Genomic DNA, 219,792 nt, shown 5'->3' with positions numbered 1-219,792 from the left:
GCCGGAGGTAGAGCACTGGATAGGTGATGGGCCTTACCGGGTTACTGACCTTAGCCAAACTCCGAATGCCGGTAAGTGAGAGCGTGGCAGTGAGACTGTGGGGGATAAGCTCCATGGTCGAGAGGGAAACAGCCCAGAACACCGACTAAGGTCCCTAAGCGTGTGCTAAGTGGGAAAGGATGTGGAGTCGCAGAGACAACCAGGAGGTTGGCTTAGAAGCAGCCACCCTTGAAAGAGTGCGTAATAGCTCACTGGTCAAGTGATTCCGCGCCGACAATGTAGCGGGGCTCAAGCACATCACCGAAGTCGTGTCATTGCAGCATGAAGGGCCAACGCCTGCTGTGATGGGTAGGGGAGCGTCGTGTGCCGGGTGAAGCGGCGGTGGAAACCAGTCGTGGACGGTATACGAGTGAGAATGCAGGCATGAGTAGCGATACAAGAGTGGGAAACTCTTGCGCCGATTGACCAAGGGTTCCTGGGTCAAGCTGATCTGCCCAGGGTAAGTCGGGACCTAAGGCGAGGCCGACAGGCGTAGTCGATGGACAACGGGTTGATATTCCCGTACCCGCTTTGAAGCGCCAACGCTGAACCAGGTGATGCTAAGGCCGTGAAGCCGGCCCGGAGTCTTCGGACAAAGGGACGTGGTGGAGCCGCTGAACCAAGTCTGTAGTAGGTGAGCGATGGGGTGACGCAGGAAGGTAGTCCAGCCCGGGCGGTGGTTGTCCCGGGGTAAGGGTGTAGGCCGAGTGATAGGCAAATCCGTCACTCATTAAGGCTGAGACCTGATGCCGAGCCGATTGTGGTGAAGTGGATGATCCTATGCTGTCGAGAAAAGCCTCTAGCGAGTTTCATGGCGGCCCGTACCCCAAACCGACTCAGGTGGTCAGGTAGAGAATACCGAGGCGTTCGGGTGAACTATGGTTAAGGAACTCGGCAAAATGCCCCCGTAACTTCGGGAGAAGGGGGGCCATTCCTGGTGACGGCACTTGCTGTCAGAGCTGGGGGTGGCCGCAGAGACCAGCGAGAAGCGACTGTTTACTAAAAACACAGGTCCGTGCGAAGCCGTAAGGCGATGTATACGGACTGACGCCTGCCCGGTGCTGGAACGTTAAGGGGACCGGTTAGCTTGGATTCGTCCAGGCGAAGCTGAGAACTTAAGCGCCAGTAAACGGCGGTGGTAACTATAACCATCCTAAGGTAGCGAAATTCCTTGTCGGGTAAGTTCCGACCTGCACGAATGGCGTAACGACTTCTCGACTGTCTCAACCATAGGCCCGGTGAAATTGCATTACGAGTAAAGATGCTCGTTTCGCGCAGCAGGACGGAAAGACCCCGGGACCTTTACTATAGCTTGATATTGGTGTTCGGTTCGGCTTGTGTAGGATAGGTGGGAGACTTTGAAGCAGCAACGCCAGTTGTTGTGGAGTCGTCGTTGAAATACCACTCTGGTCGTGCTGGATGTCTAACCTGGGTCCGTGATCCGGATCAGGGACAGTGTCTGGTGGGTAGTTTAACTGGGGCGGTTGCCTCCTAAAGAGTAACGGAGGCGCCCAAAGGTTCCCTCAGCCTGGTTGGCAATCAGGTGTTGAGTGTAAGTGCACAAGGGAGCTTGACTGTGAGACTGACGGGTCGAGCAGGTACGAAAGTAGGGACTAGTGATCCGGCGGTGGCTTGTGGAAGCGCCGTCGCTCAACGGATAAAAGGTACCCCGGGGATAACAGGCTGATCTTCCCCAAGAGTCCATATCGACGGGATGGTTTGGCACCTCGATGTCGGCTCGTCGCATCCTGGGGCTGGAGTAGGTCCCAAGGGTTGGGCTGTTCGCCCATTAAAGCGGTACGCGAGCTGGGTTTAGAACGTCGTGAGACAGTTCGGTCCCTATCCGCTGTGCGCGTAGGAGTGTTGAGAAGGGCTGTCCCTAGTACGAGAGGACCGGGACGGACGAACCTCTGGTGTGCCAGTTGTCCTGCCAAGGGCATGGCTGGTTGGCTACGTTCGGGAGGGATAACCGCTGAAAGCATCTAAGCGGGAAGCCTGCTTCGAGATGAGCACTCCCACCTCCTTGAGAGGGTAAGGCTCCCAGTAGACGACTGGGTTGATAGGCCGGATATGGAAGCCCTGTGAGGGGTGGAGTTGACCGGTACTAATAGGCCGAGGGCTTGTCCTCAGTTGCTCGCGTCCACTGTGTTGTTCTGAAACAACGACCCCAACCCGTTTGGCTACGGGGTTGGTGCGGTTGACAGTTTCATAGTGTTTCGGTGGTCATAGCGTGAGGGAAACGCCCGGTTACATTCCGAACCCGGAAGCTAAGCCTTACAGCGCCGATGGTACTGCAGGGGGGACCCTGTGGGAGAGTAGGACGCCGCCGAACAATCATTCACAGAGAACCCCCATCCGGGAAACCGGATGGGGGTTCTCTGCATTTCCGGGGCACACGACGGCCATCACCGTGCCCCGCGCCGGCCTGTCAGATGGTGTCCTTGACCTTGATCTGGCCGCTGTCGATGACGAAGTTCTGGTTGCCGAAGCCGGGGCTCTGACACTGCCAGATCTTGACCCGGTCGCCGTTGTTGCGGGAGCCGCCCACGTCCAGGCACATCTCTCGGCCGGTTCCGATGGTGTCCTTGACCTTGATCTGGCCGCTGTCGATGACGAAGTTCTGGTTGCCGAAGCCGGGGTTCTGGCACTGCCAGATCTTGACCCGGTCGCCGTTGTTGCGGGAGCCGCCCACGTCCAGGCACATCTCTCGGCCGGTTCCGATGGTGTCCTTGACCTTGATCTGGCCGCTGTCGATGACGAAGTTCTGGTTGCCGAAGCCGGGGCTCTGGCACTGCCAGATCTTGACGTGGTCGCCGTTGTTGCGGGAGCCGCCCACGTCCAGGCACATGGTGTTGGTGGCCACGCGGGGCGCGGCGACGGCAGCCGTGGGCGCCGTCAGGGCGATCAGGCCGGCGGCGGCCAGGGCAGCGAGCGCGGTGGTGGAACGGGACATGATGTACCTCCGCAGGTGCACCGACGGGTGTCGGCTCTCGGTGGGGTGGTCGGACGTGGGCAGGCCTGCCGGAAGGTGTAGCCGGCAGGTCCTGCCTGGTATGGGCAAGGTTCGCAGCGGTCAGTTGCGACACGCCCGGGCACGAACCACAGTCATTCCATAGGGCGACATATGGTTTGAAACCCGGTCACCACTTGGGCAGAGACCGGAGCGCGGCGGCTGAGCGATCCTTCATGGGTGCCGTGGCACTGCGACGGCCGTAACGGAACGTCAGGCCTTCGGTCTGCTCGGTGAAGGTCCGGCGCGGGCGCGCCGGGGTCGAAGCCAAGGCGCGGACGGGGTGGTGTGCGCCGTGCCGGGGCGTGGTTACGCCGCTTCGGGCCGGTGAGCCGCCCCAGGCGTCGGTGCGGGTGTTCACCAGTGGGAGAGGAACCGGGAGAGCAGGTAGCCGTGGGCGGCGTGGATCCCCACGCCGTCGAAGCCGGCCTGAGCAGCGCGGCGCCCGGCCCCAGGGTGGGCCGGGCGCCGCGCGGTTCGGTCCCGCAGGCCATCGCGGTGCCGGCTCAGGAGAGTTCCAGGGCCTGTCCGATCGGGAGACAGTTCAGCTGGCTCAACCCGCCCGGCCGCCGTACTACGCGAAATCGAATCGGAACGTCTGCCCCTTGTGCCCGACGCCCGGGCTGCCGAAGTCGGCCGTCACGTTGCGGTGGTCGCCCTTGCCGTCGTAGACGAAGACGACCGCCTCCTTGTTCTCGTCGGTGTACATGGTGTTCCAGATGTGGAACTTGGCCTGGCCATCGCTGAAGTTCTTGAGCTTGGTCCAGTCGCCCTGGTTGATGGTGCAGTTGTTGAACACGACTGGGCCGAGGAACTTCACGCCGCCAGTGACGCCGGACGTCGTCATCTTCTGCACGTTGTTGTCCCTGTACCAGACGTCGAGGTCCCCGTTGGCCGTCAGGAGTCCGCCGACGGTGAGGGCGTCGGCGATGGTGACGCTGTTTCCGGTGAGGATCTCGGTGTCGCTGTTGATGCTGAGCTTCACGCTGGAAGGGCCTCGCAGGTCCCGGATCCGGACGGTGGCGTCGGCGCCGATGGCGCTGAGGTTGCCGTCTACGGTGAGGTTGTTGGTGACATGGGCGCCGTACAGGGTCACGGGCTTGGTGCGGTCGCCGCCGTACACGGTCCCTGCGACGTGGATCTCACCGCCGACCTCCAGCGTCTGTGCGCAGTGCAGGCCCTGGACGTTGCTCTGCCCGGACACCTGGGCGTCCCCGTTCACCGTCAGGGTGCCGAGTGTGAGGTCGGGCTTGTCCACGGTGACGTTGGTGTGCAGGTAGTGGGTGACGGTGTGGCCGTCGGTGGTGAGGCTGGCGCGCAGGTGGAAGGTGGCGTCGCGGGTGAGTGTCGGGGAGGTCCAGGTGCGGGTGTTGGTGACGTCGTAGGACTTGTTCTCGTGGAGCATGGTGTAGGCGGCGCCGTGGGAGGCGGTCCAGGTCAGGGTGACGGTGTTGCCGTTGGTCACGGTGGTGTGGCCGTCGTCGAGGAACGCGGGTGTCAGGTCGCTGAACTGGAAGCCCGGGAAGCACTTGCCGAGTTGGAACTCGGCCGTTCCCTTGGAGGTGTCGCCCTCGTCGTCCTGGGTCCTCTCCAGGATGTCGAGGGTGGTGACGCCGATCTCGCCGTTGACGTCGATGTCGGTGAGCTCGAACAGCACGGCCTTGTCGGCGACTTCGACGTAGCCCTGGTCGCCGGTGGGCACGGCGAGGAAGGTGCCGTCGTCCCCGCGGGCGAAGGTCCAGTCGGCGCCGGGGGTCACCGTGGCGTGGATCTGGTCCAGGTGTTCCGTGAGGGCGCCGGCGCCGGTGCCTGCGACGAGGGTGAACTTGACGGAGACGACGCGGACCGGGTCGGGGCCGGGGTTGGCGGCGGTGACGGAGATCGTGGCCGGGGTGAACGTGGTGTCCGCCGGGGTGATCTCCAGGGGCGAAGGTGCGGTGGTGACGAGGTAGTTCAGGGCGGTGGAGGCGCTGGCTCCGGCGCGGACGAACACTGCTGCTCCTGGGTCGGTGGTGCGTGGGTTTGTGGTCCGTGGATCGGTGGTGCGTGGGCCGGTGGTCACTGCTCGTCGGCGACCGCGCCGCGCAGGCGCAGGCGGCCGGTGCGGGCGCTGAGGGGGGCGGTCGGGGTCGGGATGTGGCCGGGGGTGCCGGCGGGTGCCAGCGGGTTGTCCTGCCAGCCGGTGGTGGTGGGTTCGGCCCAGCTCCAGTTGCCGTGGCGGGCCGGGGGGCGGGGCAGGACCCAGCCGGTGGCGGGGCTGCCGTCGGCGCCGGTGACGCCCTGCGGGGTGGTCAGGACCGGGCTGAGGCGGAAGGAGACCTCCATCCGGGAGAGCGCGGTGCTGACGAACTCGGCGGGCACGGTGAAGACGGAGACCGGCAGGATGTCGCTGACCGCGTGGACGGCGCCCCGGGGGTCGGCGAGCAGGGTGAGGTACTGCGGGGTGCCGGCGGTGGTGAGCGGGAACCCGGTGCCGATGCCGGCCAGGTAGGACGGGGCGTCCGACGGCAGGTGGACGGTGTGCAGGGTGGTGTAGTCGTCGCCGCTGGTGTAGCCGATCAGGCCGTCGGCGAGGTTCTCCAGGGCGCCGAGCCGCACGCCCCACCGGTAGTCCAGGGAGACCGGCCGGGGCGCGGTGCTGCTCGGGTCCAGGACGTACTGCCACTGTTCCCAGCTGGGGTCCATGACCGGCGGTCCGTCGAGTTCGAGGGCGAGCCGGGTGCGCAGCAGGGCCAGGGGCCGCCCGGCGAGCACGGTCATGGTGGTGTCGTCCCAGCCGCCGAGCGGGTTGACGGTGTAGAGGGTCTCGTCGATGGCCTTCAGGGTGGCGGTCAGGGCCGCCGGGCCGGCGTCGCGCAGGCCGGTCAGGAAGGAGGCCAGGTGCGGGAGCCCGGGGGCGAGGCTGTCCAGGGTGGGGTAGGCGGAGCCCGGTGCCGCGTCCCAGACGACCTGCTGTTGGCCGCTGTCGGTGTAGACCGTCCGGCACTGGCCGAGCGCGCCGCCGTCGGGGTCGAAGGCGGCGAGGGCGGCGTCCAGGTGGTTGGGCAGCAGCCAGCCGCAGACGGGGTTGACGCCCGCGTGCAGGTCGAGCACCTGGCTGTCGTCGGTGGCGCTGACGGCGTCGAAGCGGAGCCGGGCTCCTTGCAGGAGGCGGGGGCGCAGTTCGGCGTAGCGGTAGGGGAACTCCGGCAGGATCGTCGCGCCGTCGTCCGGGCGCACGCTGTCGGCCAGCACCAGGTGCTTCTTGTCGTTGTCGGTGGAGCTGCCGCTGCCCTGCGGGTTGATCGGGTCGGTGACCTGGCCGAACTGGTCGACGACGGCGATCCGGTTGAAGTAGAACTGGCCGGCGCGCAGGTGCGGGAAGTCCGAGGCGGGCCACTTGCCGTTGCGGGAGGGCAGGGCGCCGGGGACGGGGGTGCTCTGGTACTGGGAGCCGATCAGGGTGGCCAGGCCATTGGCGTCGTCGGGGTGGGCGGCGAGGGCCGGGTCGCGCAGGGTGATGCGCGGGGTGAGTCCGTCGAGGGCCTGGCTGAGCAGGTCCCAGCCGGCCACCTGGTCGGCGAGTTGCTGGAGCTCGTCCTGGGGCGCGTCGGGGTGGGTGGCGCGGTACTGCTTGATCTGGGCGGCGAGGTTGAAGGTGGCGTGCGGGGTGAGGTAGATCCGCCCCGTGTAGGACTGGTAGACGGGCGGGTCGGCCGGGCCGGTCTTCGTCCAGTGGTAGCGGGTGCCGTCGAACTGCCAGCAGTCGCCGTCGGAGGTGTCGTGCGGGATGGGGTAGTAGGACAGCTCGTAGAGCAGGTAGAGCGGCTTCCAGGGCTGGCGCCAGCTGCTGGTGCCGAGGGCGGGGAGGGTGCCGGTGACCCGCTGGTCGGGGTGGGCCACGGCGTCGGCGAGGGTGCCGGCGGCCTGGGCCTGGTCGAGCAGCCAGAACTCGCCGAGCAGGGTGGCGAGGGTGGCGGCCTCGGGCAGGTGGGTCAGGGCCGGCCCGGGCACGGTGGCCGGGGCGGGGGCGGGGCCGCTGCCCAGGTCGATGCGGGTGAGCAGTTGGTCCGGGGTGCGGCAGGGCAGTGCGGCGGTGAGGTCGGCCGGGGTCGGGGTCTTGATCCCGTTCAGCAGCACCACCGGGTCCTGCGCGTGGTGGAACTCGCCCAGTGGGGAGCGCTTGAGCGTGCAGGTCGCGGGGTCCGCGCCGTGTGCGGTCAGGTAGGCCTGGGCGGCGGTGGCGAGGTCCTCGTCGGTGGCGCCCCAGGGGATCGGCTGCTGGTGCCCGGAGCGGGGGTCGCGGCGGGCGGCGATGTCGGCGGCCAGTGCCGTGACCCGGGCGGCGAGGCTGCCTTGCTCGCTGGGCTTCAGGGTGGCGGGCAGCGTGTCGGTGTAGGCGTCGGGGACGTCGTCGAGGCGGTTGAGCCACCAGGCGCCGTACAACTTCCACTGGGTGTCGGCCAGTTGGCGCACCTGGTCGTCGTGGGCGGCCTGGTCGGTGTTGAGCCGGGCGCAGAGTTCGGCGCTGGCGGTGCCGTCCACCAGGTCCCAGGTGTAGCCGCCGTGGGTGGAGCCGAACCAGGCGCGGTGGATGGACTGGTCGACGGATTCGGTGCCCGCGTCGTCCAGGCCGTCGAGGAGGCCGTGTGCCAGTGCCTCCAGCCGGGCGGCGTCGTCGGCGTCGGTGCCCTTGGCCACCAGCAGGGCGGTGAGCGCGTCGACGGAGCTGTTGCCCACGGCGACGTCCACGTCCACGCCCTGGGGGCGGTCGGAGGCGGGCACGCTGCCGGTCTTTTCCCAGTTCAGGCCCAGCACCTGACCGGTGTAGAGGGTGCGGTCGGTGGGCGGGGTGTCGGCGGTGGGGTCGGCGGCCAGGGCCCAGCCGAGGTCGGCCAGGCTGGTCGCCTCGTGCAGCGGGTCGGCGCCGGGTGCGGAGTACCAGCCGGTGACGAGGTAGCTGAGGGTGTCCTGGTCCGCGACGCCCGTGAGGTCGTCGTGCAGGGAGAGCACGTTCTCGTTGAAGGGCTGGAAGGCGGAGAAGGTGAGCAGGCCCGGTCCGGCGGCGGTGACGTACGGGTCCGGCCCGTCGCTCTCGCCCTGCCATTTGGTGGCGGCGGTGCGCCGTCCGATGTGGACGCTCTTGGCGGTGCCGGGGCGCAGGTAGGGGGTGGTGCCGGTGGCGGTGTCGCCGTCGGCGGGCAGCCAGTCGCTCTCGATCACCCAGGAGTCGGCGGTGCGGGCGGTGGCCGGGCCGCTGTAGCGGACGACCAGCCATCGGTTGGGCACCAGCGGGAAGGTGGTGTCGCCGGTGTCCGGGTCGTGCGCGCCGTTGCGCAGGGCCTGGGGCAGCTGCCACTGGAGGTAGACGCCGCCCGCGGCGGTGTCGGTGTCCCAGTGCGCGGCCAGGTTGTTGTCGAAGGGCTCGCCCTCGGGCGGGAGGTTCTGCGCCAGCAGGTTGAAGTTGGCCTGCCAGCGGATGAACGGCACGCTGAAGCGGACCTCGTCGTTGACCGCCAGGGCGTCGACCTGGACCGGGACGATCAGCGGTCCCTTGTCGTCGTTCGGCATGGTGCTCGCTTTCATCAGGATCGCTGGAAGGTCATCTGCTGGGCCGCCTTGACCATCTGGATCGCCCAGCCGGCCGCGCTGAGGCCGCCTGCCTGGGCGTGGTCGCCGAGGGCGGTGGTGATGGCGTCGCCGATCCGGGTGACGTCCAGGACCCGGGTGTCCGGGTTCAGGTAGCCGCTGACCTGCGTCAGCTGGACGCCCGGCAGCGTGGTGCCGATGTTGTCGCCCTTGAGGTTGCGCAGGTCCAGGACGTCGCCGTCCTGGATGCCGAAGTGCAGGCCCTGGGGCGGCTCCGCCACCACGAGCCGGTCCACGATGCCGTCGGCCAGCACCAGCAGCACGTCCTCGCCCACCGTGTCGGCGCGCAGCACCGTCAGTTCGTCCTCGCCGGCGTACAGGTGCATGCGCAGGGCGGGCCAGCCGGGCACCAGGCAGGAGCGGACCAGGAAGCCCGAGAGGCGGGCGGGCAGGTCGGTGAGGGCGTCGTGCAGCAGCGTGCTGAGGTCGCTGTCCAGGCTGCCGGAGATGCCGATGCTCAGCGCCCCGTCGATGAGCGCCGTCTGCCAGGCCCGGTCGACGTAGCAGAAGCGCAGGCTCTCGTTGGGCAGCAGCTCCTGGCGGGGTACGAGCTGTTCCAGGGGTACCGGGTGGAGCAGGGCCAGGCGGTCCAGCCAGTCCAGCACCGGGTTCGCGGCGTCGGCGGTCGCCGCCCGCAGTGCCTCGCGTGCCTCGGGCCGCGCCAGTTGGCCGCGCAGCCACGGCGCGGCGGCCTGGAGGGGCGCCGCCGGTCGCGCCTGGGCCAGCCGCCGGCCGGCGGCGGCCTGGTCCAGCGGGCTCGCCAGCGCGGTGGTGAGGGTGTGGGCGAGGCCGCCCAGGGTGCTCGCCTCGAACGCCCGCCGGGCCGGGCGGGCGCCGATCGCCGCGGGTGCGCCCGCGTGGTCGGTCGCGGCCCGGCTGCCGGCGAGGCTGCCGCTGCCGGCGCGGCCGCGGGCGGCGAGCATCCGGCCCGCGCCGGCCCGGGCCACCGTGCGCCAGGCCATCAGCGCGGGCGGGAACTGCGGGTCCGCGAGCGCGAGGGAGCGGCCCAGGGTCCACGCGGCGGCGTAGCTGACGTCGAAGAGGCCGTGCTCCTCCAGGTACACCAGCCGGGCGTCCGCGTTCGCGCTGTGCTCCACGGTCTGCGGGAGCGGCTGGGCGGGCAGCGGGGTGAGCGGGCCCCGGTACCAGGCGTAGCTCTGCTCGCCCGAGTCGAGCTGGTGGGCCAGCGGCGTGTAGCCCTGGGTGAGCCGGTCGCCGGCCTCGCCGGTGGCGCCGTTCGGCGGCAGCCGCAGCCCCAGCGCGGCGGCGTCCTGGCTGCCGGGTGCGGCCAGGTTCTCGACGAGGGTGCCGAAGTGCGCCCCGGAGTCCGGCAGGGAGCGGAACGACCAGGAGCGCAGCGAGACCAGGCGCAGCGGCGCGCTCGCCACCGTGCTGCCGTCGAGGTACGCGGCGAAGCCCTCCAGGGAGACCAGGTGGGCCGTGTACTGGCCGCCGGTCGTGGTGGGGAAGCGGTTGCCCACGACCACCGCGTGCAGGCCCTCGTAGGACGGGTCGTCGTGCAGGGTGTGCCACCAGCGGGGCGGGGTGGCGCGGTGGACGCCGCGCAGCGAGCGGGCCCGGGTGCGGTCGCTGCGTGAGCGCGCCCCGCTGGGCTCGTCCTCGCCGCGCCGCAGGTGGACGAGCCGGCCCAGTTCCCCGGTCCGCGGGGCGATCGCGGCGAACAGCTTCGGGGGGACGTCGATCGTCCGGCACTCGGTGGCCTGGTCCGGCTGTTCGACGTCGGTCAGCGCGGGGGCGATGGCCTCGGTGGTGGGGGTGTTCAGCAGGTCGGCGACGGTCGTCGTCTCGGTGCGGCCGGTGGCGGACGGGTCGCCCGGCAGCTCGCCCTCGGCGAAGAGGAGCACCGCCAGCCACGGTACGGCCGGCTGCCCGGGGGTGGGCGGCGCCCCCGTGAGGGTGCGTTCCCAGGGCAGTGGCGGGGTGTCCAGGGTGATGTGCGGCAGCAGCTGGTCGAAGGTGCCGGTGGCGCCGTCGGTGGGGTACACCCCGTGCACCGCGCCGTCGGGCAGCGCGAACCGCGCGGCCTGCACCTCAAGGGTGCGCACCACCGGCGTGGCGAAGTAGTCGCCGGTGTCCAGGCCGTCGATGGCGTGCCCGGTGGTGATCTGGTAGGTCCCCGCCTCCAGGGCCGGGACGAGGCTGTCGTGGAACTCCAGGCCGCTGGCGGTTCCGGAATCTTGACTGAGCATCAGGTGGTCACTTTCCGGTCGGGACGAGAAGCGGCTCGGCGGCCAGGTCGCCGCGGGCGAGGTCGGCGTAGCCGCTCAGCGGGCCGACGGGGTCGAGCAGGTACCCGAGCCCGCCGAGCTGAGTGCGCAGGGCCTCGCGCTTCGTGGCGGTCGAGGGGGCGGCGATGCCGCTGTCGGCGGCGGTGATGGCGGCCACGGTCTGCGTGCTCGTCTGTGCCACGGGGCCGACGGCGGCCGCTCCCGCGTCCAGGGGCAGGGCGCCCTTGGGCAGCAGCGGGTCGAGGTCGAGGACGCCGGGCGCGACCGCGAGCTGTCCGCCGAGGGCCGGTGCCGGGACGGTGACCGTCAGGCCCGTCAGCCGGCCGGGCAGCAGCCCGGTGCCGTTCAGCGAGCTCTCGCCCGGGCCCCACAGCGACTGCGGCACGTTGGAGCGTACCGGCTCGGCGCTCCAGCCGGAGTGGTCGACCTGCTGGCCGTCCTTGGTGATCGTGACGCTGTGGGTGGACGTCAGGTCGCCCTGCTGCATCGGGCGGATGTGCAGCGGGTCCTCGTCCGGCGTCACGGCGGCGCCGCCGAAGAGCACCTTGCTGGCCGGCACCGCCGAGGAGGTGACGAAGCTGAACCCGTGGGTGGAGGCGTACCAGGGGCCGGCGTCCGTTCCGTCGTTGCCCACCCGGGCGAGGGACGACGGGTCGGTGGGCTTCCAGGACAGCCCGGCCACCGGATTGGCCTGCACGCCCTGTGCCTTGGGCGGCAGCTGGGACTGGAAGTCGGTCCAGGGGACGGGCGGCAGGTGGTCCGGGCGGCTCTTGCCGAAGCCGATGTGGAAGCTGATGAACCACAGGTGGACGGTGGCGTTGCCGCCGATGGGAGGGCCCCACAGCTCCACGTCCACGCCGAGTTCCAGGCTGATCGTGATGTGGACGAACCAGACGTGGATGGAGAACCGCACCCCGATGCTGACGCCCATAGCGACGTCGAAGAAGAACGGCGACCACTGGATCAGCGCGTCCAGGTGCGCGGTGAACCAGGCCCGCAGCGGACCGGTGTCGAAGACCAGCGCCAGCGCGCCGCCCAGCATCGCCGCGTGCGGGGTGATGGCCGCGTACGCCTGAGCGGTCAGGGTGAGGGTGTTGCTGATCGACCACTTGATCCCCAGCCGGGGCACGGCGGGGTAGTGGCCGGGCTTGACGAACGCCGGGTGGTAGCCGCCGACGGAGACCACGAAGTCCCCGGCGTGCGGGCTCGGGGGCACCCAGACGCAGAGCGCGAGGCCGCCGGTGGGCTTGCAGTTCTTGTCCAGGATGTAGGACTTGTCGGTCAGTTGGGCCGTCAGGGAGAGCAGGCCCTCGCTCTGCCGGTACAGCGCCTCGGCCGCGATCTGGATCCGTGCCACCTTCGGATCCTTGCCCGCCTTCTGCTCGGCCGCCGTCAGCTTGGGGAAGTCGAACTCCCCGAGCCCCAGCAGCGCGATCACCAGGGACTCGCCGAACTCGACCAGTGCCATGGAACGGAAGTCGGCCAGCTCGAACATCGTCCAGTGCAGGCCCGCCGCGACCCAGATCTCGCCGTCCTTGGGCGCGACCCAGGGCTTGAGCCCGCCGGTCAGCGTGTCCAGCACCTTCATCGGGGTCGAGTCGGCGCCGCCGGTCAGGTTGAGCAGGGGGAAGGTGTCCACCTCGGTCAGCGCCGGGACGCGGACCTCGCTGTGGTAGCCGAAGCCCAGCGAGACGTCCTTGACCCGGAAGGGCGGCGGGCCGAAGCCGGCCTCCGGGTTGGTGCCGGTGCCGAGTTGACCGAAGAGGAAGAGCGAGAGCGTGCCGTCCGCCTTGCGGGCGTAGGAGCCGGCGATCCCGACGCTGATGACCGGCGCCGTCAGCATGCCGTCGCCGTCGTACCGCACCGGCCAGTCCGGAGTCGGGTTCGTGCGCAGCGCGCCGCCCAGCGCGATCGGGTCCGCCTTCGCGCTGATGCCCAGGCCCTTGAGCACGGGGGTTGCCTTGCCGGGGTCGGCCAGCGGAATGCTGACCCCGAAGCCGCTCGCCTCGAACGTCAGGGCGTGGGCGTTGATGCTGAAGTCCGCGGTGACCTGGATCGTGCCCTTGGCGTAGCCGAGGTTGAGCTTGCCCAGCCGGAACGGGCCGCTGGACTCCGCCTTCGCCGGCTGGTCGGCCTTGCCGCTGGGCCCCTTGTCCTGCGGCAGGGCGGTCCAGGTGCGCGAGGCCTCGCCGAGCCGGACCTTCACGGCCTCCCGGGGCGTGCCGCCGAGGTCGTAGGCCAGGGACGCCGTGACCCCGCTGTCCAGCGGGCCGGCCGGCAGCTCGGGCGCGTTCCCCACGGGGAAGTCGGCCTTGACCGCCTTGAGGGCCTTGTTGAGGTCCGCCACCTCGGTGTCGTCCAGCCCCTCCGTGATGAACAGCAGGGCCACGTGCTGCATCACCAGGTCGTTGGCCGGCGGCACCAGTGCCTTGATGATCGGCAGCCCGGACAGCGACAGCTTGACGGCTGCCTGCACCACGCCGAGGTAGCGCCTGCCCGCGTCGCCCCGGTCCTGGATCAGCAGCGCCCAGGCCACGCTGGAGGCCGGGGCTCCGCCGCTCAGGGCGGCGCTCCCGGACAGCACCAGGGTCTTCGTGCCCTGGTCGTAGCGGAGCCAGACGTCGGTGAGGTTGAAGCCCAGGTCCGCGGGCAGGGCGCAGCCGAAGGACTGCGTGACGTCCGGCAGCTCGCCGCCGCCGTCGCCATCCGGCGTCAACGGGCCGTCGCCGTCGACCGGCAGGCGGTAGGCGGCGCCGTTGAGCGTGCAGCCCAGGACGGCGCCGACGTCGCCGCTGCGCAGGACGAACCTGGGCTGGGTGAAGCCGAACTTGGACAGGTAGGTGAAGTTCTCGGTCGCTGCCGCCGTGGTGAAGGTCCAGAGACTCAGGGTGAACGCGATGTCGAAGCCGACGAGTTGCTTGCCGTCGGCGTCGGCCGTGAAGGCCACCGTGACCGGCAGGCCGGTCGCTGCCCCCAGCGCGGCGGTGCCGTGGACCGTCAGGGCGTCGCGGTCGGTGGTCGCCTTGCCGACCTTCAGCGAATCGCCGAGATGGCGCGAGACCAGGTCGGCCGCCCCGAGTTCCTCGCCGGTGATCTCGAATGTCTTGCCCTGGCTGCCTGCCAGCCGCTGCCGCAGTTCGTCGATGCTCAGTGTCATCAGCCCGTCGGCCTCCCGCCCTGGTTGTGTTCCATCCGGTCCCGGCCCCCCGGCCTGCCCGACCGGCCGGCCTGCCCGACCGGCCGGGCGTCCCCGTCATTGGCCCATTTCGGTTCGGGGCATGACAATTGAGCCCCCCTGGACCAACCAGGGCGACAACGGCCGTGCACACCAGGGGCCTTGACTCGCCAGGCCCGGAGTGCACGTCCGACAGGGACTGTCGCAGCGTATCCAAGGCATGCGCGGATAGTGACGGAACGATCCGATCTTGGCCGATACGCATCGCCTACGGCCGAGTCCGACAGGTGTCGTCGAGCTTCCCGCCGCCCTAGGTCCTGCCCGCCCCCGCGGCCCGGAAGGCGGGATAGTGTGGCAGCGGAGCTACATCCCACTCCCGGGCGGCCTTGCGCAGCAGTTGCCGCACGGTCTGCGCGAACGCCGGGAACTCCCCGAGCGTGCTCGCCACGTGCCAGCGGTGCCTGAGGACCTGGCGCCTGGTCGCCACGGGTCGACGTGTCCTGTGCATCGGTCCGTCCTCCACCGTCTGCGGCAGCAGGCGCACGGTTGCGTTCACCGTCCAGACCGCGACGGCCTGCCGCATCCCGGCCTGCCACACCGCGTCCTCGGCCAGCGCCGGGTACACCGCGACGACCTCCGCCCGGTAAGCCTCCTCGACCTTCCGGGCGATCCCCGCCGGCAGGACGAAGACGCACCAGCAGGTGGAGAACGGCGTTCTGCAGTACGCGGCCGTCAGGAACACCGACTGGTAGCAAGCGGCTTCGAAGTCGAGCAGCCGCAGCCCCTGCGGCGTGAGCAGGTTGTTGTCAGGGCAGGTGTCGCCCGGGGTGAACGCCGGATACTCCTCCCCGCCCGCCGTTCCCATGCGAGCGAGTTCCTCGCACAGCCCGGCGGGAGCCGCGACACCGACCGCGTCGAGCACCGCGGGCAGGGCAGCCACATTCCGCGCGATCCACGGCTCGTCATCCCAGGCGGTCATCCCCGTGCCGTACCGGGCCCACAACTGCCTGAACTCGACTCGCCGATCCACCGACTTCGCAGCCAGCCGCCCAAGCGCGCGCGCCCAGGTCACCAGGCCTTCCCCGGCGGCCTTCGCGTCGCTTCCCAGCAGCACGTCCGCCAGCGTCGGTGAATCACCGAGGTCCGCCATGACCAGCAGCGGGACCTTCGGGTCCACCCCCAGCACCTCGGGGCCGGCAAGACCGAACGAGAGCCCGGCCGCCTCCGCGGCAAAGCAGCGCCGGGCCTCCGGCTCGTCGGTGTAGGCCTTGACGATCACGCTCTCCCCGGAACCGGTCCGGCAGCGCAGCACCGTGCTGCGCCGGCTTCCGCCCAAGTCGACGGGCTCGGACAGCTCCGTGTCCAACAGCTCTGCAGCGGCACGCAATATCCCATCCACCCGGGCATCCTGCCACCATGGCCGACCAACAGCTCGATACACCCCTCGGTACGGAAACATGACCGAACGTCAGTGCGTGATCGCCCGAGTCGTCGTTCGAGCCAACCCCCCGGCCGGACGGGCCGGTCAGGGCAGGAAGTGGTCGTGCCGGCCGTAGAGTTCCGCCCAATCCGCCTCGCTCATCGGACGTCTTTCGGCCGCGATCTCCGAGATTTCCTCGAAGAACGATTCACGTGGCACGCCCGGCACGAAGAGCATCAGCATCGAGGCCGGCTCGTGGGACTCGTTGCGGAAGCCGTGCACAGCGCCCTCCGGCACGTGCAGGAAGTCACCCGCCTCGGCGTCGATCCACCGTTCACCGTCGTACAGGCGCATGATCCCGGACAGGACGAAGAACGACTCGGACATGGTCCGGTGGAAGTGTGGAGCGGGGCCTGTCGGCCGGGGCCCCATGTCCAATCGGTACAGGCCGAACGTCTTGTTCGCGGAGGGCGTGTCGACCAGGTAGTGGACTCTTGTGCCCCCCGCGCCGATCAACACGTCCGGCGTGGCGGCGCCGAATCGGAGATTTGCCGTATTCTCGCCCGATTCGCCCCAGTAATGAGCTATTGGGTAGGACATGGCGGATTTCCCTTTCGAGGCATCGCGTGATTGGTCGGTGGTGGTCCGTCCCCTCGGTGCCGAAGCGACGTGTAGCCGGCCGGCTGCCGAGGGTGCCGGACAGGGCGGCGGCGCTCGGCCCGGCGGCGCCGATCACGGCCGGAGCACCCTGCGCGGCGTGGGCCCGGCGGTTCCACCGGCTCTTCGCAGCCCAAGATGACCCAGACGTCCGCAGGCCCACAGGTCCACGGTGCGCCGAGGCGGCCGTCGGCGCACCCGCAGCGGCCTGGCGATGGCCCCCGCTACGGGGGCGGGGCCTGTGCGGGCACTGGAGGACCTGCGCGCCGAGAAGTCCTGGCGGGCTGTTCCGAGCGGTGGGTCGGCACCCCGCTGCGTGTGACTCCCGGGGACCACCCTCCTCGGACCGGAATACCGGTGGATCCCCTCCACCTGCGGCTCGCTGCTACTGTGGGCCCAGAATCAACGGAATGCGCGAAAAATCGCTCCTGAATGGTGTTTCTGAGCGGCGCCCTCGCGGTGTTTGTTCCCTTCGCGGAACCCCAGTGCTTCCTTCGTGACCACAACGAAGGCAGAAGACTGTGCACCAGCACCGTGTCATCATCGCCGGCGCCGGACTCGGCGGCCTCACCCTCGCCCACGGGCTGCGCGCCCGCGGCTTCGACGTCGCCGTGTACGAGCGGGACCCGCACCCGGACGCGAGGCCGCAGGGCTACCGCGTCCAGCTCGACGAACCCGGGCTCGCGGGCCTGGAACGCTGCCTGCCGGAGCACCTCTTCCGGCTGGGCCTGGCGACCGCGGCCTCGCCGCCCGCCCGGGTCTCCGTCCGCGACCGCCAACTGGGCACGCTCGCGGACCGGCCCACCGCGCCGGGCCCCGATCCCACCGACGGCACGGCCCGCCCGTACCGCCCGTACCGCTCGTACGCGTTCAACCGGCCGACGCTGCGCCAGATCCTGCTCTCCGGCCTGGCGGACACCGTGCGCTACGGCGCGGAACTGCTGAGCTGGGAGAGGGAGCAGGACGGAACGGTCACCGCGCGGTTCGCCGACGGCCGCAGCGCGAGCGCCGACCTCCTGGTCGGTGCCGACGGGGTCGGATCGGCAGTACGCCGACAGCTGCTGCCGCACGCCCGGGTCGAGGACGCCGGACTGCGCCTGATCTACGGCAGGATCCCGCTGGATGCGCCGGATGCGCCGGATACCGGGGTTGGAGGGGCCGGAGGGGCGGAGGCGGCCGCGCTGCCGCCATGGGTGTTCGACAGCATCTTCACCGTGGTGACCGGTGGGCCGGGAAGTCCGCACGTCGGGTTCGGGCCCGTGCGGTTCGCCCGCCCTCCCGGCGCCGCCGGCCCGGCACACACACCGCCCGTCCCCCTCACCCCCGTCGGCGACTACGTCGCCTGCCTGGTGGGAGCGCCGGCGGACCACCCCGCCATGCCCTCGTTCGAGGCGCTGCGCGGTCTCGACGGCCCCGCCCTGCGCGAGCTGGCCGGACGCCTGGTGGGCGACGACTGGCACCCCGACGTGCACCGCCTCCTGGACCGCTGGGAGACCGACTCGCTGTTCCCGCTGCGCATCTCCACGGCGAGCCCCGTACCGCCGTGGGAGCCGGGCCCCGTCACCCTGCTCGGGGACGCGATCCACGCCATGAGTCCGGTGCTGGCGATGGGCGCGAACACCGCGATCCGCGACGCCGCCGAGCTGACGCGGACCCTGGCCGGGGCCGCGGCCTCCGGCGCGCCGCTGGTGGACGGCGTACGGGACTACGAGCTCCGGATGCGGGAGTACGCCTTCTCTGTCGTGGCCGCCTCCCGGCGAACCGGCCGACAGCGGGTCGGGCAGAGCTGACGGCCGGGAGGGGCGAGTCCTGGTCCTGGATTGCGGTCCACCCGTGGTGACGGCTCGTCAGGAACGGGCTGCCGAGCCGGTCACCCGGGTGGTCGTCGGGGCAGGTCGAGGCGGACGAGGTGCTGGTCGGTGCCGCCGTCGGGCCGGTGCACGGTGCGGTAGGCGTACGGGACGGTGCTGGCGGGGAAGGTGACGATGCCTTCCTCCACGACGGGCCGCTGGTCGGCGATGGCCCGCAGCCGGGCATCGGTGTCGGCCGGCAGCTGCGGCTCGGGCGGGCGGCGGTGGCGGCCGGCCATCCTCAGGCGGTCGGTTGCGACGGGGCCGGGCGGCCCGACCGGCCGGTTTCGCTGTGGCCGGTTTCGCTGTGCCCGGGCTGGTTCACGAGGTCCTCCTCGCGGGCTGGTCGGCCCCGTCGGTCCTGTCGGCCAGCAGCGGCAGGTAGTGCTGAAGGTAGGGCGGGACCTTGAGGTCGAGCACCTCGGCCAGGGGGACCATGCGGACGGCCAGGCCCTCGTCGCCGAGCCGGAGGTCCGCCTCCGGGCCGTCCCAGGCGGCGTGCAGGACGCGGGTGAGCGGGGAGACCAGCTCGTGGTGCGGGCCGGGCAGGATCCGGAGCCCCGTGATCTCGATGCCGGCTTCCTCGCGGACCTCGCGCGCCGCGTTCTCCTGCGGGGTCTCGACGCCCTCGCGCCAGCCGCCGATGGGGGTCCAGTAGCCCGGCCAGGCGATGCCCGGCTTGTCGTCGCGGTGGTGCATCAGCAGCCGGCCGTGCCGGTCGGTGACGAGGACCATGATTCCTTCGAACTCGTCGGCCGGGGACGGGCGTTCCAGGTACAGCGGCGTGCCGCAGCGGTGGGCGCGCAGTGCCTGGAGGAGCCGCTGGTAGCGGTCCGGTGGCATCAGGTCGCACCAGTCGTGGGCGGTCTCGAAGCGCCACTCGGTGTGCTCGGCCGGGTCGAGCCGGATGCGGGCCTGCTGCTCGGGGGTCAGGACGCCGCCGTCGAAGACGTATCCGCACACCGGCACCGGGTACTCCGTACCGGCCTGCTCGTGGACGACCGCGACCAGGCGCCGCCGGGCGATCACCTCGGGGTTCTCCGCGGCGAGGTCGAAACCGAGTTCCTCCTGGGCCTCGCGCAGCGCCGTGCCGAACGGGGTCTCGCCGTGTTCGACGTTGCCGCCGGGGAGGTTCCACACGGCCGGGTTGATGGTCGAGCGCATCCCGAGGACGCGGCCGTCCGGGTCGGTGACCAGGAAGCACCCGTAGACCGTGGGCCGCGCGACGGTGGTGAGGTAGCCGCCGACCGGCCGCCAGCCCGGGATCGCCAGGCGACGGGTGAGCCACCTGACCACCTCGCGCTCTCCGTCGCCGGACTGCGGCAGCTGGTCGGGACGGGCCCACTGCTGGTCGTCGTGCTCGGCCGACAGCGTGACCGGGGTGCCGTCCGGCACGACGGCGGTGAACACGAACTGCCGTACCCGCCGGCCGTTCGGGTCGGTGAGGTCCAGGCTCCGCGCGTACTCCAGCGGCAGCCCGGCGAGCCCGGTCTGCTCGGCCAGTTCCCGGGCCGCGCCCGCCTCGATCCCCTCGCCGTTTTCCCGGCCGCCGATCCCCTCGCCGCTCTCCCGGCCGCCGGTCCCCTCGCCGTCCTCCCGGCCGCCGCCCGGGTACTCCCACAGGCCGGGGAGAGCGTCGTGCGCGGCCCGGCGGATCATCAGGACCCGGCCGGAGGCGTCGCGGACCACCACGCCGACGCCGATCCGCTCGATGTCCTCGTGGGCGGCCAGTGCGGTCAGCACCTTGAAATCGATCACTGCGCGGACTCCTCGTTCCCTCGGGCCGACGGGGCTGCTGAGCGGGGGCGCCGGGACGCTCCTCCTGCCGGCGCGCCGGTGCAGGCCGAATCAGCCTCAGGGCAGCCGAGTTGGGGCGGCCGTGTGGTCGGCAGGGGACAGATGATGGCGCTGTTCGAACGCGGGGTTCAAGCAGGCCACCTCCGGGCGCGCCCGGGGCGAACGGGGAGTTTTCGAGCACCGCGCCGCCGTGTCGGGTACGCCCTCCAGCCGGTCGCGAACGGCCGGTCGGCAGGGTGGCGGAGCCCAGCGCACGGGCGGCGAGAGCCTGTTCGAGCGCGGTCGTCAGGCGGGCTTCGAGCCTGCTGCCGACGCTCGCGTGGGCGGCGAGGCCGCGCGGGGAGCAGTCGCCGCCGGCTTCACTCGTTCGGCTGGCCGGGCGGTCCAGGAGGTTTCCGCCGGCGGCCCGCCGACGGGTTCCTGGGCGTTCATAGCACGATCTTGTTCATGTTCACATTTTTGCGCTGATCTCGCCGCCGGTGCTGAGCACCATGTACACGCCGTTGGCGACGGCTCCGGCGTCCTGCTGGTTCGCCTCCAGCGTGCCGTTCACCGCGCCGTCGTTGCCGAGGATCTGCGCGCGGTAGTGGAGTTCGCCGATCTTCGTGACCTTGGCCGTCCAGCCGCCCGCGAGCTTGAACGTGCCCGGCCCCTGGTGCCCGCCGCCCATCCAGGAGTGGGCCGTGCCGTCCAGCGAGAGCACGATGAACATGTCGTTGAAGTCGACCCCGGCGTCGGAGTCGTGCGTCTCCAACGTGCCGTACTCCGTACCGTTGTTGACGATCTTCGCGACGTAGTTCTGGTTGCCGGTCGCGCGGATCTCGGCCGTGCTGCCGTCCACCAGCTTCTGGGTGCGGACCGGGGACGTCCCCTTGGGCGGGGCAGCCGGCGGCGTGGTGGTGTGGCGCGCGGTGGGCGTGGCGGCCGGAGCGGCGGTGCCGGGCGCGGGGGGCGCGGCCGGAGTGCTGGCTGGCGCGGCGGCGTCGGGCGTGGTGGGAGCGCTGGGCGCGGCGGCCGGCGGGGTGGTGCCCTGCGCGCTGGGCGTGGTGGGCGCGGCGGCCGGAGCGGCGGTGCCGGGCGCGGGGGACGGGCTGGAGCAAGCTGTCGCGGTGGACACCAGCAGAGCGGCCGCCAGGGCGGAGCCGGCCAGCGTACGGACGGCGGACGAGCGACGGTTCGTTAAGGTCGACATGCGGTGCTCCTGAGCGAAGTACGGGTGAGGAACAGCTCGTTGCCCGTGGCCTCTCCTGCGGGGACCAGGAGCAACGTGGCTGCGTACAGGAACGAAGTTAGTGTGAGCAGTCGACGAAACAGACCCTGCTATGTCACCAGACTGCTACGCCCTCCCCGTGCCCTCACCTGCACCGCAGGCCGGCGCGCCACGGGACCGAAGCGGAAGGGTCGGTTTCGGCCAGTTGTGCTGTTCATGTATACACGCATTCACATCTTCGGAATGCTGGCCGCACATGCTGTGTCGGATCTACGACAAGGAGAAGGTCATGCGTCGAATCGCAGCCATCGGCACCGGGGCGGCACTGCTCATGGGAGCGGGGCTGATCGCCGCGCCGTCAGCCTCGGCGATCTCCTACTGCGTCACCAACCAGGGCCAGAACTGGGGCTCCGTCAACTGCCAGACCAGCGCCCCGAAGAACCACTGGCAACTCGTCCTGATCTGTGAAAGCGACAGCGTCAAGGGCATCCGGCAGACGATCAACGGTCGCTGGCACACCGGCGACGGCTCCGACACCCTGTACTGTTCCACGGGCTACAGCGCCGCCCTCACCAACGTCAACAGCGACAACTGACTGATGGGGATGCGTGCCTGAGCGGTTTCCCGGGCGATCAGCGATCGCGGGCCGGCGCGTCGCGCAATCCCTCCTCGAAGGCCGAGTACGGGTACTGGTCGGTACCGGATCCGGGCATTTCGAGCTTCTTGAGCTGCCCGCCGACGACGTGGGACACCAGCGGCACGGGCAAGGCGTCCGGCCAGAGGCCGGTCCGCTTGCCCTCGGAGAGGACGCGGCGGAACGCGCCGGTGGATCCCCGCAGGCTGCGGCCGTTCGCCTTCAACTCCTCTGCGGCGCACTCGCCGTCGCCTTCGACGACCTGAAGCAGGATCTGCTGCGCCCGGGGCGGCAGGCGGTCGTAGTACGAGCGGGCCCGCTCCGGTGTCCAGCGATCGTCGGGCAGCGCGGTCACGACGGCGTCCGGCATGGTGGCGAAGGCGAGCAGCTTCTCCAGCGCCTCGGGGGTCGGATTCTCCACGGTGATCGTGATCCTCATGGTGCAACACCCTTGCAGCCCCGGATCCTGAACACAAATAACCGCAGTAGATGTGTCGCAGACACGAAGGTCCCTTCGAGTTGTCGAAGGGACCTTCAGTGCGGTTGCGGGGCTGCTCCGCGACGCTTCACGCGTGTCGAGCAGGGCCGGTGACCTCCCAGGCCGCCTCGATCATCCGGAAGATCTCGTCCACCGCGGCCTCCGGATCGGCCGCCTCACGGGCCAGCGCATAGGCGTCGATCGTGAACCTCGCGATCGCCCGGCAGGCGGTCGTGGTCTGCGGCAGGCCGAGGTCGGTGGCGATGGCCGTTGCCAGCGAGTCCGCATGGCGCAGCCTCATCGAATCCTCGTACTCCCGCAGGGCGGGGGATTCCTCGATCATGCGCCAGATCGGGGCGGCGGCGTCCGCCGTGCAATGGCGCACCAGGGCGTGGATCTCGCGGCGCAGCGCGGGGATGAGCGGCTCGTGCGGCGCCCGGGCGGTGGCCGCCTGGGTGAGGCGCTGCTCGAAGTCGTCGTCCCGCTCGAACACCAGGGCCTCTTTCGAGGCGAAGTGGGAGAAGAGCGTGGTGACGGCCACGTCGGCCTCGGCGGCCACGTCCCGGATTCCCACCGCGTCGTACCCGCGCTCCAGGAAGAGCCGCAGGGCGGTGTCGGCGATCTTCTGGCGGGTCGCGGCCTTCTTGCGTTCGCGGCGTCCGGGCGGCACGGTCATGCCCTCACGCTAGCAGATACGAAGGCGGAACAGTTCTGAAACACTAACCGTTAGTGCTACGGTCGACCACATGAAGAACATGAAGAAGGTGAGCTTCGCCGAGTTCGGCGGGCCGGACGTTCTGCAGCTCGTCGACGCCGAGCGGCCCCACCCGGGCCCCGGCCAGATCCGCATCGCCGTACGGGCGGCGGGCGTCAACCCCGTCGACTGGAGGATCCGCGAAGGCCAGTTCCTCCAAGCCCACCCGATCGAGTTGCCCTCTGGCGTCGGGCAGGACGCCTCGGGGGTGGTCGACGAGGTCGGCGAGGGCGTCGACGAGATCGAGGCCGGCGACCACGTATTCGGCGAGGGCTTGAGCACCTACGCCGAGTTCGCCGTGCTGTCGGCCTGGGCCCGGATGCCCGAAGGGCTGACGTTCGAAGAGGCCGCCGGCTACCCCTCCGTGGTGGAGACCGCGCTGCGCATCATCCGCCAGGTCGGCGTGCGGCCCGGGCAGACGCTGCTGGCCAGCGGCGCGTCCGGGGGTGTCGGCTCGGCAGTGCTGCAGATCGCCCGCGACCGCGGCATCACGGTGATCGGCACGGCCGGCGCCGCGAACCAGGACTACCTGCGCAGCCTGGGCGCCGTCGCCACGACGTACGGCGAGGGCTGGGTCGAACGGGTGCGGCAACTCGGCCAGGTCGACGCGGCGCTCGACCTGGCCGGTTCGGGCGTGATCCGCGAACTCGTCGAGCTGACCGGGGATCCGCAGAAGGTGGTCTCCATCGCCGATCTCGGGGCGCCGCAGCTCGGCGTCCGGTTCTCCGGCGTGGCCGGGAGCATGCCGGAGGCGCTCGCGGAGGCCGTCGACCTCATCGCGCGGGGCAGGCTCCACATCCCGGTCGAGAAGTCGTACACGCTCGCCGAGGCCGCGGCGGCGCACATCGACAGCCACGCCGGCCACACGCGGGGGCGCCGGGTCGTGCTCGTCTGAGCCGTCTTGTTCTCGACCTGTAGAAACAGGCCGAGGTGGTGGGTGCCACGACCCTGCCGTGGCCCCTTCTACCTCCCTGCGGCGCGTGTTCTCAGGGCATCGTCTTCCGTCCTGCGGCAGCGGAAGCGGGGGCAGTCGCAGGGCGGAGGCGGGCCCGCCGCTGGGGGTTGAAGGCGGCGGGGGCCTGGCCGAGCAGCAGCTCGACCCGGTCGAGGGCGGTTTGCGTGGACTCGACCAGCCCGGTGTCCCCCTTGGCGATCCGCAGGCGCAGCGCTTCTTGCAGATGGGCTTGGGCGCCTGCGAGGTCGCCGCGTTCCATGAGGTGCTTTCCGGTGTGCTGGAGCGCGAAGTCAAGGAGCTCCGGGTGCTGGCTTCGCGCGGTGTTCAGCGCGCTGCGGTAGAGCGCGTCCGCAGCCTGCACGGCACCGGCGTAGCGGTGCGCGTCGCCGAGGTTGAGCCCGGTGGCGACGACGGCCCGGGTGTTCCCGATCGCTGCGGCCAGGTCGAGCGACTGCCGGAGGAACGTACGGGCTTCCGCGTGGTGGCCCAGGCACATCTGGCCGATGCCGATCCATCTGGCCAGGACCCGAATACGAGCGGGGTCGGTCCCCTCGGGCAAGGCCCGCAGTTCCTCGTGGAGTTGGCCGACCGCGGTGGTCAGCTCGTTCCGGTCGGTGGGGACCATCCGCAGGTTGTCGTCGTGAGTGATGAGGTGATCAAGCACTTGACCCTCCGTGGTTCGGTTCTGCCCAGCGTGGCACTACAGCTGGTCGGTCTGGTGGCGCAGGCCGGCTAGCTTGAGTGGGTGTGTGTGCGACACCGAGTGGCGGGTCGGCTCGGATGGCCACCCGCGCCGACCCGCCCATGCCGTCAATTAGCCGGCATCAGTTGGGGACTGCGGTCAGACCTCGGTCGGTGCTCACGCTTGGGGGTGCGTCGCGCCATCGGTCTGTCCTCCTTCGCCGAGGGCGGCTGTGGGGCGGGTCGGCCCTCGGAACTCCTGCGACACCTGGGGCTTGCGCGCTTCGGTGTCTCGATCGCTACTCTGCGTTCATGTCCGCCGAGCCGTTCATCAACGACGACGACGATCACGATGCGTGCTGGATCTGCCCCAGCCTCCGGCTCCCTGCTGGGGCGTTCGATGTGCTCGAACGCCCCAGCAGGGGTTACCCGTTCAACCCGGACGACGGCTTCCGGTACAGCCGGGAGGGAATCCCGGCCTGTGTGCACGGAGACCGCATCGGGCTGCCTCCCGGCCGGTACGCGAGTGCCGGCCAGGAGCTGCCCGAGGGCTAGAAGGTGATGGCGTGCTCTCGCCCGCTGCGACCGAAGCCGATGGAGGCGTACTTCTCGGCGAGGATGGCCAGGCGGCGGTCCACCTCGGCGTCGGTCTCGCTGCCGGTCAGCTCGTAGGCCGCCGCCTCGAACGCCGAGAACTCGGGGTCCGCGGTGATGGCGGCCAGGATCTCGCGGGCGCGCTCGCCGACCTTGTCGGCCAGATCCTGGGCCTGGCCCGCTTCATCGCCGAGGGGCTGCCGGCGATCTCGCACCGGGGCTGTCCGTTCATCAACTCCATCGCCGAACTGCCCGACCGCTCCGACCCGGCACGGCAGGTCATCGAGGAGCACAAGGCCCGCCAGTTGTGCAGGCTGGTTGCCATGTGCGCCGAGGCGCGGCTGCCCGACCCGGCGAAGGCCGCGGCCGAGATCACCTTTGTGCTCGAAGGGGCGCAGGTCTGCGCGCAGAACGGAAGCGTCGACCAGGCGGGGGAGCGTCTGACGAGGGTCGTCGAGGGGATCGGGTCTAGAAGCTGAGCAGGCCGATGGCGCGGCCGTCGTGGTCCACCACCGGCCACACGTCCAGGTCGCGGGAGCGCATGGCGGCGGCCGCCGTGGTGGCGGGCATGTCGGCGGTGGCGAACGGGGCTCGGTCGAGGACGATGTCGCGCACCGGGGTGCGCTCGGTGTACCAGGACCGGGCCTGGAACGGCGCGAGGTGCAGGCGGGTCAGCAGCCCGGCGCAGCGGCCGTCGTCGTCGCGGACGAGCAGGTGGTCGCTGCCCGAGCTCTGCAGGATGTCCATCGCGGTGTCGACCATGACATCGTCGCTGATCTGCAGTTCCGGGCGTTTCATGAGGTCGCCGACCGTGGTGGTGCTTGCGGGGTGTCCGGGGGCGATGGTCATGGGCGGACTCCTTCGTGTCGCTTCCGCCGGGGTCGGCGGTGATCGGGGCACTGGCGGAGGGGCGGCTGGGGCTGACGGCGTACGTCGGAGCGGACCGCGGGGCCGGTTCCGGTTTCCGGGTGCGGTGGTCGCGGGAACCGGGGTGCCGCGGAGGCCTCCCAGGCCTGGGAGCGGCTGAGCGGGCCCGGTCCGCGCCGTGAGCCGGGCCCGCTGGGGTGCTACGCGGCGACGGCGACGCGCCTGGGCGCCCGGCGACGGCCCGAGGAGCCCTGGTTGTCGCGCCCGGAGGCCGCGCGGGTGTCGCCGCCGGTGGGGGCGGGGCGTCCGCGGCGGCCGCGGTTCGTGGCCGCGCTGCGGCGCGGACGCTCGACGACGGGGTCGGCGATGACCACGGGCACACCGGTGGGGACGCGGGCGCCGGTGATGCGGGTCAGGTCCTCGTCGCCGGCGAGGACCCTGGTGGTGACGGGGGTGATGCCGGCGGTGGTCATCATCCGGGCCATCTGGCGGCGCTGGCTGGGCAGGACGAGGGTGACGACGGTGCCGGACTCGCCGGCCCGGGCGGTGCGGCCGCCCCGGTGGAGGTAGTCCTTGTGGTCGCTCGGCGGGTCGAGGTTGACGACCAGGTCGAGGCCGTCGACGTGGATGCCCCGGGCGGCGACGTTGGTGGCGATCAGCGCGGTGACCTGGCCGGTGCGGAACTGCTCCAGGGTGCGGTTGCGCTGGGGCTGGGACTTGCCGCCGTGCAGGGCCGCGGCCTTGACCCCGTTGGCGAGCAGGTCCTCGACCAGCGCGTCGGCGCGGTCCCGGGTGTCGGTGAACATGATCACCCCGCCGTCGCGGGAGGCGATGTGGGCGATCGTGGCGTTCTTGTCGTGGTTCTGCACGTGCAGCACGTGGTGCTCCATGGTGCTGACCGCTGCTGCGGACGGGTCCACCGAGTGGGTGACCGGGTCGTTCAGGAAGTGCCGCACGAGGCGGTCGACGTTGCGGTCCAGGGTGGCGGAGAACAGCATGGTCTGGCAGCCTTCGGCGACCTGTTCGAGGAGCTCGGTGACCTGGGGCAGGAAGCCCATGTCGGCCATCTGGTCGGCCTCGTCGAGGACGGTGACGCCGACCCCGTCCAGCTGGCAGTCGCCGCGCTGGATCAGGTCCTTGAGCCGGCCGGGGGTGGCCACCACGACCTCCGCCCCGCGGTTCAGCACCTGCGCCTGGCGGCCGATCGACATCCCGCCGACCACGGTCGCCATCCGCAGCCGCACGGAGTGGGCGTAGGGGGTGAGCGCCTCGGTGACCTGCTGCGCGAGCTCGCGGGTGGGGACCAGCACCAGGGCCAACGGGCGGCGGGGCTCGGCCCGCTGCCCCGTGGTGCGGGCCAGGACGGCGAGACCGAAGGCGATGGTCTTGCCGGAGCCGGTGCGGCCCCGGCCGAGCACGTCGCGGCCGGCCAGCGAGTTGGGCAGCGTCGCGGCCTGGATGGGGAACGGCGAGGTGACGCCCTGGCGGGTCAGCGTCTTCAACAGGGCCGCGGGCATGTCCAGTTCGGCGAAGGACTCGACGGCCGGCAGGGCGGGAGTGGTGCTCACCGGCATCGCGAACTCGCCCTGCGGGGAGGAGTCCTGGCGGCGGCCCCGGTCGGAGGAGCGCCGGCCGCCGGCCGGGCGGGAGCCGTAGAAGGAACTGCCGCCGGAGCGGGAGCCTGCGCCGGAGCGAGAGCTTGAGCCGGATCGGGAGTTGGCGTTCTGGTACGAGGAGCGACTGGAGCGGTTCACGTGGAGACCTTCCTCAAGGCGGCGCGTCACGAGGAAGGCCCCGTGGCGCGGGGCGCCGACGGAGACCGCAAGGGAACGGGCCGGAAGTGTGACGGGCGGAGCGTGGACGGTAGAACCGTGCGGCACGTCACCTACGGTCGGCGCTCACCCGGGAGGGGCGGGAGCGAACGACCTCGAACCGTGAGCTGTCACGGCAGGGCGCCGATCCGGACGCGGAGCTGTGGGTCTCGCGTGGGGATGGCCGCCGGTGGCGGAGCCAGGGGGCCTGAGCGGCCGGGAATGCGTCCGTGACGCAATGCCGAGGGGCCCGCACCGGGCAACATGTACGCGGTGCGGGCCCCTCGCTGCTAGGCGGGTGCCATGGCAGAAAAACTACAGCGGGCGAATGTTCTCGGCCTGCGGGCCCTTCTGGCCCTGCGTGACGTCGAACTCGACCTTCTGGCCCTCGAGCAGCTCACGGAAGCCGTTGGCGTTGATGTTCGAGTAGTGGGCGAAGACGTCCGGGCCGCCACCCTCCTGCTCGATGAAGCCGAAGCCCTTTTCCGCGTTGAACCACTTCACGGTGCCATTAGCCATAAAAATAATCTCCTTCAAGGGCTGTCCGAAGCCCGCACCATGCAGGCTCCGAGTCGCCGCGATGAGCACCCACCCGGGGAAGAGCCGGGAAACAAAAATGCGCCTGCAAAACATCAGCAGGCGCACACAAAGTCCATGGGAACCACTACTGCAACTCGTACGACTCTAGCAGGCTCGGGCCCGCCACGGGCGAATTTGTCGCCCCGGGTTTCGCGGAAGCCTCCCCCCGGGGGCTGCCGGATTCGGAAAGACCACCCTTGCCCTCTCCGGCGCCAACGGCAGGAAGTGTCAATTCCGCCGCCTCGGATGACGGACTTCGCGGAGTTCGCCGGAGCCGGGCTGGACGGGGTGCCGCGACAACCGCTGGAACCCGAGGCGAGCGGCGGACTGTCGCAGGGCTGTGACACGGCGGGGCCCACCTCCCAAGGAGTTCCTCATGACGCGCACGTAACGTCGCGCACGACATGGCGGAGAAGCGGGAGGCGACGGAGATGCGGAAACTGGGGCACGGAACGCGGCTGATCGGGGTGAGCGTGATCGCCGGGATCGTGGCGGCGGGCATAGCCCTGCCCGCGGTGGCGGCCGCCGGGCTCGGCGCCCGGTCGGCGGCCGACGACTTCCAGAGCCTGCCCGACGACTTCAAGACCCCGGCGCTCTCACAGGCCTCGACGATCCTCGACGCGCAGGGCGGCACGATCGCCACCGTGTACGACCGCGACCGCACCGTCGTCCCGGCGGACCAGATATCCCCGCTGGTGAAGACCGCACTCGTCGACATCGAGGACAACCGCTTCTACGAGCACGGCGCGATCGACCTCAAGGGCGTGCTGCGTGCCCTGGACAAGAACGCCACCTCCGGCGGCACCGCGCAGGGCGCGTCCACCCTGACCCAGCAGTACGTGAAGAACGTCTTCGTCGACGAGGCGGGCGACGACCCGCAGAAGGTGGCCGAGGCGCAGCGCCAGACCGTCGGCCGCAAGATCCAGGAACTGAAGTACGCGATCAAGGTCGAGGAGACCCTGAGCAAGGACCAGATCCTCACCAACTACCTGAACATCACCTTCTTCGGCGAGAAGGCCTACGGCATCGAGTCGGCAGCGCGGCGCTACTTCGGCGTGCACGCCAAGGACCTCACCCTGCCGCAGGCCGCGCTGCTCGCCGGCCTGGTGCAGTCGCCCACCGGCTACGACCCGACGGTCAACCCGACCGCGGCGAAGGACCGGCGCGACACCGTGCTGCGCAAGATGGCCGAGTACGGGCACATCACCAAGGAGCAGGCCCAGCAGGCCATCGCGACCCCGCTCGGGCTCAACGTCCAGGCGCCGCAGCAGGGCTGCATCCTGGCCAAGCAGGGCGAGGGCTTCTTCTGCGACTACGTGCGCCAGACGGTGCTCACCGATCCGGCCTTCGGCAAGTCGGCGGCCGAACGGCAGGCGGTGTGGAAGCGCGGCGGCCTCCAGATCCACACCACGCTCGACCCCAAGGCCCAGGCCTCGCTCTACGCCTCCGTCACCGCCCACGTGAACGCCGGCGACCAGGCCGCGACCGCGATGAGCATCGTCGAGCCGGGCACCGGCAAGATCCTCGCGATGGGCCAGAGCCGCCCGTACGGCGTCGACGGCAAGCAGCACCAGACCCAGATCAACTACAACGTCGGCAAGGCCATGGGCGGCGGGCTCGGCTTCCCGACCGGCTCGACGTTCAAACCGATCGTCGCCGCGGCGGCCCTGGAGAACGGCATCTCGCCGAGCCAGAGCTACACCACCGACTACAGCATCCCGTGGCCGGCGATGACGGACTGCTCCGGCGGCCGGTTCCCCTCCGCCGGGCAGGTGCACAACGACAGCCAGAGCCTCACCGGCCAGTTCGACATGAAGACGGCCATGGCGCAGTCCGTCAACACCTACTTCGCCAAGCTGGAGGGCGACGCCGGGCTGTGCAACGTCGCCCAGATGACCAACAAGCTCGGCATCACCCAGCAGGCGGGCGGCGAGAAGCTCCAGGTCGTCCCGTCGATGACGCTCGGCAGCAACGACCTGACCCCGCTGGAGATGGCCGGCGTCTACGCGGCCTTCGCCGCCCACGGCACCTACTGCGCGCCGACCGCCATCGCCTCGGTGACAGGCCCCGACGGCAAGCAGCTCGCGGTGCCGCAGGCGAACTGCTCCGCCGTGATGTCGACCACCACCGCCGACACCGTCACCGCGATGCTCAAGGGCGTCGTCGAGGACGGCACCGGCCAGACCGCCGGCCTCAGCAGCCGCGACAGCGCCGGCAAGACCGGCACCACCGACGCGAGCCGCCAGGTCTGGTTCGTCGGCTACACCCCCGAAATGGCCGGCGCCACTGTCGTCAGCGACACCGACAACCCCAAGCCCCTGGACGGCCAGCGCATCGGCGGCACCGTCGTGGGCCAGGCCTTCGGCGGCACCCTGGCCGGCCCGATCTGGCGCGACGCCATGAACGGCGCCCTCGCCGACACCCCGGCGGGCACCTTCACCCCGGTACAGCTGCCTTAGCGTGCTCGTTCTGGGCGTGCTCGTCCTGAGCGGGGTCGCGCCGACGGAATCCGGCGCGACCCTGGTGCCCGGCGCGGTCCCGGTGCCCGGCGCGACCCTGGTGCCCGGCGCGGTCCCGGTGCCCGGCGCGACCCCCCGCGAGCGCCCCCGGCCGGGGGCCGCTCAGGGGCCGTGCCCCTCCAGCGGCTCGCCGGACAGGCGCTGCGCCAGGTAGACCGGCAGGACGGCCAGGACGATCAGCACCGAGGCCACGACATCCACCACCGGGCCCTGGTTGGGCCGGGCCAGGTTCTCGAAGATCCACAGCGGCAGCGTCCGGGTGCCGGGGCCCGCGGTGAAGGTGGTCACCACGATCTCGTCGAAGGAGAGCGCGAAGGCCAGCAGCGCCCCGGCGAGCAGCGCGCTGCGTACGGCGGGCAGTGTGACGTGCCAGAAGGTCTGGAAGGTGTCCGCCCCGAGGTCCGCCGACGCCTCCTCGGTCGACGGCGCGATGCGCCGCAGCCGCGCCGACACGTTGTTGAACACCACCACGATGCAGAAGGTGGCGTGCCCGACGACCACGGTGAACAGGCCGAAACCCACCCCGAGCGGGGTCAGCACGGTGCGGAACGCGGCGTTGAGCGCGATGCCGGTGACGATGCCGGGCAGGGCGATCGGCAGGATCAGCAGGAAGGAGACCGACTGCCGGCCGAAGAACCGGTACCGGGTCGCGGCGAAGGCCGCCATGGTGCCCAGGACCAGCGCCACCCCGGTGGCTCCGAGCCCGGCCTTCAGCGACGTGGCCAGCGCCTCGCGCAGCCCGGTCTCCTGCCAGGCGGCCGTCCACCAGCGGGTGCTGAAGCCGGACGGCGGCCAGGCGAAGGAGCGCGAGGCGTTGAAGGAGTTCACCAGGACCAGCAGCAGCGGGGCGTAGATGACGGCGAACCCCAGGGCTGTCGCCGCCCGGAGCAGGATCCGGGCACCGCGGGAGAGTTGCATCAGGGCGTCGGCCTCACAGACTGTCCAGCGCGCCGGTGCGGCGCACGGCGAGCAGGTAGCCCACGATCAGCAGCACCGGGACGCAGGACACCGCGGCCGCCAGGGGCAGGTTCAGCGTCACGTTGGACGCGATGACGTTGCCGAGCATGGACGTGGTGCCGCCGACGATCTGCACCGTCAGGTAGTCGCCCAGGCTCAGCGAGAAGGTGAAGACCGACCCGGCGATGAGCGCCGGCCTGGCCAGCGGCAGCACCACCGTGCGCAGGGTCCGCCAGGGGCCGGCGCCGAGGTCCGCCGCGGCGGCGAGCAGGCTGTCGGGCAGCTGCCCGAACGCGGTGCACAGCGGCAGCACCATGTAGGGCAGCCACAGGTACGCGAGCACCATGACCACCGCCGGCACGCCGAAACCGGGGGAGTGCCCGCCGAAGGGGGCGGCGACCCAGTCCAGGACGCCGCCGTGGCTGAGCATCACCCACCAGGCGTAGGCCTTGACCAGGTAGCCGGCCCACAGCGGCGTCAGCACCGCCACCAGCAGCAGGCGCCGGCTCCCGGGCCGAGCGACGCGGGCGATGAAGAAGGCCATCGGGAGGGCGACCACCGTGTCGATCACCGTCACCGACACCGCGATGCCCAGCGTGCGCACGGCGACCGTCCGGTACTGCGGATCGGTCAGCAGTGACCGGAAGTTGTCGACGGTCCAGCGCTGCTCGACGGCGGAGGTGAACGCGTTGGTGGTCCAGAACGCGGACAGCAGGAGGATCGCCAGCGAGCCGAGGTACGCCAGCACCAGCCAGGTCATCGGCGCCGCCAGCAGCGCCGCTAGCCGCAGACCGGGGCGCCGGTCCAGCAGCCCGGCCAGCCGGCGCATCGGGGTGCGTGTCGGGGTGCGCGCGGGGGTGTGCGCCGGGGTGCGTGCCGTGGCGGGGGCGCTCAAGAGCTCTTGATCCCGTTCCAGGCGGTGACCCACTGGGCGTACGCGGTGCAGTCGTCGCGGCCGCTGCCGTCGGCGCACTGCGCGGTGGGCGTGGTCCAGTAGTAGACGTCCTTCCACCAGTTCTCGTCGGTGGCGTGGTAGTCGGCGCAGAAGCCCGGGTTGTCGGCGATCTGCGCGCAGGCCTTGGAGTTGGCCGGGGCCTCGCCGAAGTACTCGGCGACCTGCGCGTTGGCCGACGGCGAGACGATGTAATCCATCCACGCGTAGGCGCAGTTGGGGTGCTGGGCGTGCGCCGAGACCATCCAGGTGTCGGACCAGCCGGTGGAACCCTCGACGGGCAGGACCGCCTGCGTCCGCACCCTGCCGTCGGCGGCGACCGCCTGCTGGATCACCTCCCAGGTGGTGCCGATCAGGGAGTCGCCGGAGTCGAACGCCGCCTGCTCCTTGGTGTAGTCGCTCCAGTAGGAGCCGACCTGCTTCTTCTGGACCTTGAGCAGCGCCACCGCGGCGTCCAGTTGGGAGGAGGTCAGGGCGTAGGGGTTCCTGATGCCGAGCTCGGGCCTGGTCCTCATCAGGTACAGTGCGGCATCGGCGATGTAGATCGGACTGTCGTACGCGGTGAGGTGCCCGGCGTAGGGCGAGTCCGGGGTGAAGACCGCGCCCCAGGAGGTCGGGGCGGGGGTCACCTTGTCGGTGTTGTACATCAGCAGGTTGGCGCCGCGCCCGTGCGGGATCCCGTACGGCACGTCCTTGACCGAGTTCCACGGGCGGTTTTTCAACCCGGGGTAGATATCGGCGTAGTTGGGGACGAGCGCGGTGTTGACCGGCGCGACGTCGCCGCCCGCGATCAGACGCAGCGTCGCGTCACCGGAAGCCGAGACGGTGTCGTACTGGCCGGTCTTCATCAACGCGACCATCTCGTCCGAGGTGCCCGCCACCTTGAGGTTCACCTTGCAGCCGGTCTGCCGGATGAACGGGGTGACCCAGTCGACGGCCTTGTTGTCCTGCCCGTACTCGACGTAGCCGGCCCAGGCGACGATGTTGACGGTGCCCTCGCCCGGGCCGAGGGACTTCTGCGCGGGGATGTCCGGTGCGGTGAACCCGGTACCCGTGCCGCCGCCGCCACCGGAGTTCGACGCGCACGCCACGGGAAGCAGCAGGGCGGCCGCGGCCGCCAGGGCGCTCAGGGGGCGGCGGTGCGGAGGGCGGCGCAGGGTTCGGCGGCGTCGGGGGCGCGTGGTGCTCATGAACTCGATCGCTTTCGTCAAGGGTTGAGGGTCAGGAGTTGTCGATACGGACGGTGTGGTGTCGCCGCCAGGCCAGGAGGACGCTCGCCCCCCGGCGGCGGGAGGCGTCGGCACCGGAGTCGTCGAGACCGGAGCCGTCGAGACCGGAGCCGTCGAGGTTCTGCCGGACGGCCACCAGCCGCCCGCCCGCCGCCAGGTCGACCAGGAAGCGGGTCTGCGCGCCGGCGTAGACGACCTCGCCGATCGTCCCGGTGACGCCGTACTCGTCGGGCCCCGTCGGGTCATCCGGACGGGCGATGCGGATCCTCTCGGGGCGCACCGAGTACGTCCCGGGCCGGCCGAAGACGTGCTCGGCGCAGGCGCCCCGGAGCAGGTTCGAGGTGCCGACGAAGCCCGCCACGAACGCGGTGGCCGGCCGCTCGTACACCTCGGCGGGAGTACCGACCTGCTCGATCCGGCCGGCGTTGAGGACCGCGATCCGGTCGCTCATCGTGAGCGCCTCGTCCTGGTCGTGGGTCACGAGGACGAAGGTGATCCCGGCCTCGCGCTGGATCTGCTGGAGTTCGAGCTGCATCTCCAGCCGGAGCTTCAGGTCGAGGGCGCCGAGCGGCTCGTCGAGCAGCAGCACGGACGGGCGGTTGACCAGCGCGCGGGCCAGCGCGACCCGCTGGCGCTGCCCGCCGGACAGTTCGGCCGGGCGCCGGTCACCGAAGGAGGGCAACTGCACGCTCGCCAGCGCCTCGGCCACCCGTGCGGCCCGCTCCGCCCGCGGCACCCGCTTGACCTTCAGCCCGTACTCGACGTTCTGCCACACCGACAGATGCGGAAAGAGGGCGTAATCCTGGAACACCGTGTTGACGTCGCGGTCGAACGCGGGCAAGCCGGTGACGTCGACCCCGCCCAGCAGCACCCGGCCGGCGCTCGGCGCCTCGAAGCCCGCGATCATGCGCAGCACCGTGGTCTTGCCCGACCCGGACGGCCCGAGCATCGAGAAGAACTCGCCCGGCCTGATCTCCAGATCGATCCCGTCCACGGCGCTGACCACGCCGAACGCCTTGCTGACCCCGGACAACGCGACCGCACCGGGCACGAGCGGACGGCCGGCCGAGCAGCCCGACGTGCGCTCCGGCGGGTTGGGAGAAGGGCTGGCGGACGGACTGGGAACTGGGCTGGACGTCATCCGCACCTCGGTCTCGCGGCTTCTGCTGTCGGATCCGCGGGGCTGCCGAATCCTCTGAATCTTCGACTGAAGCAGAAAAGCCACCGGCCCGGGCGACGGCGGCCCACCGGCCTCGGGGGCCGTCAGCGCGATGACGGGGGCATGGCGGTGACATGGCGGCGCTTGTCAGCCCGATGACGGCGAGGTCCGGCACCTTCGAGAGGTCCGGCCTTGCCTCTCCTCGCCCGAATTCAGGTCCACGTCAACCGAATTCACGTCCACGTCCACGTCCACCTCCATATTCACGTTCAAGGAGCGCACATGACGATCACCATCCGACCGGGAAGCACCGTGATGTTCACCGGCGACTCGATCACCGACTGCCAACGGCAGCAGAGTGAGGACGGCCTCGGGTATGGCTACCCGCTGCGCATCGGGGGCGAGTGGGGCTTCCGGCACCCGGACCGGCCCGTGACCTGGCTGAACACCGGGAACGCGGGCGACAAGGTGATGAACCTCGAAGCCCGCTGGCAGACCGACGTGCTCGACGCCCGCCCGGACGTGGTGTCGATCCTCGTCGGAGTCAACGACATGGGCTGGCACACGCTGGACCCGGAGGGGCGTGTGATCCCCGCGGAGGAGTTCGAAGCGGGCTACGACCGCCTGCTCGCGCCCCTCGCCGAGGCGGGCGCGCAGCTGATCCTCATCGAGCCGTTCCTCCTGCCGGTCCACGGCGTCATCGAGGCCGGCGCCGCCCTCATCGGAGCGGAAGAACGACGGCAATGGCGCACCGACCTGGACCCCAAGATCCAGGCCGTGCGCAAGCTCGCCCGCACCTACGGCGCGCACCTGCTCGCCGCCGACGGCATGTTCGCCGAACTCGCCGCCACGGCCGGCCCGGAGCACTGGTCCGCGGACGGCGTCCACCCGACGCCCGCCGGCCACGCCGCACTCGCGGCAGCCTGGCTGCGCCTGGTCGCCTGACCGGGCCCGAGACCACCCGCGACCCGGCGATCGGGTGGGCGGGTGGTTCGGGGAGAGCCAATGAGCTTAGGGAAGCTCCTGGCGCACCAGCACGCGGGCGAACGGTGCCCCGGTGAGCCGGGCGTGTGCCATCCGCTCGCGCACCTCGCTGAGCGTGCGCGGCCGGTAGCCGGGGCCACCACAGCAGCCCTTGTGGAACCGGACCCCCGCGTGCAGCAGCACGGAGAGGGTCCGCCAGCCGGCGTCGTCCCTCCGACGAGGAGCCGCGAAGGCCGAGCCGACGTGGATCAGCGCCTCGGTACAGCGCGGGCAGCGCCGTTCGTGCGTACCGAGGTAGCGCTGCTTGTACGAGGCCCGGCAGGGCAGACAGACGTACGAGGTCTTCGCATGGGCCATGCGGCCAGACTATGCGTCGGCGGTAGCCGAGCCGACCGGATTTTCTCCGGTCCAGCACTGGGGGAGCCATGCCTCTGGCGATTCCTGACGGTCACTGGCGGCGCTCAGCCGCCGAAGGCCTCCACCACGGGTCGCCGCAGGTCGTAGGCGGCCCAGCCTGGGTCCCCGGTGCCGGCGAACGCGACCCAGGCGTCGTGGACCCGGGCTGCGAGTCCCGCCGGGGCGGGGTCGGGCCCGAGTAGCCCGGTGTCCCCGTGCAGCCACGGTTCGTCGGCGACGTCGAACACGAAGGGCAGTTCGACGGTGTGGGCGGCGCCGAGCCGCCCGCCCAGGGCCGTCGAGCGGTACCCGAACGAGTAGCGGTGCGTACGGCCGCCCGAGATTCGCGCGTGGGCCTGCGCCAGACGCGTTGTACCGGCCTCGAACAGGGCCTGCCCGAGCACGGCGGAGCGCAGCTCGCCCGGTGTCGCGCCCGGCCGGACCGCGCGGTGCGCGGCGAGGGCGGCCTCCGGGTCCGGGTGCACCCGGGCGGCGACGGCGAGCACGTCGGCGTCCGTGGTGGACTCCAGACCGCCCTGCGGGACGACGTAGAGGTGCCCCTCCTCGGTGGTGGTGCCGATGAGTAGATCGACGTCGGCGGCCGGGCCGTCGGCGAGGGCGTCGGCGGGCTGCGCCGGCAGGACCAGGCTGAACGGGCTGAGCCCGGCCAGCGGGTCCGAAGCGGTGCCGGTCCGCAGATCCAGGCCGGCCAGCGCGGGCAGGACCGCCACGAAACGCTCGTCCGGGACCAGGGCGAACGCCTCCACGGTCGGCTCGACGCCCAGCGCGGCCGCCACCGCGGCGGTGACCCGCTGCGCCTGCTCCGGCGTGAACGCGCCGCAGCCGTTGCCGCTCTGGACGATCGCCCGCCGGAACAGACCGGCGGCCGCCGGAGTCGCGAGCAGCGCGCCGACGAGCGTGGCGCCCGCGGACTGGCCGAAGACCGTGACGTTCCCCGGGTCGCCACCGAAGGCCGCCACCGAGCCCCGCACCCACCTGAGCGCGGCGAGCACGTCGAGCAGCCCGCGGTTGGCCGGAGCACCCGCCAGCTCCAGGAACCCCGGCACGCCGAGGCGGTAGTTCACCGTCACCAGGACGACGCCGTCGCGGGCGAACGCGCCGCCGCCGTAGAGCGCCGCGCGGCTCGAACCGGTGACGAACCCGCCGCCGTGCACGAAGACCATGACGGGGCGCCTGCCCCCGTCGGCGGCCGGCGTGTGGACGTCGACGGTCAGGTACTCCTCGCCGGGCACCCAGCCCGGCCCGAAGTAGGGGCTCATGTCGAGCCGGCCGAAGTCCCGGGCCGGCTGGGGAGCGGTCGGCGAGGGCCTGCCGCCGTCACGGACACCCGACCAGCCCGGGTGCGGCGCGGGCGCGGCGAACCGGCCGGCACCGACCGGCGCCGCCGCGTACGGAAGGGCGCGGAAGCGCTCGCCGGACTCGTCACGGACGCCGCGCACGGCGCCCGCCGGGGTTTCGGCGACCGGATCTGCCTGTCGGGACACGGGATGACTTCCTCTCGGGAAAGGGACATGGTTTGAGGGATCTCCGGACGGGACGTCAGGAGATCCGGACGTCAGGAGATCCGGGAGAAACCCGCCCACTCCTTGATCGCGAACTTCGACCCGCTGCGCGCGACCTCCATCGCCCCTCGGCCGCCGAAGTGCGCAGGGAGGACGAGCGCGTTGTTCTCGGCGGCGCGGCCGAGCAGCCTGCGCCGGGTCGCGCGGGACTCCGCCGGGTCCTCGCAGAAACAGGAATTGGTCTCCGGCTCCGCGATCTGCAACGCGGTGTGCACCAGATCCCCGACGAACAGGGCCTGGTCGCCGCCGGACTCCAGGGTGAGCACGGACGAGCCGGGAGTGTGCCCGGGAGCGAGATCGAGACGCAGATTCCCGTCGATCCGGTACGTCCCCTCCCACAGGTGCGTCAGCCCTGCCGCATGGACCGGCGCGACGCTGTCCTCGAACACGTTCTGGTTCCCCCGGCCCAACACGCTCCTGTGTTCGTTGGCCGGGTCCCAGAACTCGAAGTCCCGCCGGGGCATCAGGTATGTCGCGTTCGGGAAGGTCGGCACCCAGTCCCGGCCGTCCAGGCGGGTGTTCCAGCCCACGTGATCGATGTGCAGATGGGTGTTGACCACGACGTCGACGTCCTCGGGCCGCACGCCGGCAGCGGCGAGATTGTCGAGATAGCCCGTGTCCAGGCGGCTCCACACCGGCGCGTAAGGACGGTCCTTGTGGTTGCCCACGCCGGTGTCCACGAGGATCGTGCGCCCCTCGCTGCGCAGCAGCCAGGACTGGATCGCCGTACGGCACTCGTCCGTCTCCGGGTCCCAGAAGTCGGGCACCAGCCAGCCGCGGTGCTCGTCCCACGAACCGTCGGGGCTGTCCGGGAAGAACTGGCCAGGCGTCAGCCCGGTCGAGCCGTAGAACTCCTTGACGCGGGTGACGGTGACGTCGCCCAGGGTGATCTGGTCGGGGTCCTGATCCATGTCGTGATCCATGCTCTCGTTCATGTTCTGATCCATGCGGTCCGTCCTGGGGTCCGGGATACGCGGCCGAATTGGTGGCCGAATGAGACCGATCCTGGACACCCGGACGGGCACCAGCCACTCCCGGCTTGTCCTACCCCTCGCAGGGTGTGGCAGGGAGCGGGCCGCCCACCGAATACTGGGGCGATGAACGGACCAGGCCCACTCGGTGCCTTCCTCCAAGCCCGACGGGCGCAGCTGCGGCCCGAGGACGTCGGCCTGCGCGACCTCGGGCCCCGCAGACGGGTGGCCGGGCTCCGGCGCGAAGAACTGGCCCAACTCGCGGGCGTCAGCGTCTCCTACTACACCCGACTCGAACAGGGCCTGTCTCGCGGGGCCTCCGCCGAGGTACTCGACGCCATCGCCGGCGCACTCCTGCTCGACACCCACGAGCGCGCCCACCTCGACCGGCTCGCCGACACCGCCCGCCACACACCCCGGCCACGCCGCCCACGGCCCGAGAAACTCGCCGACGAAACCCGGGACCTCCTCCGCGCCGTCGACGGCGTCCCCGCGATCGTGCTCGGCCGCCGCACCGACGTCCTGGCCTGGAACACCCTCGGACACGCCCTGCTGGCCGGCCACCTCGACCTCCTCAGCCCGGACGACCCGGCCCGACGACCGAACATGAGCCGGATGCTCTTCCTCGACCTGCACTGCCGAGACCTGTACGCGGACTGGGAACGCAAGGCACGCGCGGTGGTCGGCAACCTGCGCATCGCCGTCGGCAGACATCCGGAGGACGCGCTGCTCGCGGGTCTGATCGGCGAACTGACCATGAAAAGCCCGGAGTTCGTCACCCTGTGGGCAGACCACCGCGTAGTGCCGTGCGACGCCTCGTCCTACGCCCTGCACCACCCCGTCGTCGGCACGGTCACGGTGACCCAGCAGACCCTGTCCATCGCCCGCTCACCAGACCAGGCGCTCATCGTCTGCACCACCCCCGCCAACTCCCCCTCCGAACAGGCCCTCACCCTCCTCCGCCACGCGGCCGCCAGCCGGGCACCGTACGCGTGCGGCGTGGGCGCTCGCCAGGCGTAGACCGGGTACGCGCTGCGGCCCGGGCCCGCTGTTACGGCGCCGCCCCGGTCTCCGCTGCGCGGGGCGCGGCAGGGCTCGCGGTCTTCCCCGAACCGCCCGCAATCCCCAAGCCGTCGGCACCGACACGGCCAGGCGGACGCAGGCCCACAAGCGCCCGCACGAGGCCAAGAGCACCAAGCGGACCTCGAAGGCGCGCAACGACCTGAAGCCCTCCCACGACCGGCGGCAAGAGCTCACCAGCCACCGCTCTCGGCGACAGCAAGGGACATCACCGGGAGGTCGCCGCTCCCACACGGACGCCGACCGTGAACAGAGTGGAACAACCCCCGCGAGCGCGGGGCCAATAGGACGAGGGGCGCGCTCCAGCTTTCGCCGTCCGAGCAACCCCCGCGAGCGCGGGGCCGATTCGGTGAATCTGCAAGCCGCACCACTTTTCTCAGAGCAACCCGCGAGCGCGGGGCCGATCACACAGTCGACGGTCGTCACTGTCCGCAACCCGAGCAACCCCCGCAAGCGCGGGGCCGATATGGCGCGGAGCTTCGTCTTGCTGAGCTTGTGAGAGGGCGTTCTGCGAGTGTCGGTGGGTCTCGTCGTGCTTGAAGGCGGGTTGTCCGGTTTTAGGGCTTCCCGACCGGCCGGAAATGCGGTCCGCTGGTGGGCGTGAGTGGACGCGCTCCGTACCCGAGCGACCTGTCGGATGAGGCCTGGGAGCTGATCGGGCCGGTCATCGTCTCCTGGAAGGGCCGGCACACCTCGGTCAGCGGCCACCAGGGCGCCTACGACATGCGGGAGATCGTGAACGCGATCTTTTACCAGGCTCGCACCGGCTGCCAGTGGCGGTACTTGCCGCACGACCTGCCAAGGCATGGGTCGACGCCGGATTCAAGAACGCCGTCGTCGAGCACGGCGCCCGCCTGGGCATCGATGTCGAGGTCGTCCAGCGCGAGCCCGGCACACGAGGGTTCACGCCCGAGCCGAAGCGGTGGGTGGTCGAGCAGACGTGGGGCACGTTGATGCTGCACCGCCGCCTGGCGCGGGACTACGAGGCGCTGCCCGCCAGCTCGGTGGCGGTGGTCCACTGGTCGATGACCGACGTCATGCTCCACCGGCTGACCCGCACCGCCACTGCGAGCTGGCGCGACCCGCCCGCCGCGCGGGCCGACGACGGCGGGAGGACCCCATGAGGGACATGCTGGAGAAGATCAGCACCCGGCAGCGGCTGGTGCGCGAGACCATCGCGCAACTGCGCGAGCAGATCGCCCGACTGGGCGAGCAACTGGCCGCGGCCGAAGGGACCCTGGAACGACTGGAGATCACCCACGCAACCGTGCTGGAACTGGCCGCCGAAGACGACCGTCCGCCGCCCGAGGCCGAACCCCTACCATCCGGCTACCGCGAGATCCTGGCTCTGTTCGAGCACACCGACAGCGGACTGCGTCCCAAGGACGTCTGCCAGGCCCTCGGCCTGGGCACCGAGCCGAAGCACATCGAGGGCACACGCGCCAAGCTCAAACGCCTGGTCACCCGAAGCATCCTGACCGAACCCGAGCCCGGCCTATTCGTACTTCCGCCCCCATCACCGACCGACCTACGCCTGACGAACCATCGCAACACGTTCTCGTGCGCCTATCCGGCTGCGGGACCCTCACCGCGACCGTCCTTCACGGACGTCTCGCGGAGCAGGCGGTTCAACCTCCGACGCGCATGCACGTCCACCCGTGCCAGATCCATCAGTTCCTCTATCCGCTGAGCACGGGCGAGCAAGTCCATGTGCCACAGATGGTGGTCGTGAGCATGGAAGTTGGCCGAGTAGCACTCGGCGTGCGCACTGACCAGCGCAATCGCTGTATCCCAGTCGCGACGTTCCTCGGCTTCCTTGGCCTGCTCAACCCATTCCACGGCATGAGTATCGCCGAGCGGCAAGCAGGTCTGCATCGAACAAGAGCGGTTCAACGAGCCAGTTCGAGCAAGTGCTCGCGAAACGCCCTCTCAGTGGACGTTAAGTCCCTTTTCTCTCGGCTTGTGATCGCTCGTACGTGTGAACGTCAGCTGTACTGGCGTGCCAGTCGTGGTTCGGGTGATGTTCTGCGGCCATGGACAGACGGGCGTATCCGAGCGACTTATCGGACGAGCAGTGGGCGTTGATCGAGCCGATGATCACGGCCTGGAAGCAGGACCGGGTGGCGCGATCGGCAACCGGGGATCCGGGGTCCGTGATCTGCGGGAGATCGTGAACGCGGTCTTCTACCAGAACCGGACGGGCTGTCAGTGGCGCTACCTGCCCCATGGCCTGCCGTCCTGGTCGGCGGTGTTCTACTACTTCGGCCTGTGGCGCCAGGACGGGCTCGACCAGCGGATCCAGGAACTCCCGCGCTGCCAGGTTCGGGAGAGGGCCCGCCGATTAGGTCGTGTATCGAAAGTGGATCTTGGGCTGTGAATGATCGTGTTTCATGGCGCGGGGAGATCTCACGGACGAGCAGTGGGCGGTGCTGGAGTCGCTGTTGCCGAGGGGGGCGAAGGCGGGGCGGCCGCCGGTCTGGCCTCGGCGGCGGTTGATCGACGGCATACGATTCCGGGTCCGGACCGGAGTTCCGTGGCGGGACATCCCCGCCAAGTACGGGCCCTGGAGCCGGGTCTATGACCTGTTCCGCCGGTGGCAGCGCAACGGCACCTGGCAGAGGATCCTCACCCGGCTTCAGTCCCTGGCCGACGCGAAAGGCGCGATCGTCTGGGACCTGAGCATCGACTCCACGGTCTGCCGCGCCCATCAGCACGCGGCCGGGGCCCGCAAGCAGGGCGACCTGCAGGAGGAACCACCGGGCGGCATCTTCACCGAGCCCCGTGATCACGGGTTGGGACGGTCGCGCGGCGGGTTCACCACCAAGCTCCACCTGGCCGTCGAGCAGGGTCAGAAACTCATGTCGATCGTGGTGACGGCAGGGCAGCGTGGAGACTCGCCGCAGTTTGAACCCGTGCTGGAAAAGGTCCGCGTGCCCCGCATCGGACCGGGTCGGCCACGCGTCCGCCCGGATCGCGTGCGGGCCGACAAGGCGTACGCCTCCCGCAAGAACCGCGCCTACCTGCGCCGACGCGGGATCCGTTGCACCATCCCGGACAAGGCCGACCAGGCACACAACCGCCGGAAGCGCGGTTCCCGTGGCGGCCGGCCGCCACTTTTCGACCCAGTCGACTACCGCGAGCGTCATGCGGTCGAGTGCGGGATCAACCGCCTCAAGAGGAACCGCGCTGTCGGTGAGGTCGACTCGGGGCGCCCTGCTGGTGTCTCCACCGGTGGGTTTCCCCGAGCCGCCTCCCGAACCCGGCGTGCCCGTCTCCGGGCACCGGGCTCTCCACAAGCCCCGTTGGGGTCGTTCGGATCCTCAAGCCGCAGTGGGCCAAGGACTTGGGATGACTGTTCCCCGGTATCGGTACCTGGTCGTGCTTACCTTCGCCGGGTTGAACAGTTCTTCCTCCTCCGTGGCAGGCCACCAGCCACCGCCGCAGTAGCGGCGGCGAAGCTGCTTCCACGTGATTCCGGGGTGCTTGCGCCGTATCCACCGAACTACCCGCATCCACGCGTAGTGGCTGAGGTAGCAGAAGGCGACGTTCGAAACCCCGGGACGGAAGTATGCGCACCAGCCCCGCAGCACCGAGTTCAGCCGGTGCAGCAGGACGGTCAGTGCCAGGCCGACGTTCTGTCGTCCGGTCAGCTCCTTCACCTTGGCCATCACGGAGTGCAACGATTTCCGCGCCGGGTAGGTGTAGACATACTGCCGATCGGTGCCCCGCTTCCGGTGGCGCTGGATGCGCCATCCGAGGAAGTCGAGGCCCTCGTCGATGTGGGTGATCCTCGTCTTCTCCATCGACAGGCGCATGCCCATCGGTGCGAGAGCCGCTGCCACCTCTTCGCGCAGTGCTTCGCAGTGCACGCGAGTGCCGGACACGAGGATCAGGAAGTCGTCCGCGTAGCGGACCAACCGAAGGTTGGGCTCGCCACGGCGGCGGCGTCCCGCGCGTCGTGCCTCGGTGGTGGTCGGCCCGCCCGGCCGGTTGGTGACGTACTCGTCCAACGCGGTCAGGGCGATGTTGGCCAGCAGCGGGGAGAGGATCCCACCCTGCGGGGTGCCGGTGCGCGTGTCGGCGAAGGCTCCGTCCCGGGACATGATCCCGGACTTGAGGAACGCCTTCACCAGCGACAGGACCCGCTTGTCCCCGATCCGACCGCGCACCCGGTCCATCAGGGCCGTGTGCGAGATCTCGTCGAAGCACGCCGTGATGTCGCCCTCCACCACCCACTCGTAGGAGTGACTGGCGAGGTATCGGCTCTCGGCGACAGCGTCCTGAGCCCGGCGGTTCGGGCGGAACCCGTACGAACACGGGAGGAAATCCGCTTCGAACACCGGCTCCAGCACCAGCTTCAAGGACGCCTGGACCACCCGGTCCGCCACCGTCGGGATCCCCAGACGACGGAGCTTGCCGTTCGCCTTCGGGATCATCCGCTCACGCACCGGAACCGGTCGGAAACTGCGTTCTCTCAGCTGAGACCGCAGCCCGTCGAGGAAGCCCTCGACTCCCTGCCCGGCCTCGATGGAGTGTGCGGTTCTCCCGTCCACTCCGGCCGTGCGGGCGCCCTTGTTTCCCCGGACCCGGTCCCACGCCACCAGAAGAAAGGCGGGGTCGGCCACGAGGTTGAACAGATCGTCGAACCTGCGATGAGGATCATCGTTTGCCCAACGGTGCAGCTTGGTCTGGATCTCCAGTACCCGCAGCTCCGCCCCGAACAGGGCGGACTCCAGCTCGTCGGTATTCACCGGCGACAACCTCCTGGCATTCCAGCGTCCTTACTGCCGACTTGCTGGCCCCCTTCCCCATGTGGCCGGCTTTCCCGGCCTCCGAGTACTACGGAGCCTCCGCCCTGCCCGACGGCCATCAGCCGGCGATGGGCCTGCCCTCGGCCGGACTGGAGGTCCGGCACGGAGGGCGACCGCGGACAGTTCCCACGTTCACCACGGAATCGATCGACGGGTGAGGTGCCCAGCTCTACCCCGGCAGTATCGCCACACCTACGCCGCAGTCCTTCGGCGTGGCCTCCCCACCGACAAGTGGAATCGGCTTCGGAGTCGACCGCCAGCTTGCCAACGGTCGTGCACTGCATCCGGCCCACATCCGCCAGGTTGGAGCCGGTGTCGTAATTACGGGGCGTCAAGCACTGGTTCCTCGCGTACACCTTCCCGTCTCGCTTGCCGAACCCGAACCGTCTGGCAGTGCCACCTCGTCCCGGCGTTGTCAGGGCTGCTTACCGCCCGCCTCGGCATCCCCCGAGACGAACTGCCCCCAGCTTCACCCAGGTTGCTGCGACAACCCGGCGGTGAAGGTCTCTCACCTCACTCGACTCCATGGCGCCTCGTGGCGCACCCACGCGCTACGACAAGCTGGCGGTCCGATTCGAGGCGACCGTGCTGGTGGCAGCGATCAACGAGTGGCTATGACCCTGTCGTACGAGAACCGCGTCAGCGCGCTCGTTCGGTAGCCAAGATCATCCCGTGGCGGTTATCTGGCGTACGTGGGTCATGCCCCACGTGTATTCGGGCAGGAGGTCGGCGACGGCGGCGTGGAGGGCTCCGTGAGGGCCGCGGGGCGGGCCGCGCTGCCGCCGTGCTCGCGCGCGGCCCACCGGGAGGCCCTGGCCCGCAGTGCGAGCGGGCCCCCGGTGGGGCAGGTCGTTCAGCTGACCGCCGGGGGAGGGTTCAGTCCTCCTCGGTCTTGGTGAGGAAGTCCACGCCGTCCCAGAGTCGCCGCTCCTGGGAACGGGGGTCGTTGACGACCTCGTTGGCCGAGGTGTCGTCCTTGGCGAAGGTCATGACCGGGCGGTCGACGGCGTCGTAGGCGGGCCAGTCGGCGCCGGGCTTGCCGGTGCGCGCGAACGCGATCCAGTGCGAGCGGATCGTCTTCGCCAGGTCGGCGGGCGGGTTGGCGCCGAGGAGCTCCGTGGTCTCGGGGCCGTCGAGGTTGTCCCAGACGAACGGGAGGTCGACGATGTGGGCGGCGCCGAACGGGACGTTCGTGTCCGTGGAGGCGGGCGAGCGCCACCCGAGCTCGTAGACGTAGGCCGGGGCCGCGCCCTCCCGCTGCCGGGTCTCGGCGACGTGGTAGCTGGGGATGCGGAAGAGGCGGTCCGTCATCACGGCGGCGAAGGTCTCGGCGGGCGTGGAACGCGGGTAGACGTCCCCGGAGTTGGCCCGGTAGACGTCATACGCGTTCGCCGGCGCCCCGTAGACGGCCAGCCGTTCCTTGAGCTTGTCGGCGGGCGCGTTGACGATGTCGGCGTACGGAGCGACGAAGAAACGGTTCTCCTCCGTGGTCGTGCCGATCAGGAGCGGGATGTTCGCCCCAACGCCCTCGCGGAGGGACTCGATTGGGGCCTTGGGAACCAGGTGGTCGCCGACCACGGGAAGGAACGACATACCGCACGAGTCGATGGTGGTGTCGCCCCACGATTCGCGATCGGCGGACTCGACGACGGCGCCGTGTACCGCCTGCTGGGCCTTGACCACGTCGGCAGGGGCCTTCGGGCCGAGGTAGGCCGCGCTGGGGGAAGGGGCACCGACGGAGAGCGCGACCGCGTAGGACAGACGGCGCGCGTCCTCCACGCTCTGGCCGATGCTCGCGGTGCCGCTCTGCACGATCGCCTTGTGGAACAGGCCCTCCTCCGAGGCGATGCCGCTGGACATCAGGGCCAGGATGCTCATCGCGCCGGCCGATTCGCCGAAGACCGTGACGTTCCCCTTGTCACCGCCGAACTCGGCGATGTTCTCCTGTACCCACTCCAGAGCCGCGACCTGATCCTGCAGACCCCGGTTGGCCTCCCCGGTGTCGAGGCAGCCGAAGCCCTCCATGCCCAGCCGGTAGTTGAAGGTAACGAGCACGACTCCGTCGCGCGCGAAGGTGGATCCGTCGTAACAGGTCCCGGCAGAGGAGCCGCGCAGGAACGCGCCGCCGTGGAACCACACCATGACCGGCCGGGGATCGGCCTGCTCGCGCGGCGCCCATACGTTGACGGTCAGGACGTTGTCGCCGCCCACGAGCGCGGGATCGCCGCTCAGCAGCGTGTCGAAGATCCCGTCGGTGGCGCGGGACGGGGTGGGACCGAACGCGTTCGCCTCCAGCACGCCCTCCCAACCGAAGGAAGGCGACGGTGCCGCGTACCGTCGCGTGCCGACCGGGGGCTCCGCGTACGGGATGCCGAGGAAGCTCCCGACCCCGTTCTCGACCCGCCCCGCCACCGTGCCGGCCCCAAGCTCGACCTTCCACACCTCACTGGACACGTTCGTTCCCACCTCGTCTTCGCATCATGGAGTCGCCGTCCTCCGTGGGGATACGGGGACGGCTCACGGACATCATGATCAGAGAGCGCGAGGCAGGCGGCGGCTCACCACAGATTCACCCGATCGAGTGAATCGATCGTCGACAAGCAGCATGAACAGCGCTTTCGATACACGACCTAGGGGACCCGTCCCTCGTGATCATCGACACCCAGTCCGTCCGCGCGGCCGCCGGTGTTGCGAAGACCACGACGGGACTGGACGCGAACAAGAAGGTGTCGGGCCGCAAGCGGGGACTGGCCGTCGACGTCATGGGGCTGATCACCGGTGTCGTCGTCCTGGCCGCCTCCGCCCACGACAACGCCGCCGGCGCCGCCCTGCTCGACCGGGTCTCCGAGCGGTGCGGGATGCGTCTGGAGAAGGCCCTGGTGGACCAGGGCTTCAAGGACGAGGTCGTCATCCACGGTGCACTGCTGGACATCGACGTCGAAGTCGTCCGCCGCAACCCGGCCGACCAGGGCAAGGGCTTCGCCCCGCAGCCGAAACGGTGGGTGGTGGAGCAGACGAACGGCACCCTGATGCTGCTCGGCGCCTGGCCCGCGAGTACGACCACAGGCCCGACACCTCCGCCTCAGGCGTCTACTGGGCCTCCACCGCGAACATGACCCGCCGCCTCACCGCACCAGCCCCGGCCTGGCGCGACACCCTCGGACTGGCCGCGTGAACGTCGCCGAACTCCTGGCAGACCTCCAGAGCCGGCAGGACGAGGCCGCCGCCCAGGCAGCAGAACTACGCGCCCGGATCGAAGAGCTCGCCGCCGACCTGACCGAGACCGAAGCGCGGCTCACGGACCTGGCCACCGCCCGAAAGATCATCGCGGAGGTCACACCGGCAGGAGCCGAATCAGAACCACCCGAGACGAACACCACCTACCAGGCCATCGTGAACGCCTTCAACCAGCATCCCGACCAGGCATTCCGGGCACGCGAGCTGCACGAACTCCTCGGCATGCCCACCGAAGAGGCGTCCGTCAACATCACCCGCAGCCGCCTCGGACGCCTCACCCGCCAAGGCTTCCTCGCTCAACCCGGACGAGGCCGCTACCAGAAACGGACTTAACGTCCACTCACGCCATCCGCGTCCACCGGTTCTGTATCTCTGTCTTGTTCTCGCCCCTTGCGCCACCCGGGTGAACCCACTGGGCGCTGCGACCCGTGTGCCCCAAGTGACAGCTGGTGCCACTGATGGCACTCGCGCCTTCTTGGGGAGGGAAGTTGATGAAACGTCATGGTCGGCGCCTGGTCGCCCTGGCCGCATCGATGGCGGCCGCGGTCTCGCTCGTCGTCGCTTCGGGTGGCATGTCGGCGGCTCAGTCGGGCACCGGGGCAGCGGGTCTGCCGGGGATCGGGGGGCCGGGAACGGCGGTGAGCGCCGCGGACCGGCAGGACCTGTCGGTGAAGGCCGAGCCGGGTGGGGTTCAGTGCACGGAGGTGGCCGTGGGGTCGGCGCCTGGGAAGGCGGGTGCGGCGGCCGAGTGCGTGCAGGTCACCGACGGCCCGGCGGGTCGTAGGAGTGTTTCCGAGGCCGTCAGCAGCACGCAGGACGGTGCAGGGGCGTGCTCGATCGGCAGCGCGGGGTACTGGTCGTACGAGCGGTTCGGGTCGTGCCTGAAGGACATGACCACGACCTACACGCTGCGCGACGACAAGGGCACCGCCATCGGTTCGGCCCAGCTCAAGATCAACCTGAGCATGTCGCTGAGCGCCACGAGCTCGATGTGGACCGAACTGGTGACGGTCACCATGGTGTCCTCGACCAGCAACGTGCCGAGCCTCAACATCGCGTTCGACGCCAGCTGTACGGCGCCCTGCCAGATGGGCGCGGCCAAGCCCTGGGCGGGCGCCCGTACGCTGACGCCCGGGACGTCGGCGCAGGGTACGGTCCTGTACTCGGACTCGCCCGCCGTCGGGGCTGTCGACTCCCTGGCGAACGAGTACCACATGTACGTCACGCAGGACAACGCCATCCCCCTGCAGCCGAACGTCAACTGGACCAATCCGCGCAAGGTCCGCTGCGACAACGCCGTCCACGAGCCGGGCAAGGGCTCGCCCGGATGCGTCTACGCCGACGTCCGGCCCGACCTGTCCTACTCCCTGACGGACTACGGTGCGGCGGCCGCGACCTACGCCTTCGCACTGAACTACCTGCCCAACATGCCCAAGCAGTTCACGCGACTGAAGGGCGACAGCGAGCCGAACCGCAAGCGCACCTGCGGCGCGCAGAGCACGGTGCCGTTCGCCCAGCTGGACCCGGTCGCGTTCCCGGAGGACAGCTGCGACGAGTTCCCCTTCGCCGGGACGTACCAGGGCGGCACGAACGGCGGGCTGTGCGCCGAGATCGTCCCCCAACTCACCAACGGCAACTGGACGTTCCGTGAGACGACCGGACACCCGGTCACGTACAAGGAGTCGTGCGTGCGGGGCCACGTCCCGCTCCCGGTCAACAAGGCGGCCGGCGGGAAGTACGGCAGCTTCGTCCAGACGCAGCGCCTGATCGACACCGAGGCGTTCACCGTCTCCTGGACGACCTGACGTCCACGGGTCCCAGCCCGAACGACACCGTGGCCGCGCCCGGGGGACAGGCCCCCGGGCGCGGCCGCGGAGCCCCGACAACGAACGGCCCAGCAGAAAGAGGATCGCGACGATGACCACGCAGGACCCCTGGTGGGCGCACGACATCATCGTGTGCCTGACCTTCGCCCGCCACCGCGGCCCCGCACACGTCCTCGCCGCCTACGGGGCAGCCGCCGAACCGGTCCGGGAGCTGACGCTGCAGCAGGCCCGCACCACCCTCCCGATCGCGGAGGGAGGCGTCGTCCTGCGCACCGGTGTCCTCGGGGACGGGGAGTGGGCGTTCTGCCACGAGAGCGGCGAGCCCGAGGGCTTCAAGGAGGCCGTGCTCTCACGCCTGTCGGCAGGCACCGAGGCCGTCCAGCTGTACAGCGTCAACGGCATGACCACCCTCGAACGCTACCGGGACGGCGTACGGATCGAGTCCTTCGAGGCGGGCTTCCCGTCGACGCTGCGCAGCGGCCCGGACCACCCGCTGTGGGACGCGGTCCAGGTGCTCCCGGACCGCTCCACGGCCACGCAGGCGGCCGAGGGCGTCCAGGCGTACCTGGGCGTCCGCATCGACGGCGACGTCCTGGAAGGCCCCCTGCCCACCGCGTACCTGCCTCCGGAGCGACGGGCGCCACTCTCCTCCCGCGCCCCCGCAGCCCCGGAGGACGCGTCCTCACAGGGGCTCGGCCGCCTCCTCCCAGGGCTTCCCCCGCACCCCTAACCCGCCGGCGCAGGACGCCACCGCTCGGGACGCCACCGGCCTCGACCTCCACCCCGCCAGAATGGGGTCTGTACAGTCAAAGGCTCTGTCCCGTAATCGGTGGTGACGAAGGGTGACGTCGGTCGTTGGCATGATGTGCGTGATGTCAACGAGCTTGTGAGCGTGGTGTTTTCGGGGCTGTCGGCCCTCGTCATCGAGGGGGTGGCGGACGAGGGCGAGGTCATCCGGGTGTCGGCGCGGACGCGGGATGATCCGGTGCCGTGCCCGGTGTGTGGGCGGCCGACGGGGCGGGTGCACGGGTTCCACGGCCGGGTGGTCGCGGATGTCCCGGTGGATGGGCGGCGGGTCGTCGTCTCGGTGCGGGTCCGACGTCTGGTCTGCCCGGTGCTCGGCTGCCCACGGCAGACGTTCCGCGAGCCTGTTCGCGCAGTTGCGCGATGGTCTCGCGCACCAGCCGCTGCCGGGTGCTGATCTTCTCCAGCATGTCCCTCATGGGGTCCTCCCGCCGTCGTCGGCCCGCGCGGCGGGCGGGTCGCGCCAGCTCGCAGTGGCGGTGCGGGTCAGCCGGTGGAGCATGACGTCGGTCATCGACCAGTGGACCACCGCCACCGAACTGACGGGCAGTGCCTCGTAGTCCCGCGCCAGGCGGCGGTGCAGCATCAAGGTGCCCCACGTCTGCTCGACCACCCACCGCTTCGGCTCGGGCGTGAACCCTCGTGTGCCGGGCTCGCGCTGGACGACCTCGACATCGATGCCCAGGCGGGCGCCGTGCGCGACGACGGCGTTCTTGAATCCGGCGTCGACCCATGCCTTGGTCACGGTGGGCGCGCTCGCGGCGACCTTGTCCAGCAGCGTGATTCCGATGGCGTTGTCGTGCACGCTGGCGGCGACCACCACGACGGCGATGATCAGGCCCAGGACGTCGGTGGCGATACCCCGCTTGCGGCCCGGGCTCTTCTTGCCCGCATCCAGTCCGGTGGTTTCCTTGGGCGCGTTCGTCGAGACCCGCACGGTCTGCGAGTCCAGGACGGCAGCGGTGGGGTCCTCGTGACGTCTGCGCATCTCGCGGACCTGCCAGCGCATCAGGTCGTGGACGGTCTCGACGGTGCCATCGTCTCGCCACAGTACGAAGTAGTAGTACACCACGCTCTTCGGCGGCAGGTCGTGCGGCAGGTACCGCCACTGGCAGCCGGTGCGGGCCTGGTAGAGGATCGCGTTCACGATCTCCCGCATGTCGTAGCCGCCCTGGTGGCCGCTGACCGAGGTGTGCCGGCCCTTCCAGGCGACGATGACCGGCCCGATCAGCTCCCAGGCCTCATCCGACAGGTCACTCGGGTACGGAGCGCGTCCACCCACGCCCACCAGCGCACCGCATTTCCGGCCGATCGTGAAGTCCCAAAACCGGACAACCTGCCTTCAAGTACGACTAGACCCACCGACACTCGCAGAACACCCTCTTACAGGACGCTCAAGGCGGCACGTGGTTCGACCCGGAGAACCTGAAGCGCTGGGAGACCGAGCGACGTCTGCCCACCCCGAGGTGGCACCAGCTGCTGGCCGACGGGTACGGGCTCTCGGTGGAGGAGGTCGCCCGAGCAGTGACCACCTCGCGGCGCTGGCGCAGGCTCCACCAGCAGCCGGTCGAAGACGAAGGAGAGGAGGGTACGGCGGTGAATCGACGACAGTTTCTCGGCGCGGCGGCACTGGCGACAGGTGTCGCCGCGCTGCCCGGCATCGCGGAGGCGCGAGAGGGGATCGACGCCGGACTGTCCGGCTCCGACGCTGGCGACCTCGCCTACCTCGACGGGGCGTTCGAACGCCACCGCGGCGGCTACCACGGTCGGGCGCCCGGGGTCGTGCTGACACAGATGCGCCAGGACCTCGGTCTCCTGCAAGACGTCCTCAGCCGCCCGCACCCCGCCGGCACCCGTACCGACCTGGCCCGCACCGCGGCTGGGATCACCGGACTGGTTGCGATCATCCAGCACGACCGGGGTGACCAGCGCGACTCCCACGGCTGGTTCGCCACCGCCGAGAAGGCCGCCCGCGAGTCCGGTGATCGGCACATGCTGGCCTGGGTCCTGGCCCGGCACGCGATGGTCCCGCTGAACTACGGCGCCCCGAACGCTGCCGCGAACCTGGCTATCTGCGCTCGTCGCGAGGCAGGCCGAACCCCCACGGCCGCCGCAGCTCTGGCCGCCGCCGTCACCGCGCGCGCCCTGGCCTCCATCGGTGACCACCGAGGGGCCCTTCGCGCGGTCGCGGACGCCCGTAACATCGCCGAACACCTGAACTCCGCGCAGGCCGCCGACACCTGGTTCGGCTACCCGCTCCAGAAGCATCACGTCCACCTGTCCCAGGCGTTCACGCTGATGGGCCGCACCCGCGAGGCGAACGCCGAACAGGATGCAGCCCTCGCCCTCACCAAATCGCCGTCCGTCATGACCCGGGCCCTGCTGACCATGGACGCCGCGACCTGCCTGAGCATGGACGGCGACCCGGCCGCCGCCGCTGACATGGCCGTTGGGGTCTGGCAGCAGCTGCCAGCAGCGTTCCGGGACGGGCTGGTCCGGTCCCGCGCCGAGGCCCTTCACCGCACCCTCGCCGGCCTCGCCCGCGACCGACTCGGCGAAGCTCTCGCCAGCTGACCGACCCGGATCCGGTGGGGGCGGGCGCCGGAGGAGCCCCCACCGGGGCTCCCGCGCGGCCGGAAGCCCAACACCTCCGATGGAAGGACACTCGCGCCGCCGTTCGGCCAGACGCAGCGAGACGGGCGCGGCACCGCCGCATCGGCCGAAGGCCGATGCACCACCTGCGGCCGGCAGCTGAGAGGACGCCGACCGCACAGCATGTGAGAGATGCTGGCCGACCCCAAGAACAGCCGCTCCGCATCCCCCGGTTCGCGGGTCTCAGCCCAACCGCTCGCCAGCCGGGGCATCATGACTGCATGCAAGTTGAAGTGATATCAGCGCTTGCAGCATCAGGGGCCGCGATCCTCGGGGTGCCCGCTGCCTTGATCGTCGGCCTGCGGCAGACTCGCGCTTCCCAGCGAACTGCCGAGGTCGCCTCGCAGGCGGCCCACGATGAATGGCGCGGCAACACGCGACGAGAAGCCGCGATCACGTTCGTCCTTGCGGGGGAACAGCAGCTGGAGACGATCAGGGTTCTTAAGATCGCTGAGAAGACATTTGATTTGGACGAGGTCGCGCAAATGTGGCGGGAGCTGCTGAATGCTCTGGCTCTGGTGCGGATCGAGGGTCCGGAACCGTTCTCAGCGAAGGCTTCCCAAGCCTGGAAGACCTTGAACTCGGTCACGCTCGACGTGGTTAGCGCCCATAGGCGTCTAACTCCCGTGCTGTTATTGCGATCTGCGGCCGACCAGGGAGAATAAGCCGCGAAGATGGTCCTGAAAGAAATCAACCACCCTCGGAAAAATCCCGTGCCCGCAGCAGTCTGGGCGGCACTGAGGGAGAGCCAGCTGTTCTCTCCTAGACCTCGGCGCTGGCTCGGCGTGCTAGGCAGGACGGCCCTGGACCGCGGCCGGGCTCACGGCCGGCGGTCTCCTTTGGCGACTCGTACGCCCAGTTCCGCAGGGAACCTGTTGAATTCAGCGACTCAATTCGCGAACAGTTTGACGCGTCCACGCCTATTTTGTCGTCTCGTCGGGCCAGCATCATCGGGCGAAGGAGTGAGCACCGCGAACTGCTGTGGTCGTCTGAGTGGGAGGCCGCGGAGCAACCCCCGCGAGCGCGGGGCCGATGTCCAGGTGGGCATCGTCGCGGACCTGGTGGCGGAACAACCCCCGCGAGCGCGGGGCCGATAGACCGCGCTCGCCCAGCAGCTCGCCAGCACCGGAACAACCCCCGCGAGCGCGGGGCCGATGCTTTCTGACCTGCGGTGATTAGCGGGCGAGGGGCCTGATTGATTCAGTTCGATTGGTAGAGGGCCCGTCGAACAGTCGATGCGTTGTTGCCATCTCTCCTTGCCCCAGGGCTGGTTGTTAGTGCCGTGGCCTACGTTCTCGAAGCGTACTCGCAGGTGGAGGTTGAGACGATGGTTGAGGACCGTTGGCAGCAGCATCCGCCCGAGGTCAGGGGCTGGCTGGGCGTGCTGTGGGGTAGGTCCGTCGGGCAGAGTGGGGGCGGCGGTTGATGCCGGGTACCGTCACGGTATGACGACCAGTGACTTCGTTGTGGTGACGACGACCCATGACGACGAGACGAAGGCCCGTGAGCTCGCTTCGGCGGTGATCCGTGACCGCTTGGCCGCGTGTGCGCAGGTCTACCGTGTCCAGTCCGTCTACTGGTGGGACGGTGCGGTGCAGGACTCCGCCGAGTGGCGGGTCGACTTCAAGTCCCGGGCGAGCCTGGCCGATCGGCTGTGCGCGCGCATCGTTGAGCTGCACTCCTACGACACGCCGGAGGTCGTCGGGGTGCCGGTGATCACTGGATCGGCCGCCTATCTGGAGTGGGTGGCCGCTGAGACGCGAAGCTGATCGGCAGTTACTTCAAGGAGGCCCGGATCTCGTCTCGAAAGGCCTGGGCCGCCGACGATGCCGGGAGCTGGTCGGCCCTCACCTCCCTGTGGGACCAGGCCAGCGCGAGCGCGGCCCACACGGACAGGCTGCTCGCGGAGGCCGGCGTCCGACAGGCCGGAGCGGTCCCCATGGAGGAGGCCAGCCAGTGGGTGCGAGACGCCACCACCACCATGGACCAGGCCCGGCAAGACGGCACGCTGCGGCTCTGCGCGCACCTGACCAGCATCCAGCCCATGGCGCTGCTGACCGAAGACCCGCGCCGAGTCGTCTGCTGGTCCTGCTACACCGAGGCCCGAGCGACTCGGACCTGTTCGACCCGAGGGTCTCCGGCGGGTTCGGCGTCGCTGCCGGGCGGTGTCGAGTCAATCGTGCGCGGCCCCGCGGTGCTGTACTCGCGGGTGATCTGTGCGCCGTGTGCGGACCTCGGCCATCCGGTGGGGACGTTCGGCAACGGGTGGGGCTGAGGCCCCATCATGGGTGACCCGGCAGGACAGTCACAGAGAGGACACCATGAGCGCCACCATCCCCCCTAAACGCCAGGGTGCTTGGAGTCGGGGCCGCCGTGAGACCGCGGGCCCAAACCGCGGGCGGCACCCCCTGATGCCGCCGCCGGGCGAGATCCCGATCCCGGCGGACGAGGAGATCGAGGAGGACGACATGACCCCGCAGAAGGACCCCAGTGGCGGTTCGGGCGGAATCGGTGGCCCGAAGGCACCGCCGGCGGCACCGAAGACCCCGCCGCCGCCGGCCGACCCGCCGCCGAACCCCGAGAAGTGACTCCCCGGTCGGCCGTACGGTGGTGCGGCCGGCCAGTGCTACTCGTCGAGGAACAGGCGCCAGAGCGGGATCCCGATCGCGCGGGCGATCGCGCTGAGCTGGTCGAGCGTGGGCGGGTCGAGGCCGGAGCAATCCCCGCGAGCGCGGGGCCGACCCGAAGGTCGCCTGGATGTGGAGCATGAAGTCGGAGCAATCCCCGCGAGCGCGGGGCCGACCCGCCGTCAGCTCGGCCGCCTTGGCCCGCTCACGAGCAATCCCCGCGAGCGCGGGGCCGATTACTGGCAGGGCCAACGACGACGGCCCGGGCAGGAGCAATCCCCGCGAGCGCGGGGCCGATGCTTTCTGACCTGCGGTGATTAGCGGCAGAAGGGCCTGATTGATTCAGTTCGATCGGATGGCAGCCCGGAGGGGATTCGATGTATGACCGTCATATTTCTTTGCTCCGAGGCGAGTTGTCAGTGCCGTGTCCTACGCTCTCGAAGCGTATCTGCACGTGGAGGTTGAGACGATGGTTGAGGGTCGTTGGCAGTGGTACCCGCCCGAGGTCAGGGGGTGGCTGGGTGCGCTGTGGGGTAAGTCTGCCGGGCGGGCTGGGGGGACGGCCAACCTTCTGCTGTCGCACATGCTGGACACTGCGGCGGTGGCCGAGATTGTCTGGGACCGCTACCTGCCGCCGGTGACGCGGTGGCGTCTGGACGCTCTGGCGGGGGGTGCGGGTAAGGGGCGGCGTCTGTTCGCCTGGTTGTGCGGGATTCATGACTGTGGCAAGGCCACCCCGGCGTTTCAGCATCTCGATGCCGCCGGCGAGGCCGCGGTCCGTCAAGCGGGGCTCACCTGGGACAAGTACGCGGTGAAGGGCTCGTCTTGGCGGCATGACAAGGCCGGTGGCCGGGTGCTGAGGGCGTTGCTCACCAAAGCGAAGTGGTCGCAGGAGCAGGTCGGTTGGGTCTGGCCGCTGGTCGCCGGCCACCACGGGCTGATTCCGACGCTGGGGCAGCTGAGTCCGCCGAAGAAGAACGAAAAGCTGCAAGGTAGCAGCCGCCCCTGGAAGCTGGCTCAGTCGGCGCTGGTGGAGGTGTTCTCGCGGGAGCTCGGCTATGAGGGGGAGTCGCCGCTGGCCGCGGTGGAGCCGGTGCTGGTGCCGAGTCGGGCGGCGCAGCTTCAGCTGTCCGGTTTCGTGGTGATGGCGGACTGGATCGCCAGCGACGAGCGGCACTTCACGGGTGTGTCCGATCTGGCGAAGGTGACGTTGCATCAAGCGCGGAGGCGGGCCACGGCGGCGTGGTCGAGGCTCGAACTGCGCGGTGGATGGGGGGCGTTGGCGGCGCCCGGCCCGGAGACGTTCCGGGACCGGTTCGGCCACGGGACCAGGCCTTCGCAGGAGTTGGTCCTCGACGCGGTGCGTCGGATGGGCGGGCCCGGTCTGGTGATCGTCGAGGCGCCGATGGGGGAGGGGAAGACGAAGGCGGCGCTGGCGGCGGCCGAGCTGCTGGCAGCGCGTCACGGTGCGGACGGGGCGTTCCTGGGCATGCCGACCCAGGCGACGGCGGACCCGATGTTCACCCAGGTCCGGTCGTGGCTGCGCGAGGTCGGCGACGGGCTGGAGGGCCAGGTCGCGCTGCTGCACGGCAAGCGGATGTTCAACAAGGAGTGGCGCGGCCTGCTGGAGGGCGCGGGGGAGTGGGGGCAGGACGCCGACGACCCCTTCGCTTCAGTGGGGGAGGACGAGTTCGGTATGCAGACCGACTGCTTCGACGGCTGCACGGACGGGGAGCGCCGGGCCCCCGCCGAGTGGTTCCTCGGCCGCCGCCGGGGGTTGCTGAGCCCGTTCGCGGTCGGCACCATCGACCAGCTCCTGTACGCCGCGACCCGTACCAAGCACGTGATGCTGCGGATGGCCGGCCTGGTGGGCAAGGTCGTGATCCTCGACGAGGTCCACGCCGCCGACGTCTACATGTCGCAGTTCCTGCTGGAGGGCCTGTGGTGGCTCGGGCAGGCCGGCGTGCCGGTGGTGCTGCTGTCGGCGACGCTGCCGCCGGAGCAGCGGCGTCGTCTGGTCGCCGCCTACCTGGCCGGTACGCAGTCGGCGGAGGCCTCGGCGGAGGCCTCGGCGGCCCCGGAGCTGCCCGAGCCGGAGGGCTATCCGAGCGTCACGGCGGCCTGGGCGGGGCCGGACGGGCGGCCGGAAGTGCTGGTGGAGAGCACCGCATCCTGGCGTGAGGACCTTCAGGTGCGGGTCGAGGTGCTCGATGAACAGCTGACGCGGACCGACGCCCAAGTCGCGCAGGATGCCGCCGTGGTCGACTATCTGAGGGAGCGGCTGGTCGACGGCGGGTGCGTGCTGGTCATCCGGAACACCGTGGCCCGCGCCCAGTCCACGTTCGAGGCCCTCCGCAAGGAGTTCGGCGCTGATGTCCGGCTCCTGCACGGGCGCCTGCACGCCGGCCACCGGGCGGACCGTACGCAGGAGGTGCTGAAGCTCCTCGGACCACCGGCCGAGGGATCCGGGCGTCCCGGCAGGATGATCGTCGTCGCGACCCAGCTCGCGGAGCAGTCCTTCGACGTCGACGCCGATCTGCTGATCACCGACCTCGCTCCGATGGACCTGCTCCTCCAGCGCATCGGACGCCTCCACCGCCACGACGGCGTGCAGCGCCCCCGCCGGCTGTCCCGGCCCACCGTTGTCATCACCGGTATCCGCCTCGACGACGACGGCGTGCCGCAGATCCTGCGCGACTCCGAGGGGATCTACGGCCGCTACCTCCTGCTGCGCACGGCCGCCGAGGTCGAACGGGCGGCGAAGGCCGACGCAGGCGCGTGGAGCATCCCAGGCCAGGTGCCGGACCTGGTCGCCCGGGTCTACGGCACCGATCCCGTCGTCCCGGCGGAGTGGGCCGAGGCCGAGGCGCAGGCGCGACAGGACTGGGAGAAGCGGCAGGCCAAACGCCGCGAGGAAGCCGCCCAGTACGTCCTGACCCGCGCCGGGGAACACGGTTCGCAGACTCTGGCCGGTCTGCACTACGGAGCCCACGGCACGCTGGCAGAGGGGCAGTTCGAGGCACTCGTCCGGGACGGGGACCGGAGCGTCGAGGTCGTGCTGATGTGCCGCACCGGGGAAGACTTCCACGCGATGACGGGCCGCAAGCTCGGCCCCAACGGGACGGTCGCGGCCGAGATGGTGGACGACGTGCTCTCCGGGACGGTGCGCCTGCCCACCAAACTGACAATGGTCGCCGAGCAGGCGCTCGGTCCGCTGTCGGGCTGGCGCGACCATCCATGGCTGCGATACAGCCTGGCCCTCGAACTCGACGAGCGCGGGGACGCCGCCCTCGGTGACTTCCAACTGCGCTACGACGACCTGCTCGGCCTCGTGGTGAGCGGAGGGCCCCAGCGCGCCCCAGTACCGATAAAGGCGAGGGGGTGAGTCGAACAGGCGTCGCCCCACCCCCTCAACCCCGCGACCGCGGGGCCGACTTGCGGCCGACCAGGGCCGGAAAACATGGCCACGGGCCATCCCCGCGCACCAAAGCAGGCGGGGCCGGGGGCAATTCAAGCATTCACCCCACAACAGGCATCCGCCGGTGCCACGATGAACCAGCAACAAGCTAAACATGGCTAGTTGGGAGATCAGCGCGTGCCTGGGTACAACCTTGTCGACGAACCGTGGCTGACGGTACGACCCGTCGGTGGCGGGCCCCCCGTGCAGGTGGGGATCGCTGGGGCCCTGGCCCGGGCCCACGAGTTCGAGGGCCTCGTCGTCGAGTTCTCCACGCAGCTGCCGGCCGTCCTGCGCCAGGTCCTGCTGCCCGTCGTCGCCGACGCCACCGGCGCGCCCCAGAACCCCGGGGAGAAGGGTGAGCGGCTCACCCGGGAGAGCGGCGGATTCACGAAGGACGAGCTGGGCAGCCTGGAGACCTACCTCGCCGATCACCGGGCGAAGTTCGACCTCTTCGACCCCGCCGCCCCGTTCGGGCAGGTCGCCGGGCTGCGCACCGCCAAGGACGAGACGAAGGGCTCCGCCGCCCTGGTGGCGACCGCGGCGAGCGGCAACAACGTCCCGCTGTTCGGCACCCGTACCGACGCGGACCCGCTCGACCTGACGCCGGCCCAGGCCGCCCACTGGCTCGTGCACGCCCACTGCTGGGACACCGCGGCGATCAAGACCGGCGTCGTCGGCGATGACCAGGTCAAGGCGGGCAAGACGACCGGGAACCCCACCGGCCCGCTCGGCCAGCTCGGCGTCATCATCCCCACCGGGCGCACCCTGTACGAGACCCTCCTGCTGAACCTTCCGCTCACCCCGCCCGACAACCTCGGCCTCCCGCAGTGGAGACGCGGCCCGCACGGCCCCGCCTGGCAGCCCCGCGCGGCCGAAGGCCTCCTCGACCTGTGGACCTGGCAGGCCCGGCGGATCCGCCTCATCCCGCACCAGGACGAGGCCGGGCAGCTGAAGGTGGCCCGGGTCGTCATCAGCGCGGGGGACCGGCTGACGCCCATGCCCGAGCAGGAGCCCCACACCGCCTGGACCTTCACCGCCCCCGCCAAGAAGTCCGCCTCCGCCCTGCCCGAGCGCAGGCCGCGCCGCCACACCCAGGGCAAGGCCGCCTGGCGCGGTCTGGAGGCCCTTCTCACGCCCACTCGCCAGGGCCCCGACGGCGGCTTCGAGACCAGCATCCTGCTCGACCAGATCAGCGCCCTGCAAGAGGACGACCGACTCCCCGCCGACTACCCGCTGCAGGTCGAGACCTTCGGCATGGTCTACGGCACCCAGTCCGCGATCGTCGAGGACGTCATCCACGACGCCATCCCCCTGCCGCTGCTCGCCCTCCAGCAGGACAGCGAGGCCCAGCTGCTCCTCCTGGACGTCGCCGAGCAGGCGGAACGACTCGCCCAGGCCGTCAGCAACCTCTCCGCCGACCTGCGCCGGGCCGCCGGAACGGACCCCATCCCCTGGGACAAGGGCCAGCGACCGGGCGAACTCCTCCTGCACACCCTCGACCCCCTGGTGCGCCGCCTGCTCGCCGGCGTCTGCACCGCCGGCGCGGACGACGAGGCCCTGGAGCGGGGCCGGCTCGCCTGGGAACAACTCGCCCACCGCCAGGCGTGGGACGTGGCGAACACGCTCCTGCTGGCCGCACCCGCCACCACCTTCGGCGGCCGCACGATCAGCCAGGGCGGCAAGGCGGGCAAGACGCAGACCTACCGGCTCGGCACCGCGGGCGCCAACTTCCGGCGCCGGCTCGACGAGATCCTTCCCCGGTACGCCGACGCCGTACGGGAAGCGGCCGCCGCGCGGGCGGCCGAGACCGGCCCCGCCCTCGACCACGACCCCGGAGCGGACTTTGACGACTGAGCACACCGCCGGCGCCGCCGCTGAGCACGCCACCCCCGCTGAGCACGCCGCCCCCGCTGAGCGCAACACCGCCGCCGCCCGACGGCGCCGGTACTGGGACGAGTTCACCGGCCCCGACCACAACTGGCGGTACGACCCCCGCACCAAGCAACCACGCCGGCCGCCCGGCGAGGACCTGGCGGCCCTGCGCTCCGGCCTCGGGCGCCCGGTCATGGACAGCCCCAAGATGTGGCCGCTCTACAGCTGCGAGGTCAACGACGTCCTCGCGCTGCGCGACGAGGTGTCCGACGAGCAGAAGGCCGAGCACGCCGCGCTGGCTCTCTACGGCCTGCACCAGCAGAGCCAGTCCAAGCCGATGCACCGCCGTGGCGTCAAGCTCGGGGAGGCACTGCGAGTGCTGCGCCGCAGCGGCAAGGTCAGCGAGGAGGCGCTCGACACCCGGGTCGCGCAACTCGCGGGCGCCACCAGCGTGTCCGCGCTGCTGGTCCACCTGCGTGGCCTGATCACCCAACTGCGTTCCATCACGCAGCCGTTGGACTACAGCCACCTGATGGCCGACATCCAGGCCTGGCACAGCACGGACCGGCGCCCGCAGGTCCGTCTCAAGTGGGCGATCGGCTACCAGGCGTGGAAGGACAAGACGCCCACCGACTGAGCGCCCGACACACCCGGACCACCACCCCCGAGGAGAAGCGCATGACCGCCCGCCTCTACATCGACGTCCACATCCTGCAGACCGTCCCGCCGGGCAACCTCAACCGGGACGACAACGGCAACCCCAAGGAGGCGTATTTCGGCGGCAAGCGCCGCTCGCGCGTCTCCTCCCAGGCCTGGAAGCGCGCCACCCGCATCCACTTCGCCGATAGCCGCGACCGGCAGGACCTCGCCACCCGCACCAAGCGGATCGCCGCCCAGCTCGCCAAGGGCATCGCCGAGCGTGCCGGCATCGAGGCCGAGGGCGCGCAGCGGATCGCCGACGCCCTGATCAAGTCGACCGGGATCTCCGCCGGCAAGAAGGAGGGCGACACCGCCTACCTCCTCTTCTACGGGCGCCGCCAGCTGGACGGCATCGTCGACCTGGTCGCCGACACCGCCGCCGACCTCGCCGCCCTCGACGCCAAGGCATTGGAGGAGGCCGTCAAGGCGCTGCCGGTCAAGGAGCAGTTGCAGAGCGGGCACCCGGCCGACGTCGCGCTCTTCGGCCGGATGGTCGCCGACATCCCCGGCCTGAACGTCGACGCCGCCACCCAGGTGGCGCACGCGATCTCCACCCACGCCGCCGAACTCGAATTCGACTACTACACGGCTGTAGACGACGAGAACACCGCCGAGGAGACCGGCGCCGGCATGATCGGCACCATCGGCTTCAACTCCGCCACCCTCTACCGCTACGCGACCGTGGGCCTGCACCAGCTGCGCGGCAACCTCGGCGACGACAAGGCCGCCGTCGACGCCGTCGACCTGTTCGTCGACTCCTTCGCCCGGTCCATGCCCACCGGCTACGGCAACTCGTTCGCGCACCGCACCCGCCCCAGCCTGGTGGCCGTCGTCGTACGCGCCGACCAGCCCGTGAACCTCGTGTCCGCGTACGAGAACCCCGTCCCGGCGAGCCGGGGCATCGTCGCCGAGTCCGCGCGCCGGCTCGCCGTGGAGTTCGCCACCGCCACCGAGCAGTGGGGAGACAGCCCGCTGTACGTCGGCATCTGCCACACCCTCGGTGCAGACACCGGCGCCGACGAGCCCGCGCAGCAGCTGGCGGAGGCCTTCGGCGCGAACCGCACCTTCACCGAGCTGCGCGACGGCCTGCGCACCGCCCTCACCGAGCGGGTGAACGACAACTGATGCCCGCCGACCCGACCCCCGTACCGGCCCCGGACCCGCAGGGCGAGGACCAGGCGGTCCTCGTCCTGCGCCTGGCCGGCCCGCTCCAGTCCTGGGGCGACCGCAGCGCCTTCAACCGCCGCGACACCCCGCCCCAGCCGACCAAGTCCGGCGTCGTCGGCCTGCTCGCCGCCGCCGCCGGACTTCCCCGCGAAGCGGACATCACCGGCCTGGTCGGCCTGCGCCTGGGCGTGCGCATCGACCAGCCCGGAACGCTGCTGCGCGACTACCACACCGTCAGCGACTACCGGGGCCGCCCGCTGCCGCAGAGCGGCGTCAACGCCAAGGGCGTCCAGAAGCCGACCTCCCCGGCCAAGGACACCCACGTCACCCACCGCTACTACCTCCAGGACGCGGTGTTCGTCGCCGCCGTCCAGGGCCCGGCCGGCCTCGTCGCGACGCTCGCCGAGGCGATCCGCCGCCCCGCCTTCCCGCTCGCCCTCGGCCGCCGCTCCTGCGTCCCCACCCAGCCGATCGCCCTCGGCACCGTGCGCACCGGAGCCCTGGAGGACGTGCTGGCGGACGAGCCCTGGCAGGCGGGCACCGCCGCCAAGGCCGCCTACCGCCGACGGGCCGAACGCGGTCCGGATCCGTTCTCGCCCCACCGGATCGACCTGGCCGCGACCTTCGACGACCCGGCCGGCGACGACACCTTGCAGGACGTCCCGCGCTCCTTCGCGCCCCGCGAACGCGGCTTCACCACCCGGCGGATCCGCCACGCCTGGCTCAACGTCCCCACCGGCCTCGCCCCGTCCGCCCTGTCTGCCGCGTCCATCCCGCGCACCCCGCCCACCACGACCGCCCAACCGGCCACTGCGGCCGGCGGCCACGACCCGTTCGCCCTGCTGGGCTGGTGACCAGATGACCTACCTCTCCCGCGTCCGCATCAACCCCCTGCGCGCCGCCAGCCGCACCCTGCTCGCCAACCCCCGCGCCCTACACGGCGCCGTCACCGCAGGCATCCCCGACCCCGCCGCCGGCGACCGGATCCTCTGGCGCCTCGACGCCGACCACCCGCGCCGCCCCACGCTGCTGGTCCTCACCCCCTCCAAACCCGACTGGACCCACATCGTCGAACAGGCGGGCTGGCCCGACGCCGAAGGCGAGCACTACGCGGTCCGCGACTACAGCCCGCTGCTCGCCCAGCTCGCCGTCGGCCGCGAATTCGCCTTCCGCCTCAAGGCCAGCCCCGTCCAGAACACCTCCAAGCCCGCCAAGGCGAGCCCGCACCGCACCAAGACCGCCGCCGAACTCCACCACCGCTCCTACCGCATGGCCCACCGCACCGCCGCCCAGCAGCTCACCTGGTTCCTCGAACGCACCCAGCGCTGGGGCTTCACCATCCCCGAAGCGCGCACCGACAGCGCGGCGCCGGGCCTCGAACCGCCGGCCTCGGACACCCCCGCAGAGGCACAGCAGCCCGCCCGGGAGGCCCGGATCACCGACCGCAGCCGCAGCACCTTCACCAAGCCCGGCACCCACAGCCCGGTCACCCTCACCACCGCCACCTTCGAAGGCCGGCTGCGCATCACCGACCCAGGGCTCCTCCAAGCCGCCCTCCTCGGCGGCATCGGCCCCTCCAAGGCCTACGGTTGCGGCCTGCTCACCCTCGCCCCGCTGCCGACCGGACACCACTGACCGATGGCCGACATCTGGTGGAAAGCCCACCCCCACGACCTGCACCGCCTCGCCGACCGCGTCTCCAGCGTCTACGTCGAGCGCAGCCACATCGACCGCGACGAGAACGCCGTCGTCGTCATCAACAAGCGCGAGACCGTCCGCGTCCCGGCCGCCATGGTCGCCGTGATGCTCCTCGGCCCGGGCACCCGCATCACCCACGGCGCCGTCAACCTGCTCGCCGACTCCGGCACCACCGTGTGCTGGGTCGGCGAGCAGGGCGTGCGGATGTACGCCGCAGGACTCGGCCCCAGCCGTGGCGCGGCCCTCCTCAACCGGCAGGCCTGGCTGGTCAGCCGCACCAAGGAACGCCTCGCCGTCGCCCGGACCATGTACCGCATGCGCTTCCCCGGCGAGGACGTCAGCGCCGCCACCATGCAGCAGCTGCGCGGCCGCGAGGGCGCCCGTATCCGCAAGCTCTACCAGGCCGAGTCCCGCCGAACGGGTGTTCCCTGGAACGGCCGGGTCTACAAGGCGGGCGACGCCCACGCCGCCGGCGACGACCTCAACCGCCTCCTGTCGGCCGCCAACGCCGCGCTCTACGGGATCTGCCACGCGGTCATCACCGGCCTGGGCGCCAGCCCCGGCCTCGGCTTCGTCCACACCGGCCTGGCGACCTCGTTCGTCCTCGACATCGCGGACCTCTACAAGGCCGAATACACCATCCCCCTCGCCTTCGACCTCGCGAAGCAGGGCCACACCGAGGAACGCGACGCCCGGCTCGGCCTGCGCGACCGCATCGCCGAGGACAAACTGCTCGGCCGCATCGTCCACGACGTCAAGGCCCTCCTCAGCCCGGACGGCACCGAGATGCCGGACGTCGAGGTCAACGAACTCTGGGACGAACGCGTCGGCACGGTCCAGGGCGGCGTCAACTGGTCCGGGACGGAAGGCACGCCGACGCCCCCAGTCTCCGACCCGGGAATGGGAGACGAACACCTGGCCATCATCGGCCCGGAGTTCACCCAGGACACGGACAGCCCATGACCGTCATCATCCTCATCGCCGCCCCCGAAGGCCTGCGCGGCCACCTCACCCGCTGGATGGTCGAAGTCAACGCCGGCGTCTTCGTCGGCACCCCCAGCCGCCGCGTCCGCGACCGCCTCTGGGACCTCCTCGCCACCCGCATCGGCGACGGCCAAGCCGTCCTCGTCGAACCCGCCACCAACGAACAGGGCTGGACCGTCCGTACCGCCGGCAAGGACCGCTGGAAGCCCGTCGACTTCGACGGCCTGATCCTCTCAGCCCGCTCCCGCCGATAAACCCGCAGGTTACGAAGCGTAGGCCCTGCACGCGCGGGGATTGCTCCCCTTCCTGGCTGTCGTCGGCGACGGCCAGGCCGTAGGCCCCGCACGCGCGGGGATTGCTCCGCGTGGGCGTTGCGCACCGCGCCGGCCACCCCGTAGGCCCCGCACGCGCGGGGATTGCTCTGAATTCGCTCTGACCTAGGAGGGCTGCATGGCATCAGCCCCGCATACGCGGGGACGGGCTGCTTCAGGGGCGAAGTGCCCGGTGGAGGGCCTGTTTTCAGATGTGCGGTGCTCTGGGAGCATGGTGCGATGGATCATCGGCAGATAGTCAGTTCCGGCTCGCTCCTCGAACCCCAGATCGGCTTTTCCCGGGCAGTCCGCAAGGGGTCACACGTTGCAGTCGCGGGGACTGCTCCCATCGGGGACGGTGGGACGACCGTGGGGAAGGGCGATGTGTACGCCCAGACCGTCAGGTGTCTGGACATCGCGGAGGCCGCGCTGAAGGAGGCGGGGGCATCGTTGGGGGACGTTGTGCGGACCCGTCTCATGCTCACCGATGTGACGCGTTGGAAGGAGGCCGCGCGAGCGCACGGGGAGCGGTTCGCGTCGGTCCGTCCGGTCTGCACCGTCGTTGAGGTCTCACGCTTCATCGATCCCGAATGGCTCGTTGAAGTGGAGATCGACGCCATCCTCGACTGATTCCGGAAAGCGCTGGTCGCGGCCACACGTGGGTGGCTGCGACCAGCGCTGTGGTTTTTCGTAGCGGGCGGGTGTGCCGCGCGGCGCTAGGAGGCGGGGTGGTGGTGGCGGGTGTCGGCCAGGCCCTGCCAGCGTTCTGCGATGTCGGCGGTGCCTGCGGGGAGGTCGAATTGGTCGAGGATGCGCATGACGATGTGGTCGACGAGGTCGCTGATGCCGTTCGGGGTGTCGTAGAAGGCCGGCATCGGGGGGACGATGCGTACGCCCATCCGGGAGAGCGCGAGCATGTTCTCCAGGTGGATCTCGTTGAGGGGCGTCTCCCGGGGCACGAGGACCAGTGGGCGCCGTTCCTTGAGGGTGACGTCGGCGGCGCGGGTGATGAGGTTGTCGGCCATGCCGTGCCGGACGGCCGCGAGCGTCTTCATGCTGCACGGGACGATGGCCATCCCCGCGACCGGGTAGGAGCCGGAGGAGATGGTGGCGCCGAGGTCGCCGAACTTGTGTGTCACGTCGGCGAGTTCGGCGAAGTGCCGGGCGCTGTAGGGCGTCTCCACCTCGATGGTGGAGCGGGCCCAGGTGCTCAGGACGAGGTGGGTCTCCACCTGGGGTGCCTCGCGCAGGACCTGTAGCAGGCGGGCGGCGATCGGGGCGCCGGTGGCGCCGGTGACTCCGATGACGAGGCGGGTGGTGGGGGGTGTGGCGGGCACAATGTGCTCCTGGCATAGGGGGAAGGGGGGAAGGCCCGGAGGGTGAGGGTGAGGGAGGGGCGCACCGTCCCCTCCCCTCTCCGGCGGGCTACAGCGCCAGGACGCCCGCCCAGCGTTCGCGCAGCCGCTCGCGGGTGGCCTGGTCGACGCGGTTGGCCGCCGGGTACCGGTCCTTCCACGCGAATGGCTTGCACGCGTCGATGAGCACGATGCCCATCGACAGGTCGCCGGCGGCGAGCTTGTCGGGTGCGAGCCGCGGGTCGATGGCGGTGGTCGGCGCGCGCAGGACCTGGATGGACTCGGTCGGGTGGACGCGGGTGAACATCGCCCACAGCACGTGGTTGATGTCGGTGATGTCGATGTCCTCGTCGACCACGACGAAGTACCGTTCCATGCCGCCCGTGCGCTTGCGCCCGGCCGCCGCCAGCAGCGCGTGCATGGCGTCCCCCGCGCCGGTCTGCTCGATGGAGACGACCATCAGGAGCTGCCGGGCGTAGGCCCACACGCCCTTGACGTTCTGCACGCCGGACGCTTCCAGGTGGTCCCAGGTCAGCGACGCCGAGTAGAGCGGAACGGCCTGGTCGCCGGCCGGGATGGTCGGCAGCATCGGCGGTGCGCCCAGGATGATCGGGTCGTCGCGGTGCAGGATCCGGGTGACCCGGACGACGGTCTCCTGGCCCGAGTGCGTGTAGTAGCCGGTCCACTCCCCGAAGGGGCCCTCCAGGACGGACTCCTCCTCGACCGGCGGCAGTTCGCCCTCGATCACGATCTCGGCGTGCGCCGGGATCGGAAGCTCGCTGCCCGGCGCGTACAGGACCTCGACGCCCTCCCCGCGCAGCCCGCCCGCCAGGTCGTACTCCGACATCCCAGACGGTGCGGCGATCGCGGCGGCGGTCGACAGGATCGGGTCCTGGCCGACCACCACGGCGATCGGGCAGGTCCGGCCGCGCGCCCAGTACTTCTCGGCGATCGCCTTGGCGTGCCGGTTGCCGAGCATCCACAGCGACAACCGGTCGCGGCCCTGGACGCAGGCCCGGTAGGTGCCGACGTTGACCCAGCCGCTGTCGGGGTCACGGGTGATCACCATGCAGGCGGTGCCGATGTAGCGGCCGCCGTCCCTGTCGTGCCAGCGCGGGGTGGGGAAGATCCCGAGGTCCACGTCCTCGCCGACCAGGACGTTCTCCAGGACCGGGCCGGTGGCGACCTCCACGGGGGGAACGGGCTCGATCCGCTTGCTGAGGTCCTTCCAGGCCCGCACGATGTCGAGCTCGGCGGTGTCGTGCGGCAGCCCGAGCGCCACCGCGGTGCGGGCGGGCGTCCCCATGAAGTTGGTGAACACCCGGTACCCCGTGGGGAATCCCGGAATGTTGTCGAACATCAGGGCGGGGCCTTCCCGCTCCGCCAGCAGTTCGGTGATGCCTCCGATGTCCAGGTCCCGGTCGGCGCCGTCGATCTGGAGGACTTCGTCCTTCCCGAGGACCTCGGTCAGGTGGTCGATGTAATGCCGAAGATCACGGAATGCGCTCATCTGCCGTCGGGGAGCCGGGTGGTGTGCCCGGGTCTCCCCTCCTCCTCTTCCTCGCGGGTGGCGGCCGAGCCGCGGCGCGGCCGCCACGGGGATCGCAGTTCCGCGCGGACAGGTGCCGCGTCGGCCTGCGCACCGATGATCCGGATCGGCCGCGAGCGGGCGCAACGAGTCCGGGCGTACGTGCCGGATACCGCCCCGGGTAGGGTCTGGATCCGTGGAATCCCTCAATCTCCGGCTGATCCACGCCCTCCAGATCGACGGGCGCGCCCCCCTGCGTCGGATCGCCTCGGTGCTGGGCGTCTCCGAGCAGGTCGTCGCCCGCCGCTACGCCGCGCTGTGCGAGAGCGCCGGGCTGCGCGTCATCGGCAGGCTCAACCCCCGGCCGGTCGGGCAGACCGTGTGGGCGCTGCGGTTGCAGTCCGCCCCCGGCGCGTCGCTCGGCCTGGCCCGGGCCCTGGCCGCGCGGGAGGACACGCGGTGGGTCCAGGTCGCCTCCGGCGCCACCGAGATCATCTGCCATCTGGTGGCGCACCGGGACCGCGCCCAGGACGCGCCGGTGCACCTGCTCGATCGGCTCCCGGGGGTCACCTCGATCACCGCGCAGCGCGTGCTGCGGCTGTTCAAGGGCGGCCCGACCACCTGGGGCGCCCTGACCTGCGAGCTGGACCAGGACCAGCGGGACGCGCTCGCCCCCGCGTTCCCGCCTCCTGCCGTCCCACCCCCAACGTTCCCGCCCCCCGATGGGCGGCTGTCGTCGTCGCCGTCGCCGTTGGAGCTCACCGACCTCGACCACACGCTGCTCGCCGCCCTGGCCCGCGACGGCCGTACGACGTACGCGGCGCTGGCCGCCGAGGGCCGCTGCCACGAGTCGACGGTGCGCCGCCGGATCGCCCACCTGCGCGCGGCCGGAGCGCTCTTCTTCGTCGTGGACGTCGACGAGCGGCTATTGGGCAGCCCGACCACCACCGCGATCTGGATGTCGGTGCGGCCCTCGCACCTCGCCGCCGTCGGCGCAGCCCTGGCCGAACACCCCGAAGTCGCCTACGCCGCAGCCACCACGGGGCGGACCAACCTCCTCGCCGCCGTCCTCTGCCCCGACGACGAGTACCTGTATGACTACCTGACCGACCGTCTCGGCGCCCTCCCGGGCGTCGACACGGTCGAGACCGCCCCGATCGTCCGGACCCTCAAACGCGTCGGCACCGTCGGCCGCCACCGCAACCGGCCAGGCGGCACCCGGCGCGGCTGAGGCCTCGCCGAGGAACGACGGTCGATGGGCGATAGTCGATGGTCGACGGGCACGCGTAGATGCGGGACGATCCGCGCAACGACGAGCGACGGCGGGGAGTCTGATGATCACTCAGGGTGCGAAGATCACGACACAATGCGCGGACTGCGGCGGTGCGCTGGTCCGCGATGTCGGCCAGTTCCTGGACCGCGGACGGCTGTGCTGGGGTACCGAGGCCTCCTGCCGGACCTGCTCTGCGGCCTGGTGCGAGGAGGGCGACGGCGGGCCGACACCCGAGGAGATCCGCCAGGCGCTACTGGCGAAGCACGGACTGGCGCGCCTTCACCTCGTACAGCCCGAGCTGAGCCTCGTCCCGGTGCTGCGAGCCCTGCGCGAGGCCCACGGGCTGGCACTGGCGCAGGCACGGGCGATGGCCGTTGAGCTGAAGACGGCTAGTCTGGCGGGTACGCTCGTCGAAGTGGAGTTCACCGCCGCCGCCCTCCAGGACCGCTCAGTCGCGGTGACCGTCGAGACGTTGGGCGGCTGACCGCCCGGCGAGCCGTCCAGAACGGCCTGGGCGGCCCCGATCGAACAGAGGCCGCCCAGGACTTGATCTCCCGCATCTCCCGCATCTCCCGTTCGGACCGGGGCCCGGGGTTCGAGGGAGGAAGGGGAGGAAGGGGAGGAAGGGGAGGAAGGGGAGGAAGGGGAGGAAGGGGAGGAAGGGGAGGAACTGCTCCTACTCCGCCACCTGGACCTCGTCGGCCTGGAGCCCCTTCTGGCCCTGGACCGCTACGAAGGTCACCTTCTGGCCCTCAACCAGGGACTTGAAGCCGCTTCCCTGGATCGCCCGGAAGTGAACGAACAGGTCCGCTCCGGACTCCGGGGTGATGAAGCCGTAGCCCTTCTCGTCGTTGAACCACTTCACCGTGCCGTTCTGCCGCTCTGCCACAGCCACTCCTGGTTTTCCGAGGATCGAGGATCTACGAGACGCAACGTGCCGATCATGACAGGGCTCGGGCTCTCGGCGGGGCTGTAACGCGAAGTTGGTCGGTCCGTGCGGCGAGGAGCCACCCGGACCGGTGACGGCACCGCAGGTGCTGCAGGTGCCGGAGTCCCGGCAGCCGTCCCTCGTCCATCTGCACAGACATGATCGGGTAGCCCGGCGGGCCGGCCTGAGTACCCGTACTCAGGCCGGCCCGGCCGTGCCGCCGGAGCATGGGGGCATGCACCCAGCAGCAACACCGAGGATCGGCATCACCGCCGTCGGCTCCCACCTGCCGGCCCGGCGGCTCACCTCCCAGCAGCTCCAGGACGAGGTCACCGCCGGTGGCCGACTCGCCCTGCCGGAGCGGATGTTCGAGAAGGCGACCGGCATCCGCACCCGGCACTTCGCCGCCGACGGCGAGTACGCCTCCACCCTCGCGGTCGGCGCCGCCCGACGCGCCCTCGCCGCCCGGGGGCTGCGCCCGCAGGACGTGGACCTGCTGCTGTTCGCCTCCGCGACCCGGGACGTGTGCGAGCCCGCCACCGCCCACATCGTGCAGGCCGAACTCGGCACCCGTGCGCATGCGTTGGATGTCAGCAACGCCTGCAACAGCTTCCTCAACGGGATCGACCTGGCCCGCGCGATGATCCTGGCCGGCCGGGCCCGGCGTGCCCTGGTCGTCACCGGCGAGACGCCCAGTCGGGCCATGCTCCGCACGCCGTCCTCCCCGGCGGAGTTCCGGGACGGCTTCGCCGGCTACACCTTCGGCGACGCCGGGGCGGCCGTCGTCGTCGAGGCCGTGGAGCGGGGCGGCATCCTCGACGTCGGGACGGAGACGGCCTCCGAGCACTGGCCGGCCGGTGGCATCCCCGGCGGCGGCTCCCGCCACCCGCGCGGCGACGAGTACAGCTACTTCCGGGGCGGCGGCAAGGAACTGCGCGGCATCTTCGAGGAGATCGGCCCCGCGGCCCTGGCCCGGCTCGCCGCCCGCACCGGCCTCGGCTGGGACGACTACGCCCGGGTGCTGGTGCACCAGGTGACGATCCCCTACCTGGAACGCTTCGTCGAGCTGACCGGGGTGCCGGCCGGGAAGCTGGTCCTGACCGTGCCGGAACTCGGCAACGTCGCCAGTGCCACGCTGGGCGTGCAACTCGACCGAATACGCGACACGTTGGCGCCCGGCGACAAGGTGCTGCTGATCGGGCTCGGCGGCGGCGTCAGCCTCATGACCATGGTCTGGGAGGCATCGTGAGGACCGACCTGTGGGTGGTGGTCCCCGCCTACCAGGAGGAGGCCCGGATCGAGGGCGTGCTGCGCGCCCTCGCCGCCCAGCGCGACCGCGACTTCACCCTGCTCGTCGCCGACAACGGCTCCACCGACGGCACCGTCGCCCTGGCGCGCGCCTTCGCCGCCCACGCGCCGTTCCCGGTCGAGGTGGTGGTCGAGCCGGAGAAGGGCGTCGGCTCCGCAGTGGACACCGCCTTCCGGCACGCCGTCGCCCACGGCGCCACCCTGCTCGCCCGCACCGACGCCGACTGCCTGCCCGAACCCGGTTGGACGGCCGCGGCCCGGGCAGGGCTGGTCGCCTCCGGTGGGCTGGTCTGCGGCCGGGTCACCGCCCGCCACGACGAGCACGGCCCGGTCGGGCGCGCGGTGTTCCTGGTGCTGGTCGCGCTCGGCGCCTTCTTCGGCCGGATCCGGCCCGCCCACCGCCGCCGACACGGCTACCTGACCCCGTACCGGATGCACGCGGGCAACAACATGGCGATCACCGCCGAGCTCTACCTCGCCGTCGGCGGCATGCCCCGGCGGCCCTCACCCACCGACCGGGCGTTCCTCAACAGGGTCCGCCGGCACACCACGGCGGTGGTGCGCCGCCGCGACATGGTGGTGCAGAACTCCACCCGGCGCATCCGCGCGTACGGCGTGGTGGGCACCGCGCGCTGGTACCTGGAGCGCGGCGCGGGGCCGCGCGCCGTCGACGTGCGCTGACAGCGCGCGCGCCCCGTGCGCCCGGCGCCGCGCGCGCCTCGCTCCTTGCCGACCCTTTCCCGACCGGACCCGCTCCGTTCCGCTCCGCAGCCCGCCGAAGGACCCCGCCATGCTCGACCGGCTCACCCACGCCCTGCGCACCGACCACCCCGACCGGCCCGCCGTCCTGCGCCACACCCGCCTGGGCACCGTCCGCCCGGTGATCCGCCGCGGCGAACTCGCCGACCTGGCCGACGGCTACGCCGCCGCGCTGCACGCCCACGGCCTCGGCCCCGGCGACACCGTCGGCGTCGCCGTCCGGCCCGGACCGCGCGCACTGGCCGTCATGCTCGCCGCGCACCGGCTGGGCCTGCGCATCGCCGTCCTCGACCCGACCGCCGGGCCCGACGTGCTCGCCGCCCGGCTCACCCTGGCCCGCCCTGATCTCGTCCTCGCCGACGCCGCCGCCCAGGCGGTGGCCGGCTGGGCCGGGCCGCTCGCCCGCCGCGCCGACCTCGCCCTGCCCCGCCTCACCGCACTCGGCCCGGTCGCCACCCTGGGCCGCCGCCTGCCCGGCTGCGCGCCGCACCTGCGCCCTGCCGGCGCGACCCCGCCCGCCCGGCCTGACGGCGGCCCGGAAACGGACGCGGTGATCGTCTTCACCTCGGGCACCACCGCCCGCCCGCGCGCCGTCGTCCACACCCGGGACGGGCTGGCCGCCGGGCTGCGCACCGTCGCCGACCTGGTCGACCCGCGTCCCGGGACGGTCGTCCTCGGCGGGACGTTCTTCGTCCTCGTCCCGGCCCTCGCCGCGGGCGCCGCCGTCGTGCTGCCCGCCCGCCGCCCCGCCGCGCTCGGCCGCCAACTCGCCCGGCTCGACCCCGCCCACACCTACCTCACCCCACCGCAACTGCGCGCCGCCCTCGCCGCCGGTGCCCGCTTCACCGGCCGGGTGTGGACGGGCTCCGCCCCCGCCGACGCCGCCCTGCTGCGCCGGGTCAAACAGTCCGGCGCCCACCAGGCCTGGAGCGTCTACGCGCTCACCGAACTGTTCCCGGCCGCCGCCGTCGAGGAGGCGGACAAGAGCGCCCACGACGGGGACGGCGACCTGGTCGGAGCCCCCCTGCCCGGCGTCCGCGCCCGGATCGCCACCGGCGGTGAACTGCTACTCACCGGCCCGGGCGCCCGCCACCGCTACCTCGGCGAGGACCCCGACCCCTGGGTGCGCACCGGCGACCGTGCCGCCCTCACCCCCGACGGACGGATCGTCCTCGCCGGCCGCCTCAAGGACATGGTGCTGCGCCGCGCCGAGAACATCTACCCCGGCCTGTACGAACCGGCGCTGCACCTGCCGGGCGTCGAACTCGCCGTCCTGGTGGGCGTTCCGGCCGGGGACGGCGACGAGCGGCTGGTCGCCCTCGTCCAGCCGGCGCCGGGCACCGACCCGCGACGCCTGCGCGAGGCCCTGCGCGGGCCGCTCGACCGGATGGCAGCGGCCCGGCCGGACGCCGTCCTGTTCGGCGAGGTCCCGCTCGCGGGCCGCTCCCGCAAGCCCGACCGGGCGGCGGCCGCCGCGTACTGCGCACGGGAGCTGGCCCGGTGACCGACCCCATGACCGCACCGACGCCCGCACCGGTGAGCGCACGGACACCCCCGCCGCCGCCCGCACCGACGACCTCACCCGCCGCCGCCCGCCGGGCCCGCCGCCGGGACCGCCGGGTCTACCTGCGCAGCCACCCCTTGCTCTTCGCCCTGCTCGCCGCCACCCGCCGCCGCCCGGTGGTCCGGCTCGGCCGCACCGTGCTGGTGCACGGCACCGAGGCCTACCGCGAAGCGCTCACCAAGGTCCCGCTGGACCGCACCGCACCCGGCACCACCGGCGGCGCGGCGGCCGAACTCACCGACGGCGGACTGCTGTTCGACCAGGACGGCGCCGAACACCGCAACGCCCGCCGCGCCCTGGCCGGCGGCCTCGACACCGCCGCACAGCAACGGATCCGCCCGCACTGGCAGGCCGTGCTCGCGAAGCGGATCCCGGACCTGGCCGCGGGCGAGATCGAACTCGTCGCACTGGCGCGTGAGTTGGCCGGTGTCACGGCCGCCGCCCTGACCGGCGCGCAGTCCTGCCCGCACCGCCTCGCCCACGCCGCGGCCGAAGTCGCCGCCCACGCCGCTCGCGACCACCTCCCCGGCCCCCGCCGCCGCGGCCCGGACGCGGCCGCCGCCACGGTCGACGCCGCCGCCCGGCTCGCCGCCCTGCTGCCCGACGCGCCCGACGCGCCCGACGCACGCGACGCACGCGACGCCATGGTGGCCGTCGCCGCCGTGAACACCACCGTCGCCGCACTGCCCCGGGCCGTCGCCTGGTGCGCCGACGCCGGGCTCTGGCCGACCGTGAGCGAGACGACCGCACTCCGCCTCGCCGCCGAACTCCTGCGCCTGACCGCCCCGTCCCCGCTGCTGCCCCGGGTCGCCGCCGCCGACACCACCCTCGCCGGGCACCCCGTACGGGCCGGCGACCGGCTGGTCCTGGTCGCCCGGCACGCCGCCCGGGCCCACCGCCGCGGCCCGGCCGACGATCCAGCCGCCACCCAGGCCGTCTTCGGCGCCGGCCCGCACGCCTGCCCCGGAGCCGGTCTGGCCCGCGCCCTGCTCGCCGACCTCCTCCTGGCGCTCGCCCCCCACCACCCGGTCGTCACCCGCGCCCGGGTCGACCGCCGCAGCGCCCTGCCCGGCTACGCCGAACTCACCGTCCGACGGGGAAGATCCTGATGCACCTCGCCATCACCGGCGCCACCGGCTTCTGCGGCGCCCACCTCGTCCGCACCGCCGCCGCCCTGGGCCTCGAAGTCTCCTGCCACGGCCGCCGCCCCGGCCCGGTCGGCCACCACCGCCCCTGGGACGCCACCGAGGGCGACCCCGACTTCACCGGCGCCGACCTCGTCGTCCACTGCGCCGCCGCCGTCGCCGACCTGCCCCCGGGCGATCCCGCCGAAGCCCACCAGCACGCCGTCAACGTCACCGGCACCGAACGCGTCCTGCGCGCGGCCGCCGGCCGCCCCCTCGTCCACGTCAGCAGCGCCAGCGTCTACGACCCGCGCGCCGCCGCCCGCACCTCCCGTATCGCCCCCGCCGTCACCGAGGACCACCCCACCGCCGCCGGCCACCTCAACGCCTACGGCCGCACCAAAGCCGCCGCCGAACGCCTCGCCCTCACGGCCGGCGCCGTCGTCCTGCGCCCCCGCGCCGTCTACGGCCCCGGCGACCCCCACCTCGTCCCCCAACTGCTCGCCCGTGCCCGGTACGGCCTGCTCCCGCTGCCCGGCCGCGACATCCCGCTCAGCCTCACCGCCGTCGCCAACCTCACCGACGCCTGCCTGTCCGCCCTCGGCCTCACCGGCACCCCGCCCTGGCCGCCCGGCGCCTACAACATCGCCGACGCCACCCCCTACCGCCGCGACGACGCGCTGCGCCACGTCCTCACCGCCCACCGCCTCCCCGCCCGCATCGCCCACCTCCCCGCACCCCTCGCCCGCCTCGCCGCCCGCACCACCCGCATCCCCGGCCTCACCCCCTACACCGTCGACCTCCTCACCCGCAGCGTCGTCCTCGACCTCACCCGGGCCCGCACCCAGGGCTGGACCCCCACCCACACCCTCACCGACTACCACCCCTGACCCCCGGCCGGGCCCGGGCGCTGCGGCCGTGCCCATCCGACTCGCCGAGCCGTACCTCGCAGACCTTCTCCGCGCCAGCGACTGGTCAGGCCAGCTCGACGAATCGGTGGATGCGAAAGCACGTGAGGTGGTCGGGCTCGATGCTCGCCGAGTCCACCCGGTGGCGGCCGGCGCCGAGATCGAGAACGGTGCTGTCCGCGAGTGTCCCGACCTCGGTGCCGAAGTAGGCGGCGTCGAACATGACGAGCTCGCCCGTGGTCCTCAGCACGGGTCCCTTCTCCCACTCGGCGGTGGGAAGCCCGGCCAGAACGAGGTCGGCGACACCTTCCTCGCTCTCCGCATAGCACCAGCGGACGAGGACTCGGTGTTCGGGGAGGTAGGCGGTGGACATCGGTTCGTCCCCGAGGACGAGCGCCTCGGCTCCCTCCGGAAGGTCGAGGACACCGACGAGTTCCACCACTTCGCAGGCCCGGTCGTAGTCGCCCTCCGTTCCCGACCAGTGCGACAGGGCATCGCGTGGGACCACGATGAACGGGCCGCCCTCCGTCTCCAGCCAGGTCAAGGACATGCCGCCTCCAGTGCCACGATCCCCGTTCCGTCGCGACAGCGTATGCGCCCGGGCTGACATCGCGGCCTCGCGCCCGTTGTGGTCGGAGGTGCACGGTGACCAGCGTCGAGGAACTGACCACGCGGGCGACGCTCGGTTCGACCCGGGTGGTGCCGGTGGTCGGTCACGCAGTGGCCGCCCACGGAACTCGTCGCCACGTCCGGTCGCCCCGGTCGCGGGTGGAGTCGGGTGGTGGTACCTCGGTAGGCCGTCAGTTCCAGGGCGAGCGCCTCGACATCACAACGGCTGTTCCGACAGGCCGATGTCCGGACCTACCGGCATCGTTGCAGCACCTCGGCTCGCTGGCCTTCGCCGAGTTCCGGCCGGCTGGGCTCACCCCGGGGGAGAGGGGCGCGGAGCCGGTCAGGGGCGGGAGAGGCGGCCCCGTCGGGGGAGGCGGGCGATGAGGAGGATCGCGCTTCGGGCCGTCAGGTAGCCGAAGGCGGACGGGATGAGGAGCTGGGGCACCATTGCCGCGACCGACGCGTGGCCGCCGAGGAGTACGGGGGTGAGTACGGGCGGTGCCGCCAGGACGGTCGCGGCCAGGGCCGCGTTCCCGGCCGTCCGGGCGGTGAAGGCCAGGGCGGCGCCGGTGGCGAGCGGGGCCCAGGTGCCGAAGCCGGAGGTGAGGAGCCGCTCGGCGGACTCGCCGGTGATCGTGGCGCCGATGCCCAGGGCCGTGACCATGGCGGCGACCAGCCAGAGCCCGGCACCGGTCCTGCGGGTCCGGTCCGGCGGGGCGACCAGGAGGACGAGGGTGTTGAGCGCGATCAGCCCGAACCCCCGGGGGCCGAGGCCGAGTTCGGCCGCGGTGCGGAAGTCCAGGTCGAGCAGCCCGAGGCGGCACATGGCGTAGAACAGCGGTGCCAGTACCAGCGACACCAGGGCCAGGGCCCGTGCGGCCGACCAGCGGCCGGCCAGGACCGCGCACGCCGTCAGCACAGCGGGGACGAGCAGCGACGTCGCCGCCAGGATCGCGCCTCCCGCCGGGGCTCCGGCGGGGAAGCCAGGGGACTCGGGGCTGATGGCGAGCCGCAGGTTCCGCCACAGGTAGGTCGCCGCGTACGTTCCGGCCAGCATCGCGGCGAGCGGCGCCGCGGTGGCGAACGCCCGGCCCGGCGGCTGGTGGGAGACCATGCCCAGTCGGAGCCGGGCCCCGTGCCCGGCGACGTCGGCCACCTCGCGCAGTCCCGTCGCGGGGCCGGAGCCGGCGATCCGGTGCTGGGCGAGGTCGGCGACCTCCGCGAGTGCACCGGCGCCGTAGGAGGCCGGGTACAGCCGGAGGGCCCGTTGCAGCAGGCGCGTGTTCAAGGGGTGCTTCGAGGTCATGCCGTGCCTCCTGCGGGACGGGTCCAGGTCTGCGTCAGGCGCCGGTCGGCCTCGCGCAGTGCGGAGCGCAGGCGTTCGGCCTCGTTCCTGAGCGACTGTTCACCGTCCGGGGTGAGGGCGAACACGCGCCGGGGGCGCCCGTCCACCGTCTCCTCGCGTTCGACGCGGATCAGCCCCTCGGCCAGGAGCCGGTCGAGGGTGCCGTACAGGCTGCCGGCGCCGAGCCGTACCCGGCCTTCGGAGATCGCGGCGACCTCGTCCCCGAGCGCGTAGCCGTGCCGGGGCCGGTCGGCCAGAGCGGTGAGGAGCAGGAAGGTCGGCTCCTGCATGGAGCGTTTGTTCTTCACGTTCGACACCATAGTACGGTGACCGTAGTGTCTGGCAAGGCCCCTGCGAAACGATCCCGGACTCGGCAGGAGCACACGCTTCCGTCGGGGTGGCCGTCGTTGTGGGTGGTGCCGAATAGTGTGCGGGGCATGGCTACTGTCAAGGAATCAGCACCTCCCAGGCCCATCGTCCCGGGCGATGTCGTCGCGGCGTTCTCCGAGTACCTCGGCGAGTGGACAGCGGCACAGATCACCAATCTGGACCCGGACCACCAGCGCGCGGGCGTCCTGCACCTCGACTGGTCCGGTCCGGAGCCGGTGTCCGTGGCGGAGCTCGGCGGCGTCGTGCCGCTCTGGGGTTCTCTCGGTCTGTCGCATTGCCACTACGAGTGGGTGCTCCCTCGGAGCTGCAAGGTCATCGGGACGCTGCCGCTGCTGCACGGCCAGCCGCCGAGCAGCTACGCGTTCGGGTGGGGCATGGGGCTCGATCTGGCCCTGGCGCGGCGCCGACGGCAGGGCGACGAGTCGCAGTGGCGTGACCCGTGGGCGAAGAGCATCACCGGCGCTGAGTTGAACGACTCTCCCGCGGGGCCCGCAGATCCTGACGAGGAGACGCGTCGGCTGAACGTTCGGGCTGTGGAATCGCTGGACTGTGCGCGGCTCGTCGAGCGGTATCCCGCGCTGACCGGCCTGACGCTCAGCGGGCCGGTGACCTTGTCATCGGCATCGAGCCTCAACGAGTTGACTTCGCTGAAGCACCTCAGGCTCTCCGACGTCTTCGGGATGGTCGAGGCGGACTGCCTCCTGCCGGGGCGTGTTCCGGCGCTGGAGGAGTTGGAACTGGTCAGTGTCCCCGCGGAGTATGCGACGGCGATGAGGAGGCTCTGGCGGCCCGAGGAGCGCCAGGGCGTCTACCTCAGGGTCGCCAAGCCTCGGAAGCCCCAGTGGCTCGCCGAGAACCTCAACAATCCGCTCCGGAACTGGGACGGTCGCGAGCAGATCAGCGCCGCGGTCTACAAGAAGGCGCTGGCGCAGTACAGGGCGACGCGGCGCGCGGTGCTGGCTGCGCTGGCGTCCGGGGAGCCGGCGGAGGTCCTGACGCCGAGGCTCGTCGAGCTCGGGGAGCAGTTCGGCGAAGCCTTCAACGAGCTCGACGCGCGCGCCGGATTCATCGAGACCGTTGAGCGCGAAGAGCTCTACGACGCGCTCGGCGCCATCATCACCGAGGCTGCAGCCGAGTCGGGAGCCGAGTCGGGAACCGATCTGGCCTGGGCCGGCGAGGCCTTGATCGAGGGCTGCGAATCCGTCCGCGACTGGTAGGGCGGTGCTGCGGCGAGCCTCATGGCCTCCACTCGTCGGCGAGGAGCCCGAGGACGGCCTCGTCCGCGAACTCGCCGCACACCCAGGCGGATCGGCGGAGGGTTCCCTCCAGGGTGAAGCCGGCCCTGCGGGCGGCCGCGATCATCGGAGTGTTGTCGGCGAGGGTCTCCAGTTGCAGCCGGTGCAAGCCGCGTATCGCAAAGCCGTACTGGCAGAGCACCCTGACCACATCGGTGCCCAGGCCCCGGCCGCGCAGGCCGGGGCGTAGGGCGATTCCGAGGTGGGCTGTGCGGTTGTGGGCGTCGATGCCCCAGAGCACGGCCTCCCCGGCCAACTCCCCTGAGGCCAGCTCCAGTACGGAGAAGCAGGCCGCGTCCTCCGAGGGCGGGGCCGGCGCGTAGGGGGAGTCTGCCGAGCCCGGGGAGATGGGCCGCCAGGGGCGGGTGTCGGCCCGGGAGCGGGTGGCGACGTCGTCGTACAGTTCGGTCTGCAGAACGGCGACGTCGCTCTCGTGGCGTGCGCGGAGGGCGACCTTGAGTCCTTGTATCATGTCACATTGCTACCAGGATCGTATCGGCCGCTCAACCGAATTAGACCCTCTCCGGCGCGTTGCACCGTCGCCGTCATCGGGAGTGCCGGAGAGGGGAGTTCGACCGAAGTCAGAGTGGCGGCAGGCGGCGGGCCAGGAGCTCCGCGCCGGTTCCGTTCAGGGTGCTGAACAGGACCGTCGTGCCGAGGGCGTCCACGCTGGGGGCGGTGGAGGCGCCGGGCCGTTGGCTGCCGTCGGCCGCCGTGCTGACGCGTTCGATCCGGCCGGTCCACAGGTCGCGGCGGAAGACGTCCGCGACGCCGTTGGTGTCGCCGGGGACGAGAGCGGCGGAGTCGGAGGCGAAGTAGACCCAGCGGTCGTCGGCGGTCATGACGGCGGGCTGGGAGTCGACGGCGGAGACCGTGGTCACCGTGCCCGTCCGCAGGTCGCGGGCGTAGAGGCGGACTTGGACGGTGTCCTGCTCGCGCTCGAAGACGCGGAAGAGGGCGAAGCGGCCGTCGGGGCTGAGGCGTCCGGCCTTGGCGGCGTCGCGCAGGGTGCCGGTGGCGTCGATGCTGGCGCCCTGGATCCGGCCGGTGCGCGCGTCGTAGGTGTAGAGCGGGAAGAGCTGCCGTGCGGGTGGGGGCTTGGTGGCGGTCGTGGCCGTCGTGGCTGTTGTGGCCGTCGTGGGCGCGGTCGGCAGCAGGTTGGTCGCCTTGGAGCGGAAGGCGACGGTCTGGCCGTCCGCGCTGAGCGAGGGCTCGACCGAGCCGCCGTCGGCGGCGGTGCCGTCGCGGCCGGTGCTGACCAGGCGGGTGGTGCCGGTGCGGCGGTCGGTCAGGTGGATGTTCTGGACGCCGGGCCGGGTGCCGGGGGCGAGGTCGGCGCGGTCCGAGGTGTACGCGACGTACCGGCCGTCGGCGCTGATCGCCGGGTCGAGCGAGTTGCCGGCGCCGGTGCCCGCGGTGAGCGGTTCGGTGCGGCCGGTCCAGCGGTCGCGGACGTAGACGTCGAACCGGCCGTCGCCGTGCCGCCCCGGGATGACGTCGGTGGCGTTCGTGCTGAAGGCCACGTACCGGCCGTCGGCGCTGATCGCCGCCTGGTTGGTCGAGCCGTCGAGCTGGCTGCCGTCGTCGGCCAGGCTCACCCGCTCGGTGCGCCCGGTCCACAGGTCGCGGACGAACACGTCGTACAGGCGGTTGGTGTCGCCGGGCACCAGGTTGGCGGCCAGCGAGGTGAAGAGGGCGTAGCGGCCGTCGGCGCTCAGGCCGAGCGGCTCCGACCAGTCGTCGGCCGGGGTGCCGTCGGGGGCGACGTTCACCGTGACGGTGCCCTCCGGGAGCGGCGCGGCCTGGGCCTGGACCTGGGCCGTGGTGGCGGCCAGGAGTGCGGCCGCCAGCACGCTGCCGGCCCGTACCGCCCACCGGCCGCGGGTCCTCGCGTTCGTCCGTTCCACCTGAACCGTCCTCCCCTTGCCTCGGGCCGTGCCGCCTCCCGCCCCCGTCGGCCGACTCCGGGCGAGCCAACCGCCCGGCCGTACCGGCGGTCAACGGGGCCGGACCGGTCATGGACACGATTTCGCCAACTCCCCTCCACCTCCCGACCACGGCGAATGCCGGTCCGGCCGGACCCGGTGGGCATGCCACCTGCGGGATTCGGTAGCGCAGGAATGACCGTTGACGAACCCTTTGCCGGAACGCGCTGGACGCGGCGGCCACGGGCCCGCACATACGTGAAGTGGCAGCGTTCGGGCGGCTGTTGGGCGGATCAGGCCTGCTTGGCGTCGATGATCCGGGGAACCGGGAGGCGCTCTACCGGCGGACCGCCGAGACCAGTCCGCCGGGCTGCTCCTCGCGCTGCGGCGGGGTGCTGATCGGGCGGCCGTAGGCGGCGGCGCGCTCGCGCAGGGTGTGGCTGTCGGCCTCCCAGCCGTGCCCGGCCAGCCAGTCCACCGGGTCGTCGGGCATCTCCGAGACCCACATGGACGCCGCCGAGCCCGGTACGGAGTCCGCGCCGAAGCGCTCGATCACGCCGCGCGAGCCCAAGGTCAGCCCCATCCGGCTGCCTGCCGCCGACTGCGCGCTGATCCGGGCCAGCAGCAGCTCCACCGCGTCCTCGGGCAGATAGATCAGCAGTCCTTCGGCGATCCACACGGTCGGCACGGCCGGATCGTGCCCTGCGGCGGCCAGCGCGGCCGGCCAGTCCTCCCGCAGATCCGCCGCGACGGTGATCCGCTCGCAGCGTGCGACGGCCCGCTCCTGGCGCAGCACCGAAGCCTTGAAGTCCAGTGGCGCGGCGGTGTCGACCTCGAACAGCCGGGTGCCCTCGGGCCAGTCCATCCGGAAGGCGCGGCTGTCCATGCCGGCGCCGAGCAGCACGACCTGCCGGACCCCGGACGCGCAGGCCTGCTGCAACAGGTCGTCGAGGAACTTCGTCCTGATGACGATGGAGTACGACACGGCCAGCCGGCGGCGGCGCGCGGCCTCGTCAGCGGGGGGTGGCGAGGAGGGCCACAGGCCGCCGGCGGTGGCGAAGGCCTGGGCCAGTGGGTCGCGGAACAACGCGTCCACCCGCTCGGTCTCCAGCGCCCGCACCCTGGCCACCCCCACCGCCGTGGCCCAAACTCCCGACGGCTGCACCCGCTCCTGCTCATCAGTCACCGCGCCAGCCTAGATGATCGATCCCGAGGGGCCTGATGAGGCCTGATGAGTGGAGCCGGGTTCATGCGCGGCCGGCCGCGCATGCGCGCACTGACCGCCAACCTTGAGTCGCTTCGGTCGCTTCGGTCGCTTCGGTCGCTTCGGTCGCTGATGAGGCGCTGATGAGGCGAAGGGCGGCGAGGGCAGGAGCACTACTCAGGGGCAGGGGCAGGGGCAGGGGCAGGGACGGGCCCGCCGGGACGGAAGCGCTCCACCCCGACGATGTGCCGCACCTTGAGCGCGCGCACGATCACCGCGACCCGCTGCTCACCCGGCATGGTCCACTCGTAGCGCTCGACGCCCAGGTACTTGCGGGCCAGCCGGTCCATCCGGTCGCGTGCCTCCTCGCCCTCGACGAAGCGGGCCACCACGCCACTGATCTGCACGCGGTCGAAGGGATCGGTGGCGTCCGCGTGCGAGAGGTAGACGCGCGGGTCGCGACGGAGGTTCTCCTCCTTCACCCGCCCCACCGAGGTGTTGAACGTCAGTTCCCCCTCGCCCTCCAGATCCACCCACATCGGGCTGACCTGCGGTGCTCCGTCGGCGAACACGGTGCCGACGTACCAGATGTTGGGTGCCCGCAGCCGGGCGCGGACGGCTTCGTCGAATGTCGCGGTCATCCCGGGAGGCTAGCAACCACGAAGGGGGCGCGGTCCGCTTCGAGTGAAGCCACGTTCGAGTGGAGCGACGTTCGAGTGAAGCCACGAGGGCGCGTCCTCCCGCCGGGTCACCGCTCGGCCGGCACCTCCGGTTCGGAGGCGCCGGCCGGGGCTCCGCGCGAGCCGAGGAGCTGGGCGACCGGATCGGCGCTGCCCGAGGTGCTCAGCTCCTGCACCAGCTCGCAGTTCCGGGCGATCCTGCTGGAGACCCACTCGCGCAGCCACGCGGACAGCTGCGGGAGCGGCAGGTCGGACGGGGCCAGCCCGGCGAGCACGCACCCGGTCGCCGCCGCTCCGCCGACGTTGACGACCACGTCCGGCAGGACGGTGTGGCCGGCCGCGCGCAGCAGTCGGCGGGCGGGTGGGGTGCAGCTGAGGTTTCCGCCCTCGATCACCAGGCTGGCCCGGACCGCCGGCACCGCCTGCTCGTCGACCGCGGAGGCGGACGCCGCCAGCACCAGCACGTCGGCGTCGACGTGCAGCCACGCCTGGCCGGGCCCGTGGACGGTGACCCGGGCGGGCAGCCGGTTCCGGTCGATCGTGCCGTCGCTGCTGGTGAGCGTGGCGAGTTCGGCGACGGGCAGTCCGCGCTGGTCCTCGATGGTGCCCCGGACGTCGGCCACGGCCACCACCGAGTGGCCGTGGGCGGCCAGGTGGCCGGCCACCGCGCGCCCGACGGTGCCGAAGCCCTGGATCGCGATGCGCTGCGGGGTCCGCGCACCGGAGGCCCGTAGGGCGCCGAGCACCGCGACGGCCACGCCGAACCCGGTGATGTCGGCCATGTGGTCCCACAGTTCGGCCCAGTCGACGGTGAGACGGGTGGTGCCGGGGCGGCGGGTGACGTCGTACCCGGCGGCCTCGAAGGCGACCTGCCGGTCGGCGTAGGTGGTGCCCTGGTCGCACCCCAGGTACACCCCGCCGTTCAGCAGCGGGGCCGCGGCGCGGCCGAACCCCCGCATCACCGCCCGCCGTTCGACGGTGGCGCCCGGATCGGGTGCGATGCCGGCCTTGGCGCCACCGATGGGCAGGCCGACCAGTGCCAGCTTGTGGGTCATCGCCCTGGCGAGCCCGGCCAGCTCCTGCTCGGTCACCGTCGGGGTCATCCTGGTGCCGCCCAGGGCCAGGCCGTCGACCATGGAGTCGACGACGACCCAGCCCCGGGCCTGGCATTCCGGGAGGTTCAGGGTGGTGGTGAGCAGGGGCTCGGCCACCGGGCGCGCGCCGTGCGGTGCGAGCGTCCGGTTCACTGCGCACCGTCCTCCGGGACGGACCGCAGGCGCAGGCTGCGGGGGCGCATGTCGGTCCACACGTGTTCGATGTGCGCGAGGCACTCGTCCTTCGCGCCCCGGACGCCGACCTCGCGCCAGCCCGCCGGCGACTCGCGGTCGGCGGACCAGAGCGAGTACTGCTCCTCGTCGTTGACGACGACCTTCCACTGCTCGGATGCTTCGCTGGTCATGCCGTTACCTCCAGATGTCGGTGGTTGGGGGGCCCGCCGGGCGGCGGACGGGTGGGGCCGGTTCGCGGTTGGTGCCGAGGCCGATGTCGAGACGGGCGTCGAGGTGGGCGTCGAGGCCGTCCAGCCATGCCGGCAGGCTGGCGGCGCGTAGGAGGCCCGTTCCGATGAGCACGCCGGCGAAGCCCTCACTGAGCAGGCGGGCGGCCTCGTCGGGGCTGCGGATCGCCCCGGCGCTCACCGGGCACCGGGTGCCGCTGCGCAGCACCGTGGGCAGGAGTGACGAGCTGCGCCCGAGGTCGCCCGCGCCGCGTTCGCGGGTGGCGATGTCCTTGTTGTTCACCGCGACCACGCACTCCTCGGCGCGGGGCACGCGGCTGATCTCCTCCTCGGTGGTGACCTCGACGAACGGCGTCAGCCCCAGGCTCAGGCCGAGCTCGACCAGATGGCCCAGGGTGGCGCGCGGCAGCAGCGCGGCGGTGAGCAGGACCGCGGACGCGCCGCTCTCGCGGGCCTGGTGCAGTTGGCTCCGGCGGGTGATGAAGTCCTTCTGCAGCACGGGCAGGTCCGTCGCTTCCACGACCTCGCGCAGCAGGTCCGGGGTGCCGCCGAACCACTGCCCGGTCACCACGGACAGGCAGGGCGCGCCGACGTCCTGGTAGTCGGCGACCAGCCGGGCGGCCGACCTGTCGCCGAACAGGTCGTGTCCGGCGGCGTCCTGCCGCTTGAGCTCCATGATCACCGGTCGGCGGGCGTCCAGGAGTGCCTCGATGAACGCGGCCGTCATCTAGACCCTCGCTTTCGGATCGTGCCAGCCGCGCCGTACGGCCGTGACCCGGTCGGTGCTCAGCCGCCCGTCGACGTCCCTGGCCGCCGTGTCCACGTCGATGCCCAGGAACAGGGGGTGGTCCAGCACGGCCCGGTAGTCCTCCCGGTTGTCGGCCGAGATGCCGCCGGCCAGCAGGAAGGGCCGCGAGAGGCGGTCCGCGAACTCGATGACGGCCCCGCAGTCCGCCGGTTGCCCGGTGCTGCCGATCCTGCCGTCCCCGGCCACCGCGTCCAGCAGGAAGAGGTCCGTTCCGGCCCGCTCGTACGCCGCGATCAGGGACCGCTCCGCGCGGGTGTCCGCGCCGAGGTGCAGCACCTTGACCACGGTGAGGTCCGTGGTGCCCTTCAGGGCGCGGACCAGTCCCGGCGGCTGGTAGCCGTGCAGTTGCACCCACTGGACCCGGGCCGCGGCCGTCGCCGCGCGCAGCGTATCGGCGTCCTTGAGGAAGGTCACGAGGACCGGGTGCATCCGCTCCGTTCGGTGCACGGCGTCGGCGAGGGACGTCAGTTGACTGAGCGTCAGGTCTGCACGGCCTCCTGGGACGCCGTGCCACAGGCCGACGAAGTCGGCTCCGGCACTGTCGAGCGATGCCACGTCCTCGGCCGAGGTGGCTCCGCAGATCTTGACCAGCATTAGGTGTCACAACCCCAACATGGCGGCGATGCGGTTGCGTTGGATCTCCGACGTGCCCGAGTAGATCGGGCCGGCGACCGCGTCGCGCACGTCCTTCTCCAGTCCGTACTCGGCCAGGTACCCGCTGCCGCCGAAGATCTGCACGGCGGCCAGTGCGGAGGAGAGGTTGCTCTCGCTGGTGAGGACCTTGCTGACGGCGATGTCCCGCGTGACGTTCTCGCCCTCCGTCAGCCGGACGGCCGTGTCGTAGAGCCACTTCCGCGCGGTGTCCAGGCCGATGCTCATGTCCACGAGCTTGTGGGAGACCGACTGGTACGAGCCGATCGGATTGCCGAACTGGACGCGCTCCTTGGCGAATTCGACGCAGCGGTCGAGCCGGTACCGCATCTGCCCGGTGTTGATGACGAAGGAGCACAGGATCTCCCACTTCATCACGTGGTCCAGGACCAGGAACCCGGATCCGACCCGGCCGATCACGGCGGATGCGGGGATCCGGCAGTCGTCGAAGTGCAGTTCGCTCAGCGGCGCCGTCCGCAGCCCCATGGTGGCGACGGGTGGCCCGACGATGAGCCCCGGGGTGTCCCGCTCCACGACGAAGGCGGTGATGCTGAGCGGGCCGGCCTTCGGGTGGGTGCGCGCGTAGACCACGAACACGTCGGCCACCGGGCCGTTGGTGATGAAGGCCTTGCCGCCCCGCAGTACGAAGCCGTCGCCCTCGCGGGTGGCCGTGGTCCTCATCGCCAGCGCGTCGGAGCCGCTCTCGGTCTCGCTGATCGCGTGGGCCCCGATCGTCTCTCCCGAGCAGATCCCGGGCAGGTGGCGCGCCTTGAGCTCCGGCGAGCCGAACCGTTGCAGCGGGACTCCGACGCTGACCAGGTGGGTGGCGACCGAGAAGTTCAGTCCGCCGTCACGGCATCCGGTGCCGAGTTGTTCGAGCACGTGCATGGTGGTGAGCAGGTCCTGGCCCAGCCCGCCCCACTGCTCGTCGAACGGCAGGCCGAGGATTCCGGACCTCTGGATCAGCTTCCACTTGTCCCACGGGAAGGCGCCTTCCGCGTCCCCTTCGAGATGGCCCGAGCTGAGCTCCTCGCACCACTGGGCGATCCCCTCGCCCAGAGCGATCTGGTCGGCGTTCCACCTGATCATCTGTCAGTCCTGTTAGTACTCGGAGAAATCGGCTGAGTCCAGGTTGTGGCGTTCGTCGCCGCGCAACGCGGGCGAGAACACGCACACCAGGCGGAGGTCCGCGTCCTGGTCCGCGATCAGGAAGTGGGCGTCGTGCAGGTCGAGCGCGTACAGCGTGCCCGGCTCGATCGAGTGGGACGTGCCGTCGGCGTTCACCACCTGGCCCGTTCCCTCGATGCAGTAGCAGGCCTCCAGGTGGCGGCGGTACTCCAGCCTCGACCTGGTGCCGGCGCGGACGGTGGTGTCCGTCATCGTGTAGCCCAGGCCGTCGGATTCGAGAAGGAACCTGCGGCTGAGCCCGTTGCCCCAGTCCACGGTGGTCACCTCGTCAAGGCGTCGGACGATCATCGGGTGTGCCTCCTAGCGGCTTGTTGAATGAGTGGCTTGCTGAATCAGGGGTTTGCTGAATGAAACGGCTTGTCGAGTGAGCGGCTTGCTGAATACGGCGAAACGGTCTGTACGAAGGTGTGGAGCTCCTCGACCACGTCGGCCCCTTCGGCGAGGGCGTGCTCGATCCGGGCGACCCCGGCGCTGCCCACGACCGCGGCGTCGGCGCCGAGGCCGTGCAGCAGGTCGATGTCCGCCCTGGAGCGGACGCCGAATCCGACGGCGATCGGTACGGCGGTCGTCCTGCGCAATGCGGCCAGCGCGGCGGCCAGCTCCTGGCGGTCGGCCGTGAGCGTGCCGCCGCTGCGGCCGTAGTGGGCCACCAGGTACAGGTACGCGGTGGCGCTCTCGGCGGCCGCGGTCTTCACCTCGGCCGTCGACGCGGCGTAGCAGGTGGCGACCACGGGAAGCCCCGCCTCCTGCACCGCTTCGAGGTAGCCGGCCCGTAGCCGCGGTGGCAGGCCGTGGACCAGCAGCCCGTCGACGCCCGAGTCGGCGACCCGCCGGACGAAGCCGGGCACGGTCGGGCCTCTGACCGTGTGGCTCCAGTCGGCCAGCAGTGCCACCCGCAGGTGGCGCAGCCGGGGCAGGATCCCGCTGAGGAGTCCGAGCACCTCGTCGAGTCCGACGCCGTCGGCCAGGGCCCGCTGCGCCGATCGGCGGATGACCGGCCCGTCGGTGACCGAGTCGGGGAAGGGCACCGCCAGCTCCAGGCAGTCCACGCGGCAGTCGTCGAGCATCCGCATGACGTCGGCGAGGACGGGCAGCGGGGGGTCTCCGGCGTTGAGGAACATCGCCAGGCCGGGCTGGTCCGGTGGCCGGCGCGCGAAGAACCCGCTCACCGCGCACGCACCGTAGGTATTGCGCGGCGCGCCGGGTGCGCGCGCAGGCGGTCGACGAGGTCGCGGGCGGCACCGCTGCGGAGGGCGTCGTCGGCCGCCCTGATGGCCTCCGGCCACCCGTCGATCAGCCCGCTCGCGACGGCCAGGGCGGCGGCGTTCAGGCAGACGGTCCGCGTTGCGAGAGCCGGCCCGGCTCCGGAGAGCACGCCGAGGAAGTGGTCGACCACGTCCTCGCCCTCGCCGGTCGGCCGTAGTAGGGCGAGCGCGTCGGCGGCGGTCCCGGGAGGCTCGGCCCGCAGCCGGATCGCGTCGGTGCCGTCATTGGTGAGGACGACGTTGTCGACGGAGCTGACGAGCTCGTCGACTCCCAGCTCGTTGGAGCACAGCCAGATCCTCCGGTCGGCGACGCTGGCGGCGACCTGGCCCAGAGTCGGCAGCAGCGAATGGTCCGAGACGCCGACGAGCTGGGCGGAGACCGGCACCGCGGCCAGGAAGGGGCCGACGGAGTTGATGAATCCGCCGATCATCCGCAGGTCCATCGGCACGATGCTCCGGGCCAGCAGCGCCACCTCCCGCGGGTAGACGAAGTTCCCGGGGAAGGCGACGCCGAAGCGTTCCAGCAGGTCGTCGGTCTGCTCGTACGAGGTGGTCGTTCGGATGCCGAGGCGGTCGAGCAGGTCGTGGGAGCCGCAGGTGCTCGTGTAGGCGCGGGATCCCGTCTTGACGATGCGCACGCCCAGGGCTGCGGCGACGAACGCCGCCGCGGTGGAGATGTTGAACGTGGCGGGCCCGCCTCCGGTGCCGACGATGTTGGCCGTGCGGTCCAGCCGCGCGGCGACGGCCGGCCGTCGCTCGTCCAGCGAGCGGAGCATGGCGACCAGCGTGTCCTGATCGGGCATCCGGGTGGACAGCGAGGACAGCAGCGCCACCGTCTCGCCGGAGCGGAGGGCGCCGTCGCGCAGCTGGTCCCAGAAGGCCCCCCACATCTCCTGATCGACGACGGCGCGGTTCCGGCCGATCAGCGCTCGCAGCACCTCGTGCATGGCTAGGGGGCGTCCGTCCGGTGCTGCTGGGCCTGTTCGATGAACCTGCTGATCGAGCCGACGGAGCGGAAGCTGTCCGGGTCGAGGTCGAGGTCGATCTCCTCGACGCGCAGGTCGAAGCAGTCCTCCAGCCAGGCGATCGTCTTGAGCAGGCCGAGGCTGTCGATGACCCCGCCGTCCACGAGGTCGTAGTCGGAGTCCAGTTCGTTCGCGCCGACGTCCGGCAGGAACTCCTCGATGATGAACTGCGTGACTACCGCGGCGTGTTTCACGTGGCCGTTCCTTCGTTTGGCTGGGACGGGGAGGAGGCGAGCTGGAGGGGCGTGCGGTCGATCTTTCCGGTGGACGTCCTGGGCAGCGGGTCGTCCACGATCAGCAGGGTCGAGGGGACGGCGGTGAGCGGAAGCCGTTGTGCGCAGTGCCGGCGCAGCGCCAGCGAGTTCAGCCGGCTGTCCGGGGCGCGGCGGACCACGCCCCGCAGCAGGCGGCCGGCCACCGGGTCGGGCACGGCCACCACGGCGGCCTCGACGACGTCGGGATGGTCGAGCAGCACCTGTTCGACCTCGTGGGTGTTGACCCGCACGCCGCGGACCTTGACCTGGTGGTCGTTGCGGCCTTCCAGGGTGATGCGGCCGTCCCGGTCGCGCCGTACGAGGTCGCCGCTGCGGAAGTAGCGCCGGGCCTGTCCGTCGTGGTGGTGGGTCGCGAACCTGTCCGCGTCCTGCTCCCGGTCCAGGTAGCCGTCGGTCTGGAAGGGCGTCGCGACGTGGAGCTCGCCGGTTCCCGGCCCGGTCAGGATCCCGCCGTCGGCACCGACGATCACCGCGTGGACTCCGGGCAGCGGGCGCCCGATCGGCACCGGGCCGTCCGCCGGTTCGGTGCCGTCGACCTCGTGCAGGAAGCTGTCGTTGGTCTCGGTGCAGCCGTAGACGTTGTGGAGCCGCGCGCCGGTGAACAGCTGCGGGAGTTCGGCCAGGCAGCGGGCGGGCATGCTGTCGCCGGTGAAGACGACGTGCTCGACGGTGTCGAGCCGCCGGCCGCTCCCGGCGGCCGCGTCGACCAGTAGACGGTAGAACATCGGTACCGCCTGGACGAGTTGGACCGCGTGGCGGGACACGAGGTCCAGCAGGTAGCCCGGCTGGGTGGCCCGGGCCGGATCGACCAGGACGACGCGGCCGCCGTACTTGAGCGTGGTCCAGATGTCCAGCAGGCACAGGTCGAAGGTGAGCGGCGCGTAGTTGAGGACCGTCGTTCCCCGGCGGATGCCGAACTGCTCGCCGGCCCAGGTGGTGAAGCGGTCCACCGCCCCCGTGCTCAGCGGCACGATCTTCGGCCGCCCGGTGGAACCGGAGGTGGTGAACATGAAGGAGACGTCGGCGGGCTCCGTACGGCGCGGCGCCTCCGGTTCCGCCGGCCGGTCCGGGGCGCCCGACCCGGGTCCGAGCGCCCGGGGGCTCTCCGGCGACAGGACGTGCCGGATTCCGGCCTGCTCGACCAGCGCGTGGGGCGTCCTCCCGTCCGGCGTGGGCGCCGGCAGCAGCAGGAAGCGCCGCCCTTCCAGCAGGCAGGCGAGCACCAGGGCGATCGTCGAGGGCGACTTGGCGGCCGGGATGCCGACCGGCTCGTCCCCGCCCGGGGCGAGCCGGGCGATCCGGACGCGCTCCCGCTCCGCCAGCTGGTGGAGTTCACGGTAGGTCGTCTCTTCTCCGCGCCATATCAGCGCCGGATCACCGGGGTGGCTGGTGGCGTGCGAGACGAATGAACCCACCAGGCTCTGCTGCTGCATCACGACTTCTCCGAGTTCATGCAACGGGGTGGGTTCATATACAACGGATGAGTTCATGCAACGGGTTCACCGATCTTATTCGGAACAATGAAGGCCCGACAGGAAAGGGGCCCACCCGGTCGCCCCTTGGAGACAGAAGAATTATCACGTGGTGCCCGTCCATGGAAGTGGGGTGCGCGATCCGCATCATGACAGCACGTCAGAGAGGGTGCCGGGCCGGCCGCGCCGATGCTAACCGTCGAGCGTGTTCGATCTACATAAGGATTCCGGCGGACTGGCGTAAATATTGTCTTGATGCCTGCAACCCTGTTCTCGATCTTGCGGAGTGAGACGGGAGCGACCTAGTATCCGCCGTACTGTTCGCCAAGTCGCGAATCGGCGAGGGGATTTCCGGGGCGCTGAAGCGTTCCCGATCGCCGTGAAAGGTGCATCCGTCATGCCTGGTCCCGATCGGCGCGCGCACGCTCCGACCCTGTTGTCCTTCGCCCAGCAACGGCTGTGGTTCCTCGACCGGCTGCGGCCGGGCCGGCCGGACCACAACGTCCCGACCGCGGTACGCCTGCGCGGCCGGCTGGACGAGGGGGCGCTCACCCGGGCGCTGACCGAAGTCGTGCGGCGCCACGAGGTGTTGCGCGGCAGGATCGTCGACAGCGAGGACGGCCCGCGCCACGTCGCGGAGCCGGTCGAGACCTTCGTACCGACGATCACCGATCTGACGCACACCCCGGCGGAGCAGGCCTGGCAGCGGGCCCGGGAGCTGGCGGCCGCCGATCTGGCGACCCCGTTCGACCTCGGGACCGCTCCGATGCTGCGGGCCCGACTGATCCGCATCGCCCCCGACGACCACCTGCTGCTCCTGGTGATCCACCACATCGCCTGCGACGGTTGGTCGCTGTCGGTGCTGTGGCAGGAGTTCTCCGCCGGATACGGCGCCGCCGTCGACGGCCGGCCGATCGCCCTGGCGGACCTGCCCGTCCAGTACGCCGATTTCGCCGACTGGCAACGGAGCCACCAGGCCGGAACGGCGATGCTGGACCAACTCGCCTACTGGCGCGAGCACTTGGCCGACCTGAGCCCGTCGGTGCTCCCGGCGGACCGACCCCGCCCCGCGGTGTGGTCGGGCCGGGGCGACCAGGTCGAGATCGAGATCCCCGCAGAACTCGCCGACCGAATACGCGCACTGGGGCGCGCCCATGAGGTGACGCCGTTCATGACGCTGCTGGCCGCCTTCCAGGTCCTGCTCGCGCGCTGCACGGGACAGGCCGACGTGACGGTGGGGACGCCGATCTCCGGGCGGACCCGGATCGAGGTGGAGCCGCTGGTCGGCTTCTTCGTCAACACGCTCGTCCTGCGCACCGACCTGTCGGGCGACCCCGGCTTCACCGACGTGCTCGCCCGGGTGCGGCGGGGTGCGGTGGAGGCCTACGCCCACCAGGAGGTCCCCTTCGAACGGCTGGTCCAGGAGCTGCGGCCCGAACGCGATCTCGGCCAACACCCGCTGTTCACGGTCATGTTCCAGCTGGAGGATCCGCCCGCGCTCCCGTCCGGCCTCCCGGGGCTTGAAGTGAGCGGCCATCAGATGCCGAACGACGTGGCGAAGTTCGACATCGAGGTCTCCATGACGGACGGCGGCGATCGCTTCACCGGCGTCATCCGCTACGCCGCCGACCTCTTCGACCGTGGCACGGTGCGGCAACTCGCCGAGGGTTTCCGGGTGTTGCTCGACCAGCTCGTCGGCAGCCCCGAACGGCCGATATCGGCGTGGGAGACCCCTCCCGGCCTGCGCGTGAGCCGCCCCGCTCCCGCCGCCACCCCCGGGACCGGGACCGGGACCGAGCCCGGGACCGAACCCGAGTCCGGCCCCGCCACCGAGACCGAGCTCCTCGTGCTGGAGACCTGGGCGGAGGTGCTCGGTGTCACCCCGGACGGCGTGGACAGCGACTTCTTCGAGCTGGGCGGTCATTCGCTCCTCGCCTCGAAGGTCATGTCCCGACTCGGCCGGGCACTCGACCTCGAACTGCCCGTCGCCCTGCTCTTCTACCACCCGACCGTCGCCGAACTCGCCGACGGCATCGACGCGGCGTTGCTGGCGGACCTCGGCGCCGCCGCCGAAGCGGAACCGCTTCCCGCCGGAAAGGCCCGTCACCCGTGAAGGCACAGCAGAGTCGACCCGAGCCCGGCCAGCCGGCCGGTTCCACACCCGGAGCCGCCCCGTCGACCGGTCCCACCCGGGCCACCACACGGGCCGCCACACGGGCCCTGCTCGACCAACGCGTCCGCGCGGCCCGGAGCAGGGCCGCCGAGGGCGAGCCGGAGGCCGCGATCCCACCCCGCCCGGCGGGTGCGCAGGTGACGTCGTTCACCCAGGAACGCATGTGGCTGATCGAGCGGCTGTCCACCGGCCCCGCGATGTACAACGTCCACGAGGTCTTCCGGCTGCACGGCCCGCTGGACGTGGCGGCCCTCGGCCACAGCCTCACCGAGCTGGTGCGGCGCCACGAAGTCCTGCGCACCGCCTTCCCCGAGCGGGACGGGCGCCCCAGCCCCTCGGTCGAGCCGGCCCGGCCGTTCGACCTGCCCGTCACGGACCTCCGGGCCGAGCCCGCGGAGCGCCGGACGCGGCTGGCCCGCGATCTCGTCCAGTCCGAGATCCTGCGCCCGTTCGACCTGGCCACCGCCCCGCTGCTGCGCGCATCACTGCTGCGGGTCGACGAGGACGAACACGTCCTGGTGGTGGTCGTCCACCACATCGCCGTCGACGGCTGGTCGATGCCGCTGCTGTGGGACGACCTGTCGGCGATGTACCGGAGCCGGCTGGAAGGCCGCGAGCACGAGCTGCCCCCCTTGCGGATCCAGTACGCGGACTTCGCCCACTGGCAGCGGGCCCGGCTCTCCGGCGAACGCCTGCAACGCCAACTGGACTACTGGAGCGCACAGTTGTCCGGGCTGTCGCCGCTGGACCTGCCCACCGACCGCCCGCGCGGACCGGTCCGCGCGGGCCGGGGCGAGCGGATCACCTTCACGGTGCCCGAGGAACTGGCCGGCCGGTTGCGGCTGCTGGGCCGGCGGCACGGCGCGACGATGTTCATGACGCTGCTCGCCGCGTTCCAGGCCCTGCTCGCCCGCTACAGCGGGCAGTCCGACGTGGCGGTCGGCACACCCGTCGCGGGCCGGACCCGTCCGGAACTCGACCCGCTGGTGGGCTCGTTCATCAACACCGTGGTCGTCCGCACCGACCTCGCGGACGACCCGAGCTTCGCCGAGCTGCTCGACCGGGTCCGCCGGACCGCCGTGGACGCCTACGCGCACCAGGACCTGCCGTTCGAGCGGCTGGTGCAGGAGCTGCGGCCGGCCCGCGGTCTCGACCGCAACCCGCTGTTCCAGGTGATGTTCGCCGGCCTGTCCGACCCGGCCGCCGCCCTCCGGCTGGTGGGGACGGATGTCGAACAGATCGAGGTTGACAACGGCACGGCCAAGGTCGACCTCAGCCTGGTGATAGCCGACCGGCCGACGACCACGACGGGCACGACCGGCGCGACGACCACGACGAGCGCGACCGGCGCGACCGGGACAGCCGGGACCACCGGGACCGTGGCCTTCGACACCGACCTGTTCGACCGCGCGAGCGTGGAACGCCTGGTCGGCCACTACCTGCGGCTGCTGGACGCCGCGGCCGGCGACCCCGACCGTCCCGTCTCACGCCTGGACCTGCTCACCGAGGCCGAGCGCGAAGCGCTGCTGGTGGCCGCCAACGCCACCGACGAACCCTTCCCCACGGACCTCTGCGTTCACGAGCTGGTCGAGGAGCAGGCCCGGCGGACCCCCGACGCGGTGGCGGTCCGCTGCGGCGCCCAGCGACTGACCTACCGGGAACTCGACCGCCGGGCCAACCAGTTGGCGCGGCACCTGCGAGCCCGGGGAGCACGGCCGGAACGCCTGGTCGGCGTCTGCCTGCCGCGCTCGGCGGACCTGGTCGTGGCCCTGCTGGCCGTCCTCAAGTCTGGCGCCGCCTACCTGCCACTGGACCCGGACCTCCCGGCACAGCGCATGTCGTTCATGCTCGCCGACGCCGAAGTGCCGCTGCTGCTCACCCAGCGCTCCCTGGCCGACCGGCTGCCGCAGCACGGCGCCGCGACGGTGTGGACGGACGACGAGGCCGGGCTCATCGCGGCCCTGCCCGCGGACCGGCTGCCGCCACTCGCGACGCCCGCCAACCTGGCGTACTCGATCTACACCTCCGGTTCGACCGGCCGCCCCAAGGCCGTGCTGGTCCCGCACGAGGGCGTGGTCAACTACCTGGTGGTCCGCGGCCGACAGCTGGACCTCGGCGGGGACGACGTCGTCGCCTCGGTGGCCTCGATCTCCTTCGACGTCATCGTCCCCCAGGTGCTCATGCCCCTGGCCTGGGGCGCGAGCGTGGTGATCGCCCCGTCGGAGGTCGCGGTGGACGGCCCGCGCCTGACGGAGATGATGCGCGAGTTCGGCGTCACCACGCTCATGGCCACACCGGCCACCTGGCTCCTGCTGCTGGACGGCGGCTGGCAGGGCGGCCGGTTCCAGGCGATCTGCGTGGGCGAACCGCTCCAGCCCGCCCTGGCCCGGCGGCTCCTCGACCGGGTCTCCACGCTGTGGAACGGCTACGGTCCCACCGAGGCGTCCGTCGGCTGCGTCACCCGGCGCGTGGACGCCGACCGGGATCTGGCCCGGCCGGGAGGGTCCGTGCCGATCGGCCGGCCGCTGGGCAACCTCCGGATCTACCTGCTGGACCCGGCGGGCGCCCCGGTGCCCGTCGGCGTACCGGGTGAGATCCACATCGGCGGGGTCGGTGTCACCCGTGGGTACGCCAACCGGCCGGGGCTGACCGCCGAGCGCTTCGTGCCCGATCCGTTCGGTGCGGGCGGCGGCCGGCTGTACCGGACCGGCGACCTGGCGCGGTACCTGCCGGACGGCAGCCTCGTCTTCCTCGGCCGCACCGACGAACAGGTGAAGATCCGGGGGTACCGCATCGAGCTGGGTGAGATCGAGGCCGCGCTGTGCGCGCAGCCCGGTGTCGCCAGGGCCACGGTGACGGTGCGGGGCACCGGGACGGACGCCGAACTGGCCGGCTACCTGGTGTGGCAGGACGGGCCCGGTGACCTGGCGGTCCTGCGGCGCTCCCTGCGCGAGACCCTGCCCGAGTTCATGGTGCCCACGACGCTGACCGCACTCGACCGGATCCCGTTGACCACGAACGGCAAGGTGGACCGCGGGGCCCTGCCCGAGCCCGCCCGCCACGGCCACGACGCGGGTGCGCTACCGCCGCGGGACCTGCTGGAACTCCTGATGACCAGGATCTGGGAGCGCGTGCTGGGCACCCCGCGGGTCGGCGTCCGGGACGACTTCTTCGCGCTGGGCGGGCATTCGCTCAGGGCGGTCGAGCTCGTGGAGGCGATCCGGCGGGAGTGGGGGGTCACCGTGCCGCTGAACACGGTGTTCCGCCATCCCACCGTCGAGGGTCTGTGCGCGGAACTGCCCAACGCCTCGCAGGCCCTGCGCCGGCTCGTGGTCCCGCTGGCCGAAGGAGACCACCGCAGGGCGCCGCTGATCCTGGTGCACCCGCAGAGCGGCGACGTGTGCTCCTTCCTCCACCTGGCCGAGGGCCTCGCCGAACCGCTCGCCGGCGGCCGGCCCGTCTACGGCCTGGAGGCCGTCGGCTACAACACCGACGAGCCGCCACTGGCCACCGTCGAGGAGCAGGCGCAGCGCTACCTGCGGGAGCTGCGGTCCGTCCTGCCCGACGGCCCGTACCTGCTGGCCGGCTGGTCCTTCGGCGGGCTGGTCGCCTTCGAGATGGCCCGCCTGCTGGAGGAGGAGGGGAACCCCCCGGGATTCCTCGGGATCATCGACGTCGGAGCGCCCGCGTTCACCGACGCGTCCACCAGCGGAGCCACCGAGTCCGACCACGGGCCCACCGGCGGGCCCGACGGCCATGACGCGCACGGGACGGCCCGGTTCGCGCTCGCCGCCGGGCTGCCCACCGGAGCCGTCGGAGCCATCGGAGACCTCGACGAGCAGGACGCCCTGTCCCTGCTGCTCCACGACGCGCACGCCGGCGAGCGCCTCCCCCTACGCGTGCGCACCGAGCAACTGCGGCGCATGGTAAGGGTCTTCACCACCAACGGCGACGCCGCCCGACGCTACCGCTCAACCGCACGGCTGCGGACACCGATCCACCTGTTCACGAGCGCCGAGGAGCACCCCGTGCTCGCCGCCCCGGTCGTGGTCCCCGCCCGGTGGCGCGACCGCACCCTGGGGGCGTTGAGCGTGGTCGAGGTGCCCGGCAACCACCACGACATGCTGTCGCCGCCCCACGCCGCACCCTTCGCCGACGCGCTGTCGGCCATCCTGGAGGAGCTCGGATGAGCGACGGACACGAGCTGCCGTTGTCGTCGGCGCAGTCCGGCATCTGGTTCGCCCACCACCTGCGCCCCGGCAGTCCCGCCTACAACACCGGCGAGTACGTGGACATCCCCGGGCCGATCGACCCGGAGCTGTTCGAGACGGCCGTGCGGCGCGTGGTGGACGAGACCGAGTCCCTGCGCGTTCGCCTCACCGACGGTGCCGAGGGCCCCCGGCAGGTCGTCACCCCGGCGCCCGACTGGTCGATGGACCACGTCGACCTCACCTCGGCACCGGATCCGCTGGGGGCGGCCGAGCGCTGGATGCGCGCCGACCTGTCCACACCGCTCGGGCTCACCCGGGACCGGTTGTTCCGCCAGGCCCTGTTCGCCGTCGCGCCGGACCGCTTCCTCTGGTACCAGCGCGTCCACCACATCGTGGTCGACGGTTTCAGCATGTCGCTCATCGCGCGCCGCGTCGCCAAGACCTACACCAGGCTGGTCGAGGGCAGGGACGGGGCAGGGCCGGCGTTCGGGCCGCTGAGCCTCCTGCTGGCGTACGACGCCGCCTACCACGCGTCGGAACAGCCCGAACAGGACCGGGAGTTCTGGGCGGACCGGCTGGCCGGCCGGCCGGATCCCGTCAGCCTGGCCAGCCGCTCGGCGGCCGCCTCGGACGGCTTCCTGCGCCGTACCAGCGCCCTCGACGCGCCCACCGTGGCCGCGCTGCGGCGGGCCGCGCGACCCGCCGGGGCGAGCTGGCCCAGCGCCTTCACCGCAACGGTCGCCGCGTACCTCCACCGCCTCAGCGGCGAACGGGACATCGTGCTCAGCATGCCGGTGACCGGGCGCACCGGCTCCTCCGGGCCGGCCGTCCCCGGCATGGTGGCGAACGTGGTGCCGCTGCGGCTGCGCGTGCACCCGGAACAGGGCCTGTCCGCACTCGCGCGACAGGTGGCCGAGGAGGTCGCCGCCCTGCGCGGCCACCAGCGCCACCGCAGCGAGGACCTGCGCAGGGAGCTGGATCCGGCCAGGTCGGAGCGGGTCCTGTTCGGGCCCATCGCCAACATCATGTCCTTCTACTACCACCTGGACTTCGCGGGCGTCCGGGCCACCGTGCACAACCTGTCCAACGGGCCGGTCGAGGACCTCTCGTTCTCCGTCTACGACCGCTCCGACGGCACCGAGCCCCGGCTCGACGTCGACGCGAACCCCGCGCTCTACTCCGAGGCCGAACTCACCGCCCACCAGCAGCGTTTCCTCCGGTTCCTGGACGCGGTGGCCGCCGACCCGGACCGGCCGATCGGCCGGCCCGACCTCCTCACCCCCGAGGAACGGCAGCGGATGATCGTGGCCGTCAACCGCACCACGCAGCCGCTGCCGCAGCCGACGGTGCCGCTGGCCTTCGCGGCCGAGGTCGCGCGCACGCCCGACGCGACCGCCGTGGTGTGCGGGGAAACCACCCTGTCCTACGCGGAGTTGAACGACCGGGCCAACCGGCTGGCCCACCGGCTCATCGCCCTGGGCGTCCGCTGCGACAGCACGGTGGCCGTGCTCATGGAACGCTCCGTCGACGTGGTGGTGTCGGTCCTGGCGATCAGCAAGGCCGGCGGCGCCTACGTGCCGTTGGACACCCGGGCCCCGACGGCCCGCCTGCGCCGCGTCCTGGACGACACCGGTGCGGCGGTGCTGCTCACCCACCGGGCCACCCGGGACGACGCGCCGTCCCACGGCACACCGGTTGTGGTCGTCGACGCCGACCCCGGCCTCGCCGACGAGCCGGCCACCGACCCCGTCGTGCCGCTGCGCCCGGACCACCTGGCGTGCGTCCTGTACACCTCCGGGTCCACGGGCACGCCGAAGGGCGTGGCCCTGACCCACCGCAACGTCATCAGCCTGACCGCGCAACGCTATTGGCGCGAAGAGGACGGGCCGCGGGTCCTCGCACACTCCCCGCACGCCTTCGACGCCTCGACCTACGAGTGGTGGGTGCCGCTGCTCAACGGGGGCCGGGTCGTCGTGGCCCCGCCCGGTGAGCTGGCGCTCGCGGACCTCCACCGGCTCATCGTCGATCACCGGGTCGGTGCGCTGTGGCTGACGGCCGGGCTGTTCCGGGTGTTCGCCGAGGAGTCGCCCGGCACGCTGGCCGGGGTCGGCCAGGTGTGGACCGGCGGTGACATCGTGCCGGCCGATGCCGTCCGGCGCGTCCTGGCGCGGTGCCCGGACTCCGTGGTGGTCGCCGGGTACGGCCCGACCGAGGCCACCACGTTCACCACGCGCAGGGTGCTGCGCCCCGGCGAGCCCGTGCCCGACGTCGTCCCGCTCGGCCGACCGGTCGACAACAGGCGGGTGTACGTCCTGGACGAGGCGCTGTCGCCGGTGCCGCCCGGGGTGGCCGGCGTGCTGTACGTCGCCGGTGCGGGCGTGGCGCGCGGATACCTGAACGACCCCCGCCGCACGGCCGGCCAGTTCCTGCCGTGCCCGTTCGGCGAACCGGGCGAGCGGATGTACCGCACGGGCGACGTGGTCCGCTGGAACGCCGAGGGGGAACTCGAGTTCCTCGGCCGCGCGGACGAGCAGGTCAAGCTCCACGGCTTCCGCATCGAGCTGGGCGAGATCGAGGCGGTGCTGGCCGGGCACCCCGACGTCGCCCAGGCGACCGTGGTCGCCGGTACGGGCACCTCGCCCGGCCGGCGTCTGATCGGCTACGTCGTCCCGGCCGGGGACTCGGGGCTCGACCCGGCGGCAGTGCGGGAGCACGCCGGCGCGGCGCTGCCGGACTACATGGTGCCCTCGGCGATCGTCACGCTCGACGCCTTCCCCCTGACGCCCAGGGGCAAGATCGACCGGGCCGCGCTGCCCGTCCCGGAGCTCGCACCGGCACCGTCCGGGCCCGGGCCGCGAACCCCGGCGGAGCAGACGATGTGCGCGCTGTTCGCCGAGGTGCTCGGCCGGCCCGCGGTGGGCGTCGACGACGGCTTCTTCGCGCTGGGCGGCAACTCCCTGCTCGCGACCCGGCTGGTCAACCGGGTGCGGGTGAGGTTCGGCCGTGAACTCACCCTCGGCGCCCTGTTCCAGGCACCCACGCCGGCGCGCCTGGTCGAAGCGCTCAAGGACGCCCCGGACGCCGCGGCCGTACCGGCCCTCTCACCACGTACACGACTCTGACCGCGATCAAGCGGTCAAGCGATCACAGGAAGCACCTCGGCATGGTCCACACCCTCTCCCATCCCGACGAAACGCCGGCACCACCGGCAACACCCGCGACACCGGAGACCCCGATGGCCCCGGAAACCCTGACGGCCCCGGCGCTGGGAGTGTCCCAGGTCCGCCGGTACTACCAGCTCGTCGACGCCGGGGACGTGCCCGCGCTGGTCGCCCTGTTCACCCCGGACGCCCGCTACCACCGCCCCGGCTACCAACCCATGGTCGGGCACGCCGAACTGGAACGCTTCTACCGCGACCAGCGGGTGATCCGCGCCGGTGTGCACACCCTGGCCACCGTGGTCACGACCGACGACGAGGTGGCCGTGCACGGCCTGTTCCGCGGCGTGCTGCACGACGGCGGTGAGGTCGAGCTGCGGTTCGCGGACTTCTTCCGGATGACGCCGCAGGGCCGCATCGCCGCGCGCGACACCTTCTTCCACGTGCCGGCGGTCTGAGGCGGTGGACGCACCCGGTGACACCGCGCACCACGTGCTGCGCGTCGGCCACCGCGTCAGCCACCGCGACGGTTACCGCGACGGCGATGGCCACGGCGACGGCCCACGCGGTCGCGCGTTCAACCCCGACGGGGACACTTCAGTACAGGAAAGCGGGAAGCAGTTGACCAAGACGGTCCTCACCTCCGACATCCCGGCGTTCGTCGGCAGCGGACGGCCACCGTTCGACGCACGGGCCATCCACGAGCTGGTCGCCGAACAGGCGGAGCGGGCCCCGCACGCGCCCGCCGTCACCTGCGACGGGCGGACCCTGACCTACCGGCAGCTCAACGACCGCGCCAACCGGCTCGCCGGGCGGCTGCGAGCGGCCGGACTGAGGCAGGAGGACGTCGTGGGCGTGCTGGTGCCGCGGTCGCCGGAGCTGATCGTGGCCCTGCTCGCTGTCCTCATCGCGGGCGGGGCGTACCTCGGACTCGAACCGGACGACCCGGCCAGCCGCCACGCGCTGCTGCTCAAGGACGCCGGCGCGGACATGGTGATCGTCGGAGAGGCCTTGGGGGAGCAGCTGCCCGACACCGTCGTCACGGTGACGGTCACGGTGACGGAAGGCGGCCCGGCGCAGGAGCCGGCCACCGGGCCGGCGGCTGCGGCCCGCCCCGGCGACCCGGACCGGCTCGCCTACGTCAGCTACACCTCGGGCTCCACCGGCGAGCCCAAGGGCGTCGGCGTGCCCCACCGGGCGATCGACCGGCTCGTCCGGGGCGCGGACTGGGTGGACGTCCGCGCCGAGGACGTCTTCTTCCACCTCGCGCCGGTCGCGTTCGACGCGTCCACGTTCGAGATCTGGGCCCCCCTCGTCAACGGCTGCCGGCTGGTCCTCTTCCCCCCGGTCGCCCTCACGCTGGAGCACGTGGCGCGCGTCGTCCGCGCCGAGCGTGTGACGGTGCTGCTGCTGACCACCGGGCTCTTCCACCAGATGGTGAGCTCCCACCTGGAGGCGTTCGCCGACGTGCGGCACGTCCTCACCGGGGGCGACGTGGCCTCGCCGGGCCACGTCCAGCACCTGCTGGCCCGCTACCCGGAGCTGCTCTTCACCAACGGCTACGGGCCGACCGAGAACACCACGTACACGACCTGCTGGACCAGCAGCACCCTCCCGGAGCTGCGCAGCGTGCCGATCGGCCGCCCGATCAGCGGCACCAGGGTCGCCGTGCTCGACGGCGACCTCAGGCCGGTGCCCGCCGGCGAGTGCGGCGAACTGTACGTGGCCGGGGCGGGCCTGGCCCGCGGCTACCTGGGCCGCCCGGCCGCAACCGCCGAACGGTTCCTGCCCGACCCGTTCGGGACCGAGCCGGGGGCCCGGATGTACCGGACCGGCGACCTCGTGCGATGGCTGCCCGACGGCACGCTGGAGTTCGTCGGTCGCGCGGACGACCAGGTCAAGGTCCAGGGCTACCGCGCCGAACCGCGCGCCGTCGAGGTCGAGCTGGAACGGCTCGCCGAGGTGCGGCACGCGGTCGTGCTGCCGCAGGCCGATCCGGCGGGCGGCACCCGGCTGCTGGCCTACGTCGTGCCCGCGCAGCCCGATCCGGCGGGCAACGCCGACCTCGGTCGGCGGCTGCGCCACGAACTGCGGGACAGGTTGCCGGGCTACCTGATCCCCTGGGCGATCCTCGTCCGCCCCGAACTGCCGGTGAACCGCAACGGCAAGATCGACCGCCGCGCCCTGCCCACCGCCACCCGGGTACCGCGCAACGTGGCCAACGAGTACGTCCCGCCCGTCACCGAGGTGCAGACGCGGCTGACCGAGTTGTGGGGCGACATCCTCGGCATCGAACCGGTCGGCGTCGACGACGACTTCTTCGACCTCGGCGGACACTCCCTGCTGGCCACCGACCTCCTGGTCGCCACCCAGCGCGAGTTCGACGTGGACCTCCCCGCGCAGATCCTGTACCTGTCGCCGACCGTCGCCGAGCTGGCGACGGCCCTCACCGCCCGGATGCGGACGGCGGGCCCGGACGGCCCGGCGGCGAGCCCGGACAGCCCGGTGGCGAGCCCGGACGGCCCGACGGCGGTCCCGGACGGCCCGGCGGCGGCCCTGGCCGACGGTGCACGGCAGGAGCAGGCCCGATGACGGCGGTTCCCCCGACCCCGCGATGCCCGGTCCTCGCCCCGCAGCCCGTCGACCTGATCGACCCCGACCTCTACCACTCGGGCGGGGCGCACGAGGTGTGGCGACGGCTGCGCCGCCACGCCCCGGTGAGCTGGCAGCCGGTCGGCGACATCGGCTACTGGTCGGTCGTCGGCTACGCCGAGGCCAACCGGGTGCTCCGCGACCACGACACGTTCACCTCCGAACAGGGCACCCTGCTCAACCTCCTCGGCCAGGGCGACCCCGCCGGCGGTCGGCAGATGGCCGTCACCGACCCGCCCCGGCACGCGCACCTGCGCGGCCCGCTGCAGCAGGCGCTGTCGATCAAGACGGTGGAGAACGACCGGGAGGCCATCCGCCGGGTCATCGTCGAGCTGCTCCGGCCGTTGGCCGACGGCGGCCCGTTCGACTTCGCCGCCGCCATGGCGACCCTGCCGATGGCGGTGATCGGCACCATGATGGCGCTGCCGGAACAGGACTGGACGCGGCTGGTCCGGCTCGCCCACGCCTGCATCGCCGCGGACGACCCCGAGTTCCAGCTCGCCGCCGGACCGCAGGCCACCCTCGTGACCGCCCACCGCGAACTGTTCGCCTACTTCCAGGACGTCGTCACCGCGCGTCGCCGCGCACCGGGTGACGACCTGATCAGCGTGCTGCTCACGATGGAACTGGACGGACGCCGGCTGTCGCCGGGCGAGATCGTGTCCAACTGCTACAGCCTGCTGCTCGGTGCGACCGTCACCACCGCCCAGCCACCGATCGCGGCGATGGTCGAACTGGCCGGGACGCCGGTCCTGGACGACTGGGCGGCACACCCGGAGCTGCTCGGCAGCGGCGTGGAGGAGGCACTGCGATGGGCCTCGCCCACCCAGCACTTCATGCGCCACGCCACCCGCGACGTCGAGGTCCGGGGCGTGCCGATCCCCGCGGGGGACGCGGTCGTCGTGTGGCTGGGGTCGGCCAACCGCGACGAGACCGTGTTCGCCGACCCGGACACCTTCGACATCCGGCGGCGACCCAACAAGCACATCGCGTTCGGCGTCGGCGCGCACTACTGCATCGGACACACCGTCGCCCGGGTGGCCCTGCGGATCCTGTTCGCCGAACTGCTCGGCCGGTTCACCGGCTTCGAACTCGCCGGGACGCCGCGACGCATGCGCTCGAACATCATCGCGGGCTTCACCCACCTGCCGATCACCGCGCAGACCCGCTAGGGCGTGTCTTCAAACCCCCGCAGCCGCACCCCAGAAGAAACCCCACCCGGAAGGTCATCAGTGAACGCTCCGCCGGCCCGTACCCGCAACAAGTGGTTCCTGCGCGAGCCGTCGCCGGTGGCACCGGCACGGCTGTTCTGCCTGCCCTACTCCGGCTGCGGAGCGAGCATGTACCGCCAGTGGCCGTCATCGGCCAACGGCGTCGAGGTCTGCCCCGTGCAACTGCCCGGCCGGGAGAACCGGATGCGCGAGCCCGCCCACACCACCTACGAGGCGCTGGCCGACGACCTCTGCGAGGCGCTGCGCCCCTACCTGGACCGTCCCTACGCGCTGTTCGGGCACTGCGGCTCCGCGTTGGCGGCGTACGAGACCGCCGTACGGCTGGTCCAGAGGGGCTGCCCCGCCCCGACCCGGGTGTTCGTCTCCGCCGAGGTCGCGCCGCAGGACGGCCCCTACGGCCGCTTCCTCGGCATGAACGACGACGAGCTGGCCGGCGAACTGCGCCAGCTCGTCGCGGAACTGGGCGGCACCCTGGAACCGAGCCTGCTCGCGCTCTACCTCGGCGTCCTGCGGAACGACGTCGACATGAACAAGCGCTACCACGTGGCCGAGCCGGTCCGGCTGCCGTCCCCGATCACCGCCATCGGCTGGACGGAGGACACGGGCATCGAGCCGTCACTGATGACCGGCTGGTCGGCCTGCGGCGAAACGACCTTCGAACTCCTGGAGGGAGGCCACTACCGCTTCATCGAGGCGCCGACGGACCTCCTGGCGCTCCTGGTCGCGGACCTGACGCCCACCCGGCCCGGCACCCCCTGAAACCTGCACCCGGACGAGCCGGCCGGTAGCTTCGATCCGCAACGGGCCCCGGCAGAGCGGTGCTCTGCCGGGGCCCGCAGGCGTCAGTCGGTCACGGCGTGGGGCCGAGCCTCTGCCAGGCGTCGCTCTTGCCGGGCTCGTCCGTCGCCTTGTTCCACCACTTGGCGCGCCAGTAGAAGCCGTTCCACGACGCCGTCGAGGCCCAGGCTCCGTCGGGGTCCCCGGCGATGATCTTCGTGCTGGAGGCGGTGGCGCTGTTGGCGGGGGCGGCGAGGTAGACCGGGGTCTTCCACCAGTCGGTCCCGTCGGCGAAACCGCCCAGCGCGTAGGAGCTGCCGTGCTTGGGGCCACCGATGACCTGCCGGTCCAGCGCCGGCTTGCCCGCGGTGGCCTGGTCCGTGCTGAGCGGCACCAGACGCCACCACTGGTCGATCTTCCCGTCGCAGTCCCGCACCGTGAGTGTGCCCCTGGCCGTGGTGGCGCCGAGGCACTGGTCGTGACCGCTGGTAGCGGACTTGATGTGGTACCAGCCCTGGTCGTCCTCGCTCACCGTCCACAGCTGGTTGGCGTTGCCGGTCTGCTTCATCGACAGGTGGGCGTCGGTCCAACTGCCGGGGTGGTCGAGGACGTTGCCGCTGTTGCGGTCCTCGATGATCCACTTGTCGCCGGTCTGCCAGAACGCGAACGAGGGGTTGGGGTTGTAGGCGTGCGCCTGCCACGGCGCGGCCTGGCACTGGGCCCCGGACACCGTCGGAGGATCGACCGTCGTCACCGCGCGGCGCTTGTCGCCGGTGGATCCGTAGTCCTTGCCGCCGATCCTGAAGGTGACGTTCGCCGGACCGGTCACGGGCAGGTAGTACTTGATCTCGATGTCCTTGGACTTCCCCGCCGGTACGTCCTCGCAGTAGCCGAGCTTGATGGTCACCCGGTGGAAGTCGCCCTTCAGCCCGCCCGCGTTGGGCCCGGTGTGACCGGGGACGATGCCGCTCATCTCCTTCCAGGCCCCGTCCTTCACCACCGGCGGGGCGGAGGTGGGGAGGTCGAAGGAGATCTCCGTGCCCTGGGCGAGGGCGACCTTGGAGTTGTTGGTGATCCGCAGCTTCGGCTGCATCGGCCACATGTCTCCGACGGTGGTCGGGAAGTCCACCAGCTCGGCCTTGACGTCGATCACCTGGGAGGGCAGCGGCTTGCCGCCGCCGGTGGTGTTGCCGTACGCCCCCGCGCCCTTGAGCGCGTTGTCGAGGCGGGTGGTCAGGTCGTAGCCCATGCCCCACTCGCCGTTGGAGCGCTTGGTGTAGTCGCCGGCGAGCTCCCAGATCATCGCCCCGCCGATGCCCTTGTCCGCGATGTACTTCACCTTGGCGTCGATCGACTTCTCGTTCTCCGTGGAGAGGAACACCTTCTTGGCGTCGTTCCACAGCCACGACGACTGGAGCGGGTCGGAGTACTTCTCGGCGTAGCTGCCGGTCAGCTTGCCGGCGCCGGTGGCCGGGTCGACTCCGTAGGACTTCAGGTAGCCGGGGGTGCGGCCGTCCTGGAGGTTCTTGGTGTGCCACAGCGGGTTCGACCCGGCGCCGACCTCGCGGCCGTCCTCGGTGTCGTGCCACACGTTGTCGATGCCGGTCGCGCCGAGACCGCAGTCCTGGCCGTTGGCAGGGCCCCGGCCGCCGACGCCCAGCGGGCACTTGGACTGGTCCGGCATGGCGGAGGTGCCCCACAGCCCGTCCGTGCCGCCCTGCACGCTCTGCCAGCCGCGGGAGTAGTAGGGGATGCCGAGGTTGATGCGGCCGGGCGGGAGGGCGCCGCGGTAGTAGTGGTAGGCCCAGTCGATGTTGAAGTAGCCGTTCTTCTGGTAGTCCTTGGTGTCGGCGCCCTGGTCGTTGTAGATCCCGGCGGCGGCCAGCTCGTTGTCCTGCCCGGTGTCGTAGAGCGGGGCCTGCGGGCCGACGTACTTGTTCCAGGAGCCGTGCAGGTCGTAGCTCATGACGTTGACGTAGTCCTGGTACTGCAACGACTGCCCGGCATCCAGCCCGCGCACGAGGTAACCGGACGCGGAGCCGGCCGAGGTGAGCAGGTAGTAGCGGCCCTTGCCCGCGCCCGCCCGGTCCAGCTTCTCCCGCAGCGTCTTCATCAGGGCGTTGTAGCCCTGCTGGAGGCCCTTGCGGCGCGGATCGGAGACGTCCCAGTCGTTGGGGTTGCCCGTGTTGGGCAGCGCGGTCGGGTACTCGTAGTCGATGTCGACCCCGTTGAACCCGTACCGGTCCAGGAAGTCGGCGACCGAGTCCGCGAACGTCTCGATGCCCGCCTGGTTCACCGAGCCGTCGGCGTTGGTGGCCATCGCGTAGAAGTTCCGGGTGTCCGCCCAGCCGCCGACCGAGATCAGCGTCTTCACGGCCGGGTGCTTCTTCTTGTAGGTGTTCAGCAGGTTGAAGTGGCCCTTGTACGGGAGGGACGGATCCATGGCGTTCCGGTCGCCGTCCCAGGTCATGCCGGTGGCCGGGTTCTTCGGGTCGTTCACGTCGCCGATGCTGATGCGATTCCCGTCCACCTTGGCGAAGGCGTAGTTGACGTGCGTCACCTTCGACCAGGGGATGTTGGACGCCAGGTACGCGGGGTCTCCCGTGGCCCCGGCGCGCCATCCGGTGAAGTACCCGACCGTACGACGGGTGCGGTTGTTGCCGACCCACTCCCGGCCGGCGTTGTCGTACACGTCGCAGTAGCGGGCGGCGACGCCCGCGGTGGGCGTCATGCCCTCGGGCCGGCAGTCACCGGAGGAGGCGGGCTTCGCGCCCCGGTCGTCCGCGGAGTCGTCGAAGGGCGAGCCGGCGTCACCGACCTCCTGCGGTTTCTCCGGGGTGAACCCGGTGGCCTGCCACCGCTGCCCGGGGTCGTCGGACGCGCAGTCCTTGAGGGCCAGCGTCTCGTCCGGGCCGGCAGCCGTCAGACACAGGCCGCCGTTGCGCAGGCGCGTCCATCCGCCTCCCGCGTCCTCGGCCTGCCAGACCTGGCCCGCACCCCCGCCGTCGTCCTTGGCCAGCCGCGCCTCGTGCCGGCCGGTGTCATGGGCCAGGACGGGCCCGCCGTCCAGGGCGCTGACGACCTGCCACCCCTCGGGCGTGGCACGTGTCCACCACTTCTGCGCGGCGTTGCCCTTGGCGGCGAGCACCTTCACCCGGGTCCCCGGCTCCGGGTTCGCGTTGTCCACGTCGGCGACGAGGTCACCCTTGGCGGACTTGAGGGGGCCGGCGCGGTCGATGGGCAGGGGGCGCGGGATGATCTTGATGATCGAGGTGTCGATCTGCCACAGCTGGGTGGCGGCCAGCGGCTCCTCGGTGCTGCACGGCCAGAGCGCGCCCCACGTCCCCCAGGGGGTCAGGCACCACTTTCCGCCCTCGGTCGTGATCCGGAAGGCCAGTTCGTTCCTCTTCTGACGTTCGAGCGTCCACAGCCGGGGCGTATCGGAGACCGAGGCCCACTGCCGCGTTGCGCCACCGTCTCCTTGCAGGTACTGCCCGCTCTCGTTCCGGATGGTGGTCTCCAGCCGCCCGCCGGGCTCGGGCAGCTCACCGTTGATGAACCATCGGCTGAGCTGGCTGTCGTCCGGACCGGTGGACACCCACTTGGAATCGGAACCGGCCCGCCGGAGCACGCCCGCGTCGCCGCCGGCGGAGCCCTGCGGAACCGCGGAGATCTTGACGGTCTGCCGCAGCCCCACGCCGTCACTCCCCTTGCCGGGCGTTCCCGCGCAGGTGAACGTCCTGCGCCGCCCCGGGGTCTCGGGCCCCGCGGCGGCGAAGGCCGTCAGGCAGGCGCCGAGGGCCTTCTGCCCGTACGCGTTGGGGTGGACGGCTTCCTGCTTGTCCCCCTGGGATCCCCAGAGCCAGCCCTTGGACATGTCGAACTGGTAGGGGATCCACCGGACCCATTCGGCGTCCGCCTCCGGCAGCGGGTTGGCACGCGAGTTGCCGCTCGTGGCCTGTTTGGCGTTCTGGTTGCACAGTTCGTGCCCGGCGAACGCGTCCTCCACGTTCAGCAGGGACGCCCCGGTTTCGAGCGACGCGGCGCGCAGCGCCGCGGTGAGGTCCGGCATGAGCTCGTCGCGGGCCCAGTCCGCATCGGCGTTGCGGAAGGGGCATCCCCCGGTCGTGTAGCGGGTGGGGAAGCCGTACTGCATCTGCGTGCTGCGGGGCAGCGGATTCGGATACGTGCTCAGCACGAGCTCGTAGTCCTCGCTCGTGTATCCGGCGTCCGTCATGACGGAGCGGATCTTCTGCAGGGCGTTGTGGACGCCCTCCCGTGTCTTTTCCAGTTTCTCCTGCAGCGGGGTGGTCTGTCCCGGCTTCTCCTGCAGCGAGGTGTCCGGGGAGCCGGAGTTGCAGGTGCCGCTGAACACTCCCACCCAGTAGCGCTGGACGCAGTCGCGGATGATGTCGGAGAAGCCCAGGTCGTTGCCGCCGATGGACACCACGATCGTTTTGACGTCGTAGTCCTTCGCCAGTCGTGCGAGCTGTTCGGCCTGCGGGGCCTCACCCTGGTACGCCTTGTCGATGATGTGCTCGGTTCTGGCCCCCGAGCAGGCGATGTTGAAGCGGCGCTCCCTGGGGATGCCGCCGAACACGGCGCTCATGATGGGCGCGACGTCCGAGCGGTCGCAGCGGTTGCCGCCCTCGTACGACGTGGCGCCGTAGACGCAGTCCTGGCCTCCCCCACAGCCGTCCTTGCGGTCGGTGCCCCACACGTCGCCGCTGGGAGAGGCGTTGGCGTTGCCCGCCCACCGGCCGCCCTCGCCCGAGATGTAGCTGTCGCCCATGGAGACGACCGCGCTCGAGTCCTCACACGCGTCCCCCGCTGCGGCCCTGGGTGTACGGCCTACCGGGTTGTGCACCGTGCTGTACGTCCATTTGCTCATATCGCACGGATCCGGGCGGTCGGGCTCGGACCGGACCGGCAGGTGGTCTGCCCCGGTGCCGCGTTTGACGGACACCCTCAGGTTCCTCAGCTGGTCGTGGGCCACCACGTAGTCCAGGGCGCCCGCGCTCAACTGCGTAGACGCCGGCGGGCCACCGGGAACCTGGTTCGTGGTGGCGTAGAACTTGTTGTAGGGCTCACCGTCGCCCGGAGCCGGCGCGAGGGTGTCGGGGAGGCTGTTGAAGTCCCCCATGATCTGCCACGGCTGGCCCTGCTTCTTGGCGCGGACGGCGTTCACGAGGGCGCGCGTGTGGGGATTGACCGCGGGCCCGACGCGGATCGACGCGGCGTGGATGTCGAAGTACCACGTGCCACCGAGCTGGATTCCGAACGCGGGACGAGACGTGACCCACCTGTTGTTGTCCACGGTCGGCGTCACGATGTCGAGGCGTTCGATGTCTTGCCCGTCATCAGCGGGCGCGAGGCCCTCTCGGACCCAGATCGCCATCGATTTCGGCGCGTTGCTGCCGATGTCGGGATCGTCCTCGGGGCCGCCGTCCCCGTCAGCCCAGTTTCCCCATTCCTTCTTGTCGAGGACCTTCAGGTAGTACAGAACCCCTCGCACCCCACGGGCCCGCCCGGAGGAGTGGTACGGCGCCTTGTACAGCCGGTACTTCAGGCTGGATTTACCCCTGTTGTTGACTGTTTCGTGATCCAGTTCGTTGGAGGCCCACTCCAGCTGGCGCAGCTGTGCGCCGTCCGGCGTGGTGGTCGCCTCCTGCATCATGATGACGTCGGCGTCGGGCATCAGGGCTTTGACCTCGCCCCATTTGTTGCCGCCCTGCATGTTGAAGGTGACGGCGCGCAGCTGCGGGTCGGTCAGCGCCATGGCGGGCGCAGGGGTCAATAGCGTGATCAGCGATCCCAGTAGGCCGGCCAGTGCGGCCGCCACCACGGACCGTCTCCAACGCCCCGGCGGACCGGCGAAGGGGGAGAGTGAGGGCGATATGCCCATGAGAATCCTTACTTGCTCACGACGCGCACCGGCCGCACGACGGCGGCCGATCGGCCTGAACCATTCATGATGATTCGTCAACGCACAATAAGATGCGTTTCCCTTGACGAAGGCTCCACGACTGCTCAGCGACACAGAACAGTGCGAAGCGCCCAGTCCCATGACCGTGAAGCCGGAGCATGACTCGCCGAGGCGACAACCGGGCCCGGGAACAGAAAAGGCCGACTCCACCAACGGGATCCGCGACCACCAGGCTGGCCGCAGCTGGTAGACAACCGATGAACACCGCTTCCGGCCGCACCTGGTCGACGAACTACAGGTACCGGCCCGCGTACAGGGTGTCCTCCGTCGACGCGGACGCGGCCGGAGCGCCCAGCGTGGACATCGACGTGAACGCCAGGAACAAGGCCGTGCCTATGGCGGCCAGTCGTTCGGGCCGCGGCCCGCGTGGCCACACCATGGGGAATCCCACTGATCGCGCCTCAACTCATCTCCGCATAACGCCCGCATCGCGGGGCGCGGGCAGGCTAGGGTCGGCGCGTTGACAGCGGATGGACGATGCGTCAACGGCGACGGGGCCGACGCCGCCCGCGCCCCGCCTGCGCCCCTCGGTGACTGTCTGCGCCCCTCGGTGCCTCCGACGCGCCCTTGCGCGCTACCTGCCGGTAAGTGTTAATGCGCCGTAAATTTGACTGGCCGTCACATTTCCCGGCCCTCCCGGCTCGGCCCGCCTTCGTCGAAAGGTGCTGCCATGCGGCGTATCTCCTCGTGGACGCGAATACTCCGTTTCGGGCTCAGCGGCTGCCTCCTGGCGGCCGCCTCCGGCTCCGGCATGTGCCCAGCGGTCGCCGGACCGGGCGGTCCGCAGCCGCACGGCGGGCGGTCTCAGGACGGGTGGTCGCAAGGCGGGCCGTCGCAAGGCGGGCCGTCGCCGGAGCAGAGGGTCGAAGCGCTCCTCGGCCAGCTGACCACCGACGAGAAGGCGACGCTGCTGCAGGGGGTCGCCGCACCGAACGGGGTGTACGCGGTCGGCTACGTCCGGGGCGTGCCGCGGCTGGGCATCCCGCCGCTGCTGCTGTCCGACGGCCCGGCCGGCGTACGGGACGGGCAACCGGCGACGGCGATGCCGGCACCGGTGTCGCTGGCCGCCGCCTTCGACCCGGGGCTCGCCACCACCTACGGCGCGGTGCTGGGCCGCGAGGCCCGGGCGCGCGGCTACCAGGTGCTGTACGCGCCGATGGTGAACCTCGTGCGGGTGCCGCAGGGCGGGCGGAACTTCGAGACGCTGGGGGAGGACCCGTTCCTCGCCGGGCGGGTCGCGGCGGCGGAGGTCCGCGGCATCCAGGCGCAGGGGGTCGCGGCGCAGGTGAAGCACTTCGCGGCGAACAACCAGGAGAACAACCGGCAGTCGTACAGCTCCGAGGTGGACGAGCGGACGCTGGCCGAGATCGAGCTGCCCGCCTTCCAGGCGGCCGTCCGGGACGGCCGGGCCTGGTCGGCGATGTGCGGCTACAACCCGGTCAACAGCATCTGGGCGTGCGAGAACTTCCCGCTGCTGCGGGACGTGCTGAAGGGCCGCTGGGGGTTCGACGGGGCGGTCGGCTCCGACTACCCGGCCACCCACTCCTCGGTGAACGCCGCGGCGGGCGGGCTGGACCAGGAGTTCGGCGGTACGTCGTACTTCGCCGACCTGACGGCCGCCGTGGCCGACGGGCGGCTCGCCCCGGCCGTCCTGGACGACCAGGTGCGGCGGGTGCTGCGGTTGATGGTCCGGACCGGGGCGCTGGACGGCGGCCAGCCGCCCGCCGCCGACCCCGCCGCCGGCGCGCGCGACGCCCGGGCGGCGGCCGCCGCCGGGACGGTGCTGCTGCGCAACCAGGGGTCGGTGCTGCCGCTGGATGCCGCCCACCTGTCGTCCGTCGCGGTGATCGGCCCGTGGGCCGACCACGCCTACACCGGCGGCTACGGCTCCTCGCACGTCGCCCCGTACCCCGACCAGGTCATGACGCCGCGTCAGGGCATCGCCGCCCGGGCCGGAGCGGGCGTCTCGGTGCGCTACCACCCGGGCGACGACGCGGCCGCGGCCGCCTCGGTGGCCGCCGGGGCGGACGTCGCGGTGGTGGTGGTCGGCGACGAGGAGACCGAGGGCGCGGACCGCGGCTCGCTGGACCTCGCCCCGGCGGACGACGCGCTGATCAACGCCGTCGCCCGCGCCAACCCGCGGACGGTGGTGGTGCTCAACACCGGCGGGCCGGTCACCATGCCGTGGCTGGACGCGGTGCCGGCGGTGGTCGAGGCCTGGTACCCGGGCGAGCAGAGCGGCACCGCGCTCGCCGACGTGCTGTTCGGCGACGTCGATCCGGCGGGGCGGCTGCCCGTCACCTTCCCGACCTCGGCGGCGGCCACGCCGATCCGGGACGCCTCCCAGTACCCCGGCACGGACGGCGCCTACCACTACACCGAGCAGCTCGCGGTCGGGTACCGCTGGTACGACGCGACCGCCACCGCCCCGCTGTTCCCCTTCGGCCACGGCCTCTCGTACACCACCTTCGGCTACAGCAACCTCACCGTGACCGGCCCGGACGCCGCCGGCCGGGTGCGGGTCGGCTTCGACCTCGCCAACCAGGGGGCCCGGACCGGCACCGAGGTGCCGCAGCTGTACGTCTCCTTCCCGTCCGCGGCCGGTGAGCCGCCGCAGCAGCTCAAGGCCTTCGACAAGGTCACGTTGGCGCCCGGCCGTTCGACGCACGTGGAACTGCCGCTGGACCGCTCCTCCTTCGCGCTCTGGGATCCCGGGGTGCACGGCTGGCAGGTGCCCGGCGGGCGGTACGGCCTGATGGTCGGCTCCTCCTCGCGCGCGCCGAAGCTGCAGGGCACGGTGGACGTCCCTGCCTCGCCGGCCGTCTCCACCTGGTCCGGGCGGATCACCGGCGCCGACGGGTCCTGTCTGGACGCGGCCGCCGCCGCCGCGGACGGCAACGAGGCGGTACGGCTGGCCGGCTGCGCGGGCACGGCGGCCCAGGACGCCGCGGTCGGCTCGGACGGCACCGTCCGTGCCCTCGACGGCTGCCTGACCCCGGCGGGCCCGGACGACGGCGCCGCCGTCCGGCTGCGGGACTGCACCGCAGGCGCCGACCAGGTGTGGCGCCCGGGCCCGGACTCCTCGCTCCTCCACCCGGAATCCGGCCGCTGCCTCGCGGCCGCCGGCGGCCGGCTGCTGCTGCGGACCTGCTCGGGGGGCGCCGAGCAGAGCTGGGCCACCCCCCGCCCGAGCGGCCGGGTGACCGGCATCGCCGGGCAGTGCGTGGACCTCATCCGCGCCGACACGGCCAACGGCACCGCCGTCCAGCTCTACCGCTGCAACTCCACCGGCGCCCAGGACTGGACCGTCGGGCAGGACGGCTCCCTGCGGGCCCTCGGCAAGTGCCTGGACGTCACCAACGGCTGGACCGCCGCCGGGACACCCGCCCAGCTCTACGACTGCAACGGCACCGGCGCCCAGCGCTGGCAGCCACGCCCGGACGGCACCCTCCTCAACCCGGCCTCCGGCCGCTGCCTCGACGCCCGCGACGGCAGCGGCGTCGACTGGACCAGGCTGCAGATCTGGGACTGCCACGGCGGCCCCAACCAGCGCTGGACCCTCCCGTCCTGACACCTGCCGTCCTGACACCTGCCGTCGACGCAGGGGCCCGCCGCCACCGGGGCCCTGCGCCGACGCGGACAACGGCCGGTCGCCGCGCGTGGCAGAAATAATTCGCATGCTACTCATTTGGCGCTATCCAGCCCGCCCCCGGCTGTGATGACCTTGGCGGCTGTGGCGTGCATCACATTGCATGACATTTCGTCACGTCACATCGCGTCACATCGCGTCACATCGCAGCGATATCGCGCTGCCGTGCGCGCCTGGCCCAAGGCGATCGAGGAGGTACTCGTGAGTGGCAGGAAGAACAGTGGCAGGGGGGCCGAAGGTGACGGCTTCCCGGATCTGGGCCCCGAGGAGCTGGCGGAGATCGAGCGTGTGATCCTCGGCGGCGACGACGGGATCGCGCTGCGGCACGCCGCGCACGAGGCCGGCGGGCCGCGCGTGTCCGCGGCCGATCTGCAGAAGGCCCTTGAGCTCCACGTGTGCATGGGCCTGAACGCCTGCCGGAACCACGACATCGACGAGAAGGCGCCGATGGCGGGCATGGGAGCCTGTGCCACCGTCCTGCACGTGTGCCACGGCGCCAACGAGTGCCGCGGGCAGGGCGGGTGCGGCTACACCGGCCCCGACGCGGAACTCGCCAAGCCGGGCGACCAGGCCTGTCGGCAGAACGGCAGCTGCGCGAGCCCGATCAACGTCAGCCGGGTGTTCGCGGGCGGCCCGCTGAAGGGCAAGAGCGTCTGGAAGCTCGCCCGCCAGCTGTTCGAGGCCCGGATGTACGCCGCGGGCCTCCCGTTCGGCCCGTCCCCGGGCGAGGGCTACCCGGACGACCTGGTCCCGCCGTACGAAGTGAACGAGGCCGAGCGGAGGAAGAAGAGGCTCGACCGGAGCAAGCCGCAGGTGCTCCCGCTCCCGTCGGACGAGGCGAACGCGTGACGCAGCGTCACCACGGCGAGCGGGCCGGCCGGGTGTCCCGCTTCGACCTGCCGAACCTGGGGTTCGGTGTCGGCCTGCGCAGCCCGCACCACCGGTACGTACTGGACCACCTCGGCGACGAGCTGGGCGCCGAGTGGCTGGAGATCATCTCCGAGAACCACCTCGACTCCCACGGCCACCCGCGTCACGTACTGGACCGGGTCGCCGAGCGGCACCCCCTGGTCATGCACGGGGTGTCGCTGTCGATCGGCAGCGTGGAGCCCCTGGACTTCGACTACCTGAGGAGGCTCCGGCAGCTGGCCGATGCGGTGGGCGCCGCCTGGGTGTCGGACCACGTGTGCTTCACCGGGGTCGCCGGGCTCAACACCCACGACCTGCTGCCAGTCCCCTTCACCGAGGCCGCGTTGACCCATCTGGTGCGACGGGTCAGGACCGTGCAGGACTTCCTGGAGCGCCCGCTGGTGCTGGAGAACCCCAGCACGTACGTGGGCTTCACCGCATCGACCATGCCGGAGGAGGAGTTCGTGGCGCGGCTGGCGGTCGAGGCCGACTGCGGGCTCCTGCTCGACGTCAACAACGTCTACGTGTCGGCCGTCAACCACGACACCGATCCGCGCGCATACCTCGGAGCACTCCCGCACGACCGGGTCGTGCAGATCCACCTGGCCGGTCACACCGACGCGGGCACACATCTGATCGACACCCATGACGGACCGGTCGCACCGGCCGTGTGGGAGCTGTACGACGCGGCGATCGCGCTGACCGGGCCCGTGTCCACCCTGCTGGAGTGGGACGACCGCCTGCCGCCCTTCCCCGAACTGGTCGCGGAACTCGACAAGGCGCGCCGGCGGGCCCTCGAACCGCCGAACGCCCGTGTCACGGCGGGAGTCTGACATGTCGACGGTCGAAGGAGCGCCGGCGCACCTGGCCGAACTCCAGCACTGGCTGCAGGCCGCCGTCCTCCACGCCATCGGCCCGGACCAGGAGGGTGGCGCGGCCACCGCCCAGGTGCTCACACCGTCCGGCCGGCTCACCGCCGGCGAGCGGCTGGACATCTACCGCCGCGGTTACCGGCTTCGCCTGCTGGCCTGCCTGCGTTCCTGCTTCCCCGCGTTGCGCCGACTCCTGGGGCCGGAGGCCTTCGACGCGCTCGCCACCGAGTACCTGAACACCTGCCCGCCCCGCAGCTGGACCCTGGAGCACTTCGCCGACGGCTTCGCGTCACACCTCGCGACCACCAGACCCGACCTCGACCCACCGGGCCGCGACGTCGACCTCTGGGTCCAGCTGATCGTCGAACTCGCAGGATATGAAAGGGCTTTCGCCGAGGTGTACGACGCCGAGCCGGCCCGCGCGTGCCGCGTGCTGGCCTGTCGGCACCCCGTGCACCGCTACGCGGCCGCGGTGGCCCGCGGCGAGGACCCGCAGCCGCCGGCCGCGCGCCCCGTACTCCTGCTGCTGCGCCGCCGGGACCACGGCGTCCACGTCACGGAGCTGACCGAGGACGTCCGGCGCACGCTGCTCGCCTCCTCGAACACCGAGCATCCCGACACCGAGCACCCCGACACCGAGCACCCCGACCGCCCCGACCGGGCCGGTCCGCCATCCGCACCGCCCTCACCGCGCCCCGAGCGCCCGGAACCGAACGGAGCCGAGGTATGACGACCGACGCCACCAAGCCCGCCACCCGCCGCCTGCCCGACATCCCCTTCGCCGTCACCCCGATCGGCACGATCAAGGCCGATCGACCGATCGAGGACATCGACACCTTGCTCAACCACCTGTACCAGGCGGCCCAGGTCGAGCTGTCAACCGTCCCGATGTACCTGTACGCCGCCTACTCCATCGGGACCAAGGGCCACAGCCAGTGGGACCCGGGAATCTCCGCCCAGCGCACGATCATCAGCATCGCGATCGAGGAGATGCTGCACCTGTGCCTGGTGCGCAACCTGATCATCGCGCTCGGCGGAGCGGACCGGATCGTCTTCTACGACCCGGACTTCATCACCAGGTACCCGAGCCTGATGCTCCATCGGACTCCGCCGCTGACCCTCCACCTGGAGCCGTGCAGCAAGGATCTGATGAACCGGGTGTTCCTGCCGCTGGAGCTGCCCGCCGAGAAGGGCGCCAAGCCGCAACCGGGCGAGTACAACACGCTCGGCCAGTTCTACAAGGCGATCGAAGTCGGCCTCAAGCACCTGACCGAGGCCGACCCGGACGACGTGTGGAAGTACGCGAAGGCAAACGCCCCCTGGCAGTACGAGAGCGCGTACTGGAACCACGACGGCGGCGGCGAACCCGTGGTCATCACCGACCTCCACACCGCCGAGACCGCTCTGAAGATGGTGGTCGAGCAGGGCGAGGGCGTGGACCCGAAGAAGGCCACCGTCCCGATCGACCCGGTCAACCCGCGCCCCGGCCTCGACGAGCTCTCGCACTACGCGAAGTTCAAGAGGATCGAACAGGGCATCGAGGTCACCGGGCAGGTCCGCAACGTCCCCAGCGATCCCCGGGCGAAGGGCTTCTCCGGACCGGCCGCAGGCCTGGCCGTCCTCTTCAACGCCGCCTACTGCTACACCCTGGCCATGCTCGACAAGCTCTACGACGTCCAGTCGAACTTCAACCCGAACCAGCGGAACACCCGCTACCACCTGGAGCGCACCTTCATCGCCTCGATGAGCGGTGTGCTCTACCCCGTCGCCGAACTCCTCATGACGACCCCGGGCAGCGACGACCCCGCCTGGGACGGGACCTGTGCCGCTCCCACCTTCGAGTACTACGACTTCGCCGCCGAGCAGAAGGCCAAGGGACACCGGACCATGAAGGAGCACCTGCTCTGGCTCTGCGAGACCGCCGTCGTCGACTTCCCCGAACTCGGCGGTGACAACAGCGTCCACTGGCTCCTGAAGAACCTGCCCAGCGTGGATGACATCCCCTCGGATCCCCCCGCCAGCCGCCCGCGCCCGATGCCCAACTGACGGACCGCGACCGGCGCCCCGGCACGCCCGCTTCGCGACTCGGTGACGTGAGCCGCTCAGCGCAGGCCGGCCACGACGTCCCTGACACGGGACAGTGCTTCCGGCTCCTCGTGGAGAGTACGTGTGACGAGGGATACCCCTTGGGCCATTGCCTGGGGTGTGCTCCTGCCGTTGAGGGCCATCAGGACCTTGAGCCTGAGGTCGAGGAACTCCTGTGCGCGGCGGCGGCAACCGGAGATCACGTCGTCCAGGCCGCCCTGGAGGTCGAACTCTCGGGCAAGGTGTTCCAGTCGGCGCAGGATGGCCGTCTTGTGTTCCCAGAGGAGGTGGAACTGCCGGTAGTCGATGAGGTGGTCTCCCGCCTCGACGGCCTTCAGATGGCGTATGAACCTGCCATGGACCTCGAACCCCGACGAGACGGTGAAGTCGGGCGGTTGGGCCTCGGGCTTCGGTGGGGACCACCACCAGTACTCGGTACCGGCGCGGAAGATGTCCAGCTCGGGTGCCTCCAGGTAGCTCGACAGCTCGGTCCACAGCCGCCCGGGATCGAACGCCGGGCGCGTCCGCACACGCTGGAGGAGCTGGACGGGGTAGCGGATCGCGGCGAAGTCGGAGTTCGGTGCCGTCAGGGACAGCGCTCGTTCGAAGGCTTCCTCGAAAGCCTGGTAGCCGAACTCCAAGGTCTGGAACCGCTGGCTTCCGGGCCGTCCGATCGCACCGCCGAAGCCGACGACGCGGAGCTGCTCCGACCGGTCGTCGTAGCCGTGGACGAGAAGCTCATGGACGAAGGGACGCGGCTCCCCCCGCAGGAAGGAGTCGTCCACGAAGACGATGACGTGCCGGCCGGAGTCGATACAGCTTCGGAGGAACGCAACGATGCGGCCGATGCGCCCGGCGGCCGCGCGATCCAGTGTCCGGGTGTGCAGGACTTCCCGACAGGTCAGTGAGCTGTGGAAGTCCAGGTGTGGCGCCTTCTGCTGGGAGTCGGAACCCATGGCATAGAGCTGGATGTACTGCGAGTAGAACCATGGCCTCATGGCCTCGTCCGCGAGGATCACGCAGAGCGGTAACGCGCCGGCCAGATAGGTGTTGTGATCACTTTGGAGGACGGTCGGGAGTTCGTTCTTTCCTGGCACTGTCGTTGTCACCACCGGATCCGGGACGAAGAACCACTCGGTACCTGCTGTTAGGGCGTGTCTGCCCGTGCGCCGTTCCGGGTCGGGCGGTGGACGGCGCACGGGCATGGCGAAGGACCCCTCGCCGTTCGTCCGCTCGGCCCTGGGGCCGTCATGCCCCGGCCCGGGCCGTCGCGGTGGCGTCCGCCAGCCGGGTAGCGGCTTCGGCCGGTGGGGGACGGCCGTTGCCGGGATGCCTGAGCTGGCGGTTCAGTCGGTCAGGGGGCACCTCCTGCTGGACGCGCTCGGAAGAGCGAGATAAATGGTCCATACCAAAATGGTCCATACCAATGGGAACTTAAACGCTTTAGCAGGCTAGCCATCACAAGTTCATTCGCGCAACGGGAAGTTGGCGGTGTCTTCGTGGCGCGTCCGGCGTCCAGGGTGTGCGGGCGGCTGCGGGCACCTCGGCGAGGGGCCGGCCGGCATCCCGGCGACCACCGTCTGAGCTGCTGATCTTCGGTGGACCGAGATCCGGGCCGGCGGACGGCGGGGCGGCTTGCCGCGGGTTTCGGCCCGGGCGATTCCGGAGGAGGAAGGCGGATCCGGGCCTCGGACCGGCACTTCGGGGAAGGTGTGTGAAGCTCGTAGCCCTGGTTGAAAAGGTGGTTGACATATCCTCGACCACTGTCCTTGTATGGGGCGGGCACAGACCGATGACGCAGGAGCTCCGGCATCCACGAGGGATCCGCCGGAGCCGCATGGGCGGGCCGACGCAGATAGCTCCAGGGGGGGCTGCGTCGAGCATTCGGTCGTTTCGAATCGATGACATGCCTTCTCCGCGGTCGGCGGGAAGGTGAGCCGAGGCCGTGCGATATCAGGCCTGGATCGATGCCATACCGTCCGCGGACCCGCCGGTGCACCCAGTGCACCGGCGTCCGGCGATGTGAATGAACGGGGTGGATGAGATGGGAAGCAGAACATCAGCGGCTGCCTGCCGGAAGGCCCGCGCTGTACTTCCGGATATCCGGGCTCAAGCTGCAGGGACGGACGACTCCGCCCGGTTCCCGGAGGAGGCTGTCGGGCTCTTGCGGGCGAACGGCCTGATGGGACTTCTCGTACCCGAGGAGTACGGCGGACTGGGAGGAGATCTCGGCGACCTCGTGGCCGTGGCGGGCCTGCTGGCGTCGGGCTGCTCCTCGACGGCGATGATCTGGGCGATGCACTGCCAGCAGGTCGACTGCATCGTGCGCTTCGGCTCGGCGCGGCTGCGGGACGAGCTGCTTCCGCGGCTGGCGTCGGGAGAGGTGTACCTCGCGTCGGTGACCACCGAGCCGGGCAAGGGCGGACACCTGCTCAGCGGGCGAGCCGCCCTGAACGGGGCGGGGGAGCAGCTGGGATTCGAGCGTGAGGCGCCGATCGTCACCGGCGGCGCCCATGCCGAGGGATTCCTGGTGACCATGCGCGAGTCGCCCGACGCCGCCGACCACCGGGTCATCCTGTGCTACGCCGACCGGCACCAGCTTTCCGTGGCCCCCTCGGGCGCCTGGAACACCTTGGGGATGCGGGGTACCGAGAGCCGGGGGATGAAGCTGGCGGGTACGGTGCCTGCCTGGCAGGTCGTGGGGAGTCCGGGCGACTTCAGGACCGTCGCCGTGGAGAGCATGATCCCGGCCGGACACCTGGCGTGGTCCGCAGTGTGGCTCGGCACCGCGCGAAGCGCGCTCTCCGGCGTGCTGGGCATGGTTCGGGCCCGGGGCGCCGGCCGTCTGACCGACCTGGTGTCCGAGCGGATCGCACGGGCCAGGATCGATGTCGAACTCGTCGCCGCCTATCTCGGCACCGTCCGGGACGAGATCCTGGCACGTCGGCGAGAGGGGTCGTCACTGAGCGGGACGGCGACCCAGATCCATCTCAACAATCTCAAAGTCGTCTCCTCGGAACTGACGTTCAGGGCCGCGGATCGCCTGCTCCAGATCGCCGGACTGTTCGAGGGCTACAGCCGGGATGCCGGAATCCCTCTTGAGCGGAACTTCCGCGACCTTCGGTCGGCGCGCCTGAATTTCAACAACGACCGCCTGCTCACCATGAACGGGGCGCTCGCGCTACTCGATCGCGATGTCACCGTCCTGCCCGCTGACCTGATATCCGTCATCGACTCGACGGTTGACGACGAGGACGGTCCGCGATGACTTGGCCGGCGGAATTCGAGGAAATTCTCCGTCGGCACCTGCCGATGGCCGACGGACCGGTCTCGGCAGACGAATTGCTGGCGGACCTGGGTCTGGACTCCCTTGCCATGGTGAATCTGGTGATGGATCTGGAGGAAGGGATGGGCATCTCCGTACCGGACGAGCGGCTCGTTTCCGAAACGTTCAAAACGGCAGGTGCGGTCTGGGCGGCCGTCGCCGACCTGCCGGTCAATTCAGATGCGAGCGGAGGGCACCATCATGCCTGAATCCCTGTTCAAGCGGGAAGCTAATTCGGCTTCGGCCGTGAATGATTCGGCACTCACCGAGTGCCGTGATCAGGTCATCGCCTCGCTGACCCGATACACGGAGCACGGGCCGACCACCGGCACGACCTGCTACGTCTGGCCGTCATCGGAGTGTCCGGTCGGCTGCGGGCACTGCAACTACGCCGCACCGATGTCCCTAAATCGGTTAAGCAGGTACAGCGTCGCCCGGGATCCGGCTCCGGTCCTGAAGCTGATGAACGGCATGGGCTTGTGGAAGGCCGTGCTGTCCGGTGGCGGCGAGCCCATGGTCGAGCCGGAGTTCTGCGAGCGGTTCGTCCATGAGGTCGACTCACCCGGCCTTGAGGAGATCGAGCTCATCACCAGCGCGCATTTCGCCGCGGACGAGGACGAGACCGGTCGGCGGGTGCGCAGCCTGGTGGACGCATGGCGCACCCGGCCCGCGCACCTGGCCAGGGCGAACTTCACCATCCGCATCAGTCTCGACTGGTTCCACGCCCAGCGGATCGGCGTGGAGCCGGCCGCCAGGGTCATCCGCCTGCTCGGTGAGGACGGCCTACGGGACGTCGGCTGCTACGTCAGATCCGTTCTCCTCGACGGTGATTCGACCACCGAGAAGCTCGCGGCGGCGCTCGGCGGGGAGCTCACCGAGATGGACGACTACCAGCGGAAGATTCATCTGCCGGACGGGCGGACAGTCCTCGTCTATTTCAAGAACCTGATCGTCGAAGGCCGGATGAACCAACGGAAGCTGTCCCGGTTGCCGGTCAGCCTCCCCGAGCAGTCCCTGGCCGAGGTGTTCGGCCGGCGGTTCGAGACCGAGCAGGGCAAGAGTGTGCCGGCTCGCACCTACAACGGCCCGCAGGTCCGCCACTTGGAGGGGCTGGCGTGCCTCATCGAGGACGACGGAAGGGTTCGCATCCTGGAAGGAAACGACCCGCACCGCTGCCCCAACGTCCGTCAGACGGACGACTGGGAAGAGGCCATCGAGTACCTCTACGCCGATCCGCTGACGGTGTACCTGGTCGACAACGGCCCCCAGGACCTGGCGAGGCTCCTGGCCGACGAGTTCCCGGACTCGCTCCGGATGGCCGCCGACACCAACCAGCTCTACCACCTGACCGAGCTCCTTCTGGCCGAACCCGACCGGCGTCTCTACGCGACCCTGCGCGCACTGGAGATCCACCTGGCCGAGGGAAGGGTCACGGCCGATCGCGAGACGGTCGAGCGCGCCTGGGCGTTGTTCTCGGCACGCTCCGAGCAGCGTCCCCCCGGAACCGGGCGGGACTGACATGCGCAACGGAACTCCACCGAACGCCGTCCTGGTCACCGGACCGCCGGGCGCCGGAAAGTCGACGGCGCTGATGGCACTCGACGACCGGCACCCCGATCTGGCCCGCTTCGGCGTGCGTGACTACGGGCTCCGGCTCGCGGCGGCCGGCCACCCGCTCGGCACGCGGATGCGCGAGACCCTGCTGCGTCAGGAACTGCTCCCCGACGAGCTCGTGCGGTTGGAGTTCGCCCACTTCCTCGACCACCTGCCGGCCGCCGTGCGGGTCGTGGCAGTGGAGGGCTACCCCCGCGATCGTCCGCAATGCGACGACCTGCTGCGCACCGCTGCCGACCGGGACGTGCGGGTGACCGGATTCGCCGTCGTGACCGTGCCGGACGGCACGGCACGCACCCGGGTGGCGAACCGCCGTCTCTGCGTGGAGTGCGGAGCGATGACGGACGACCCGGACGTCCCCGCCTGCCCTGGCTGCGGCGGCGGCGTGATGCGTCGCCGAGACGACGCGGCAGCCAGTTTCGAACGGCGTCTGGCCGACTACCACCGCATCATCGGCGACCTGCGCGCCTATTTCGCCGAGCGATCGCTCCTGCGCGAGGTCGATGGAACGCGCCCGTCGGACGAGGTCCGTGCCGCGCTGTGGGAATCGCTGGATGCCGTGGATGCCGTGGACGCCGACGTGCCCGACTCGACCGATGATCTGACCGATGATCTGGAGGACTGACCGATGGGCTCGGGTACCGACATGATGGCCCTGCGCAGATCCGCGCTGAGTTCGCTGGCGGACCAACCGCCCGACCAACCGCCCGACCAGCCGCCGCTGGAGCGCCGGGCGCCGTTCGCGGGATGGGAGATCGCCCTGGGCGAGGACCTCCCCGCTCCGGTCCATCCGGAAGCGGTCGGCGCGGAGCTCGCGTCCGCGATCGTGGACCTGCTGTCCAGGAGCGGCGACCCGGCCGGCCCGGGGGCCGCCCTGGTGAGCGGTGTCCCGCGCCACTTCACGCTGGAACAGGCGCGGACCTACCACCAAGCGCTCTTCCGCGCCGTGTGGGAGGTGTTCCGGCGCCGAACCGCCCGCGGAGGCGAGGAGAGCGACTTCCGGATCAAGGTCGGTACCATCTCGGACGGTGCCATCCCGATCGAGCTCTACGGCACCAGCTGGAGCTTCAAGCGCTTCCACACCGACTGCGATGCGCTGCTCTTCTCGCACCTGTACGGTCCGGTCACCGGCTTCACCGGTGGTGAGCTGCAACTCATCGACATGCGTCCGTACCTGCGTCAGCGTTCGCTGCGCTTCGACGAGGTCTTCGAGTGGTCCGACGAACTCACCGGCGGCCGCAAGCCCGTGCTGCGGGCCGACCACTGCGAGTCGGCGTTGGCCGAGTGCGGAACGACCGTCGGGGCGCTGGGGCCCGATCGGATCGTCTTCGTGAACAACCTGCCGACCGCCGGAGTCCTCCACGGGGTGACGCCGGTGGCGATGACGGATCCGGAGGGCTTCCACCGGGAGTACCACCGATGCAGCGTAAAGGACCTCCGACTGTGCTGAGCAGCTTTCCCGGGCGGCGGACCGCCATCATCGCGACACTCGGCCCGGTCAGCGGGACGCGGCCCTGCCTGGAGAACGTCCTGCGGGCCGGTGTGGACGTCGTCCGTCTGAGCATGGGCAACGGCACCCGCGAGCAGCATGCGGCCGCCGTGCGCGACATCCGCGAGGTGTCGGCCGACATCGGCCGGCGGGTCCTTCTGCTCGCCGACCTCCAGGGGAGGAAGAACCGGCTCGGGGCGCTCCCGGACGGCCAGGCGCAGTGGCAACCGGGCGAGGTCGTCACGCTGTGTGCCAAGCCGGTCGAGGCGGCGTCCCATCGCACCTGGACCACGCATCCGTGGCAGCCGGAGCGGCTCCGCCCTGGCGCCGAGGTGCTGATCGACGACGGTGCGATCGTCCTGGCCGTGACGGCGGCATCCGCGTCCGAGCTGCGGTGCACGGTCGTCCAGGGCGGTCCGGTGACGTCGGGCCGCGGCGTCACGATCCCGGGGGCGACCACCGTCCCCGCCGGGCTCTGCGAACGGGACGCCGACGACCTGGAGTTCGCCCGAGCACTCGGCGTCGACCTGGTGGCGCTCTCCTTCGCCGCCTCCGCCGACGACTACGCGGCGGTCCACGCGATCGCGCCCGACCAGCTGGTCATCGGCAAGGTCGAGCACCCTGACGCCCTGGCTTCGCTGCCGTCACTGGCCTCGGCCTTCGACGGCCTGATGGTGGCGCGCGGAGATCTGGCCGTCGAGATCCCGTTCGAGGACGTCCCGATGGCGCAGAAGCGGATCGTGGCGGAGTGCGCCGGCCGGGGCAGGCTCTCCGTGGTCGCCACCCAGCTCCTGCACTCGATGCGCCGGAGCACCCTGCCCACCCGGGCCGAGGTGTCGGACATCGCCAATGCGGTCATCGACGGGGCCGACGCGCTCATGGTGACCGGCGAGACCGGCTACGGCCTGCATCCGGTACGCGTGGTCGAGGTCCTGCACAGGGTCATCGTTCGAGCCGAGCGCTACCGGGACGAGATCAGCGAGGCATCCGACCGCGCCGTCGCGGGTGGTCGAACCAACCCGGACACGCACGGAGGAGAGCAGTGACCGACAGCCCGATCGACGACTCCCTGGCGCACGGCTGCCTGGAAGACCTGTCCCCGGAGGCGAGGCTGCTGCTGGCGCTCGCCCGTCCGCGGTTGGAGCCGGCGCAGCAGCAACGGATCTTCCGCTTCCTGACGGCCAACGGCCAGGACCTCGACTGGGGGCTGCTGGTCGACCAGGCGTGCCGGCACGGGGTCCTGCCGCTCATCGGGCGCAATCTCCTGACGTACCGCCTGGTCCACTCCGAGGACGGGCGCAGCCTGGCTCCTTACCGCTGGATCTACGCGTACGCCTACGAGGGGAACCGGCGACGCAACCACGCGCTCGCCGACGAGTACGCCAAGGTGATCCGGGGTCTGAACGCCGGCGGTCTCGACTACGCGATCCGCAAGGGACCGGTGCTCACCGAGGGCGTCTACGGCGATGTGGGACTGCGCCGGATGGGCGATCTCGACGTGCTGCTGAGCAGGGACTCGCTGCCGGAGTTCACCTCGGTCGTCGAAGGGCTGGGCTACCGACAGGGTCATCTCTCGGGCAACGCCGAGCTGGTGGTGCCCTTCGACCGGCGGACGCAGATGGTGTGGAAGGTCAGCCTGGCCAATTCGACGCTTCCCTACCTCAAGCCGGCCCAACGTGACGACGTCGAGGTGTTCGTGCTGGATCCGTGCTTCAACGTGTTCCAGCCCGGTTCCGGGGCGGTGGTCGATCCCGCCGAGATCCTGGCCCGCGCGGTCGACGCCGTGCTCTTCGGCGAGGCGAGCCGCAGGCTCGATGCCGTGGACCAGTTCATCGACGTCTGCGTCCAACTGCACGTCGAGGCGACGACGCTGATGTACATCGAGATCGGCAAGGACCTGACGATCCTCAAGTTCCTCGATCTCGTCCAGTTGCTGCACCGGCTGTCCGGCGAACAGCTGGAAACCCTGGTGTCGCGGGTCCGGCGGTACGGCTGTGTGGACAGCATCCGCTACGCGCTGCACCACACCGGGCAGGTGTTCCCCGACGGGGTTCCGCCGGCGCTGACCGCGGAGTTCGGGCCGGCCGATCCGGATCTGCTGGAGACGTACGGCGTACTGGACGGCCGGCCCGACCGCTGGGAACAGGGCTTCGCGGATCGGTTGTTCAACCCCAGGAGGTCGCGGACGCCGAAGGCGCGAAGCACCGTGCCGGGCCCACGGGCCGTGGTGTGACGCGGCTCGGGAACGGGACGGTGCAAGGATGCCGATGACGACGCGCGCTGCGAGGCGACCACCACCGCCGCCGGCCGAGACGCCGCCGCCGGTGCCCGGCGGACGGGCCCGAGCCCGCTCGTTGGCCGCCCTCGTCCGGAACGGCTTGCGACCGTACCGACGCGAACTCGTGTCCCTGATGGCCCTGCAGCTCGTGCAGACGGTCGCCCTGCTCTACCTGCCGAGGCTGAGCGCCGACATCATCGACGACGGCGCGCTCGGTGCCGACCCGGCCTTCGTCCTGCGGCGGGGAGGCCTCATGCTCGTCGTCTCCCTCCTCCAGGTCGGCTGCGCGTTGGGCGCCGTCGGGCTGGGCGCGCGGATCGCGATGGCGGTCGGCCGCGACATCAGAGCGGAGGTCTTCCAGCGGGTGCAGGGCTTCTCCTCCCGTGAGGTCGGCAACTTCGGTACGGCGTCGCTCATCACCCGTACCACCAACGACGTCCAGCAGGTCCAGAACCTGGTGTCGGCGGCACTGACCGGCCTCGTCGCCGCACCGATCACGGCCGTCGGCGGTGTCGTGCTCGCTCTCGGACAGGACGTGCCGATGGCCCTGGCCCTGTTCGCCGTGGTCCCGCTGCTCGGTCTGCCCGTGGCCCTGGTCGTGCGCCGACTGCGGCCGCACTTCGCCGGCATGCAGCGGGGCATGGACGTGGTGAACCGGGTCCTGCGGGAGCAGGTCACCGGAATCCGGGTGATCCGCGCGTTCGCGCGGGACGAGTTCGAGCGGCAGCGGTTCACCCGGGCCAACACGGAGCTCACCCACCACTCGGTGCGGGCCGGCCTGTTGACGTCCTCGATGTTTCCACTGGCGGCGACACTGGTGAACCTGTTCGGCGTGGTGCTGCTCTGGCTGGGGGCGTACCGGATCCGGGACGGCGGCCTCCAGGTCGGCGCACTCACCGCCTTCCTCGGGTACTTGACGCTCATCCTGGTCGCCGTGATCACCGCCACCTTCACGCTCATGGCGGTACCGCGGGCCGAGATCTGCGCCGCACGCATTGCCGAGGTCCTCACCACCGAGTCCAGTGTCCGGCCGGCCGGGCAGCCCCTCCACGCCCAGCCGCGGCCGGGACACCTTGAGCTGCGCGGCGTCTCCTTCCGCTACGCGGGCGCCCAGGAGGCCGTTCTGCGCGACGTGGACCTCACCGCGGCGCCGGGCGAGACGACGGCCGTCGTGGGATCGACCGGCAGCGGGAAGAGCACACTGCTCGGGCTCGTGCCGCGACTCGCCGACGCGACGGCCGGTCAGGTGCGCGTAGGGGGCGAGGACGTACGGGACCTGGACCAGTCGGTGCTGCGTCGTTCGGTCGGTCTCGTACCGCAGAACGCCTCGCTGGTCTCCGGTTCGATCGCTTCGAATCTGCGCTTCGGACGGCCCGACGCCACGGACGAGGAGCTCTGGAACGCACTCGCGGTCGCGCAGGCGAAGGAGTTCGTCGAGGCGCTGGACGAGGGCCTCGACACACCGGTCGCGCAGGGCGGCACCAACTTCTCCGGTGGGCAGCGACAACGGCTCGCGATCGCCAGGGTGCTGGTGCACCGTCCGCAGATCTATCTGTTCGACGACGCGTTCTCGGCGCTCGACTCCACCACCGAGGCGCGGCTGCGCGCGGCCCTGGCCGTGGAGGCCGCCGGCGCCGCGGTCGTCGTGGTGGCACAGCGGGTGGCAACCGTGCGGAACGCGGACCGCATCGTCGTCCTGGATGCCGGGGCGGTGGTCGGTACCGGGACTCACGACGCGTTGCTGGCCTCGAACCCGGTGTACCGCGAGATCGTCGCATCCCAGCTGGACGAGGAGCGGACGACGTGAGCGTCGGACGGTCGAAGAAGGCCCGGACCGGGTCGGGTACGCCCACGGGCCCGCCGCGGGGCGAATTCCTGGCCACCGCGCGTCGGTTGCTGGAACTGGTGGGCCTGCAAAGGCCGTTCGTGCTGATGCTCGTCCTCGGGCTCGCGAGCATCACGCTGAACGTGGCCGGACCCCTGCTGTTGGGGCGCGCCACCGACCTGATCGTGGCGATGGCAACGGCGCCGCGGCCGTCGGGCTCCGGCCCGGGGCAGGGCGGCGGCGGCCTCGCCCCCGTGGCCGGGGTCCTCTCGCTCGCACTCGGTGTGTACGGCCTCTCCGGGCTCTGCTGGGTACTGCAGGGCCGACAGGCGACCAAGGCCATCCAGCGTTCCGCCTACCGGCTCCGTTCGGACGCCGAGGCGAAGTTGGCCCGGCTTCCGCTCGCCTACTTCGACACGCACCGGCGCGGCGAGGTCCTCAGCCGGATCACGCACGACGTCGACAACATCGTCCAGACCCTGCAGCAGACCCTCAGCCAGCTGACCAATTCGGTGCTGCTGATCCTGGGCCTGGTGGTGGTGATGCTCCGGCTGTCCCCGCTGCTCGCGGTGATCGCCCTCATGGTGGTGCCCGCGGCGATGGCGGCCACCGCGCTGCTCGGCCGACGGGCGCAACCCCGCCTCACCGAGCAGTGGAACGCGATGGGCCGGCTGAACGCCCACGTCGAGGAGATGTACGCCAGCCACACCCTGGTCAAGGCGTTCGACCAGGGCGAGCGGTCGGCGGCAGTCTTCCGGGAGCACAACGAGGCCGTGTTCAGATCCGCCTACCAGGCACAGCTGTTCAGCGGAAGCAGCCAGCCGGTGATGACCTTCGTCAACAACCTGGGCTATGTCGTGGTCGCCGTGGTCGGCTGCCTGCGGGTGATCTCCGGAACGATGTCGATCGGCGACGTCCAGGCGTTCATCCAGTACGCGCGGCAGCTCAGCGGACCACTGACCCAGGTGACCAGTCTCGCCGGGGTGGTGCAGTCGGGCGTCGTCTCGGCCGGCCGGGTCTTCGAGCTGCTGGACGCCGTCGAGGAGACGCCGGACGCCGTCGAACGAGGGCAAGTCGTGGGTCGGGGTCTGATCCGCTTCGAGTCGGTCGGCTTCAGGTACGAGCCGAAGAGCCCGCTGATCGAGGACTTCTCGCTGACGGTCGAGCCCGGGAGGACGATCGCCGTGGTCGGGCCCACGGGCGCCGGCAAGACGACCCTGGTCAACCTGCTGCTGCGCTTCTACGACGTCACCGGAGGGCGGATCACGCTCAACGGAGTCGACCTCAGGGAGCTGCAGCGCGCCACTCTGCGGCGTCACATCGGTGCGGTGCTCCAGGACACGTGGCTCTTCGAAGGATCGATCGCGGACAACATCGGGTACGGCCGGGAGGGCGCCACCCGGGAGCAGATAGAGCTGGCTGCCAGGTCCGCCCACGCGGACCACTTCATCCGCACGCTGCCGGACGGGTACGACACCGTACTCGACGGCGAGAACGCCGGGATCAGCGCGGGGGAGAGCCAGTTGATCACCATCGCCCGGGCGTTCCTGGCCGACCCGGCGATCCTGGTGCTCGACGAGGCCACGAGCGCGGTGGACACGCGGACCGAGCTGTTGGTCCGACGGGCCATGGCGCGGCTGAGCGAGGGGCGCACCTGCTTCGTGATCGCCCACCGGCTGTCCACGGTGCGCGACGCGGACGCCATTCTCGTCCTGCAGAACGGCTCGATCGTGGAACAGGGACGGCACCCGGAGCTGCTCGCCGCCGGTGGCGCGTACGCCCGTCTGTACCGGGCGCAGTTCGCCCAGCCGGGCGCGGACCTTCCCCGGTAGGGCGGTTCCGGTGGATCGTGGCGGACCCGCAGGGATCCACCGGACGAGCCCTGGCCCTGGACCAAGGACATGACGCGACAGCTGGTCGCCGGTCGCTCCCGGCCCGCGTCGCACCCGCGTTGAACGGAGGAGGACATCCATGGAGCACCCCGTCGACACCGGCGTCCCAGCATGCCGGTCTCGAAGCGCCGGACTGCACCGGCTGCCGATGCTCGCCGACGAGGCGCCGTCGGCGGTCCGCCGTGCTCTGAGGGGGACCGAGCGCGCGGGCCGGGGCGGGGAAACGAGGACCGTCTGGGCCCGCGTCAGTGAGCTGGCGGCCGAGGACGCGGGCCGCGTCGCCGTGGTGGCGGATTCGGAGGAGATCACCTACCACCACCTGTGCGTCCGGGTCCGTCAGATCCGTGCAGCCCTCCTCGGCGAAGGGTGCGGCTCCGCCGACCGGATCGCCGTCGCCGGCCCCCGGGGCGCGGACACCGTCGCCGTGTTCCTGGCCGTCGAGAGCCTGGGTGCGACGTACGTGCCGATCGATCCCGGGTGGCCCGAGGCCCGGCTGGCGGAGGTGCTGGAGAACGCCCGGCCCCGATGCCTGTTCCTGCTCGACGCCCTGTCGGGGGCGGCCGGGAGTCCGCTCCGCGCGGCGGCGGCCGAGGCCTCCATCGCGGTGCTGACGCCACCGGGGTCCACAGCCGAGGCGCCGTTGTTCGCGCCGTCGTTCGCGCTGTCGACCGAACCGCCGGACGACGAGGCGCGCTATGTCATCCACACCTCCGGAACCACCGGCCGGCCGAAGGGCGCGGTGGTGGAGCAGCTCGGGATGATGAACCACCTCCGGTCGATGGTCGGCGCGCTGCGGCTGACAGCAGCGGACCGGGTCGCCTTCACCGCGCCGCCGGTCCACGTCATCTCCGTCTGGCAGATGCTCGCCGTCCTGCTCGTGGGCGGGTCCGTCGTGGTGGTTCCCGAGGCGGACCTCCGGTTCGCCCGCCGCCTCGTGGGCTACGCCGAGAGCCGGGGGATCACCGTGATGGAGCTGGTCCCCACCGTGGTCGGCTGGATCGTGCGGGACGCGCAGGCGGCCCGCCGCTCCGGCCCGACCCTGCCCGACCTGCGATGCCTCGTCTCGACGGGTGAGCGGCTCGACCCCGGGCTGGCGGCGGCGCTCCTACGAGCGCTTCCGCGGACCGACCTCCTCAACGCCTACGGGGCGAGCGAGTGCTCCGACGACGTCGCGCTCCACCACGTGAGGCCGGCGGACCTGGCCCTGCCGCAGCTTCCGGCCGGTGGCCCCCTACCCGGCATAGCCCTCTATCTGCTGGTCAGGGAAGACGGCGGATGGAGGGCGGCAGAGCCCGGCGAAGCAGGAGAGCTGTGGGTGGGCGGGTGCGCTGTGGGGGCGGGCTACGTCAACGACCCGGAGCTCACCGGTGCATCGTTCTTCGTCGACGAGTTCGACCCCCGCTCACCCACCGGCAGGCTCTACCGCACGGGGGACACGGCCTACTTCGCCGATGGGCTGGTCCACTGCACCGGGCGCGCCGACCGGCAGGTCAAGCTCGCCGGCGTCCGCGTCGAGCTGGACGAGGTGGAGGCCGCCGTCTCCGGAATACCCGGTGTGACGGAGTGCGCGGTGGTCGCGGAGGGCGCCGGAAGCGAGGCACGGCTCGTCGCCTATTACGCGGCGGAGCCGGGGACGCTTCAGGACGACCTGTTCGCATCGCTGCGGTCGAGCCTGCCGAATCCGATGCTTCCGCGGCGCTGGGTGCGGCTGCCGGGCCTCCCCCGGAACGGGAACGGCAAGGTCGACTACCGCTCGCTCCACCAGCCGTCCGGGTAGCGGGGGCGCAAGCGTGCGGCCACCAGGTCGTGACACCACCGTGAGCCCGCTCACCGGCAGGCCTCGCCCGTGGTGGTGCCGGAGAGGGATTCGGGCCAGTGGTTGGTCCGGCTCAGGTCGCAGATGCGGTCGGCGGTCCGGTCCGCGTCCGTGGGCCACAGCCGTGCCCCGTCGCTGGCGGCGGTGAGGAGCGTGCTCTGGTCGGGGCTGAAGGCGGCCGTGTGCACGGCTCTGGTGTGACCGACGAGCAGCGCCGTGACCTGCCGTGATGCCACGTCCCACAGGCACACCGTGCCGCTGGCGTCCGTGCTGGCCAGCGTGCGGCCGTCGGCGCTGAAGGCGACGGAGAAGACGGTGTTGACGTGGCCGGTGAGGGTGGCGACCGCCCGGCGCTGCGCCACGTCCCACAGGCGCACGGTGGCGTCGGAGCTGCCGGTGGCCAGGGTGCGGCCGTCGGGGGAGAAGGCCAGGGAGGCGATGGCGTTGGTGTTCTCGGACAGCACGGCGAGGGTGCGGTGCGTGGCCAGGTCCCACAGGCGCACCGTCCCGTCGTACCCGGCGGTGGCCAGCGTGCGGCCGTCGGGGGAGAAGACGGCCTTGGCGACCAGGCTGGTGTGCCCCTGGAGGACCGCTGTCGTCTGGTGCGTCGCCACGTCCCACAGACGCACGGTCGTGTCGAGGCTGCTGGTGGCCAGGGTGCGGCCGTCGGGGGAGAAGGCGACGCTCGACACCTGGTCGGTGTGGCCTTCGAGGGTGGCCACCGGGCGGCCTGACGCGGCGTCCCACAGGCGCGCCGTGCGGTCGGAGCTCGCGGCGGCCAGCAGGAGGCCGTCCGGGGAGAACGCCAGGTGCATGATGCCCTGGCCGTGCGCCGCGAAGGTCACGGCGGGGCGCAGCGGAGCGGTGGTCCACGTGGTGACGGAGCCGTCGGTGTGGCCGATGGCGAGGGTCCGGCCGTCGGGGGCGTAGGTGGCGACGGTCGCGAGGGTGTCCAGGTCGTTCGTCGCGCTGAAGGTGGCGGCGATCTGGCGGCTCCTGAGGTCCCACGTGTGGACGATGTTGTCGGTGGCGGTGGTGGCCAGCTCGTTGCCGTCGGGGGAGAGCGCCAGCGCGGGGGCGGATGTGTTGGTCTCGTGGAGGGTGGCGGTCAGCCGGCGCTCGGCCACGTCCCACAGGGCGACCGTGTTGTCCTGGCCGATCGTGGTCAGGGTGCGGCCGTCGGCGGTGAACGCGGCCTGGCTCACCTCCTGCGTGTGCCCGTCGAGGACGGCCGTGGTGTCGTGCGACGCCACGTCCCACAGCCGCACGGCGCGGTCGGCGCCGGCGCTGGCCAGGGTGCGGCCGTCGGGGCTGAAGGCGACGGTGCCGACGGCGCCGGTGTGGCCGGTCAGGGTGGCGAGCTCGCGGTGGGTGGTGGTGTCCCACAGCTTCACGGTGTGGTCGGCGCCGCTGGTGGCCAGGGTGCGGCCGTCGGGCGCGTACGCCACCGCCCGTACGGCACCGGTGTGACCGGTGAGCGTCGTGAGGGCGCGCTGGGACGCCACGTCCCACAGCCGGGCGGTCTGGTCGTACCCGGCGGTGGCCAGGGTGCGGCCGTCGGGCGAGAACGCCGCCGAGGAGACGGCGCCGGTGTGGCCGGTGAGGATGCCCGTCGTGCGGTCGGAGGCAACGTCCCACAGCCGTACGGTGCGGTCGGCGCCGGCGCTGGCCAGGGTGCGGCCGTCGGGGCTGAAGGCGACCGTGTTGACGATGCCGGTGTGGCCGGTCAGGGTGGCGAGCATGCGGTGCGTGGTGGTGTCCCACAGCTTCACGGTGTGGTCGGCGCTGCCGGTGGCCAGGGTGCGGCCGTCGGGCGCGTACGCCACCGCCGTCACGGTGCCGGTGTGACCGGTGAACTGGTTGGAGGAGTAGGCGGCGTAGGCGCTCAGCAGGCTGCCGCGGGCCTCGGTGGTGCGGGCCGTCCGGTAGCCCTCCAGCGCGACCAGCGCCGCGGCCTCGGGCTGCGTTTCGAGGAGTTGCCTGGATTGGGCGGCCCGTTCGCGGGAGACCGCGACGCGGCGCTGCGCGTCGGACTGCTCCCTCTGGACGAACGCGGTCACCGCCAGCACCAGGGAGAGCACGGTCAGGACGGCCAGCGCCACGACCGTCCGGCGCCGGCGGCGGCCACGCTGGCCGTCCGCCGCGGTGCTGGCGTCCAGGAAGGCGGACTCCAGCCGGTTGAGCGCCGCGCCGCGGGTCCGGGACCAGCCCCAGGCGGTGGCGAGCTGCGCTCCCCGGTACAACGCGCCCGGGTCGCGCTGGAGTTCGTGCCAGGTCAGGGCGGCCTGGGTGAGCCGGCGGTGTGTCCGCAGGGCCTCGCGGTCGACGTCGAGCCAGTGGCGCAGCCGCGGCCAGGCGCGGATGACCGCTTCGTGGGCGACGTCGACGGTGCCGTCGGCCAGGACGATCAGGCGGGCGGCGGCGAGCCGGTGCAGGAGGTCGTCGACGGTCGCGGCGTCGGCGAGGCCGTCGAGTTCCTTCCGGGCCAGGCGGCGGCGGGTGTCCTCGGTGCCCTCGCCCGGGGCGGTGAGCCGGAGGAACAGCAGCCGCATGGCCTCCTGATGGCCCGGCGGGAGAGCGGCGTACATGGCCTCGGCGGTCTGGGTGATGGCTCCCCGCATGCCGCCGGTGGCCCGGTAGTCGGCCAGCCGCAGGACGGCCCCGCGGTGCCTGGTCCAGGTCTCGCGCATCGCGTGGGCCACCAGCGGCAGCGCGCCGGGCTGGCCGGTGGCCTCCGCGAGGACGGCCTCCAGCAGGTCGGGGTCCACCACGACGCCCGCTCGGGCCGCGGGTTCGACGACGATGTCCCGCAGCTCGGCCCGGGTGGGTGCGCCGACCGGCAGTTGGGCGCCCGAGCGGAGGGCGGCGGCCAGGGCGGGGTGGGCGAGGCAGCGGTCGTAGAAGTCGGCGCGCACGCTGATGACGACCCGTACCCGGGCCTCGGCCGCGCCTACTCCGGCTGATCCGGCCCCGGCCGTCCCGTCGACGGCCGTGCGGTCGCCGGCCGTCCAGGCCAGGCAGGCCAGGACCGCCTCCCGCTCCCCGGCGTCCGCGCAGGTGGTGAAGAGCTCCTCGAACTGGTCGACGACGAGGACGACGCGCCGGTCGGCGGGCTGCGTGATCAGCCAGGTGTCCAGCGCGATCCCCAGGGCCGCGGGCTCGTCGGCCAGCGCGCGGGACAGCGCCTCCGCGTCACCGCCCGTCAGGGCGCAGACCGCCAGGGCCAGCGCCCGTAGCGGGTGGTCGCCGGGGACCAGCGGCGCGGTGTGCCAGGACTCGTCGAGCCGGGGGAGCAGCCCGGCCCGCAGCAGCGAGGACTTGCCGCTGCCGGAGGCGCCGACGACAGCCGTCAGCCGGTGGTCACCCACGTGCCGGACCAGGTGGCTCACCAGTTCCGAGCGGCCGAAGAAGATGTCGGCGTCCCCCGTGCCGAACGCGGCCAAGCCCAGGTACGGGCAGGGAGCGGGGTCGCCCCCGTCCGCGCGGTCCTCGTCGCCGTCCTGCGCCGTGGCGGACGGACCCTGGACGGCCCGGGAAGCCGCCAGCCAGCGGGCCTCCCACTCCGCCTTCTCCCCGCCGCACACCCGCGCGTAGGCGAGCACCACGGCCAGCGACGGCAGGCGCTCGCCCTTCGCCGCCTCCGCCAGCGTGCTGGCCGAGTAGTGCGACTCCTTCGCCAGCGCGCGGTAGCTCGGTGCGCCCGACCGGTCCCGCAACTGGCGCAGCTCCCAGGCGAGCCGCTCCACCGGACCGGCCTGCGGATCGACGAACCCCTCCGGTCTGCCCAGTCGGGCCTTGCGCTGTGTCCCGTTCGGCCGCGCGTCCACGTTCACCACCCCTGGCAGGCCCCTCCCGCCCCCTCACATCGTTGTCCGACTTGAATGTCCTGCCCAGAGGGCTCTTTCGGACAATGCGCCGCCGCTGCAGAGTTCTCGGCAACGGGGGGTTCGCCGGAACACCTCGTGGCGTTCGGGGGACGGCCCGGTGGCAGCCGCTTGCCACCGGGCCGAGCGCCTCAGGTGCCGCCGCGCAGGTGCCGCCGCTCAAATCGGCACCTGCGCGGAGGACCCGTCGTCAGCGCGAAAGGCATCCGCCGCTTGCCGGCACACCTGTGACGCAGCTCACTGGAACTGCTTCGCGGTGGCCGGACAACCAGAGGTGTGGACTATTCGCTGCACGAACGGATCAGAGCCGGGGACCCGGGCGCCTTCCGGCAGTTGTTCCAGGAGCACTCGCGCGCGGTTCTGGCACACGCGGTCCGGGTGAGCGGGGATCGCGCCGGTGCCGAGGACGTCATGGCGGTGGTCTTCCTGGAGGCCTGGCGCCTGCGGGACAAGCTCCGCGACGAAGGGGCCACTCCTCGCCCGTGGTTGATGGGCATCACCGTCAACGTGCTGCGCAACCGGGCCAGAGCCGCCCGCCGGCACGCGGCCGCCCTCGCCCGCATGCCGATCGCCGAACCCGCCCCGGACTTCGCCGACGAGCTGGTCGGCCGGCTCGCCGACCGCGATCAGCTGCTGGCCGCCAAGACGGCGTTGGAGAAACTCCGCCGTGGGGAGCGCGAGGTGTTCTCGCTGTGCGTGTGGGCGGACCTCAGCTACCCCGAGGCCGCCGAGGCCCTCGGCATCCCGGTCGGCACCGTGCGCTCAAGGCTCTCCAGGGCCCGGACCCGGCTGCGTGCCCTGGCCGACAAGGAACTGCGGCAGGCCTCGAAAACTCGCCGGGAACCCCTGCGGGCAGCCGGACAAGTACAGGGTGGCCGGATGGTTCCGGCCCGGTCGAACAAGGAGTGAAGCAGATGACCAGCATCCCGCAGCGGCGGCAGCCGCTCGATGACACGGAGCTGAGGCACCTGCTGCCGGCGGCCGGAGCACCTGCCGTCCCGCTCGGCCGGCAGCGCCAGATCGAGGAGTTCCTGATGAACGAGATCACCCGCACCACCGAAGCCGCAGTGCCGGTCCGCCCCGAGGCCAGGAAGCGCCGGCGGCTGCTGATCGCCGTACCCACCACGGTGGCGGCCCTCGCCCTCGCCGCCACCGTGGCGGCCACCACGCTCGGCAGCCCGGGAGCAACCCCCGCGGGCAGTGAGCGCATCTCCGCGCCCGTCATCCAGGTCTCGGCGGGCGACACCGCAGGCCTGGCCGGCGCCGTGGAGCGGATCTCGCTGGCCGCCAAGGCCGCGCCGGACGTCGTCCTGCGTCCGGGGCAGTACGTCTACATCGAGAGCACCGTCTCCCACCTCGCGGGCTCCGTCGACCTCAGCAGCGGCACGTCGAAGGTGTGGGTCGAGAAGCCCCACCAGCGGCAGATCTGGCACTCGGCCGACGGCCGCACGGGCTGGCTCACCGAAGAGGGCAAGTCCCCGGAAGGCGGCGCGGCACTCTCGGCGGACAGCGGCAACCACCTGAACGCACCCTCCTACGACTACCTGCGCACCCTGCCCACCGACCCGCAGGAACTGCTGCAGAAGATCTACACCGAGACCAAGGGAAGCGGCAGCGGGCCGGACCAGCAGGCGTTCGTCACCATCGGCGACCTGATCCGCGAGCAGGCCGTCCCCGGCGAGCTCGCCGCTGCGCTCTACCAGGCTGCGGCCCGCATCCCCGGTGTCGTCCTCGTCGACAGCGCCACCGACGCCGCCGGGCGCACCGGCATCGCGATCGCCCGTACCAACACCGCCACCGGCTCCCGAGACGAGATCATCTTCGACCGCAGCTCCTACACCTTCCTGGGCGAGCGCAGCGTCCAGGTCACCGAGGTCTCCGGGGTCAAGCCCGGCACCGTCATCGCGAACACCGCCGTCCTCAAGCGCGCCGCCGCCGACGCCCCGGGCCGCCAGCCGGGCAACGCCCAGGCCTGACCGCACCCGCGCGTCGCTCCGCCCGTCGCTCCGCCCGTCGTTCCGGCCCTCGTTCTCGGGCCGGGGCGGCGGGCGGAGCTGTGTGAACAGAGTTGGACAGAGAGCTCCTAGTACTGCAACGGTGCTTACCGTGACGGTTGTCGGGTTAGCTCGTTGAGCTGTTCATGGATGGGGACATATCCGAGGTCGATGCTCGTCGCTGGTCGGATGGGCTGGCAGGGTTACATGAGCGGTTTGCTCACCGGTTCGCGCGGAGTGAGTCGCGGGAATCTACGCTGGCTTACATGTGGGGCCTGCTGGCGCCTTTGGAGCGCAAGAACGGGTGGACGGTGGCCGAGGAGGCCGGTCATGTCGGTCCGGACCGGATCCAGCGGCTGCTGAACCGGATCGAGTGGGACGCGGACGGGGTGCTCGACGACGTACGCGAGTACGTCGTCGAGCACCTGGCGGATCCGGCCGGTGTGCTGATCGTGGACGACACCGGGTTCCTGAAGAAGGGTGTGCGTTCGGCCGGTGTCCAGCGGCAGTACTCCGGCACCGCCGGCCGTACCGAGAATTGCCAGGTCGGGGTCTTCCTCGCCTATTCCGGCAAGCCGGGCCGCACCCTGATCGACCGGGCGCTCTACCTCCCGAAGTCCTGGACCGACGACCGCGCACGCTGCCGGGCGGCAGGGATCGGCGACGAGGTCGAGTTCGTCACCAAGGTCCAGCTCGCCAGGGCGATGGTCCGGCGCGCGATCGACGACCAGATCCCGTTCCGGTGGGTGACCGCGGATGCCGGCTACGGCTACCGCAAGGGCTGGCGCTACGAGTTGGAGCAGGCGGATGTCTTCCACGTCGTGGCCACCACCAGCCACGACACCGTCGTCACCCGGAGGGCACTGGACCATCGGCTGCACGACCTGATCGCCGACCTTCCCCGTCAGAAGTGGAAGCGTCGTTCCTGCGGCGAGGGCGCCCATGGCCTGCGGGTCTACGACTGGGCCCGTGTCGAGGTCCGGCCGTGGCACCGCCCCGACCGCAAGCACTGGGTCCTGGCACGCCGCAGCATCACCGATCCCACAAAGCTCGCCTACTACATCGCCTACGCGCCCGCCGGTGCCACACTCAACGAGCTGATCGCCGTCGCGGGTGCCCGCTGGGCGATCGAGGAGTGTTTCCAGAGTGCCAAGGGCCAGTGCGGCCTGGACGACTATCAGGTCCGACGCCACCCGGGGTGGTACCGGCACATCACCCTGGCCATGGCGGCCCACGCCTACCTCACCGTCATGCGGGCCCAGCACCTCGAAAAGGGGCTGGACCCGCTCGAACGCCAGACCTGATACCCCTCACGGTCCCCGAGATCCGCCGACTGATCACGAAGCTCACCCGGCCTGTCCGCCGCAGCATCGACCACGTCCTGCACTGGTCCCGATGGCGTCGCAGACGCCAACAACAGGCCCGGACCAGCCACTACAAAAGACGAGGCCACAGCCCAAGAGCTGAAGCCTCGTCACAGTAAGCACCGTTGCAGTACTAGGGCGTGTCTTCAAACTCCCGCCTGCGCGCCGGCGTTGGGGCACGCACCTCGCCGCGTTGTCGTCAGTCGCCGATGCTCCGCATGGACTCCCTCCTCCGCCTTGCGATGCACGCACCCCAACGCCGCCACGCCCGCCCTCCGGGCGGACGACGGGAGTTTGAAGACACGCCCTAGAAGACTGATGAAGATGTTGGGTTCTGGCCCCGCCGCGTGAGCGGCGGGGCCAGACTCGTGTTGTGGCGATGGGGGAATGGTCCGGAGAGACTGTCGGGCCGGATGTCTGGGAGACCTGCCGGGACCTGATTCCGGCAGGGAGTGTGTTCGCGTTCCTGGCCGAGCATCGCGGCCGGCTGTTTCCTGCGGTGATGTTCACGGACATGTACCCGTCGGCGAACGGCCGCCCGAGCATGCCGCCCCAGATCCTGGCAGCCGCGATCACTCTTCAGGCCCTGCACGGGCTCTCGGACTTCGAGACGGTCCAGGAACTGCGCTGCGACCTGCGGTGGAAGGCCGCGTGCGGACTCGGCCTGCACGACACCGCGTTCGATTCCTCACTCCTGGCCTACTTCCGCCGCCGCCTGGCCCGCTCCGCCCAACCAAACCGCGTGTTCGAGGCCGTGCGGGAGGTGGTGAAGGCGACCGGCGTCCTCAAGGGCAAGCACCGCCGGGCGCTGGATTCGACCGTGCTGGACGACGCGGTCGCCACCCAGGACACCGTGACCCAGCTGATCGCCGCCGTGCGTGCGGTGATCCGCGAGGTCCCCGGCGCCGACGAGGTCGCCACCCGCCACTGCACCGCACACGACTACGCCGACCCGGGCAAGCCCCGCATCGCCTGGAACGACGCCCAGGCCCGCGCCGACCTCGTGGACGCCCTGGTCGGCGACGCGCTGTTGCTGCTCGGGCACCTGCCCGAGCAGCAACTCGGAGAGAAGGCCGCCACCGCGGTCGGCCTGCTGGCCCTGGTCGCCGGACAGGACGTCGAGCCCGCCGACGACTCCGACGGCCGTGACGGCCGCTGGCGCATCACCCGGGGCACCGCACCCGACCGGATCGTCTCCACCGTCGACCCCGACGCCCGACACGTCCACAAGACCCGCACCCACTACCAGGACGGATACAAGGCCCACCTCGCCATCGAGCCCGAGACCACGATCTACACCGAGGTCGAGCTCACCCCGGGCGCAGGGCCCCAGCACCACGAAGCCGCCGTCGCCGAGAGCCTGCTCGCGGGCGAGGACGAGCCGGTGGACGCGTTCGGCGACACCGCCTACTCCACGGGAGGCGCCCGCCAGGCCCTCGGCGGCGCAGGACACCGCCTGTTCTTCAAGCCCGCCCCTCAACGACCCGCCATCGCGGGCGGTCTCGTCCTCGACGACTTCCGGATCGACACCGCCCGCGGGACGGTCACCTGCCCTGCCGGCCGCGCCGTCCCGCTCTCACCCGACCGCGGCCCCGACACACCCCGCTCGGCGGCCTTCGGTGACCGCTGCACCGGCTGCCAGCTCCGCGAGCGGTGCACCGCCTCCAAGACCGGCAGGACCCTTCGGATCCAACCCGGCTACGACCTCCAGCACACCGCCCGCCGACAAGCCGCCGACCCCGCCTGGCAAGCCGCCTACCGCCGATGGCGACCCCCGGTCGAACGAGCCGTGGCCTGGCTCGTCGGACACCGAAGCCGCCGCCTGCGCTACCGAGGAACCATCAAGAACAACACCTGGCTCCACACCCGCGCAGCCGCCCTCAACCTGCGAACCCTGCTCAACCTCGGACTCACCCACAACGGCACGACCTGGCAAATCCAGGCCACCACCTGACAGCACGGCCCGGATCAACCCAAGATCTTCATCAGCCTTCTAGCGGCGGGCGAGGCCGTCGATCATCAGGGAGACGGTGAAGTCGAAGCGGTCGTGGCCCGTGCCGGCGGTGATCTCGGCGGCGTGGCGGGTGGTGTGGGGGAAGGCCACGGCGGGCAGGGCGGTGAGGCGGCGCTGCAGTTCGTCGCGGTCGAGGACCCACGCGTCGTCGTCGTGTGCCGCTCGCTGGCGCACGATCGAGGCTTCGAGGCAGTAGGCGGCCACGTACAGCAGGAGCGCGTCGACGGCCCAGGCGGCGGCCTGTGGGGCGACGCCGCCGGCGAGCAGGATCGCCAGCATCCCTTCGCTGACGCGCATGGTTTCGAGGTCGGTGGGGGCCATGGCGAGCGCGGCGCGGGAGATCCCGGGGTAGTCCAGGTACTGGTCGCGGATCTGGGTGCAGACGCCGCGGATCTGGTCCCGCCAGGCCGTGGGGTCGGGCTCGGGCAGGGCGAGCGCGGCGCACAGCCGTCCGATGAGCAGCTCGTCGAGGTCGGCCTTGTTGACGACGTGGGCGTAGAGCGAGGCGGGTCCGGTGTCGAGGGCGCCGGCGAGGCGGCGCATGGTCAGTGCCTCGTAGCCCTCGGTGGCGATGATGTCCAGCGCGGTGTCGATGACCTGGTCCACGGTGATGGGGGCCTTGCGGCGCCGCGGCCTGGGGTCGGTCTCGGCGTCGGGGTTCGGCGGCTGGTGGCGTGCCGCGCGTCGCTCTCTCGGGTTCACCGGACCATCATAGCTTGACACGAACGCCGTTCGTTTATAGAACACTGTTCGTGACTAGGAATGTGAACCAGGATTCGAACCCGGCCGTGAGCCGGGACGTGCAGCGGGACATGGACATGGACATGGACGTGGACATGGACGTGACCGTGGTCGGCGCCGGGCCGGTGGGCCTCGTGCTCGCCGCCGAGCTGGCGCTCTCCGGGGCGACGGTGCAGGTGCTCGAACGGCTCGCCGAGCCGGACCGGTCGATGAAGGCGGGGGCGGTCAACGTCCCGACGGCCGAGGCGCTCGACCGCCGCGGCCTGCTGCCGGCCGCCGAACAGGTGCAGCGGGAGCAGCTCGAACGGGTCGGGTCGTTCGCCCGCGCGGTCGACCAGCCGCCCGGCGGCGGCCGGCCGGCGCGCGCACCCCGCTTCACCGGGCACTTCGCCGGGATGGTCCTCGACGCCGACCTCGTGGACTGGTCCGACGCCGACCTCGCCGCGCACACCGCCGTCGACGGAGCGCGGATGGTGCCGCAGCGCGAGCTGGAGGCACTGCTGGCCGGCCAGGCCGCGCGCCTGGGCGTGGCGGTGCGTCGCGGGGTGGAAGTCACCGCGCTCGAAGACACCGGCGACGGCGTGCTCGTCACCACCACCGCCGGCACGGTGCGCACCGGATGGCTGGTCGGGTGCGACGGCGGGCGCAGCACCGTGCGCCGCCTCGCGGGCATCGGCTTCCCCGGCACCGACCCCGAACTCACCGGACACCTGGCAGTCGTCGACATCGCCGACCCCACGATGCTCGCGGACGGATGGGCGTGGTCGACCAGGGGCGCCTACCGCTACGGGCCGCAGCCCGGGCGGGTGGTCACCGTGGAGTTCGACGGCGGCCCCGCCGACCGCTCCGCGCCGGTCACCCTTGAGGAGGTGCAGAGCAGCCTGCGCCGGGTCTCCGGCACCGACGTCACCCTCACCGCGCTGCGCGGGCCCGCGACCCGCTGGAGCGACAACGCCCGCCAGGCCGCGGCCTACCGCTCGGGGCGGGTGCTCCTGGCCGGCGACGCCGCGCACGTGCACTCGCCGTTCGGCGGCCAGGGGCTCAACCTCGGGGTCGGCGACGCGATGAACCTCGGCTGGAAGCTCGGCGCCGTGGTCGCCGGGTGGGCGCCCGAAGGGCTGCTCGACACCTACGACGCCGAGCGCCGCCCCCTCGGCGCCTGGGTGCTGGACTGGACGCGGGCCCAGATCGGGGTGATGCGCGGGGACGCCAAGTCGGCCGCGCTCCGGGAGGTCGTCGCCGACCTGCTGGGCACCGGGGCGGGCGCGACCCACGCGGTCAAGAAGATCTCCGGGGTGACGCAGCGCATCGACCTGCCCGGCGACCACCCGCTGGTCGGGCGGTACGTCCCCGACCTGTGGCTGGGGGACGGCTCCCGGCTGGTCGACCACGGCCACGGCGGCGGGTTCCTGCTGCTCGACCGCACGGCGGACGGCGCGTTCACCCGCCTCGCCTCGGACTGGCCCGGGCGGGTGACCGCGGTGACCGCTGTGACCGACGACAGTGCGACACCGACCGCAGTCCTCGTCCGCCCGGACGGAGTGGTCGCCTGGGCCTGCGACACCACCAGCACCGCCGCCGCCGACGCCGCCGCCGGCCTCGAAGCCGCCCTGCACCGCTGGGCGGGCGCCCCGTCCCCCTCGCCCGCCCCCAAGCCGGTGCGCTGAGCTTCGAGCCCTCCGACCGCCCCCGGAACCTGGCGTGTGTCTGACGGTCACCCGGCAGCCGTGAAGTCCGGGCGGGGTTTCTCATTGGCGCTCACCCATCGCTCCGCCCGGTCGTACGAGTAGAAGTGCAGCGGTTCGGAGTGGGGAGGCAGCGCCTTCACCAGTTGGCCGGTCTTGTGGTCCTGGATGACCCAGACCGGGTACGAGGCCCCGTGAGCGGCGTCGGCGGGAACGATCCCGTATCGCCGGTTCATCGGCGGGTCACCTGGATGAATCCGCCGACCTTCTCGACCCGCCGGGAGAATTCGTCGAACTCGCCGTCGATGGGGGAGACGGTCGCCCTGGACGGGATCAGGATCGCTCCGGCGCCCAGGTTCTGGATCATCTGCAAGGCGGCCAGAAGCAGGGGACGTTGGTCCGGGGGCTTCTCCATCTCGTCATCGACGACGGTGAGGGCCACCGTCCACCCGAAGGCGAGCGCGTACTCCTCGCAGCTGCGCATCTCCAACTCGGGGAAGGCAGGACTGGCCTTGGCCAGGTAGATCACCACCTGGAAGCGCTTGATGCCTGTGCCCGTAAGGTCCTTGACGACCTCGCCGGCCTTCGGCCGGCAGATCGTCGCGCGAGACCTCTTGCGAACCGCCACTGCGAACTCCCTAGAGCACTCAACCTGTGTCCTAGGTCAGAAGGTAGAGCGAGGAGAAGTGCTGTCGGCTTCAACGTCGGTGCACTAGTGTGCTCCTGAGTGACCATCACCTCGACCGAGGAGTAGCGCATGGCCGGCTCCAAGACGTTCACCGCGATCGCCGATCACTACCGGCAGGCGATACTCACCGGCGAACTCGTTCCAGGCGAGAAACTCCCGACCAACAGGGAGATGTGCCAGCGGTGGAACGTCGCAGCGGCAACCGTCAGCAGGGCCTTGAACCAGCTGATGGTGGAAGGGCTCATCAGGACGAGTCCGCGTGGCACGTTCGTCGCGGACGAGGTGACGTCGACCGCGACGGGACGGGACCGGCTGACCACGGTCCAGCGGCTCAGGTCCAGCCTGATGGAGGGCGAAACCAGCCGGGTCACGGCCGCCGAGCTGGTGGTGCCCCCGTTGTACGTGCAGGACATCTTCAACCTCGATCCCGGCGATCAGCTGGTCAGGCGCGAGTACATCGCGGGCCGGGGCCGGAGCCGGACCATGCTGGCGGTCGTCTGGTACCCGGCACACTTCGCCGCGCTGGTGCCGGACCTGCTCTCGACGGCGCCCGGCAAGAACGCGGGTCTCACTGCGAAAGTGCTCGACGCTTCCGGCCGGACGATCACGCATGCCCGGGATGACATGCATGCCCGGGAGTGCGATGCCCGAGAGGCGTCGGCCCTGGGTCTTCGCGTGGGGTCCCCGGTCCTGGGCGGGGTGCATCGCTGGTCGGACGACGAGGGCGTGATCGAGTTCGGCCTCTGGGTCGTCCCGACCCGGGTCACGGTCGGCTACGAGTACGGCGCCTGAGCCCCCGACACCTGCGCCACCGACAAACGCACAAGCCGCCCCGGCCCCGTAGGCCGGGGCGGCTTCCTCGAATGATCGGTCCCGTCTCGGTCAGGGGAAGTCCGGCCTGGGGATGCGGACGCTGGCGGAGCGGAGCCTGGTCTCGACCAGTGCGACCAGCCGGGCCTCGGCCGATCCCTGTTCTTCGCCGTGGTGGGCGATCAGCTGGTACCGGGTCGCGGCTTCGGTGCGGGCTTGGAGGCCGGTCACGATCTTCAGCTGGGCGGGGTTGGCGAGGAAGTGGTCGGCCGCGGCGGTCGCGAGTTCGGCGATGCGCGGGTCGTCCGGCTCCCAGGTCGCGGCTTCGGCGCCGCGCTTGAGCAAGGCGACGAACCGGCTGTCCAGCAGGGCGTGTTCGACATGGGTGAGGTAGTCCTCGAAGCCTTCCGGGACCAGGGCCCTGGCCAGCACCCAGCCCTCCCTGGTGGCCGCCGCCTCGTCCGGGGTGAAGCCGAGGCCGGCCATCCGCTCCAGCAGTGCCACGGCGCGGTCGGGCAGCAGCGCCCGGTCGCCGTCGGCGAGCCGGTGCAGCGTGTCGCGCCGCGCGGTCAACTCCTCGATCCGCTCGGTGAGTTGACGTTCGACGTCGGCGAGCTTGGCGGTGAACAGCGCGGCGTCGGCGTCGAGCAGGGGCCCGGTCTCGGCCAGCGGCACCCCGGCGGCGGCCAGCGTCCGGATCTGTACCAGCCGCAACAGGTCGGCCGATCCGTATCGCCGGTATCCGGAGCTGTCGCGTTCCGGCTCCTCGGCCAGGCCGAGCTTGTGGTAGTGCCGCACCGTCTTCACCGTGATGCCGACGAATGCCGCCGCCTGCCCGATCGTGACTCCGTTCATCCGCCAATCCTGCCTCGTACTCGAACTCGGTGGCTCCGCACACCACATCAGTCCGTCGGCCGGGCCGGATCGGCCGGCCCGCCGCAGAACACCTCGTCGACGAGCCTGTGCATCGCCTGCTGGAACGCCCCGCCGATGGACAGATCGGCGTCGTCCACGCAGTTCAGTGCGGCGGTCAGGGTCCGGCTGCCGTCGGGCGTGCTGTACATCAGCGCCGCGTGGCCCACGGCGGCGCCGTTGTGGGAGACGACGGTGGCGCCGCCGTCCGTCGTCACCACGAACACGCCCAGGCCGTAGTCCATGTTCGGGATGCCCGTCGGGTGCGGGGTGCACATCTGCGCCAGCAGCGGGGCCGGCAGGAGCCTGCCGCCCAGCAGTGCGGAGATGAACGTGTGGAGGTCCCGGGTGGTGGAGATCATGTCGCCGCCGCTGGAGATCCAGGAGGGGTTCTGGCGGGTGATGTCGATCGTCCTCTGCTCGCCGGCGTCCTCGTACCGGTAGTAGGCGTGGGCGTGCGGCTCGGGGATCTCGGGCGAGGCGCCCGGCAGCACGGTGCCCGACAGCCCGAGCGGTCCCAGGATCAGCCGCTGCATCTCCTCGGCGAGCGGGCGGCCGGTGACCTTCTCGATCAGCAGCCGGGCCAGCACGTAGTTGGTGTTGGAGTAGCTCCAGCCCGCTCCCGGCTCGAACCGGGCCGGCCTGGACAGCGCCAGCCGTACCAGCTCCTGCGGCCGGTAGGTCTTGAACCGGTTGTCCATCCACTCCCTGCCCGTGGTGCCGTAGGGGATGGGGATGCCCGGCGCGACCGTCCCGTCGGCGTAGACCTCGCCGGTGTGGTTGAACACCCCGCTGGTGTGCTGCAGCAGCATCCGCACCGTGATCCGCCCGTCCAGCCCGAACTCGGGCAGGTAGTGCGCCGCCGGGGTGTCCAGCCCGACCTTGCCCTCGGCCACCAGTTGCAGCACCAGGGTCGCGGTGAAGGTCTTGGTATTGCTGCCGATCCGGACGTGCCCGTCCGTCGGCGGCTTCGCGGCCCCGCCCAGTTCGGCCGCCCCGGCGCTGCCGGTCCACGCGCCCCGCTCGTCGTGCACGCGCAGCGACACCCCGGTGAAACCGGAGTCGACGATCTCCTCGATCGCCTTCTGCAGTTCCGGGCGGACGGTCCGCAGGGTGCTCTCGTCCTGGCCGGAAGGGCCGGAAAGGGGGAGTGACATGGTGGTGTGCTCCTTCGCATCGGTGACGCCCGGGTCGGCGTCGCGCCGTTGCGAGGAGCTTGAGCCCTGACCCAGGGTCAACCTCAACGGTGATCTGGCTCACAGGCGGGCGGGGGCTCGGTCGTCCGTGTCGCCGCCGGCGTCGCGTCCGGCGCGCCTTGCGCCGCATACCGGGCACAGGCGCGGGTCACTGTCACACGAGCAGCGCCTCGAACTCCGGAAGTCGGCCGAACAGGTCGGGGAGGCCGCGCAAGCCGTTGCGCACGGACTCGTGCGACAGCGCGAGGTCAGGGCCGGTGCTCGCCTCGACACCGGCGAGGCACCGGAGGATGTTCCACCTCGTGTGCCCCAGCCAGCCGCCGATCATGAACGCGAACCAGCTCGGACCTGACGGCGGCAGCGCTCCGCCCCCCGCGACATAGCCGTCGAGGACCGAGCGGAAGACGGCGGGCTCGATGTGGTCGAAGCCAGGCCCCTTCGCGAGGCTCAGCGCGGTCGAGCCGAGCTCACCGGACAGGTCGAGCATTCCCGAGAGCTCCCAGTCGAGCACCACCGGCCGACCCTCCCGAGCGAGCAGGTTCCACGGGTGGATGTCCTTGTGGGTCAGCACGACGGGGCCCGGCCGTTCGCAGGTGTCGACGAAGTGGGCGATCGCGAGGAACGTCTCGACGCGAGAGGCGAGTTCGTCGGCCCACGGCTGTCCGGTCGCCGCCGCCCGCGCGGCGAGCTCGGGCCAGTCCCGTGACGTCGGTTCCTCGATCGGTACATGGGTCCACGCGACGTCGAGCGCGTGGATGCGCGCGAGGATCTCACCGATCTCGAACGCGTACGCCGCCGACACCGGTGCTTCCGGCACCTTCTCTCCCTCGACCCATCGGTGCACGAGCGTGTGGTGGCCGGCCGAGATCGGCTCCGGCATCGGGATGCCGGCGGCGAAGGCCGCCCGCTCAAACCTGAACACGTCCTCGACGCGATAGGTCCAGCGGCGGTCGACGAGGTTCAACTCCTTCACCGCGAACGACCCTTGGTCGGTGTCGAGCCGGTACGTCCGGTTGGCGAACCCGCCGTGGACGCGGATCATCGGCCCGATCGGCACGCCGAGATGCGAAAGGTTCACCCACGCATGCTAGGGGCCGCCAGTCATCGATGCACCGGACTTTCCCGCGCCATGGTGCGGAGGTGCTGCGGAGGGTGCTCAACCCGCACGCCGGGCGAGAGGCGGCGGCGATCGGAGCGGGAGTGCCGAAGGCCGGACCGTCCCGGTGTCGCCTCAGGTCACAGACCCGTGCCGACTGCCGCGCCAGCCCCGCCGGGCGCGGGGCCGGGCGGGGCGGGTGTCGGTTTCCGACCGTGGGCAGCGCGGTCTGCCCGGGTGGGGGTCAGACGGCGTCGTTGCCCGTCAGACAGAAGTTCTTGTCGGCGACGTGTTCGGTCAAGTACCCGGCGGTGATGAGGGCGGCGACGTCGTACGTGCCCGAGGTGATGTCGCCTGGCTTCAGGGTCGGGTCGAGCCACTGTTGGAGTCCGTTGCCCGGCTGGGAGAACGCGCCCGCGATGTGCCCCTGCTGGACCTTGAACTGCCTCTGCACCTCGAAGCAGTGGTAGTTGGCGTCACCTCCGTTGAGGGAGTCCGGCGGAAGGGCGCGCTGGGGGAACGGCGTGCCGCCGGGGGCGAGGAACGAGCCGTAGGCGCTGTTCCCGAAGCGGTCCAGCTTCTGGTGTTCCTTCATGGTCTGTTCGGCCATGTCGAGGGTGCCGCCGTTGTCGGTGAAGCCGTTGTGGTCCGGGTACTTCCACCCCCTCCAGTCCCGGTACCAGTCCAGGAAGCGCACCGGTGTCACCCCGCCCAGCCGGTCGTAGTCCACCAGCAGTTCGGTCACCACGGAGTCCGTCGGCAGGGTGACCGGGCCCAGTTCCTTCCGGGTGCAGAGGTAGTCCTCGGCACCGACGTCGCGGACCTTGGGGACGCCCTCGCACTCCGTGATCGGCACCCCTCGGGAGGCGGGGGACTGGGCGGCGGCGGTGCCGGTGGCGGCCAACCCCGTCAGGGGTAGGGCGAGCGCCAGTGAGAGGGCGGCGAGAGCGGGGGTGCGCATGGGTGGGCGACTCCGTTCGGGGGGCGGGGCGGGGCGGGGAGGGCTGCGGCCATCGGCTCGTACGGCGGACCGTGTGCCCGCTGGACCCGCGCACAGTTACGCACGGCGATTTGCCTTCGTGCACGCACAGGGCCTCCGGCGCCGCTGGTGCCCACCCGTTCGGCCGAGGCCGCTGACGGTCACTCGGCTCGCGGGAACCGAACCCGTCCCGCGGAGGCGTCACGCGGAGTACTGCCCCACCCCGGGTGGCCGCCCGTGCTGGGCCGTCGGCGCTGGCTCCGGCCAGCGGATTCGGCGACCGGAGGGCCGCCCCCCGATGTGGCGGCGGGCTTGTTCGGGTGCGGATCTGCCGGAGCGCGGTAGCTGTCACGTGCCGATGGCCGATCCGATACCGAAGACCGAGGCTCTCACCTCGGCCCTGTACCAGCCCCCCGGGGGGAAGGCGGGCCCTACATCGTGGATTGCCATCCTTGACCGAGCGCGGTGCGAACTTCCGCCTCGACGATGGACGGCACGACGGGGAACGCAGGCGTGGCCGCCAGGAGCACCGCGCCCCTCTGGCCGACCCGTTGTACCGCGAAACGGGACATGCCGTTGCTGCACGGGACACAGCAACGGATGCCACCGATCACCCGCCACCGGTACACCACACCGTCGACGGTGATAAGACGCGAACCCTTCTTCCCCAGCGTCAACTGTCCCTCCTCGTCGAGGACCACAGTATCGACCACAATCCACCACCGGCCCGGACCGGGCCGACTGAGAGGGCGAGCGAATCGGACCGGGTCAGTTGAGACCGGGAGCAGATTGCCTGAGATGGGACGGTCGCCGTAGTCGGTGAACCTGTTCGAGACACGCGGGCGAGGCGGCCTCGCCCCGGGGGACGGCGGCGGCCGTGCGCATCACCAGGGCACTACGCCGGCGTCGTCGAAGAACTGGCCGGTGGGGCCGTCGTCGGGCAGGGTCGCGAGCTTGATGGCGATCGCCGCGCCCTGTTCGGGGGTGCGCACGCCGTGGAAGCCGTTGAGGTCGGTCGCGACGTAGCCGGGGCAGCCGGCGTTGATCAGGATGTTCGTGCCGCTCAGTTCCCGGGCGTACTGGAGGGTGACGGCGTTCAGGAACGTCTTCGACGGCGCGTACGCCACGGCCACCGGACCCGCCGTCTGCTCGGCGGCGGCTCCTGACTGCCGGGTGAGGGAGCCGACGCTGCTGGACATGTTCACGATCCGCGGCGAGGCGGAGTGTCGCAGCAGCGGCATCATCGCGTTGGTGACGCGGATGACGCCGATCACGTTGGTCTCCACGACCGTCCGGATGGTGGCGGGGTCGACCCGGGTGGGTTCCTGCGGCATGCCGCCGGCGATGCCGGCGTTGTTGACGAGCACGTCGAGGCGCCCGGCCCGTTCCTCGATCAGCCGGGCGGCGGCGGTCGCGCTCGCGTCGTCGGTCACGTCCAGCGGTACGCCGAACGCGTCGACGCCGGCCGCGCGCAGCCTCTCCACCGCGGCCTCACGGCGCTGGTCGTCGCGGGCGCCGACGCCGACGCTCCAGCCGAGGGCGCCCAGGCCCGCGGCGATCTCGTAGCCGATTCCCTTGTTCGCGCCGGTGACCAGCGCAGTCGTTCGTTCGCTCATGGGGCCATGCTGCCCTCGGCCCCCGGTGGGGGTCCAAGACCGATCGGGTGGGCACCGATACCGTCCGGGTATTGATCCGGAGTACCGTGGCCGGATGGAGACCCGGGAACTGCGCTACTTCGTCGCCGTCGCCGAAGAGCTGCACTTCGGGCGCGCCGCGCAGCGCCTCGGGATCGCGCAACCGCCGCTGTCACGGGCGATCCAGCAGCTCGAACGCCGGCTCGGGGCAGCGCTGCTGGACCGGACCAGCCGCACCGTCACGCTGACCGAGGCCGGATCGGTGCTGCTGGTCGAGGGCCGGGCGGTCCTGGAGGCGGTCGACGCCGCCGAGCGTCGGACCCGCCGCGCCGCCGCTTCCCCCACCGGCGGCCCCGGCCTGGTCCTGGTCACGAAGGCCAGCGCGTCCAGCGAACTGCTGGCGGAACTGCTCGACGCGTACGCCGCCGAACCCGGTTCGGTCCCCGTCGACGTCATCCTGTGCGGCCCGGCCGAGCAGGGACGACTTCTGCGCGAGGGCCGAGCCGATGTGGCGCTGCTGCACCGGCCGTTCGACTCGACGGCCGGGCTCCACACCGAAGAACTTGGCACGGAGGGCCAGGTGGTGGTCCTGCCGGCCGGGCATCCGCTGACCGTCCGGGATCACGTACACATGGCCGACATCACCGGGCTGCCGGGCCTGCCGCTGCCGCGCTGGCCCAACCCCGACGGCACCTACGCACCCGGACCCGGCCCCCAAGTCCGCGACCACGCACAGTTGTTGCAGCTCGTCGCGCTCGGCCGGGCCTGCGCGGTCTCACCGGAGTCGTGCCGAGCCCAACTGCACGGTGGCCTCGCCGCCGTGCCCGTGCTGGACGCGCCGAAAGTCACCACGGTGATCGCCTGGCCACCGCACAGTCGGTCCAGGGCCGTCGCCGACCTCGTCCGGACGGCGACACGTCTCCCGTAGTTCCCACATGTCCGGCCGGGTTCCACCTGTGGTGGCCCGGTTCATCGTGCTCGTCAGGTGGCTCCCCGGGTCCCTCGGGTCCATCGGTACGCGCGCGCCTTGGTGTCAGCTGTCACGCTTCGGCGCCACCTGCGGAGCCTCCCCGGTGGTGCCGTAGCATCCGGATGGCACAACGCACACCTGTCAGCGGGGGAGAGTACTGCACTTGTTGAAGAGATCGACGGCCGTGCCGTCCGGGGCAGCCGCACGGGCGGCCTGCGCGGCCGTGGTGATGGTGTCGGGCACCCTGGTGCTCGGCTCGTGCTCGTCCGTGGGGTCGCCGGGCGGAGGATCGGGAACACCGAGCGCGCCCACACGTGTCGAGTCCCGGGAGGAGGCGCTGGCCCGGACGGATCGGGTCCAGGACCACGTGCGCGAGCTGACGGGCCTTGAGCGCGATCCGTGGAGCAAGCTCGTCGGCTACTACAGGTGCCAGGGGCGGGGGTTGGGTGTGGCCGATGAGGGCGAGGCCTACCAGCTCAGCTCTGGGGTTCTGTTGAAGGCCACGGACGACCAGCGCCCAGAGGTGCTGCGGGCGCTGCGGGAGAAGCTCGCCGGCGAGGGCTTCAAGATCACCTCGTTGGCGTCCGGTTCGGACGCTCAGTCCACCGCGCCCACCTGGGAGTTCGATGCCGTCCACGAGCCCGACGGCTACACCGTTTCGGCGGGCGCGTCGAAGCCCGGCCAGGGTGTGAGTGTGATGGTCGTCCTGCCCTGCCAGGCCCCGCCCACCGGCGCGGCTTCTCCCACTCCGACGGCCACCGGCTGAGGCCGGCGCGGCGAGTGCGTCAACTGCGTTACTGGATACGGTAGTTGGCGCCGGCCCCGGCGTGCATCCGGCGCCCGACGGGGCGAAAGGGGCGGCGGGACGCCCCGGCGGGGGTGCGCCGGGGCGTCCGGTCAGGCGTCGGTGCGGCTCGCCGCGGTCAGCGGGGCGTACAGCTCGGGGCGGCGGGTGCGCAGGAGGCCGAACTCCCGCCAGTCCCGGCACTGGTCGAGGTCGAGGTCGGCGACCAGGACGGCGGGCCGGTCGCGCGGGGCGCGGAGCAGGATCCGGCCGTACGGGTCGGAGATGAACGACGAGCCGTAGAAGGTGGACCGGCCCTCCGTCCCGATCCGGTTGGGCACGATCATGAACAGCGCGTTGGCGAGGCCGTTGGCGCTGATGGCGTGCTCCCACATGGGCCGGGTGTCGAAGTCCGGGAGGTCCACCTCGGAGCCGATGGCGGTGGGGTGGACGAGGACCTCGGCGCCGCCGAGCGCGTAGGCGCGGGCGAGTTCGGGGAACCACTCGTCCCAGCAGGTGGGGAAGCCGAAGGCGGCGCCCTGGTGGGTCAGGACGGGGAACCCGCTGTCGCCGGGGCGGAAGCACAGGTCCTCGCGGTAGCCGGGGAAGGCCGGGATGTGGTTCTTCCGCGTCCGGGCGACGAGGGTGCCGTCGCGGTCCACGCAGATGGCCGTGTTGTAGCCGAGGCCGCCGTCCTCGGCGCGCTCGTACAGGGAGGCGTGGACGCTGATGCCCAGTTCCGCGGCGAGTTCGGCGGCGAGGCTGGCGGTGGGCCCGGTTTCGACGTCCTCCAGGTAGCGGGCGGCGCCCTCCGCCATCGGGTCGTCGGTGTTGCAGAAGTAGGGGCTGCGGGTCAGCTCGGGCAGGCACACCATCGTCGCGCCCTGCGCGGCGGCGAGTGCCACGCCCTCGCGCAGCCGGTCGTCGTGCTCGGCCGGGTCGGCGTACCAGCGCATCTGCACGAGCCCGACGCGCAGTTGCGTGCGTTCGGCCGGCCTGGTGCGGCCGGGGGAGCCGAGCGGAGAGCCGAAGGAGGTGAGGACGGCGTACGAGGTCACGGGCGGACCGTCCTCGTCTGCCGGCGGGACGTCCGGCAGGTGCGGGAGGCGGGGCCTCCGGCGGCCGTGCGGCCGGTGGTGGTGGACGTGGTCATGGGTGTTCCTTCTGTTCTCTGGTGCTGGCGCGACCCTGCGACATAACTGAAAGTTCAGTCAGCTTTGCTGGCGTGATGAAGAATGTAGCCATGCCGGAACGTTCCGGCAAGGGGTGAGGGCCAGCGAAAGAACGGCACGTGCCGCCGGAGGGCGGGGTGGGGGCCTTGCCCCGGCACCTCCGGCGGGCGGGCGGGCGGTCAGGCTCCGGCGGAGACGGCTGCGGGCGCCGCGGCGGCCTTCGCGGCGAGGGAGCGGCTGTAGCGGCGCAGGAGGAGGGCGGCGGTGGTGGCGAGGCCGATGAGCAGCCCGAACCAGAGGCCGCGGATGTCGCCGCCGAGGGGGTAGGCGAGGAGCCAGGCGGAGGGCAGGCCGACGGCCCAGTAGCCGATGAGGGTGATGCGGAAGCCGCTCTTGGTGTCGTCGAGGCCGCGTAGCAGTCCGACGCCGATGTTCTGGGCGCAGTCGAAGAGTTGCAGGACGGCGACCATGACGAGGAGGCTGGTCGCGATGGTCAGGCCCTGTTGGTCGGCGGGCGCGTCCGGGTCGAAGTAGGGGCGCAGGACGAGGTCCGGGACGGTGAGGTAGACGAGGCCGACGAGGGTGGTGACGGCGGCGCCGCAGGCGAGTGCGGTGTTCTTGATACGGCGGGCGGCCGCGTGCTCGCCGAGGGCGAGTTCGCGGCTGACGTTGATGGAGGCCGCGTGGGAGAGGCCGACGGCGACCTGGAAGACGATGTAGACGAGCTGGTTGACCGCGGTGTGGGCGGCGAGCGCCGCCGGGCCGAAGCTGCCGGCGAGCAGGGCGGTGACGGAGAAGAACCCGGCCTCGGAGCCGTAGGTGGCCGCGATGGGGGTGCCCAGGCCGAGCAGGCGGCGGACGGTTGCCGGATCGGCGCGCCAGAAGTCGAGGCTGAGCAGGGGGGCGAGGTGCGGGTCGCGGCGGGCGGAGGCGTAGAGGGCGAGGAAGGACAGCAGGTAGACGCTGCTGGTGGCGACGCCGATACCGGTGAGGCCGAGCCGGGGCAGGCCCCAGGTGCCGTGGATGAAGGCCCAGTTGAGGGCGGCGTTGACGGCGACGGAGGCGAGGGTGATCTGCAGCAGGGCCTGGGGGCGGCGCATGCCGACGGTGAACTGGCGGACGGCCTGGAACCACAGGCAGGGCACGAGGCCGGGGGCGAGGGCGGCGAGCATGCCCTGGGCGCGGTGGGCGACGGTGGCGTCCTGGCCGAGCCAGGTGGCGGCCTGGCCGATGAGGACCATCAGGACGGCGCCGGCCAGGCCGGCGAGGGTGGCGACGGCCATCGCGGCACGCACCAGGCCCCGGACCTCGTGGTCGGCGCCGGTGGCCGGTTCGCTGGCGGCTCCGGTCTCCTTGGCCCCGGTCTCCTCGGCGCCGCGCTCGGCGCGGGCCGCTGCCGCTGCCACCTGGTTGCCGACGGAGGTGACCAGCCCGACGCCCATGGTGCGGAGCTGGTTGAAGATCACCAGGGCGAGGCCGCCGGCGGCCAGCGCCTCGGTGCCCAGGACGCCCATCATGATCGTGTCGGTGGTGGTGAGGGCGACCTGGGCGAGCTGGGTGAGGGCGAGCGGGACGGCGAGGGCGGTGAGGGCGCGGCTGTCGCGCGCCAGGGTGGTCAGCTGCTGCATGGTGGGTGTCAGTCTCTCAATGTCACGTCTCTGGATGTCACGTCTCTGGGTGTCACGTCTCTGGGTGTCAGGGCCTGCGGAGTTTGGCGAGGGACTCGTCGATCTCGGCCTCGACGGCCTCGTCGATGAGGTTGCGGGCGGTCATCCAGTCGTCGTTGAAGACGGTATCCATGTACTTCTCGCCGCCGTCGTTGATGAACGCGACCATGACGGCGTCCGGCGGAAGGGCCGTCAGGCGGGCCAGGGCGTCGTGGACGACGCCGCCGGCGGAGCCGCCGATGAGCAGGCCGGTGCGGCGGGCGACGACGCGGGCGGTGGCGAAGGCCTCGACGTCGCCGACCTTGACGCCCTCGTCGATGAGGTCGTAGTCGACGAGCAGGCCGATGGTGGCGCCTTCGGGGGTGCCGGTGCCGGACTGGTAGTAGTCGTGGGCGGGCGGGCCGAAGGCGATGGAGCCCTTCGGCTCGACACCGACGACCGAGACACCGGGCACGTACTTCTTGAGCTCGCGGGCGGTGCCGCACAGGCCGCCGCCGGTGCCGACCGCGCCGATCAGCACGTCGACCCGGTTGTCGAGGGCCTGGGCGATCTCCCGGCCGACCGCGAAGTAACCCACCGCGTTGCTGGGGTTGTTGTGCTGCTCGGTGAAGAACGTGTTGTCCTTGCCGCGGGCCATCTCCTCGGCCAGTTCCTCGCGGGCGGCGGTGTGGAGCTCCTCGCCGTCGGTGTCGGCGTCGACGTACACGAGCTCGGTGCCCATCGCCTTCATGCCGCGCAGCTTGTCGGCGGCGGCGTGGTTGTCGACGACGGCGGTGAAGCGGTGGCCGCGCTCGGCGGCGACGACGGCCAGCCCGAGGCCGGTGTTGCCGGAGGTGGACTCGATGATGTGGCCGCCCTCGCGCAGCAGGCCGCGCTCCTCGGCGTCGAGGACCATCTGCCGGGCCATGCGGATCTTGGCGCTGCCGGTGGGGTTGAACATCTCCAGCTTCAGCAGGAGGCGGGCGCCGTTGTCGGCGCGGGCGAGCTCGAACAGCGGGGTGTAGCCGATGAGATCGGTCATCCGGGTGACCACCGGGGGGCGGTGGAGGGCGTCGGTCATGGCGAGGGGCGCTTTCTCGGGAGCGGTGCGGTGTCGGGTCACAGGGCCGGGCGGCGGTCGAGACGCCAGCGCAGCCGGCCGTTCTCGTGGTGGATGACGACCTTGGCCGGCAGGGGGAGGTCGTGGAAGGGGGACTCGTTCGAGTCCATCTGGTAGCCGGCGGTGTTGGGATAGACGAGCAGGTCGCCGACCCGGGGGCGGCGGGGGAAGGCGATCTTGCGCCAGGTGAGCAGGTCGGAGTCGAGGCAGCTGGCCCCGCCCACGCACGCCCGGTACTCCGCGGCGTCCTGGTCGGGGTGCGGGGTGAGGAGCAGGGGGTCGGGCAGGTACTCGCTGTTGAACCACTGCTCGGACAGGCTCAGGCTGCTGCCGTCGACGGTGACGATCCCGTACCCGGGGCGGTCCTTGACGCCCTGGACGGCGAACACCGAGGAGCCGGCCCCGGCCAGCAGGGCGCGTCCGGGTTCCAGCAGCAGCATTACGCCCGCCTCCCGCAGCCGCCCGGCCAGCGGCTCACCCGTGCCGTGGGGGCGGGCGGCGAGGACGGCCCGCAGGGCATCGGCCCCGGCGACGGGCGAGTGGTAGGGATAGAAGTCGTCCGTGCTGAAGGACTTGCGGGCGTGGTAGTCGTCGGGGCCCTGTTCGGCGAGGAAGGCGTGCCAGGCCTCGGCGGGCACGTAGTCGACGGCGAAGCCGCCGCCGATGCTGATCCGGTCGGCCTGCAGCCCCAGGAGCCTTGCCTTGAGGCAGAGTTCGACGAGCTCTCCGGCGAGGTCGGCGCGGGGCTGCACGTCGTAGCCGGACAGGTGGAAGCTGAAGCCCTCCATCCGGACCCGCTCCTTCGCCGCGGCGCAGCGCAGCAGCACGGTGTCGAGCTGGTCGTCGGTGAGGCCGAAGCGGCTCCCGGTGTGGGTGGGCGGGAAGCGGCGCAGCAGGATGCGGACGGGTCGGGGGACGTCCAGGTGCAGGATGCGGCTCAGTTCGTCGAGGGAGTCGACGGCTATCAGTGCGCCTTGGAGGGCCGCGACGCGCAGCAGCGGCTCGGCTTTGGCGGGCCCGGTGACGACGAGGTCCTCGCCGCGCACACCGTGGCCGAGGGCTTCGCGCAGCTCGCCGTGGCTGGCGACGTCCACGCCGGCTCCCGCGCGGGCGCAGCGTTCGACGAACGCGGCGGCCTTGTTGGCCTTCTTCGCGAAGTACACCGTGCCCTCCACCTCCGCCTCGTCGAGCGCGGCCCGGAAGGCTGCGAGGTTGGCGTCGAAGCGTTCGGGCAGCACGAAGTGGAACGGTCCGCCGAAGGCGTGGGAGAGGTCGTGCAGGAGGTCTCCGGCCGCGATCCTGTCGTGGAGGGGATCGGGGTGGGCGGGAAGGGTCAGCGCCACAGCGCGACCTCGGTGCCGAGGTTCTGGTCGGCGGCGAGCTGGGCGAAGCGGTGGCCCAGCGCGATGTCGGTGACGACCAGGCCGCTGTTGTAGGCGAAGATCCGCTGGCCGGGTGCGGTACGGGCCTGGGAGGCGCCGGAGATGGCGGCGGGCAGCTCCAGGTCGACGGCGGGCAGGTTTCCGTCGGCGTCGGCCATGTCGGTGCCGGTGACGCGCATCTGGGCCTCGCTGGTGGCGATGATGCGGTCGGCTCGGTGCAGCGTGGACGGGGCGAGGCCGTGGCCGACGAGGATCGCGGTCGCGCCGGGCTTCAGCCAGTCGGCCTCGACGGCGGCGGAGGTGTGAGCGCCGGCGGTGGCGACGATGACGTCCGCGTCGTGCGCGGCGCGCTTGAGGTCGGTGACCAACTCCAGCTCACGGCCGGGGAAGTGGCGTTCCAGCTCCTGGCGGACGGCGGCTATGCCGTCGGGGTGGGTGCCGGCCAGCAGCAGTCGCTCCAGCTTCGGCAGGGTGGTGAGCAGGAACGGCAGCGCGAGGCGGCCCTGTGTTCCCGTGCCGATCACCAGCGCCGTGGAGGCGTCGGGGGAGGCGCACTCGCGGGCCAGCAGGGCGGAGACGGCCGGTGTGCGGAGCGAGCCGATGCGCGAGCAGTCCATCATGGCGACCGGTAGGCCGGTGACGTCGTCGTAGACGGTCAGCGTCGTGTAGTAGTGCTGCTCCTCGCGGCCCTTGTCGAGGCCGTGCTTGTACGAGGTCTTGATGGCGACGACGTTGCGCGCCCCGTCGCGGCCGAGCATGGCGTAGGAGACGGAGTGTCCGTCGGCGGGTTTGACGGTGAGTTTGCGCGGGTTGTCGGACTGGCCCGCGGCCAGGGTGCGGTAGGCCTGTTCGACGGTGTCGACGACGTCGGTCAGGGTGATGTCCAGGCCGGCGAGGTCGCTGGTGGAGAGTACGCGCAGGGTGGTGTCGTCGCGGTCCACGGGGGTGCCCTTTCGGATGGGTGAGGCGGCATCTGGAAGGCGGTAAGTCGGTATGGCAGGAGAGCAGGAAGGCAGGTCAGGCGGTGAGCGCGGCCTGGCCGTAGCCGTGTTCGTCGTGTTCGGCGACCGGGCGGGTGGGGCGGCCCTCGACGCGTACGGAGGCGCGCTTGAGCCAGCGGTCGGTGCCGTCGTAGCGCGCCCGGAAGGGGACGCGGCCGTGGACGACGATGTCGTTGTCGACGACCAGCACGTCGCCCGGCTCCAGGCTCACCGCCACCGAGACGCGGGCGAGTTCGTCCTCCAGGCGCCGGTAGGCCGCGCGCCAGGTCTCGTCGGCGTCCTCGACCGGCGTGTAGGCGGGGTCGAAGCGCATGGTCAGGCCCTCGGGTGCCGCGAAGAGGGTGGGCACCGGTGCGGGTCGGCCGGCGAACTGCCGGGCCTGCTCGTAGGCGTCGTCGGGCAGGATCGGCACGATCGGACGCTTGAGCTGGGCGACGTCCTCGTCGGCGAGGTCGGTGAGGCGGATGCTGGCCGCGGTGGTGGCGATGTTGTCGTGGTTGCGCATGCAGCACAGCAGGAGCAGGTGGGCGCGGCCGGGGTGGAAGGCGTCCTCGGTGTGCGGGGTGAGCAGGACGGAGCTGGAGGCGCCGGTCTGCTCGCTCTCGTGGCCGGGCGAGGGGACGATGTTGTGCACGAACCGGCCTTCCTGCTGGCCGTCCCAGGCGATCGGGGTCCCCATCAGCGTGGAGACGAGCAGCAGCACGACGTCCCACAGCGCGCCCGCGTCCCCGACGGCCGACCAGTGGCCGGGCGTCGGGCCCAGCTCCGTGTCGTCCGGGTGCAGTCCGCGCAGCACGAACAGGCCGTCGGCGGTGTCCACGGGGCGCAGCGCGTGCCGGAGTTCGCGGCTGAGCTGGGCGCACATCACGGGCAGGTCGGCCAGCAGGCGGGGGCTGGTGGCGGAGCCGTGGAAGTCCAGCAGCTTGGCGGCGGTGGCGGTCAGTTCCGCGGTGGCGGCGGTGTCGAGACGGCGTACCGGGGCAGGGCAGGTGGGCACGGCGGGGCCTTCCGTGGGCAGGGGTGGGGAGAAGGTGTTGCGGGCACGCGGCATCACCGCGTCGGTGCGGGACGGCGGGCGGGAGCAGCGCGTGAGGCGTGGGGTCCGGGTCGGCTCGGACGGCCGGACGACAGGAAACGTAACAACGACTTCGAGGTAAGGCAAGCCTTACCCGATCAGATGTCTACATTTACGTAGTCTCAGTTCGGGGTGGTGGCGCACCTGCCGCGCGGGGGCAACTCCGCTGCTCGGATTGCTGTTTGCGGCAGGGGGGCGCACGCCCGGTGGGCCGGTGCGCTCCGTCGGGCGGCTTGCGGCCTGTCTCAAACTTAGGGTAGGTAAACCTAAGCAAATCGAGCTCAACCCGAATCGAGGAACGAACGTGGGCGTCACCAGACGAGAGCTGCTGTGGGCCGGTGCCGGTATCGGGGCGGCCGGTGCGCTCGCCGCCTGCGGCAGTGGCGCGGGCGGATCCAAGGACGCCGCGTCCGCGGGCGCGGTGTCCTCGCAGCCCCGCGCCGGGGGGACGCTGAAGGTCGGTGCTCTCGGCAAGGCCTCCGCGATCACCCGTGACCCGCACGGCACGCAGGCCAACGAGAGCGACTACCTGATCATCAGTCTGCTCTACGACACGCTGGCCGTTCCCGGATCCACCGCCAACACCGTCCCGCGCCTGGCCTCCTGGAAGCCGTCGGAGGACCTGAAGACCTGGCGCTTCACGATCGCCGACGGCGCGACGTTCCACGACGGCACCCCGGTCACCGCCGCCGACGTGGTCTGGTCGCTGCAGCGCCTGCGCAACACCCCGGCGGGCAAGAGCCGGCTGCCAGGCATCCAGCCCGAGGGCATCAGGGCCGAGGACGCGAAGACCGTCGTCCTGGTCTCCGACTACCCCAACGCGGATCTGCCGCTGCTGACCCGTCTGACCACCTTCGTCCTGAAGAAGGACACCAAGGACGACGCGATCGCCGGCGCCCCCGGCACCGGCCCGTTCAAGCTCGACTGGTACCGCGACGGCAACGCCCGGCTGGTGCGCAACGACAACTGGTACGGCGGCAAGGTGCTGCTCGACGCCGTCGAGGTGCGCCTGTTCGAGAGCCCGCAGGCCATGGCCAACGCCCTGCTCGCCGGGCAGATCGACCTCGCCTCCAACGTCGGCGCCGTCGCCGCCCGCACCGCCGAGGCCCGCAAGGACGTCCAGATCCTGCGCCGCCCCAACGACATGGCGATGCCCGTCGTCATGCGCACCGCCGACGGCCCGTTCGCCGACGCACGGGTGCGCGAGGCCCTGAAGCTGGCGGTCGACCGCGACGCCATGGTCAAGCAGGTCCTCTCCGGCTACGGCAGCGTCGCCAACGACATCCTCGGCACCGGCGACCCCGCCTTCGCCAAGGACATACCGCAGCGGGGGCGCGACCTCGCCAAGGCCAAGCAACTGCTCTCCGACGCCGGGTTCGACACCTCCCGGACCTACGACCTGATCACCACCGAGGACGTCTCCGGCCTCGCCGAATCCGCGACCCTGTTCGCCACCCAGGTCCGCGAGGCCGGCGTGAAGATCAACGTCGTGAAGCAGGACTCCAAGGTCTTCTGGGACGCCACCTGGCTCAAGGCGCCGCTCTACACGACGTACTGGGGCACCAACGACTCGGTCGTCTTCTTCGCCTCCAAGACGATGCTCTCCGACGCCGGCCAGAACGAGTCCGCCTTCAAGGACCCCGCGTTCGACGAGGCCTACCGCACGGCCATGGGCACCGCCGACGCCGCCGCGCGCGACAAGCTGCTGCACCGGCTCCAGGAGATCGAGTTCGCCGAGTCCGGCTACCTGCTGTGGGGCATGGCCGACGGCATCGACCTCGCCGGAGCCGCCGTGCGCGACCTGCCCAGGCTTCCCGGCTACGGCCGCGTCCAGCTCGACAAGACCTGGCTGGCGCGTTGACCACGCTTCAGCCGGCCGGCGCCCGCGCGCCGCAGGGCACCCCGGCCCGCATCCTCCCCGGTGCGGGCCGGGTCGCCCGGCAGGCGGCCCGGCGCCTGGCCCTGCTCGTCGTCCTGCTCGCCGGCGTCTTCGCCGCCGTCGAGCTGCTCCCGGGCGACGCCGCCGGCGCGACCGCCGAGCGCGGGGTCACCGCCGCCGACCTCGCCGCCCGCCGCAGCGCCCTCGGGCTCGACCGCCCGGTGGCCGAACGTTTCTGGGACTGGATGACCGGCCTGCCCACCGGCGACCTCGGCGTCACCGCGCGCGGCCAGCACGTCACCGACATCCTCGCCGGCCCCTTCCCCAACACCCTGCTCCTGGGCACCCTCGCCCTCGCCCTGAGCACCATCGGCGCCCTCGCGCTCGGGAGCTGGGCCGCCCTGCGCCCCGGCGGACGCGCCGACCGCGCCATCGACGCCGCCTCCACCGCCGCGTTCGCCCTCCCGGAGTTCGTCGTCTCCGTCGCCCTCCTGCTCCTGCTGTCCCAGTGGACCGGCTGGCTGCCCGCCGTCACCCTCACCGGCCCCGACGGAGCCCCCGAGTCCTGGACCATGCTCGTCCTGCCGGTGCTCTCACTGGCCGTCCCCCAGATCGGCTGGAACACCCGCATCGTGCGCGGCGCGCTCGCCGACCAGGCCGCGCTGCCGCACGTGCAGGCCGCCGTCCTCGACGGCCTCGCGCGCCGACGCATCCTCAGCCACCACATGCTCCCCGGCGCCCTGTCCGCCATCGCCGTCGGCATCGCCACCTCCGCCGGCATGCTGCTGGGCGGCACCGTCGTCGTCGAGACCCTCTTCAACTACCCCGGCATCGGCGCCGTCCTGGCCGGGGCCATCGCCGACCGTGACACCCCGCTCGTCGCCGGAGTCGTGGCCGCGGCCGGCGCCGCCATCAGCCTGCTCCTGCTGCTGGCCGACCTCATCCGCACCACCGCCCTCGGAGAGGAGCGCCGATGACCGCCGATGCCCCGACCGCAGCGGCCCCCGCGCCCGCCACCCGGCGAAGGAGGCACGTGCTCGTCCGCGCCGTCCCCGCGCTCCTGCTCGTCCTCCTCGCCCTCGCCGGACCGCTCCTCGCCCCTCACCCCATCGACACCCCCGTCACCTTCCCCTACGCCGAAGCCGGCGGCGACGCGCCGCTCGGCGGTGACCAGCTCGGCCGCGACGTCCTCAGCCGCCTGCTGACCGGCGGCGCACCCCTGATCGCCACAGCCGTGGCCATCGCCCTGGTCGTCACGGCGGCGGCCACCGTCCTCGGCATCCTCGCCGTCCTGCGGCCCCGGCTCGGCCGGTGGATCGAACGCGCCGCCGACCTGACGATCCTCCTGCCCTCCGTCCTCGCCATCATGCTCATCGCCCTGGCCTGGCCCGCCGGCGGACGCCTGGCCGTCGCAGCCGCCGCCACCCTCCTGGGCATTCCCTACGCCGTGCGCATCGTCGCCGCGGCAGCCGCCCCCATCGCCGCCACCGGCTACGTCGAGGCCGCGGCCGTCGGCGGCGAACGCCTGTGGCACCTGACGGTCCGCGAGGTGCTGCCCAACCTGCGCTCCACCCTCCTCGCCCTGTTCGGCCTGCGCTTCGTCGAAGGCGTCTACATCGTCTCGGTCGCCGCCTTCCTCCAGCTCGGCCCCCAACCCCCGGAAGCCGACTGGGCGTTGATGATCCGCGAGAACGCCGCCGGGATCACCCTCAACCCCTGGGCGGTCGGCGCGCCGTGCCTGGCCATCGGGCTGCTCGCCATCAGCGTCAACCTCGCCGCCGAAGCCCTCGCCCCCGCCCGGCCGACCCCGGAGACCCCGCTGTGAGCACCGCCGCCCCCGCCGCCCGCGCCACTGGCCTGTCCATCGCCCTCGCGGGCACGCCCCTGCTCACCGACGCCACTCTCGCCCTCACCCCGGGCCGGGTCACCGCCGTCACCGGCCCCTCCGGCGCCGGCAAGACCACCCTCCTGCGCGCCCTGGTCGGAGCCCTCCCACCAGGCGCCCGCGTCACCACCGGCACCCTCGACGTCCTCGGCCACGACATCCTCGCCCTCCCTCCCGAGGACCTGCGCCGCCTTCGCCGCCACAAGCTCGCCTTCGTCGGCCAGGACCCGGGCTCAGACCTCAACCCGCGCATGCGCGTCGACCGCCTCCTGACCGAGACGGCCGCCGACCGCCGCCGAACCTCCGTACCCGACCTGCTGCGCGCCGTCCGCCTGCCGGCTGGCGAGCGCCTCGAACACCGCCGCCCCGCAGGCCTGTCCGGCGGCCAGCAGCGGCGTGTCGCCCTTGCCCGCGCCCTCGCGCGACGGCCCGAGATCCTCCTCCTCGACGAACCCACCGCCGGCCTCGACCCGGCCCTGCGCGACGACATCGCCGACCTGCTGCGCGAGATCGCCGACTCCGACGGCCTCGCCATCGCCCTCACCAGCCACGACCCCGACTTCGTCGCCCGCTGCGCCGACGACGTGCTGGCCCTGTGGCCCGACCGCCTTGCTGCGGCCCCGGCCCCGGCCCCGGCGGGGTCTGGGGCTGGGGTTGTGCCGGCAACGGCCGTGCAGGCCGCACGCGTTCGTACCAGGGCCGCCTCCGGGATGCCGCCCGTCGTGGAGGTGAAGGCGCTCAGCGCCGGCATCGGCACGGTCCGCGCCCGCCACCGCGTCTTCGCCGCCGTCGACCTCGCCCTGATGCCCGGCACGCTGACCGGGATCACCGGCCCGTCCGGATGCGGCAAGAGCACGCTGCTGCGCACCCTGGCCGGCCTTCACCGGCCCGAGTCCGGCAGCGTCATCCTCCACGGCGAACACCTGGCCCCGTCCTACCGGCGCCGCAGCCGCGACCAGCGCCGCCGCATCCAGCTCGTCCCCCAGAACCCCCTCGGCGCCCTCAACCCGGCCCACACCGTCGGTGCCACCCTCACCCGGCCGCTGAAGCTGCACTTCGGCCTTCCCGCCGCCCGGTGCGAGGAGCGCGTCGCCGAACTGCTCACCGCCGTCGGCCTGCCCCCGCACTACGCGACCCGCCACCCCCACGAACTCTCCGGCGGCCAACGCCAGCGCGTCTCCCTCGCCCGCGCCCTGGCCGCCGAACCCGACGTCCTGCTCTGCGACGAGGTCACCTCCGCCCTCGACACCGACACCGCCGCCGCGCTCATGGACCTTCTCGACGACCTGCGCACCAGCCGGGGCCTGGCGGTGGTCCTCGTCAGCCATGACCTCCCCCTCGTCACCGGCCACGCCGACCACGTCCTGCCTCTCGCGGGCCCCCACTCCGCACCGCTCACCGCGCAGCAGCCCGCCGGCGTCCGCTGACTCCTACTCGGAGATCCACCGTCGGCGCTGCCCGCCGGTGAGCACCCAGCCGGGGCCCGAGGGCGGGGGTGTGCGGTGTCCCGCGCCGCGGGCGGCCGCCGTGCACACCCGCCGCAGCAGGGAGTTGAGTTCGGCGCGCTGGCCCTTCGTCAACGAGGCGAGCAGGTCGCCTTGGACGGCGGCTGCGTCGTCGTGCAGCACGTCCAGCGCTGCCTGCCCGGCCGGGGTGATCGTCAGCACCTCCTGCCGCCCGCCGATCTGGACGACCATGGAGTGCACCAGGCCCGCCGACAGGAGGTCGTCCAGTGCCTGGGCGGAGTCGGCCCCGGTTGCGGCGGTTGCGGTTGCGGCGGCGTGCTCGGTGAGGTCGCGGCGCCCGTGCGGCCCCAGCTGGGCGAGTGCGGACAGCAGCGCCTGATGGGCCGGGCCCATTCCCCTCGCGTCGAGCCGGTCGGCCAGCAGCCGGTCGACCGCCCTGCCGGCCGTCGACAGGAGGTAGACGGTCTGTTCGAAGGGGCTCGTCGAGCCCGTCCTCCCGTCGTACACGCCAGGTCCCATCGTCCGGTGGCCGCCGTGTTCTCGGACCGGGGCCATGGTGGCGGCACCCGCGCGGGGACGCCGAGCCCGGAGGCCGGAGTGAACGCGGCCGCTGATCGCCGGTGGGCGGGCGGCTGCGCCAAGGCCCGCACGGGTAAGCCGAGCCTCACCATACCCGGACCCGCACGGTTGGTCTACATCGATGTCGTCAGACCGTGCCGTGGGCCCTCAGGGTCCGGGCCGCGTACTCGACGTACTCGTGCAGCCCGTAGGCCAAGGCCGCGCCGAGCAGGGCCGCGACCGTGACGGCGGCGACCAGGGCGACGGCGGCCCGCGCCCTGCGGCCGGTCGGGCGGGCGGGTGCGGGGCCCAGGAGGGCCTGGACGCGCTGGGGCACGGGGCCGGTGCTCACGGACAGCAGGGGCCCGGCGGTTCGGCGGGCGGACGGCGATCCGGCCAGGGCCGCCCGGGCGATGGCGGTCGCGGCGGTGCGCCGGTCGGCGACCGCGGCGGCGGCCTGCTCGTCGGCCCAGCGTTCCAGGTGGTAGTCGAGGTCGGCCCGCAGCCGGGCCAGCGCCGGGTGTACGGCGGCGGCGAGGTCGACGGTGGCGGACAGCAGGTGGTGGCGCCCGCGCAGGTGGGCGCGCTCGTGGGCGAGCAGCACCGCGCGCTCCGCCGGGCCCAGCGCGCTCAGCATGCCGGCCGAGACGACGACGCGGCCGGGGCGCCCCCGGTGGCCGGGCAGGGCGAAGGCCTCGGCGTCCTTGCCCGTGACCACGAGCAGGTCGCCGTCGCTCGTCGCATCAGCGGTCAGGCCCCAGGCACGGGTGAGGATCACGCGGTGCCCGCGCCACCGCAGCGTCAGCCGTACGGCCTGGACGGCCAGCGCGGCCCCGGCAGCGCAGGACACCGGCACCACCGCCGGCCACCGGGCGACGACGCCGGACAGCGGCAGGTGCTCCAGACCTGCCAGGAACGGGACGTGGAACAGCCCGGCGAGTGCCGCGACGGTGCCGCCCGCCAGCAGGACGGCCGCGCCCGTGAGCGCGAGCGAGGCCTCGCGCGGAGGGAGCAGCAGGGCCAAGCGGCGGGCGGCGGGCGCCGCGGCCCAGGGGAGCAGCAGGGCCAGGGCGACGATCGTCAGGATCAGGCCCATGCGTCGTCCTCGGGCCCGGGCCTGCCGGAGTCCGTCGCGGTCGCGGCCCTGGCCCCGGTCTGGGCCTCGCTCTGGGCCTCGGTCTGGGCATCGAGGAGCAGGCGGCGCAGGACGTCCTCGTCGTCCTCGGACAGGGAGGAGACGAACCGCTTCAGCACGAGGTCCCGCTGGGGTTCCTTCTCCAACTCCCGGCGCATGCGCCCGGCCGCCAGTCCGGCGGCGTCCTCCACCGGGGCGTAGGCGAAGGACCGCGCGGGGCGGCTGCGGACCAGGGTCCCCTTCTCGTGCAGGCGCGTGAGGATCGTCGTCACGGTGGTGCGGGCCAGCCCGTGGTCCAGCGCCTCCTTGACCTGCTGGGCGGTCAGCGGCTCGCCGGCCGCCCACAACACCGCCAGTACGTCCGCGACCAGTTCCCCGTGCGGACGCCTGGCGTCCCGACCGACCCTCACATCGTTCTCCCTGTCCCGACACTCCCGGAAGGCACACTCCCGGCAGGCACACCTCCGGCAGGCGCACCTCCGGCGCCGACAGCGGTCGGCGGCCGAGGCCCGCCCGCGCCGGTATGGCGAAGATGGGCCCGGCCTGTGTTGCTTAGGTGTGCCTCAGCTAACTTTACGGGCTCGCGGCCCCGCGCTGCCGGGCGCCTGATTTGCGGACACCGTCCGGTCACGTGCCGCTCGGCGCGGTGGAAAGTCGATGGCGCAACGCGCGTGCGGGCCTCTGGACTTACTAGGACGTCCAACTATATGGTCGACGGCAGGTCCGCGGTGTCAGGGAAGCCGGTGTGAGTCCGGCACGGTCCCGCCACTGTGACCGGGGAGTTCGTCCTCGCAGACGAAGGCCACTGGCAGCCAGCCGGGAAGGCCTGGGGGCGTGCGGTGATCCGGGAGTCAGGATACCGGCCGCGGGTGTTCCGTGTTTTCCACGAGGATGGAGACGACACGCATGACTCCGGGCTGCTCCCGCTCCACTGCCGCTCCTGGTCGTCCCGTGCCCACGGCCGCCGGGGCCCCGACGCCCTGACGTTCCGTTCCGCCGCCGCACGCCCGTGTCGCGGGGCGCACCACCGTGCGCCCGCCGACCGGCGGCGGCCTCCGATCCTCCTCCTCTCCCCACCCCTGTCGAGAGAAGGAACCCGATGGTCCGAGAACTGACCCACTTCGTCGCCGGCAAGCCCACCGCCGGCACCTCCGGTCGCTTCGGCGACGTGTACGACCCCAACACCGGCCGGGTGCAGGCCCGGGTGCCGCTGGCGAGCCGGGCCGAGGTCGAGGCGGTGATCGCCGACGCCGCGCAGGCCCAGCCCGCATGGGCCGCGTGGAACCCGCAGCGGCGCGCCCGCGTCCTGCTGCGCTTCCTCCAGCTCGTCGAGCAGGAGAAGGAGGAACTGGCCCGGCTGCTGTCCGCCGAGCACGGCAAGACCGTGGCCGACGCCCACGGGGACATCCAACGCGGCCTGGAGGTCGTGGAGTTCGCCGCCGGCATCCCGCACCTGCTGAAGGGCGAGTTCAGCGACAACGCGGGCACCGGCATCGACGTGTACTCGATGCGCCAGCCGCTCGGCGTGGTCGCGGGCATCACGCCGTTCAACTTCCCCGCGATGATCCCGCTCTGGAAGGCCGCACCCGCCATCGCCTGCGGCAACGCCTTCGTCCTCAAGCCCTCGGAGCGCGACCCCTCGGTGCCGCTGCGCCTCGCCGAGCTGTTCCTGGAGGCCGGGCTGCCGCCGGGCGTGCTGAACGTGGTCAACGGCGGCAAGGAGGCCGTCGACACCCTGCTGGAGGACCCGCGGGTGCAGGCGGTCGGGTTCGTCGGCTCCACGCCGATCGCCCAGTACGTGTACGCCACCGCGGCCGCGCACGGGAAGCGGGCGCAGTGCTTCGGCGGCGCCAAGAACCACCTGGTCGTGATGCCGGACGCCGACCTCGACCAGGCCGCGGACGCGCTGATCGGCGCCGGCTACGGCTCGGCCGGCGAGCGCTGCATGGCGATCTCGGTGGCCGTCCCGGTGGGGGAGGAGACGGCCGACGCCCTGGTGGCCAAACTGGTCGAGCGGATCGCCGCGTTGAAGGTCGGGCGCTCGGACGACCCGGCGGCGGACTTCGGCCCGCTGGTCGGCGCCGACGCGCTGGAGCGGGTCCGCGGCTACCTGGACCTCGGGGTCGAGGAGGGCGCCGAACTCGTCGTCGACGGGCGGGACTTCCGGCTGGAGGGGCACGAGGGCGGCTACTTCCTCGGCGCCTCGCTGTTCGACCGCGTCACGCCGGACATGCGGATCTACCGGGAGGAGATCTTCGGCCCCGTCCTGACCGTGCTCCGCGCCGCCGACTACGAGGAGGCGCTGCGCCTGCCCGGCGAGCACGAGTTCGGCAACGGCGTGGCCATCTACACCCGGGACGGCGACACGGCGCGGGACTTCGCCCGCCGGGTGAACACCGGCATGGTCGGCGTCAACGTGCCGATCCCCGTGCCGGTCGCGTACCACACCTTCGGCGGCTGGAAGCGCTCCGGGTTCGGCGACCTCAACCAGCACGGGCCGGACTCGATCCGCTTCTACACCCGCACCCGGACCGTCACCTCGCGCTGGCCCTCCGGGGTCAAGGAGGGCGCGAGCTTCACCATCCCGACGATGGGCTGAGGGCGCCGTGCACGACCTCACAGAGGACCAGCTCGCCATCGCGGCGACCACCCGGGCCTTCGCCCGCGAACACCTGGCGCCGAACGCGGTCGCGTGGGACCAGGCCAAGCACTTCCCGGTGGACGTGCTGCGCAAGGCGGCGGACGTCGGCCTGGCCGGTGTCTACGTCCGCGAGGAGTCCGGCGGCTCCGGACTCACCCGCGCCGACGGCGTGCTCGTGTTCGAGGCGCTGGCCACCGGCTGCCCGTCCATCGCGGCCTACCTGTCCATCCACAACATGGTCGCCTGGATGATCGACCGCTACGGCGACGACGCCCAGCGCGCCCGGTGGCTGCCGGGCCTCAGCGCCATGGCGACCCCCGCCAGCTACTGCCTCACCGAGCCCGGCGCGGGCTCGGACGCGGCGGCACTGACCACCCGAGCCCGCCGGGACGGGGACCACTGGGTCCTCGACGGCGTCAAGCAGTTCATCTCGGGCGCGGGCGTCTCCCAGGTCTACCTGGTGATGGCCCGCACCGGCGGACCGGGGGCCGGCGGGGTGTCCGCGTTCGTCGTCGAACGCGACGACGCCGGCGTCTCGTTCGGGCCCGACGAGAAGAAGATGGGCTGGAACGCCCAGCCCACCCGCCAGGTGCGGCTGGACGGCGTCCGGCTCCCGGCCGACCGCCTCCTCGGAGTCGAGGGCGAGGGCTTCCGGATCGCCATGAACGGGCTGAACGGAGGCCGGCTCGGCATCGCCGCCTGCTCCCTCGGCGGAGCGCAGGACGCCCTGGAGCGGGCCACCCGCTACCTGGCGGACCGCGAGGCGTTCGGCGCCCGGCTCCTGCACGCCCAGGCGCTGCAGTTCCGGCTCGCCGACATGGCCACGGAGCTGGAGGCGGCCAGGTCGCTGCTCTGGCGGGCCGCCTCGGCCCTGGACCGGGGGGACCCCAGAGCGCCGGAGCTGTGCGCGATGGCCAAGCGGCACGCCACCGACACCGGCTTCGAGGTCGCCAACCAGGCGCTCCAACTGCACGGCGGCTACGGCTACCTGGCCGAGTACGGCATCGAGAAGATCGTCCGCGACCTGCGGGTGCACCAGATCCTGGAAGGAACCAACGAGATCATGCGCGTCATCGTCGCCCGCGGCCTGACCGGGGCCGCGTGATGGCCGGGAACGACCTCGACGAGGTCCTGGTCCACCGCGAGGGCCGGGCCGGCCTGATCGTCCTCAACCGCCCCGCGGCCCTGAACGCCCTCACCCACGGCATGGTGCGAAGGATCTCCGACGCGCTGGACGCGTGGGAGGAGGACGAGCGGGTCGACACCGTGGTCATCACCGGCGCCGGTGAGCGGGCCTTCTGCGCCGGCGGCGACATCGTCGCCATCCACCGCGCCGCCACCGGCGCGGACCCGGGCGCGGTGGAGGAGTTCTGGCGCGACGAGTACCGCCTCAACGCCCGCATCGCCCGCTACCCCAAGCCCTACGTCGCGCTCATGAGCGGCATCGTGATGGGCGGCGGGGTCGGGGTCTCCGCCCACGGCAGCGTCCGGATCGTCACCGGGACCACCCGCGTCGCCATGCCCGAGGCCGGCATCGGCTTCGTCCCCGACGTGGGCGGCACCTACCTGCTCGCCCTCGCACCGGGCGAGCTGGGTACCCACCTGGCCCTGACCGCGGGCTCCGTAGGCGCCGGTGACGCGCTGCTCTGCGGCCTCGCCGACCACTTCGTCCCGGCCGAGCGGCTGCCCGCGCTGCTGGACGACCTGGCCGAACTCCCCGTGCACGACGCCCTCGAACGGAACGTCGGGCCCGCACCGGCCGGCGTGCTGGACGGCCGGCGGGCCTGGATCGACCACTGCTACGGGGCCGACACCGTGGAGGAGATCCTCGACCGCCTGCGGGACAGTGGCGAACCGGAGGCCAAGGAGGCCGCGGACCGGATCGCCGCCAACTCGCCCGCCGCCGTGAAGGCCACCCTCGCCGCCCTGCGCCGGGCCCGCACCCTCGGCCCGCTGGAGGCCGTCCTCGACCAGGAGTACCGGACCTCCTGCGCGGCGCTCTCCACGCCGGACCTGGCCGAGGGGATCCGCGCCCAGGTGATCGACAAGGACCGTTCCCCGCGGTGGAACCCGTCGACGCTGAGCGCCGTCGGGCCCGCCACGGTGGCCCGCTACTTCGCCCCGCTCGGCGACCGGGAACTCGGTCTGGCCCCCACCACACCCCTGGAGCGCTGGTGACCCACCGCAACGGATTCAACGGATTCAACGGATTCAACGGAGTCATCGGATTCATCGGACTCGGCAACATGGGCGGCCCGATGGCCGCCAACCTCGCCACGGCCGGACACACCGTGACCGGCTACGACCTGGCGCCCGAGGCGCTGCGGCGGGCGTCCCGGACGGAGAGCGGCGTCCGTCCGGCGCGGTCCGCGACCGAGGCGGTGCGGGAGGCCGACGTCGTCATCAGCATGCTGCCGGCCGGCCGGCACGTGCTGGCCGCCTACGCGGACCTGCTGCCCGCCGCCCGCCCGGGAACGCTCTTCGTCGACTGCTCCACGATCGACGTCGCGGACGCCCGGGCGGCGCACGACCTCGCCGTGCACGCCGGGCACCGGGCCGTGGACGCGCCGGTCTCCGGCGGGGTGGTCGGCGCCACGGCCGCGAGCCTCACCTTCATGGTCGGAGCCGCCGAGCCGGACTTCGAGGCGGCCCGACCGGTGCTGGAGGCGATGGGCCGCAAGGTCGTGCACTGCGGACCCCCCGGTGCGGGGCAGGCCGCGAAGATCTGCAACAACATGATCCTGGGCATCTCGATGATCGCGGTCAGCGAGGCCTTCGTGCTCGGGGAGAGCCTCGGGCTCAGCCACCAGGCGCTCTACGACGTCGCCTCGACCGCCTCCGGCCAGTGCTGGGCGCTCACCACCAACTGCCCCGTCCCCGGGCCGGTGCCGGCCAGCCCGGCCAACCGCGACTACGCGGCCGGGTTCGCCGCCGCCCTGATGGCCAAGGACCTCGGACTCGCCGCCGGGGCCGCCGACGCCGCCGGCCTGCCCACCGAACTCGGACGCAGGGCGGCACAGCTGTACGCGGACTTCGCGCAGGCCGACGGCGGCGCCGGCCTGGACTTCTCGGCGATCATCACCACCCTGAGGGAGGACGGCAAGTGACCGGCTACGAGACGATCCTGGTCGAGCGCAAGGGCCGGGTGGGGCTGATCACGCTAGACCGGCCCAAGGCGCTCAACGCGCTCAACACCCTCCTGATGAACGAAGTCGTGCAGGCGGCAACGGAGTTCGACCGTGACCCGGAGATCGGCTGCCTGGTCATCACCGGCTCGGAGAAGGCGTTCGCGGCCGGCGCCGACATCAAGGAGATGCAGTCCCTCGACTTCGTCGACGCCTACCTCGGCGACTGGTTCGCCGCCTGGGACCGCTTCGCCGCGCTGCGCAAGCCCGTGGTGGCGGCGGTGGCGGGCTACGCGCTGGGCGGCGGCTGCGAGTTGGCGATGCTGTGCGACGTCCTGCTGGCGGCGGACACCGCGAAGTTCGGGCAGCCGGAGATCAAGCTCGGTGTCATCCCCGGCATCGGCGGCTCGCAGCGGCTGACCCGGGCGGTCGGCAAGGCGAAGGCGATGGAACTGTGCCTGACCGGCCGGATGATGGGCGCCGAGGAGGCCGAGCGGGCCGGCCTGGTCTCCCGGATCGTCCCGGCGGACCAGCTGCTGGCCGAGGCCCTGACGGTGGCCGAGACCGTCGCGGCGATGTCCACCCCGGCTGCGGTCATGCTCAAGGAGAGCGTCAACCGCTCGTACGAGACCACGCTCGCCGAGGGCGTGCGCTTCGAACGGCGCCTGTTCCACGCCACGTTCGCCACGACGGACCAGAAGGAGGGCATGGCGGCCTTCGCCGAGAAGCGCCCGCCGGAGTTCCTCAACCGCTGACAGCCCGCCCGGTGCGCCGCCCCTCGCCCGGGGGGTGGCGCACCGGGAAGGTCCTGGTCATCCCGTCCATCCGGTGTGGTGCAGCCAGTCCTCGAAGGTCATCACGTCGGGGTGCAGGCGGCGCAGGAGGCCGATGTCCCGGTCTCGGGCGTAGAGGTCACGGTCGGCGAAGAACCGGAACATCGCCGCGTAGTCGTGGCTGAAGCCGGGGACGGCGGTGCGCAGGTCGTCGTGCGGCATCGGGAGGTAGGTGCTGGGGGTGCCCGTGACCTGGGCGAAGGTGGCGGCGATCTCGTCGCCGGTGAGGCTGTCGCCGATCACCGCGAGGTCGCGGGCGCCCCAGGACTGCCAGTTGTCGAACATGTGGCAGGCGAACCAGGCGATGTCGTCGAGGGCGACGAGCGGGTAGTGGGCGGCGCCGAGGGGGAGCCTGAAGACCAGGCCGCCCCTGCCGTCCGGCCGGGGGGCGAGTCGGTCCCGCAGGTTCTCGAAGTACGGCGCCGTGGTCAGCACCGAGACGTGGTCCGTGTACCAGCCGTCGGTCTCCTTGCGGAGCATCTCCTCCGACCGCATCAGGCCGATGTGGGCGGCGACGGCGGCCTTGCTGTCGAAATGCGGGACGGGGTGGCCGGTCAGGGACACCGCGCTGTCCAACGAGGACCAGATGAAGCGCTCCACGCCGGCCCGCTCGGCGGCGGCCAGCAAGTGCAGCCCCTGCCGGTACTCACCCACCGCGCTGCCCGTCGCGAAGAAGTCGGTGTTGGCGAACACGTGGTCCGCCTGCCCGATCAGGACCTCGAGCGCCGCCGGGTCGGAGCGGACCAGTCGCACGCGGTCCGGCGCGGTGGCGGCGAGTCCGGTGGCGCGGGCGGACTCCGGGTGGCGGGTGGGGACGGTGACGGTGGCGTCGGTGGTGGCCAGCAGGTGGCGGACCACGTGGCTGCCCATGGCTCCGGTGCCGCCGACGACGAGGACGTGGGTCATGGCGTTCCTCCCTGGTGTGTCAGGACGTGTTCGGCCAGCTGGGCGTGGGTGGCGACCCAGACGTCGCCGGACTCGCGGATGTGATCGAGGACCTGGCCGACCATGCCCGCGAGGAGCGGTCGGCCTCCGACGTGGGCGTGGACGGTCAGGTGGAAGACGCCCGGGCCGGGGGCGGCGAGCAGCTGGTTCAGCAGCTCACGGTGAAGGTCGCGGTAGGCGTACGGGCCGGCCGCGGCGTCGCGGACGTCGGAGTGGTCGCTGTGCATGAGGGAGACCAGAGGACCGTGAACGGTGGACAGGACCTGCGGGAGGTCGTGGTCGCCGTGGTCCCCGGTCCAGCGGTAGCCGGCCTCGGCGAGCAGGTCGACCGTGTGCCGCGAACCGGTGGCGCGCGGGCTCATCCACCCCGTCGGGCGAACACCGGTGACCCGGCGAAGGATGTCGGTGCAGCGAAGGACGTTGGCCCGCTCGGCATCGACGTCGAGCAGCGCGGGCACCACGTCCTGGGCCCAGGAGTGTGCGGCGATCTCGTGACCCGCCTCGTGCACGGCCTCGACGGTCTCGGGGTGCCGCTCGGCCACCAGTCCACTGACGCCGACGGTGGCGGGCAGGTCACCCAGGACGTCGAGCAGCCGCCAGATGCCGGTGGTGACGCCGTAGTCCGCCCAGGAGGTGCTGTGCGTGTCGTCGATGCCGGACAGCGGCCACGCCGCGGCCATCGGCGCGTAGGCGGGCCAGTGCCCTGGTGACCACAGCTCCAGCGCGACGGTGACCAGTGCGACGACCTTCCGCCCGCCCGGCCATTCGGTCTCTGCCCTCATACGGCTCCCCTGCTCCCCTGACCGATGGCTCGATGGCTCGATGGCTTCCGCAGTGGACGCTAGTGAGGCGGTAGGTACCTCCGGGTTCCCGGCGGCGGGCTACCGTCGGGTCATGCGTGAGTACTCCGGCAGTGTCTTCCTCGCCGACTGCCCGGCTCGGCTGGCGATCGAGATCATCGCCGACAAGTGGGCGGTGGCCGTGCTGTTCGCGTTGAGCCGGGAACCGTGCAGACACGGCGAGCTGGTCGACCTGATCGGCGGGATCTCGCGGAAGGTGCTGACCCAGACGCTGCGCCGCCTGCAGGGGTACGGCCTGGTCGACCGCCACGCCGAGTCCGGGAAGGTCGAGTACGTGCTGACGGACCTGGGCCGGACGCTGGTGAAGCCGATCGCCGTGCTGACTCAGTGGGCTCACGAGCACGGCGCGGCCGTGGTGGAATTCCAGGAGTCCCGAGCGGACTGAGCGCACTGACGGTGTCTCGGCCGGGAGGAGCGCGTCGCGAAGCCGGGTGCGGACCACCGTGATGTGACGCACGAACCCTTGACCGGATCTTTTCCGTATCGCCATGATGGGCCGTCAAGTTGTGACTCCGCCGCTGGGGGAAGTCCGGTTCGAATCCGGCGCTGACCCGCAACGGTAGGCCGCCGACTCCACGCCGGTGGCGAGCCCGAGTACCCGGCGGCGGAGGTGTGTCGTCCCCTCCTCCCGTCGTGGTCTGCGGGCCGGAGCTCCGAGGGCTGCCCCGGCTGTGGCCGATGTCCTCCGGGCCCCTGCGTGCGGGCCCGGAAAGGCCCACCGTGTCCCTGGTCCGACGCCCCCTGCGCCTCTTCGCGATACCCGCGCTCGCCCTCGCCACCGTCCTCCCGGCGGCCGCTGCCGCCCAGGCCGCGCCTGCTGGCGCGACCTCGTCCTCGATGATCCGCCCCGACGCCGCCGCCGGCGGCTGGCTGGCCCGCCAGCTCGTCGACGGCGACCACTTCGAGTCCGTCTTCAACGGCACCGCCTACCCCGACCAGGGCCTGACCATCGACGCCGTGCTGGCCTTCGCCGCCTCGCACAGCTCCGACCAGGCCGCCGCGAAGGCCACCGCCTGGCTGGCCAAGCCCGAGATCATCACCGGCTACCTCGGCGACGGCACCACCGAGGCCTACGCGGGCGCGACCGCCAAGCTGCTGCTCGCCGTCGAGGTGCGCGGCGGGAACCCGACGGCCTTCGGCGGCGTCGACCTGCCCGCCCGGCTGCGCTCCCTCCAGACCGCCGACGGCCGGTTCTCCGACCGCTCGCAGTGGGGCGACTACAGCAACGCCTTCGGCCAGTCCCTGGCCCTGATCGCCCTGCACCGCACGGCCGGCGGCGCCCCGGCGGCCGCCGTCGACTTCCTCGCCGACAGCCAGTGCGCGGACGGCGGTTACCCGGTCTCCTTCGGCCAGGCCACCTGCGCCAGCGACCCGGACGCCACCGCGCTCGCCGCCCAGGCCCTCGCCGCGACCGGCCGCACCGCCAAGGCCAACGCCGGGCTCGGCTGGCTGACCGCCCACCAGAACGCCGACGGCGGCTTCGCGGCCGTCGGGGCCGCCGCGTCCAACGCCAACACCACCGGCCTCGCCACGCAGGCACTGCTCGCCGGCGGACGCTTCGGGGCCGGCCTCAAGGGCTGGAGCAGCCTGGTCAAGCTCCAGCAGGGCTGCGCCACGGACCCGGGCGTGCGCGGGGCGGTCGCCTACGACGCGACCGGCTTCAACCCGGCCACCGGCGCCCGGGCCACCGCGCAGGCCGTCCTCGGCCTGGCCGGCACCCCGCTGGCCACCCTCTCCGCCACCGGTGCCCGCCCGGACGCGCCCGTGCCGGCCTGCCCGGCGACCACCCACTGACCACCCGCTGACCCCGAGAGGAGAGCTCCGATGACCGACACCCTGGCGCCCGCGCGCCCGGCCCGCCGCACCCTCGGCTCGATCGCCGCCGCCGCTGCCCTCACCACCGGCCTGCTCGGCGCCTCCGCCGTCCAAGCCCCGCAGGCGCAGGCCGCCGCCTGCGACGGCACCACCGGCGTCACCGTTGTGGTCGACTTCACCGCCGTCGGCGGCGGTATCCAGACCGGCTGCGCACCCGGCGACCCGGCCAGCGGCCTGGCCGCGCTGACCGGCGCCGGGTTCGCGTACACCTTCCACCCGCGCTACCCGGGCTTCGTCTGCACCATCAACGCCCTGCCGACGACCTGCACCAACCCCACCGGCAGCGCCTACTGGTCGTACTGGCACGCCCAGCACGGCGGCCCCTGGTCGTACAGCAACCTCGGCGCGGGCAGCTACAACCCGGCACCCGGCGACGTCGAGGGCTGGTCCTTCGGCGCCGGCGCCCAGCCGGGCGTCACCGCACCCTGACCCCCGGCGGCACCCCGGTGCCCCGGCCCCTCCGGAAGGGGGGGCCGGGGCACCGGCGGTGCAGGGTTCAGACGGCGCGGGACGTTCGGCGCCGCTGGGCGAGCGAAGGGGCGAATGCCAGGTCGGCGGATCACCGCTACCTGGTCCAGGGCATTTCCGTCGACCCGGTGGGCCGGTACCAGGTGATGCCCCACTCCGCGCCCCAGTCCTTGCCGGTCCAGTCGTAGGCGGGTGTCCAGAGCGGCCGGGCCGGTTGAGGTCCCCACTCCTCCGGGTCCGGGCGCACCAGCAACTCGTCCTCATGGGCGTAGCCGCCGGTGAGTACGGTCGCCACGAACTCCGCGAAGCCGCCGTCGAAACGGTCGAGCGCACCGTCGTCGACGCCACCGAAGTCGCAGAAGACGGCCACCGGCCACTGCTCCGGGTCCGGGCCGTCGGTCAGCCAGCAGCAGTAGTTGTGGTTGCTGTTCATGCCCCAGGGCAGCAGCCCGCCCGGGTCCGGGAACACAGGGGTGCGCTCCTGGTCCCAGAACTCGTCCTCGCCCTCGACCTGCCCCCGGAACTCGGTGTCGGTCTCGAAACGCCACCCCGCCAGGCCGCCCGGCGAACCGGCTCCGTGGGAGCGCTCCGTCGGCGACCGCACACCCCACTCGCCGTTCAGGTTCACCGCACCGTACAGGTCGACGAACGCCCGGTAGTCCGACGGCAGTTGGACCCCTAGCTCGGCCGGTGCCAGCTCCCACGGCACCCGCGCCGGGGTGTACACCGGCTCGCCCATGATCGCCCGCAGTCGGTCCCATGCCTCGGTCATTACCTGACCCCTCTCCGGCCGCCCGTCGTCAGAAGCTGCACTTTAGGCGACGGCTCCGACGGACCACTGACCCGACCGGAAAACCGTCGGCTGGCAGGGCCCGCTCGATCTCGACGGTTCGAACGGGCGGACTGGATGATCACTCGTCCGAGCGTTTCCGGGACGGCGGTTCGGCTGTTGCGTGATCCTGAACTCGGATAAGAGGTAGGGGACTTGAGGAGAATTGCCCTGACCGGCAGGGGCGCCGGGACGTGCGAGCGGCCCCGCGCACCGGAGTCGGTGTGCGGGGCCGCTGTGGGACATCGGGTGGTTCAGCAGTGGGGCAGGCTGGGAACGTTGTGGAACATCGCCGCGCCGTCCACGCTCGTCCCCGGCGTCCAGGACGACCGGGACCTTCGGATCAGTTGCCGTAGCGGAGCGAGACGGTGTCGCCGAGGTGGACGGTGGTGGCCCGGGTGGCGGTAGTGGCGGTGGTGCCGTCCAGGGTGACCTTCCAGGTGGAGGAGCCGCTGTTGGCGGTGCCGTTGATCGCGGTGACGGCGCCGGTGCCGGAGGACGGGGTGACGGCGGTGACGCAGCCGGCGGGGGTCGCGGATGCGGCGGAGTCGAGGACGTCGCCGAGGGGCGCGGTGGTGCCGGTCGGGGTGAGGGTGACGGCGCAGACCTTGAGCGCGCCGGTGCCGTCGTCGATGACCAGCGCGAGCTTGGCGGCGGTGCCGGGGACGAAGGTGGTGGCGGCGGCCCAGGCGGGCTCGCCGGCGGTGGTCGGGGCCGGCGGGGTGGCGGTGAAGCCGGCGCCGGCGACGGCGCGCAGGCCGTCGACGGAGGCGTAGGGGGAGGGGGTGGTGTCGGTGGGCAGGTACTTGAAGCCGCCGCCGGGCTTGAACTGCTGGGCGATCAGGAAGTCGACGGGGCTCTTGCCGGTGCCGCTGGTGAAGTCGGCGCCCTGGGGGTTGATGCCGCAGGCGTTGAGGCCGGAGACGGCCCAGCCGTTGGAGTCGGTGTTGACGCCGAACATGGCGTTGAAGGCGCCGGAGGCGGTGAGCTTGCCCTTGAGGAAGTTCTTGGCGGCGACGATCGCCGGGTCGGTGGCGGGGACGCCCCCGGTGCAGAGCGAGGCCATGGCGGCGCCGGTCATGTCGATGTCGCTGCCCTGGGCGAGGGCGTTCGGGTCGCCCGCGGCCTTGCTGAAGTTCCAGCCGCCGTCGTTGTGCTGGTTGGCGCGCACCGCCGTGACGGAGGCGTCGAGCAGCGGCTGCGGGACGCGGGGGCTGCCGGCCGGGGTCTTGGCGCCAGCGAGGGCGAGGAGGCCGAAGACGGTGCCGTTGAAGTTGGCGGACGGGCCGTAGTAGCCGGGTTCGGCGGTCTGCCAGTAGGCGGCGAGGTCGGCGACGAGGTTGCGGCCCGGGCCGACCCGGGCGGGGTCGATGCCGGCGGCGTAGGCGTTGAGGATGCCGCGCTCGTAGTCTGTGACGACCGGCGAGGTGCTCGGCCAGCCGGGGGCGGCGAGCTGGTTGCGGTACACCAGGCGGGCGTTCTTGGTGGGGTCGCCGCCGGGGGTGACGTCGGCGGCGGCCGTGCCGGCGGCCGCGAGTGCGCTGAACGCCCACTCGTTGGAGAGCCCGCCGCCGGTGACGTAGCTGCCGTCGGCGGCCTGGAGCGACTTCAGGTAGGTGACGCCGGTGCTCTTCGAGGTGGCTATCTGGGTCGGGCTGGCCGTCGCGTGGGCGGGGACGGCGGAGAGCAGGAGTGCGCCGGCCGTCAGGGCGACGGTGATGGCGGAGGCGGCGGAGGCAGCGCGGGAGGGGGTGGTCCGAGAGGGGGTGGTCCGCGAGGGGGCGAGGAGGGACACGGGACAGGCTCCTTGGGGTGGCGGGCGCCGACCCTGCCCCGGAGTTCCGGCGTCCGTTGGAGGGCGCGCGACTGCCGGAGCGGTCGCCGCCCGGATCGCGTGGGCCGGCTTTCGCCATGGTGCGTGGCCGGGCGGGCATTCGGGCTCAGGGCGGCACGATGGCCACCCCACACCGCTGCGCGTCAGCCCCGGATTCGCACCGGGTTCCCCCGCTCGGCCACCGCGGACGCTACCGCACGGCGCACCGGCCGACGAGGTGATGTGATCGATATGACGACCCGTTGACTCCCGTTCGACCGCCGTGGTCTGATGAACCGATTTTTTGCCCTCGGCATTCAGGGGAAGCCGGTCCAACTCCGGCGCTGACCCGCAACCGTGGACCCACCTGTGGTGGGTGAGCCGGAATGCCTGGACCGGGGGCCTGTTCACAGAGCACTTGCGTCGTCGCGGACTACGACGCGGTCCGGACGGTCCCTGCCCAGGAGGCCGTCGGCTGCGCCGTTGCGTCCTGCGTCGACCGACCAGGGAGTCGTCGTGAGGGTCAGCAGCAGTCGCACACGTCACAGGAACCGGGACCTCGCCTCCGTGGTGGTCGCCGGTGCTGTCGCGGTCGCCGCCTGCGGAAGCGTCCTGTTCGGGCGCCCCGGCACCGCGGCCGCCGACCCGATCGAGCAGTGCACGGCGACGACGGGCGCGATCGTCGCCGTCGACTTCACCCACTGGGGCGGCGGCGTCGTCCGGGGCTGCGACGCCCACCCCACGACCGGGATGAACCTGCTGCACGCCGCCGGCTTCACCACCGCCGGAACCGAGCACGACGGGCCCGCCTTCATCTGCCGCCTCGGAACCGGGACCTTCAACAGCGGCACCCAGTACCCGACGCCGGCCGAGGAACCCTGCGTCAACACCCCGCAGGCCACCGCGTACTGGTCGTACTGGATCGCCGAACCCGGCCAACAGGCCTGGTCCTACAGCCGGTTCGGCGCCGGGACGCAGAAGCCCAAGCCCGGCGAGGTCGAGGCCTGGGTGTACGGCGGCACCGACATCGGCGGTACCAGCGGGGCACCGGGCTTCACACCGGACTCCGTGAGAGCGAAGAGCGGTGGTTCGTCGGCTTCGCCGTCCGCCTCGCCGTCGCCCTCGGCGAGCCCGAGTCCGACCCTGAGCCCGACCCCGACTCCGACCGGGCCGACCTCGACCGGGCCGTCCGCCACCGGTGACCCGGCGGCCGCCGCGGCCTGGCTGGCCCGCCAACTCGTCGGCGGCGACCACATGGAGAACTGGGCCGTCGAGGGGCCGGACTACCCCCGGACCGCCCTCACCGCCATCGCCCTCGCCGCCGCCGGCACGCAGGACCCGGCGCTGCGCAGGACGACCGCCTTCCTCGCCGCCCACACCGACGCCTTCCTGCACCCCGACGGACCGGCCGGCCGGCCCGATGTGAGGGCCGCCGCGCTGCTGGCCCTCGTCGCCGAGAGCACCGGCAGCGATCCCCGGGCCTTCGGCGGCCGGGACCTGATCGCGGCGCTCACCGGCCACGTCTGCACGGCGGCGGGGGAGAACGGCAAGTGCACCGCCGCCGGGGACTTCCTCGGCGCGGCCTCGCCCTGGGTCCAGTCCCTCGGCGTCATCGCCCTCCAGCGCGCCGGCGTCACGCCACCCGCCCCGGCGCTCGCCCGCTTCACGGCGCTCCAGTGCGCCGACGGCGGGGTGGCCGGATCGATGATCGTCGCCGGCGAGCACTGCGAGTCCGACCCGCTCACCACCGGCCTCGCGGTCCTCGCCCTGCGTACGGCCCCCGGGTACGAGACGGCGGCGAAGAAGGCTTCGGACCAGCTCGCGGCCGGACAGCAGGCCGACGGATCCCTGCTCCCGTACCTCGGCGCCCCCGGCGACACCATCAGCACCGCGAGCGCGGCCCAGGCGTTCGAGGCCACCGGACAGGACACCCGCCGGGCCGCCGCCACGGCCTGGCTCGCCGCCCGGCAGGGTGCGGACGGCGGCTTCGGCCCCGACGCGTCGACCACCGACCCGGACCCGGCCGCCACCGAGCAGGCGATCCTGGCCCTGACCGGCACCGACCTCACCAGCGTCCGGCACAACCCGGACGCCGGCACGCCGCCGACGACGCCCGCCACCACGAAGCCTGCCGGAAGAACCCCCGACGCCGCCAAGGGCAGCGTCTACCTCACCGACCCGTCCCGCCTGATCAACGGCCGCTACTACGAGGGCTTCCCGGCCTTCGCCGACTTCGGTCTCACCATCGACGGCGCCTACGCCCTCGCGGCCACCGGCACCGACGACGCCGCGCTGCGCAGGATCGTCGACTTCCTGGACCAGCCGGGCAAGGACGCCAGTGAGCGCACCGTCAACGACTGGACCGGCATCGGCACCGAGTACGCAGGCGGCGGCTCGATCGGAAAGGAGGCGCTGCTCGCCGAGGCGGTCGGCCGCAACCCGCGCGCCTTCGGCGGCCACGACCTGATCGCCGCCCTGGCCGCCCTCGTGTGTACCAAGGCCGACCAGAGCACCGGCTGCGCGGCGCCCGGCAACTACACCTACGCCACCTCGGTGTTCTCCCAGGCGCTCGGCATCATGGCCCAGCTCCGGGCCGGGGACTCGACGAACGCCGCTCCCGCGATCGCCTACCTGAAGGGCCTCCAGCACCAGGACGGCTCCTGGCCGAGCCTGATCCCCGCCACCGGTGACTCCGACGTGGACAGCACGGCGATGGCCGTCATGGCCCTCGCCCTCGTGCCGGGGGACGAGGCCGCGCGGGCCGTCGACCAGGGCCTCGGCTGGCTCGCCGCGCGGCAGTTGCCCGACGGCGGCTTCCCGGGAGCGGCCGGCGACTCGACCAACTCGGCCGCGCTCGCCATCCAGGGCATGACGCTGCGCCAGGCCTCGTACGGCGCCCAGATCGCCAAGGCGCGCGACTTCCTGGCGGGTCAGCAGAACGGCGACGGCGGGTTCAACGTCGCCTCCGCCGGGCAGCCGGGATCGGACGTCCGCGCGTCCACGCAGGTGCTCGGCGGTGCCACCGGGATCTCGTTCGGCACGCTGTTCCGGGACCTCGGGGGAACGTCGACGCCGACTCCGACTTCCACCGGGACGGCGACCCCGACGGGTACGCCGACCGGCACGCCCACTGGTACTCCCACGGGCACGCCGACCGATACCCCGACCGGCACGCCCACGAACACATCCACGAACACGCCCACGGGCACGGGCACGCCGAGCCCGACGGGCTCTCCCGCCACGGCTGGTCCCTCGGACACCGCCGTTCCCTCGACCGGCGACGGTTCGGCCACCTGGTCGGCCGGTGGCATCGACGCTCCGGCCGGTGGCGGTGGCGCACCCGTCGCCGTCGCCCCCGCCGGTGGCGTGCCGGCGCAGACCGGTTCCGGCAGCCTGGCCGGGACCGGAACCCAGGCCCTGATGTTGACGGCGGGTGCGGGTGTGCTGACCGCGCTCGGCGCGGCGGCCGTCCTCGTCGCCCGGCGCCGCGCCGCGGCCGCCCCGGGGCGTCACCGGTGAGCCGGGGACTCGGCGGTCGGCTCGGCGGGCGGCTCGGCCGGCTGTCCGGGGCGGCGGCCCTGACCTTCGCCCTCGCGTTCGGCGGCGTCGCCGTGGGCACCGCCACGGCGTCCGCGGCGCCGCTGCCGATCGACCAGTGCACCACCACCTCCGGCGTGGTGCTCGCCGTGGACTTCAGCAAGTGGGGCGGCCCGCTGCTGCGCTCCTGCGGGACCACGCCGACCACCGGCTTCACCCTGCTCAACCAGGGCGGCTGGAAGACCACCGGGACCGGGCACGACGGTCCGGCGTTCATCTGCCGGATCGGCTACAGCGGCTTCCAGGGCGGCAAGCAGTTCCCGGCCCCGGACCAGGAGAAGTGCGTCCTGACGCCCCCGGCCACGGCCTACTGGTCGTACTGGCACGCCGATCCGGGCCAGAACGAGTGGTCCTACAGCCAGCTCGGGGCGATGAGCTACCAGCCGAAGCCCGGCAGCGTCGACCTCTGGATCTTCGGTGGTACCAACATCGAGGGCACCGAGGGGCGGCCGGGCTTCTCCCCGGACAGCGTTCGTGCGCACAACTCCAGCCCCGGCGGGCAGCCCGCCGACCCCGGCCAGAGCACCACGGGCGGCTCGGGCGGCGGCTCCAGCGGTTCCGGCGGCGGGTCGACGGGCGGCACGGGTACGACCGGCGGCAGCGGCAGCGGCAGCGGCAACGGCTCCGGTTCGAGCGGCGCCACCGGCACCACCGGCGCCACCGGAAACGCAGGCAGCACCGGCAGCAGCGGCGGAACCGCCGGCACCAGCGGCGCCGGCACGACCGGTGGCACCGGATCGGGCCGGCCCCCGGCCCCCGCCAAGCCCCCGACGGGCGGAGCCCGTCCGCCCGCGCCCGCCACCACCCCGGGGCCCGGCGCCGCCGCCACCCCCGAGGACGGCATCACTCCGCCCGGAGCGCCTGCGCCGACGCCCGTGCCCGCCACCCCGGTGCCGGTCGATCCGTCCACCGCGCCGCCGACGGACGCCCCGAGCGATCAGCCGACCCCGCAGACGGTCGAGGCCGCGGCCGCGCCGACGTCCACCCCCGCCGTGCCCGGCGGCGTGGTGGACGCCAATCCGGTGGCCGATGCCCCGCACGACTCCGGGTCGATGGCCCCCGCCGTCATCGCGACCGCCCTCGTGGGGGCGCTGGGCGCGGCCACCGTGGTCGTCGCGCACCGCCGCCGCCGACGGGCCGAGTGATCCGGTGACCAAGCCCGACGAACCCGGCGCCGTCCCCCCGAAGCCCGACCCGAAGCCGAAGCCCGACCCGAAGCCCAACCCCAACCCGAAGCCCACCCCCCGACGGGACGCCGGGAGCCGGCGCAGCCCCCGGAACCTGCACCCGCTGGCCTGGTGGACCTGGGCGCTCGCCCTGGCGACGGCGGCCAGCCGCACCACCAACCCGCTGCTGCTCCTGCTCGTCCTCGCCGTGCTCGGCTACGTGGTCACCGCCCGCCGGACCGAGGCCCCGTGGGCCCGCGGGTTCACCTACTACCTGTGGCTGGCCCTGACCGTGGTGGCGATCCGGGTGGTGTTCCGGTGCGTCTTCGCCACCGGCATCACCCCGCACGACCACCTGCTCTTCTCGCTCCCGCACCTCCCCACGCCCGCCTGGTACGCGGGCATTCAGATCGGCGGGCCGGTTTCCCTGGAGGCGACCCTCTCCGCCGCCTTCGACGGGCTGCGCCTGGCCTGCCTGATCTGCTGCATCGGCGCCGCCAACACCCTCGCCAACCCCAAGCGCGCCCTGCGCGTGCTGCCCGGCGCCCTGTACGAGCTGGGCGTCGCCGTGACGGTGTCGCTGAGCGTCGCGCCGCAGCTGGTACAGAGCGTCCAACGTGTCGCCCGGGCAAGGCGGTTGCGGGCCGGGCAGCGGAAGGGCGTCCGCGCGCTGCGCAGCATCGTCGTCCCGGTGCTGGAGGACGCGCTGGAGCGTTCGCTGCACCTGGCCGCCGCGATGGACTCGCGCGGTTACGGCCGCTCCGGCACCGCGACCCGCCGCTCCCGCGGCGTCACCGGCGCCCTGATGCTGCTCGGCATGTGCGGCCTGTGCGCCGGGGTGTACGGGCTCCTGGACGGAACCGCCCCCGCTGCCCTGGGGCTTCCGGCCTTCCTCGCGGGCGCCCTGCTCTGTGTGGCGGGGCTGGTCCTCGGCGGCCGGCGCGTGCGGCGCACCACCTACCGGCCGGACCGCTGGCGGGCCGCCGAGTGGGCCGTCGCGGGCTGCGGGGTGACCGCCGCCGTTCTGCTGTTCGCCACCGTCGGCTACGCCGCCACCGACCTCAACCCCTCGCTCTACCCGCTCAGTTGGCCGAGCCTGCCGCTCGTCCCGGTGCTCGCCCTGCTGCTGGCCGGCGCCGCCGGGGTGATCGCGCCGCCACCGGGCCGTACCCCGGAGCCCGACACCGGGGCCCGCCGCACCGGCACCGACCGCACGACCCCCGAGGTGAGCACGTGATCCGATTCGACCAGGTCGGCGTGGTGTACGACGGCGAGACCACCCCCGTCCTGCGCGACGTCGACCTGCACATCCCGGAGGGCGAGCTCTGCCTGGTGGTCGGCCGCACCGGCGTCGGCAAGTCGACCCTGCTCGGCGCCGTCAACGGCCTCGTGCCGCACTTCACCGGCGGCACCCTGCGAGGCAGGGTCACCGTGGACGGCCGGGACACCGCGCACCACCCGCCGCGCGAACTGGCCGACGTGGTGGGCGTGGTGGGGCAGGACCCGCTGGCCGGCTTCACCACCGACACGGTGGAGGAGGAACTCGCCTACGTCATGGAGCAGTTGGCCGTCCCGCCGGAGGTGATGCGCAAGCGCGTCGAGGAGACCCTCGACCTGCTCGGCCTCGCCGACCTGCGCCACCGCGCCCTGCACGAGCTCTCCGGCGGCCAGCAGCAGCGCGTCGCCATCGGCTCGGTGCTCACCGCGCACCCGCGCGTCCTGGTCCTGGACGAACCGACCTCGGCGCTCGACCCGACCGCCGCCGAGGAGGTGCTCGCGGCCATCACCCGCCTGGTCCACGACCTGGGTGTCACCGTCCTGCTCGCCGAGCACCGCCTGGAGCGGGTCGTCCAGTACGCCGACCGCGTCGCCTACCTGCCCGGCGACGGGACGGTCGTGCACGGGCCGCCCGCCGAGGTCTTCCGGCACACCGCGATCGCGCCGCCCGTCGTCGGCCTCGGCCGGCTGGCCGGGTGGCGGCCGCTGCCGCTCTCCGTCCGGGACGCCCGCCGCGCCGCCGCCCCGCTGCGGGAGCGGCTCACCGACGTGCCCGTTCCTCCGCCGCGCCGGGCAGCGGTGGCGGGGGAGCGGGTGCTGGACGCCCGGGGGGTGGTCGTCCGGTACGGGCCGGTCACCGCCGTCCGGGAGGTCGGGCTGGAGCTGCGGGCCGGCGAGGTCACCGCGCTGATGGGGCGCAACGGCTCGGGCAAGTCCTCGCTCCTGTGGGCCCTCCAGGGCTCCGGCCCCCGGCAGGGCGGCAGCGTGCGGGTCCTCGGCGCCGACGGCGGGCCGGCCGCGGACCCCAAGCGGCTCTCCGCGACCAGGGCCCGGCAGCTCGTCGGGCTCGTCCCGCAGACCCCGACCGACCTGCTGTACCTGGAGACGGTCGCCCAGGAACTCGCCCAGAGCGACCTGGAGGCCCGCAGCGCCGCCGGCCCGACCGCAGCTGGCCCGACCGCCACCGGCCAGACCGCAGCAAGCCCGACTACAGCAGGCCCGACCGCGCGCCAGATCCTCGACCGGCTCGCCCCCGGGATCCCCGACGGCACCCACCCCCGGGACCTCTCCGAGGGCCAGAAGCTGGCCCTGGTCCTTGCGATCCAACTGGCCGCCGCGCCAAGGGTGGTGCTGCTGGACGAACCCACCCGAGGGCTCGACTACCACGCGAAGGAGGCGCTCACCGGCATCGTCGACGCCCTCGCCGCCGAAGGCCGTACGGTCGTCGTCTCCACCCACGACGTCGAGTTCGTCGCCGCCGCCGCCGACCGGGTGGTGGTGATGGCCGAGGGCGAGATCGTCGCCGACGGCCCCACCGCCGAGGTCATCGTCGCCTCGCCCACCTTCGCCCCCCAGACCGCCAAGATCCTCGCCCCGCTGCCCTACCTGACCACCCGGCAGGTGGCCGCCGCCCTCGCGCCCGCGCAGGCCGCCCGGTGAGCGCCGTCCGGATCCCCGGCCGGGCCCGCGTCGTCGCGGCCCTGGCCGCCTTCATCGGCCTGGTCGCCTTCACCTGGCCGTTCGTCGTCGCCCCCGGGAAGTTCGGCTCCTCCTACGCCCCGCCGCTGATCTTCGGCGCCCTGCTGATCCTGGTGCTCGCCGTCGTCATCGCCGAGATCGCGGCCGGCGGCATCGACGCCAAGGCCCTCGCCATGCTCGGCGTCCTGTCCGCCGTCAACGCCGGGCTGCGCCCGCTCGGCGCCGGCACCGCCGGGGTGGAGACGGTCTTCTTCCTCCTCGTCCTGGCCGGCCGGGTCTTCGGCCCGGGCTTCGGCTTCACTCTCGGCTGCACCTCGCTGTTCGCCTCCGCGCTGCTCACCGGCGGCGTCGGCCCCTGGATGCCGTACCAGATGTTCGGCTGCGCGTTCGTCGGCATGCTCGCCGGGCTCCTGCCGAGAACCCGACGGCGGCGCTGGGAGGTGTCGATGCTGGCCGCGTACGGGGCGTTCTCCGGGTACCTCTTCGGTTTCCTCCTCAACCTCTCCTTCTGGCCGTTCTCCACCGACCCGAACAGTTCCATCGCCTACCTGCCGGGGCTGCCCTTCACCGAGCAGTGGCACCGCTACCTGCTCTTCGACCTCGCCACCTCGCTCGGCTGGGACACCGGTCGGGCCGTCACCACCTTCACCGCCGTGCTCGTCGTCGGCCCGGCCGTCCTCACCGTCTTCCGCCGCGCGGCCCGCCGCGCCAACTTCGAGCCCACGGTGCGCTTCGAAGCCCCGGACGGTCGACGAGTCACCGCGAACGGCACGGCCATCGGCTCCGCGAACGGCTCCGCGAGCGGCGAGGGAGTCTCACCATGCGGACGGCTTCCGTGAATTCCGCGTCGGCCCCGGCGGTTTGCCCCTAAGCTGACGACGCAGCTGGTTCGTCCTGCCCGCCAGGCAGGACGTCGCAAGAGGGAACCCGGTGGGAATCCGGGACTGCCCCGCAGCGGTGAGTGGGAACGACCGCCGTCATACGCACTGGACCCGGGACGGGTCTGGGAAGCGATGGCCAGTAGGTACCGGACGCCAACAGGCCCGGTGCGCCCACGAGTCCGAAGACCTGCCCGTTGCCCGCCCGCGGACCGTTCCGCGTGCGGATATCCCGGTGACCTCGTGGGCGGGTCGGCGACCATACCAGGCGGATCGGGCACGCGCATCGACGTGAGCCGCCGCCCGGTTCGTCATCCCTTCGCGCTCTCGTCCCGTCCCCGGGCACTTGAGGAGCCAGACTCGCGAAGGAGAGTCCCTTGACCACGAAGTCCGCAGCCGCGGCAACCAGGGCCACCGTGTACGGCTACCCCCGGCAGGGCCAGGGCCGGGAGCTGAAGAAGGCCGTCGAGGGCTACTGGAAGGGCACGGTCACCGCCGACGCCCTGCAGGAGACGGCGGTCGGCCTGCGCCGGAAGAACTGGGCGCAGCTCGCCGGGGCCGGTGTCCTGGAAGTGCCCACCGGCGACTTCTCGTTCTACGACCACGTACTGGACACCACGGTCGCCGTCGGCGCGATCCCGCCCCGGCACCGGGATGCGGTCGAAATCGACGCGCTGGACGGCTACTTCGCCATGGCGCGCGGCACCCAGGAGGTCGCGCCGCTGGAGATGACCAAGTGGTTCGACACCAACTACCACTACCTGGTGCCCGAACTCGGCCCGGACACCGTCTTCACCGCGAACCCGGCCAAGGCCGTCGGGGAGTTCCGGGAGGCGCTGGCGCTCGGCCACACCGCGCGCCCCGTGCTCGTCGGCCCCCTCACCTACCTGCTGCTCGCCAAGCCCGCCCCCGGTGTCGCCGAGGACTTCCAGCCGATCACCCTGCTGGACCGGCTGCTGCCCGTCTACGCGCAGCTGCTGGCGGACCTGAAGGCGGCCGGCGCCGCGTGGGTGCAGCTGGACGAGCCCGCGCTGGTGCAGGACCGCACCCCGGCCGAGCTGAACGCCGCAGCCCGCGCCTACCGTGAGCTGGGCGGCCTGGCGGACCGTCCGAAGCTGCTGGTCGCGAGCTACTTCGACCGCCTGGGCGAGGCCCTTCCGGTGCTGGCCAAGGCCCCGGTCGAGGGCCTGGCGCTGGACTTCACGGGGCCCGCCGCGGCGAACCTTGACGACCTGGCCGCCGTCGGCGGGCTGCCCGGCAAGCGGCTGGTCGCCGGGGTGGTCGACGGCCGCAACATCTGGATCAACGACCTGGAGAAGTCGCTGGCCACCCTGGCGACCCTGCTGGGCCTGGCCGAGCGGGTCGACGTCGCCCCGTCCTGCTCCCTCCTGCACGTGCCGCTGGACGCCGCCGCCGAACGCGACGTCGACCCGCAGATCCTGCGCTGGCTCGCCTTCGCCCAGCAGAAGGCCAGGGAGGTGGCGCTGCTGGCCCGGGGCCTGCGCGAGGGCACGGGGGCGATCGCCGCCGACCTGGCCGCAAACCGCGCCGACCTCGCCTCGCGCGCCAACTCGCCCATCACCCACGACCCGGCGGTGCGCGCCCGCACCGCCGCCGTCACCGACGCGGATGCACGCCGCGCCCAGGCCTACCCGCAGCGGGCCGAGGCCCAGCGCGCCCGGCTCGGCCTGCCGCTGCTGCCGACCACCACCATCGGCTCGTTCCCGCAGACCTCCGAACTGCGGGTCGCCCGGGCCGACCTCACGGCGGGCCGGATCGACGCGGCGGCCTACCGGGAGCGGATGGAGACCGAGGTCCGGGAGGTCATCGCCTTCCAGGAGAAGGCCGGACTGGACGTCCTGGTGCACGGCGAGCCCGAGCGCAACGACATGGTCCAGTACTTCGCCGAACAGCTCACCGGCTACCTCGCCACCCGGCACGGCTGGGTGCAGTCCTACGGCACCCGGTACGTGCGCCCGCCGGTCCTGGCCGGGGACATCTCCCGCCCGCACCCGATGACCGTCGACTGGTTCCGCTACGCGCAGGGCCTCACCGACCGCCCGGTCAAGGGCATGCTCACCGGCCCCGTCACGATGCTCGCCTGGTCCTTCGTCCGAGACGACCAGCCGCTCGGCGACACCGCGCGGCAAGTCGCCCTCGCCCTGCGCGACGAGGTCACCGACCTGGAGGCCGCCGGAGCCGCCGTCGTCCAGGTCGACGAGCCGGCCCTGCGCGAGACCCTGCCGCTGCGCGCCGCCGACCGCCCGGCGTACCTGGCGTGGGCCACCGAGTCCTTCCGCCTGGCCACCTCGGGCGTCCGCGCCGACACCCAGGTCCACACCCACATGTGCTACGCCGAGTTCGGCGCGATCATGACGGCGATCGACGAACTCGACGCGGACGTCATCTCGCTGGAGGCCACCCGCTCGCACATGGAGGTCGCCGGAGAACTCGCCGGGGCCGGCTACCCGCGCGAGGTCGGCCCGGGCGTCTGGGACATCCACTCCCCGCGCGTCCCCAGCACCGAGGAGGCCGTGGAACTGCTGCGCGCGGGCCTGGCCGCCATCCCCGCCGAGCGGCTCTGGGTCAACCCCGACTGCGGCCTGAAGACCCGCGGCTGGACGGAGACCCGCGCCTCGCTCGACAGCCTCGTCGGCGCCGCCCGCCGCCTGCGCGCGGAGCTGGCCGGCTGACCCGCCGGTGACGCGACCCGGCCGGGCCCCGCACGCCGTGCGGCGCCCGGCCGGGTCGGGCCGCTTCCCCGACGGCGGCCCGGCCGGTTTCACCCGGACCCGGGAAGCCCGAGGTTCTGGTAGATCTCCGTCGTCACCGTGGAGAAGTTCATGGTCATGAAATGCAGCCCGGGAACTCCCTCGGAGAGCAGGCGCCGGCACATTCCGGTGGCGTGATCGATACCGATCGCCCGGACGGCCTTCGGGTTGTCCTGCTGCTTCAGCATGCTTTCGGAAAGCCCATCGGGAATGGCGGCGGTGGTCAGTGTCGGAATCCTCCGAAGTGACCGGATGCTGGTCACCGGCATGATCTCCGGAATGACCGGAACGGTGCAGCCGGCCGATTCCAGTCGATCCCGGAAACGGAGGTAGCTGTCCACGTCGAAGAACATCTGGGTGATGGCGTAGTCGGCTCCTGCCCGGCACTTATCGATGAAGTGCCTGATCTCGAAATCCCAGTCGGGGGACCTCGGGTGCAGGTCGGGGAACGCGGCCACGCCGACGCAGAAGTCGCCGGACTCCTTGATCAGCCGCACCAGGTCGGCGGCGTACTCCACCCCGTCGGGGTGGCGGTGCCAGGTGCCCAGCGGATCGCCCGGCGGGTCGCCGCGCAGCGCCAGGATGTTGCGAACCCCCTGGTCGGCGTAGTGGCCGAGGATGTTCCGCAGTTCGGCGACGCTGTGGCCGACCGCGGTCAGGTGGGCGGTCGGCGTGAGGGTGGTCTCCTGCGCGATGCGGCCGGTGACGTTCACCGTCCGCTCCCGTGTCGACCCGCCGGCGCCGTAGGTCACCGAGACGAAGGTGGGGGACAGCGCTTCCAGGCGCCGGATCGCATTCCACAGGCCGACCTCCGCTTCGGCGCTCCGGGGCGGCATGAATTCGAAGGAAGAGGAAAGCCTGCCGGTCGCGAGGAGTTCGCGGATGGAGGTCGCCCGATCCGTGCGCGTGGAGGGAATTCCGAGTGTCATGGCAGGAGGTTAACCAGCCGGGCTATCGATAGTCCTCAGGTGTCCACTCTGTGATACGAATCATCTCGGGGGTGCGAGTTGGGGGACAGGTTGGGCGGGCGGCACAATGGGGGCATGAAAAGACCTTCGCAGGTATTGTCGGGGCTGCCCGAATGGGACCGGTGCGCGGTGATGGGAGTCGTGAACGTGACCCCCGACTCGTTCTCGGACGGCGGCCGCTGGCTGGACCCGGGGCGCGCGGTGGACCGAGGACTGCTGCTGGCCGAACAGGGCGCCGACATCGTGGACGTCGGCGGCGAGTCGACCCGGCCGGGAGCGACCAGGGTGTCCGAGGAGGAGGAACTGCGCCGGGTCCTGCCGGTGGTGCGCTCGCTCACCGACAAGGGCGTCCTGGTCAGCATCGACACGATGCGGGCCCGGGTCGCCGAAGCGGCGGTGGAAGCCGGCGCCCGGATCATCAACGACGTCAGCGGGGGCCGGGCCGACGCGGGCATGATCGGCGCCGCGGCCAGGGCCGGAGTGCCCTTCGTCGTCATGCACTGGCGCGGGCAGTCCGCCCGCATGGACGAACTGGCCGCGTACGAGGACGTCGCGGCCGAGGTGATCCGTGAGGTCGCACGGCAGATGGACACGGTGGTGGCGGCCGGGGTCGACCCCTCCCAGGTCATCGTGGACCCGGGCCTCGGCTTCGCCAAACGCCGACAGGACGACTGGGCGCTGCTGGCATCGCTGGACGCCTGGCGCGTGCTGGGGCGCCCGCTCCTGGTGGCGGCCTCGCGCAAGCGGTTCCTGGGCGAGCTGCTGGCCGACCCGCGGACGGGCGAGGCCCGTCCGGCCCGTGAACGCGACGCGGCCACCGCGGCGGCCAGCGTCCTGGCCGCCGCGCAGGGCGCGTGGGCGGTGCGGGTGCACGAGGTCCGGGACACGGCCGACGCCGTCCGGGTCGAGGCCGCGATCCGAACCAACCGGGTCTGAGAGAGGAAGTACGCGCCATGCCACGTCCGACCGGGCGGAAGGTCTACGCCCACGCCAAGCTGCGCCGACTGCGCCGCGAGCACGGCATGAACCAGGTCGAGCTGGCACGCGAGCTCGGCATCTCGACCAGCTACCTCAACCAGATCGAGCACAGCCAGCGCCCGCTGACCGCCGCCGTGCTGCTGCGGATCGCCGAGGTGCTCGGGGTCGACCCGGAGTTCTTCTCCGAGGCCGAGGAGGAACGCCTCGGCACCGACCTGCGCACCGCGCTCGCGGACGAGGCCTGCGGCGAAGCCGTGCCGACGGAGGAGATCGCGGAGGTGAGCCGGGACCACCCGGAGGTGGCGCGGGCCCTGGTCGCGCTGCACCGCGGCTACCGGGAGGCGCTCGCGCGCGTCGTCGACCTCGGTGAGCCCGGTACCGGGGCGGGCATCCGCCCGGCCGAACCCCATGACGAGGTCAGGGACTTCTTCTACACCCACCACAACCACATCGCCGCCCTGGACGAGGTGGCGGAGCGGACCGCGCAGTGCCTGGCGGCGACGACCGCGGGCCGCATCGCCGCCGCGCTGGCCGCCCGCCTCGGCGAGCGGCACGGGGTGCGGGTGCTGGACGCCGACCGTCAGCGGCCCGACCACCAGCGATCCGACCAGCGGCGGCCCGGAGACCTGCGGTCCGGAGACCTGCGGTCCGGCGATCTGCGGCGCTACGACCCGGCGGCCGGCACGCTGCGGCTCTCGCCGTGGCTGGCCGACGGTCAGCGCGCCTTCCAACTCGCCACCCAACTGGCCCTGCTGGAGCACCGGCCGCTGCTCGACACGCTCGTGGCGGCGGCCGGGCCCGGCCTCACCTCACCCCAGGCCGCCGACCTGGCCAGGATCGGCCTGGCCAACTACTTCGCCGGCGCCCTGCTGATGCCGTACACCGCCTTCCACGCCGCCGCCGAGGAACTGCGCTACGACATCGACTTGCTCGGCGCCCGCTTCGGGGTCGGGTTCGAGACGGTCTGCCACCGGCTGAGCACCCTCCAGCGCCCGGGCCGGCGCGGGGTCCCGTTCTCCTTCCTGCGCGCCGACCGGGCGGGCAACATCTCCAAGCGCCAGTCCGCGACGGACTTCCACTTCTCCCGCCTCGGTGGCACCTGCCCGCTCTGGACGGTCTACGAGGCGTTCTCCGCACCCGGCCGGATCCTGACCCAGGTCGCCGAGATGCCCGACGGGAAGCGCTACTTCTGGATCGCCCGCACCGTCTCCCACGGCGGTTTCGGCCACCGCGCGCCGCGCAGCGAGTTCGCCGTCGCGCTCGGTTGCGAGCTGCGCCACGCGCACCGCCTCGTCTACGCCGAGGGCGTCGCGCTCGACGCTGCGGGAGCGGCCGCCCCGATCGGGCTGGGCTGCCGGATCTGCGAGCGCCGCGACTGCGCCCAGCGCGCCCGCCCGCCGGCGGGCGGGCGCCTGGCGGTCGAGCCGGACCGCCGCAGCCGCGTCCCCTACGCCGTGTTCGGTGACAGCCCCGGCACCGGGCGCTGGCCGGGGCCGTCGTAGCGGGCGAGCGGGCGGATCAGCGAGTTGTGGGCGAGCTGTTCGGTGATGTGGGCGGTCCAGCCGGTGATGCGGCTCAGCACGAAGAGGGGTGTGAAGACGGGGGTGTCGAAGCCCATCAGGTGGTAGGCGAGGCCGGCGGGGTAGTCGAGGTTGGGGTGGATGCCCTTGCGTTCCAGCATCGCCGCGCGCAGTGCGGCGTGCAGGGCGGCCAGTCGGGCCGTCCCGGGGTCGGCGCTGCGGGCGATCAGGTCGTCCAGGGCGGCCTGCATGATCGGGACGCGGGAGTCGCCGTGCTGGTAGACGCGGTGGCCGAAGCCCATGATCTTCCGCTTGGCGGCGAGTGCCTCGTCGAGCCACTGCGCGGCCCGGGCGGGGTCGCCGATCTCCTCCAGCATGTGCATCACGGCCTCGTTGGCGCCGCCGTGCAGGGGGCCCTTGAGCGCGCCGATCGCGGCGGTGACGGCGCTGTAGAGGTCGGAGAGGGTGGAGGTGACGACGCGGGCGGTGAAGGTGGAGGCGTTGAAGCTGTGCTCGGCGTACAGCACGAGGGAGATCTCGAAGCAGCGGGCCACCTCGGGGGCGGGCACCGCGCCGAAGCACATGTGGAAGAAGTTCTCCGCACAGCCGAGCCCGGGGTCCGGCGGGATGGGCGCCAGGCCCTGGCGGCGGCGCTGGTCGGCGGCGACGACGGTGGGCAGTTTCGCCAGCAGGGTGAGGGACTTGACGAGGTTGGGCGCGGGGCGGCCGTCGTCCTCGGTGGGGTCCTCGGCGCCGAAGAAGCTCACGGCGGTGCGCAGCACGTCCATCGGGTGGCAGGTCTCGGGCAGTTTGGCGAGCAGTTCGGCGGTGGTGCGGTCGAGCGGGCGCAGGGCGGCCTCGCGGGCCCGGAACTCCCGCAGCTGTCCGGGGTCGGGCAGTTCGCCGTGCCACAGCAGGTACGCGACCTCCTCGAAGGAGCGCTGGGCGGCGAGGTCCTGGACGGGGTAGCCGCGGTAGGTGAGGGAGTTGGTCTCCTGGATGACGGTGGAGATCCCGGTGGTGTCGACGACGACTCCGGCGAGTCCGCGGTGGATCCCGGGTGCGGTGGTGGGCATGGCTGGTCTCCGATGCGGGGTCAGGCGCCGGGCGGGAGGGTGAAGTCGAAGACGGCGGTGTCGAAGGCCGCGTACTGCTCGTAGCCGAGGAGTTCGTACAGCCGGGAGCGGGTCTGCATGCGCGGCAGCAGCGACTCCTGGGTGCCCTCGGCGGCGAGGGTGCGCAGGCCGTCCTCGACCGCGCCCATGGCCAGGCGCAGCAGGGTGACGGGGTAGAGCGCGATCTCGTACCCGAGGTCCTGGAGGGTGCGGGCGTCGAGCAGTGGGGACTTGCCGAACTCGGTCATGTTGGCGAGCAGCGGGACGTCGACGGCCTTGCGGAAGGCCTCGAACTCGGCCTCGTCGGCGAGGGCTTCGGGGAAGATCGCGTCGGCTCCGGCGTCGACGTAGGCCTTGGCTCGGTCGATCGCGGCGCGCAGTCCTTCGACGGAGCGGGCGTCGGTGCGGGCCATCAGCAGGAAGTCGGGGTCGCGGCGGGCGTCGACGGCGGCGCGCAGGCGGCGGGTCATGTCCTCGCGGGGGACGACCGCCTTGCCGTCGAGGTGGCCGCAGCGCTTGGGGTTGACCTGGTCCTCCAGGTGCAGGCCGGCGAGGCCGGCGTCCTCCATCAGCTGGACGGTGCGGGCGGCGTTCATGGGTTCGCCGAAGCCGGTGTCGGCGTCGATCAGGACGGGCAGGTCGGTGGCCCGGGTGGTCTGCTGGGCGCGGGCGGCGACTTCGGTGGCGGTGGTGAGGCCGATGTCGGGCAGGCCGAGGTCGGCGGCGAGGACGGCGCCGGAGAGGTAGGCGGCCTCGAAGCCGAGGTCCTGGATGAGCCGGGCGGAGAGCGGGTTGAGCGCGCCGGGCATCGTCAACAGCCGCCCGGTGGCGAGGCGTTCGCGCAGGGCGCGGCGGCGCTGGGCGGGGGTGGTGCGGGTGTGCAGCATCAGAACAGGCCCTTCGGGAGGAGCGCGTCGAACGCGCGCACGGCCTCGGTGTCGACGGCGGGGAAGAGCCGGTCGAGGCCGAAGGCGTCCAAGTCTGCGAGATCGGCGGCGGCTGACAGGAAGCGGTCCTGGTCGGCGGGGGAGACGACGCCCTCGGCCAGGGTGCGGAACTTCCGCTCGTACGCGGGCCGGTCGAAGGGGCGCGCGCCGGCGGGGTGGGCGTCCGCCACGCCCAGCTCGTCCTCGATCACCGTGCCGTCGTCCAGGGTGATCACCACGCGCCCGCCGAAGGCCCGCCGGGCCGGGTCGGGGTCGTGGTAGCGGGCGGTCCACTCCGGGTCCTCGACCGTGGTGATCTTCTGCCAGAGCGTGACGGTCTCCGGGCGTTGGGCCCGTTCGGGGGCGTAGGAGCGCTCGTGGTGCCAGGCGCCGTCCTCCAGCGCGACGGCGAGGATGTACGGGATGGAGTGGTCGAGGGTCTCCCGGCTCGCGGTCGGGTCGTACTTCTGCGGGTCGCCCGAGCCGGAGCCGATGACGTGGTGGGTGTGGTGGCTGGTGTGCAGGACGACCGAGCGCACCTTCTCCAGCGGGCCGGCCTTCTCGCGCAGCCGCCGGGCCAGGTCGATGATCGCCTGGGCCTGGTACTCGGCGGAGTGCTCCTTGGTGTAGGTGTCCAGGATCGCCCGCCTCGGCTCGCCGGGCGCGGGCAGCAGCACGGTGTAGTCGGACTGCGGGCCGTCGAGCAGCCAGGCGAGGAAGCCGTCCTCGCCCTCGTAGACGGGGGACGGGGAGGTCTCACCGCGCATCGCCCGGTCCACCGCCTCGATCGCGGCCTTGCCGGCGAAGGCGGGGGCGAAGGCCTTCCAGCTGGAGATCTCGCCCTTGCGGGACTGCCGGGTGGCCGTCGTGGTGTGCACGGCCTGCTGCACCGCCTGGTACACGGTCGCGGTCGGCAGCCGCAGCAGTGCTCCGAGCCCGCAGGCGGTGGCCGCGCTCAGGTGCGCGACGTGGTCGATCCGGTGGGCGTGCAGGCAGATGCCGCGCACCAGCGCGACGTGGACCTCGTAGGCGGCGACGATGCCGCGCAGCAGGTCGGCCCCGCTGCGGCCGGTGTGCTGGGCGACGGCTAGCAGCGGCGGGATGTTGTCGCCGGGGTGGGAGTAGTCGGCGGCGAGGTAGGTGTCGTGGAAGTCCAGTTCGCGCACCGCCGTGCCGTTGGCCCAGGCCGCCCACTCCGGCGAGACCCGGGTCGGGCTGCCGAACACCCGGGCGCCCGGTGCGCCGCGGTGGGCGAGCGCCTGGGCGCGGGCCACTGCCACGGGCCGGCGCAGCAGCGACGCGACGGCCACCGCCGCGTTGTCGATCACCCGGTTGACGGCCATGCTCACGCCGGCCGGGTCCAGCTCCTCGGTGCCGGTGCCGGTGCCGGTGCCGGTGCCGGTGCCAGTGCCGGTGGCGACGGCGGCGAGCTTCCAGGCGAGCTGCTCCTCACGCGGCAGCCGGTCGGCACTGGGGTGGACGCGGACGTGGTGCTCGATCACGGGACTCCTCGGGGGCGTTCGACGGCTCTCGGGCTTGCATGATCGAGCCTGCTCGTCGGACGGCCGATGATCCAGCACGCCAATCGGTGGAATCCGTACGGCGGATTCCTGTGAACCTGCGAAACCTGCGAACGTCGCTGGGGGGAACCGGTTCCCCGCAGCGGCCCGGAACAGCGCAGCGCCCCGGAGAACGCGCGGGTGGCGCGTTCTCCGGGGCGCTGGGCGTAGCGGGCGCCGAGGGGCCGTCAGGTCGAGGGGTGTGCGTGGAACCCGCGTCCGCTCTTGCGGCCGAGCAGGCCCGCCTCGACCATGCGGGAGAGCAGGGGCGGCGGCGCGTAGAGCGGCTCCTTGTACTCGTCGTACATGGACTCGGCGATGGCCTGCACGGTGTCCAGGCCGATGAGGTCGGCGAGTTGGAGCGGGCCCATGGGGTGGGCGCAGCCGTGGACCATGCCGGCGTCGATGTCCTCGGGGCTGGCGTGGCCGGCCTCGGCCATCCGGACGGCGGAGAGCAGGTAGGGCACCAGCAGGGCGTTGACGACGAAGCCGGCCCGGTCGCGGGAGCGGATGACGTGCTTGCCGAGGGTGTCCCGGGTGAAGGCCTCCACCCGGTCGAGGACGGTCGGGGCGGTGTGCAGCGAGGCGACCAGTTCGACGAGCGGCATGACGGGGGCGGGGTTGAAGAAGTGCAGGCCGAGGACGTGGGAGGCGCGGTCGGTGGTGATGCCGAGGCGGGTGACCGGGATGGCGGAGGTGTTGGTGGCCAGGACGGCGTCGTCGGCGACGAGCACCTTGTCCAGGGTGCCGAGCACCTCGGTCTTGACCCGTTCGTCCTCGACAACGGCCTCGACGACGAGCTGGCGGTCGGCGAGCGCTTCCAGGTCGTCGGCGAACAGCAGGTGGGCCCAGGCGTCCGTGCGCTGCTGCTCGTTGATCCGGCCGCGGTCGACGGCGCGGTGCAGCGAACGGTCGATCCGGGCCCGGGCGGCGCGCAGGGCGCCTCGGCCGGCCTCGCAGACGACGGTGTCCAGGCCGGCGCGGGCGAAGACCTCGGCGATGCCGGAGCCCATCTGCCCGGCGCCGACGACCGCGACTCGGCGGATGTCGTTCATGGTGTTGCCTCCGTGGTCGGGCGGCTCAGGCCGCGGTGCGGATCCGCACGAGGTGGCGGGCGTAGGCCTCGGTGGTGAGGAAGGCGGGCAGTTCGGCGCCGAGGGCGGTCTCCTCCAGGATCCGTACGGCGTCGTCCACCAGCGCCGGGTCGGCGCCCTCGCCGAGCAGGGCGGCGCGCTCGCGGTCGATCAGCCGCCGTACGAGGTCGGGGGTGGCGAGCGAGCCGCCGGTCAGCCGGGAGCAGTGGTGCTGCCACTGCCAGATCTGGCAACGGGCGATCTCGGCGGTGGCGACGTCCTCCATCAGGCCGAAGACGGCGACGGCCCCGGAGCCGCCTAGCCAGGCCGTCAAGTAGCGCAGGGCGACGGCGACGTTGGAGCGCAGGCCCTGTTCGGTCGGCAGGCCGACGGACAGCCTGTGCACGCCGAGCAGGTCGGCGGCGGTGACCTCGACGTCCTCGCGGGTGCGGTCGAGCTGGTGCGGGCGGCCGTCGAGGACGGTGTCGAAGGCCGCCCGGCAGGTGGCGACGAGGCCGGGGTGGGCGACCCAGGAGCCGTCGAAGCCGTCGCCGGCCTCGCGCTCCTTGTCGGCGCGGACCTTGGTCAGGGCCGCCTCGTTGGCGGCGGGGTCGCGCTGCGGGACGGCGGCGGCCATGCCGCCGATGGCGTGGGCGCCGCGGCGGTGGCAGGTGCGCACCAGCAGGTCGGTGTAGGCGCGCAGGAAGGGCTGGGTCATGGTGAGGGTGGCGCGGTCCGGCAGGACGTAGCGGGGGCCGTGCGTGGCGAAGTTCTTGATCAGGCTGAACAGGTAGTCCCAGCGCCCGGCGTTGAGGCCGGCCGCGTGCTCGCGCAGCTCGTACAGGATCTCGTCCATCTCGAACGCGGCGGTGATGGTCTCGATCAGCACGGTGGCGCGGATCGTTCCGTGCGGGATGCCCAACTCGTGCTGGGCGAAGGTGAAGACGTCGTTCCACAGCCGGGCTTCGAGGTGGTTCTCCAGCTTGGGCAGGTAGAAGTACGGGCCGCTGCCGCGCTCGATCTGCCGCCGGCCGCAGTGGAAGAGGTGGAGGCCGAAGTCGACGAGGGCGCCGATCGCGGGGCGGCCGTCGATCAGCAGGTGCTGCTCGTCGAGGTGCCAGCCGCGCGGGCGCACGACGATGGTGGCGGGCGTGTCGCCGATCCGGTACCGCTTGCCCTCCGGGGTGGTGTCGTCGATCCGGCGTTCGATGGCGTCGAGCAGGTTCAGCTGGCCGGAGAGCAGGTTGTGCCAGGTGGGGGAGGTGGCGTCCTCGAAGTCCGCCAGCCACACCTTCGCGCCGGAGTTGAGCGCGTTGACGGCCATCCGGCGTTCGGGCGGGCCGGTGATCTCCACCCGGCGGTCCGCCAGGCCGGGGCCGGCACCGGCGACCCGCCAGGTGGTGTCCTCGCGGACGGCGCGGGTCTCGGGAAGGAAGTCCAGGGTGTTTCCGGCGGCGAGCGCTGTCGCGCGGCGGCGGCGCTCGGCGAGGAGTTCGGCGCGGCGGTCGGCGAAGGCCTCGTGCAGGCGTGCCACGAAGTCCAGGGCGTCGGGGGTGAGGATCTCGTCGAAGCGGTCCTCGTGTTCGCCGAGGACGTCGATGCGGCTGGGCTGGCTCATCCGGTTCTCCAGGTGGCGGGCGGGAGGGCGCCCGGGGCCTCGTCCCTCAACGAGGCCCCGGGCGGCGGGGTGAAAGGCGGTCTCTCCTCGAAGAGGCCGCCGGGGATGGCTCAGTGGAACTGCTCGGCCTCGGTGGAGCCGGTCAGGGCGAGCGTCTCGGCGTTCGGGTTGAGCGCGGTGGAGACCAGGTCGAAGTAGCCGGTGCCGACCTCGCGCTGGTGCTTCACAGCGGTGTAGCCCTGCGGCACGGCCGCGAACTCGGCCTCCTGGAGGTCGACGTAGGCCGTCATCCCGTGCTCGGCGTAGCCGCGGGCGAGCTGGAACATCGAGTGGTTCAGCGCGTGGAAGCCGGCCAGCGTGATGAACTGGAAGCGGTAGCCCATCGCGCCCAACTCCCGCTGGAACTTTGCGATCTGGTCGTCGTCCAGGGCCGCCTTCCAGTTGAAGGACGGCGAGCAGTTGTAGGCGAGCATCTTGTCCGGGTACTCGGCCTTGAGCGCCTCGGCGAACTCGCGGGCCTGGGCGAGGTCGGGGGTGCCGGTCTCCACCCAGATCAGGTCCGCGTACGGGGCGAACGCGAGGCCGCGCGAGATCACCGGGGCCATGCCCGGCTCGACCCGGTAGAAGCCCTCGGCGGTGCGCTCGCCGGTGCAGAACCGGGCGTCGCGCTCGTCGACGTCGCTGGTCAGCAGGTTGGCGGCGAGCGCGTCCGTGCGGGCCACGATCAGGGTCGGCACATCCGCGAGGTCGGCGGCCAGGCGGGCGGAGTTGAGGGTGCGGACGTGCTGGGCGGTGGGGACGAGCACCTTGCCGCCCAGGTGCCCGCACTTCTTCTCGGAGGCGAGCTGGTCCTCGTAGTGGATGCCCGCCGCGCCGGCCGCGATCATGCCCTTGGTGAGCTCGAAGGCGTTCAGCGGACCGCCGAACCCGGCCTCCGCGTCGGCGACGATCGGCACCAGCCAGTCCGGCCCGCCGTCCGTCCCTTCCGCCGCGTCGATCTCGTCGGCGCGCAGCAGCGCGTTGTTGATCCGACGCACCACCTGGGGAACGGAGTTGGCCGGGTAGAGGCTCTGGTCCGGGTAGGTCTGCCCGGCCTGGTTGGCGTCGGCCGCGACCTGCCACCCGGACAGGTAGATCGCCTGCAGCCCGGCCCTCACCATCTGCACGGCCTGACCGCCCGTCAGCGCGCCGAGGGCGTGCACGTAGTCCTGCTCGTGCAACTGCCGCCACAGGCGCTCGGCGCCCCGGCGGGCCAGCGTGTGCTCCTCGCGGACGGTGCCGGACAGCCGCACGACCTCGGCCGCCGAGTACGTGCGCTCGATGCCCGCCCACCGCGGGTCGGACGCCCACCGGGCGGCCAGCGCCGCCGCCTGCTGCTCCTGCTGCTGCCGAACCGACTGAGTCATGGGTCTGCTCCCCAGGGGTGCTCGTTGCGAAGGTTGTGAGGTGTCTCACCACAAGGGCGAGTGGGCGGCCGGACGGTGCCGGGCGGCGGCGGAACACCGCAGGACGTGGACGCCCGGACAGCCTGCCCGGCCGCGACCGACCTGGTGTTTCGCCGCTGTCCTGCGCACCTCCCGGCCGCACCACCGACTCTGGCACCCCGCGAAGCCGCCGTCACCGATGGACCACTGCCAACTTCTGCGAACGGACCCCGGCAAATCTGCGAAGGTTGCGACGACTTGACCCCTCGCGGTGCGGCTAGGCTTCCCGCACCGGATCGGCCGACGCCCGGTGAGGGGAGAACGACACGATGGGAAAGGCCTTCGCCGGCGCCCGGCTGCGCCGCCTGCGCGAGGAACGCGGACTCAGCCAGGCCGCCCTCGCCCGGCTGATCGACCTCTCACCCAGCTACCTCAACCAGCTGGAGCACGACGCCCGCCCGCTCACCGTGCCCGTCCTGCTGCGCCTCACCGAGGCCTTCGGCGTCGAGGCCGGGTACTTCGCCCCGCCCGACAGCGCCCGGCTCACCGCCGAACTGCGCGACGCGCTCGGCGAGGAGCTCGCGGCCGGACGGGTCACCGCCGGGGACCTCGACGAGGTCGCCGCCCGCCTGCCCGCCGTGGCGCGGCTGCTCATGGACCTCGGCCGCAGCCGACGGGCGGTCGCCGAGCAGCTCGCCGTCCTCGCCGGGGACCGCGGCCCGGCGCCCGACACCCTCACCCCGCACGAACAGGTCCGCGAGTTCTTCTACCGCCGCCAGAACTACCTCCACGAACTCGACACCGCAGCCGAGGAGTTGGCCGCAGCCATCGGCCTGCGGCGCGGCGAGGTCAGGGCGGTGCTGGCCGACCGGCTCGCCTCCCGCCACGGCGTACGGACCGTCGCCGGAGGCGAGCACCTGCACCGGTACGACCCGCGCAGCAGGGTCCTGAGCCTGTCGGACCGGCTGCGCCCGGGCCAGCAGGCCTTCCGGATGGCCACCCAACTCGCCTACCTGGAACACGATCCGCTGCTGTCCGAACTCGCGGCCCAGGACAGCCCGGAAGGCTCCACCGCCTGGTCGCTCACCCGGATCGGCCTGGCCAACTACTTCGCCGCCGCCCTCGTGCTGCCGTACGCCGCCTTCCACGCCGAGGCCGAATCGGCGCGCTACGACATCGAGCACCTCGCCGACCACTTCGGCGTCGGCTACGAGACGGTCTGCCACCGGCTCAGCACCCTCCAACGGCCCCGGCTGCGCGGCGTACCGTTCTCCTTCGTCCGGGTCGACCGGGCCGGCAACGTCTCCAAGCGCCAGTCCGCGACCGACTTCCACTTCTCCCGCACCGGCGGCACCTGCCCGCTGTGGAACGTCTACGAATCCTTCGCCGCCCCCGGCCGGGTCCACGTCCAGGTCGCCGCCATGCCCGACGGCCGGCGCTACCTCTGGACCGCCCGCGCCGTCACCCGCTCACCCGGCGGCTGGGGCCGCCCCGGCAAGACCTTCGCCATCGGCCTCGGCTGCGAACTCCGCCACGCCGCACGGCTCGTGTACTCGGCAGGACTGGACCTCGGCGACGAGACGGCCGCCACCCCGATCGGGCTCGGCTGCAAGGTGTGCGAACGCCCGGCGTGCCCCCAGCGCGCCGCACCCGCCATCGGCCGGCCGCTCGCGCTCGACGAGCACACCAGCACCTTCATCCCGTACCCCGCGCTGCCCGACCCCCGGAACTGAAGGCCGCCACCCGGCGTACCGGCACCTCCGTCCGAGCCCGACGCCCGTCCGTCCGAGCCCGACGCCCGGCGGTTCGCGCTCGGCGGGCTTCGCGCGGGCACCGCCCGACCCGCTCCGGGAATCATGCAGGTGCTCGGAACTTCCCCGACGTCCGGTCCGACTTCTGTGCCGGGCGCCGTCGCCGACAGCGTCCGGCAGAGCACACCCCTTCACCCCAGGAGCGCGAGCATGTGCGGGATCACCGGCTGGGTGTCCTTCCACCAGGACATCGGCCAGTCCTTCCACCAGGACACCGGCCACGGCGCCGCCTCCGTCATCCAGGCCATGACCGACACCATGGCCCTGCGCGGACCCGACGCCGGCGGGGTCTGGCTCGGCCGCCACGCCGCGCTCGGCCACCGCCGCCTCGCCGTCATCGACATCGAGGGCGGCACCCAGCCCATGCCCGACCGCCCCGAACACCCGCAGGTGGTGCTCACCTACAGCGGCGAGGTCTACAACCACCACCGGCTGAGATCCGAACTCGCCGCCAAGGGCCACCGGTTCGAGACCCGGAGCGACACCGAGGTGGTCCTGCGCGCCTACCAGGAGTGGGGAGACGCCCTGGTCGACCACCTGGAGGGCATGTACGCCTTCGCCGTCTGGGACGACCGCGAGCAGCGCCTGCTGCTGGTCCGTGACCGGCTCGGGGTCAAGCCGCTGTTCTGGGCCGGGACCGACGGCGGCCTCGTCTTCGGCTCCGAGCCCAAGGCCCTGTTCGCCCACCCCGAGGTGACCCCCACCGTGGACGCCGACGGCCTGCGCGAGGCCTACAGCCTGCTGTTCAACACCGGCCCCACCGTCTGGGCCGGCGTCCGCGAGGTGCACCCCGGCAGCCTGCTCGTCCTCGACCGCGACGGTATCCGCGAACGGCGCTACTGGGAGCTGACCGCCCGCCCGCACACCGACGACCCGCAGACCACCACCGAGCTGATCGGCGGCCTGGTCGACCGCGCCGCCCGTACCCAGCTGGAGGCCGACGTCCCGCTGTGCAGCCTGCTCTCGGGCGGCCTCGACTCCACCGTCGTCACCGCCCTGATCGCCGACGAACTCCGGTTCCGCGAAGGGCCGCAGGCCACGCTGCGCTCCTACGCCGTCGACTACAGCGACCAGGCCGAACGGTTCACCGGCGACGTGCTGCGCACCGGCCACGACACCCCGTTCGCCGCCGAGGCCGGCGCGTTCATCGGCACCGAGCACTCCACCGTCGTCCTCGACCCCCGTGCCCTGCTCGACCCGGACAACCGGCGCGCCGTGGTCGTCGCCCGGGACTCGCCGATCGGCGTCGGCGACATGGACACCTCGCTCTACCTGCTGTTCGGGGAGATCCGCAAGCACTCCACCGTCGCCCTCTCCGGCGAGGCCGCCGACGAGGTCTTCGGAGGCTACCCGTGGTTCCACAACCCGAAGGCGCTCGCCGCTCGCGCCTTCCCCTGGCTCCTGGTCACCGGGGACCAGGCCGCCATGCCCCTGCACCCCGACCTCGCCGCCCAGCTGCGCATCCCCGAGTTCCGCGCCGACACCTACCGCACCGCCGTGGCCGCCGTCCCCCGCCTCGACTCCGAGAGCGCCGCCGAACACCGCCTGCGCGAGATGCAGCACCTCTCGCTCACCCGCTGGCTGCGCCAACTCCTGCACCGCAAGGACCGCCTCTCCATGGCCCAGGGCCTGGAGGTGCGGGTGCCCTACTGCGACCACCGCCTCGTCGAGTACGCCTTCAACACCCCTTGGGCGATGAAGAACCACGACGGCCGGGAGAAGAGCCTGCTGCGCGACCTCGGCCGGGGCATCGCCCCCGACTCGGTGCTCTGGCGGCCGAAGAACCACTACCCGGCCACCCACCACCCCGACTACAACGCAGGCCTGCAGCGGCTGGCCCGCGAGGCGCTGGACGCACCGCACGTACGGGACATCGCCGACGAGACGGTCGTCGGGGCCGCCCTCGACACCCCTGCCGAGCAGTTGCCGTGGGGCCACCGGCTCCGCCTGGAGCGGGTCGTCGACCTCGCGCTGTGGCTCGACCACCACCGCCCCGCCCTGGCCCTCTGACCTCGCCGCCTCACCGCCTCGCCGCCGGGCCTCCCCGTCTCCCGGCCGGAACCGGGCCGGGGAGGCCGGGTGGCGTCAGCGCTCGGCGGTCAGGGGCGCGTAGGCGTCGGGGCGGCGGGTGGCGTTGAAGGGGAAGAGTTCGAGCCAGTCGTGGCGCTGGTCGAGGTCGAGGTCGGCGACCAGGACGGCGGCCTCGTCACGCGGTGCCCGGGCGAGTACGCGGCCGTACGGGTCGACGATGAACGAGCTGCCGTAGAAGGTGAGTTCGCCTTCGGTGCCGATGCGGTTGGGGACGACCATGAAGGTGGCGTTGGCGATGGCGTTGCCGGTGATGACCTGCTGCCACAGCGGCTGGGTGTCGAAGCCGGGGTGGCCCGGCTCGGAGCCGATGGCGGTCGGGTAGACGAGGACGTCGGCGCCGGCGAGGGAGTAGGCGCGGGCGAGCTCGGGGAACCACTGGTCCCAGCAGGTCGGCAGGCCGATGGCGGCGTCGCCCACCTCGGCGAGGGGGAAGGCGTCCTCGCCGGCCGGGCCCTGGCGGAACCAGGTGTCCTCGTAGTAGCCCTCGGTCACGGGGATGTGCAGCTTGCGGGTGCGCTGCACCAGGGTGCCGTCGGGGGCGACGAGGATCGCGGTGTTGTAGCCGAGGCCGTCGGGGCCGTCCGGCCCGTCGGCCTTCTCGAAGAGCGAGGCGTGCACGTGGAGGCCGTGCTCGCGGGCGGCGGCCGCGGCGAACGTGAAGGTCGGGCCGGTGCGCAGGTCCTCGGGTTCGACGGCCTGCGGGTGGTCGGCCTGGCGCAGCACGGCGAAGTACGGGGAGAGCGTGAGCTCCTGGAGGGCGACGAGGGTGGCGCCCTGTTCGGCGGCGAGCCGGATCCCCTCCAGCAGGCCGGCCCGGTGCTGCTCGGGGTCCGCGTGCCAGCGCTGCTGGACGAGGGCGACCCGCAGGGCGGCGCGCCGGGGTGCGCGGGTGCGGGCCGGGGACGCGGGCGGGTTCAGGGCGGTGATCAGGCGCATGGCGGGTCCTCGGGTCGTCTCGGGTGATGGTGTCGGGAGCAGCGGCCGAAGCCGTGCCGGAACGTTCCGGCACGGGTGACCCTAAGCTGTGCCGGAACGTTCCGGCAAGGGGGTTTGAGCGGCACCGCAGGCGCCCGGACTACGGGTGGCTCCCGGTACTGCGTCTAGACTTCCGGGCTGTGACCAGCCGATCCGTGACCCTGTTCGACGTGGCCCGGGCGGCCGGGGTGTCCAAGAGCACCGCCTCCGACGCCCTCCTCGGATCCGGCCGGGTGGCCGAGGCGACGCGCGAACGCGTCCAGGCCGCGGCCCGAGAGCTCGGCTACCGGCCGAACTCGGCGGCGCGCAGCCTGCGCCGCTCCAGCACCGGGGCGGTGGGCCTGTACCTGCCGCGTACGGCGACCCGCCTCGACTACTACATGAAGCTGGCGTTCGGCGCCGTCGAGCGGGCCCGTGAGGACGGCCTCGACGTGGTGCTGCTGGCCCCCGGGAAGGCGGCGGAGGGCGGGCTGGCCGCCCGGGTCGACGGACTGATGGTCATCGATCCCGAAGTCGACGACCCGGCCGTGCCCGGCCTGCTGGCCGCCGGCGTACCCGTGGTCACCGGGGAGCGCTACCTCGGCGGCGGGGCCGCGCCCAGCGGGTCGGTGGTGTGCGACAACGCCACCTCGCTCGCCGCCCTGCTGGACCACCTCGCGCAGCGCGGGGCACGTCGCCCGGCGCTGCTGGCCCCCGGCCCGGGATCCGACTGGGCGGCCGCCCTGCGGGCCGCCGCCGCCGACTGGACCGGGCGCCACGGCGTCGAGGTCGCCGTGCGGACGGTCCCGTTCGCGGCCACGCCGACCGAGGCCGAGGCCGCCACCACGGACCTGCTCGCCGGCACCCCGGGCCTGGACGCCGTGGTCTGCGCCCCCGACGGCGCGGTGCCCGGCGTGCTGGCCGCCGTGGCCCGGGCAGGCCTGCGGGCCGGATCCGAGGTACTGGTGGCCGCCTGCGTCGACGGCGCCGCGGCACGCGGGTCGAGCCCGCAGGTGACGGCGGTGGACCTGCGCGCGGCGGAGTACGGCCGCGAATGCGCCGCCCTGCTCAGCGACCTGCTGTCGGGCGCGGCGGACCCGGGCGTGGTACGCACCCACGCCTGGGAGCTCCACGTCCGGGCATCCACCGCCGGGCGCGGCTGACACCGATCCCGAACGGACACCGGCCGCGGCCCCGGACGACGACCGGGCGTCCGCGCAGTTCACTCCAGGGCCCGGGCCCTGACAGGGGCCGGTGCCGGGCCGCCTACCGCCCGCAGCCAACTGCGCGCCGCGCGCGCCGAAGTCAGGTGGACCAGCGTCAGCTCGGGGTGGGCCGCGAGCCGGTCCAGCGTGCGCCGGCGGTGGGCGGAGTGCCTGGCCCAGGCCCAGCGGATCGGGTGTTCCGGGTCGAGCCAGTCGCGGAAGCGCTCGCGGTTGCCGTTCCAGAGTTCGCGGCGGCTGAGCGCGCGGGCGAACGAGCGGCGCAGGACGCGGTACATGACGGTGGCCCGGGGCAGGTCGAGCCAGACGTAGGTGTCGGCCCGAGCAGTCAGCAGGTCACCGAGCAGCCGGGTGTACTGGTCCTCGACGACCCAGCGCGAGGTGCTCGCGAACGCCTCGACGTCGGAGCGGAACTCCGGGCGCGGAGTCCAGTTCGGGCCGTGGTGCAGGGCGTCCAGCTCGTACCGCGGCAGACCGAGCCGCTCGGCCAGCCGTCCGGCCATCGTCGTCTTGCCGGCCCCTGAGATCCCCGCGATCAGCACCCGTTCCACGACCGCCACCTTAGAGGACATCTCATTTGGGTGGCTGAGCAGGCTGCAGGTGTCACGATCGTGGAGCGCCTCGTCCCGGACGAGTTGTGGGAGCTGTTCCAGTTGGTGGTGCCGGAGGCGCCGACTCGGTGGCTGGCGGCGCTACGGGGACTTTGTAGGAGAAATTCCTGAAACGGATCTACGTTTCTGGCTATGGGAACCAAACCCGTCCTCGCTCCTCGGAAGTCAACAAGAAAGGGCCGGGTCGGCTCTGCAGCGCGACTCCGACCACAGGGCGAGGCGCATCTCGGTGCCGTATCCGCTGGGCTATCCCCGGTCAGGCGCCGGCCCGCTGCTGGTCGACGATACCGATCAGCAGCGGGCCATGCAGAGACCAGACCTCACGAGAAGTCGTTCGTGATTGCTTTGATCATGGCATCCGCTCGCATGGATCCGTACTCGGTGGCCAGAACCTGTTTGAAGTACCCCCACTGTTGGCGAACTTCATCCGTGACTTGACCGATAACCTGATCATAGTTCGTTGTTCCGGACGCGAATTCCACCATCGAGCGCCGCCTCCACGTGTCGTCCTTGGAAAGACCTATGCCGTTGCCGCAGTACGAATCGGTGCAGTCATCCTGATGGGTGACGCGCGGGGCCACTCCCGGATGATCGCTATGCCTTACGCAGTCGTTGTTGTCTTTCTGTTTGTGCTGCGCGTCGGACTCGTTGTGGAAGCAGCCGGTGGTCAGTTCGTCTGGCACCATCTTGCCGAACTGGTCGAGATCGGCCAGCTCATTCCCGTGTGCGTAGAATTCCTTCATATTGAAGAACGGCGCTGGCGCCTTCAGGGCGAGGCCGGGTACGTTGTCGAATCCGAGAGATTGGCCGGGAGCTGCCTTGTCGGCGTAGTTGCTGTGCGCATAGAAGTCCTCGACCACGTGCCACCAGCGGCCGAGCCCCTCCAGAACGACACACTTCTTCTGTCCGCCGGTCCCCAGGTCATACTTGCATTCCTTGGTTCGAACCTGGTCCTGATAGGGCTTTCCGCTGCCGTCGACGAGGCCGTCTGCGGCTTTCACCGCATTTTTGAACTGGGTGAACGCGAATTGTGCGCACGCCTGCAGATTTTCGGTGGCCTGTTTTCTGGTTCGGGGGTAGACCTTGTTCCCGTAGTACTTGGAGGGCAGGTAGTCGGCATTGTCGCAATGCGCCTCGGACATGTCATGCGTGGAGCCCGAGTCGTTTGCCGTCACGGCCCTCTTGATCTGCTCCGCCGTTTTCGGCGAAAAATTCACGGCAGCAAGGGTGACCTGTTCGTGAATCGGGCCACGGTAAGTGACCACATGCGCCAAACTGGAAGAATTACCAATCGACAGGATCGTTATTGTGGCGATGGCCACGACCGAGAGACGAAGCGGTGAGTGGTTGTGGAACATGGCACTACTCCCCAATGGTCGGCGCTATTGCGCAGGGGGGTGAGGCGCACCTTCTCAGGCTCTTTGCCCGGTTGGACAGCGGGATGGGCGGTACGGCGTGCCACCACCCCATCTCGTTTATCTTATTATCGCTCTCGTCCACCATGGTCGCCACCGGAATGATTCGAGTGCGATCGGAGAATTGCTCCGAACGGGCCGATGGTCAGGATCTGATGGTCGGACTTCCACCGTGGGCTGCTGGCCAAACTCGGTGAGGCTCGCAAGATGGCTCGGAATGGTGAAGAGGGCCTGATCGTTCTATAGCGAGACGGCGGCGGCCCCGGAGGCCGGCCGTCCTCGTCTCCGGGGTCGAGGGCGAATACGTTCGTTCGGGTGGATTGGCACCGACGACGACAGGTGGGGCGCGGCCCGGCCGCCATGATGCCGTCACGGAACGTCCACCCGTAGGGAGCGCCTCACCATGACGACGCAAGGCCAGGCCACCACCGAGACCGGCGACGAACCACTGGACCTGGCCGACCAGGAGCTGGTCCGCGATCCGTTCACCTCCTACGCGCACATCCGCGAACGCGAGCACCTGGTGCGGGGCCGCGTACGAGGTGTCGACCCCATGTGGGTGGCCACCCGCCACGACGACATCCGCACGATCATGAGCGATCCGGACTTCACCATCGACGCCGCGACCGTCCCCGGCGCAGTGGTGGCCCACCGCACCGAACAGACCTGGCAGGCCCGCGGCATGTACGCGGGCCACGAGAAGTACCTGCGCGCCGGGATCTTCGACTCGGACGGCTCCGACCACCGCCGTCTGCGCGGCCTGGTCGCCGCCGCGTTCTCCCCGCGCCGCGTGGCCGCGCTGCGCCCCCGGATCGAAGCCATCGCCGCCGACCTGCTCGACCGCCTGCCGGACCACGCCGAGGACGGCGTCGTCGACCTGATCGAACACTTCGCCCGACCGCTGCCCATCACCGTCATCTGCGAACTCATCGCCGTCCCCGAAGCCGACCGCGACCGCTGGCGGAGCCGCAGCGCCACCCTGGCCGCCGGCACCTGCGGGGAGGAACTGGGCGACGCGCTCGCCGGCATGGTCGCCGACGCCCACCTCCTCATCGGCCTCCACACCGCCGACCCCGGCGACGACCTCATCTCCGAACTGCTCGCGCCCCACCACGACGACCGCCTGAGCACCGACGAGCTCGTCTCGCTCATCACCAACCTGGTCGTCGCCGGGCACATCACCACCGTCAACCTCATCGCCAACAGCACCGAAGTGCTCCTCGCCCACCCCGACCAGCTCGCCCTGCTGCGCGCGGACCCCGCCCTCATGCCGCACGCCGTCGACGAACTCATGCGCTACTGCGGGCCCGTCGTGCGCGCGCTGCCCCGCTACGCCACCCGCGACACCACCGTCGGCGCCACCCCGGTGTGCGCCGGAGAAGCCGTCCTCCCGATCGTGTCCGCGGCCAACCGCGACCCTGCCGCCTTCGCCGACCCCGACCGCCTCGACCTCGGCCGCACCCGCCACAGCAAGGAGCCCCACCTCGGCTTCGGGCACGGCGCACACCGCTGCCTGGGCGCGCACCTCGCCCAGGAGGAGACCGCCGTCGCCCTGGCCGCCCTGTTCAGCCGGGTACCCGACCTGCAACTCGCCGTCGACCCGGAGCACCTGCAACGCGGCACCAACCCGCTCAACTGGCACCTGAAGACCCTCCCCGTACGCCTCCAACCCCCGAGCCACACGCCGCTGGTCTAGGGGCTCTCTTTCGGATCACGCCGGTCGTGCGACCTCGCTGACCGGCGACTTCTCAGCTGTCCTCCCGAACAGTGCGGTAACCCAGCGCGCGGGCCAACGCGGTGACGGTGTCGAAGTTCGCGGTGGGCGAGAGCGCGGAAACCGTCCGGCGATCGAGCGGGGCGGCTGCCAGCACGGCCGCCACCGCCTCCCGGTCGACGGACCGCTCGTGATAGTCCTCGGCGTAGCCCACGAACGCCTCCGTACCGTCGGCGGCGGTGAGCAGGTCGAACAGCCAGTCGGCGCCGTCCGTCTCGTCGTCGGCGAACTCGACCGGCCCGCACCGCCAGTCGGCGCCGCCCGTCTCGCGCCAGGCGCACACGGTCGCGTCGAAGAAGCCTTCGAGCTGGAACTCCGGCGCCTGCGCGTAGTGCGCGAGCGAGCCGGGCAGGCCGTCGAGCAGGCCGGGCCAGTGCGCGCGGTCCTCCTCCCGCCACGGGGTGGCGTCGCTCTCGTGGTCGAATCCGTAGAGGAACACCCCGGCCGGGTCGAAGACGATCGCGTACTGGTCACCGGAACCGTTGTCCATGCACGCCAGATCGACGCCCGGACGCCACCCGGCCACGTACGAGTGGTCGGGTGCGTAGGGGACGGAGACGATCGAGTCCAGCAGCGCCAGCGCCCGGCAGCGGGCGCGCAGCTCGTCGGGCCCGGGCAGGGCGGCCAGCAGGTGGTGAACAGTCATGGCGCACACTCAACAGCACGCCACTGACACTCCCGGTCCGAGTCGGCTACGGCTTGCGGGCCAGTGCGCAGGAGATCAGCTGTTCCCACACCGTCAGAGCGGGCCTGTCCACGCCGTTTCCGGCGGCGTCGTCGTCCGGCGCGGGGTCCGGCCGCCACAGGGAGCAGGGGACCAGGCCCGGTTCGAGGAGCTCAAGACCGTCGAACAGGCCGGTGATCTCCTCGTCGGTGCGCCACTGGCCCCGGCCGAAGCTGCTCTGCAGCTTCTGCTCCAGGAGCCGGGTCTCCTCGTTCCCGCCGGAGCGGAAGTGGGAGATGTAGACCTGGCTGTCCGACGGCACCCGGTCCACCCACCAGCGCGCGAGCTCGGCGGGGCGTTCGGCATCGGTGAGGTGGTGCAGTACGGCGCTGAAGACGACGCCCACCGGCTCGTCGAAGTCGATCAACTCCTGTAGGCCGGGGTCGTGGTAGAGCTCCTCCGGCTCGCACAGGTCCGCCCGGATCACGGCGGTGCGGTCGTCGGCGGTCAGCAGGGCCCGGCTGTGGGCGACCACGACCGGGTCGTGGTCGACGTAGACGACGCGCGCGTCCGCACGGTGCCGCTGGGCGACCTGGTGCACGTTGTCGGCGGTCGGCAGGCCGCTGCCCATGTCGACGAACTGGGAGATGCCGTCACGGGCCATGGCCGCCACGGCGCGAACGAGGGCCCGGCGATTGGCGAAGGCCACCGCCTGCGAGCCGGGCAGGTCCTTGATGAAGAAGTCGCCGATCTCGCGGTCGACGGCGTAGTTGTCCTTGCCGCCGAGCAGATAGTCGTAGACCCGGGCGATGCTCGGCTTCGACTGATCGTCCTCTGAGCTGCGATCGGTCACGGCTACAGACTCATAATCCCTTGGTCGTGGGATTCGAGTCCCACCCGCCCCGCACTCGGTCAGCGCGGCTGTCCTTCACACAGGTCCCTGTGGCCTGTGAAACGTCCTCATTGTGCGATCGGAAATCTAGGGCACTGGGTGCGCCCGGACCGGGCTGCCCCGCCAAAGTTCACCCGGATGGGAACGCGGAAGCCGGTGGCTGGAGGACAACGCCTCTTGGTGCGGGCTCGCCACCCCGCTGTCCGCGTCGCTCCCGCAGCGCGGCGACCTGGTGACCCTCATCGCCGCGAAGAACCCGACGGCCGGCACGGTCGGCCGGACCTGGCAGGTCCTCGACCCGGGTGAGGCCGGCACCGTGGAAGTCGCGCGGATCGCCCGCCTCGACGAGGTCGCTCTGCCCTGACCGGAGCAGGTGCGGTCTCCGGTTCTGGTGGGGCCGGTTCACAGAACGGCCCCACCGGACTTTGTCGTGGTGTCGGCTACCCGAGGCTCTCTGCGACGCGGATGAGTTCCTCGTCCGAGAGTCGTGGGGGGCCGCCGGTGGTGACGGCGAAGGTGTAGGTCCCGTCAGACCATGTCAGCGACCGGGGTCCGCTATGAGAATCCGGTTGTGTGATGGTCGCGGGGTGGCCCTTGACGCTGGTGGCCCGGCCGGCTGGTGGCGTGCTGTTCCGGAGAGTCTGGCTGATGATCAGGGACCCCGCTTCGGGCCCCGTTCCCAGCCGGTACCCGCTTGCCCAGGCGGGGGTGTCGGTCGGGAGCGGGGCCAGGCCGGGCAACTGGACCATCCTGCCTGCGGGGTAGGGGTAGTAGTTCTCCGGCAGGAACGCGGGCCGGAGAAGGTTGCGCTCGTCGAAGTGGATGACGGGCTTGCCTGCGGGGTCGTTCAGCGCCCTGGTCCCGAGCGGTTTGTTCAGGTGGGTTGTGATCTGTCCGATGCCACCTGGGTCGCAGGACCCCTGGGCGACAGTGTGCCGCAGGGAGACCTTTACTGTCTCGGCCGTCTCGCGGGCCACGAGCTCGGGTTGCTTCTCACAACTCCAGCCGATGCTGAGTGTCAGGGTCTGGCTGTCGGAGCTGAGCAGCAGCAGCTGGCCGGTCACGGGGCCTTCGTGGACCTTGGTTTCCGGGCCCCGGTTCACCCATGCGTTGATCGCGAAGCCGCCACCGAGAATGGCTATGGCAGCCACGGCGGTCAAGCGATTCCGTCGTCCGCGCTTTGATATCTGACGGACGGTACCTTGCGTCACGAGCCCTCCCCGGCGGTCGCGGCCATGCTTGCGGCATGGCGCGCGCGAAGTCAAGCGAGATGGGAAGCGGAACTTACTGGGAAAATCGTTCAAAGATGTGCCGTTCAATTGCCGAGAAATGGCAAAGCCGTGACGGTTGTGCCCGGAAAGGTCTCGCAAGGATGCTTCTGGGGCTTTTATTTGCGGTGTGCGGGGCGTTGGCTTGGCGCTACCGTGCTGGGTGCAACGTGGCCCACGAAGGCTCTGATTGAATCCAATTCGGGGGGAACCGAATGGTTCAAAAAAGCAGCTCCGGTCGGAAGTGGATAATTCTAGCCACTGCCCTACTGGCGTCGGTGTCCGCAATTGCTCCGGCTATCGCCATATCGGGGGATGGCGCCCTCACCACACCGTCGGCTCAACCAGGCAACGCACCCAAGAAGAAGTTGCCGGCCAGCGCCACCGGTGCAGCTGCGCTGCTGGGGGCCGCCAAGCCGGAGGTCATCGAGCTCATGAAGAAACAGGAGGTCCTGGACAAGGTCGTCGACCGTATCACCGGAGGGCAAGAGGAACAGAACCGGGATCGGATCCCGGGATTTTCCGAAGTCGAGGTCGACCCAGGGGTCAACGAGGGTGACGGAAACGCCGCCGATGACACGATCGGTATCGTCCCGCGCGACAGCCAGCACTCGGGCGGATACGTCTATGGCGGCCCGTGGAACGAGAGCAGCGGTTATGCCCTTCAGGTCTCCGGTTCCGGCGGCAACAACGTAGGCGACTACGTCTGCCACTCCGCCGCCAACTCGGGGGCGCACTGCGGTCTTCGTGTTCTGCAGGTCGATCGGCAGATTCAAGGGCCTAACAAAGTCTGGCGCAAGTTCGCTGACCAGGTCGTTCAGACGGACCCGAACGACATTGCCGCCGCCAACGGAGACAGCGGCGGACCTGTCGTCACGGAACTTGGCGGAGGCAAGCTCCAGGCCCGCGGAACCATCACGTCGCTTGAGAAGGAGACCAACTGCGGCGGCCGAGCGACCTCTGACGGTGGAACTCGAACGCCGTGGTGCTTCAACGGAATGTGGTACGTCCCCATTTCCCAGACGCTCGCCGACATGGGGTGGGTCCTGAGGACAGACAACCCGTGAGAACAAACCGCTCCTGAAGCGGTACCCCGGTGCCGCGAGCTCTCCGGTGACGGGTTGCAACAGCAAGGTGCGGGGGCGAGACCAAGGTCTCGCCCCCGCACCTTGCTGCGGTGGCGGACCTGTGGCGCGGATCCCAGGTCATTCGCGGCTCCTACGCTCGTGACCATGACCTCCGCCAACCCCTTGAGCAGCGGCATGTCCGCATCCTGGCGGCTCGACCGCTCACCTAGAGATCGACGACCACGACATTGCTGGCCAGGTTCGTTCGTACGAGCTGCGGCACACCG

At 71.8% G+C, this 219,792-nt stretch carries 174 protein-coding genes, 2 rRNA genes, 7 pseudogenes, 1 CRISPR repeat array and 5 riboswitches (1 of these 189 only partly in view); of the genes and pseudogenes, 97 read left to right on the top strand and 86 right to left on the bottom strand.

The window, feature by feature from the left end; genetic code table 11:
- Positions 1-2,167 (top strand): 23S ribosomal RNA (locus tag A6F73_RS34840); it begins 954 nt to the left of the window's first position.
- Between the two features lie 87 nt (positions 2,168-2,254).
- A 5S ribosomal RNA gene (rrf, locus tag A6F73_RS34835) occupies positions 2,255-2,371 on the top strand.
- Between the two features lie 96 nt (positions 2,372-2,467).
- Here rrf and A6F73_RS34830 read toward each other — a convergent pair.
- The 8 genes and pseudogenes from A6F73_RS34830 to A6F73_RS34800 form a co-directional block, all read right to left on the bottom strand.
- Positions 2,468-2,992, bottom strand: coding sequence for an RICIN domain-containing protein (locus tag A6F73_RS34830; RefSeq protein WP_063352337.1), 525 nt, complete (start codon positions 2,990-2,992; stop codon positions 2,468-2,470).
- Positions 2,993-3,380: 388 nt separating this feature from the next.
- Positions 3,381-3,499 (bottom strand): annotated as a pseudogene (locus A6F73_RS41045) (hypothetical protein); the annotation flags it as partial.
- A gap of 124 nt (positions 3,500-3,623) precedes the next feature.
- A complete protein-coding gene (locus A6F73_RS34825) occupies positions 3,624-5,042 on the bottom strand; it encodes a hypothetical protein (RefSeq protein ID WP_063352336.1) in 1,419 nt (472 codons plus the stop codon).
- 65 nt (positions 5,043-5,107) lie between these two features.
- Entirely contained in the window at positions 5,108-8,614 is a 3,507-nt protein-coding gene (locus tag A6F73_RS44250; protein ID WP_159398697.1) for a hypothetical protein, read from the bottom strand.
- Positions 8,614-10,887 carry a hypothetical protein gene (locus A6F73_RS34815; RefSeq protein WP_063352334.1) on the bottom strand — a complete coding sequence of 758 codons (2,274 nt, stop codon included), beginning with the start codon at positions 10,885-10,887 and terminating at the stop codon, positions 8,614-8,616. Before A6F73_RS34815 ends, A6F73_RS44250 begins: the two co-directional genes overlap by 1 nt.
- Before the next feature lie 7 nt (positions 10,888-10,894).
- Positions 10,895-14,083 (bottom strand): DUF6603 domain-containing protein, encoded by a 3,189-nt coding sequence (locus A6F73_RS34810; RefSeq protein WP_063352333.1) that lies wholly within the window; start codon positions 14,081-14,083, stop codon positions 10,895-10,897.
- A gap of 328 nt (positions 14,084-14,411) precedes the next feature.
- Positions 14,412-15,500, bottom strand: a complete 1,089-nt coding sequence (locus tag A6F73_RS34805) for a hypothetical protein (protein ID WP_063352332.1) — start codon at positions 15,498-15,500, stop codon at positions 14,412-14,414.
- Between the two features lie 126 nt (positions 15,501-15,626).
- Positions 15,627-16,121 carry a cupin domain-containing protein gene (locus tag A6F73_RS34800; RefSeq protein ID WP_063352331.1) on the bottom strand — a complete coding sequence of 165 codons (495 nt, stop codon included), beginning with the start codon at positions 16,119-16,121 and terminating at the stop codon, positions 15,627-15,629.
- Between the two features lie 578 nt (positions 16,122-16,699).
- Here A6F73_RS34800 and A6F73_RS34795 point away from each other — a divergent pair.
- Positions 16,700-17,968 carry an NAD(P)/FAD-dependent oxidoreductase gene (locus A6F73_RS34795; RefSeq protein WP_063352330.1) on the top strand — a complete coding sequence of 423 codons (1,269 nt, stop codon included), beginning with the start codon at positions 16,700-16,702 and terminating at the stop codon, positions 17,966-17,968.
- Between the two features lie 80 nt (positions 17,969-18,048).
- Here the strand turns inward: A6F73_RS34795 and A6F73_RS34790 are convergent, their stop codons facing one another.
- The 3 genes from A6F73_RS34790 to A6F73_RS34780 all read right to left on the bottom strand — a co-directional run bounded on the left by A6F73_RS34790 (position 18,049) and on the right by A6F73_RS34780 (position 21,017).
- On the bottom strand, positions 18,049-18,267 hold the full coding sequence (locus tag A6F73_RS34790; RefSeq protein WP_063352329.1) for a hypothetical protein: 219 nt from the start codon (positions 18,265-18,267) through the stop codon (positions 18,049-18,051).
- An 82-nt stretch (positions 18,268-18,349) separates the two neighbouring features.
- Positions 18,350-19,786: an NUDIX hydrolase gene (locus A6F73_RS34785; protein ID WP_063352328.1), complete on the bottom strand. Its 1,437-nt coding sequence runs from the start codon at positions 19,784-19,786 to the stop codon at positions 18,350-18,352.
- Positions 19,787-20,276: 490 nt separating this feature from the next.
- Positions 20,277-21,017: a hypothetical protein gene (locus A6F73_RS34780; RefSeq protein ID WP_208869247.1), complete on the bottom strand. Its 741-nt coding sequence runs from the start codon at positions 21,015-21,017 to the stop codon at positions 20,277-20,279.
- Between the two features lie 307 nt (positions 21,018-21,324).
- On the opposite strand from A6F73_RS34780, the gene A6F73_RS34775 reads away from it, so the two are divergent.
- Positions 21,325-21,630, top strand: coding sequence for a hypothetical protein (locus A6F73_RS34775; RefSeq protein ID WP_159398696.1), 306 nt, complete (start codon positions 21,325-21,327; stop codon positions 21,628-21,630).
- Between the two features lie 37 nt (positions 21,631-21,667).
- Here A6F73_RS34775 and A6F73_RS34770 read toward each other — a convergent pair whose 3' ends face one another.
- On the bottom strand, positions 21,668-22,108 hold the full coding sequence (locus A6F73_RS34770; RefSeq protein WP_063352326.1) for a hypothetical protein: 441 nt from the start codon (positions 22,106-22,108) through the stop codon (positions 21,668-21,670).
- Positions 22,109-22,235: 127 nt separating this feature from the next.
- Positions 22,236-22,823: a TetR/AcrR family transcriptional regulator gene (locus A6F73_RS34765; protein ID WP_063352325.1), complete on the bottom strand. Its 588-nt coding sequence runs from the start codon at positions 22,821-22,823 to the stop codon at positions 22,236-22,238.
- A 79-nt stretch (positions 22,824-22,902) separates the two neighbouring features.
- Between A6F73_RS34765 and A6F73_RS34760 the strand changes: the two genes are divergently transcribed.
- Entirely contained in the window at positions 22,903-23,796 is an 894-nt protein-coding gene (locus tag A6F73_RS34760; RefSeq protein ID WP_063352324.1) for an NADP-dependent oxidoreductase, read from the top strand.
- Between the two features lie 91 nt (positions 23,797-23,887).
- Here A6F73_RS34760 and A6F73_RS34755 read toward each other — a convergent pair whose 3' ends face one another.
- Positions 23,888-24,520 carry a hypothetical protein gene (locus A6F73_RS34755; RefSeq protein ID WP_063352323.1) on the bottom strand — a complete coding sequence of 211 codons (633 nt, stop codon included), beginning with the start codon at positions 24,518-24,520 and terminating at the stop codon, positions 23,888-23,890.
- Between the two features lie 329 nt (positions 24,521-24,849).
- Here A6F73_RS34755 and A6F73_RS42390 point away from each other — a divergent pair, with 329 nt between their 5' ends.
- Both A6F73_RS42390 and A6F73_RS39990 read left to right on the top strand, forming a co-directional pair.
- Positions 24,850-25,092, top strand: coding sequence for a hypothetical protein (locus A6F73_RS42390; RefSeq protein WP_063352322.1), 243 nt, complete (start codon positions 24,850-24,852; stop codon positions 25,090-25,092).
- Positions 25,093-25,103: 11 nt separating this feature from the next.
- On the top strand, positions 25,104-25,610 hold the full coding sequence (locus tag A6F73_RS39990; protein ID WP_244293815.1) for a hypothetical protein: 507 nt from the start codon (positions 25,104-25,106) through the stop codon (positions 25,608-25,610).
- On the opposite strand, the gene A6F73_RS34740 is transcribed toward A6F73_RS39990, so the two are convergent.
- The 3 genes from A6F73_RS34740 to A6F73_RS34730 form a co-directional block, all read right to left on the bottom strand.
- Positions 25,600-25,980: a CBS domain-containing protein gene (locus tag A6F73_RS34740; protein WP_063352321.1), complete on the bottom strand. Its 381-nt coding sequence runs from the start codon at positions 25,978-25,980 to the stop codon at positions 25,600-25,602. The genes A6F73_RS39990 and A6F73_RS34740 overlap by 11 nt on opposite strands.
- A gap of 218 nt (positions 25,981-26,198) precedes the next feature.
- A complete protein-coding gene (locus A6F73_RS34735; RefSeq protein WP_063352320.1) occupies positions 26,199-27,752 on the bottom strand; it encodes a DEAD/DEAH box helicase in 1,554 nt (517 codons plus the stop codon).
- 372 nt (positions 27,753-28,124) lie between these two features.
- Positions 28,125-28,328, bottom strand: a complete 204-nt coding sequence (locus A6F73_RS34730; RefSeq protein WP_030918248.1) for a cold-shock protein — start codon at positions 28,326-28,328, stop codon at positions 28,125-28,127.
- A gap of 464 nt (positions 28,329-28,792) precedes the next feature.
- On the opposite strand from A6F73_RS34730, the gene A6F73_RS34725 reads away from it, so the two are divergent.
- Positions 28,793-30,847 (top strand): transglycosylase domain-containing protein, encoded by a 2,055-nt coding sequence (locus A6F73_RS34725; RefSeq protein ID WP_063352319.1) that lies wholly within the window; start codon positions 28,793-28,795, stop codon positions 30,845-30,847.
- Positions 30,848-31,009: 162 nt separating this feature from the next.
- On the opposite strand, the gene A6F73_RS34720 is transcribed toward A6F73_RS34725, so the two are convergent.
- The 4 genes from A6F73_RS34720 to A6F73_RS34705 form a co-directional block, all read right to left on the bottom strand.
- Entirely contained in the window at positions 31,010-31,825 is an 816-nt protein-coding gene (locus A6F73_RS34720) for an ABC transporter permease (protein WP_063352318.1), read from the bottom strand.
- A 13-nt stretch (positions 31,826-31,838) separates the two neighbouring features.
- Positions 31,839-32,693, bottom strand: a complete 855-nt coding sequence (locus tag A6F73_RS34715; protein WP_063352771.1) for an ABC transporter permease — start codon at positions 32,691-32,693, stop codon at positions 31,839-31,841.
- A gap of 62 nt (positions 32,694-32,755) precedes the next feature.
- Positions 32,756-34,006 (bottom strand): ABC transporter substrate-binding protein, encoded by a 1,251-nt coding sequence (locus tag A6F73_RS34710; RefSeq protein ID WP_079136516.1) that lies wholly within the window; start codon positions 34,004-34,006, stop codon positions 32,756-32,758.
- Between the two features lie 31 nt (positions 34,007-34,037).
- Positions 34,038-35,078, bottom strand: coding sequence for an ABC transporter ATP-binding protein (locus A6F73_RS34705; protein WP_244293814.1), 1,041 nt, complete (start codon positions 35,076-35,078; stop codon positions 34,038-34,040).
- A gap of 408 nt (positions 35,079-35,486) precedes the next feature.
- Here A6F73_RS34705 and A6F73_RS34700 point away from each other — a divergent pair, with 408 nt between their 5' ends.
- Entirely contained in the window at positions 35,487-36,149 is a 663-nt protein-coding gene (locus tag A6F73_RS34700; RefSeq protein WP_063352316.1) for a GDSL-type esterase/lipase family protein, read from the top strand.
- Positions 36,150-36,215: 66 nt separating this feature from the next.
- Here the strand turns inward: A6F73_RS34700 and A6F73_RS34695 are convergent, their stop codons facing one another.
- From A6F73_RS34695 to A6F73_RS34685, 3 genes are all read right to left on the bottom strand, one after another.
- Positions 36,216-36,545 (bottom strand): hypothetical protein, encoded by a 330-nt coding sequence (locus A6F73_RS34695; protein WP_063352315.1) that lies wholly within the window; start codon positions 36,543-36,545, stop codon positions 36,216-36,218.
- A gap of 104 nt (positions 36,546-36,649) precedes the next feature.
- Complete coding sequence (locus tag A6F73_RS34690) at positions 36,650-38,089, bottom strand: carboxylesterase family protein (protein WP_063352314.1); 1,440 nt, start codon at positions 38,087-38,089, stop codon at positions 36,650-36,652.
- A 71-nt stretch (positions 38,090-38,160) separates the two neighbouring features.
- Entirely contained in the window at positions 38,161-39,078 is a 918-nt protein-coding gene (locus A6F73_RS34685) for an MBL fold metallo-hydrolase (protein WP_063352769.1), read from the bottom strand.
- 186 nt (positions 39,079-39,264) lie between these two features.
- On the opposite strand from A6F73_RS34685, the gene A6F73_RS34680 reads away from it, so the two are divergent.
- From A6F73_RS34680 to A6F73_RS39985, 5 genes and pseudogenes are all read left to right on the top strand, one after another.
- Positions 39,265-40,158, top strand: a complete 894-nt coding sequence (locus A6F73_RS34680) for a helix-turn-helix transcriptional regulator (protein WP_063352313.1) — start codon at positions 39,265-39,267, stop codon at positions 40,156-40,158.
- Between the two features lie 660 nt (positions 40,159-40,818).
- Positions 40,819-41,342 (top strand): annotated as a pseudogene (locus A6F73_RS34675) (transposase).
- Positions 41,343-41,347: 5 nt separating this feature from the next.
- Entirely contained in the window at positions 41,348-41,908 is a 561-nt protein-coding gene (locus tag A6F73_RS34670; RefSeq protein ID WP_063352312.1) for a hypothetical protein, read from the top strand.
- Positions 41,909-42,251: 343 nt separating this feature from the next.
- A pseudogene (locus tag A6F73_RS34665) lies at positions 42,252-42,562 on the top strand (transposase); the annotation flags it as partial.
- 46 nt (positions 42,563-42,608) lie between these two features.
- Positions 42,609-43,397 (top strand): annotated as a pseudogene (locus tag A6F73_RS39985) (IS5 family transposase); the annotation flags it as partial.
- Positions 43,398-43,538: 141 nt separating this feature from the next.
- On the opposite strand, the gene ltrA reads toward A6F73_RS39985, so the two are convergent.
- Positions 43,539-44,969, bottom strand: coding sequence for a group II intron reverse transcriptase/maturase (gene ltrA / locus A6F73_RS34660; protein ID WP_063352311.1), 1,431 nt, complete (start codon positions 44,967-44,969; stop codon positions 43,539-43,541).
- 936 nt (positions 44,970-45,905) lie between these two features.
- On the bottom strand, positions 45,906-47,483 hold the full coding sequence (locus A6F73_RS34655) for a carboxylesterase family protein (protein WP_063352768.1): 1,578 nt from the start codon (positions 47,481-47,483) through the stop codon (positions 45,906-45,908).
- Positions 47,484-47,659: 176 nt separating this feature from the next.
- Between A6F73_RS34655 and A6F73_RS34650 the strand changes: the two are divergent.
- Together A6F73_RS34650 and A6F73_RS34645 are read left to right on the top strand one after the other, a co-directional pair.
- A pseudogene (locus A6F73_RS34650) lies at positions 47,660-48,204 on the top strand (transposase); the annotation flags it as partial.
- Positions 48,201-48,599: a hypothetical protein gene (locus A6F73_RS34645; RefSeq protein WP_208869246.1), complete on the top strand. Its 399-nt coding sequence runs from the start codon at positions 48,201-48,203 to the stop codon at positions 48,597-48,599. The pseudogene A6F73_RS34650 and the gene A6F73_RS34645, both read left to right, overlap by 4 nt.
- 358 nt (positions 48,600-48,957) lie before the next feature.
- On the opposite strand, the gene A6F73_RS34640 is transcribed toward A6F73_RS34645, so the two are convergent.
- A complete protein-coding gene (locus A6F73_RS34640) occupies positions 48,958-49,158 on the bottom strand; it encodes a hypothetical protein (protein WP_063352310.1) in 201 nt (66 codons plus the stop codon).
- Here A6F73_RS34640 and A6F73_RS34635 point away from each other — a divergent pair.
- The 3 genes and pseudogenes from A6F73_RS34635 to A6F73_RS39975 form a co-directional block, all read left to right on the top strand.
- Positions 49,157-50,071, top strand: coding sequence for a hypothetical protein (locus tag A6F73_RS34635; protein ID WP_063352309.1), 915 nt, complete (start codon positions 49,157-49,159; stop codon positions 50,069-50,071). The two genes, A6F73_RS34640 and A6F73_RS34635, sit on opposite strands and share 2 nt — an antisense overlap.
- Before the next feature lie 112 nt (positions 50,072-50,183).
- On the top strand, positions 50,184-50,822 hold the full coding sequence (locus A6F73_RS34630) for a DUF6461 domain-containing protein (protein ID WP_063352308.1): 639 nt from the start codon (positions 50,184-50,186) through the stop codon (positions 50,820-50,822).
- A 165-nt stretch (positions 50,823-50,987) separates the two neighbouring features.
- Positions 50,988-51,245, top strand: a pseudogene (locus A6F73_RS39975) (transposase family protein); the annotation flags it as partial.
- A gap of 66 nt (positions 51,246-51,311) precedes the next feature.
- Here the strand turns inward: A6F73_RS39975 and A6F73_RS34625 are convergent.
- Positions 51,312-52,178 carry an IS5 family transposase gene (locus A6F73_RS34625; protein WP_063352766.1) on the bottom strand — a complete coding sequence of 289 codons (867 nt, stop codon included), beginning with the start codon at positions 52,176-52,178 and terminating at the stop codon, positions 51,312-51,314.
- A 314-nt stretch (positions 52,179-52,492) separates the two neighbouring features.
- Here A6F73_RS34625 and A6F73_RS34620 point away from each other — a divergent pair, with 314 nt between their 5' ends.
- The 14 genes from A6F73_RS34620 (at position 52,493) to A6F73_RS34560 (ending at position 66,996) form a co-directional block, all read left to right on the top strand.
- Positions 52,493-53,470: a twin-arginine translocation signal domain-containing protein gene (locus A6F73_RS34620; RefSeq protein ID WP_244293813.1), complete on the top strand. Its 978-nt coding sequence runs from the start codon at positions 52,493-52,495 to the stop codon at positions 53,468-53,470.
- Positions 53,471-53,769: 299 nt separating this feature from the next.
- Positions 53,770-54,213, top strand: coding sequence for a hypothetical protein (locus A6F73_RS34615; protein WP_159398695.1), 444 nt, complete (start codon positions 53,770-53,772; stop codon positions 54,211-54,213).
- A 780-nt stretch (positions 54,214-54,993) separates the two neighbouring features.
- Complete coding sequence (cutA, locus tag A6F73_RS34610; RefSeq protein WP_063352305.1) at positions 54,994-55,317, top strand: divalent-cation tolerance protein CutA; 324 nt, start codon at positions 54,994-54,996, stop codon at positions 55,315-55,317.
- 170 nt (positions 55,318-55,487) lie between these two features.
- Complete coding sequence (locus A6F73_RS34605; protein ID WP_063352304.1) at positions 55,488-55,823, top strand: hypothetical protein; 336 nt, start codon at positions 55,488-55,490, stop codon at positions 55,821-55,823.
- A 46-nt stretch (positions 55,824-55,869) separates the two neighbouring features.
- The gene (locus A6F73_RS41950) at positions 55,870-56,136 is read left to right on the top strand and encodes a hypothetical protein (protein ID WP_159398694.1); all 267 of its coding nucleotides are present in this window, start codon (positions 55,870-55,872) and stop codon (positions 56,134-56,136) included.
- A 125-nt stretch (positions 56,137-56,261) separates the two neighbouring features.
- Positions 56,262-56,472: direct repeats of the CRISPR family, unit length 28 nt; unit sequence GGAGCAATCCCCGCGAGCGCGGGGCCGA.
- Positions 56,473-56,644: 172 nt separating this feature from the next.
- Entirely contained in the window at positions 56,645-59,560 is a 2,916-nt protein-coding gene (locus A6F73_RS34600; protein ID WP_063352765.1) for a CRISPR-associated helicase/endonuclease Cas3, read from the top strand.
- Positions 59,561-59,770: 210 nt separating this feature from the next.
- A complete protein-coding gene (casA, locus tag A6F73_RS34595) occupies positions 59,771-61,489 on the top strand; it encodes a type I-E CRISPR-associated protein Cse1/CasA (protein WP_063352303.1) in 1,719 nt (572 codons plus the stop codon).
- Positions 61,479-62,144, top strand: a complete 666-nt coding sequence (gene casB / locus A6F73_RS34590; RefSeq protein ID WP_079136514.1) for a type I-E CRISPR-associated protein Cse2/CasB — start codon at positions 61,479-61,481, stop codon at positions 62,142-62,144. The genes casA and casB overlap by 11 nt, the downstream gene beginning before the upstream one ends.
- Before the next feature lie 41 nt (positions 62,145-62,185).
- A complete protein-coding gene (gene cas7e / locus A6F73_RS34585) occupies positions 62,186-63,331 on the top strand; it encodes a type I-E CRISPR-associated protein Cas7/Cse4/CasC (RefSeq protein ID WP_063352302.1) in 1,146 nt (381 codons plus the stop codon).
- Positions 63,331-64,227 (top strand): type I-E CRISPR-associated protein Cas5/CasD, encoded by an 897-nt coding sequence (gene cas5e, locus A6F73_RS34580; RefSeq protein ID WP_063352301.1) that lies wholly within the window; start codon positions 63,331-63,333, stop codon positions 64,225-64,227. Before cas7e ends, cas5e begins: the two co-directional genes overlap by 1 nt.
- A gap of 4 nt (positions 64,228-64,231) precedes the next feature.
- Positions 64,232-65,008, top strand: coding sequence for a type I-E CRISPR-associated protein Cas6/Cse3/CasE (gene cas6e, locus A6F73_RS34575; protein ID WP_063352300.1), 777 nt, complete (start codon positions 64,232-64,234; stop codon positions 65,006-65,008).
- A 3-nt stretch (positions 65,009-65,011) separates the two neighbouring features.
- Positions 65,012-66,034: a type I-E CRISPR-associated endonuclease Cas1e gene (gene cas1e / locus A6F73_RS34570; protein ID WP_063352299.1), complete on the top strand. Its 1,023-nt coding sequence runs from the start codon at positions 65,012-65,014 to the stop codon at positions 66,032-66,034.
- Positions 66,031-66,309, top strand: coding sequence for a type I-E CRISPR-associated endoribonuclease Cas2e (cas2e, locus tag A6F73_RS34565; protein ID WP_063352298.1), 279 nt, complete (start codon positions 66,031-66,033; stop codon positions 66,307-66,309). Before cas1e ends, cas2e begins: the two co-directional genes overlap by 4 nt.
- A 297-nt stretch (positions 66,310-66,606) precedes the next feature.
- Entirely contained in the window at positions 66,607-66,996 is a 390-nt protein-coding gene (locus A6F73_RS34560; RefSeq protein ID WP_063352764.1) for a RidA family protein, read from the top strand.
- 86 nt (positions 66,997-67,082) lie between these two features.
- Here A6F73_RS34560 and A6F73_RS34555 read toward each other — a convergent pair whose 3' ends face one another.
- Together A6F73_RS34555 and A6F73_RS34550 are read right to left on the bottom strand one after the other, a co-directional pair.
- A complete protein-coding gene (locus tag A6F73_RS34555) occupies positions 67,083-67,703 on the bottom strand; it encodes a UbiX family flavin prenyltransferase (protein WP_063352297.1) in 621 nt (206 codons plus the stop codon).
- An 88-nt stretch (positions 67,704-67,791) separates the two neighbouring features.
- On the bottom strand, positions 67,792-69,231 hold the full coding sequence (locus A6F73_RS34550) for a UbiD family decarboxylase (protein WP_063352296.1): 1,440 nt from the start codon (positions 69,229-69,231) through the stop codon (positions 67,792-67,794).
- A 214-nt stretch (positions 69,232-69,445) separates the two neighbouring features.
- Here A6F73_RS34550 and A6F73_RS34545 point away from each other — a divergent pair, with 214 nt between their 5' ends.
- Both A6F73_RS34545 and A6F73_RS34540 read left to right on the top strand, forming a co-directional pair.
- Positions 69,446-70,480, top strand: coding sequence for an Lrp/AsnC family transcriptional regulator (locus A6F73_RS34545; protein WP_079136513.1), 1,035 nt, complete (start codon positions 69,446-69,448; stop codon positions 70,478-70,480).
- A 103-nt stretch (positions 70,481-70,583) separates the two neighbouring features.
- The gene (locus A6F73_RS34540; RefSeq protein WP_063352294.1) at positions 70,584-71,006 is read left to right on the top strand and encodes a hypothetical protein; all 423 of its coding nucleotides are present in this window, start codon (positions 70,584-70,586) and stop codon (positions 71,004-71,006) included.
- Positions 71,007-71,198: 192 nt separating this feature from the next.
- On the opposite strand, the gene A6F73_RS34535 is transcribed toward A6F73_RS34540, so the two are convergent.
- Entirely contained in the window at positions 71,199-71,411 is a 213-nt protein-coding gene (locus tag A6F73_RS34535) for a cold-shock protein (protein WP_063352293.1), read from the bottom strand.
- A gap of 274 nt (positions 71,412-71,685) precedes the next feature.
- Between A6F73_RS34535 and A6F73_RS34530 the strand changes: the two genes are divergently transcribed.
- The 5 genes from A6F73_RS34530 (at position 71,686) to A6F73_RS34510 (ending at position 77,095) form a co-directional block, all read left to right on the top strand.
- A complete protein-coding gene (locus tag A6F73_RS34530; protein ID WP_063352292.1) occupies positions 71,686-72,699 on the top strand; it encodes a 3-oxoacyl-[acyl-carrier-protein] synthase III C-terminal domain-containing protein in 1,014 nt (337 codons plus the stop codon).
- On the top strand, positions 72,696-73,439 hold the full coding sequence (locus A6F73_RS34525) for a glycosyltransferase family 2 protein (RefSeq protein ID WP_244293810.1): 744 nt from the start codon (positions 72,696-72,698) through the stop codon (positions 73,437-73,439). The genes A6F73_RS34530 and A6F73_RS34525 overlap by 4 nt, the downstream gene beginning before the upstream one ends.
- 109 nt (positions 73,440-73,548) lie before the next feature.
- Entirely contained in the window at positions 73,549-75,021 is a 1,473-nt protein-coding gene (locus tag A6F73_RS34520) for a class I adenylate-forming enzyme family protein (RefSeq protein WP_063352291.1), read from the top strand.
- The gene (locus A6F73_RS44245; protein WP_159398693.1) at positions 75,018-76,190 is read left to right on the top strand and encodes a cytochrome P450; all 1,173 of its coding nucleotides are present in this window, start codon (positions 75,018-75,020) and stop codon (positions 76,188-76,190) included. Before A6F73_RS34520 ends, A6F73_RS44245 begins: the two co-directional genes overlap by 4 nt.
- Complete coding sequence (locus A6F73_RS34510) at positions 76,190-77,095, top strand: NAD(P)-dependent oxidoreductase (RefSeq protein ID WP_063352290.1); 906 nt, start codon at positions 76,190-76,192, stop codon at positions 77,093-77,095. Before A6F73_RS44245 ends, A6F73_RS34510 begins: the two co-directional genes overlap by 1 nt.
- A gap of 85 nt (positions 77,096-77,180) precedes the next feature.
- On the opposite strand, the gene A6F73_RS34505 is transcribed toward A6F73_RS34510, so the two are convergent.
- The 3 genes from A6F73_RS34505 to A6F73_RS34495 all read right to left on the bottom strand — a co-directional run bounded on the left by A6F73_RS34505 (position 77,181) and on the right by A6F73_RS34495 (position 79,360).
- Positions 77,181-77,663, bottom strand: coding sequence for an Imm21 family immunity protein (locus tag A6F73_RS34505; protein ID WP_063352289.1), 483 nt, complete (start codon positions 77,661-77,663; stop codon positions 77,181-77,183).
- 402 nt (positions 77,664-78,065) lie between these two features.
- On the bottom strand, positions 78,066-79,031 hold the full coding sequence (locus A6F73_RS34500; protein ID WP_063352288.1) for a hypothetical protein: 966 nt from the start codon (positions 79,029-79,031) through the stop codon (positions 78,066-78,068).
- Positions 79,028-79,360, bottom strand: coding sequence for a PadR family transcriptional regulator (locus A6F73_RS34495; protein WP_079136622.1), 333 nt, complete (start codon positions 79,358-79,360; stop codon positions 79,028-79,030). The genes A6F73_RS34500 and A6F73_RS34495 overlap by 4 nt, the downstream gene beginning before the upstream one ends.
- Positions 79,361-79,507: 147 nt before the next feature.
- On the opposite strand from A6F73_RS34495, the gene A6F73_RS34490 reads away from it, so the two are divergent.
- Complete coding sequence (locus A6F73_RS34490) at positions 79,508-80,677, top strand: hypothetical protein (RefSeq protein WP_063352761.1); 1,170 nt, start codon at positions 79,508-79,510, stop codon at positions 80,675-80,677.
- Positions 80,678-80,696: 19 nt separating this feature from the next.
- Here the strand turns inward: A6F73_RS34490 and A6F73_RS34485 are convergent, their stop codons facing one another.
- The 14 genes from A6F73_RS34485 to A6F73_RS34420 form a co-directional block, all read right to left on the bottom strand.
- Positions 80,697-81,227, bottom strand: a complete 531-nt coding sequence (locus A6F73_RS34485; RefSeq protein WP_063352286.1) for a GNAT family protein — start codon at positions 81,225-81,227, stop codon at positions 80,697-80,699.
- A gap of 109 nt (positions 81,228-81,336) precedes the next feature.
- Positions 81,337-82,662 carry a PD40 domain-containing protein gene (locus A6F73_RS34480; RefSeq protein WP_063352285.1) on the bottom strand — a complete coding sequence of 442 codons (1,326 nt, stop codon included), beginning with the start codon at positions 82,660-82,662 and terminating at the stop codon, positions 81,337-81,339.
- Positions 82,663-83,017: 355 nt separating this feature from the next.
- Entirely contained in the window at positions 83,018-83,866 is an 849-nt protein-coding gene (locus A6F73_RS34475; protein ID WP_063352284.1) for a class I SAM-dependent methyltransferase, read from the bottom strand.
- A gap of 191 nt (positions 83,867-84,057) precedes the next feature.
- Positions 84,058-84,525, bottom strand: coding sequence for a TIGR03618 family F420-dependent PPOX class oxidoreductase (locus A6F73_RS34470; protein ID WP_063352283.1), 468 nt, complete (start codon positions 84,523-84,525; stop codon positions 84,058-84,060).
- 107 nt (positions 84,526-84,632) lie between these two features.
- Positions 84,633-85,811: a Glu/Leu/Phe/Val dehydrogenase dimerization domain-containing protein gene (locus A6F73_RS34465; RefSeq protein WP_244293809.1), complete on the bottom strand. Its 1,179-nt coding sequence runs from the start codon at positions 85,809-85,811 to the stop codon at positions 84,633-84,635.
- Positions 85,808-86,023 carry an MbtH family NRPS accessory protein gene (locus tag A6F73_RS34460; RefSeq protein ID WP_063352282.1) on the bottom strand — a complete coding sequence of 72 codons (216 nt, stop codon included), beginning with the start codon at positions 86,021-86,023 and terminating at the stop codon, positions 85,808-85,810. Before A6F73_RS34460 ends, A6F73_RS34465 begins: the two co-directional genes overlap by 4 nt.
- Positions 86,024-86,027: 4 nt before the next feature.
- The gene (locus A6F73_RS34455; protein WP_107453147.1) at positions 86,028-86,807 is read right to left on the bottom strand and encodes an indole-3-glycerol phosphate synthase; all 780 of its coding nucleotides are present in this window, start codon (positions 86,805-86,807) and stop codon (positions 86,028-86,030) included.
- A complete protein-coding gene (locus tag A6F73_RS34450; protein WP_063352281.1) occupies positions 86,808-87,482 on the bottom strand; it encodes an N-(5'-phosphoribosyl)anthranilate isomerase in 675 nt (224 codons plus the stop codon). It lies immediately after the preceding gene.
- Positions 87,483-87,488: 6 nt separating this feature from the next.
- Positions 87,489-88,628 (bottom strand): acyl-CoA dehydrogenase family protein, encoded by a 1,140-nt coding sequence (locus A6F73_RS34445; protein ID WP_063352280.1) that lies wholly within the window; start codon positions 88,626-88,628, stop codon positions 87,489-87,491.
- A 12-nt stretch (positions 88,629-88,640) separates the two neighbouring features.
- Positions 88,641-89,015: an ectoine synthase gene (locus tag A6F73_RS34440; protein ID WP_063352279.1), complete on the bottom strand. Its 375-nt coding sequence runs from the start codon at positions 89,013-89,015 to the stop codon at positions 88,641-88,643.
- A 44-nt stretch (positions 89,016-89,059) separates the two neighbouring features.
- A complete protein-coding gene (gene trpA, locus A6F73_RS34435) occupies positions 89,060-89,896 on the bottom strand; it encodes a tryptophan synthase subunit alpha (RefSeq protein WP_063352278.1) in 837 nt (278 codons plus the stop codon).
- Entirely contained in the window at positions 89,893-90,939 is a 1,047-nt protein-coding gene (locus A6F73_RS34430; protein ID WP_063352277.1) for an anthranilate phosphoribosyltransferase, read from the bottom strand. Before A6F73_RS34430 ends, trpA begins: the two co-directional genes overlap by 4 nt.
- A 2-nt stretch (positions 90,940-90,941) precedes the next feature.
- Positions 90,942-91,211: a hypothetical protein gene (locus tag A6F73_RS34425; RefSeq protein ID WP_063352276.1), complete on the bottom strand. Its 270-nt coding sequence runs from the start codon at positions 91,209-91,211 to the stop codon at positions 90,942-90,944.
- Positions 91,208-92,725, bottom strand: coding sequence for an AMP-binding protein (locus A6F73_RS34420; protein WP_063352275.1), 1,518 nt, complete (start codon positions 92,723-92,725; stop codon positions 91,208-91,210). Before A6F73_RS34420 ends, A6F73_RS34425 begins: the two co-directional genes overlap by 4 nt.
- A gap of 436 nt (positions 92,726-93,161) precedes the next feature.
- Between A6F73_RS34420 and A6F73_RS34415 the strand changes: the two genes are divergently transcribed.
- From A6F73_RS34415 to A6F73_RS34385, 7 genes are all read left to right on the top strand, one after another.
- The gene (locus tag A6F73_RS34415; protein WP_063352274.1) at positions 93,162-94,877 is read left to right on the top strand and encodes a condensation domain-containing protein; all 1,716 of its coding nucleotides are present in this window, start codon (positions 93,162-93,164) and stop codon (positions 94,875-94,877) included.
- A 197-nt stretch (positions 94,878-95,074) separates the two neighbouring features.
- The gene (locus A6F73_RS34410) at positions 95,075-99,127 is read left to right on the top strand and encodes a non-ribosomal peptide synthetase (protein ID WP_244293808.1); all 4,053 of its coding nucleotides are present in this window, start codon (positions 95,075-95,077) and stop codon (positions 99,125-99,127) included.
- On the top strand, positions 99,124-102,270 hold the full coding sequence (locus A6F73_RS34405; RefSeq protein WP_063352272.1) for a non-ribosomal peptide synthetase: 3,147 nt from the start codon (positions 99,124-99,126) through the stop codon (positions 102,268-102,270). Before A6F73_RS34410 ends, A6F73_RS34405 begins: the two co-directional genes overlap by 4 nt.
- Before the next feature lie 113 nt (positions 102,271-102,383).
- A complete protein-coding gene (locus A6F73_RS34400) occupies positions 102,384-102,764 on the top strand; it encodes a nuclear transport factor 2 family protein (protein ID WP_063352271.1) in 381 nt (126 codons plus the stop codon).
- 163 nt (positions 102,765-102,927) lie between these two features.
- The gene (locus tag A6F73_RS34395; RefSeq protein WP_107453146.1) at positions 102,928-104,898 is read left to right on the top strand and encodes a non-ribosomal peptide synthetase; all 1,971 of its coding nucleotides are present in this window, start codon (positions 102,928-102,930) and stop codon (positions 104,896-104,898) included.
- The gene (locus A6F73_RS34390; protein WP_063352269.1) at positions 104,895-106,130 is read left to right on the top strand and encodes a cytochrome P450; all 1,236 of its coding nucleotides are present in this window, start codon (positions 104,895-104,897) and stop codon (positions 106,128-106,130) included. The genes A6F73_RS34395 and A6F73_RS34390 overlap by 4 nt, the downstream gene beginning before the upstream one ends.
- Before the next feature lie 60 nt (positions 106,131-106,190).
- Complete coding sequence (locus A6F73_RS34385; RefSeq protein ID WP_063352268.1) at positions 106,191-106,949, top strand: thioesterase domain-containing protein; 759 nt, start codon at positions 106,191-106,193, stop codon at positions 106,947-106,949.
- 91 nt (positions 106,950-107,040) lie between these two features.
- On the opposite strand, the gene A6F73_RS41945 is transcribed toward A6F73_RS34385, so the two are convergent.
- On the bottom strand, positions 107,041-112,812 hold the full coding sequence (locus A6F73_RS41945; protein ID WP_244293807.1) for a glycosyl hydrolase family 18 protein: 5,772 nt from the start codon (positions 112,810-112,812) through the stop codon (positions 107,041-107,043).
- An 811-nt stretch (positions 112,813-113,623) separates the two neighbouring features.
- Here A6F73_RS41945 and A6F73_RS34375 point away from each other — a divergent pair.
- From A6F73_RS34375 to A6F73_RS34355, 5 genes are all read left to right on the top strand, one after another.
- Positions 113,624-116,524, top strand: coding sequence for a glycoside hydrolase family 3 C-terminal domain-containing protein (locus tag A6F73_RS34375; protein WP_063352266.1), 2,901 nt, complete (start codon positions 113,624-113,626; stop codon positions 116,522-116,524).
- 279 nt (positions 116,525-116,803) lie between these two features.
- Complete coding sequence (locus A6F73_RS34370) at positions 116,804-117,451, top strand: hypothetical protein (protein WP_159398692.1); 648 nt, start codon at positions 116,804-116,806, stop codon at positions 117,449-117,451.
- Positions 117,448-118,344, top strand: a complete 897-nt coding sequence (locus A6F73_RS34365; RefSeq protein WP_208869245.1) for a DUF692 domain-containing protein — start codon at positions 117,448-117,450, stop codon at positions 118,342-118,344. Before A6F73_RS34370 ends, A6F73_RS34365 begins: the two co-directional genes overlap by 4 nt.
- Position 118,345: 1 nt before the next feature.
- Complete coding sequence (locus tag A6F73_RS34360; protein ID WP_063352264.1) at positions 118,346-119,113, top strand: DNA-binding domain-containing protein; 768 nt, start codon at positions 118,346-118,348, stop codon at positions 119,111-119,113.
- On the top strand, positions 119,110-120,429 hold the full coding sequence (locus A6F73_RS34355; protein WP_063352263.1) for a ferritin-like protein: 1,320 nt from the start codon (positions 119,110-119,112) through the stop codon (positions 120,427-120,429). The genes A6F73_RS34360 and A6F73_RS34355 overlap by 4 nt, the downstream gene beginning before the upstream one ends.
- A 56-nt stretch (positions 120,430-120,485) precedes the next feature.
- Here A6F73_RS34355 and A6F73_RS34350 read toward each other — a convergent pair whose 3' ends face one another.
- Positions 120,486-121,673 (bottom strand): hypothetical protein, encoded by a 1,188-nt coding sequence (locus tag A6F73_RS34350; protein ID WP_159398691.1) that lies wholly within the window; start codon positions 121,671-121,673, stop codon positions 120,486-120,488.
- Between the two features lie 839 nt (positions 121,674-122,512).
- On the opposite strand from A6F73_RS34350, the gene A6F73_RS34345 reads away from it, so the two are divergent.
- The 10 genes from A6F73_RS34345 to A6F73_RS34300 all read left to right on the top strand — a co-directional run bounded on the left by A6F73_RS34345 (position 122,513) and on the right by A6F73_RS34300 (position 134,668).
- The gene (locus A6F73_RS34345) at positions 122,513-123,736 is read left to right on the top strand and encodes an acyl-CoA dehydrogenase family protein (protein WP_063352758.1); all 1,224 of its coding nucleotides are present in this window, start codon (positions 122,513-122,515) and stop codon (positions 123,734-123,736) included.
- Complete coding sequence (locus A6F73_RS34340) at positions 123,733-124,002, top strand: acyl carrier protein (RefSeq protein WP_063352261.1); 270 nt, start codon at positions 123,733-123,735, stop codon at positions 124,000-124,002. The genes A6F73_RS34345 and A6F73_RS34340 overlap by 4 nt, the downstream gene beginning before the upstream one ends.
- On the top strand, positions 123,995-125,311 hold the full coding sequence (locus A6F73_RS34335; protein ID WP_208869244.1) for a radical SAM protein: 1,317 nt from the start codon (positions 123,995-123,997) through the stop codon (positions 125,309-125,311). The genes A6F73_RS34340 and A6F73_RS34335 overlap by 8 nt, the downstream gene beginning before the upstream one ends.
- Position 125,312: 1 nt before the next feature.
- Positions 125,313-126,032: a nucleoside monophosphate kinase gene (locus tag A6F73_RS34330; protein ID WP_063352260.1), complete on the top strand. Its 720-nt coding sequence runs from the start codon at positions 125,313-125,315 to the stop codon at positions 126,030-126,032.
- 3 nt (positions 126,033-126,035) lie between these two features.
- Positions 126,036-126,857 carry a hypothetical protein gene (locus tag A6F73_RS34325; RefSeq protein ID WP_063352259.1) on the top strand — a complete coding sequence of 274 codons (822 nt, stop codon included), beginning with the start codon at positions 126,036-126,038 and terminating at the stop codon, positions 126,855-126,857.
- Positions 126,851-127,942: a pyruvate kinase gene (gene pyk, locus A6F73_RS34320; RefSeq protein WP_063352258.1), complete on the top strand. Its 1,092-nt coding sequence runs from the start codon at positions 126,851-126,853 to the stop codon at positions 127,940-127,942. The genes A6F73_RS34325 and pyk overlap by 7 nt, the downstream gene beginning before the upstream one ends.
- Positions 127,939-129,129 carry a nucleotidyltransferase family protein gene (locus A6F73_RS34315; protein WP_159398690.1) on the top strand — a complete coding sequence of 397 codons (1,191 nt, stop codon included), beginning with the start codon at positions 127,939-127,941 and terminating at the stop codon, positions 129,127-129,129. Before pyk ends, A6F73_RS34315 begins: the two co-directional genes overlap by 4 nt.
- 178 nt (positions 129,130-129,307) lie before the next feature.
- Entirely contained in the window at positions 129,308-130,981 is a 1,674-nt protein-coding gene (locus A6F73_RS34310; protein WP_063352755.1) for an ABC transporter ATP-binding protein, read from the top strand.
- 86 nt (positions 130,982-131,067) lie between these two features.
- Positions 131,068-132,831 (top strand): ABC transporter ATP-binding protein, encoded by a 1,764-nt coding sequence (locus A6F73_RS34305; RefSeq protein WP_279634985.1) that lies wholly within the window; start codon positions 131,068-131,070, stop codon positions 132,829-132,831.
- Between the two features lie 139 nt (positions 132,832-132,970).
- Positions 132,971-134,668, top strand: coding sequence for an amino acid adenylation domain-containing protein (locus tag A6F73_RS34300; protein ID WP_063352257.1), 1,698 nt, complete (start codon positions 132,971-132,973; stop codon positions 134,666-134,668).
- 50 nt (positions 134,669-134,718) lie between these two features.
- Here the strand turns inward: A6F73_RS34300 and A6F73_RS34295 are convergent, their stop codons facing one another.
- Positions 134,719-138,534 carry a cytochrome D1 domain-containing protein gene (locus A6F73_RS34295; RefSeq protein ID WP_159398689.1) on the bottom strand — a complete coding sequence of 1,272 codons (3,816 nt, stop codon included), beginning with the start codon at positions 138,532-138,534 and terminating at the stop codon, positions 134,719-134,721.
- Between the two features lie 333 nt (positions 138,535-138,867).
- On the opposite strand from A6F73_RS34295, the gene A6F73_RS34290 reads away from it, so the two are divergent.
- The 4 genes from A6F73_RS34290 (at position 138,868) to A6F73_RS34275 (ending at position 143,903) form a co-directional block, all read left to right on the top strand.
- Entirely contained in the window at positions 138,868-139,500 is a 633-nt protein-coding gene (locus tag A6F73_RS34290; RefSeq protein WP_063352256.1) for an RNA polymerase sigma factor, read from the top strand.
- A 5-nt stretch (positions 139,501-139,505) separates the two neighbouring features.
- Positions 139,506-140,567, top strand: a complete 1,062-nt coding sequence (locus tag A6F73_RS34285) for a CU044_5270 family protein (RefSeq protein WP_079136507.1) — start codon at positions 139,506-139,508, stop codon at positions 140,565-140,567.
- 164 nt (positions 140,568-140,731) lie between these two features.
- Positions 140,732-141,889, top strand: coding sequence for an IS701 family transposase (locus A6F73_RS34280; RefSeq protein WP_063349024.1), 1,158 nt, complete (start codon positions 140,732-140,734; stop codon positions 141,887-141,889).
- A gap of 439 nt (positions 141,890-142,328) precedes the next feature.
- Complete coding sequence (locus A6F73_RS34275; protein ID WP_079136442.1) at positions 142,329-143,903, top strand: IS1182 family transposase; 1,575 nt, start codon at positions 142,329-142,331, stop codon at positions 143,901-143,903.
- A 39-nt stretch (positions 143,904-143,942) separates the two neighbouring features.
- On the opposite strand, the gene A6F73_RS34270 is transcribed toward A6F73_RS34275, so the two are convergent.
- Positions 143,943-144,665, bottom strand: coding sequence for a TetR/AcrR family transcriptional regulator (locus A6F73_RS34270; protein ID WP_063352255.1), 723 nt, complete (start codon positions 144,663-144,665; stop codon positions 143,943-143,945).
- Between the two features lie 134 nt (positions 144,666-144,799).
- Between A6F73_RS34270 and A6F73_RS34265 the strand changes: the two genes are divergently transcribed.
- The gene (locus tag A6F73_RS34265) at positions 144,800-146,371 is read left to right on the top strand and encodes an FAD-dependent oxidoreductase (RefSeq protein WP_063352751.1); all 1,572 of its coding nucleotides are present in this window, start codon (positions 144,800-144,802) and stop codon (positions 146,369-146,371) included.
- 47 nt (positions 146,372-146,418) lie between these two features.
- On the opposite strand, the gene A6F73_RS34260 is transcribed toward A6F73_RS34265, so the two are convergent.
- Both A6F73_RS34260 and A6F73_RS34255 read right to left on the bottom strand, forming a co-directional pair.
- Positions 146,419-146,625, bottom strand: a complete 207-nt coding sequence (locus A6F73_RS34260) for a hypothetical protein (protein ID WP_063352254.1) — start codon at positions 146,623-146,625, stop codon at positions 146,419-146,421.
- A complete protein-coding gene (locus A6F73_RS34255) occupies positions 146,622-147,017 on the bottom strand; it encodes a hypothetical protein (protein ID WP_063352253.1) in 396 nt (131 codons plus the stop codon). The genes A6F73_RS34260 and A6F73_RS34255 overlap by 4 nt, the downstream gene beginning before the upstream one ends.
- Positions 147,018-147,146: 129 nt before the next feature.
- Between A6F73_RS34255 and A6F73_RS34250 the strand changes: the two genes are divergently transcribed.
- Positions 147,147-147,869: a GntR family transcriptional regulator gene (locus A6F73_RS34250; RefSeq protein ID WP_063352252.1), complete on the top strand. Its 723-nt coding sequence runs from the start codon at positions 147,147-147,149 to the stop codon at positions 147,867-147,869.
- Between the two features lie 90 nt (positions 147,870-147,959).
- Here the strand turns inward: A6F73_RS34250 and A6F73_RS34245 are convergent, their stop codons facing one another.
- The 6 genes from A6F73_RS34245 to A6F73_RS34220 form a co-directional block, all read right to left on the bottom strand.
- Positions 147,960-148,742 (bottom strand): MerR family transcriptional regulator, encoded by a 783-nt coding sequence (locus A6F73_RS34245; protein WP_063352251.1) that lies wholly within the window; start codon positions 148,740-148,742, stop codon positions 147,960-147,962.
- A 47-nt stretch (positions 148,743-148,789) separates the two neighbouring features.
- Positions 148,790-149,956 (bottom strand): serine hydrolase domain-containing protein, encoded by a 1,167-nt coding sequence (locus A6F73_RS34240; RefSeq protein WP_063352250.1) that lies wholly within the window; start codon positions 149,954-149,956, stop codon positions 148,790-148,792.
- Positions 149,957-150,149: 193 nt separating this feature from the next.
- Positions 150,150-151,052, bottom strand: a complete 903-nt coding sequence (locus tag A6F73_RS34235) for an aminoglycoside phosphotransferase family protein (protein ID WP_208869243.1) — start codon at positions 151,050-151,052, stop codon at positions 150,150-150,152.
- Positions 151,053-151,335: 283 nt separating this feature from the next.
- Complete coding sequence (locus tag A6F73_RS34230; protein WP_063352248.1) at positions 151,336-152,052, bottom strand: TNT domain-containing protein; 717 nt, start codon at positions 152,050-152,052, stop codon at positions 151,336-151,338.
- A 449-nt stretch (positions 152,053-152,501) separates the two neighbouring features.
- Positions 152,502-152,771, bottom strand: a complete 270-nt coding sequence (locus tag A6F73_RS34225) for a hypothetical protein (protein WP_208869242.1) — start codon at positions 152,769-152,771, stop codon at positions 152,502-152,504.
- Positions 152,772-152,954: 183 nt separating this feature from the next.
- Complete coding sequence (locus A6F73_RS34220) at positions 152,955-153,686, bottom strand: SDR family oxidoreductase (protein WP_063352247.1); 732 nt, start codon at positions 153,684-153,686, stop codon at positions 152,955-152,957.
- 94 nt (positions 153,687-153,780) lie between these two features.
- On the opposite strand from A6F73_RS34220, the gene A6F73_RS34215 reads away from it, so the two are divergent.
- Positions 153,781-154,632: a LysR family transcriptional regulator gene (locus tag A6F73_RS34215; protein ID WP_063352246.1), complete on the top strand. Its 852-nt coding sequence runs from the start codon at positions 153,781-153,783 to the stop codon at positions 154,630-154,632.
- A 208-nt stretch (positions 154,633-154,840) separates the two neighbouring features.
- Positions 154,841-155,440, top strand: a complete 600-nt coding sequence (locus tag A6F73_RS34210) for a hypothetical protein (protein WP_159398688.1) — start codon at positions 154,841-154,843, stop codon at positions 155,438-155,440.
- Between the two features lie 131 nt (positions 155,441-155,571).
- Here A6F73_RS34210 and A6F73_RS34205 read toward each other — a convergent pair whose 3' ends face one another.
- The 6 genes from A6F73_RS34205 to A6F73_RS34180 all read right to left on the bottom strand — a co-directional run bounded on the left by A6F73_RS34205 (position 155,572) and on the right by A6F73_RS34180 (position 162,776).
- Positions 155,572-156,516: a nitrilase-related carbon-nitrogen hydrolase gene (locus A6F73_RS34205; RefSeq protein ID WP_063352244.1), complete on the bottom strand. Its 945-nt coding sequence runs from the start codon at positions 156,514-156,516 to the stop codon at positions 155,572-155,574.
- A 293-nt stretch (positions 156,517-156,809) separates the two neighbouring features.
- Positions 156,810-158,258 carry an MATE family efflux transporter gene (locus A6F73_RS34200; RefSeq protein ID WP_063352243.1) on the bottom strand — a complete coding sequence of 483 codons (1,449 nt, stop codon included), beginning with the start codon at positions 158,256-158,258 and terminating at the stop codon, positions 156,810-156,812.
- Positions 158,259-158,325: 67 nt separating this feature from the next.
- Positions 158,326-159,357: a cysteine synthase family protein gene (locus A6F73_RS34195; protein ID WP_063352242.1), complete on the bottom strand. Its 1,032-nt coding sequence runs from the start codon at positions 159,355-159,357 to the stop codon at positions 158,326-158,328.
- A gap of 38 nt (positions 159,358-159,395) precedes the next feature.
- On the bottom strand, positions 159,396-160,739 hold the full coding sequence (locus A6F73_RS34190) for an amino acid decarboxylase (RefSeq protein WP_063352241.1): 1,344 nt from the start codon (positions 160,737-160,739) through the stop codon (positions 159,396-159,398).
- Entirely contained in the window at positions 160,730-161,719 is a 990-nt protein-coding gene (locus A6F73_RS34185) for an ornithine cyclodeaminase family protein (RefSeq protein ID WP_244293805.1), read from the bottom strand. The genes A6F73_RS34190 and A6F73_RS34185 overlap by 10 nt, the downstream gene beginning before the upstream one ends.
- A 76-nt stretch (positions 161,720-161,795) precedes the next feature.
- Positions 161,796-162,776: a TauD/TfdA family dioxygenase gene (locus A6F73_RS34180; RefSeq protein ID WP_063352239.1), complete on the bottom strand. Its 981-nt coding sequence runs from the start codon at positions 162,774-162,776 to the stop codon at positions 161,796-161,798.
- Between the two features lie 382 nt (positions 162,777-163,158).
- Between A6F73_RS34180 and A6F73_RS34175 the strand changes: the two genes are divergently transcribed.
- The 4 genes from A6F73_RS34175 to A6F73_RS34160 are packed head-to-tail and all read left to right on the top strand — an operon-like array spanning position 163,159 to position 168,045.
- Complete coding sequence (locus A6F73_RS34175; RefSeq protein ID WP_063352238.1) at positions 163,159-164,715, top strand: ABC transporter substrate-binding protein; 1,557 nt, start codon at positions 163,159-163,161, stop codon at positions 164,713-164,715.
- A 50-nt stretch (positions 164,716-164,765) separates the two neighbouring features.
- On the top strand, positions 164,766-165,710 hold the full coding sequence (locus A6F73_RS34170; RefSeq protein ID WP_244293852.1) for an ABC transporter permease: 945 nt from the start codon (positions 164,766-164,768) through the stop codon (positions 165,708-165,710).
- Positions 165,707-166,558 carry an ABC transporter permease subunit gene (locus A6F73_RS34165; RefSeq protein ID WP_063352237.1) on the top strand — a complete coding sequence of 284 codons (852 nt, stop codon included), beginning with the start codon at positions 165,707-165,709 and terminating at the stop codon, positions 166,556-166,558. Before A6F73_RS34170 ends, A6F73_RS34165 begins: the two co-directional genes overlap by 4 nt.
- A complete protein-coding gene (locus tag A6F73_RS34160; RefSeq protein WP_063352236.1) occupies positions 166,555-168,045 on the top strand; it encodes an ATP-binding cassette domain-containing protein in 1,491 nt (496 codons plus the stop codon). Before A6F73_RS34165 ends, A6F73_RS34160 begins: the two co-directional genes overlap by 4 nt.
- Positions 168,046-168,048: 3 nt before the next feature.
- On the opposite strand, the gene A6F73_RS41030 is transcribed toward A6F73_RS34160, so the two are convergent.
- The 3 genes from A6F73_RS41030 to A6F73_RS34145 form a co-directional block, all read right to left on the bottom strand.
- Positions 168,049-168,591: a MarR family winged helix-turn-helix transcriptional regulator gene (locus tag A6F73_RS41030; protein ID WP_063352235.1), complete on the bottom strand. Its 543-nt coding sequence runs from the start codon at positions 168,589-168,591 to the stop codon at positions 168,049-168,051.
- 199 nt (positions 168,592-168,790) lie between these two features.
- The gene (locus A6F73_RS34150; RefSeq protein WP_063352234.1) at positions 168,791-169,738 is read right to left on the bottom strand and encodes a M48 family metalloprotease; all 948 of its coding nucleotides are present in this window, start codon (positions 169,736-169,738) and stop codon (positions 168,791-168,793) included.
- Positions 169,729-170,187 carry a BlaI/MecI/CopY family transcriptional regulator gene (locus A6F73_RS34145; protein WP_079136503.1) on the bottom strand — a complete coding sequence of 153 codons (459 nt, stop codon included), beginning with the start codon at positions 170,185-170,187 and terminating at the stop codon, positions 169,729-169,731. Before A6F73_RS34145 ends, A6F73_RS34150 begins: the two co-directional genes overlap by 10 nt.
- Positions 170,188-170,468: 281 nt before the next feature.
- Positions 170,469-170,660, top strand: a riboswitch (cobalamin riboswitch).
- Between the two features lie 216 nt (positions 170,661-170,876).
- Between A6F73_RS34145 and A6F73_RS34140 the strand changes: the two genes are divergently transcribed.
- Genes A6F73_RS34140 through A6F73_RS34120 form a run of 5 tightly spaced genes read left to right on the top strand, consistent with a single transcriptional unit; the run spans position 170,877 to position 176,298 of the window.
- On the top strand, positions 170,877-172,376 hold the full coding sequence (locus tag A6F73_RS34140; RefSeq protein ID WP_063352233.1) for a CoA-acylating methylmalonate-semialdehyde dehydrogenase: 1,500 nt from the start codon (positions 170,877-170,879) through the stop codon (positions 172,374-172,376).
- A 7-nt stretch (positions 172,377-172,383) separates the two neighbouring features.
- Complete coding sequence (locus A6F73_RS34135; RefSeq protein ID WP_063352232.1) at positions 172,384-173,523, top strand: acyl-CoA dehydrogenase family protein; 1,140 nt, start codon at positions 172,384-172,386, stop codon at positions 173,521-173,523.
- On the top strand, positions 173,523-174,596 hold the full coding sequence (locus tag A6F73_RS34130) for an enoyl-CoA hydratase/isomerase family protein (RefSeq protein ID WP_063352231.1): 1,074 nt from the start codon (positions 173,523-173,525) through the stop codon (positions 174,594-174,596). The genes A6F73_RS34135 and A6F73_RS34130 overlap by 1 nt, the downstream gene beginning before the upstream one ends.
- Positions 174,593-175,525, top strand: coding sequence for a 3-hydroxyisobutyrate dehydrogenase (mmsB, locus tag A6F73_RS34125; RefSeq protein WP_279634970.1), 933 nt, complete (start codon positions 174,593-174,595; stop codon positions 175,523-175,525). The genes A6F73_RS34130 and mmsB overlap by 4 nt, the downstream gene beginning before the upstream one ends.
- Positions 175,522-176,298 carry an enoyl-CoA hydratase gene (locus A6F73_RS34120; protein WP_063352230.1) on the top strand — a complete coding sequence of 259 codons (777 nt, stop codon included), beginning with the start codon at positions 175,522-175,524 and terminating at the stop codon, positions 176,296-176,298. The genes mmsB and A6F73_RS34120 overlap by 4 nt, the downstream gene beginning before the upstream one ends.
- Positions 176,299-176,355: 57 nt before the next feature.
- Here A6F73_RS34120 and A6F73_RS34115 read toward each other — a convergent pair whose 3' ends face one another.
- Both A6F73_RS34115 and A6F73_RS34110 read right to left on the bottom strand, forming a co-directional pair.
- Complete coding sequence (locus tag A6F73_RS34115; RefSeq protein WP_063352229.1) at positions 176,356-177,282, bottom strand: NmrA family NAD(P)-binding protein; 927 nt, start codon at positions 177,280-177,282, stop codon at positions 176,356-176,358.
- On the bottom strand, positions 177,279-178,103 hold the full coding sequence (locus A6F73_RS34110) for a polysaccharide deacetylase family protein (protein WP_063352228.1): 825 nt from the start codon (positions 178,101-178,103) through the stop codon (positions 177,279-177,281). Before A6F73_RS34110 ends, A6F73_RS34115 begins: the two co-directional genes overlap by 4 nt.
- 112 nt (positions 178,104-178,215) lie before the next feature.
- On the opposite strand from A6F73_RS34110, the gene A6F73_RS34105 reads away from it, so the two are divergent.
- The 3 genes from A6F73_RS34105 (at position 178,216) to A6F73_RS34095 (ending at position 180,485) form a co-directional block, all read left to right on the top strand.
- Positions 178,216-178,566, top strand: a complete 351-nt coding sequence (locus A6F73_RS34105) for a helix-turn-helix domain-containing protein (protein ID WP_063352227.1) — start codon at positions 178,216-178,218, stop codon at positions 178,564-178,566.
- Between the two features lie 95 nt (positions 178,567-178,661).
- Positions 178,662-178,802, top strand: a riboswitch (cobalamin riboswitch).
- Between the two features lie 99 nt (positions 178,803-178,901).
- Positions 178,902-179,975: a peptidase gene (locus A6F73_RS34100; RefSeq protein ID WP_208869241.1), complete on the top strand. Its 1,074-nt coding sequence runs from the start codon at positions 178,902-178,904 to the stop codon at positions 179,973-179,975.
- Positions 179,976-180,005: 30 nt separating this feature from the next.
- Positions 180,006-180,485, top strand: a complete 480-nt coding sequence (locus A6F73_RS34095; RefSeq protein ID WP_063352226.1) for a hypothetical protein — start codon at positions 180,006-180,008, stop codon at positions 180,483-180,485.
- Positions 180,486-180,621: 136 nt separating this feature from the next.
- On the opposite strand, the gene A6F73_RS34090 is transcribed toward A6F73_RS34095, so the two are convergent.
- The gene (locus A6F73_RS34090) at positions 180,622-181,296 is read right to left on the bottom strand and encodes an SMI1/KNR4 family protein (RefSeq protein ID WP_063352225.1); all 675 of its coding nucleotides are present in this window, start codon (positions 181,294-181,296) and stop codon (positions 180,622-180,624) included.
- 400 nt (positions 181,297-181,696) lie between these two features.
- Positions 181,697-183,073: a hypothetical protein gene (locus A6F73_RS41940; protein WP_063352746.1), complete on the bottom strand. Its 1,377-nt coding sequence runs from the start codon at positions 183,071-183,073 to the stop codon at positions 181,697-181,699.
- A gap of 208 nt (positions 183,074-183,281) precedes the next feature.
- A riboswitch (cobalamin riboswitch) is annotated at positions 183,282-183,358 on the bottom strand.
- 77 nt (positions 183,359-183,435) lie between these two features.
- Positions 183,436-183,579: riboswitch (cobalamin riboswitch) on the top strand.
- 103 nt (positions 183,580-183,682) lie between these two features.
- Between A6F73_RS41940 and A6F73_RS41015 the strand changes: the two genes are divergently transcribed.
- The 6 genes and pseudogenes from A6F73_RS41015 (at position 183,683) to metE (ending at position 194,476) form a co-directional block, all read left to right on the top strand.
- Positions 183,683-186,685, top strand: coding sequence for a prenyltransferase/squalene oxidase repeat-containing protein (locus tag A6F73_RS41015; RefSeq protein WP_159398687.1), 3,003 nt, complete (start codon positions 183,683-183,685; stop codon positions 186,683-186,685).
- A 92-nt stretch (positions 186,686-186,777) separates the two neighbouring features.
- Positions 186,778-187,257: pseudogene (locus A6F73_RS34075) on the top strand (hypothetical protein); the annotation flags it as partial.
- Between the two features lie 787 nt (positions 187,258-188,044).
- Complete coding sequence (locus A6F73_RS34070) at positions 188,045-189,166, top strand: CbiQ family ECF transporter T component (protein WP_063352745.1); 1,122 nt, start codon at positions 188,045-188,047, stop codon at positions 189,164-189,166.
- Positions 189,163-190,866 carry an ABC transporter ATP-binding protein gene (locus A6F73_RS34065; protein ID WP_063352223.1) on the top strand — a complete coding sequence of 568 codons (1,704 nt, stop codon included), beginning with the start codon at positions 189,163-189,165 and terminating at the stop codon, positions 190,864-190,866. Before A6F73_RS34070 ends, A6F73_RS34065 begins: the two co-directional genes overlap by 4 nt.
- A complete protein-coding gene (locus tag A6F73_RS34060) occupies positions 190,863-191,744 on the top strand; it encodes an ECF transporter S component (RefSeq protein ID WP_063352222.1) in 882 nt (293 codons plus the stop codon). Before A6F73_RS34065 ends, A6F73_RS34060 begins: the two co-directional genes overlap by 4 nt.
- 29 nt (positions 191,745-191,773) lie before the next feature.
- Positions 191,774-191,996, top strand: a riboswitch (cobalamin riboswitch).
- A gap of 164 nt (positions 191,997-192,160) precedes the next feature.
- Complete coding sequence (gene metE, locus A6F73_RS34055; protein ID WP_063352221.1) at positions 192,161-194,476, top strand: 5-methyltetrahydropteroyltriglutamate--homocysteine S-methyltransferase; 2,316 nt, start codon at positions 192,161-192,163, stop codon at positions 194,474-194,476.
- 89 nt (positions 194,477-194,565) lie between these two features.
- Here the strand turns inward: metE and metF are convergent, their stop codons facing one another.
- Complete coding sequence (gene metF, locus A6F73_RS34050; RefSeq protein WP_063352220.1) at positions 194,566-195,483, bottom strand: methylenetetrahydrofolate reductase [NAD(P)H]; 918 nt, start codon at positions 195,481-195,483, stop codon at positions 194,566-194,568.
- Positions 195,484-195,597: 114 nt separating this feature from the next.
- Here metF and folP point away from each other — a divergent pair, with 114 nt between their 5' ends.
- Complete coding sequence (gene folP, locus A6F73_RS34045) at positions 195,598-196,458, top strand: dihydropteroate synthase (RefSeq protein ID WP_063352219.1); 861 nt, start codon at positions 195,598-195,600, stop codon at positions 196,456-196,458.
- Positions 196,459-196,475: 17 nt separating this feature from the next.
- Complete coding sequence (locus tag A6F73_RS34040) at positions 196,476-198,002, top strand: short-chain fatty acyl-CoA regulator family protein (protein WP_063352218.1); 1,527 nt, start codon at positions 196,476-196,478, stop codon at positions 198,000-198,002.
- Here A6F73_RS34040 and A6F73_RS34035 read toward each other — a convergent pair.
- The 6 genes from A6F73_RS34035 to aceA form a co-directional block, all read right to left on the bottom strand.
- Entirely contained in the window at positions 197,948-199,096 is a 1,149-nt protein-coding gene (locus tag A6F73_RS34035) for a bifunctional 2-methylcitrate synthase/citrate synthase (RefSeq protein ID WP_063352217.1), read from the bottom strand. The two genes, A6F73_RS34040 and A6F73_RS34035, sit on opposite strands and share 55 nt — an antisense overlap.
- Before the next feature lie 20 nt (positions 199,097-199,116).
- Positions 199,117-200,022: a methylisocitrate lyase gene (prpB, locus tag A6F73_RS34030; protein WP_063352216.1), complete on the bottom strand. Its 906-nt coding sequence runs from the start codon at positions 200,020-200,022 to the stop codon at positions 199,117-199,119.
- Positions 200,022-201,563 carry an MmgE/PrpD family protein gene (locus A6F73_RS34025; protein ID WP_063352215.1) on the bottom strand — a complete coding sequence of 514 codons (1,542 nt, stop codon included), beginning with the start codon at positions 201,561-201,563 and terminating at the stop codon, positions 200,022-200,024. Before A6F73_RS34025 ends, prpB begins: the two co-directional genes overlap by 1 nt.
- 245 nt (positions 201,564-201,808) lie before the next feature.
- A complete protein-coding gene (locus A6F73_RS34020) occupies positions 201,809-202,675 on the bottom strand; it encodes a 3-hydroxybutyryl-CoA dehydrogenase (RefSeq protein WP_063352214.1) in 867 nt (288 codons plus the stop codon).
- 25 nt (positions 202,676-202,700) lie between these two features.
- Positions 202,701-204,311 (bottom strand): malate synthase A, encoded by a 1,611-nt coding sequence (gene aceB / locus A6F73_RS34015; protein ID WP_107453144.1) that lies wholly within the window; start codon positions 204,309-204,311, stop codon positions 202,701-202,703.
- A gap of 110 nt (positions 204,312-204,421) precedes the next feature.
- On the bottom strand, positions 204,422-205,717 hold the full coding sequence (aceA, locus tag A6F73_RS34010) for an isocitrate lyase (protein ID WP_063352213.1): 1,296 nt from the start codon (positions 205,715-205,717) through the stop codon (positions 204,422-204,424).
- A gap of 347 nt (positions 205,718-206,064) precedes the next feature.
- On the opposite strand from aceA, the gene A6F73_RS34005 reads away from it, so the two are divergent.
- Together A6F73_RS34005 and asnB are read left to right on the top strand one after the other, a co-directional pair.
- Positions 206,065-207,468: a short-chain fatty acyl-CoA regulator family protein gene (locus A6F73_RS34005; protein WP_063352212.1), complete on the top strand. Its 1,404-nt coding sequence runs from the start codon at positions 206,065-206,067 to the stop codon at positions 207,466-207,468.
- A 228-nt stretch (positions 207,469-207,696) separates the two neighbouring features.
- Entirely contained in the window at positions 207,697-209,556 is a 1,860-nt protein-coding gene (gene asnB, locus A6F73_RS34000; protein WP_063352211.1) for an asparagine synthase (glutamine-hydrolyzing), read from the top strand.
- Between the two features lie 75 nt (positions 209,557-209,631).
- Here asnB and A6F73_RS33995 read toward each other — a convergent pair whose 3' ends face one another.
- Positions 209,632-210,573, bottom strand: a complete 942-nt coding sequence (locus tag A6F73_RS33995; RefSeq protein WP_063352210.1) for a nitrilase-related carbon-nitrogen hydrolase — start codon at positions 210,571-210,573, stop codon at positions 209,632-209,634.
- A 179-nt stretch (positions 210,574-210,752) separates the two neighbouring features.
- On the opposite strand from A6F73_RS33995, the gene A6F73_RS33990 reads away from it, so the two are divergent.
- Complete coding sequence (locus A6F73_RS33990) at positions 210,753-211,754, top strand: LacI family DNA-binding transcriptional regulator (protein ID WP_063352209.1); 1,002 nt, start codon at positions 210,753-210,755, stop codon at positions 211,752-211,754.
- A gap of 59 nt (positions 211,755-211,813) precedes the next feature.
- Here the strand turns inward: A6F73_RS33990 and A6F73_RS33985 are convergent, their stop codons facing one another.
- The gene (locus tag A6F73_RS33985; RefSeq protein ID WP_063352208.1) at positions 211,814-212,386 is read right to left on the bottom strand and encodes a hypothetical protein; all 573 of its coding nucleotides are present in this window, start codon (positions 212,384-212,386) and stop codon (positions 211,814-211,816) included.
- Between the two features lie 359 nt (positions 212,387-212,745).
- Positions 212,746-213,783, bottom strand: coding sequence for a hypothetical protein (locus tag A6F73_RS33980; RefSeq protein WP_063352207.1), 1,038 nt, complete (start codon positions 213,781-213,783; stop codon positions 212,746-212,748).
- A gap of 460 nt (positions 213,784-214,243) precedes the next feature.
- Between A6F73_RS33980 and A6F73_RS33975 the strand changes: the two genes are divergently transcribed.
- The gene (locus A6F73_RS33975; RefSeq protein ID WP_063352206.1) at positions 214,244-215,536 is read left to right on the top strand and encodes a cytochrome P450; all 1,293 of its coding nucleotides are present in this window, start codon (positions 214,244-214,246) and stop codon (positions 215,534-215,536) included.
- 52 nt (positions 215,537-215,588) lie between these two features.
- Here the strand turns inward: A6F73_RS33975 and A6F73_RS33970 are convergent, their stop codons facing one another.
- Entirely contained in the window at positions 215,589-216,260 is a 672-nt protein-coding gene (locus A6F73_RS33970; RefSeq protein WP_063352205.1) for a hypothetical protein, read from the bottom strand.
- Between the two features lie 46 nt (positions 216,261-216,306).
- Positions 216,307-217,131 (bottom strand): SAM-dependent methyltransferase, encoded by an 825-nt coding sequence (locus A6F73_RS33965; RefSeq protein WP_063352204.1) that lies wholly within the window; start codon positions 217,129-217,131, stop codon positions 216,307-216,309.
- Positions 217,132-217,285: 154 nt separating this feature from the next.
- On the opposite strand from A6F73_RS33965, the gene A6F73_RS43675 reads away from it, so the two are divergent.
- Positions 217,286-217,534, top strand: a complete 249-nt coding sequence (locus A6F73_RS43675) for a DUF6093 family protein (RefSeq protein WP_279634984.1) — start codon at positions 217,286-217,288, stop codon at positions 217,532-217,534.
- 76 nt (positions 217,535-217,610) lie between these two features.
- Here A6F73_RS43675 and A6F73_RS33960 read toward each other — a convergent pair whose 3' ends face one another.
- On the bottom strand, positions 217,611-218,321 hold the full coding sequence (locus A6F73_RS33960) for a hypothetical protein (RefSeq protein WP_159398686.1): 711 nt from the start codon (positions 218,319-218,321) through the stop codon (positions 217,611-217,613).
- Between the two features lie 395 nt (positions 218,322-218,716).
- Between A6F73_RS33960 and A6F73_RS33955 the strand changes: the two genes are divergently transcribed.
- Positions 218,717-219,505, top strand: a complete 789-nt coding sequence (locus A6F73_RS33955; RefSeq protein WP_159398685.1) for a hypothetical protein — start codon at positions 218,717-218,719, stop codon at positions 219,503-219,505.
- The last annotated feature ends 287 nt before the right edge of the window (positions 219,506-219,792 follow it).

Source organism: Streptomyces sp. MJM8645 (genome assembly GCF_001625365.1).
Classification (GTDB): Bacteria; Actinomycetota; Actinomycetes; order Streptomycetales; family Streptomycetaceae; genus Kitasatospora.
Note: the sequence above shows the minus strand (reverse complement) of the source record. Positions and strands in the feature narration are given on the sequence as shown.

What these genes read in the sequence shown, in the direction of transcription:
- A6F73_RS34815 (WP_063352334.1), bottom strand. Translation starts at nt 10,887, where the DNA reads ATGCTCAGTCAAGATTCCGGAACCGCCAGCGGCCTGGAGTTCCACGAC.
- A6F73_RS34150 (WP_063352234.1), bottom strand. Translation starts at nt 169,738, where the DNA reads ATGGGCCTGATCCTGACGATCGTCGCCCTGGCCCTGCTGCTCCCCTGG.
- A6F73_RS34405 (WP_063352272.1), top strand. Translation starts at nt 99,124, where the DNA reads ATGAGCGACGGACACGAGCTGCCGTTGTCGTCGGCGCAGTCCGGCATC.
- A6F73_RS34830 (WP_063352337.1), bottom strand. Translation starts at nt 2,992, where the DNA reads ATGTCCCGTTCCACCACCGCGCTCGCTGCCCTGGCCGCCGCCGGCCTG.
- A6F73_RS34140 (WP_063352233.1), top strand. Translation starts at nt 170,877, where the DNA reads ATGGTCCGAGAACTGACCCACTTCGTCGCCGGCAAGCCCACCGCCGGC.
- A6F73_RS34250 (WP_063352252.1), top strand. Translation starts at nt 147,147, where the DNA reads ATGGCCGGCTCCAAGACGTTCACCGCGATCGCCGATCACTACCGGCAG.
- A6F73_RS34715 (WP_063352771.1), bottom strand. Translation starts at nt 32,693, where the DNA reads ATGCGCCGGCTGGCCGGGCTGCTGGACCGGCGCCCCGGTCTGCGGCTA.
- A6F73_RS34485 (WP_063352286.1), bottom strand. Translation starts at nt 81,227, where the DNA reads ATGATACAAGGACTCAAGGTCGCCCTCCGCGCACGCCACGAGAGCGAC.
- cas2e (WP_063352298.1), top strand. Translation starts at nt 66,031, where the DNA reads ATGACCGTCATCATCCTCATCGCCGCCCCCGAAGGCCTGCGCGGCCAC.
- A6F73_RS34770 (WP_063352326.1), bottom strand. Translation starts at nt 22,108, where the DNA reads ATGAGGATCACGATCACCGTGGAGAATCCGACCCCCGAGGCGCTGGAG.
- A6F73_RS34445 (WP_063352280.1), bottom strand. Translation starts at nt 88,628, where the DNA reads ATGATCAGGTGGAACGCCGACCAGATCGCTCTGGGCGAGGGGATCGCC.
- A6F73_RS34640 (WP_063352310.1), bottom strand. Translation starts at nt 49,158, where the DNA reads ATGTCCTTCAGGCACGACCCGAACCGCTCGTACGACCAGTACCCCGCG.
- A6F73_RS34600 (WP_063352765.1), top strand. Translation starts at nt 56,645, where the DNA reads ATGGTTGAGGGTCGTTGGCAGTGGTACCCGCCCGAGGTCAGGGGGTGG.
- cas5e (WP_063352301.1), top strand. Translation starts at nt 63,331, where the DNA reads ATGCCCGCCGACCCGACCCCCGTACCGGCCCCGGACCCGCAGGGCGAG.
- A6F73_RS34455 (WP_107453147.1), bottom strand. Translation starts at nt 86,807, where the DNA reads ATGACGGCCGCGTTCATCGAGGCACTCCTGGACGCCCGCCGACCGGTG.
- A6F73_RS34035 (WP_063352217.1), bottom strand. Translation starts at nt 199,096, where the DNA reads ATGCCCACCACCGCACCCGGGATCCACCGCGGACTCGCCGGAGTCGTC.
- A6F73_RS34430 (WP_063352277.1), bottom strand. Translation starts at nt 90,939, where the DNA reads ATGCACGAGGTGCTGCGAGCGCTGATCGGCCGGAACCGCGCCGTCGTC.
- A6F73_RS34765 (WP_063352325.1), bottom strand. Translation starts at nt 22,823, where the DNA reads ATGACCGTGCCGCCCGGACGCCGCGAACGCAAGAAGGCCGCGACCCGC.
- A6F73_RS34215 (WP_063352246.1), top strand. Translation starts at nt 153,781, where the DNA reads ATGGAGACCCGGGAACTGCGCTACTTCGTCGCCGTCGCCGAAGAGCTG.
- A6F73_RS34300 (WP_063352257.1), top strand. Translation starts at nt 132,971, where the DNA reads ATGGAGCACCCCGTCGACACCGGCGTCCCAGCATGCCGGTCTCGAAGC.
- cas6e (WP_063352300.1), top strand. Translation starts at nt 64,232, where the DNA reads ATGACCTACCTCTCCCGCGTCCGCATCAACCCCCTGCGCGCCGCCAGC.
- A6F73_RS34310 (WP_063352755.1), top strand. Translation starts at nt 129,308, where the DNA reads ATGGCCCTGCAGCTCGTGCAGACGGTCGCCCTGCTCTACCTGCCGAGG.
- A6F73_RS34340 (WP_063352261.1), top strand. Translation starts at nt 123,733, where the DNA reads ATGACTTGGCCGGCGGAATTCGAGGAAATTCTCCGTCGGCACCTGCCG.
- A6F73_RS34505 (WP_063352289.1), bottom strand. Translation starts at nt 77,663, where the DNA reads ATGTCCTTGACCTGGCTGGAGACGGAGGGCGGCCCGTTCATCGTGGTC.
- A6F73_RS42390 (WP_063352322.1), top strand. Translation starts at nt 24,850, where the DNA reads ATGTCCGCCGAGCCGTTCATCAACGACGACGACGATCACGATGCGTGC.
- cas1e (WP_063352299.1), top strand. Translation starts at nt 65,012, where the DNA reads ATGGCCGACATCTGGTGGAAAGCCCACCCCCACGACCTGCACCGCCTC.
- A6F73_RS34130 (WP_063352231.1), top strand. Translation starts at nt 173,523, where the DNA reads ATGGCCGGGAACGACCTCGACGAGGTCCTGGTCCACCGCGAGGGCCGG.
- A6F73_RS34605 (WP_063352304.1), top strand. Translation starts at nt 55,488, where the DNA reads ATGGAGGAGGCCAGCCAGTGGGTGCGAGACGCCACCACCACCATGGAC.
- A6F73_RS33975 (WP_063352206.1), top strand. Translation starts at nt 214,244, where the DNA reads ATGACGACGCAAGGCCAGGCCACCACCGAGACCGGCGACGAACCACTG.
- A6F73_RS34360 (WP_063352264.1), top strand. Translation starts at nt 118,346, where the DNA reads ATGTCGACGGTCGAAGGAGCGCCGGCGCACCTGGCCGAACTCCAGCAC.
- metF (WP_063352220.1), bottom strand. Translation starts at nt 195,483, where the DNA reads ATGACACTCGGAATTCCCTCCACGCGCACGGATCGGGCGACCTCCATC.
- A6F73_RS34720 (WP_063352318.1), bottom strand. Translation starts at nt 31,825, where the DNA reads ATGCAACTCTCCCGCGGTGCCCGGATCCTGCTCCGGGCGGCGACAGCC.
- A6F73_RS34730 (WP_030918248.1), bottom strand. Translation starts at nt 28,328, where the DNA reads ATGGCTAATGGCACCGTGAAGTGGTTCAACGCGGAAAAGGGCTTCGGC.
- A6F73_RS34530 (WP_063352292.1), top strand. Translation starts at nt 71,686, where the DNA reads ATGCACCCAGCAGCAACACCGAGGATCGGCATCACCGCCGTCGGCTCC.
- A6F73_RS34020 (WP_063352214.1), bottom strand. Translation starts at nt 202,675, where the DNA reads ATGAACGACATCCGCCGAGTCGCGGTCGTCGGCGCCGGGCAGATGGGC.
- A6F73_RS34350 (WP_159398691.1), bottom strand. Translation starts at nt 121,673, where the DNA reads ATGCCCGTGCGCCGTCCACCGCCCGACCCGGAACGGCGCACGGGCAGA.
- asnB (WP_063352211.1), top strand. Translation starts at nt 207,697, where the DNA reads ATGTGCGGGATCACCGGCTGGGTGTCCTTCCACCAGGACATCGGCCAG.
- A6F73_RS34450 (WP_063352281.1), bottom strand. Translation starts at nt 87,482, where the DNA reads ATGCTGGTCAAGATCTGCGGAGCCACCTCGGCCGAGGACGTGGCATCG.
- A6F73_RS34680 (WP_063352313.1), top strand. Translation starts at nt 39,265, where the DNA reads ATGAACGGACCAGGCCCACTCGGTGCCTTCCTCCAAGCCCGACGGGCG.
- A6F73_RS44250 (WP_159398697.1), bottom strand. Translation starts at nt 8,614, where the DNA reads ATGAAAGCGAGCACCATGCCGAACGACGACAAGGGACCGCTGATCGTC.
- A6F73_RS34240 (WP_063352250.1), bottom strand. Translation starts at nt 149,956, where the DNA reads ATGTCACTCCCCCTTTCCGGCCCTTCCGGCCAGGACGAGAGCACCCTG.
- A6F73_RS34790 (WP_063352329.1), bottom strand. Translation starts at nt 18,267, where the DNA reads ATGGCCGGCCGCCACCGCCGCCCGCCCGAGCCGCAGCTGCCGGCCGAC.
- A6F73_RS34325 (WP_063352259.1), top strand. Translation starts at nt 126,036, where the DNA reads ATGGGCTCGGGTACCGACATGATGGCCCTGCGCAGATCCGCGCTGAGT.
- A6F73_RS34265 (WP_063352751.1), top strand. Translation starts at nt 144,800, where the DNA reads ATGGACGTGACCGTGGTCGGCGCCGGGCCGGTGGGCCTCGTGCTCGCC.
- A6F73_RS34695 (WP_063352315.1), bottom strand. Translation starts at nt 36,545, where the DNA reads ATGGCCCATGCGAAGACCTCGTACGTCTGTCTGCCCTGCCGGGCCTCG.
- A6F73_RS34090 (WP_063352225.1), bottom strand. Translation starts at nt 181,296, where the DNA reads ATGACCGAGGCATGGGACCGACTGCGGGCGATCATGGGCGAGCCGGTG.
- A6F73_RS34500 (WP_063352288.1), bottom strand. Translation starts at nt 79,031, where the DNA reads ATGACCTCGAAGCACCCCTTGAACACGCGCCTGCTGCAACGGGCCCTC.
- A6F73_RS34670 (WP_063352312.1), top strand. Translation starts at nt 41,348, where the DNA reads ATGCTGGAGAAGATCAGCACCCGGCAGCGGCTGGTGCGCGAGACCATC.
- A6F73_RS34700 (WP_063352316.1), top strand. Translation starts at nt 35,487, where the DNA reads ATGACGATCACCATCCGACCGGGAAGCACCGTGATGTTCACCGGCGAC.
- A6F73_RS34390 (WP_063352269.1), top strand. Translation starts at nt 104,895, where the DNA reads ATGACGGCGGTTCCCCCGACCCCGCGATGCCCGGTCCTCGCCCCGCAG.
- prpB (WP_063352216.1), bottom strand. Translation starts at nt 200,022, where the DNA reads ATGCTGCACACCCGCACCACCCCCGCCCAGCGCCGCCGCGCCCTGCGC.
- A6F73_RS34460 (WP_063352282.1), bottom strand. Translation starts at nt 86,023, where the DNA reads ATGACCAGCGAAGCATCCGAGCAGTGGAAGGTCGTCGTCAACGACGAG.
- A6F73_RS41950 (WP_159398694.1), top strand. Translation starts at nt 55,870, where the DNA reads ATGAGCGCCACCATCCCCCCTAAACGCCAGGGTGCTTGGAGTCGGGGC.
- A6F73_RS34165 (WP_063352237.1), top strand. Translation starts at nt 165,707, where the DNA reads ATGACCGCCGATGCCCCGACCGCAGCGGCCCCCGCGCCCGCCACCCGG.
- A6F73_RS34800 (WP_063352331.1), bottom strand. Translation starts at nt 16,121, where the DNA reads ATGTCCTACCCAATAGCTCATTACTGGGGCGAATCGGGCGAGAATACG.
- A6F73_RS34510 (WP_063352290.1), top strand. Translation starts at nt 76,190, where the DNA reads ATGCACCTCGCCATCACCGGCGCCACCGGCTTCTGCGGCGCCCACCTC.
- A6F73_RS34540 (WP_063352294.1), top strand. Translation starts at nt 70,584, where the DNA reads ATGATCACTCAGGGTGCGAAGATCACGACACAATGCGCGGACTGCGGC.
- A6F73_RS34095 (WP_063352226.1), top strand. Translation starts at nt 180,006, where the DNA reads ATGACCGACACCCTGGCGCCCGCGCGCCCGGCCCGCCGCACCCTCGGC.
- A6F73_RS34330 (WP_063352260.1), top strand. Translation starts at nt 125,313, where the DNA reads ATGCGCAACGGAACTCCACCGAACGCCGTCCTGGTCACCGGACCGCCG.
- A6F73_RS34440 (WP_063352279.1), bottom strand. Translation starts at nt 89,015, where the DNA reads ATGATCGTCCGACGCCTTGACGAGGTGACCACCGTGGACTGGGGCAAC.
- A6F73_RS34200 (WP_063352243.1), bottom strand. Translation starts at nt 158,258, where the DNA reads ATGCAGCAGCTGACCACCCTGGCGCGCGACAGCCGCGCCCTCACCGCC.
- A6F73_RS34245 (WP_063352251.1), bottom strand. Translation starts at nt 148,742, where the DNA reads ATGAACGGAGTCACGATCGGGCAGGCGGCGGCATTCGTCGGCATCACG.
- A6F73_RS34040 (WP_063352218.1), top strand. Translation starts at nt 196,476, where the DNA reads ATGCCACGTCCGACCGGGCGGAAGGTCTACGCCCACGCCAAGCTGCGC.
- A6F73_RS34615 (WP_159398695.1), top strand. Translation starts at nt 53,770, where the DNA reads ATGCAAGTTGAAGTGATATCAGCGCTTGCAGCATCAGGGGCCGCGATC.
- A6F73_RS33970 (WP_063352205.1), bottom strand. Translation starts at nt 216,260, where the DNA reads ATGACTGTTCACCACCTGCTGGCCGCCCTGCCCGGGCCCGACGAGCTG.
- A6F73_RS34375 (WP_063352266.1), top strand. Translation starts at nt 113,624, where the DNA reads ATGCGGCGTATCTCCTCGTGGACGCGAATACTCCGTTTCGGGCTCAGC.
- A6F73_RS33985 (WP_063352208.1), bottom strand. Translation starts at nt 212,386, where the DNA reads ATGTCCTCTAAGGTGGCGGTCGTGGAACGGGTGCTGATCGCGGGGATC.
- A6F73_RS34520 (WP_063352291.1), top strand. Translation starts at nt 73,549, where the DNA reads ATGCTCGACCGGCTCACCCACGCCCTGCGCACCGACCACCCCGACCGG.
- A6F73_RS34285 (WP_079136507.1), top strand. Translation starts at nt 139,506, where the DNA reads ATGACCAGCATCCCGCAGCGGCGGCAGCCGCTCGATGACACGGAGCTG.
- A6F73_RS34760 (WP_063352324.1), top strand. Translation starts at nt 22,903, where the DNA reads ATGAAGAAGGTGAGCTTCGCCGAGTTCGGCGGGCCGGACGTTCTGCAG.
- A6F73_RS33980 (WP_063352207.1), bottom strand. Translation starts at nt 213,783, where the DNA reads ATGTTCCACAACCACTCACCGCTTCGTCTCTCGGTCGTGGCCATCGCC.
- A6F73_RS34780 (WP_208869247.1), bottom strand. Translation starts at nt 21,017, where the DNA reads ATGTCGACCTTAACGAACCGTCGCTCGTCCGCCGTCCGTACGCTGGCC.
- cas7e (WP_063352302.1), top strand. Translation starts at nt 62,186, where the DNA reads ATGACCGCCCGCCTCTACATCGACGTCCACATCCTGCAGACCGTCCCG.
- A6F73_RS34420 (WP_063352275.1), bottom strand. Translation starts at nt 92,725, where the DNA reads ATGCAGCAGCAGAGCCTGGTGGGTTCATTCGTCTCGCACGCCACCAGC.
- A6F73_RS34105 (WP_063352227.1), top strand. Translation starts at nt 178,216, where the DNA reads ATGCGTGAGTACTCCGGCAGTGTCTTCCTCGCCGACTGCCCGGCTCGG.
- A6F73_RS34415 (WP_063352274.1), top strand. Translation starts at nt 93,162, where the DNA reads ATGCCTGGTCCCGATCGGCGCGCGCACGCTCCGACCCTGTTGTCCTTC.
- A6F73_RS34740 (WP_063352321.1), bottom strand. Translation starts at nt 25,980, where the DNA reads ATGACCATCGCCCCCGGACACCCCGCAAGCACCACCACGGTCGGCGAC.
- A6F73_RS33995 (WP_063352210.1), bottom strand. Translation starts at nt 210,573, where the DNA reads ATGCGCCTGATCACCGCCCTGAACCCGCCCGCGTCCCCGGCCCGCACC.
- A6F73_RS34260 (WP_063352254.1), bottom strand. Translation starts at nt 146,625, where the DNA reads ATGAACCGGCGATACGGGATCGTTCCCGCCGACGCCGCTCACGGGGCC.
- cutA (WP_063352305.1), top strand. Translation starts at nt 54,994, where the DNA reads ATGACGACCAGTGACTTCGTTGTGGTGACGACGACCCATGACGACGAG.
- A6F73_RS34280 (WP_063349024.1), top strand. Translation starts at nt 140,732, where the DNA reads ATGGATGGGGACATATCCGAGGTCGATGCTCGTCGCTGGTCGGATGGG.
- aceB (WP_107453144.1), bottom strand. Translation starts at nt 204,311, where the DNA reads ATGAGCCAGCCCAGCCGCATCGACGTCCTCGGCGAACACGAGGACCGC.
- A6F73_RS34710 (WP_079136516.1), bottom strand. Translation starts at nt 34,006, where the DNA reads ATGAGCACCACGCGCCCCCGACGCCGCCGAACCCTGCGCCGCCCTCCG.
- A6F73_RS34275 (WP_079136442.1), top strand. Translation starts at nt 142,329, where the DNA reads ATGGGGGAATGGTCCGGAGAGACTGTCGGGCCGGATGTCTGGGAGACC.
- A6F73_RS34335 (WP_208869244.1), top strand. Translation starts at nt 123,995, where the DNA reads ATGCCTGAATCCCTGTTCAAGCGGGAAGCTAATTCGGCTTCGGCCGTG.
- A6F73_RS34495 (WP_079136622.1), bottom strand. Translation starts at nt 79,360, where the DNA reads ATGCAGGAGCCGACCTTCCTGCTCCTCACCGCTCTGGCCGACCGGCCC.
- A6F73_RS34635 (WP_063352309.1), top strand. Translation starts at nt 49,157, where the DNA reads ATGACCACGACCTACACGCTGCGCGACGACAAGGGCACCGCCATCGGT.
- A6F73_RS34355 (WP_063352263.1), top strand. Translation starts at nt 119,110, where the DNA reads ATGACGACCGACGCCACCAAGCCCGCCACCCGCCGCCTGCCCGACATC.
- A6F73_RS34115 (WP_063352229.1), bottom strand. Translation starts at nt 177,282, where the DNA reads ATGACCCACGTCCTCGTCGTCGGCGGCACCGGAGCCATGGGCAGCCAC.
- A6F73_RS34005 (WP_063352212.1), top strand. Translation starts at nt 206,065, where the DNA reads ATGGGAAAGGCCTTCGCCGGCGCCCGGCTGCGCCGCCTGCGCGAGGAA.
- A6F73_RS34630 (WP_063352308.1), top strand. Translation starts at nt 50,184, where the DNA reads ATGACCACGCAGGACCCCTGGTGGGCGCACGACATCATCGTGTGCCTG.
- A6F73_RS34560 (WP_063352764.1), top strand. Translation starts at nt 66,607, where the DNA reads ATGGATCATCGGCAGATAGTCAGTTCCGGCTCGCTCCTCGAACCCCAG.
- A6F73_RS34810 (WP_063352333.1), bottom strand. Translation starts at nt 14,083, where the DNA reads ATGACACTGAGCATCGACGAACTGCGGCAGCGGCTGGCAGGCAGCCAG.
- A6F73_RS34775 (WP_159398696.1), top strand. Translation starts at nt 21,325, where the DNA reads ATGCGTCGAATCGCAGCCATCGGCACCGGGGCGGCACTGCTCATGGGA.
- A6F73_RS34725 (WP_063352319.1), top strand. Translation starts at nt 28,793, where the DNA reads ATGGCGGAGAAGCGGGAGGCGACGGAGATGCGGAAACTGGGGCACGGA.
- A6F73_RS34550 (WP_063352296.1), bottom strand. Translation starts at nt 69,231, where the DNA reads ATGAGCGCATTCCGTGATCTTCGGCATTACATCGACCACCTGACCGAG.
- A6F73_RS34195 (WP_063352242.1), bottom strand. Translation starts at nt 159,357, where the DNA reads ATGACCGACGCCCTCCACCGCCCCCCGGTGGTCACCCGGATGACCGAT.
- A6F73_RS34685 (WP_063352769.1), bottom strand. Translation starts at nt 39,078, where the DNA reads ATGGATCAGGACCCCGACCAGATCACCCTGGGCGACGTCACCGTCACC.
- A6F73_RS34220 (WP_063352247.1), bottom strand. Translation starts at nt 153,686, where the DNA reads ATGAGCGAACGAACGACTGCGCTGGTCACCGGCGCGAACAAGGGAATC.
- A6F73_RS34400 (WP_063352271.1), top strand. Translation starts at nt 102,384, where the DNA reads ATGGCCCCGGAAACCCTGACGGCCCCGGCGCTGGGAGTGTCCCAGGTC.
- A6F73_RS34470 (WP_063352283.1), bottom strand. Translation starts at nt 84,525, where the DNA reads ATGACCGCGACATTCGACGAAGCCGTCCGCGCCCGGCTGCGGGCACCC.
- A6F73_RS34345 (WP_063352758.1), top strand. Translation starts at nt 122,513, where the DNA reads ATGGGAAGCAGAACATCAGCGGCTGCCTGCCGGAAGGCCCGCGCTGTA.
- folP (WP_063352219.1), top strand. Translation starts at nt 195,598, where the DNA reads ATGAAAAGACCTTCGCAGGTATTGTCGGGGCTGCCCGAATGGGACCGG.
- A6F73_RS34490 (WP_063352761.1), top strand. Translation starts at nt 79,508, where the DNA reads ATGGCTACTGTCAAGGAATCAGCACCTCCCAGGCCCATCGTCCCGGGC.
- A6F73_RS34110 (WP_063352228.1), bottom strand. Translation starts at nt 178,103, where the DNA reads ATGAGGGCAGAGACCGAATGGCCGGGCGGGCGGAAGGTCGTCGCACTG.
- aceA (WP_063352213.1), bottom strand. Translation starts at nt 205,717, where the DNA reads ATGACTCAGTCGGTTCGGCAGCAGCAGGAGCAGCAGGCGGCGGCGCTG.
- A6F73_RS34230 (WP_063352248.1), bottom strand. Translation starts at nt 152,052, where the DNA reads ATGCGCACCCCCGCTCTCGCCGCCCTCTCACTGGCGCTCGCCCTACCC.